Origin of the sequence: Paenibacillus sp. FSL L8-0644, from assembly GCF_038008165.1 — a bacterium.
GTDB lineage: Bacteria > Bacillota > Bacilli > Paenibacillales > Paenibacillaceae > Paenibacillus > Paenibacillus polymyxa_D.
In genome coordinates this window covers 4,395,857-4,626,542 of the sequence record NZ_JBBOYN010000001.1, presented here as the reverse complement: position 1 = coordinate 4,626,542, position 230,686 = coordinate 4,395,857, and the positions used below count along the sequence as shown (strand labels likewise).

At 45.8% G+C, this 230,686-nt stretch carries 209 protein-coding genes, 15 tRNA genes, 2 rRNA genes, 3 pseudogenes and 1 riboswitch (2 of these 230 cut by a window edge); of the genes and pseudogenes, 172 read left to right on the top strand and 57 right to left on the bottom strand.

The genetic code is table 11. The features are described from left to right. The 10 genes from deoB to NSS94_RS21070 form a co-directional block, all read left to right on the top strand. On the top strand, positions 1–374 hold the end of the coding sequence (gene deoB / locus NSS94_RS21115; RefSeq protein ID WP_250240425.1) for a phosphopentomutase. It extends 808 nt beyond the left edge of the window; the window shows 374 of its 1,182 coding nt (coding positions 809–1,182); the start codon falls outside the window, past its left edge; its stop codon occupies positions 372–374. 90 nt (positions 375–464) lie between these two features. Then, complete coding sequence (gene deoD / locus NSS94_RS21110; protein ID WP_023990381.1) at positions 465–1,172, top strand: purine-nucleoside phosphorylase; 708 nt, start codon at positions 465–467, stop codon at positions 1,170–1,172. A 32-nt stretch (positions 1,173–1,204) separates the two neighbouring features. After that, positions 1,205–2,506, top strand: a complete 1,302-nt coding sequence (locus NSS94_RS21105; RefSeq protein WP_341040037.1) for a pyrimidine-nucleoside phosphorylase — start codon at positions 1,205–1,207, stop codon at positions 2,504–2,506. A gap of 134 nt (positions 2,507–2,640) precedes the next feature. Beyond that, the gene (locus NSS94_RS21100; RefSeq protein ID WP_341040036.1) at positions 2,641–3,690 is read left to right on the top strand and encodes a leucine-rich repeat domain-containing protein; all 1,050 of its coding nucleotides are present in this window, start codon (positions 2,641–2,643) and stop codon (positions 3,688–3,690) included. Between the two features lie 28 nt (positions 3,691–3,718). Then, positions 3,719–4,213 carry a hypothetical protein gene (locus NSS94_RS21095; protein WP_341040034.1) on the top strand — a complete coding sequence of 165 codons (495 nt, stop codon included), beginning with the start codon at positions 3,719–3,721 and terminating at the stop codon, positions 4,211–4,213. 116 nt (positions 4,214–4,329) lie between these two features. Next, a complete protein-coding gene (locus tag NSS94_RS21090; protein ID WP_029519308.1) occupies positions 4,330–5,013 on the top strand; it encodes a hypothetical protein in 684 nt (227 codons plus the stop codon). A gap of 353 nt (positions 5,014–5,366) precedes the next feature. Beyond that, positions 5,367–6,419 (top strand): sulfate ABC transporter substrate-binding protein, encoded by a 1,053-nt coding sequence (locus NSS94_RS21085; protein WP_069011943.1) that lies wholly within the window; start codon positions 5,367–5,369, stop codon positions 6,417–6,419. Between the two features lie 79 nt (positions 6,420–6,498). Then, entirely contained in the window at positions 6,499–7,332 is an 834-nt protein-coding gene (gene cysT / locus NSS94_RS21080) for a sulfate ABC transporter permease subunit CysT (RefSeq protein WP_103048302.1), read from the top strand. Positions 7,333–7,384: 52 nt separating this feature from the next. Then, on the top strand, positions 7,385–8,260 hold the full coding sequence (gene cysW, locus NSS94_RS21075) for a sulfate ABC transporter permease subunit CysW (protein WP_069011947.1): 876 nt from the start codon (positions 7,385–7,387) through the stop codon (positions 8,258–8,260). 162 nt (positions 8,261–8,422) lie between these two features. After that, positions 8,423–9,553, top strand: coding sequence for an aminotransferase class V-fold PLP-dependent enzyme (locus tag NSS94_RS21070; protein WP_341040032.1), 1,131 nt, complete (start codon positions 8,423–8,425; stop codon positions 9,551–9,553). Positions 9,554–9,638: 85 nt separating this feature from the next. On the opposite strand, the gene phnE (NSS94_RS21065) is transcribed toward NSS94_RS21070, so the two are convergent. The 4 genes from phnE (NSS94_RS21065) to NSS94_RS21050 all read right to left on the bottom strand — a co-directional run bounded on the left by phnE (NSS94_RS21065) (position 9,639) and on the right by NSS94_RS21050 (position 13,156). Further along, on the bottom strand, positions 9,639–10,436 hold the full coding sequence (gene phnE, locus NSS94_RS21065; RefSeq protein ID WP_029519299.1) for a phosphonate ABC transporter, permease protein PhnE: 798 nt from the start codon (positions 10,434–10,436) through the stop codon (positions 9,639–9,641). Then, entirely contained in the window at positions 10,433–11,287 is an 855-nt protein-coding gene (phnE, locus tag NSS94_RS21060; RefSeq protein ID WP_029519297.1) for a phosphonate ABC transporter, permease protein PhnE, read from the bottom strand. Before phnE (NSS94_RS21060) ends, phnE (NSS94_RS21065) begins: the two co-directional genes overlap by 4 nt. Next, positions 11,284–12,054, bottom strand: coding sequence for a phosphonate ABC transporter ATP-binding protein (phnC, locus tag NSS94_RS21055; RefSeq protein WP_069011950.1), 771 nt, complete (start codon positions 12,052–12,054; stop codon positions 11,284–11,286). The genes phnE (NSS94_RS21060) and phnC overlap by 4 nt, the downstream gene beginning before the upstream one ends. 133 nt (positions 12,055–12,187) lie before the next feature. Beyond that, a complete protein-coding gene (locus NSS94_RS21050; protein WP_025722520.1) occupies positions 12,188–13,156 on the bottom strand; it encodes a phosphate/phosphite/phosphonate ABC transporter substrate-binding protein in 969 nt (322 codons plus the stop codon). Positions 13,157–13,373: 217 nt separating this feature from the next. Between NSS94_RS21050 and NSS94_RS21045 the strand changes: the two genes are divergently transcribed. The 4 genes from NSS94_RS21045 to NSS94_RS21030 all read left to right on the top strand — a co-directional run bounded on the left by NSS94_RS21045 (position 13,374) and on the right by NSS94_RS21030 (position 19,879). Further along, entirely contained in the window at positions 13,374–15,284 is a 1,911-nt protein-coding gene (locus tag NSS94_RS21045) for a bifunctional 2',3'-cyclic-nucleotide 2'-phosphodiesterase/3'-nucleotidase (RefSeq protein ID WP_341040030.1), read from the top strand. 246 nt (positions 15,285–15,530) lie between these two features. Next, a complete protein-coding gene (locus NSS94_RS21040) occupies positions 15,531–16,937 on the top strand; it encodes a DNA-binding protein (protein ID WP_069011956.1) in 1,407 nt (468 codons plus the stop codon). Positions 16,938–17,134: 197 nt separating this feature from the next. Beyond that, the gene (gene thiD / locus NSS94_RS21035; RefSeq protein ID WP_029519291.1) at positions 17,135–17,944 is read left to right on the top strand and encodes a bifunctional hydroxymethylpyrimidine kinase/phosphomethylpyrimidine kinase; all 810 of its coding nucleotides are present in this window, start codon (positions 17,135–17,137) and stop codon (positions 17,942–17,944) included. 237 nt (positions 17,945–18,181) lie between these two features. Beyond that, positions 18,182–19,879, top strand: coding sequence for a M3 family oligoendopeptidase (locus NSS94_RS21030; protein WP_341040029.1), 1,698 nt, complete (start codon positions 18,182–18,184; stop codon positions 19,877–19,879). 159 nt (positions 19,880–20,038) lie between these two features. On the opposite strand, the gene NSS94_RS21025 is transcribed toward NSS94_RS21030, so the two are convergent. After that, entirely contained in the window at positions 20,039–21,013 is a 975-nt protein-coding gene (locus tag NSS94_RS21025) for a ring-cleaving dioxygenase (RefSeq protein WP_029519287.1), read from the bottom strand. Between the two features lie 251 nt (positions 21,014–21,264). Between NSS94_RS21025 and NSS94_RS21020 the strand changes: the two genes are divergently transcribed. Next, a complete protein-coding gene (locus NSS94_RS21020; protein WP_029519285.1) occupies positions 21,265–21,795 on the top strand; it encodes a GNAT family N-acetyltransferase in 531 nt (176 codons plus the stop codon). Between the two features lie 111 nt (positions 21,796–21,906). Here NSS94_RS21020 and NSS94_RS21015 read toward each other — a convergent pair whose 3' ends face one another. The 7 genes and pseudogenes from NSS94_RS21015 to NSS94_RS20985 all read right to left on the bottom strand — a co-directional run bounded on the left by NSS94_RS21015 (position 21,907) and on the right by NSS94_RS20985 (position 31,056). After that, complete coding sequence (locus NSS94_RS21015) at positions 21,907–24,447, bottom strand: ABC transporter permease (RefSeq protein WP_029519283.1); 2,541 nt, start codon at positions 24,445–24,447, stop codon at positions 21,907–21,909. Beyond that, positions 24,444–25,121 (bottom strand): ABC transporter ATP-binding protein, encoded by a 678-nt coding sequence (locus tag NSS94_RS21010; protein ID WP_165149490.1) that lies wholly within the window; start codon positions 25,119–25,121, stop codon positions 24,444–24,446. Before NSS94_RS21010 ends, NSS94_RS21015 begins: the two co-directional genes overlap by 4 nt. Positions 25,122–25,616: 495 nt before the next feature. Further along, positions 25,617–26,071: pseudogene (locus NSS94_RS21005) on the bottom strand (IS30 family transposase); the annotation flags it as partial. A gap of 52 nt (positions 26,072–26,123) precedes the next feature. Continuing rightward, the gene (locus tag NSS94_RS21000; RefSeq protein WP_165149488.1) at positions 26,124–28,682 is read right to left on the bottom strand and encodes an ABC transporter permease; all 2,559 of its coding nucleotides are present in this window, start codon (positions 28,680–28,682) and stop codon (positions 26,124–26,126) included. Next, positions 28,679–29,356 (bottom strand): ABC transporter ATP-binding protein, encoded by a 678-nt coding sequence (locus NSS94_RS20995; protein ID WP_165149486.1) that lies wholly within the window; start codon positions 29,354–29,356, stop codon positions 28,679–28,681. Before NSS94_RS20995 ends, NSS94_RS21000 begins: the two co-directional genes overlap by 4 nt. A gap of 108 nt (positions 29,357–29,464) precedes the next feature. After that, a complete protein-coding gene (locus NSS94_RS20990; RefSeq protein ID WP_029519273.1) occupies positions 29,465–30,382 on the bottom strand; it encodes a sensor histidine kinase in 918 nt (305 codons plus the stop codon). Then, on the bottom strand, positions 30,379–31,056 hold the full coding sequence (locus NSS94_RS20985) for a response regulator transcription factor (RefSeq protein WP_340933969.1): 678 nt from the start codon (positions 31,054–31,056) through the stop codon (positions 30,379–30,381). The genes NSS94_RS20990 and NSS94_RS20985 overlap by 4 nt, the downstream gene beginning before the upstream one ends. A gap of 325 nt (positions 31,057–31,381) precedes the next feature. Between NSS94_RS20985 and NSS94_RS20980 the strand changes: the two genes are divergently transcribed. The 7 genes from NSS94_RS20980 (at position 31,382) to NSS94_RS20950 (ending at position 37,469) form a co-directional block, all read left to right on the top strand. Next, positions 31,382–32,335 (top strand): ABC transporter permease, encoded by a 954-nt coding sequence (locus NSS94_RS20980; protein ID WP_341040028.1) that lies wholly within the window; start codon positions 31,382–31,384, stop codon positions 32,333–32,335. Continuing rightward, the gene (locus NSS94_RS20975; protein WP_209949892.1) at positions 32,325–33,275 is read left to right on the top strand and encodes an iron chelate uptake ABC transporter family permease subunit; all 951 of its coding nucleotides are present in this window, start codon (positions 32,325–32,327) and stop codon (positions 33,273–33,275) included. Before NSS94_RS20980 ends, NSS94_RS20975 begins: the two co-directional genes overlap by 11 nt. Next, positions 33,269–34,027 (top strand): iron ABC transporter ATP-binding protein, encoded by a 759-nt coding sequence (locus tag NSS94_RS20970; RefSeq protein ID WP_039273792.1) that lies wholly within the window; start codon positions 33,269–33,271, stop codon positions 34,025–34,027. The genes NSS94_RS20975 and NSS94_RS20970 overlap by 7 nt, the downstream gene beginning before the upstream one ends. A 12-nt stretch (positions 34,028–34,039) precedes the next feature. Next, the gene (locus tag NSS94_RS20965; protein ID WP_341040027.1) at positions 34,040–35,020 is read left to right on the top strand and encodes a siderophore ABC transporter substrate-binding protein; all 981 of its coding nucleotides are present in this window, start codon (positions 34,040–34,042) and stop codon (positions 35,018–35,020) included. A gap of 33 nt (positions 35,021–35,053) precedes the next feature. Beyond that, positions 35,054–35,797: an alpha/beta hydrolase gene (locus NSS94_RS20960; RefSeq protein ID WP_340956878.1), complete on the top strand. Its 744-nt coding sequence runs from the start codon at positions 35,054–35,056 to the stop codon at positions 35,795–35,797. A 280-nt stretch (positions 35,798–36,077) separates the two neighbouring features. Continuing rightward, positions 36,078–36,989: an aldo/keto reductase gene (locus tag NSS94_RS20955; protein ID WP_340956874.1), complete on the top strand. Its 912-nt coding sequence runs from the start codon at positions 36,078–36,080 to the stop codon at positions 36,987–36,989. A 153-nt stretch (positions 36,990–37,142) separates the two neighbouring features. After that, positions 37,143–37,469, top strand: a complete 327-nt coding sequence (locus tag NSS94_RS20950; RefSeq protein WP_025721930.1) for a thioredoxin family protein — start codon at positions 37,143–37,145, stop codon at positions 37,467–37,469. A 136-nt stretch (positions 37,470–37,605) separates the two neighbouring features. Here the strand turns inward: NSS94_RS20950 and bacA are convergent, their stop codons facing one another. Together bacA and NSS94_RS20940 are read right to left on the bottom strand one after the other, a co-directional pair. Further along, positions 37,606–38,403: an undecaprenyl-diphosphate phosphatase gene (gene bacA, locus NSS94_RS20945; RefSeq protein ID WP_029519259.1), complete on the bottom strand. Its 798-nt coding sequence runs from the start codon at positions 38,401–38,403 to the stop codon at positions 37,606–37,608. A gap of 125 nt (positions 38,404–38,528) precedes the next feature. After that, a complete protein-coding gene (locus NSS94_RS20940; RefSeq protein WP_176715730.1) occupies positions 38,529–39,869 on the bottom strand; it encodes a hemolysin family protein in 1,341 nt (446 codons plus the stop codon). A 255-nt stretch (positions 39,870–40,124) separates the two neighbouring features. Here NSS94_RS20940 and NSS94_RS20935 point away from each other — a divergent pair, with 255 nt between their 5' ends. The 28 genes from NSS94_RS20935 (at position 40,125) to NSS94_RS20800 (ending at position 78,259) form a co-directional block, all read left to right on the top strand. Next, a complete protein-coding gene (locus NSS94_RS20935; RefSeq protein WP_039273781.1) occupies positions 40,125–40,925 on the top strand; it encodes a DUF1836 domain-containing protein in 801 nt (266 codons plus the stop codon). Positions 40,926–41,129: 204 nt separating this feature from the next. After that, on the top strand, positions 41,130–42,071 hold the full coding sequence (locus NSS94_RS20930; protein WP_029519255.1) for a glycosyltransferase family 2 protein: 942 nt from the start codon (positions 41,130–41,132) through the stop codon (positions 42,069–42,071). A gap of 40 nt (positions 42,072–42,111) precedes the next feature. Continuing rightward, positions 42,112–43,065 carry a glycosyltransferase family 2 protein gene (locus NSS94_RS20925; RefSeq protein ID WP_341040025.1) on the top strand — a complete coding sequence of 318 codons (954 nt, stop codon included), beginning with the start codon at positions 42,112–42,114 and terminating at the stop codon, positions 43,063–43,065. 73 nt (positions 43,066–43,138) lie between these two features. Beyond that, entirely contained in the window at positions 43,139–44,518 is a 1,380-nt protein-coding gene (locus NSS94_RS20920) for a lipopolysaccharide biosynthesis protein (protein WP_029519252.1), read from the top strand. Beyond that, positions 44,493–45,467, top strand: coding sequence for a polysaccharide pyruvyl transferase family protein (locus tag NSS94_RS20915; RefSeq protein WP_069011653.1), 975 nt, complete (start codon positions 44,493–44,495; stop codon positions 45,465–45,467). The genes NSS94_RS20920 and NSS94_RS20915 overlap by 26 nt, the downstream gene beginning before the upstream one ends. Before the next feature lie 340 nt (positions 45,468–45,807). After that, the gene (gene def / locus NSS94_RS20910; protein ID WP_023990342.1) at positions 45,808–46,389 is read left to right on the top strand and encodes a peptide deformylase; all 582 of its coding nucleotides are present in this window, start codon (positions 45,808–45,810) and stop codon (positions 46,387–46,389) included. A gap of 169 nt (positions 46,390–46,558) precedes the next feature. Beyond that, positions 46,559–48,349, top strand: a complete 1,791-nt coding sequence (locus NSS94_RS20905; RefSeq protein WP_165149466.1) for a cache domain-containing sensor histidine kinase — start codon at positions 46,559–46,561, stop codon at positions 48,347–48,349. Beyond that, entirely contained in the window at positions 48,342–50,000 is a 1,659-nt protein-coding gene (locus NSS94_RS20900; protein WP_069011654.1) for a response regulator transcription factor, read from the top strand. The genes NSS94_RS20905 and NSS94_RS20900 overlap by 8 nt, the downstream gene beginning before the upstream one ends. Positions 50,001–50,403: 403 nt before the next feature. Continuing rightward, positions 50,404–51,810, top strand: a complete 1,407-nt coding sequence (locus NSS94_RS20895; RefSeq protein WP_069011655.1) for a cytochrome ubiquinol oxidase subunit I — start codon at positions 50,404–50,406, stop codon at positions 51,808–51,810. After that, the gene (cydB, locus tag NSS94_RS20890) at positions 51,797–52,810 is read left to right on the top strand and encodes a cytochrome d ubiquinol oxidase subunit II (protein WP_080710733.1); all 1,014 of its coding nucleotides are present in this window, start codon (positions 51,797–51,799) and stop codon (positions 52,808–52,810) included. The genes NSS94_RS20895 and cydB overlap by 14 nt, the downstream gene beginning before the upstream one ends. Then, the gene (gene cydD, locus NSS94_RS20885) at positions 52,810–54,567 is read left to right on the top strand and encodes a thiol reductant ABC exporter subunit CydD (protein ID WP_069011656.1); all 1,758 of its coding nucleotides are present in this window, start codon (positions 52,810–52,812) and stop codon (positions 54,565–54,567) included. Before cydB ends, cydD begins: the two co-directional genes overlap by 1 nt. Further along, complete coding sequence (gene cydC / locus NSS94_RS20880; RefSeq protein WP_069011657.1) at positions 54,551–56,359, top strand: thiol reductant ABC exporter subunit CydC; 1,809 nt, start codon at positions 54,551–54,553, stop codon at positions 56,357–56,359. Before cydD ends, cydC begins: the two co-directional genes overlap by 17 nt. Before the next feature lie 90 nt (positions 56,360–56,449). Beyond that, on the top strand, positions 56,450–56,866 hold the full coding sequence (locus tag NSS94_RS20875; protein ID WP_209949899.1) for a cupredoxin domain-containing protein: 417 nt from the start codon (positions 56,450–56,452) through the stop codon (positions 56,864–56,866). A 498-nt stretch (positions 56,867–57,364) separates the two neighbouring features. Then, positions 57,365–58,378, top strand: coding sequence for an ABC transporter permease (locus tag NSS94_RS20870; protein WP_029519240.1), 1,014 nt, complete (start codon positions 57,365–57,367; stop codon positions 58,376–58,378). Positions 58,379–58,393: 15 nt separating this feature from the next. Further along, on the top strand, positions 58,394–59,296 hold the full coding sequence (locus tag NSS94_RS20865; protein WP_029519239.1) for a carbohydrate ABC transporter permease: 903 nt from the start codon (positions 58,394–58,396) through the stop codon (positions 59,294–59,296). Positions 59,297–59,369: 73 nt separating this feature from the next. Further along, the gene (locus tag NSS94_RS20860) at positions 59,370–61,064 is read left to right on the top strand and encodes an ABC transporter substrate-binding protein (RefSeq protein WP_039273751.1); all 1,695 of its coding nucleotides are present in this window, start codon (positions 59,370–59,372) and stop codon (positions 61,062–61,064) included. 106 nt (positions 61,065–61,170) lie between these two features. Then, a complete protein-coding gene (locus NSS94_RS20855; protein WP_341040024.1) occupies positions 61,171–63,642 on the top strand; it encodes a glycoside hydrolase family 95 protein in 2,472 nt (823 codons plus the stop codon). Positions 63,643–63,647: 5 nt separating this feature from the next. After that, positions 63,648–64,994, top strand: a complete 1,347-nt coding sequence (locus NSS94_RS20850) for a GH1 family beta-glucosidase (protein WP_029519234.1) — start codon at positions 63,648–63,650, stop codon at positions 64,992–64,994. A 221-nt stretch (positions 64,995–65,215) separates the two neighbouring features. Then, positions 65,216–65,464, top strand: a complete 249-nt coding sequence (locus NSS94_RS20845; RefSeq protein ID WP_029519233.1) for a hypothetical protein — start codon at positions 65,216–65,218, stop codon at positions 65,462–65,464. Between the two features lie 344 nt (positions 65,465–65,808). Further along, entirely contained in the window at positions 65,809–66,792 is a 984-nt protein-coding gene (cyoA, locus tag NSS94_RS20840; RefSeq protein ID WP_029519232.1) for a ubiquinol oxidase subunit II, read from the top strand. Between the two features lie 25 nt (positions 66,793–66,817). Then, positions 66,818–68,794 carry a cbb3-type cytochrome c oxidase subunit I gene (locus NSS94_RS20835; protein WP_025723659.1) on the top strand — a complete coding sequence of 659 codons (1,977 nt, stop codon included), beginning with the start codon at positions 66,818–66,820 and terminating at the stop codon, positions 68,792–68,794. Continuing rightward, entirely contained in the window at positions 68,794–69,402 is a 609-nt protein-coding gene (gene cyoC, locus NSS94_RS20830; RefSeq protein WP_013373104.1) for a cytochrome o ubiquinol oxidase subunit III, read from the top strand. Before NSS94_RS20835 ends, cyoC begins: the two co-directional genes overlap by 1 nt. Beyond that, positions 69,403–69,738, top strand: coding sequence for a cytochrome o ubiquinol oxidase subunit IV (gene cyoD / locus NSS94_RS20825; protein WP_029519230.1), 336 nt, complete (start codon positions 69,403–69,405; stop codon positions 69,736–69,738). It abuts the gene before it with no gap. A gap of 185 nt (positions 69,739–69,923) precedes the next feature. Continuing rightward, on the top strand, positions 69,924–71,048 hold the full coding sequence (locus NSS94_RS20820; RefSeq protein ID WP_341040023.1) for an NADH:flavin oxidoreductase: 1,125 nt from the start codon (positions 69,924–69,926) through the stop codon (positions 71,046–71,048). 147 nt (positions 71,049–71,195) lie between these two features. Next, on the top strand, positions 71,196–71,564 hold the full coding sequence (locus tag NSS94_RS20815) for an ArsR/SmtB family transcription factor (RefSeq protein WP_007432172.1): 369 nt from the start codon (positions 71,196–71,198) through the stop codon (positions 71,562–71,564). A 188-nt stretch (positions 71,565–71,752) separates the two neighbouring features. Further along, entirely contained in the window at positions 71,753–74,089 is a 2,337-nt protein-coding gene (locus NSS94_RS20810) for a heavy metal translocating P-type ATPase (RefSeq protein WP_341040022.1), read from the top strand. A 305-nt stretch (positions 74,090–74,394) separates the two neighbouring features. After that, positions 74,395–75,846, top strand: a complete 1,452-nt coding sequence (locus NSS94_RS20805; RefSeq protein WP_029519225.1) for a PEP-utilizing protein — start codon at positions 74,395–74,397, stop codon at positions 75,844–75,846. A 430-nt stretch (positions 75,847–76,276) separates the two neighbouring features. Continuing rightward, positions 76,277–78,259: a heavy metal translocating P-type ATPase gene (locus tag NSS94_RS20800; RefSeq protein ID WP_049817084.1), complete on the top strand. Its 1,983-nt coding sequence runs from the start codon at positions 76,277–76,279 to the stop codon at positions 78,257–78,259. An 88-nt stretch (positions 78,260–78,347) separates the two neighbouring features. Here NSS94_RS20800 and NSS94_RS20795 read toward each other — a convergent pair whose 3' ends face one another. Together NSS94_RS20795 and NSS94_RS20790 are read right to left on the bottom strand one after the other, a co-directional pair. Further along, the gene (locus NSS94_RS20795; protein WP_029519221.1) at positions 78,348–79,871 is read right to left on the bottom strand and encodes a DHA2 family efflux MFS transporter permease subunit; all 1,524 of its coding nucleotides are present in this window, start codon (positions 79,869–79,871) and stop codon (positions 78,348–78,350) included. Positions 79,872–79,880: 9 nt separating this feature from the next. Next, positions 79,881–80,516: an HlyD family secretion protein gene (locus tag NSS94_RS20790; protein WP_025724158.1), complete on the bottom strand. Its 636-nt coding sequence runs from the start codon at positions 80,514–80,516 to the stop codon at positions 79,881–79,883. A 134-nt stretch (positions 80,517–80,650) separates the two neighbouring features. On the opposite strand from NSS94_RS20790, the gene NSS94_RS20785 reads away from it, so the two are divergent. Both NSS94_RS20785 and NSS94_RS20780 read left to right on the top strand, forming a co-directional pair. Beyond that, on the top strand, positions 80,651–81,208 hold the full coding sequence (locus tag NSS94_RS20785) for an NAD(P)H-dependent oxidoreductase (RefSeq protein WP_165149444.1): 558 nt from the start codon (positions 80,651–80,653) through the stop codon (positions 81,206–81,208). Positions 81,209–81,218: 10 nt separating this feature from the next. Further along, positions 81,219–81,680, top strand: a complete 462-nt coding sequence (locus NSS94_RS20780) for a hypothetical protein (protein WP_165149442.1) — start codon at positions 81,219–81,221, stop codon at positions 81,678–81,680. Positions 81,681–81,762: 82 nt separating this feature from the next. Here the strand turns inward: NSS94_RS20780 and NSS94_RS20775 are convergent, their stop codons facing one another. Continuing rightward, on the bottom strand, positions 81,763–82,494 hold the full coding sequence (locus NSS94_RS20775; RefSeq protein ID WP_013311970.1) for a ZIP family metal transporter: 732 nt from the start codon (positions 82,492–82,494) through the stop codon (positions 81,763–81,765). A gap of 281 nt (positions 82,495–82,775) precedes the next feature. On the opposite strand from NSS94_RS20775, the gene trxB reads away from it, so the two are divergent. Together trxB and NSS94_RS20765 are read left to right on the top strand one after the other, a co-directional pair. Next, positions 82,776–83,717, top strand: coding sequence for a thioredoxin-disulfide reductase (trxB, locus tag NSS94_RS20770; protein WP_013311969.1), 942 nt, complete (start codon positions 82,776–82,778; stop codon positions 83,715–83,717). Positions 83,718–83,775: 58 nt separating this feature from the next. Then, entirely contained in the window at positions 83,776–84,006 is a 231-nt protein-coding gene (locus NSS94_RS20765) for a glutaredoxin family protein (protein ID WP_007432162.1), read from the top strand. Between the two features lie 93 nt (positions 84,007–84,099). On the opposite strand, the gene NSS94_RS20760 is transcribed toward NSS94_RS20765, so the two are convergent. Next, positions 84,100–85,272 carry an ROK family transcriptional regulator gene (locus NSS94_RS20760; protein WP_165149440.1) on the bottom strand — a complete coding sequence of 391 codons (1,173 nt, stop codon included), beginning with the start codon at positions 85,270–85,272 and terminating at the stop codon, positions 84,100–84,102. 134 nt (positions 85,273–85,406) lie between these two features. On the opposite strand from NSS94_RS20760, the gene xylA reads away from it, so the two are divergent. Continuing rightward, positions 85,407–86,723 (top strand): xylose isomerase, encoded by a 1,317-nt coding sequence (gene xylA / locus NSS94_RS20755; RefSeq protein ID WP_013311966.1) that lies wholly within the window; start codon positions 85,407–85,409, stop codon positions 86,721–86,723. Between the two features lie 57 nt (positions 86,724–86,780). Beyond that, positions 86,781–88,304 carry a xylulokinase gene (gene xylB, locus NSS94_RS20750; protein ID WP_341040020.1) on the top strand — a complete coding sequence of 508 codons (1,524 nt, stop codon included), beginning with the start codon at positions 86,781–86,783 and terminating at the stop codon, positions 88,302–88,304. A gap of 129 nt (positions 88,305–88,433) precedes the next feature. Here xylB and NSS94_RS20745 read toward each other — a convergent pair whose 3' ends face one another. Next, a complete protein-coding gene (locus NSS94_RS20745; RefSeq protein WP_341040018.1) occupies positions 88,434–91,655 on the bottom strand; it encodes a type 2 lanthipeptide synthetase LanM family protein in 3,222 nt (1,073 codons plus the stop codon). Positions 91,656–91,765: 110 nt separating this feature from the next. Continuing rightward, a complete protein-coding gene (locus NSS94_RS20740; RefSeq protein ID WP_322174775.1) occupies positions 91,766–91,987 on the bottom strand; it encodes a mersacidin family lantibiotic in 222 nt (73 codons plus the stop codon). Positions 91,988–92,210: 223 nt separating this feature from the next. Here NSS94_RS20740 and NSS94_RS20735 point away from each other — a divergent pair, with 223 nt between their 5' ends. Genes NSS94_RS20735 through NSS94_RS20720 form a run of 4 tightly spaced genes read left to right on the top strand, consistent with a single transcriptional unit; the run spans position 92,211 to position 96,599 of the window. Further along, positions 92,211–92,453, top strand: coding sequence for a response regulator transcription factor (locus NSS94_RS20735; protein ID WP_322174777.1), 243 nt, complete (start codon positions 92,211–92,213; stop codon positions 92,451–92,453). Next, positions 92,437–94,599: a peptidase domain-containing ABC transporter gene (locus NSS94_RS20730; protein ID WP_341040427.1), complete on the top strand. Its 2,163-nt coding sequence runs from the start codon at positions 92,437–92,439 to the stop codon at positions 94,597–94,599. The genes NSS94_RS20735 and NSS94_RS20730 overlap by 17 nt, the downstream gene beginning before the upstream one ends. A 49-nt stretch (positions 94,600–94,648) precedes the next feature. Beyond that, entirely contained in the window at positions 94,649–95,869 is a 1,221-nt protein-coding gene (locus NSS94_RS20725) for a hypothetical protein (protein WP_341040016.1), read from the top strand. A 13-nt stretch (positions 95,870–95,882) separates the two neighbouring features. Then, the gene (locus NSS94_RS20720) at positions 95,883–96,599 is read left to right on the top strand and encodes an ABC transporter ATP-binding protein (protein WP_322174782.1); all 717 of its coding nucleotides are present in this window, start codon (positions 95,883–95,885) and stop codon (positions 96,597–96,599) included. A 139-nt stretch (positions 96,600–96,738) separates the two neighbouring features. Here the strand turns inward: NSS94_RS20720 and NSS94_RS20715 are convergent, their stop codons facing one another. Genes NSS94_RS20715 through NSS94_RS20705 form a run of 3 tightly spaced genes read right to left on the bottom strand, consistent with a single transcriptional unit; the run spans position 96,739 to position 99,203 of the window. After that, positions 96,739–96,921: a FeoB-associated Cys-rich membrane protein gene (locus NSS94_RS20715; protein ID WP_341040015.1), complete on the bottom strand. Its 183-nt coding sequence runs from the start codon at positions 96,919–96,921 to the stop codon at positions 96,739–96,741. Between the two features lie 36 nt (positions 96,922–96,957). Then, the gene (gene feoB / locus NSS94_RS20710) at positions 96,958–98,967 is read right to left on the bottom strand and encodes a ferrous iron transport protein B (RefSeq protein WP_341040013.1); all 2,010 of its coding nucleotides are present in this window, start codon (positions 98,965–98,967) and stop codon (positions 96,958–96,960) included. Then, the gene (locus NSS94_RS20705; RefSeq protein WP_290403215.1) at positions 98,958–99,203 is read right to left on the bottom strand and encodes a FeoA family protein; all 246 of its coding nucleotides are present in this window, start codon (positions 99,201–99,203) and stop codon (positions 98,958–98,960) included. Before NSS94_RS20705 ends, feoB begins: the two co-directional genes overlap by 10 nt. A gap of 280 nt (positions 99,204–99,483) precedes the next feature. Between NSS94_RS20705 and NSS94_RS20700 the strand changes: the two genes are divergently transcribed. Then, positions 99,484–100,611 (top strand): transglutaminase domain-containing protein, encoded by a 1,128-nt coding sequence (locus tag NSS94_RS20700; protein WP_341040012.1) that lies wholly within the window; start codon positions 99,484–99,486, stop codon positions 100,609–100,611. Between the two features lie 47 nt (positions 100,612–100,658). After that, the gene (locus tag NSS94_RS20695) at positions 100,659–102,035 is read left to right on the top strand and encodes an MFS transporter (protein WP_341040011.1); all 1,377 of its coding nucleotides are present in this window, start codon (positions 100,659–100,661) and stop codon (positions 102,033–102,035) included. A 130-nt stretch (positions 102,036–102,165) separates the two neighbouring features. On the opposite strand, the gene NSS94_RS20690 is transcribed toward NSS94_RS20695, so the two are convergent. From NSS94_RS20690 to NSS94_RS20675, 4 genes are all read right to left on the bottom strand, one after another. Next, the gene (locus NSS94_RS20690; protein ID WP_029519205.1) at positions 102,166–103,632 is read right to left on the bottom strand and encodes an amino acid permease; all 1,467 of its coding nucleotides are present in this window, start codon (positions 103,630–103,632) and stop codon (positions 102,166–102,168) included. 134 nt (positions 103,633–103,766) lie between these two features. Next, positions 103,767–103,969: riboswitch (Lysine riboswitch) on the bottom strand. Positions 103,970–104,090: 121 nt separating this feature from the next. Further along, positions 104,091–105,224 carry a virulence factor gene (locus NSS94_RS20685; protein ID WP_039273707.1) on the bottom strand — a complete coding sequence of 378 codons (1,134 nt, stop codon included), beginning with the start codon at positions 105,222–105,224 and terminating at the stop codon, positions 104,091–104,093. 289 nt (positions 105,225–105,513) lie between these two features. Further along, complete coding sequence (locus NSS94_RS20680) at positions 105,514–106,746, bottom strand: MFS transporter (protein WP_341040009.1); 1,233 nt, start codon at positions 106,744–106,746, stop codon at positions 105,514–105,516. A 91-nt stretch (positions 106,747–106,837) separates the two neighbouring features. Further along, positions 106,838–107,392, bottom strand: coding sequence for a MarR family winged helix-turn-helix transcriptional regulator (locus NSS94_RS20675; RefSeq protein ID WP_029519201.1), 555 nt, complete (start codon positions 107,390–107,392; stop codon positions 106,838–106,840). A 351-nt stretch (positions 107,393–107,743) separates the two neighbouring features. On the opposite strand from NSS94_RS20675, the gene NSS94_RS20670 reads away from it, so the two are divergent. The 4 genes from NSS94_RS20670 (at position 107,744) to NSS94_RS20660 (ending at position 111,457) form a co-directional block, all read left to right on the top strand. Further along, the gene (locus NSS94_RS20670; RefSeq protein ID WP_069012158.1) at positions 107,744–109,090 is read left to right on the top strand and encodes a cytochrome ubiquinol oxidase subunit I; all 1,347 of its coding nucleotides are present in this window, start codon (positions 107,744–107,746) and stop codon (positions 109,088–109,090) included. Continuing rightward, positions 109,087–110,118, top strand: coding sequence for a cytochrome d ubiquinol oxidase subunit II (locus tag NSS94_RS20665; protein WP_029519198.1), 1,032 nt, complete (start codon positions 109,087–109,089; stop codon positions 110,116–110,118). Before NSS94_RS20670 ends, NSS94_RS20665 begins: the two co-directional genes overlap by 4 nt. A 6-nt stretch (positions 110,119–110,124) precedes the next feature. Further along, positions 110,125–110,235, top strand: coding sequence for a cytochrome bd oxidase small subunit CydS (cydS, locus tag NSS94_RS26275; protein ID WP_007432143.1), 111 nt, complete (start codon positions 110,125–110,127; stop codon positions 110,233–110,235). Between the two features lie 211 nt (positions 110,236–110,446). After that, positions 110,447–111,457, top strand: a complete 1,011-nt coding sequence (locus tag NSS94_RS20660; RefSeq protein WP_165149426.1) for an MBL fold metallo-hydrolase — start codon at positions 110,447–110,449, stop codon at positions 111,455–111,457. Between the two features lie 121 nt (positions 111,458–111,578). On the opposite strand, the gene isdG is transcribed toward NSS94_RS20660, so the two are convergent. Genes isdG through NSS94_RS20640 form a run of 4 tightly spaced genes read right to left on the bottom strand, consistent with a single transcriptional unit; the run spans position 111,579 to position 114,707 of the window. After that, positions 111,579–111,929 (bottom strand): heme oxygenase, encoded by a 351-nt coding sequence (isdG, locus tag NSS94_RS20655; RefSeq protein WP_029519194.1) that lies wholly within the window; start codon positions 111,927–111,929, stop codon positions 111,579–111,581. Between the two features lies 1 nt (position 111,930). Continuing rightward, a complete protein-coding gene (locus NSS94_RS20650; RefSeq protein WP_069012157.1) occupies positions 111,931–112,722 on the bottom strand; it encodes an ABC transporter ATP-binding protein in 792 nt (263 codons plus the stop codon). Next, positions 112,719–113,717 carry a FecCD family ABC transporter permease gene (locus NSS94_RS20645; RefSeq protein ID WP_341040007.1) on the bottom strand — a complete coding sequence of 333 codons (999 nt, stop codon included), beginning with the start codon at positions 113,715–113,717 and terminating at the stop codon, positions 112,719–112,721. Before NSS94_RS20645 ends, NSS94_RS20650 begins: the two co-directional genes overlap by 4 nt. A 9-nt stretch (positions 113,718–113,726) precedes the next feature. Beyond that, the gene (locus NSS94_RS20640) at positions 113,727–114,707 is read right to left on the bottom strand and encodes an ABC transporter substrate-binding protein (protein WP_069012155.1); all 981 of its coding nucleotides are present in this window, start codon (positions 114,705–114,707) and stop codon (positions 113,727–113,729) included. Positions 114,708–115,105: 398 nt separating this feature from the next. On the opposite strand from NSS94_RS20640, the gene isdC reads away from it, so the two are divergent. The 8 genes from isdC to NSS94_RS20600 all read left to right on the top strand — a co-directional run bounded on the left by isdC (position 115,106) and on the right by NSS94_RS20600 (position 125,692). Then, entirely contained in the window at positions 115,106–115,621 is a 516-nt protein-coding gene (isdC, locus tag NSS94_RS20635) for a heme uptake protein IsdC (protein WP_069012154.1), read from the top strand. Positions 115,622–115,693: 72 nt separating this feature from the next. After that, positions 115,694–116,161, top strand: a complete 468-nt coding sequence (locus tag NSS94_RS20630; protein ID WP_341040005.1) for an NEAT domain-containing protein — start codon at positions 115,694–115,696, stop codon at positions 116,159–116,161. 32 nt (positions 116,162–116,193) lie between these two features. Then, positions 116,194–116,691, top strand: a complete 498-nt coding sequence (locus NSS94_RS20625; protein WP_039273678.1) for an NEAT domain-containing protein — start codon at positions 116,194–116,196, stop codon at positions 116,689–116,691. A gap of 98 nt (positions 116,692–116,789) precedes the next feature. Further along, positions 116,790–120,773 (top strand): NEAT domain-containing protein, encoded by a 3,984-nt coding sequence (locus NSS94_RS20620; protein WP_341040004.1) that lies wholly within the window; start codon positions 116,790–116,792, stop codon positions 120,771–120,773. 280 nt (positions 120,774–121,053) lie between these two features. Further along, positions 121,054–122,013: a heme ABC transporter substrate-binding protein IsdE gene (gene isdE / locus NSS94_RS20615; RefSeq protein WP_341040003.1), complete on the top strand. Its 960-nt coding sequence runs from the start codon at positions 121,054–121,056 to the stop codon at positions 122,011–122,013. 14 nt (positions 122,014–122,027) lie between these two features. Then, positions 122,028–123,011: a FecCD family ABC transporter permease gene (locus NSS94_RS20610; protein ID WP_039273670.1), complete on the top strand. Its 984-nt coding sequence runs from the start codon at positions 122,028–122,030 to the stop codon at positions 123,009–123,011. Further along, positions 123,001–123,780 carry an ABC transporter ATP-binding protein gene (locus tag NSS94_RS20605; RefSeq protein ID WP_318628071.1) on the top strand — a complete coding sequence of 260 codons (780 nt, stop codon included), beginning with the start codon at positions 123,001–123,003 and terminating at the stop codon, positions 123,778–123,780. The genes NSS94_RS20610 and NSS94_RS20605 overlap by 11 nt, the downstream gene beginning before the upstream one ends. Positions 123,781–124,063: 283 nt before the next feature. Next, a complete protein-coding gene (locus NSS94_RS20600) occupies positions 124,064–125,692 on the top strand; it encodes an ABC-F family ATP-binding cassette domain-containing protein (RefSeq protein WP_013311942.1) in 1,629 nt (542 codons plus the stop codon). A gap of 182 nt (positions 125,693–125,874) precedes the next feature. Here the strand turns inward: NSS94_RS20600 and NSS94_RS20595 are convergent, their stop codons facing one another. Continuing rightward, entirely contained in the window at positions 125,875–126,060 is a 186-nt protein-coding gene (locus tag NSS94_RS20595) for a hypothetical protein (RefSeq protein WP_029517162.1), read from the bottom strand. A gap of 454 nt (positions 126,061–126,514) precedes the next feature. Here NSS94_RS20595 and NSS94_RS20590 point away from each other — a divergent pair, with 454 nt between their 5' ends. Together NSS94_RS20590 and NSS94_RS20585 are read left to right on the top strand one after the other, a co-directional pair. Continuing rightward, on the top strand, positions 126,515–127,384 hold the full coding sequence (locus NSS94_RS20590) for a cation diffusion facilitator family transporter (RefSeq protein ID WP_165149407.1): 870 nt from the start codon (positions 126,515–126,517) through the stop codon (positions 127,382–127,384). 191 nt (positions 127,385–127,575) lie between these two features. Continuing rightward, positions 127,576–128,742 carry a C40 family peptidase gene (locus NSS94_RS20585; RefSeq protein WP_341040002.1) on the top strand — a complete coding sequence of 389 codons (1,167 nt, stop codon included), beginning with the start codon at positions 127,576–127,578 and terminating at the stop codon, positions 128,740–128,742. A 126-nt stretch (positions 128,743–128,868) separates the two neighbouring features. Here NSS94_RS20585 and NSS94_RS20580 read toward each other — a convergent pair whose 3' ends face one another. After that, positions 128,869–129,036: a DUF1328 domain-containing protein gene (locus NSS94_RS20580; RefSeq protein WP_029517166.1), complete on the bottom strand. Its 168-nt coding sequence runs from the start codon at positions 129,034–129,036 to the stop codon at positions 128,869–128,871. Between the two features lie 260 nt (positions 129,037–129,296). On the opposite strand from NSS94_RS20580, the gene NSS94_RS20575 reads away from it, so the two are divergent. The 11 genes from NSS94_RS20575 (at position 129,297) to NSS94_RS20525 (ending at position 141,344) form a co-directional block, all read left to right on the top strand. After that, positions 129,297–129,818 carry a DUF948 domain-containing protein gene (locus NSS94_RS20575; RefSeq protein ID WP_029517167.1) on the top strand — a complete coding sequence of 174 codons (522 nt, stop codon included), beginning with the start codon at positions 129,297–129,299 and terminating at the stop codon, positions 129,816–129,818. 51 nt (positions 129,819–129,869) lie between these two features. Beyond that, positions 129,870–130,388 (top strand): hypothetical protein, encoded by a 519-nt coding sequence (locus tag NSS94_RS20570; RefSeq protein ID WP_029517168.1) that lies wholly within the window; start codon positions 129,870–129,872, stop codon positions 130,386–130,388. 97 nt (positions 130,389–130,485) lie between these two features. Next, positions 130,486–130,827: a general stress protein gene (locus NSS94_RS20565; RefSeq protein WP_023990277.1), complete on the top strand. Its 342-nt coding sequence runs from the start codon at positions 130,486–130,488 to the stop codon at positions 130,825–130,827. Positions 130,828–131,061: 234 nt separating this feature from the next. Then, positions 131,062–132,243: a PP2C family protein-serine/threonine phosphatase gene (locus tag NSS94_RS20560; protein WP_029517169.1), complete on the top strand. Its 1,182-nt coding sequence runs from the start codon at positions 131,062–131,064 to the stop codon at positions 132,241–132,243. Then, positions 132,227–135,946, top strand: coding sequence for a response regulator (locus NSS94_RS20555; RefSeq protein WP_029517170.1), 3,720 nt, complete (start codon positions 132,227–132,229; stop codon positions 135,944–135,946). The genes NSS94_RS20560 and NSS94_RS20555 overlap by 17 nt, the downstream gene beginning before the upstream one ends. Before the next feature lie 79 nt (positions 135,947–136,025). Next, on the top strand, positions 136,026–136,895 hold the full coding sequence (locus NSS94_RS20550) for a CheR family methyltransferase (protein WP_029517171.1): 870 nt from the start codon (positions 136,026–136,028) through the stop codon (positions 136,893–136,895). A gap of 19 nt (positions 136,896–136,914) precedes the next feature. After that, positions 136,915–138,585, top strand: a complete 1,671-nt coding sequence (locus NSS94_RS20545) for a response regulator (protein WP_341040001.1) — start codon at positions 136,915–136,917, stop codon at positions 138,583–138,585. Between the two features lie 99 nt (positions 138,586–138,684). Next, a complete protein-coding gene (locus NSS94_RS20540) occupies positions 138,685–139,023 on the top strand; it encodes an STAS domain-containing protein (RefSeq protein ID WP_023990272.1) in 339 nt (112 codons plus the stop codon). Between the two features lie 18 nt (positions 139,024–139,041). Next, on the top strand, positions 139,042–139,494 hold the full coding sequence (gene rsbW, locus NSS94_RS20535) for an anti-sigma B factor RsbW (protein ID WP_013311930.1): 453 nt from the start codon (positions 139,042–139,044) through the stop codon (positions 139,492–139,494). Next, the gene (locus NSS94_RS20530; RefSeq protein ID WP_013311929.1) at positions 139,491–140,264 is read left to right on the top strand and encodes a sigma-70 family RNA polymerase sigma factor; all 774 of its coding nucleotides are present in this window, start codon (positions 139,491–139,493) and stop codon (positions 140,262–140,264) included. Before rsbW ends, NSS94_RS20530 begins: the two co-directional genes overlap by 4 nt. Before the next feature lie 120 nt (positions 140,265–140,384). Beyond that, positions 140,385–141,344: a magnesium transporter CorA family protein gene (locus NSS94_RS20525; RefSeq protein WP_029517173.1), complete on the top strand. Its 960-nt coding sequence runs from the start codon at positions 140,385–140,387 to the stop codon at positions 141,342–141,344. 114 nt (positions 141,345–141,458) lie between these two features. Here the strand turns inward: NSS94_RS20525 and NSS94_RS20520 are convergent, their stop codons facing one another. The 4 genes from NSS94_RS20520 to NSS94_RS20505 form a co-directional block, all read right to left on the bottom strand. Next, complete coding sequence (locus tag NSS94_RS20520; protein WP_049816975.1) at positions 141,459–141,935, bottom strand: DUF5665 domain-containing protein; 477 nt, start codon at positions 141,933–141,935, stop codon at positions 141,459–141,461. 95 nt (positions 141,936–142,030) lie between these two features. After that, positions 142,031–142,432 carry a YtxH domain-containing protein gene (locus NSS94_RS20515; RefSeq protein WP_029517175.1) on the bottom strand — a complete coding sequence of 134 codons (402 nt, stop codon included), beginning with the start codon at positions 142,430–142,432 and terminating at the stop codon, positions 142,031–142,033. Positions 142,433–142,473: 41 nt separating this feature from the next. Then, on the bottom strand, positions 142,474–142,731 hold the full coding sequence (locus tag NSS94_RS20510) for a GlsB/YeaQ/YmgE family stress response membrane protein (protein WP_069011991.1): 258 nt from the start codon (positions 142,729–142,731) through the stop codon (positions 142,474–142,476). Between the two features lie 135 nt (positions 142,732–142,866). Then, positions 142,867–143,571 (bottom strand): phosphatase PAP2 family protein, encoded by a 705-nt coding sequence (locus tag NSS94_RS20505; protein ID WP_341040000.1) that lies wholly within the window; start codon positions 143,569–143,571, stop codon positions 142,867–142,869. Between the two features lie 231 nt (positions 143,572–143,802). Here NSS94_RS20505 and NSS94_RS20500 point away from each other — a divergent pair, with 231 nt between their 5' ends. Then, positions 143,803–144,522, top strand: a complete 720-nt coding sequence (locus NSS94_RS20500) for a pirin family protein (protein WP_165149401.1) — start codon at positions 143,803–143,805, stop codon at positions 144,520–144,522. A 7-nt stretch (positions 144,523–144,529) separates the two neighbouring features. Next, complete coding sequence (locus tag NSS94_RS20495) at positions 144,530–144,655, top strand: hypothetical protein (protein WP_268988508.1); 126 nt, start codon at positions 144,530–144,532, stop codon at positions 144,653–144,655. A 59-nt stretch (positions 144,656–144,714) separates the two neighbouring features. Here NSS94_RS20495 and NSS94_RS20490 read toward each other — a convergent pair whose 3' ends face one another. Further along, positions 144,715–144,942 carry a DUF1128 domain-containing protein gene (locus NSS94_RS20490; protein ID WP_029517178.1) on the bottom strand — a complete coding sequence of 76 codons (228 nt, stop codon included), beginning with the start codon at positions 144,940–144,942 and terminating at the stop codon, positions 144,715–144,717. 120 nt (positions 144,943–145,062) lie between these two features. On the opposite strand from NSS94_RS20490, the gene yyaC reads away from it, so the two are divergent. Together yyaC and NSS94_RS20480 are read left to right on the top strand one after the other, a co-directional pair. Beyond that, positions 145,063–145,653 (top strand): spore protease YyaC, encoded by a 591-nt coding sequence (yyaC, locus tag NSS94_RS20485; RefSeq protein ID WP_341039999.1) that lies wholly within the window; start codon positions 145,063–145,065, stop codon positions 145,651–145,653. 88 nt (positions 145,654–145,741) lie between these two features. Continuing rightward, a complete protein-coding gene (locus tag NSS94_RS20480) occupies positions 145,742–146,536 on the top strand; it encodes an alpha/beta fold hydrolase (protein ID WP_029517180.1) in 795 nt (264 codons plus the stop codon). Between the two features lie 154 nt (positions 146,537–146,690). Here the strand turns inward: NSS94_RS20480 and NSS94_RS20475 are convergent, their stop codons facing one another. Further along, positions 146,691–147,257, bottom strand: coding sequence for a pyridoxamine 5'-phosphate oxidase family protein (locus NSS94_RS20475; RefSeq protein ID WP_069011999.1), 567 nt, complete (start codon positions 147,255–147,257; stop codon positions 146,691–146,693). A 394-nt stretch (positions 147,258–147,651) separates the two neighbouring features. Here NSS94_RS20475 and NSS94_RS20470 point away from each other — a divergent pair, with 394 nt between their 5' ends. Together NSS94_RS20470 and NSS94_RS20465 are read left to right on the top strand one after the other, a co-directional pair. Beyond that, positions 147,652–148,308, top strand: a complete 657-nt coding sequence (locus NSS94_RS20470; RefSeq protein WP_069012001.1) for a DUF6483 family protein — start codon at positions 147,652–147,654, stop codon at positions 148,306–148,308. Further along, positions 148,295–149,509 carry a class I SAM-dependent methyltransferase gene (locus NSS94_RS20465; protein WP_029517183.1) on the top strand — a complete coding sequence of 405 codons (1,215 nt, stop codon included), beginning with the start codon at positions 148,295–148,297 and terminating at the stop codon, positions 149,507–149,509. Before NSS94_RS20470 ends, NSS94_RS20465 begins: the two co-directional genes overlap by 14 nt. A gap of 80 nt (positions 149,510–149,589) precedes the next feature. Here the strand turns inward: NSS94_RS20465 and NSS94_RS20460 are convergent, their stop codons facing one another. Further along, the gene (locus NSS94_RS20460; RefSeq protein ID WP_029517184.1) at positions 149,590–149,913 is read right to left on the bottom strand and encodes a hypothetical protein; all 324 of its coding nucleotides are present in this window, start codon (positions 149,911–149,913) and stop codon (positions 149,590–149,592) included. A 145-nt stretch (positions 149,914–150,058) separates the two neighbouring features. On the opposite strand from NSS94_RS20460, the gene NSS94_RS20455 reads away from it, so the two are divergent. The 32 genes from NSS94_RS20455 to NSS94_RS20300 all read left to right on the top strand — a co-directional run bounded on the left by NSS94_RS20455 (position 150,059) and on the right by NSS94_RS20300 (position 170,146). Next, a complete protein-coding gene (locus tag NSS94_RS20455; protein ID WP_029517185.1) occupies positions 150,059–150,673 on the top strand; it encodes a DedA family protein in 615 nt (204 codons plus the stop codon). Between the two features lies 1 nt (position 150,674). Continuing rightward, the gene (locus NSS94_RS20450; protein ID WP_029517186.1) at positions 150,675–151,244 is read left to right on the top strand and encodes a thioredoxin family protein; all 570 of its coding nucleotides are present in this window, start codon (positions 150,675–150,677) and stop codon (positions 151,242–151,244) included. Between the two features lie 3 nt (positions 151,245–151,247). Next, positions 151,248–151,877, top strand: coding sequence for an MBL fold metallo-hydrolase (locus tag NSS94_RS20445; protein ID WP_341039998.1), 630 nt, complete (start codon positions 151,248–151,250; stop codon positions 151,875–151,877). Between the two features lie 243 nt (positions 151,878–152,120). Then, positions 152,121–152,330, top strand: a complete 210-nt coding sequence (locus NSS94_RS20440) for a hypothetical protein (protein ID WP_069012007.1) — start codon at positions 152,121–152,123, stop codon at positions 152,328–152,330. An 80-nt stretch (positions 152,331–152,410) separates the two neighbouring features. Beyond that, complete coding sequence (locus NSS94_RS20435) at positions 152,411–152,797, top strand: hypothetical protein (RefSeq protein WP_025675434.1); 387 nt, start codon at positions 152,411–152,413, stop codon at positions 152,795–152,797. Positions 152,798–153,102: 305 nt separating this feature from the next. Continuing rightward, positions 153,103–153,390, top strand: a complete 288-nt coding sequence (gatC, locus tag NSS94_RS20430) for an Asp-tRNA(Asn)/Glu-tRNA(Gln) amidotransferase subunit GatC (RefSeq protein WP_013311910.1) — start codon at positions 153,103–153,105, stop codon at positions 153,388–153,390. Positions 153,391–153,417: 27 nt separating this feature from the next. Continuing rightward, positions 153,418–154,875 (top strand): Asp-tRNA(Asn)/Glu-tRNA(Gln) amidotransferase subunit GatA, encoded by a 1,458-nt coding sequence (gene gatA, locus NSS94_RS20425; RefSeq protein WP_340933161.1) that lies wholly within the window; start codon positions 153,418–153,420, stop codon positions 154,873–154,875. A 26-nt stretch (positions 154,876–154,901) separates the two neighbouring features. After that, complete coding sequence (gene gatB, locus NSS94_RS20420) at positions 154,902–156,347, top strand: Asp-tRNA(Asn)/Glu-tRNA(Gln) amidotransferase subunit GatB (RefSeq protein WP_013311908.1); 1,446 nt, start codon at positions 154,902–154,904, stop codon at positions 156,345–156,347. A gap of 129 nt (positions 156,348–156,476) precedes the next feature. Then, positions 156,477–156,938, top strand: coding sequence for a GNAT family N-acetyltransferase (locus NSS94_RS20415; protein ID WP_029517189.1), 462 nt, complete (start codon positions 156,477–156,479; stop codon positions 156,936–156,938). Positions 156,939–157,033: 95 nt separating this feature from the next. Further along, entirely contained in the window at positions 157,034–157,747 is a 714-nt protein-coding gene (locus NSS94_RS20410; protein WP_029517190.1) for an MgtC/SapB family protein, read from the top strand. A gap of 83 nt (positions 157,748–157,830) precedes the next feature. Further along, positions 157,831–158,484, top strand: a complete 654-nt coding sequence (locus NSS94_RS20405) for a hypothetical protein (protein WP_029517191.1) — start codon at positions 157,831–157,833, stop codon at positions 158,482–158,484. 7 nt (positions 158,485–158,491) lie between these two features. Continuing rightward, positions 158,492–159,895 carry a DUF4097 family beta strand repeat-containing protein gene (locus NSS94_RS20400; RefSeq protein WP_029517192.1) on the top strand — a complete coding sequence of 468 codons (1,404 nt, stop codon included), beginning with the start codon at positions 158,492–158,494 and terminating at the stop codon, positions 159,893–159,895. Between the two features lie 108 nt (positions 159,896–160,003). Then, the gene (locus NSS94_RS20395; protein ID WP_029517193.1) at positions 160,004–160,435 is read left to right on the top strand and encodes a Fur family transcriptional regulator; all 432 of its coding nucleotides are present in this window, start codon (positions 160,004–160,006) and stop codon (positions 160,433–160,435) included. Positions 160,436–160,619: 184 nt separating this feature from the next. Beyond that, on the top strand, positions 160,620–162,338 hold the full coding sequence (locus tag NSS94_RS20390) for a glycosyl hydrolase family 18 protein (protein ID WP_069012010.1): 1,719 nt from the start codon (positions 160,620–160,622) through the stop codon (positions 162,336–162,338). A gap of 112 nt (positions 162,339–162,450) precedes the next feature. After that, entirely contained in the window at positions 162,451–163,329 is an 879-nt protein-coding gene (locus NSS94_RS20385) for a nucleotidyltransferase-like protein (RefSeq protein WP_341039997.1), read from the top strand. A gap of 455 nt (positions 163,330–163,784) precedes the next feature. Then, a 16S ribosomal RNA gene (locus NSS94_RS20380) occupies positions 163,785–165,340 on the top strand. A 403-nt stretch (positions 165,341–165,743) separates the two neighbouring features. After that, a 23S ribosomal RNA gene (locus tag NSS94_RS20375) occupies positions 165,744–168,671 on the top strand. The 16S and 23S rRNA genes sit together here with 15 tRNA genes alongside, the layout of an rRNA operon. Positions 168,672–168,736: 65 nt before the next feature. Continuing rightward, positions 168,737–168,812 (top strand) — tRNA-Asn (locus tag NSS94_RS20370). A gap of 3 nt (positions 168,813–168,815) precedes the next feature. Further along, positions 168,816–168,907 (top strand) — tRNA-Ser (locus NSS94_RS20365). Positions 168,908–168,924: 17 nt separating this feature from the next. Further along, a tRNA-Glu gene (locus NSS94_RS20360) sits at positions 168,925–168,996 on the top strand. A 68-nt stretch (positions 168,997–169,064) separates the two neighbouring features. Next, positions 169,065–169,137: transfer RNA gene (locus NSS94_RS20355), tRNA-Val, on the top strand. A 29-nt stretch (positions 169,138–169,166) separates the two neighbouring features. Next, a tRNA-Met gene (locus tag NSS94_RS20350) sits at positions 169,167–169,243 on the top strand. Positions 169,244–169,258: 15 nt separating this feature from the next. Beyond that, positions 169,259–169,335 (top strand) — tRNA-Asp (locus NSS94_RS20345). 37 nt (positions 169,336–169,372) lie between these two features. Next, positions 169,373–169,445: transfer RNA gene (locus tag NSS94_RS20340), tRNA-Phe, on the top strand. A gap of 22 nt (positions 169,446–169,467) precedes the next feature. Beyond that, positions 169,468–169,543, top strand: a tRNA-Thr gene (locus NSS94_RS20335). Between the two features lie 5 nt (positions 169,544–169,548). After that, a tRNA-Tyr gene (locus tag NSS94_RS20330) sits at positions 169,549–169,634 on the top strand. 7 nt (positions 169,635–169,641) lie between these two features. Next, positions 169,642–169,715, top strand: a tRNA-Trp gene (locus NSS94_RS20325). Positions 169,716–169,732: 17 nt separating this feature from the next. Continuing rightward, positions 169,733–169,805: transfer RNA gene (locus NSS94_RS20320), tRNA-His, on the top strand. A 10-nt stretch (positions 169,806–169,815) separates the two neighbouring features. Next, positions 169,816–169,890 (top strand) — tRNA-Gln (locus NSS94_RS20315). Between the two features lie 7 nt (positions 169,891–169,897). Next, positions 169,898–169,969, top strand: a tRNA-Gly gene (locus NSS94_RS20310). 12 nt (positions 169,970–169,981) lie between these two features. Beyond that, positions 169,982–170,056 (top strand) — tRNA-Cys (locus tag NSS94_RS20305). A gap of 11 nt (positions 170,057–170,067) precedes the next feature. Continuing rightward, positions 170,068–170,146 (top strand) — tRNA-Leu (locus NSS94_RS20300). A gap of 44 nt (positions 170,147–170,190) precedes the next feature. On the opposite strand, the gene NSS94_RS20295 is transcribed toward NSS94_RS20300, so the two are convergent. Together NSS94_RS20295 and NSS94_RS20290 are read right to left on the bottom strand one after the other, a co-directional pair. After that, a complete protein-coding gene (locus NSS94_RS20295) occupies positions 170,191–170,319 on the bottom strand; it encodes a hypothetical protein (RefSeq protein ID WP_258012605.1) in 129 nt (42 codons plus the stop codon). A gap of 679 nt (positions 170,320–170,998) precedes the next feature. Continuing rightward, positions 170,999–171,142, bottom strand: coding sequence for a hypothetical protein (locus NSS94_RS20290; protein ID WP_161627025.1), 144 nt, complete (start codon positions 171,140–171,142; stop codon positions 170,999–171,001). A gap of 290 nt (positions 171,143–171,432) precedes the next feature. Between NSS94_RS20290 and NSS94_RS20285 the strand changes: the two genes are divergently transcribed. From NSS94_RS20285 to NSS94_RS20220, 14 genes are all read left to right on the top strand, one after another. After that, positions 171,433–171,954, top strand: coding sequence for a MarR family transcriptional regulator (locus NSS94_RS20285; protein WP_029518160.1), 522 nt, complete (start codon positions 171,433–171,435; stop codon positions 171,952–171,954). Further along, the gene (gene sufC / locus NSS94_RS20280) at positions 171,935–172,711 is read left to right on the top strand and encodes a Fe-S cluster assembly ATPase SufC (RefSeq protein ID WP_029518161.1); all 777 of its coding nucleotides are present in this window, start codon (positions 171,935–171,937) and stop codon (positions 172,709–172,711) included. The genes NSS94_RS20285 and sufC overlap by 20 nt, the downstream gene beginning before the upstream one ends. A gap of 23 nt (positions 172,712–172,734) precedes the next feature. Then, complete coding sequence (gene sufD / locus NSS94_RS20275) at positions 172,735–174,042, top strand: Fe-S cluster assembly protein SufD (RefSeq protein WP_445671536.1); 1,308 nt, start codon at positions 172,735–172,737, stop codon at positions 174,040–174,042. 43 nt (positions 174,043–174,085) lie between these two features. Further along, positions 174,086–175,483: a Fe-S cluster assembly protein SufB gene (gene sufB / locus NSS94_RS20270; protein WP_341039996.1), complete on the top strand. Its 1,398-nt coding sequence runs from the start codon at positions 174,086–174,088 to the stop codon at positions 175,481–175,483. Positions 175,484–175,804: 321 nt separating this feature from the next. Next, positions 175,805–176,044 carry a NifU family protein gene (locus NSS94_RS20265; RefSeq protein ID WP_013373004.1) on the top strand — a complete coding sequence of 80 codons (240 nt, stop codon included), beginning with the start codon at positions 175,805–175,807 and terminating at the stop codon, positions 176,042–176,044. 384 nt (positions 176,045–176,428) lie between these two features. Beyond that, positions 176,429–176,980, top strand: coding sequence for a TetR/AcrR family transcriptional regulator (locus NSS94_RS20260; protein WP_029518165.1), 552 nt, complete (start codon positions 176,429–176,431; stop codon positions 176,978–176,980). Positions 176,981–177,109: 129 nt separating this feature from the next. Beyond that, positions 177,110–178,360 (top strand): MFS transporter, encoded by a 1,251-nt coding sequence (locus tag NSS94_RS20255; RefSeq protein ID WP_275041147.1) that lies wholly within the window; start codon positions 177,110–177,112, stop codon positions 178,358–178,360. A 127-nt stretch (positions 178,361–178,487) separates the two neighbouring features. After that, entirely contained in the window at positions 178,488–178,799 is a 312-nt protein-coding gene (locus NSS94_RS20250) for a LiaF transmembrane domain-containing protein (protein ID WP_013311898.1), read from the top strand. Positions 178,800–178,883: 84 nt separating this feature from the next. After that, positions 178,884–179,555, top strand: coding sequence for a PspA/IM30 family protein (locus NSS94_RS20245; protein ID WP_013311897.1), 672 nt, complete (start codon positions 178,884–178,886; stop codon positions 179,553–179,555). A gap of 7 nt (positions 179,556–179,562) precedes the next feature. After that, on the top strand, positions 179,563–180,051 hold the full coding sequence (locus NSS94_RS20240; protein ID WP_029518167.1) for a PspC domain-containing protein: 489 nt from the start codon (positions 179,563–179,565) through the stop codon (positions 180,049–180,051). After that, positions 180,051–180,755, top strand: coding sequence for a PspA/IM30 family protein (locus NSS94_RS20235; protein WP_013311895.1), 705 nt, complete (start codon positions 180,051–180,053; stop codon positions 180,753–180,755). The genes NSS94_RS20240 and NSS94_RS20235 overlap by 1 nt, the downstream gene beginning before the upstream one ends. Before the next feature lie 149 nt (positions 180,756–180,904). Next, on the top strand, positions 180,905–181,552 hold the full coding sequence (liaF, locus tag NSS94_RS20230; RefSeq protein ID WP_029518168.1) for a cell wall-active antibiotics response protein LiaF: 648 nt from the start codon (positions 180,905–180,907) through the stop codon (positions 181,550–181,552). A 16-nt stretch (positions 181,553–181,568) separates the two neighbouring features. Further along, positions 181,569–182,648, top strand: coding sequence for a sensor histidine kinase (locus tag NSS94_RS20225; protein WP_029518169.1), 1,080 nt, complete (start codon positions 181,569–181,571; stop codon positions 182,646–182,648). Further along, on the top strand, positions 182,626–183,276 hold the full coding sequence (locus tag NSS94_RS20220; RefSeq protein WP_013372995.1) for a response regulator: 651 nt from the start codon (positions 182,626–182,628) through the stop codon (positions 183,274–183,276). Before NSS94_RS20225 ends, NSS94_RS20220 begins: the two co-directional genes overlap by 23 nt. Positions 183,277–183,351: 75 nt before the next feature. On the opposite strand, the gene NSS94_RS20215 is transcribed toward NSS94_RS20220, so the two are convergent. Then, positions 183,352–183,816 (bottom strand): hypothetical protein, encoded by a 465-nt coding sequence (locus NSS94_RS20215; RefSeq protein WP_029518171.1) that lies wholly within the window; start codon positions 183,814–183,816, stop codon positions 183,352–183,354. A gap of 249 nt (positions 183,817–184,065) precedes the next feature. On the opposite strand from NSS94_RS20215, the gene NSS94_RS20210 reads away from it, so the two are divergent. The 3 genes from NSS94_RS20210 to NSS94_RS20200 all read left to right on the top strand — a co-directional run bounded on the left by NSS94_RS20210 (position 184,066) and on the right by NSS94_RS20200 (position 188,463). After that, positions 184,066–184,830: a YwmB family TATA-box binding protein gene (locus tag NSS94_RS20210; protein ID WP_341039995.1), complete on the top strand. Its 765-nt coding sequence runs from the start codon at positions 184,066–184,068 to the stop codon at positions 184,828–184,830. A 187-nt stretch (positions 184,831–185,017) separates the two neighbouring features. Further along, a complete protein-coding gene (gene zwf / locus NSS94_RS20205) occupies positions 185,018–186,574 on the top strand; it encodes a glucose-6-phosphate dehydrogenase (protein WP_029518173.1) in 1,557 nt (518 codons plus the stop codon). Positions 186,575–186,882: 308 nt separating this feature from the next. Further along, the gene (locus NSS94_RS20200) at positions 186,883–188,463 is read left to right on the top strand and encodes a peptide chain release factor 3 (RefSeq protein ID WP_029518174.1); all 1,581 of its coding nucleotides are present in this window, start codon (positions 186,883–186,885) and stop codon (positions 188,461–188,463) included. A 151-nt stretch (positions 188,464–188,614) separates the two neighbouring features. On the opposite strand, the gene NSS94_RS20195 is transcribed toward NSS94_RS20200, so the two are convergent. Further along, positions 188,615–188,848: a small acid-soluble spore protein SspI gene (locus NSS94_RS20195; protein WP_016819939.1), complete on the bottom strand. Its 234-nt coding sequence runs from the start codon at positions 188,846–188,848 to the stop codon at positions 188,615–188,617. 160 nt (positions 188,849–189,008) lie between these two features. Here NSS94_RS20195 and NSS94_RS20190 point away from each other — a divergent pair. The 3 genes and pseudogenes from NSS94_RS20190 to NSS94_RS20180 all read left to right on the top strand — a co-directional run. After that, a pseudogene (locus tag NSS94_RS20190) lies at positions 189,009–189,674 on the top strand (potassium channel family protein); the annotation flags it as partial. Between the two features lie 77 nt (positions 189,675–189,751). After that, entirely contained in the window at positions 189,752–190,540 is a 789-nt protein-coding gene (locus NSS94_RS20185) for a TrmH family RNA methyltransferase (RefSeq protein ID WP_069012593.1), read from the top strand. A gap of 292 nt (positions 190,541–190,832) precedes the next feature. Further along, on the top strand, positions 190,833–191,312 hold the full coding sequence (locus NSS94_RS20180; protein WP_069012594.1) for a DinB family protein: 480 nt from the start codon (positions 190,833–190,835) through the stop codon (positions 191,310–191,312). 172 nt (positions 191,313–191,484) lie between these two features. On the opposite strand, the gene NSS94_RS20175 is transcribed toward NSS94_RS20180, so the two are convergent. Further along, complete coding sequence (locus NSS94_RS20175; protein ID WP_029518181.1) at positions 191,485–192,798, bottom strand: hypothetical protein; 1,314 nt, start codon at positions 192,796–192,798, stop codon at positions 191,485–191,487. A 263-nt stretch (positions 192,799–193,061) separates the two neighbouring features. On the opposite strand from NSS94_RS20175, the gene NSS94_RS20170 reads away from it, so the two are divergent. The 15 genes from NSS94_RS20170 to yunB all read left to right on the top strand — a co-directional run bounded on the left by NSS94_RS20170 (position 193,062) and on the right by yunB (position 208,979). Beyond that, positions 193,062–194,249: a M20 metallopeptidase family protein gene (locus tag NSS94_RS20170; RefSeq protein WP_341039994.1), complete on the top strand. Its 1,188-nt coding sequence runs from the start codon at positions 193,062–193,064 to the stop codon at positions 194,247–194,249. 28 nt (positions 194,250–194,277) lie between these two features. After that, positions 194,278–195,117: an enoyl-CoA hydratase/isomerase family protein gene (locus tag NSS94_RS20165; protein ID WP_341039992.1), complete on the top strand. Its 840-nt coding sequence runs from the start codon at positions 194,278–194,280 to the stop codon at positions 195,115–195,117. A 600-nt stretch (positions 195,118–195,717) separates the two neighbouring features. Continuing rightward, positions 195,718–196,008 (top strand): hypothetical protein, encoded by a 291-nt coding sequence (locus NSS94_RS20160; RefSeq protein ID WP_318628421.1) that lies wholly within the window; start codon positions 195,718–195,720, stop codon positions 196,006–196,008. 121 nt (positions 196,009–196,129) lie between these two features. Beyond that, on the top strand, positions 196,130–196,231 hold the full coding sequence (locus NSS94_RS20155) for a transposase (protein WP_081317620.1): 102 nt from the start codon (positions 196,130–196,132) through the stop codon (positions 196,229–196,231). An 888-nt stretch (positions 196,232–197,119) separates the two neighbouring features. Next, positions 197,120–198,559, top strand: coding sequence for a 6-phospho-beta-glucosidase (locus NSS94_RS20150; protein ID WP_341039991.1), 1,440 nt, complete (start codon positions 197,120–197,122; stop codon positions 198,557–198,559). Positions 198,560–198,834: 275 nt separating this feature from the next. Continuing rightward, the gene (licT, locus tag NSS94_RS20145; protein WP_029518185.1) at positions 198,835–199,665 is read left to right on the top strand and encodes a BglG family transcription antiterminator LicT; all 831 of its coding nucleotides are present in this window, start codon (positions 198,835–198,837) and stop codon (positions 199,663–199,665) included. 250 nt (positions 199,666–199,915) lie between these two features. Further along, positions 199,916–201,805 (top strand): beta-glucoside-specific PTS transporter subunit IIABC, encoded by a 1,890-nt coding sequence (locus NSS94_RS20140; RefSeq protein ID WP_029518186.1) that lies wholly within the window; start codon positions 199,916–199,918, stop codon positions 201,803–201,805. 220 nt (positions 201,806–202,025) lie between these two features. Beyond that, positions 202,026–203,516: an alanine/glycine:cation symporter family protein gene (locus NSS94_RS20135; protein WP_029518187.1), complete on the top strand. Its 1,491-nt coding sequence runs from the start codon at positions 202,026–202,028 to the stop codon at positions 203,514–203,516. A 184-nt stretch (positions 203,517–203,700) separates the two neighbouring features. Next, positions 203,701–204,270 carry a bifunctional transcriptional activator/DNA repair enzyme AdaA gene (locus NSS94_RS20130; protein ID WP_039272725.1) on the top strand — a complete coding sequence of 190 codons (570 nt, stop codon included), beginning with the start codon at positions 203,701–203,703 and terminating at the stop codon, positions 204,268–204,270. A 16-nt stretch (positions 204,271–204,286) separates the two neighbouring features. Then, positions 204,287–204,829: a methylated-DNA--[protein]-cysteine S-methyltransferase gene (locus NSS94_RS20125; RefSeq protein ID WP_029518188.1), complete on the top strand. Its 543-nt coding sequence runs from the start codon at positions 204,287–204,289 to the stop codon at positions 204,827–204,829. After that, entirely contained in the window at positions 204,819–205,631 is an 813-nt protein-coding gene (locus NSS94_RS20120) for an SPL family radical SAM protein (RefSeq protein ID WP_341039989.1), read from the top strand. Before NSS94_RS20125 ends, NSS94_RS20120 begins: the two co-directional genes overlap by 11 nt. Before the next feature lie 63 nt (positions 205,632–205,694). Continuing rightward, complete coding sequence (locus NSS94_RS20115) at positions 205,695–206,312, top strand: DNA-3-methyladenine glycosylase family protein (RefSeq protein WP_069012598.1); 618 nt, start codon at positions 205,695–205,697, stop codon at positions 206,310–206,312. Between the two features lie 19 nt (positions 206,313–206,331). Then, positions 206,332–207,021, top strand: a complete 690-nt coding sequence (locus NSS94_RS20110; RefSeq protein ID WP_318628419.1) for a DNA alkylation repair protein — start codon at positions 206,332–206,334, stop codon at positions 207,019–207,021. An 89-nt stretch (positions 207,022–207,110) separates the two neighbouring features. After that, positions 207,111–208,043 (top strand): aldo/keto reductase, encoded by a 933-nt coding sequence (locus NSS94_RS20105; protein WP_341039988.1) that lies wholly within the window; start codon positions 207,111–207,113, stop codon positions 208,041–208,043. A 126-nt stretch (positions 208,044–208,169) separates the two neighbouring features. Continuing rightward, the gene (gene yunB, locus NSS94_RS20100) at positions 208,170–208,979 is read left to right on the top strand and encodes a sporulation protein YunB (RefSeq protein WP_051718005.1); all 810 of its coding nucleotides are present in this window, start codon (positions 208,170–208,172) and stop codon (positions 208,977–208,979) included. A 46-nt stretch (positions 208,980–209,025) separates the two neighbouring features. Here yunB and NSS94_RS20095 read toward each other — a convergent pair whose 3' ends face one another. Further along, on the bottom strand, positions 209,026–210,132 hold the full coding sequence (locus tag NSS94_RS20095; RefSeq protein ID WP_341039987.1) for a M23 family metallopeptidase: 1,107 nt from the start codon (positions 210,130–210,132) through the stop codon (positions 209,026–209,028). A 246-nt stretch (positions 210,133–210,378) separates the two neighbouring features. On the opposite strand from NSS94_RS20095, the gene lipA reads away from it, so the two are divergent. Together lipA and NSS94_RS20085 are read left to right on the top strand one after the other, a co-directional pair. Continuing rightward, positions 210,379–211,281: a lipoyl synthase gene (gene lipA, locus NSS94_RS20090; protein ID WP_029518195.1), complete on the top strand. Its 903-nt coding sequence runs from the start codon at positions 210,379–210,381 to the stop codon at positions 211,279–211,281. A gap of 24 nt (positions 211,282–211,305) precedes the next feature. Then, entirely contained in the window at positions 211,306–212,220 is a 915-nt protein-coding gene (locus NSS94_RS20085; RefSeq protein WP_341039985.1) for a YutD-like domain-containing protein, read from the top strand. A 58-nt stretch (positions 212,221–212,278) separates the two neighbouring features. On the opposite strand, the gene NSS94_RS20080 is transcribed toward NSS94_RS20085, so the two are convergent. Then, complete coding sequence (locus tag NSS94_RS20080) at positions 212,279–213,082, bottom strand: NAD kinase (protein ID WP_013372943.1); 804 nt, start codon at positions 213,080–213,082, stop codon at positions 212,279–212,281. 66 nt (positions 213,083–213,148) lie between these two features. Continuing rightward, positions 213,149–214,444, bottom strand: a complete 1,296-nt coding sequence (gene ylbJ / locus NSS94_RS20075) for a sporulation integral membrane protein YlbJ (protein ID WP_318628416.1) — start codon at positions 214,442–214,444, stop codon at positions 213,149–213,151. A 412-nt stretch (positions 214,445–214,856) separates the two neighbouring features. Here ylbJ and NSS94_RS20070 point away from each other — a divergent pair, with 412 nt between their 5' ends. Both NSS94_RS20070 and NSS94_RS20065 read left to right on the top strand, forming a co-directional pair. Next, entirely contained in the window at positions 214,857–215,234 is a 378-nt protein-coding gene (locus NSS94_RS20070; RefSeq protein WP_029518198.1) for a globin domain-containing protein, read from the top strand. A 42-nt stretch (positions 215,235–215,276) separates the two neighbouring features. Next, the gene (locus NSS94_RS20065) at positions 215,277–215,987 is read left to right on the top strand and encodes a DUF2225 domain-containing protein (RefSeq protein ID WP_029518199.1); all 711 of its coding nucleotides are present in this window, start codon (positions 215,277–215,279) and stop codon (positions 215,985–215,987) included. A gap of 88 nt (positions 215,988–216,075) precedes the next feature. Here the strand turns inward: NSS94_RS20065 and NSS94_RS20060 are convergent, their stop codons facing one another. Together NSS94_RS20060 and NSS94_RS20055 are read right to left on the bottom strand one after the other, a co-directional pair. After that, the gene (locus NSS94_RS20060) at positions 216,076–216,312 is read right to left on the bottom strand and encodes a hypothetical protein (RefSeq protein WP_029518200.1); all 237 of its coding nucleotides are present in this window, start codon (positions 216,310–216,312) and stop codon (positions 216,076–216,078) included. Beyond that, complete coding sequence (locus tag NSS94_RS20055) at positions 216,309–216,479, bottom strand: YycC family protein (RefSeq protein WP_014277894.1); 171 nt, start codon at positions 216,477–216,479, stop codon at positions 216,309–216,311. The genes NSS94_RS20060 and NSS94_RS20055 overlap by 4 nt, the downstream gene beginning before the upstream one ends. Positions 216,480–216,576: 97 nt before the next feature. Here NSS94_RS20055 and NSS94_RS20050 point away from each other — a divergent pair, with 97 nt between their 5' ends. Next, on the top strand, positions 216,577–218,364 hold the full coding sequence (locus NSS94_RS20050) for a M3 family oligoendopeptidase (RefSeq protein ID WP_341039984.1): 1,788 nt from the start codon (positions 216,577–216,579) through the stop codon (positions 218,362–218,364). 261 nt (positions 218,365–218,625) lie between these two features. After that, the gene (locus tag NSS94_RS20045) at positions 218,626–219,027 is read left to right on the top strand and encodes an O-methyltransferase (protein ID WP_341039982.1); all 402 of its coding nucleotides are present in this window, start codon (positions 218,626–218,628) and stop codon (positions 219,025–219,027) included. 144 nt (positions 219,028–219,171) lie between these two features. Here NSS94_RS20045 and NSS94_RS20040 read toward each other — a convergent pair whose 3' ends face one another. Further along, entirely contained in the window at positions 219,172–219,408 is a 237-nt protein-coding gene (locus tag NSS94_RS20040; RefSeq protein ID WP_013311861.1) for an alpha/beta-type small acid-soluble spore protein, read from the bottom strand. Positions 219,409–219,498: 90 nt separating this feature from the next. After that, positions 219,499–220,464 (bottom strand): aldose 1-epimerase, encoded by a 966-nt coding sequence (locus NSS94_RS20035; protein WP_340933119.1) that lies wholly within the window; start codon positions 220,462–220,464, stop codon positions 219,499–219,501. Positions 220,465–220,918: 454 nt separating this feature from the next. Here NSS94_RS20035 and trpS point away from each other — a divergent pair, with 454 nt between their 5' ends. Then, the gene (trpS, locus tag NSS94_RS20030) at positions 220,919–221,908 is read left to right on the top strand and encodes a tryptophan--tRNA ligase (RefSeq protein ID WP_029518204.1); all 990 of its coding nucleotides are present in this window, start codon (positions 220,919–220,921) and stop codon (positions 221,906–221,908) included. 43 nt (positions 221,909–221,951) lie between these two features. On the opposite strand, the gene NSS94_RS20025 is transcribed toward trpS, so the two are convergent. Next, on the bottom strand, positions 221,952–222,119 hold the full coding sequence (locus NSS94_RS20025; RefSeq protein ID WP_007431986.1) for a hypothetical protein: 168 nt from the start codon (positions 222,117–222,119) through the stop codon (positions 221,952–221,954). A 121-nt stretch (positions 222,120–222,240) separates the two neighbouring features. Between NSS94_RS20025 and NSS94_RS20020 the strand changes: the two genes are divergently transcribed. After that, the gene (locus NSS94_RS20020; RefSeq protein WP_013311857.1) at positions 222,241–222,462 is read left to right on the top strand and encodes an alpha/beta-type small acid-soluble spore protein; all 222 of its coding nucleotides are present in this window, start codon (positions 222,241–222,243) and stop codon (positions 222,460–222,462) included. A 255-nt stretch (positions 222,463–222,717) separates the two neighbouring features. Here NSS94_RS20020 and NSS94_RS20015 read toward each other — a convergent pair whose 3' ends face one another. After that, positions 222,718–223,701: a metal-dependent hydrolase gene (locus NSS94_RS20015; RefSeq protein ID WP_039272715.1), complete on the bottom strand. Its 984-nt coding sequence runs from the start codon at positions 223,699–223,701 to the stop codon at positions 222,718–222,720. 203 nt (positions 223,702–223,904) lie between these two features. Between NSS94_RS20015 and cyoE the strand changes: the two genes are divergently transcribed. Beyond that, entirely contained in the window at positions 223,905–224,849 is a 945-nt protein-coding gene (cyoE, locus tag NSS94_RS20010; protein ID WP_013311855.1) for a heme o synthase, read from the top strand. Positions 224,850–224,937: 88 nt separating this feature from the next. Here the strand turns inward: cyoE and NSS94_RS20005 are convergent, their stop codons facing one another. The 3 genes and pseudogenes from NSS94_RS20005 to NSS94_RS19995 all read right to left on the bottom strand — a co-directional run bounded on the left by NSS94_RS20005 (position 224,938) and on the right by NSS94_RS19995 (position 226,871). Next, a complete protein-coding gene (locus NSS94_RS20005; RefSeq protein ID WP_029518206.1) occupies positions 224,938–225,282 on the bottom strand; it encodes a toprim domain-containing protein in 345 nt (114 codons plus the stop codon). 166 nt (positions 225,283–225,448) lie between these two features. After that, positions 225,449–225,517 (bottom strand): annotated as a pseudogene (locus NSS94_RS20000) (YjcZ family sporulation protein); the annotation flags it as partial. Between the two features lie 184 nt (positions 225,518–225,701). Beyond that, positions 225,702–226,871, bottom strand: coding sequence for an MFS transporter (locus tag NSS94_RS19995; RefSeq protein ID WP_029518208.1), 1,170 nt, complete (start codon positions 226,869–226,871; stop codon positions 225,702–225,704). A 223-nt stretch (positions 226,872–227,094) separates the two neighbouring features. Here NSS94_RS19995 and NSS94_RS19990 point away from each other — a divergent pair, with 223 nt between their 5' ends. The 3 genes in view from NSS94_RS19990 to NSS94_RS19980 are tightly spaced (at most 20 nt apart) and all read left to right on the top strand, a layout consistent with a single transcriptional unit that may run on beyond the window. Continuing rightward, complete coding sequence (locus NSS94_RS19990) at positions 227,095–227,577, top strand: hypothetical protein (protein ID WP_029518209.1); 483 nt, start codon at positions 227,095–227,097, stop codon at positions 227,575–227,577. Between the two features lie 16 nt (positions 227,578–227,593). Further along, a complete protein-coding gene (locus NSS94_RS19985; RefSeq protein ID WP_069012604.1) occupies positions 227,594–228,745 on the top strand; it encodes a transglutaminase domain-containing protein in 1,152 nt (383 codons plus the stop codon). A gap of 20 nt (positions 228,746–228,765) precedes the next feature. Beyond that, positions 228,766–230,686, top strand: partial view of a peptidoglycan D,D-transpeptidase FtsI family protein gene (locus tag NSS94_RS19980; protein ID WP_341039981.1) — the 5' portion only. It continues 164 nt past the right edge of the window; 1,921 of the gene's 2,085 nt are visible here — the first part of the coding sequence; it begins with the start codon at positions 228,766–228,768; the stop codon falls past the right edge of the window.

The window sequence follows — 230,686 nt, the reverse complement described above, 5'->3', positions numbered from 1 at the left end:
TCGATGAGGATTTCACCGGATTAAGCTTTCTGAATTTGGTGGACTTTGACGCTGTATACGGTCACCGTCGTGATCCGCAGGGATATGGTCAAGCTTTGGACGATTACGATGCGCGTTTGCCAGAGGTTTTTGCCAAAATGACCGATGACGATCTGCTGATTATCACTGCAGATCATGGGAATGACCCGACGTATCGGGGAACGGATCACACCCGCGAATATGTACCTTTGCTGGCATATTCCCCGCGTTTTACAGCTGGGGGCAAGGAGCTTGCAGTTCGTAAAACCTTTGCTGATATTGGAGCGACTGTAGCGGATAACTTTGGTGTAAAACTGCCTGAACACGGAACGAGCTTTTTGGCAGAGCTTCAGTAATCAAAGACTAGCAAGAGTACAAGCAAGATTACTAGTAACGATACAAATAACGATACAAGCATGGACAAATGAGACGGAGGAATAAAAAACATGAGTGTACACATTGGAGCCAAACCCGGAGAGATTGCAGAAACAATTTTGCTGCCAGGAGACCCGCTACGGGCGAAATTTATTGCTGAAACGTATCTGGAGGACGTGACCTGTTACAACGAGGTTCGCGGAATGCTCGGATTTACGGGTACGTACCAAGGCAAACGCCTGTCTGTACAGGGAACTGGGATGGGGCTGCCTTCCATCAGTATTTATGTCAACGAGCTAATTAGCGAATACGGTGTGAAAAACCTGTTCCGCGTGGGTACATGCGGCGGAATGAAGGAGCATGTGCACGTTCGTGACGTCATTTTAGCACAAGCATCCTGTACGGATTCCGGTATGAACCGCCATATCTTTGGCGGCTACGATTACTCGCCGATTGCCAGCTTCAATCTATTGAAGGGCGCTTATGATCGCGGTGTTGCCAAAGGCTTGAACATGCATGTCGGTAATGTATTCAGTTCAGACAGCTTCTACCGTGATGACAAATCAGTGGTACAAAAGCTGATGGAATACGGCGTGCTGGGTGTAGAGATGGAAACTTCGGCTTTATACACGCTGGCAGCCAAGTTTGGCGTAAACGCACTGACGATTCTGACGGTAAGCGATCATTTGCTGACGGGGGAAGAAACGACCGCAGAAGAACGGCAAACAACCTTTAAAGAAATGATGGAAGTTGCACTGGATACAGCAGTATCTCTGTAAACGATCATACGCACAGTGAGGAGAAATGACATATGAGAATGGTAGACTTGATTGAGAAAAAACGTGACGGAAAAGAACTGAGTACGGAGGAAATTAATTTTATTATCCAAGGCTACACTCAGGGTGAAATTCCCGATTATCAAGTCAGTGCATTGGCAATGTCCATTTTCTTCAAAGATATGACTGAACGCGAACGCGCTGATCTGACGATGGCGATGGTTCATTCGGGTGATACCATTGATCTGTCCGCGATTGAAGGTGTAAAGGTCGATAAGCATTCTACTGGCGGTGTGGGTGATACAACAACGCTGGTACTGGCTCCGCTCGTAGCGGCCTTGGACATTCCGGTAGCCAAAATGTCAGGCCGCGGCCTCGGACATACCGGAGGAACAATCGACAAGCTGGAAGCTATTGAAGGCTTCCACGTCGAAATCAGCAAGGACGAATTTGTGGATTTGGTAAATCGCAGCAAAATTGCGGTCATCGGACAAAGCGGCAACCTGACACCTGCGGACAAAAAGTTGTATGCCTTGCGTGATGTTACGGCGACGGTCAACTCGATCCCGCTGATTGCCAGCTCGATTATGAGTAAGAAAATCGCTGCCGGCTCCGATGCTATCGTACTCGATGTAAAAACAGGTGCAGGCGCATTTATGAAAACTGTAGATGATGCCAAAGCACTGGCACATGCCATGGTGAGCATCGGTAACAATGTGGGTCGCAAAACGATGGCAGTCATTTCCGATATGAGTCAGCCGCTGGGTCTGGCCATCGGGAACTCACTGGAAGTAAAAGAAGCAATTGATACGCTGCGCGGCGAAGGACCCAAAGATCTGGAAGAGCTGTGTATGGCTTTGGGCAGTCAGATGGTATTTTTGGCAGGGAAGGCAGATTCCCTCGAAAACGCCGAAGAGAAGCTCAAAGAAGTCATTCGTAATGGCAAAGCACTGGAAAAATTCAAAGAGTTTATTGCGAATCAGGGCGGTGACGCTTCTGTAGTGGATCATCCTGAACGCTTGCCACAAGCACAGTATCTTATTGAGGTGCCTGCGAAGCAGGACGGTGTGGTAGCTGAAATCGTGGCTGACGAAATCGGTACCGCTGCGATGCTGCTTGGAGCAGGACGTGCGACCAAAGAATCCGAGATTGATCTGGCTGTCGGCTTGATGCTGAACAAAAAGGTCGGGGATGCTGTTCAAAAAGGCGATTCACTGGTTACCATCCATGCGAACCGTGAAGATGTAGCTCAAGTACTGGAGAAAATCTACGCGAACATCCGTATTGCGGATCATGCGGAAGCGCCAGTGCTAATCTACGGAACAGTGACAGAGTAAGCGATATGCCCTATTTATAAAGTCGTATTGGGTGTCTTTGATCAGGTTTGAAAAATATGACAGCTGGACTCATAATAGATATGAGTTCGGCTTTTTTTATTGTAAGGCCGAGGGCAACACAGAGGAGGAGAGACATGTTCAGATTATACAGCGATGTCCGGGGAGCAGCCTATGAAAGACTGATTGATTATGCTATGGAACGGGCAGACACGTTTATGTTGGGCATACATAAATGGGCGACAGAGGATGAGAATGGTGTGATCGACCAGGATGTCCTGTTCAAGGAATTGTTACAGCAATTGAATCCTTTTTTGCTGTCCACACACTCTTATGAGGAAATTAGGGGCATCCATTCCATTGCCTACACACAAGGAACATTTTACCGATACCAGTGTGCGCCCGAGGCAGGGGGACTATTAAAGCAGGCGGCGTCCAGTTTGTTTTCCTGGGTACATCCCCAATTACCCGAGGATTTGTGCTTCCAGAATGCGGATGGAGAGGATTGGATCATTAACATAGCTCACGAACGAATAGGTAGACTAAACATGGCTAAAGAAGAAGCGGTTGAATTGGGGAAGCTTATCCCTGGTGTGTTTATTCACCAACCTGAATATCATCAGAATATAGATGTTTTTCTGGACGATGCTATTCGGCATCAACCGGATCGAGTAGAGATTATGCGGTTTGGCTTGAGGGAGATACCGGAACGGATTAGAGAATTGTATTCCTTGAAACATCTGACCATTTTCGAGCAGGATATACGAACACTACCGCATGCTTTGTTCGAATTGGAATCGTTGGAGTCACTAACGATACAAGTAGCTGATTTGGAAGAGCTACCCGCTGACATTGCCAAGCTGACTCAACTCAAAAACCTGAGGATCAGCTGTGGATGCTATGATCGCCCGGCACCAGATGTCAAAGTAATTCCCAAAGAGGAGCTGGCATTCCGGCATTTGCCTCCTGAAATCGGAGAGCTGCAACAACTGGAGTATCTGGATATCCAGTATAGCGGAATCCGTACGTTGCCTCCTGAAATACAAAACCTGAAAAATCTACGCTCTTTGGACATTGTGAACGGATTCATCGAATCGGCACCCGATTTTATATATAAAATGACTTGGCTTGATCGCTTCCTTATAGAAGATAAGCCGTTCCATCTGTGCAATCACAGTGACGACTGAAGGATAGATAAGAAAAGGAGGAAATCAAATGGTGGAGAAATGGGTTTGGATGGGGGTTGCAGGGGCAATTGTGGGTTATGCCACTCTTGCCAATATATCGACTACCATGCATAGTACATCATCGGTGAGTCAGGAGCACCCGGCTGCTCCGTTAAGTGCACAGAGTGAGAATGGGAGCGCAGCGAAGCGTATTGTACATGATCAAAGAATGCATTTTGAAGGACAAGGCGGAACGAACTTTAAATTTGAAGAGGGGCGCAAGCTGTACATCAGTATCAAGAATGTTGGAAAGCAGCCCATACAATACAAGCTCAACAGTTCGAATGGATCGGACTTGCAAGGTACAACGAGCGGATTTTCCAGTCGAACGTTGCAGCCAGGAGAACGCCATGATCTGCTGTTTGTAAAGCCAGAAGGGCAGGATGAAGCAGCAAATGACTCCTTAAAAGAGCTGATTTTGAAAGTAAGTACGGACGATGGATCGCAAGGAAGCGTTAAAACCTTCGCCTATATCACACTGTAAGCTCCTTCCAGAAAGGGCACGACATGCGGTCATTAGTCTACTTATGTTACAATAGAACGGTTGAAGACTTAATGAACAGAATAGGTCAGAGCAGAAAGCAGAAAGGATGACCCGTTGTGCCCATAAACCATGAATTCGGTAATCAAAAGATGTCACGGAGGCTGTCACTCACAGCTATTTTACTTACACTTACTTTTGTAGCACTTACTGGCTGTGGTCAGGATAAGAATGCTGAAACCATTGATACTGGAAGCAGTACAAGCGTGATCGAGAATGGAGCCGGTGGTAATCGTAGCGGTTCAGCCCAAAATGACAAAGCAGCGAAAGAGAGCGAGAGTGCAGAAAACAGCGATACTGATGCACAAAAGTTAGCTCCTTCGGCTCCAGCTGCTTCATCGGATACTTCTTCTTCTCCGGCAGCCTCCAATCCATCGCAAAATCCATTTGAGGTAGCAGGTATTCAAGATCCTAAAGCGTTTTTGAACACGTTCAAAGCGCTGCAGAAGGCAGTTGCCGACAATGACAAGGAGAAAGTGGCCGATTATATTTTGTACCCTCTGCGTGTTAATGATAGTGAAAAGTCGTTAACGATTCCGAATAAGAAAGATTTTATTGCCAAGTATGATCAGATTTTTACGGACGCGATTCGCGAGGCGCTTGTGAATCAAAAGACAGATGATTTGTTTGTTAATTATCAGGGAGTCATGGTGGGATCAGGTGAACTGTGGTTGAGAAGGGCTACGGACAATCCGAAGCTTTTTGGAGTCTTTTCGATTAATCTTGAAACGGTTGCCAACTAAGTCGTACCCCGTGTGTAAATGACCTCTAAACGGTCGGAAACATATACAATGTTTCTGACTGCCCCCCTTAAAGAAAGAAAAGTACAGATAATGCATACCAAAAAAAGGTTTGACATCACTCCTAAACTCTCGTATTATATCCGTATAACTCATTAAACAGGTAGGAATTAAAGAATTAAAGTTTGATCTCGCCATTTTGGCGGAGAACCTCTAGGAACAGCAGGCAGACACTGTCCACACGACAGGTTTGACCTAACAGGGCTGCATCAGGGAATTCTCCGCTCTTTTTTTAATTATGTCTGTAAATAACAGGCGTAAATGAATACAAATTACATAGAATTCGGGGTGTCTTGATGAAGAGGCAATGGAAAAGTGGACTTATTCTCGGACTATCTTTGGTTTTAACGATGATGCTAAGCGCTTGCGGGGCAAGCAAGGGAGGGACGGAGGTAGATGGTAGCTCTGCTGCCGTGGAGTTGCTCAATGTTTCTTATGATCCGACCCGTGAGCTGTATGAGGCATATAATAAAGCATTTGCCGCCCATTGGGAGAAGGAGAAAGGACAGAAGGTTACGATTAAGCAATCTCACGGAGGATCTGGCAAGCAAAGTCGTTCTGTGCAGGACGGGCTGGATGCGGACGTGGTCACTCTGGCTCTGGGCTATGATATTGATGCGCTACAGGAAAAAGGACTCGTTCAAGAGGGATGGCAAAGTAAATATGAGCATAACAGCGCCCCGTACACTTCAACCATCGTGTTATTGGTACGCAAAGGGAACCCGAAAGGGATTAAGGACTGGGACGATTTAATCCGTGGCGATGTGCAAGTCATTACACCGAATCCTAAAACTTCGGGTGGAGCACGTTGGAACTATCTTGCAGCCTGGGCTTATGCGCTCAAGAAGAACAATAATGATGAAGCCAAGGCCCAGCAGTTTGTACAGGAGCTGTATAAGCATGTGCCGGTATTGGATAGCGGAGCACGTGGAGCGACAACGACTTTCGTAGAGCGTGGAATTGGCGATGTGCTGATTGCATGGGAAAATGAAGCACTGCTCTCGGTGAAGGAGCTGGGTGCGGATAAATTCGATATCGTATATCCATCGATCAGTATATTAGCTGAACCTCCGGTAGCAATAGTCGATAAGGTGGTAGATAAAAAAGGTACACGCGAGGTAGCGGACGCGTACCTGAAATATTTGTACAGTGAAGAAGGGCAGACCATTGCTGCTGAAAATTATTATCGCCCAACATTGGAGAGTGTGACGGCAAAGTTCAAGGATCAATTTCCTAAATTGGAGCTCGTAACCTTGAAGGATGTATTCGGGACATGGAAGGAGACGCAGCAGAAGCATTTCAGCGACAAAGGCATTTTTGACCAGATTTATGTACCCGGCAGTTCATAAAATAGGTGGACTGTGTAGACGATTGGATTGGTAGCCGCGAGTGTCATAGTGAATGAATTCAGAGAGGGATGGACAGAACATGAGTCAAGTGCAAGCCACTCGAAAACGCGTACTTCCCGGGTTCGGGTTAACAATGGGTTATAGTGTGCTGTATCTCAGTCTGGTGGTGCTGGTGCCTTTATCGGCACTGCTTCTGAATTCAACTGGACTGACGTGGGAGAAATTTTGGGACGTGGCGACTGATGTCAGGGTGCTGGCTTCCTACAAGGTTAGCTTTTTGTGTGCCGCGGCTGCGGCGCTGATCGACCTGTTTCTCGGTTTATTGATAGCCTGGGTGCTAGTGCGTTATGAATTTCCGGGGAAACGAATTTTTGATGCGGTGATTGATCTGCCCTTTGCTTTGCCTACTGCGGTAGCGGGGGTTGCTCTAACTGCCCTATATGCGCAGAACGGCTGGATCGGTTCGTTGTTCGAACCGCTTGGATGGAGGATGGCGTACTCACAGACGGGGATTACGCTAGCATTGATGTTTATTGGCATTCCGTTTGTCGTACGGACAGTTCAGCCGGTGCTGGAGGAACTGGACAAGGACGAGGAGGAGGTCGCTGCTACGCTGGGAGCTGGCAGATGGCGTATCTTCTGCAGCGTTATTGTGCCGGAGCTGGTACCACCGCTGCTGACGGGTTTTGCGCTCGCCTTTGCCCGTGGCATTGGCGAGTACGGCTCTGTCGTCTTCATTTCTGGCAATATGCCGATGAAGACGGAAATTGCTCCACTGCTCATAATGTCCAAGCTGGAGCAAAATGACTATGCAGGAGCTACGGCGGTAGCATTGATGCTGTTGGTGATTTCATTCGTGCTGTTATTCGTGATTAACAGCATTCAGCGCTGGTCACGGCGCCGTGCAGTTTAACGTTAATATGCAGGGCTGCGCATAATACCCGCGTTCTAAGGAGGGATACACCATGTCACAAGCAATAACTGGGCAGGAGCTTGCTTCTGCACCAGTGCCTTCATCTGCACCGCCCAACAGGGTCACAACCGAAGCCCCTTGGGTGAAGTGGACGCTGATTGGTGCTGCTTTTTTAGCTTTGCTCTGGGTACTGGTATTGCCGCTAATCGTCGTGCTTACCGAAGCGCTCAAGCAAGGATGGGGCGTCTACGTCGAAGCGTTACGGGACCCAGATGCCATGTCTGCATTGCGGTTGACGCTGCTGGTGGCAGCGATAACGGTACCGCTGAATACGGTATTTGGTGTAGCTGCCGCTTGGCTGATCACGAAATTTCAATTTCGCGGCAAAGGCTTACTGGTCACCTTGATTGATTTACCCTTTGCCATCTCTCCTGTCGTTGGAGGGCTGATGTATGTATTAGTGTTTGGTGCACAGGGCTGGCTTGGACCGTGGCTGGACGAGCATGATATTAAAATTATATTTGCTTTGCCTGGTATTATTTTAGCGACGCTGTTCATCACCTTTCCATTTGTGGCGCGAGAACTCATTCCAATGATGGAAGATCAGGGACAGCAAGAGGAAGAAGCGGCGGTCACGCTGGGCGCGCGCGGTTGGCGCATTTTCTGGAAAGTGACGCTGCCGAACATCAAGTGGGGTCTGCTGTATGGCATCATTTTGTGTAATGCGCGAGCCATGGGTGAGTTTGGTGCAGTGTCCGTCGTCTCTGGACATATCCGGGGAGAGACGAACACACTGCCGCTGCATGTGGAAATTTTGTATAACGAATATCAGTTCTCGGCATCTTTTGCGGTGGCCTCGTTATTATTATTACTTGCTCTGGCAACCTTGGTGCTTAAAAGCTGGTTTGGACGCAAACGCGTGCATTAACTTATGATTTTGTATATGATCCCTTAGGGCCTCTCTTTGCGTCTATCGTCTGTTAACGGCGAGAAGATGGGAAGAGAGGCCCTTGTTCTAAGGTGGCTGATATGGATAATAAAATGATCATATCAAGGCACGTTGGTGTGCCCAGGAGGAGCGAAGGGAAAAATGAAACAGCCGTTTCAGTCCTACCGTCAGCTGTTTCCAGTGCTGTCCTCACATATCCATGTAGGGAGCTGTTCCCAAGGGGCCGTATCGAGGCCGGTTTCCGCTGCCATTGAGGAATATCATCGAAGTTTGCTGCAACACGGTCATAACGGTGATCTGTCTATGGCACGTTTGGAGGAGGCTAGAGGGCATTTTGCCAAGCTCATCGGGGCGGAGACTGACGAAATTGCGGTCCTGTCCTCAGCCTCTGAGGCGATTGCCGGGGTGGCCACAGCCCTTCCTTATGTATCGGGAAAAGAAGGCATTGTGTATGCGGACACCGACTTCCCGACAGTGGGACACATCTGGCAGGCACAGGAGATGTTCCGTGATCACATCTGTTGTATCCCCTCCATCGAGGGAGAAGTGATAATAGAACAGTATGAGGAGCATGTTACGGAGAAAACTGCGCTCGTTATGGTGTCACAAGTGAACTATACCAACGGATTTCAGCAGGATTTAAAATCCATTGCAGATATAGCTCACCGAAATCAGGCGTTGCTGTTTGTGGATGCCTATCAGTCTGTAGGGATTATTCCAGTGGATGTAAAGGCAATGGGCGTAGATATTCTGGTCGCTGGAGCACGCAAATATATGCTTGGAATTCCGGGCGTGGCTTTTCTTTATGTAAGCAAGGATCGAATAGACCGCTTCAAGCCCCGTCTTACGGGCTGGCTTGGGCAGGAGCCCGCTTCCCGGTTTGATATTGCTCACCCGGTTCCGGCGGCGGGAGCCCGACGCTTTGAGACGGGATTGCCTTCTTTCATTAGCATTTTTGCCGCCAATGCGGCCTTAAAGCTGCTGCTGGAGATTGGAGTCACGAGTATTCAGGCCTATATGAGTGAGTTGTTGGATTTTTCCGTTGAACATGGACGGCGCAAAGGGTTACACATACGTGTACCTTACAGGGGAGGCACATTACCAAGCCTGCTCGCTGTTGAAGTAGCCGACGTGTCGGCTGTAGAGAGGCGATTGAGAAGCCAAAATATGATCGTTTCAGCACGAAAGGATGTTATCCGTGTGGCTCCGCATTTTTACAATACGGCTGAGGAAGTCCGACGGGTTATAGATGAATTGGCAGGGAGATGTTGAACGACAAAAGCCTCTTCCGAGTGAATGGGAGCATAACATGTCCCTTTTTACACAGGAGAGGCTTTTTTGGCGTTTAGAATTCTAATTATACGATTCGTTTGCGCAGCCAGCCGGAAATCAGATCCGTCAAAATGATCAGGACCACGATGCCGAGCAAGATAACGCCTACGCGGTTCCAGTTGCGCATTTGGAGTGCAAACAGTAGCGGAGTACCGATACCACCTGCACCGACCAGACCAAGCGTGGTAGCAGAACGGATATTAATTTCAAAACGGTAAAGCGAATACGAAAGAAACTGTGGAATCACCTGCGGTAGCACGGCGAAGAAAATCACCTGCCAACGGTTGGCACCGCACGCGATCAAAGCTTCCTGGGGCCCGTGATCGACACTTTCAATCGTTTCCGAGAAAAGCTTCGCCAGCATGCCGATGGAATGAATGCCGAGGGCAAGCACACCCGCAAACGAGCCGGGGCCAACGGCTTTGATAAACAAGATGGCGACGATCATTTCGGGAAATACCCGGATGACACTAAGTACAAATTTCCCGCTACCCGATAAGGGACGCAGACGGGTCATATTGCTGGACGCCCAAAAGGCGAACGGAAGGCAGACAAATGCGGACACGAAGGTTCCGAGCACTGAAATGACCAGCGTATCCAGCAACCCGCGCAGCAAATCCTCTCCCTCAGGGATGTAGACGAACGACCAGTCGGGATGAAGGAAGCCGTCCAATATAGCGACAGAGACACTTTTGGCCGTTCCCTGTAATCCTTCAAACTGCATCCCGCGAAAAGCCCAAATATAAATGATGATTAGCAGAATAGCTATCGCCCATAGGCGCAGGCGGGAGCCCATAGGTCTGCGAAGCGTAGGATCATTCATAATAATTTCCTCCGTAGCAGGTTACTGCCGTAATCAATCGCAAGGACGATGACGAGGGTCAGTAGAATAATGATGCTTGCCCGATCATATCGGAACAGCCCCAGAGAACGGTCAAGCAACAGACCGATACCGCCAGCGCCAACCAGGCCCAGAACGGAAGCCGCGCGCACATTGACCTCAAAGGTATACAGCAAGTACGACACAAAATAAGGCAGAGCCTGCGGAACCACACCAAAGGCGATGACTTGGATGCGGCTCGCGCCAACAGCAGTCATGGCCTCCAGTGGTCCGGGATCAATGGCTTCAATCGCCTCAAAGGTCAGCTTGGCTATAATGCCAAAGGAGAAGAAGAGCAGGGCGAGCATCCCTGCAAACGGCCCGATGCCGAATACCGCCACAAAGATCGAGGCGAACAGCAAATCGGGAATCGTCCGTACTAGATTCAGGATCGTGCGCATCGGCAGCGAAATCAGCTTGCGCGGCATTACATTATAGGCACACAGCAACGCGACAGGGATCGCCAATATGGCTCCCAGTGTCGTGCCGACAATAGCGATCTGGATCGTTTCCAGCATCGGTTTCCAGATGGTAGGCAAGTAACTCCAATCAGGAGGAAACATTTCCTCCAGCAATTTGCCCATCTCCGGTAAGCCAACGATCAATTGGTAAGGCGTGGCATCCGTATGAATGGAGCAGGCTACCAGCACTACGATAAAGATCATCCAGGTGGCGTAACGCTTATAGCGTCCTGGCAAAGGTGGCCCTGCGGGCGGCTTACTTGGCTGCGGCGGTCCAGCATGCGGTGACGGTTGCGTCGAAGAGAGCGGCTGGGCAGTAGAGTCGGGCTTCATGATCCCACTCCCAGCAGCTCATCATGCTTGATGGCCCGGCCGTAGATCTCCGCAAATGCCTCATCCGTAGCCTCCTTCGGTGTGCCGTCAAAGACCACTTCTCCGGCGCGCAATCCGATGATCCGCGTTGCATATTCGCGCGCGAGATCAATGAAATGCAGATTGACGATGGTCGTAATCTGCATTTCACGGTTGATCCGCTGGAGGTCATCCATCACCTGGCGGGTGGTCAGCGGATCCAGCGACGCGACAGGCTCGTCCGCCAGAATGATTTTAGCCTCTTGCGCCAGAGCGCGGGCGATGGATACGCGCTGCTGTTGGCCACCGGACAGTTCATCTGCCCGGCTGTAGGCTTTTTCGCGGATGTTCACGCGCTCCAGCGCTGTTAGTGCCAGTTCGATATCCTCCTTCGGGAAGAGGCCGAGAATGGTTCGCAGCGTCGAATGATAGCCGACACGGCCGGAAAGTACATTGCGGAGCACCGTCGAACGCTTAACCAGATTGAAACTTTGAAAGATCATGCCGATGTCACGGCGAATGCGCCGCAGCTCGCTGCTTCCAGCAGACGTGACGGACCTGCCACCCACGACAATATCGCCGGACGTAATGTCATGCAGTCGGTTAATGGAACGCAGCAGGGTAGACTTACCTGCACCGGATAAGCCGACGATGACGACCATTTCTCCCTCCTGAATCGTCAAATTAATATTGTTCAACCCTTTGGTGCCGTTCGGGTATGTTTTCGATACGTTACGGAATTCGATCATATGCTCCCAACTTTCTCCCCCGATGGGGTGGAATGAAAACAACACCGCCATGAATACATGGACGGTGCTGCCCTGTCATTCGTAAAGCCTGTTTCGTAGCTGTTACTTCATTACAGTACCTTGCTTGCTCCGGTTACTTAACCGCTTGACCAACAGCTTCGGCGTATTCACGCACGGAGTCGAAGTTTTTATCGTCGCCCTTTTCATAACCTACATGGGTGTAAATCTCTTTAATGATTTCGCCGCCTGCTGGGTCTTTGGCAATGTCAATAAAGGCTTGGCTGATCTTGTCTCTCCACGCTTGATCCATATCAGAACGTACGCTGACGGTGTCATTTGGAATTTTAGCTGTGTAATGAATGACGCGAGTTTTTTCAAATACATCTGGGATTTCCTTCTTCACCGTGTTACGTGCATCCTGGAAAACAGCTACCGCATCAACCTGACCGTTCAGCAACGCCAGAATAGCAGCATCATGGCCTTTGATTGTCACACCCTGTACATCCGTGTCCGGGTCCACGCCAGCTTTTTTCAGCTCTGCTGCAGGGTATACGTAGCCTGCGGAGGAGGTTACATTTTGCCAGCCAACCTTCTTGCCTTTCAGATCAGCTAGGCTTTGAATCGGAGAATCCTTTTTCACCACGATCATGGCTTTATAAAAGTTCACTTTTTCAGTCGTGTCCTTGCCTGTGGCATCTTCAATGCCGTAGCGTTGAGCTTGCAACAGCAAGTCGGCTGCTTTACGGTTATCGTGGGCCAGTACATAAGCATTCGGCGGAAGGAATCCTACATCTACCTGTTTGGAAGACATGGCTTCCACAATCGTATTGTAGTCAGGAGATACGGTTACTTTCACCGGGATTCCAAGCTTGTCACCCAGTAGATTTTCGAGCGGTTTGGCTTTGGCTTCGAGCGTATCTGCATTTTGAGAAGGAACGAACTGTACCTTTAACTCTTTAGGAACATAGGCTGTGCTTTCGTTTTTAGAGCCATCTGTACCCGGAGTGGACGCGCTGTTGTTATTGCTTGCATTGGAGCCACAAGCGGCTAGACCCGCTGCCAGTGTGAAGGTCATGCACAAGGTCAGTGCTTTTTTGAACAAAATAATTTCCCCCTAAACATAGTAATAACGAAAATAAAATTAAAAACCTGTAAATGCTGTGACAAACCAAATCTTAACAGCTAGTCCCGCTGCTAGGGTAAAAACCACTCCTGACTTTGGTAAAAATGATGTAAAATTTATCATATTAACATTCTCTTAACAGTGCTCTGTTAGACTTGTTCAAGCTCTATGACCGAAGCTGAGGGAGAGAACAAGATTGGATATTTTGGATATTAACGAAAAGGCAGGCCATGAAAATGTAGGTCCTGTGAGAGTGAAATTCCGCATTATGGTTACAACCGATTTGCATGTCAGCTTGTGGAATTATGACTATTATACGGATCAGGAAACGCTGCATTATGGTCTGGCACAAACAGCCAGCTTGATTCAAATAGCCCGGGCGGAGGTACCCAATCACCTGCTGCTGGATAACGGAGATGTGATTCAGGGGAATCCAATGGGAGATTATGCTGTACAACGCCTTCAACAAGATCCAAGCGCGGTACATCCCGCCTATAAAGCCATGAATCTGCTTGGATATGAGGCAGGTAATATCGGGAATCATGAATTTAATTATGGACTGGAATACTTGCAGACTTGCCTTCAAGGAGCCCAATTTCCTTATGTAAATGCCAACATTTATATAACGGGAGAACAAGAACAAAACTACTTTACACCTTATCTATTACTGTATAAGACGGTAGAGGATGAAGCAGGTGGTAAGCATCTGTTGAAGGTAGGGGTCATCGGCTTTGTCCCTCCGCAAATTATGCAATGGGACAAGGCGTGGCTGGAGGGGAAAATCATTGTCAAAGATATGCTGGAAACAGCAAGACGGTTTATTCCAGAAATGAAGGCAGCGGGAGCCGATCTGATCATTGCCATGCCCCATGCTGGCTTCGAAGATATTCCCGAAACACTTGATATGGAAAATGCGGTGCTGCATCTGAGCAGGGTGGAAGGGATTGACGCCATTGTGTTTGGTCATGCCCATAAAGTATTCCCTGGACCTTCGTTTATGGGGAAAACAGGTGTTGATCTAGAGCGAGGTGCCATCCATGATATTCCAGCCGTGGAGCCGGGCTTTTGGGGGGATCATCTGGGGATCATTGATCTGGAGTTGACCTTTAGTGGAGGAAAGTGGCAGGTGGTTGCATCTGCTGCCGAGGTACGCCCGGTGTATGATCCGATACGCAAGGAGGCGCTGGTACAACCGGATACTGCCATTCAGCAGGCGGTAGCAGAAGAGCACGCCGGAACACTAGAGTATATTCGTGCACCTGTAGGTCAGACGACGGTGGCGGTGAACAGCTTTTTTGCTCAGGTGATGGATGATGCTTCGGTTCAGCTCGTGAATGATGCGCAAATGTGGTATGTGAAGCAGCAGATGCAAGGGAGCGAGTACGAAGGATTGCCCGTTCTGTCGGCAGCAGCTCCTTTTAAAACAGGCGGCAGATATGGCCCATCGTACTATACCCATATTCCAGCGGGAACGTTGGCGATCAAGCATATCGCCGATCTGTACAATTTTCCGAATACGCTGCATGTCGTTCGACTGACCGGAACGGAAATCCGGGAATGGCTGGAGTGGTCTGCTGGACAATTCCAGCAAATTGATCCTTCAGCAGAACAAGAGCAAGGGCTGATTAATTCTGATTTTCCAAGCTTTAATTTCGATATCATCGACGGTATCAGGTATCAGATTGATGTAACACAGCCAGCCAGATATGATGCTGACGGGGGCCTAAAGGATCCAGATGCACACAGAATCATTCAGATGTCTTTTGATGGCGAACCGATGGATATGCAGCGACATTATCTGGTTGTTACGAATAACTATCGCGCGTTTTCCTCTGCGCTGGTCAATCCGGGTGGAGAGCGAATTATACTTGCTTCACCGGATGAAAACCGTCATGTGCTGACCGAATACGTGCGGCATATGAAGACGTTGACGCCAAAAGCTGACGGCCATTGGTCCCTCGCCCCATGGTCAGGGCGTCCGCATGTGACGTTCCTGACCTCACCGCAAGCAACGGATGCCGCTAATGCCTATTCGGAGTTGCTTTATGAAGGGTTAACGGTAGAAGGGTACGCTAAGTTTGCCGTCGATTTCGGACGTTCACGGTAGAACTGCTAACTAGTTTTTGTCCTATAAGTCCACAGCATCAAAATAATAGAAATAGACTGTCCCGCAGAGGACGGTCTTTTTTCATAAAACAGATTTAAAATCGTACAAAACTCGTGATTTTATATGTCCTGAGTCGTGTTTAAAGTTATTGACCTCTCGTATAAATAGACATATACTTTGATTAAACAAATTTTGGTTTAAAAGGTAATGAAAAAGTCACCATCATTCGTTTGAGGGGGTGTCCCTTTGGAAAAAAACACCACGATCCGCGCAGAAATAGAAAAGTATATTCAAACTGAAGGCATTTCAATGCAGTGTTTTGCAGATGCTTCCAAGGTAAATCCGGGTACACTTAGCGGTATACTTAATCGGAACCCACCACGGCCGATCTCAGTCAATCAGCTTGATCTGATTACCGAGGCCATGGGATTGGAAGAAGGATCTTTGTTCGAGATGTATGTTGATGAATGTTTTATTCATTCCTTGCCGCACTGGAGGAGGTTGCGTCCGTTTCTCCTGCGTTGTTCAGAGTTGAACAAGCTGGAGTGTATACGCAGTGTACTTGGCTATTTGATGGACGATTTATCGAACGTTCCTGCCATTTTTGAGACCGCAGAAGCGATGTTTGAGGATGGCAGATATGAAGCTTCCATGCTTCTGTATGATTGTGTCATCGAAAGTGAGAAGTATACCCACTCTGAACGATTGGCGATCAGCTATTTCCGTATATTCCAGATTCAGATTAAGGATAACCAACGGAACTTGAAGGCTGCTGTACAATTCCATTTGTACCGTAGTCGTCTACCGGAAATTTACGCATTGGAAGGCTTACATATGCTATCTCAAGTGTTTGCTTTAAAAATGCAATGGTCCGAGATGGAAATGTATGCGGACGAGCTAAGAGAGCTGGCGCAGGCATTGTATCGCAATCGGAACCGTTTCGGAGATGAGCACCTGGAGCTGCTTAAGCCGCTCGTTTATTACTATGCTCAGGGGCATCTACTCAAGGCCAGTTGCTATGAGTTTCAGGGTAGATATGAGGAATCCAAGCAATGGATTGAAGGTTATGCAGATTTGAGCTGGTTTGAGGGTTTAGACGAAGAAGGCTGGAAAGTGGTCAACCTGCATCGTGTATATGCACAGGGCAACCGACTTTGTATTGAAATTAAAATGGGCAACACTTCTGCAATCTATGAATATATTACTTACCTGCGCGAGCATCCGGATGAGACATTGGAAGGCTTGAACACCTTGCTCGAATCGGCGAACCGGTTCGGTTATTTCGTGGATGCCGAACTGGGACTGTTTAGTCAGCAACTCAAGAACTTCTGGGAGCTTGCACCGGAACGATGGGACACTCATTATCGCAAGCACTTTAATGCATTTCGTTTTGCATCCTTTTGTAAGGTGTTTGCAGAATATTATTTCCGAAAAGGCGATTACCCCGAGGGAGTGGGACAAACACTGCATTGCTTGCAACTGTCTGTTGATAATAGCTATACCGAACATATCATTGGTTGTATGGCTTTATTTGAGCAGCATCGGAATTTTGCTACACCGGAACAGCAGCAATTGTATCAGAGCCTATGCCTAGGCGTGCGTGCAAATGAAAAGAATCATGCCTATGATCATAGTACCGGCGGATATTTATAATTCTAAATTTCATTCAAATTCTTCATATAACACGTTATTGCGAGGATATTCCCGTTTCAAAAGGGGATGTTCTCGTTTTTTAGCTGCTGCCGTCGCTTGTGACTTTTAGCATAGAGAGGACCGTTTTGCGCGTTGACAAGTTTCGCAAGCGGGATTAGGATAAATGCAGCACAGAAAGTGAAGGAGAGCATGAACAAATGACGATTCCCAAAACATTAACGATAGCCGGCTCCGACACAAGCGGTGGAGCGGGTATTCAGGCAGACCTGAAAACCTTTCAGGAGCTTGGCGTATATGGTATGACCGTATTGACAACCGTAGTAGCGATGGGGCCTAAAACCTGGGACCATCTTGTATATCCTGTTGCGTTGGATGTGGTAGAAGCGCAGCTGCGTACTGTATTGGAAGGTATCGGCTTTGATGCGATGAAAACCGGCATGCTTGGTTCCGTTGAAATTATCGAGCTGGTAGCCAGCCATTTGAAAAAGCATGATTTGAAGCGGATCGTAATTGACCCGGTCATGGTCTGCAAAGGCACGGATGAAGTGCTTCAGCCGGAAAATACAGAGGCGATGCTGGAATTGTTGATCCCTGGCGCTGACCTGGTAACACCGAACTTGTTCGAGGCTTCGCAACTGGCGAAGAATGGACCGATCACGACACTGGAGCAGATGCAGGAAGCGGCTGCGATTATCCATGAGCGTGGAGCTAAGCATGTACTGATCAAGGACCGTGGCAAAATTCGTGCAGGTAAAGCGATGGATCTGCTATATGACGGAATCACTTTTGACTGGTTTGAAGCCGATGTTGTAAAAACAAACTTTACCCACGGTGCAGGCTGCACCACTTCGGCAGCGGTAACGGCTGGTTTGGCACAAGGGCTGACTGTACGTGAAGCAGTGGATCAGGCCAAGAAATTCATTACACAGGCCATTGAAGGTAGCTTCAAGCTGAATGAATTCGTCGGTCCAACCCTGCATGCGGCACATCGTTTGCAAAACCAATAAAGCATGAAGGTCTGCGACATTAGGGAGACTTATAAATCCCCACCAGGCTGTATATATATTTAGGTTGCTTTAGGCAGCGACATCTATGATATATAAGTTAGATTAGGCTCAAAAGCCGCAATACATAGTATTGCGGCTTTTGAGGTTGTATTTTATTGGAATTTCAGCTTCCAGTTTGGTCTAATCGTACTGTATAATAGGCATCAGATTTATTACATTTAAGGAGGAACCGAAGCAATGACATTATTCAGCCAAATGGCTTACAGCCGACCAGAGCAACCTGAAATTGAACAGCGGTTTAAAACACTGTTGCAGCAGTTTCGTGAAGCGGACAGCGTAGAACGTCAAAATGAAGTGATTCATGCGATTAATAAGCTGCGCAGTAATGTGGAAACGCAATTGCAATTGGTGGAAGTTCGGCACTCCATTAATACGGAGGACGCCTTTTACAAAGCGGAGCAAGAGTACGCTGATGATTTCATGCCGGTTATTCAGGAGTATGTAACCGATTACTACCGGGCATTGGTGGATTCTCCATTCCGCAACGAGTTGGAGAATCAATGGGGCAGCCAGCTTTTCAGTATTGCCGAGGTAGCCCTCAAGTCGTTCCATCCGGATATTATTGAGGATTTGCAGCAGGAGAATAAGCTGACCTCGGAATATGCTCAATTGATTGCTTCAGCGAAGATCCCGTTCGAGGGGGAAGAACGCACATTGTCACAGCTCCTGCCATTTGAAATGGCTACCAACCGGGAGACACGCAAACAGGCCTCCGAGGCTAAATATCAATTTATGAGTGAGCATGAGGACGAGCTGGATCGAATTTATGATGAATTGGTCAAGGTACGTACGCGCATGGCACACAAGCTGGGCTATGACAACTTCGTAGAATTGGGCTATGCCCGCTTAGGACGTACAGATTACAATGCCGAGATGGTAGCCAATTTCCGCGAGCAGGTGCTGAAGCACATCGTTCCTTTGGCAACCAAGCTGAAGGAGCGCCAGCGCGAACGGATTGGAGTAGATCAGCTTCGCTATTACGATGAAGGCTTCAACTTCCTGTCAGGCAATCCTACGCCAAAAGGTGACCCGGAGTGGATCCTTCGTAATGGAGCACGCATGTATGAGGAGCTTTCAGCGGAAACACATGAATTTTTCAGCTTTATGATCGAACGTGGATTAATGGATTTGATCAGCAAAAAGGGAAAACAAAGTGGAGGCTATTGTACATTTTTGAGCGAATATGGCACGCCGTTTATTTTCTCCAATTTCAATGGTACGTCCGGTGATATCGACGTATTGACGCATGAAGCAGGTCATGCCTTCCAGGTCTATGAAAGCCGACATTTTGAAATTCCCGAGTACCATTGGCCAACCATGGAGGCGGCTGAGATCCACTCTATGAGTATGGAGTTTTTCGCATGGCCCTGGATGAATCTGTTCTTCGAGGAAGATACGGACAAATATCACTTTGAACATCTATCTTCATCGTTGCTGTTCGTTCCTTACGGCGTAGCCGTGGATGAATTCCAACATGCCGTATACGAACATCCGGATTGGACCCCAGCCGAACGTAAAAGCGCATGGCGCTCCATTGAACGTAAGTATAAACCGCATCTGGATTATGAAGGCAACGAGTATCTGGAGCAGGGCGGATTCTGGCACAAACAGGGGCATATTTTCCAATCTCCGTTCTACTACATTGACTATACACTCGCGCAACTGTGCGCGTTCCAATTCTGGAAACGCATGAGTATCGACCGGACAGCAGCGTGGGAAGATTATTTGAAGCTGTGTCGTGCTGGGGGAAGTCGATCCTTTACCGGATTGGTTGAGCTGGCTGGACTCATCTCGCCATTCCAAGATGGTTGCATTGCCTCAGTAATCGGAGAAATCGAAGCATGGCTGAACAGTGTGGATGATAAAAAGCTGTAAGCATAACTAATAAGGGCACTTCGCTTACCAGTTAAAGCTGAAAAGCATGCAGATGACATGTTTTTTTAGGTGAAAGCAGGACGGTTGCACGAAAAAAAGCCGGGAACCTCTACATGATGTAGGAGTCCCGGCTTTGTGTGATTTTAGAGCAAATATACCTTATTCATGTTTGGTGTTGAGTGGTTTGAGATTAGCCTCAATCGAAGCACGGCGCGACTCCAAAAATGGAGGCAGTGATAGGGATTCGCCCAGAAACTCCAATTCCTCATCGGTGTCAAACCCTGGTCCATCGGTAGCCAATTCAAACAGAATGCCGTTCGGCTCACGGAAGTACAAGGAACGGAAATAAAAGCGATCTACAAAACCAGAGTTGGAAATTTGCAGCTGACCAATACGCTCTACCCATTGTTTGAGCTCTTCCTCGGTTTCAACACGGAAAGCTACATGATGCACACTGCCGCGTCCTGGTCGCTCTTGTGGCAGATCGTTGCGCTCTTCCAGATGCACCTCAGTTCCTGTACCGCCTTCACCCGTTTCATAGATGACCACATCCGGTTGTCCAGCAACAGGGGAAGGATAGGAGCCCTTTTTGCGGAAGCCCATAACCTGTTCAAGAATGAGAATAGTATTCTCCGCTTTGGGAATGGTCAGATGAACCGGTCCAAGTCCAACAATGCCGTATTCGGCAGGGACAGGGCTTTTCTCCCAAGGCGTGCCGCCACGCATTCCGTGATCATGCTCATCTGAAACGAGGAAGAAGCGTTGTCCTTCAAAATCCTCAAACGAAAGTGCCAGGCGTCCTGCTTGATCCGTAATTTCGCCATGTTTTACATCCAGCTGCTCGAAGCGGTTTTTCCAGTAATCCAGTGCCTTGTCATTTGGTACCCGTAGGGAGAGAGCTGAAATGCTGTTATTTCCTGTACGAGTTTGTCCCGCATGTGGAATTTCAAAGAAAGTGACTTCTGTACCCGCAGTTCCACGCTCATCTCCGTAAAAAAGGTGATACACACTAACATCATCTTGGTTCACCGTTTTCTTGATCAACCGAAGTCCCATTACCTGAGTATAAAAATCAACATTTTTAGCCGCTGCCGCTGTAATCGCCGAAACGTGATGCAATCCTAATAGTTTCATGTCATTATCCTCCTTGGTTTTTATATGATTAGGTTTTTCTAAACAAAATAAACAGTCGAAAAACTTTTCTTTATATTTATTATCTTGATATTAAGATATATTATTTTTGATTGTTTGTCAACTTAAATTATGACTTTGCTTGGAAGATCGGACAAAACTAGAATTTCGAAATAATGCAAAAGCAGATACAATAAAGCCCAATAAGGCCCAATATAGATAGAACGAATTTTATTATAAAAGGAGTGTACTCAATGTATACGGATAAGGATTTAACGATTAGGCCTGTTACAGAAGAAGACCTGCCGGCTCTTTGGACGTTAACTTTTAAGGAAGAAGCACCGGAATGGAAGCAGTGGGATGCACCTTATTATGAACATAAGCCACTTTCTTTTGAGGAGTATTTAAAAGAGAAGGAAAAGCGAATCGGGCAAGATGACTTTTGGATCATTGAAGTGGAGGGTAAGGTCATTGGATCGGTTAGCTACTATTGGGAGCATCAGCCTTCCCAATGGCTTGAAATGGGGATAGGTATCTTTGATTCGCGGTATTGGAGCGGTGGGTACGGTACGAGGGTGCTTCGACTGTGGATCACGCATTTGTTTAATACATTACCTCTAGTAAGAGTGGGCTTTACAACCTGGTCAGGAAACCATCGGATGATGAAGGTTGGGGAGAAACTGGGCATGACCCTCGAAGCCAGGCTTCGCAAGTGCAGATATTATGATGGAGAGTATTATGATTCGATCCGAATGGGGCTTTTACGGGAAGAGTGGCGGGGATAGTTGTTCTGCAAATAAGAACCTTTCTAAGCATAAAAAGATGATCTCTGAATGGATCAGAAGTCATCTTTTTTGACGCGCATGGGTATTTTGCTTTCTTATTGTTAGGTGTATCTACTCTGATCCTCGAAGTCGCTCTACAATACTTTGTTTGTTGTTCATAGAATAGACTGCTGCTGGAATAAGTATCCCAAGCAATAACAGTAAAGGCAATGAGACTAGAAGTGGCCAAATTATAAAGTGATAGCTTAAAAGCCATAGCAAGCTGCAAAACGGTTTCACAATCAAAAGAGAAAATAAGACTGCCAATAGAATAGAGGTTAGGCTAGTAGCCCCAACATAATATAACCCTTCATAAATTAGCATTCCTCGCAGCTGCCGTTTGGTCATGCCTATGCTCTGCAGCATAGCAAATTCTTTGCGTCGGGTCAGTATGCTGGTTAAAATCGCATTAATAAAGTTCAGGATACCAATCAGGCCAATAATCAAGCTGAGCAGGCCGCCGATCATTATAACAGTAGTTTGCATACCTGATAAAGCATCTCTGGATGTAATTTTAGATTCATAGCTCATCATTGGTTCAATTGTTTCAGTGTATCGCTTCAAAAAACTCTGCATGGATGCTTCCTGAATTGAAGATACATTAAAGGCATAGCTCATTACCGCAGGCTGCTTTACAAGTGATTTGTATATATTCGCCGGGAGGTAGAAGCTATAACTCTGAAAGCGATCCGAATTGGAATATTTGATACCCACATGGCCAAGTACTGTAAACTTTTGCGTTATATACTCTCTATCCGGTGGAGCATCTGATGTACTCACATAACTATGCAAAGTAACGTTTTCTCCTACTTTATGATGAGTGGATTTCATGTAGGGCTTATCGTTGTCATCCAGTTCGACGCCTTCCAGGATATACTTACCGGAAGCTAGTTTCTTAAAATCAAGCTCACCATCAATCAATTGCAGCCGATGTAGCGGTAGCTCTTCAAGACCATACACTTCTATAAGGAAGTTGCCGCGAGCATCAGTGTTCTGGGTTTCATCCGTGATTCCTTTTGTATTCTCAGCAGTGAGAACCGTTGGACTACCGTACAATCGACCGCCTTCTTCAAAGCCTGGTTGTGCCTGTACAGCCTTAATAAAACTTTCAGTGGTTTCATTTTCATGCCCACTAAAACTGCTCGGGACCTGGAAATATCCAGCATGGGCAATGAGAAAATCGGTATCATTAAATTTGGATAAAAATTTATCCATATCAAAACTCTGAGACAGCGTGAAAACTGTATTTAGAAGCACCAAGCTTAAAGAAAGACTAATCACCACTAAAATAGTGCGTTTTTTATTACGCCCCAGGTTGGAACGAGCCATGAGGTGGATTTTTGCACCTCCGGTTGATTTTTTCAGCTTACCATTGTTCTTGTTTGCCCCACTTGTGTATCTGACTGCTTCTATCGGTGATACGGATGATGCAACTCTGCCTGGCTTGAAAGTGCTGATCATTACGGTAATGAGCGCGAACAAAGCAGATCCGATAAAAATCCATGGGTTGGGAGATACCGATATCACGGTACCGTTAAAATTACTCATATTTATAATAAAAGGCACGAGCGATTTACCAATAAAAAAACCTGCAATCAATCCAATCGGGATTCCTAGAACTGATAGAATCAGCGCTTGTCTGCGGATGATCCTGCGAATTTGTTTACTGCTTGTACCGATCGTCTTTAAAAGACCATAAAAACGGATATCTCGCATTACCGATATTTGGAATATATTATAGATGATCAAATAACCAGTAAATATGATCAGTAACAGGGCAGAAGTCAACGCTATGATGGTCTCTGTATCTAGACTAAAATTGGTTGAGATGTATGCCCAATTTACATTACTCGCGATATAGTTCGGTGCATCTTCGTCAAGCGAATATCCACTTTCGGTAATCACTTTATTGAGCTTTCCTCGCAAATCAAAACTATTGTCGAACATCATATATGCACAAATGACTCCTGTATAGAAGTGATCCTTTTTATAGGTGCTTTGTAATTCCTTGGCATGAGCATCGACATAGGCTTTAGAAGCGAATATTTGCCCTACCTTAACTACAGGATCACTTTTCCACCAGCCAGAGAGGACAAAATCACGCTGTACTTCTTTACCTCGTATGTTAAGCTTTATTCTCAAAGGTGCTCCAATCTTCAGTGGAACATCCAATAGCTGCAACGTCTTGGAGTCTGCAATCACTTCATTTTCTGCGACAGGCTTGTGCCCCTCTTTAAGCTCAATAAAACCGAGCTTCATCCCTACATCATCGTAATACCAGAACTCTGTACGGCGTTTTAGGAAGTTGTCGTTTTTAACTCCGTCGCTTAATATACGGTTATAAGCGATTTCCTTGATCAATGGATGATCCTTGACATGATTAAATTCATCATCCGTTATATATTTGAGTACGGCATGTCCATCTCCACCGACCTGTCGCATAGTTGCCCGTTGTAAGTTTTCTATAGCGCCAATCCCCATAGTGAACAGTGTTGTAAATAGCAATGAGGTTAGTGCTATGGCAACAATAGCAAAGAGGTTACGGGCTTTATTTACTTTGAAGCTCTTCTCTGATAAATTACGGATTACTTTTTTGTTCTTTACCTTGATCATTTTGTATCACCGCCGACAATTTTACCGTCCTCAATACGGATGATACGATCCGCCATTTGCGCAATTTCCTCGTTGTGGGTGATCATCACTATCGTTTGGCGGAACTGCTGGCTGGATACTTTGATCAATCCCATCACATCCAGACTGGTTTTACTGTCCAGATTTCCGGTGGGTTCATCTGCCAAGATAATGGCGGGCTTGGCTGCCAGTGCTCTGGCAATGGCTACACGTTGCTGTTGTCCACCGGAAAGATTGTTTGGCAGATTATTCATTTTATGGTCAAGGCCCAAGGTATGTACAATTTTATCTACGTGGGTTTTGTCGGGTTCTTTACCGTCCAGTTCAATAGGAAGCACAATATTTTCGTAGACATTCAAGACAGGTACCAGGTTGTAATTTTGAAACACGAAGCCAATCTTTCGTCTGCGAAAAATAGTCAATTCTTCGTCTTTCAGTGAAGAAATATCCTTACCATCAATCGTAACGTTTCCACTGGTTGGGCGATCAAGTCCACCCAGCATATGGAGAAGGGTGGATTTGCCGCTCCCGGACGTACCGACAATAGCGACAAATTCTCCGCTTTCCACCTCTAGATTCACGCCGTCTAAGGCATGAACAGCGGTATCCCCATCACCGTAATTTTTCTTTAATGCCTGAGTTTTTAATAAAGTCATTTTGTTTCCCTCCAAGAAATAGTCTGTATCTCCTTGCTATACTATACAGACCGTATCATAATAATCTTTCAACAATCTTTCTGAAATCTAACAATGTTGAAAGAATAACCTGCCTATGGAAAGAAAAATGGAAAAGGTGAGCTACCCCGGCGTGAACATATCTTGATGTAACCACCTTCTACCATGAGCTCTTTTTCTTGCTAAAAATAGTCCAATGCCAACACCCTCCTACGAATTAGCGGTATGGGAGCGATAGTAGCGCGTGAAGATTTTACCATATTCCTCTTCCACAATGCCTATGCCATTATCGGTAATATCAATTCGGCAAAAAATCGTACGCATCACTTTAATGTTCATGTGTCCGGCAGTTTCTGTGTATTTGATCCCTTTAGCAATGCATGTATAAGGAAATGAAGTTTTTCGGCTTGTGTGGATAGAGCTTTTATACAAGAGGAGTATCCTCCAGCAAATCATATTCGCTAAGCAGTTGTGAGTAAAGGAGGATGTAGCAATGCCATTCGCGTTTTCATTAGAGTCCCGTTGCCAGGAGGGATACGGATCAGCGAAATAGATTTGTACATCATGAGTGGCTTCCAAATTTGAATAGCAGGCAAACTCTTTACCGCGGTCAGCGGTTACCGTTTGGAATGCAGCAGTAGGGTACGGGGAAGCAGCTATACCAAACGCAATCTCCATGGATAACGCCGTGCGATCCGGCATCTGAATGGTGGTGTACAAGCGGGTTTTGCGTTCCACAAATGTGGCCACACAGCCTTACTTTCTCCACGGACTGAAACGACGGTGTCCAGTTCCTAATGACCGAACGTTTCCCGAGACCGTACCTCTTTTGGACGCTGGGAGATGGGCTTGCCTTTGTGTCGCAGGACGGTAAGTAGGCCTTTCACCAAAAGGTCTATATATAGCCAGCGATAGATGGTTTTAAAGCATACGATAATGACCCAGCCAGAAGTTTTGACCAGGTCATTTTCTTTACAGGGGGATTTATTCTTCTGTTCGCAGTCGTTCTACGATAGTTTTCCTGTCGCTCAGAGAATAAATAGCGAGAGGAAGACATATCCCAAGAGCGAGCAGAACAGGCAGCACGAGGATCAGCGGCCAGATAATAAATTTATAACTCATAAACCATATTTGACTACTCAAGGGTCTCGCAATCAGGACGGAAAATAGGCTTCCTAATAAGATGGAGCATATGCTGGTGCCGAGCACATAGTACATCCCCTCATAAACAAGCATTGTTTTTAATTGTTTGTTGGTCATGCCGATACTTTGTAGTATAGCAAATTCTTGATGGCGGGTCAGAATACTAGTTAGAAGCGCGTTTGCAAAATTAATAATGCCAATCACCCCAATAATAATACTGAGCGCACCGCCGATCATCAAAATTGTTTTTTGCATACCTGAAAGCTCGGCAATTGAGGTGAATTTGGATTTATAATGCATCGTGGGCTCCTTTATTTCGGTATAGTTCTTTAAGAAGCTCTCCATCGTTTTTTCTTTACTATCGGATACATTAAAGGCATAACTCATCACCACAGGCTTCTTCACAAGCGTTTTGTAGATATCCGCCGGGAGATAGAAGTCAGTATAACTAGCAACGGCTACACCAGAATTGGATGATTTTACGCCAACATGACCAAGCACTGTGAATTCATGGCTAGTATACTCCTGGGCATTTGCTGTGTCCATATAGTTATGAAGAGTAACCTTTTCACCTACTTTGTATACGGATAGTTCCATTTCAGGATGATCGTAATTGTCTAACCTGATTCCTTCCAAAATATACTTTCCTGAAGCTAGCTTGCCATAATCAAGCTCACCATCAATTAATTGTAGTCGGTGAAGGGGGAGATCTTCAAGCCCATACATTGGTGCAGATAAGTTGCCGCGAGCGTCAGGAGTGACGATTTCCCCGTACAGCTTCTTCCCCTCTTTGTTCTCTTTATACTCGACAGTGAATAAATTGCCGCCACTGTACAATCGTCCACCTTCTTCAAAACCGGGTTGTGCCTGGACGGCCTGAATATAGCTTTCTGTCGTTGCATTGTCAGGGCCCGTGAAATGTTCTTGAAAATAATCAGCATGTGCAATCAGAAAGTCAGTGTCATGACTTTTAGACACATACTTATTCATATCCAGACTTTGGGATAATGTAAAAGTAGTATTCAGTAGCACTAGACCTAGAGAAAGGCTAAGCAGCACCAAAATAGTCCGCTTCTTATTGCGGCCTAAGTTGGTTCGAGCCATCAGCGGCATTTTAGCACCGTTAGTAGATTTTTTTAGTTTTTTCTTATCCTTTTTGGTAGTTCCGTCTACGTATCTTACTGCCTCGATCGGAGACACAGTCGCCGCAATTCTACTAGGCTTATATGCACTGATCATAACTGTCATGACTGCAAACAAAGCGGAGCCGATAAAAATCCATGGGCTGGGGGATGTAGTTACCTCAGCATTTGCGTGCATAGAAGTGTTCATAAGCAGCAGAGGGATAAGCGATCTGCCGACTAAAAAACCTGCGAGCAAGCCGATAGGAACCCCGATCAAGGAAAGAAATAATGCCTGTCTGCGGATAATTCTGCTGATTTGCCTGCTGGTTGTGCCAATGGTTTTTAGAAGACCGTAGAAACGAATATCACGCATCACCGAGATTTGGAAAATATTATAGATGATCAAGTAGCCAGTAAGCATGATCAGTAACAGACCAGTGGCTAGGGGGAAGACGGCTTCAGGGTTCGAACTGAAAGTGTTGGAAAGATACGCCCAGTTCACAGAACTTGCAATGTAGTTCGGTGCATTTTTGTCAAGGGAATAACCGCTTTCTGTAATCACTTTATTAAGATTTTCCCGCATATTCGAGCTGTTACCGAACATGATAGTTGCATTGATGGTTCCGGTCATATCATGATCCTGCTTATATGTGTAGCGTAATTCTTCGGCATGTGCATCCACATAAGCTTTAGAAGCATAAATTTGACCTCTGTCTATCATGGCGGCGGGGTCACTCTTCCACCAGCCGGAGAGGATAAATTCACGCTGTACCATTTTGCCGTGAACCTCAAGCTTCAAGGACAATGTGGCGCCCTCTTTCAGGGGAGTACCCAGTAACTGTAGGGTCTTCGAGTCCGCGATAACCTCATTTTCCGCCACTGGCTTGTGGCCTTTTTCTAGCTCAATCAATCCTAGCTTCAGCCCTACATCGTCATGATACCAGAACTCCGCATGGCGCTTTAAAAATTGCTCGTTCGTCACCTTTTCACTTAACAGGCGGCTATACGCTATCTCTTTAATAAGAGTGTGGTCTTTGATGTGATTAAATTCCTCATCGTTGATATATTTGAGATAACCCTGCCCTGCCCCACCAGCCTGTCGCATCGTTGCCTGTTGGAAGCTATCCATCGTGCCAAGCCCCATAGTAAATAGAGATGTAAATAACAAAGTGGTTAAGGCAATAGCGATAATCGCAATAATATTGCGGATTTTATTCGCTTTAAAACTTTTATCTGATAAATTACGAACCGCCTTACTGTTTTTTACTTTGATCATCGGGTCGCACCACCTACTATTTTACCGTCCTCAATGCGGATGATCCGATCTGCCATCTGCGCGATTTCTTCGTTGTGGGTAATCATTACCATCGTTTGGGCGAACTGCTGGCTGGATACCTTAATCAATCCCATTACATCCAAACTGGTTTTACTGTCCAGATTTCCGGTGGGTTCATCTGCCAAGATAATGGCGGGCTTGGCTGCCAGTGCTCTGGCAATAGCTACACGTTGCTGTTGTCCACCGGAAAGATTGTTTGGCAGATCATTCATTTTATGGTCAAGGCCCAAGGTATGTACAATTTTATCTACGTGGGCTTTGTCTGGTTCTTTACCGTCCAGTTCAATAGGAAGCACAATATTTTCGTAGACATTCAAGACAGGCACCAGGTTGTAATTTTGAAAAACAAAGCCAATCTTTCGTCTGCGAAAAATAGTCAATTCTTCGTCTTTTAGTGTAGAAATATCCTTGCCGTCAATCGTAACGTTTCCACTTGTCGGACGATCAAGTCCACCCAGCATATGGAGAAGGGTAGATTTTCCGCTCCCGGACGTACCGATAATAGCGACAAATTCTCCGCTTTCCACCTCCAGATTCACGTCGTCTAAGGCATGAACAGCAGTATCTCCGTTCCCGTAATGCTTCCTTAATGCCTGAGTTTTCAATAGGCCCATATACATTCTCCTCCACAAAAAAATGTCTGTATCGTAGTCATCTACAGTACAGACACTAACACACTAATCTTTCTACAATCTTTCTGAAATCTAACGGTATTGAAAGAATTAAGTATCCATAGAAAGAAAAATAGAGAAGGTAGAACCACGGCCGTAGTGTGACCGTACTTTGATGTACCCACCCTCCGCAGCGATGATTTCTCTAGCTAAAAACAGTCCAATCCCGACACCCTCCTGCGAGTTAACAGTAGGGGAGCGATAGAAGCGGGTAAAGATCTTCCCTTGTTCTTCTTCTGCAATGCCTATGCCGCTATCAGTAATATCAATTCGACAAAACAATTCGTATGCCATCACTTTTATATCCATGCTTCCGCCTGTCTCTGTATATTTTATAGCGTTATCCATAATGTTATAGACAGCTTCACTGGTCCACTTTAGGTCAAAATAAGCATGAATAACGGTGTCCTCCCTAATAACTGAAATCCCTTTGGCATCTGCTTTTGGCGTTATTTGCTCCAGTGCAGCATCAAGGAGCTTATGAACAGATTCTTGCCTTGGCGCTACCGTGATAATCCCCGTTTCAAGCCGCGATGTTTTCAACAATGCCTGGATTAGGAAATTAAGCTTTTCGGCCTGTGTTGATAGAGCTTTCACACAAGTGGAGGTATCCTGTGATAGTTCGTATTCGCTAAGTAGTTGGGAATAAAGCAGGATGTTGGCCAATGGTGTTTTCGTTTGGTGTGAAATATCGGAAATCAGCTCATTTATTTTATTCTTTTCAGCAAGCAGATTTTTGGAGGACACGGAACAAATGGAAAGAAATCTCACGAATTTAGCTTCTATTGAAGAAAGAACGGATTCATCAAAGACATCCTCTGAGAAGCTGCCATTTATCGCGGCATCCAGCATGTTCTCAATGGTTTTCATTGTTTTATGGATGCTCCTGCGATACAGCATAATAGCACCCACAGCGGTGCATACAGCAACAACGGCAATTCCAATACATATATATAGGAGTGTTGTCATTTCAACGCCCATGTGTAGCCCAGCCCATAAACCGTTTTAATATATTGTGGGGAAGAAGGATGATCCTCGAGCTTGTCACGTAGCCTTTTTATCGTAACCGACAAGGCATTTTCACCTACATATTCAGCCCCGTCAGTCCAGATGCTGTCTATTAAATGATCACGCGAAACGGTATTTCCTCGATTGTTGATTAGAATGCGCAACAATTTTTGCTCCGTTTTACTTAGTTCAATCGGTATATCATTCTTATTAAATTCCATCCTCTCAAATGAGAAGGAAAAATCACCTAGCTGAATGGAGTCTGCAAGCGAGTATTTGGATTTCTTAAGCTGAACACCAACTCTTGCTCTCAGTATCATCAGACTGAAGGGTTTGGTGATGTAGTCATCAGCACCCAGCTCAAGACCAGTGACAATATCTGTTTCCATATCATTCGCAGTCAGAACAATGACTGGTAAAGCTTTTGTTTTACGTATATGGGTTAAGAGGTCGAGTCCATTCCCATCCGGCAAGTTTACATCAAGTATCACTAGGTCAAAAGCAGTGATGTTCAATTGTTCTTTTGCAGCAGTAATGTCATATGTTTGCGTAAATACGTTGTTAGGTTCTTTGAGAGCAAGAACAATACCATTACTCAAGGCGGTATCATCCTCGACGATTAATATGTGATTCATCATTCTCCTCCTGTTTTTTTGGTCTATCAAATTAATGAAACCCGAATTCCAAGAACTGCTTACAGTAAAAATGGAAAAGAGGGCCCCAAAATCTTCCACCTCTATTTTACAGGATATTGCTCTTATTTGCTCATTCGCTCTTTAGACTATTCAGGTTTTGCTAACACCTTTCTTGATATGGTTTATTCATTGCAAAAAAATTTGACAGATACAATATCACTGATATAATTTATGCTAGTTGATTTTGATAATCATTATCATTATTGGAGGGGAGGACAGGGCCGAAGCTTGGTGCAGGTTATTGGACAGGCTCCCTTAGTTAGAGATGAAATTGCGTTATTTAATACTGGCTTTTCTAGTACTGGCCTTCGCCTCGGTTTTTATTGGTGTTCATGATGTAACTCCACTTGATGTGTTCCACTTAACCAACGATCAGGCGCAGGTACTCCTGATTAGCAGATTCCCACGTTTGATCAGTATCATTATCGCAGGGGCGAGTATGAGTATCTGTGGATTGATCATGCAGCAGCTTACCCGGAACCGATTTGTTTCTCCCACCACTGCAGGGACGATGGATGCGGCACGATTGGGTGTGCTGATGGCCATTATGGTGTTTGGAGCGGCAGGATTTTGGACGAAGATGCTGACGGCTTTTGGATTTGCTTTAGGGGGAACGCTGATTTTCATGAAGATACTGGATAAAATCCGGTTCAAGGACCCGGTATTTATCCCGCTTGTCGGCTTGATGTTTGGAGGTATTTTAAATTCGGTAACGACCTTTTTTGCTTACAAATACAATCTGATCCAGGGCATTTCTTCGTGGATGCAGGGGGATTTTTCTCTAATCATGAGTGGTCGCTATGAGATGCTATATCTTAGTGTTCCTTTGGTTGCGCTGACGTACATATATGCGAATCGTTTCACAATTGCAGGCATGGGCGAGGATTTTGCGGCGAATTTGGGCGTACATTACAAGCGCACCGTCAATGTCGGGTTAGTGATCGTGGCTTTGGTTTCCTCTGTTGTCATCTTAACGGTCGGGACAATTCCCTTTTTGGGGCTGGTTGTACCTAATCTCGTCAGTATGTATATGGGGGATAATCTGAAAAAAAGCCTGGCCCATACAGCGATCTTGGGCGCCGTCTTTGTGCTGTTTTGCGACATTCTGGGACGGGTGATCATTTATCCGTATGAAATTTCTGTAGGGCTTACGGTGGGTGTGATCGGGAGCGCGTTGTTCTTGTATTTGCTGCTGAGGAGAAGGGCCTATGAATCCTAAATTAAAAATCGGCATATTAGCCGCTGCCGCGCTTGTGTTGATTGCTGCTTTCGTGTTTATAGATCTTCCGCATACCTGGCATTACGCGCTGCCACGACGATTGAAAAAGATCGCAGCTTTCATTCTGACAGGTGGCTCCATTGCTTTTGCAACCGTTATTTTCCAGACGGTTACGAATAATAAGATTTTGACTCCGGGTATTATCGGCCTGGATTCACTGTACATGCTGATTCAGACGACGATTATTTTTGCATTTGGCTCCGTCCCGTTGATTTCGACCAGCAAAGAATTAAACTTCTTGCTGTCGGTGGGGCTGATGGTGCTGTTCGCAGGACTGCTATACAAATTAATTTTCCGCAAAGATGGACGTGGGATTTATGTACTTTTGCTGATTGGTCTGGTGTTCGGCACACTATTCAACAGTCTGTCTACCTTTATGGAGGTACTGATTGATCCAAACGAATTTGCGAAAATCCAGGACAAGAGCTTTGCCAGCTTTAGTAATGTAAACACCGAACTGTTATGGCTTTCTGTATTCGTGCTTGTGCTCGTATTTGCTTATGCGTGGAGATTCATTAAGTATCTGGACGTGCTGTCGCTCGGACGAGAGCATGCGATTAATTTAGGTCTCCCTTATGGTTTTATTATCAAAAGGCTGCTAATTATCGTAGCGATTCTCATTTCCATTTCTACAGCGCTTGTCGGGCCGATTACGTTTCTCGGATTAATTGTGGCCAATGTGGCTTATCAGGTGATGAAAACCTATCAGCATCGTTATATTATTCCGGCCTCTATCTGTGTCAGTGTTATTGCGTTGGCAGGATGCCAACTGCTGGCAGAAAGAGTATTCGACTTATCGACAACAGTCAGCGTCATTATTAACTTTATCGGGGGGGTGTACTTCCTGTACCTTTTGCTGCGGGAGAATAAGTCATGGTAGAAGTCAAAAACGTATCCAAACGCTACGGGAATAAAAATGTGGTGGATCAGGTATCCGTCACTGTACCTAAAGGAACCATTACCTCCTTTATTGGACCTAACGGCGCTGGAAAAAGCACCTTGTTGTCGATGATCAGTCGCCTGACTGACAGTGATGAGGGAGAAATCCTCATTGACGGGCAGGCCGTGAGCCTGACGAAAAGTGAAGAGCTAGCCCGGAAGATATCGATTTTAAAACAGACGAATGATGTCAATATTCGCTTAACCGTGAAGGAACTAGTCAGTTTCGGTCGTTTTCCGTATTCCAAGGGCAGATTGAACAGCGAGGATCGCAAAATGGTGGAGCAGTCTATGGCTTACATGGGACTGGAGGATATGAAAGATAAGCATATTGATTTGCTTAGTGGGGGACAGCGACAACGGGCTTTTATTGCCATGATTTTGGCTCAGGACACAGAATACATCCTGCTGGATGAGCCGCTGAACAATCTGGATATGAAGCATTCGGTTCAGATTATGAAGACGTTGCGTGGTTTGGTGGATGATCTCGGCAAAACGATTCTGGTCGTGTTGCACGACATTAACTTTGCCTCCTGCTATTCAGACTATATTGTAGGGATGAAGGATGGCAGGTTGCTAAAACAAGGAACGGCTGACGAGATGATTGATAGTCAGGTATTAAAGGACTTGTACGATATGGATATTCCGATTCAACAGATTGGTGACCATAAAATTTGCGTTTATTTCACTTAGGGGGAATGTTAAATGAAGAAAAATATGATGTTTTTAACGCTGATGCTTGCATTGGTACTGATCGTGTCGGCTTGTGGTAAAGCGGCTCCGGTAACACCGGAAGCGACAGGTGAGGGCTCCTCGACTGCAACCACTGAATCCAAAACCATCTCGGTCAAACATGCACTCGATGAAAACCCGGTTCAAGTCAAAGTTAACCCCAAAAATGTTGTTGTATTTGATTTTGGTTCACTGGATACGTTGGACAAGCTGGGCGTAGACGTTGCGGCGGTAGCGCAGCAGGATCTTCCTACGTATTTGAGCAAATATAAAGATTCCAAATATGCAAGTGCGGGCACGCTGTTTGAACCGGATTACGAGAAAATCAGTGATCTGTCTCCTGAACTGATCATCATCGGCGGCAGACAAGCTGATGCATATAAAGAGTTGAGCAAAATTGCACCGACCATTTCGATGGCGGTAGACACCAAGGATTATATCCATTCCTTTAAGAAAAACGTTGAAACACTGGGGCAAATCTTCGACAAAGAGGATGCTGCCAAGCAGGAACTGGCTGCGATTGATAGCTCCATCAAGGGCGTACATGACAAGGCTGTAGCGAGCAAAGCTAAAGGACTGATCGTGCTGACAAATGAAGGAAGCCTGAGCGCATATGGCTCACAATCCCGTTTCGGTATCATTCATGATGCTTTTGGCGTAACCCCTGTAGATCCTGGCATTAAAGTATCCACGCATGGACAAAAAGTTTCTTTTGAATATGTACAGCAAAAAAATCCGGATTATATTTTTGTCGTTGACCGTGGAGCAGTGGTGGTCGAAGAAGGCAAGGAGCAGGTTACAGGTAAACAAACCATGGAGAATGAACTGGTGAAGAAAACCAATGCATTTAAAAACGGTCATATTATATACCTTGATCCTAACTACTGGTACCTGTCAGGTAATGGTCTGGAATCCGTATCTGAAATGATCAAGGAAATGGATGCTGCATTGTAATGCATACATTTACATCATGGGGGACTGTGTAGGATGAAAGGTCATGTAGATGAAATTTCATTAGATGGGTATCTTGTGCACGTCTATACACCTCCCGTCTCCGTGAATCATAATGAGCTGTATCCGGTGCTGTATGTGCAGGATGGTAGCTCTTTATTTCTAAGCGGATTAGATGAGCTGGAAAGAGGTTTTTCTACGGGGGAGCTGCCCCGTGTGGTGCTGGTAGGTATTCAGCCCGTAAATCGGCTGGATGATTATACGCCTTGGAAGGCAGCTGCTTTAGTAGAAGGAAGACCTGCTTTTGGTGGTGGTGGAGATGCCTATCTGGCGTTTGTGGTTACAAAAGTAATGCCATACGTCGAGGCAAAATATCCAGTGCATACTGGAACGGAGCATACGGGCATTATCGGCGCCTCATTGGGCGGATTAATTTCCATGTATGCCGTCTTCCAGTATAAGGACGTATTCGGACGCGTCGGTTCTATCTCAGGCTCGTATTGGTATCCGGGTATGATTGATTATATGCAATCTGCATCATGTGCAACTGTGAGGGATGGGACACAACGCTTTTATATATCTGTCGGGACCCGTGAAGGTGAAGGAAAGACGAATGTACAAAAAGATATGGTTCCGCTCACCCTCCAGGCATACGAGTTGCTGCGGACACAGGGACTGGATGCAAAAGATGTGCTTCTTGAGCTGGATCAGGATGCGGTGCATCGTGTGGATTGTTTTCAACGTCAATTTCCTAAGGCCGTCCAATGGCTGTTCGGATAGCATGGGATGGAATACGAATCTCATACAACAACCTCAGAGGATTGGAGAGCGTGGAGTCTCTATGCCTTTGGGGTTGTTTTTTTTGTATATTTTTTTCGTATAATAGAATCAATTTCATAATACCTTCAGTAGCTTTAATAAAGAGTACATATAGATCAAAATGGTTTAATTTGTCTATATGTACTATACACTTCGTTGGTTTAATCATTTATGAAATTGATTCAATAAAGAAATATTGAAAATTTAAAGTTATACGTTATTGGAAGTGAGGGGAGCATAAATGAAAAGAAACCGCCTAGGATCATCAGATTTGCTGGTAGGTGAGATTGGCCTGGGATGTATGTCGGTCGGTACGGAGGAGCAGCAAGCTGTTTACTTGATTCATGAAGCGTTGGATAAAGGCGTAAATCTGTTGGATACGGCTGATTTGTACCAGCATGGACGCAATGAAGAAATTGTGGGGGCAGCGATCCGTGGACGGCGGCAGGATGTTATCCTGGCGACCAAGGTTGGGAATCGGCGCATACCAGGGCAGGAGGGCTGGGAATGGGACCCGTCCAAGAAATATATCCTGTCAGCTGTTAAAGAAAGTCTGCGTCGCCTGGGAACGGACTATATCGACCTGTATCAGCTGCATGGAGGGACAATTAACGATCCGATAGACGAAACCATTGAGGCTTTTGAGCAGCTACAGCGGGAGGGCGTCATCCGTTATTATGGTATTTCCTCCATTCGCCCGCACGTCATCCGTGAATATGTCAAACGCTCGAATATCGTTAGTGTTATGAATCAGTATAGTTTACTGGACCGACGTGCAGAGGAAGAGGTACTGTCTTTGCTTCAGGAGCGGGGAATCAGCGTGATTGCACGTGGACCCGTAGCGAGCGGTGTATTGGCTGATAAGGGGGAAGAAAAGGCAGCGAAGGGATACCTAGACTACGAAGAAGCAGAGCTGCTGGACGTGCGTAAGCAATTAAAGGCTTTTGCAGGGGCGGACCGTAGTATGGGGCAGACAGCTATCCGTTATAGCCTTTCACATCCGACTGTCGCTGCTGTGATCCCGGGTGCAAGCTCTTTGGGACAATTGGAGCATAATATTTCTGCTGCGGATATTGCACCGCTAACTCAACAAGAGCGGCAGGCGCTACAGCAAATTAGCCGAGCCAATCGTTATGATACGCAATACCGCTGATCCGGGCAATGATGGGACAAGTGTCAAACATGTACCCATCCCAGTTGCAATTTATAAAAGAACCATTACAATATAAGAATAAGCTTCCGTTTATATAATTCCATATGTGAATATGGAGATGTTTTGTAAATACAACCTAGGAGGGACTAACGAATGGAACGCATCGAATCTCAGCAGCAATATCAGGATTTAATTAACGGTGACGGTCTGACCGTCGTGAAATTTGATACAACCTGGTGTCCGGATTGCAAGACACTGGATAAATTTATGGACGGCATTATTGAAGAAAACGCGGATAAGCGTTTCTTTGCGCTTGATGCGGAGAAATTCCAGCCGATTGCCGACGAAAATCAAGTGCGCGGCATTCCGAGTCTGCTCGTGTTCCGAAATGGCGAAAAAATTGCTCATTTGCACAGCAAATACGCTAAAACGCCAGCTCAAATCTCGGAATATTTGACTACGCTGGAATCCAAACAATAATCAGAACGCATGATAGGGGGATCGTTCAGTACGATCTATCCTTTCTGCAAAATAGTAAAAGGGATATCCAAGGCTGATCATTCAGACCCTATGGATATCCCTTTTTAGTTATTGGTTATTGGTACCAAACAATGGCTTATAAAATAATGAAAAAGAACACAGCCGCCAGCACGAAGCGGTAAATGGCGAACGTAGTCAGGCTCAAGCGTTTGAGCAGACCGAGGAATGTTTTGATCGCCAGCATCCCGACGATAAAGGAAGTAATAAAGCCTGCTGCGAACACCGGAAAATCACTCATAGACAGATGATCCATACTTTTAATCATATCAATACCCGATGCACCCAGCATGACCGGAACCGATACGAGGAATGTAAATTCCGCGGCTGCCGTATGACTTACACGTGCGAATAGGCCCCCAGACATGGTTGAGCCTGAACGGGAGAAGCCTGGCCATAGAGCTAGGACTTGGAACAGACCGATGGTAAAAGCCTGTTTGTACGTGATCTCATCCAACGTATGTGATCTAATGGGCGGATGAAATTTCTCGGCCGCAATCATCAACAGGCCTCCGATGACTAAACTATAGAGAACCGTTTCAGGACCAAACAGGTATTGCTTAATTACATCACGGAACAGTACGCCAATTAGCCCAGCTGGGATCATGGCTAAAATAATATGTAACAGGTTTAGACGTGGCTGACTCGAGATTTTGCGTCTGAAATCAAACAGGCTCAGGAATCTGCGCCAGTATAATACGACGACTGCCAGCACAGCACCTAATTGCACGATAACCTCAAACGTTTTGACCGTATCATTCTCTGTGTTTAATCCTAGAAGATCAGCCGTGAGGATCATGTGACCCGTCGAAGAGACCGGCAAAAACTCTGTCAGCCCTTCAATAATTCCCATAATAATAGAAGATAAAATATCCACTTTACTAGCTCCTCCTTACACGCGTGCAGGGCAAACGACCTAAGCCGTTTGCCCTGGAGATATGTCATTTCAGTAGGAGTGAACACAAGTGTCAAGTGCAAAGATAAACGCTCAGGTCACACGGTTCATTCCCGGGAAGAAGTGTCCGATTCTGCTTCCAATTCAGATGCGGGGGATGTGTAGTGTAAAATAATCTCCACCCGACGAATACGATTTTTACCCATTTCACGAATGATAAATTTCACATCTTCTTCTATGAATTCCTTGCCCTGTCTAGGTTCCGGAACCCGGCTATACACCCACCCTCCGACAGTATCCACGTCTTCATCGTCCAATGTCAAGCCAGTCAGATCACTCAGATCGGAAAGCATCACTTTACCATCCATCAAATAACTGTTCTCCGTCAGTTTCTCGATTTCCTTCCGTTCATCCTTATCAAATTCGTCCCGAATTTCGCCAACAATCTCCTCCAAAATGTCCTCGATGGTAATGAGACCGGAGGTTCCACCGTATTCATCGACCAGGAGAGCGATATGAACCTGCTCCTTCTGCATACGTTTCAGCAGTGTGTTGACGGGGATAACTTCCGGAACGGTCAAGATCGGTTGAATCAGGCTGTCGAAAACAAGCTCGGGATTGCGATCATACTCAAGGAATAGCTGTTTGGTATTAATCATACCAATGATCTGATCCTTGCTATCTGTCGCCACCGGAAAACGGGTATACTGCTCTTCGTGAATAGTCAGCATGTTTTCTTTTAGCGAGCGATTCGTAAACAAGCATACCATATCTGTACGTGGCACCATAATTTCTTTGGCAACGGTCTCGTCAAAAGCAAAGATACGATTTACGTAGCCATATTCGGTGTTATTGATCTTACCACTTTCCACGCTTTCGGACAAAATGATCTGAATTTCTTCCTGAGAGTGCGCTTCTTCATGCTCACTAGCCGGTTGAAGACCAAACAGACGAACCAGACGATTGGCCGAGCCGTTAAGGAGCCAAATAAACGGATACATAATCCGGTTAAACCACACGATGACTGGAGAGGTTAACAAACTGACAGCTTCCGCTTTGCGGATCGCCAATGTTTTGGGAGCCAGTTCGCCGATCACCACGTGCAGGTAAGTTACAATGACGAATGAAATAATAAAGGCCAGGATATGTGAAAAATCCCCATTGATGTTGAGCTGTTGAAAGAGAGGCTCCAGCAATTTGACTACGGTCGGTTCACCGAGCCAGCCGAGTCCCAACGCTGTAATCGTAATACCAAGCTGACAGGCGGACAGGTAGCCGTCCAGATTATTGACGACCTTTTGTAGCGCCAGTGCGTTTTTACGGTTCTCCACAACCAGCTGATCGACCCGGCTGGAACGGATTTTAATAATCGCAAACTCGGTAGCCACGAAGAAAGCACTAAATAAAATCAACACCGCAAACAAAAATAGACTGACACCTATACCCATATAATTTTCACTCATCCCTTTTTCGTTCAATTTTTTTAAGGAACTCCATTTTAAGTTCACTTGAACTTATTTTAAGAACTTAAAAGAAAATATACAAGGTTCATATGGAATCGTAGCAGGTCGCCTACCTCCAATTTACACAGAAAATAAGGCATAATAGAACCCGCACGTCTCATTGCTTCACTTTACAAGCCTAGTTTGAGGGCGTATGATGAGTTCAAATGAACTTGAAATGTAATAAAGGGAGGAAAGCAGATGGAGTCTTTTACCCTTACTCGTCGTGATATGGCCCATTTGCTGCTGGCCATGGAAGGTCGCCGCGAATTGCAGCCTTTGGCCGTTCTGCAGGACGCCTGGAGGCGCACTCATAGCCATCTCGCCCGCTCCGGGAGCGCGATGCCGACATTTTTATACACCGATGTGACACCTGTGCTAGATAAAATCATCAAGGGTAAGCACAGCGCAGCCTTTTCGCTGCAAGAGATTGTTTCCCTGGGACAACTAGTCGAGTACAGCCATGTGTCACTAGCATCTATGCAAAATTGGGTCAAACGCGACTTCAAGGAATTTCTCGGCGCTCCGAAGATCGGCAAAAAATACTCGGTCAACCAGGCAGCTATATTGCTCATTGTAGAAGATTTAAAATCATGTCTTGATTTTGAATCCATTCGTCAGCTATTTCATATCCTGTTCCAACAGCCCGAAGATGATACGGACGATCTGATTCAGCCGGTCGATTTGTACGCTGCCTACTCAACTTTGTTTGAGGAGCTGGATGCGAACGGAGACCAACTGCTCGATGTTGCTGGTGCAGGCTATGTAAAGGATAACGGAGATTCCGTTACAGTACAGCAGCGTCAGGAAGGTGCGACAGAGGAGTTGCTGGTTCAGGCGGCTGATCAATACACCAGTCGTTTACAGCATTTGACCCCTAACCAGTGTGAAGCAGTGCGTAATACTTTGCTGGTGGCAGCAGTAGCGGTGCAAAATAGTTATTTTTTGTCCATGGCACGTCGGTATGTGAATGCGACGTTGTTTCTGGACTTCCAAGGGTAAATAAGGATTGGCACTAGAAGCCAATCCTATTTTTTTACTCTTTTTAGAGGATTGTCTACCCTTTTGGAGACTGAAAAAGTATACAAAAGAGGTATATACACTAAAACGCTGTCAAAGATACAATAAACATATATAATCCAGCAATTGGAAAAACTTTGAATATCTCTTCCAAAGCATCTGGATACACACACAGGAGGTAATGGCATGTCCGATGTCTCCATCATCATTTGTACCCGCAACCGGATCGAAGACCTGACACGCTGTATACAATCTATTGCAGTACAGCAGCAATTGGAGCATACGGCTGTAGAACTGCTGATTGTTGATGACGGCGATATTTCCGACCAACAGATCGAGCAGTACCGTCACATGGTATCCGGATTGCCTCAAAGCGTTTTGAAATATTATAAAAAAAGTCGTCCCGGCGTTTGGTTATCTCGCTATGAGGCCTTGTCCCTTGTGCGGTATGATATTGTGCTGTATTTTGACGACGATGCAGAACTGGACGATAAACTCTATATCCGGCGCTTGCTCGATACCTATGATCAGGATAAAACGATTGTGGGTGTTGGAGGGATTGCAAAGGGATTACATTCGAGCCGGGCAGGAAAGCTGCTGGGCGTTTTGACATTTCAGATGTCTTCATCCCTCGGCAAGCTCTCGCCTAGTAGTCTGGCAGGTTCTTTGCTGCGATGGGGCGAAGCAACAGAGGTTTTCGATACAGAATTTTTCCATGGCTGCAATATGTCATTTCGGAGGGATGCGCTTCGGGACATGAAGCCGTATCCGTGGATGACCAGTTATGCCGTGGCTGATGATTTGTACATGTGCCAGTTAGCGAGCCGTTACGGCAAATTGGTTATCAATCCTGACTTAACCATTATTCATCATGAATCTCCAAGCTCGCGCGATAAGGCGGGCAAAGTAGCCAAGGCTACAGCGATTAACCACTATTATTTTCTTGCTTTGAAAAAGGCTGGAGTGATTCAGTATGGAGCCCTTTTATGGACCTTATCCTACTTGATGCTCAAAGAAACGCTGCGTCGCAATTTTAATGCCGCAGATGGATACAAGCAGGGGGTGTTGTTCATTCTGAACCCGCGCAAGCAAAAATATAACGAATATTTAGGCCCGGCGGTTCAGTAATCTGTTTTTTTACACATTGACAGGATAAAGGGGGAGTATGATGTTAAGCTTGTCCATTGCTCTGTGCACCCGAAATCGGGTTGACGATCTGACCCGATGCATCAATTCAATTGCCATTGGGGGAGCACCGGAGGCATGTGAAACCGAGCTATGGATTATTGACGACGGAGAACTGCCGAAGCATGTGCTGGAACGCTATGAGCGTCAGTTGGGCGGAGCGGGAATTACCTACCGATATCATCGTAAGGAGCAGCCGGGATTATGGTTATCTCGTGTAAAGACAGCTGAACTTGCGCAGGGTGACATTATTTTGTTCCTTGACGATGATGTTGAGTTGCCGAGCAACTATTTAAATGAGTTGATGCGTACCTATGAGATTTACCCGCAGGCTGCTGGTGTCGGCGGTATTGCACAGGGAATGAGTAACAGCTTCATGGGAACGATTCGATGCTTGCTGTCATTCCAGCAGTCTTTGTCCAAAGGGAGGTTGTCCCTCAGCGGTCAGTCCGGCTCGATGTATAACTGGCATAAGGCCAAGAAGACGTTTAGAACCCAGTTTTTTCATGGCTGTAATATGTCATTTCGCCGTGAGGCGATTCGCAGTCTAGAGCCGGTACCTTGGTTGCAAAGCTATAGCGTAGGCGAGGATCTGTTACTTTCGCGCATCGCAATGAAAAGCGGCCCATTGTACATTAACCCGGCGCTTACGCTGCTTCATCACGAATCGCCGTCCTCACGCGACAATATGGAGCAGGTTACTTATATGCGGGTGATGAATCATATTCATTTACTGCGTGATGAGGGATCTGGGCCGATTGGTTATGCAGCGCTATACTGGACGACGTTGTATCAGATTTTGAGAGAAAAGCCCAAGAAAAATCATACTGCCATTCAAGGCTATAGAAGAGCGTTGAAAGCGATCTTTTCAAGTCCAAAGGAGCTTGTTGGCGGGGGGCAGTTGCCTGAACGCAATTCCAAAAAAACGGTAGGCTGATGGAGGTGCGTCAAAAGACGCGATGCGAGCATAGAGACGAGAGGCTTAATAAGGAACAGGAGTTGGACGTAACATGAGCACATGGACAGCAGCAAGGAAAGTATTCACGGGTGACAGTCTCGCCAAAACGATCATGCGCACGAGCTTTAACAATTTTTTTGTGCTAATCGTTACGACCCTGACTTCCATCCTGACCGCACGTATGCTCGGAGTAGAGGGGAAAGGAGAACTGGCGGCAGTTCTGTTCTGGCCTACGCTGATCGGCAGTGTGTTGAGCTTCGGGTTACCAACGTCGTTAATTTATAACATCAAGAAGAAAACAGGCACGACGGAAGAATTGCTGGCGTTGTCGCTCTGGATTCAGTTGCCTGCCAGCTTGTTGGCGGGAGCTGTGGCCTGGATATGCATGCCGCTGTGGCTGAATGGTTATGGTGCGGACATCATCCAACTGTCCCAGCTTTATTGTGCGGCAGCCATACCGCTGGCAGTGCTTACAGCGCTGACGACAGCATTGTCGCAAGGGCTGGATCGATTTAGCGTATATAACGGCCTGTTGTTTTACTACCCACTACTGAATTTCATCGGTCTGGTGACACTGTGGCTGATGGGCTTGCTCAATGTGCAACTGGCTGGAGCAGTGAATTTTGCCGCGAGTTTCCTTGCACTAGTGTGGGCGTTCCTCCGTTTGCGCAAGTATATGAATTTGCGTACTTTCCGCCCATTTACCAGCCGCCAAGTGCTTCGTCCTTATTATAGCTATGGAGCGAGGGTTTACGGGATGGAGTTGATGGGGACGCTGTCCACACAAACGGACAAAATCGTTATTGTGGCACTGCTATCACCCAAAGCGTTCGGCCTGTACTCTGTCGTCTACGCCTTGTCTCGTGTGTTCAATGTAGTGCAAAATGCCGTCACTAACGTTACCTTTCCAAAGGTTACGGGAATGGAGCACAGCAAGATTGTCGAAACGGTAGGACGTGCTTTTCGCATCTCTATGGCTGCGATGCTAATCGTCATTGTGCCTGCTCTCTTCATTGGACGATACATGCTGGGTTTGCTGTACGGCCCCGCTTTTCTGGAAGCATCGCTAACGTTCTACCTGCTGTCACTGGAATGTATCATTGGTGGCGGCTCATGGATTCTGGCTTCGGCCTTTAACGCGCTGGGGCGTCCGGGACTGGTATTGTTCCGGCAAATTGTAGCCTATGCGATCACCGTCGGTCTGTTTTTTATTTGTACACCGATCTTCGGTCTGGATGGCATTGCGATTGCTTTGCTTGTAGGCGCTTGTGTTCGGTTGGCGTTCTCACTGTTCTCGTTCCCCATGTTTTTCAATGTTCCGCTATCACGGATCATTTTTGATAAAAGTGATATTACATTCGTCATTCAGACAATACAAAAGAAGCGCAGGAAGGGAGAACTGAAAGATGCCGAATTTGCATCCCATGGCTAAACTGAAAAACAAGCTGAGCGTCATTCTCGACGTAGTCCCCCAAGGTTCGAACATCATTTATGTCGACTATCCCGTCTATAATAACGGTGGGGATGTACTCATCATGAAAGGCACTGAGGCGTTCTTCAAGGATAATGGCATCCGTGTCCGTGCCCGTTATAGCGCCATGGATATTCCCGATCAGCTTCAAATCCCGGGTGACTGGATTATCGTGTGTCACGGCGGCGGCAACTTCGGCGATCTCTATTCAAATCACCAAAATTTGCGGGAACGCATCGTTCGCGATTTCCCTAACCACCGAATTGTGATTATGCCGCAAACGATCCACTTTCAATCTGAACAGAAGGCTAATGAGGTCGCTGCCCTGTTTAATGCTCACCCGGATCTACATATGTTTGTGCGGGATACTCGCTCTTATCAGTGGGCTAAGGACAAGCTGAACCAGTGCAGTATCACACTATGTCCTGATATGGCGCACCAGCTCTGGCCATTGAAGCCGACTACGGAAACCGTGAAGGACGTACTGTACTTCCTGCGTACGGATATTGAAACGGTGGGGGGCCAAAAAAAATTCGATGACGAGGCTGATGCCTCACACCGTCTGGACTGGGATACTTTATTCACTCCGCTGGAAGTGAAGGGGATCGTCTATTTCCAAAAGTTTTACCGACTGAATAAGAAAATCGGCGGCCCGTTGCCTACCCGTACATTCTGGTACAAGTACACCGACCATCTCATGAACAAGGCGGTTACGCTGTTCAGTTCTTATCGCGAGGTTCGCACTTCACGGCTACACGGTCACATTCTGGCCTGCCTGCTTGATATGCCGCACGTTGTCATTGACAATTCCTACGGCAAGAACTCGCAATATTATAATACCTGGACACACCCGAATCCAAAGGCGAAGCTGTTTAGTGAAGCTCCAAGTGCGTTGGAGCAGCCATCTTAATAGTAAGAAAAATTATTTTCAAAAGCCTCCTGATCATTGAAATGATTTAGGAGGCTTTTATATAGAGACAAAATCATTTAATGTGATAAATAATAAAGGCAGTGTATATTTAATGACTTAATCTAAAAGAGTAGGACGCCCCCGTAGAGGTCTTTATTGCGCCAATTTCCCCCCCAAAAAACGTCGCTTTATTTTGACAATTCATTTCATGAATAGATATAATTTATGGGATAAAACTTGCAGAAAACCGGGAAATCCCACAGTTTTTGCACCGCATCACATATTACATGGCAGTACATCACATGAAAATATATTTATTTTAATGAATCGAGGCTGACGAATGAGTAATCAATCGATGGACATGCTTCTCACGAAGGATATCGTGCGTGAAGGGGAGTCTATTTTGCGTACGAAGGTTGATCCGGTATGCTTGCCACTATCTGAAGAGGATCTTCAACAGATGCAATGGATGCTGGATTATCTGAAAAATAGCCAAAATGAAGAGCTGGCTACCCGCTATGAACTGCGCCCGGGTGTGGGGTTATCTGCAAACCAGGTAGGTTTGAACAAAAGAATGTGCGCTATTTATTATGAAGATGGAGACAAAACGGTAGAGTATGCGTTGTTTAATCCGAAGTTAGTCAGCCACTCCACGTCCATGATTTATTTGGAGCAGGGTGAGGGGTGCTTGTCGGTAGATCGGTACGTAGCCGGATATGTACCGCGTTACGAAAAAATTCGTATTAAGGCCACTTTACCAGACGGAACACAGGAGCTATTGACGTTCAAAGGTTATGCAGCGATTGTTGTACAGCATGAAATGGACCATTTGGATGGTATTATGTTCTATGACCGTATCAACCCGGAAGATCCGCACAAGCTACCGCAGGGAGTGCATATCGAACCTTTTGTACGTAAATAGTTTAGGAATCGTAAAGTGTGGTGACTCTGTTCGCCACATTTTTTAAATTTTGCAAAAAACATAGATATAGAGGTTACGAAGCATTAAACTGGATACATACATATAGGTCGAGATGGAGGATGTGAAAACACGCAAAAAATGTAAGCGCTTATCTTGTGGGAGGGATGGCATGAATCGTGGAGTATGGCTTCTGATGAGTAATATGCGTATGCGGAATAAGCTGCTGTTCTCCTACGTACTAATTGTCATGATTCCGGTGCTGGTGGTTGGCGGCTGCGTAACTTTTTATTTGCGAGAGCAGGCATTGAATAGTGCAATTGCCCAGACGGTAAACAATGTGGAAAAGATCAAAAGCCAGACGGCAAATTTACTACGTGTGCCAACGGATATTTCAAATGGGTTGATGTTCGATAAAAGGCTGAGGGAAATGGCAAACCGACGGTATCCGGGTATGGTAGAGCTGATGAATGCGTATCATCAATACAAGGATTTTAATGAGTACACTCAGCAATATAGAGAGGTTGCTACCATTCGGTTCTATTCGTACAATCCGACGCTTGTCAATAATCTGGAGTTTATTCCAGTGGACTCTAACATTGAGCGGCAACAGTGGTTCCAGACGGCATTGAAGGGGACGGCGATTAACTGGTTTTACATTCAGGATAAGGAAGATAATCCGGTTAATCGCCTGAGCCTGATACGGCAAATTCCATTTCCTGAATACAATACCAAGGGAATTCTGATGATATCGCTGAGTCAGACCGAGTTGAATCATATGCTGAGCAAGGAGCCTTTTGAAACATTGATTACGGATCGTAACGGGATTGTGGTCGCAGCTACTCGCCCGCAGTCGGTGGGGCAGACGTTGGGCGATTTACATTTGGGCTTTGATGTCCAGCGTGCGGGTAAGGGGATATATGAAGCGAAAATCAACGGAATACCCTCCAACATCATTGTGGATGAGCTGCTGCCCGCCTCCAGTGTGAGCGGATTTACGATTATTTCAGTGTTTTCAACGGAGCATATTGTACAGGGAGCCAATCGAATCAGTCTGATTGGTGCTTTATGTGTCCTTGCAGTGCTGATTATGGCACTGATTCTGATCACCATCATTTCCTGGCTGATTACCAAACGCCTTCAGCGGTTGAGCTATGAGCTGGGTAAGGTAGCCGCGGGCGATTTTCATGTGGTATCGAGTGTGGAGGGAAGGGACGAGATCGGGGATTTATCCCGCCGTTTCAACTATATGGTGAGTAGTATTCGCCAACTCATGGCGCAGGTCTATGAGACGAGTGAGCACAACAACAGGCTGGAATTGGCACAAAAGGATATCAAGTTAAAAATGATGGCCAGCCAAATTAATCCACACTTTCTGTTTAATGCATTAGAATCTATTCGAATGAAAGCACATCTGAATGGGGAAGCGGAAATTGCAACGACGGTGCGTTTGCTTGGCAGGCTGATGCGCCGGAATCTGGAGATTGGCAGTGGTAAAACGACGGTACTACAGGAGCTGGATATGGTGCGATCCTATTTGCAAATTCAGCAGTTCAGATTTGGAAATCGCTTGATCTATGAAGTGAATTTGGAAGAAGATGCGACGGACATGTCGATTCCTCCCTTAATCATACAACCGCTGGTGGAAAATGCGGTCATTCATGGACTGGAAAATAAGGAAGAGCCGGTTACCGTGAAGGTAAATATTGCAATAGAACAAAGAAAGTTGAAAATTAAAGTAGAAGATGACGGGATCGGCATGGAAGCTGGGCAACTGACCCGTCTGCTAGCTCGGATCAGGGGGACGGATGAGCCAGAAGGGAGCAGTATTGGCCTGCGTAATGTACATCAACGTCTGACATTGATGTATGGTGAACGTTATGGATTGCATATTGAAAGCGCATTACAAGTAGGAACAACCGTATACTTTTCCATACCAAGGGAGGAAGAGTCGAATGTATAAAGCGATGATTGTAGATGACGAGCCAGCGATTCGTGAAGGATTGTCCTCCATTATTGACTGGGGGGATTGTGGCTTCCGTATTGTCGATACGGCAGGGAATGGACGCGAGGCTCTGGATAAGTTCGGAGAGCATCGGCCGGAGCTAGTCATTGTAGATATTCGTATGCCCGGGATGAGTGGACTGGAGGTTATACGTAGTATACGTGAAAAGAACGGGGAGCCGTATCATTTTCTCATATTAAGCGGATATGCAGACTTTGATTATGCACGGCAAGCCATGGGCTTCGGAGTAGATGGCTATCTACTGAAGCCAGTTGATGAGGAAGAAATGACGACAGAGTTGAAGCGGGTACGGCAAAACATTGAGGATGAGAAAGAAGTCGGCAAATGGGGAAGTCCGCCTTCTCATGAGCGTAATTGGATCGAAGCTCTATTGTTTCCGGTTCATCGAGAGTATACTCGTAATGCTGTAGAAAGCAGCGATTCTCTGCACAGAGCATCCAAGCAGGCTGAACATCAAAGCGGTAACGGAAAATATGGACAACAGCCAGCGTTACCAGACTTGGACTGGAGTAGCTATCAGGTTATTCTGCTGGATTTACGTATACCTGACTGGGATCGGCAAGCCCGGCAGTCGGCAGCAAAGCAGCGACTAACAGAAATGTGCCATGAGCAAGGCAGAGGTATCGTGTTTGAGGCTGGAATATATATGGGTCTTTTGCTTCCCGCCACGTTAAAAACGGAGAGAGATGCTGTTCAGTTACTAGCTGCTTGGCGACAGGAGCTAAAGGCGTGGGCTACGGAAATTTATGTGGCTGCCGGTGATCCTGTAGCCAGTCTTAGCGACATTCCCAGATCTTTTGAGCAGGCACTACGATTGTTAGAGCGTACGTTTTTGTTCCGGGCAGAAAGAGTCATGCTTTCCGGAGACCTACACAAATTGGAGACAGTCGAGACTGAAATGAGTGGAACGTCTGATAGTGCCACAGATGATCCCCTACGTTATGCAGAAAAGCTGTACTATGCGCTAGATATGGCTAATAGTGAAGCTGCAACCCGTGTCATTAAGGAAATGGAAGGCCAATTTCCACGGATTTATCGTACAGAATCCGCAATCAAGGCGGCGTTCGCCCAAACATTCACACTGGCGTTGAACAAGTATGCAGCCGGACAGGATCACAGCCGAACCGTGCTGGAGGAGCACTCCAGCTTTATAACCGATGTATATGCTTATTCCACATTGGGCGAGCTGGTGGATCACTCGCTGGAGCATGTGTTGCAATGGATTGGACAGACTGATCCCGGTGGCAAGGACATCATCATGAAACAAATGATTGACTTTATTCATAGTCATTATGATGAAAATTTGCGATTGGAGTTACTGGCAGATATGTTTAATTACAATAGTGGCTATTTGGGCAAATTGTTCAAAAGTCATACTGGCGAGGCCTTTAATGCCTACCTGGATAAGGTGAGGATTGAGCGAGCAAGGGAGTTGCTTGCACAAGGAATTAAGGTACACCAGGTGGCGGAACGCGTAGGGTATGCGAACGCAGATTATTTTCATAGTAAATTTAAAAAGTATGCTGGAATGTCACCTTCCTCCTATCGAAATCGGGTTCAAAAGAACGGAGGAACAGATGGCTGTTGATAGAATCCTAGGTATAACGCTATGAAGTCTCTCTTGCAGATGTCGGAGGTACAACCTCCGAACGAAGAGAGGCTTTTTTTGCATGATGAAAAAAAGATAGATCAATAGGAAATGTCACATTTATTATGGGATTTAGGCTGTTTTCATCAAATCGCCATCGTTATGACACAGCTTTGACACGATGTTCACATTTTCGATTCTATTTCATTTAAATTTATTCTATATAATGGGGATAATCTGAAGCCGGATCATGACACCATGGTGAAGGTAGTTGAGTGAGTCATTTTCTAAAAGGTGACCGCTGCATATGTAAGAATGTGAATACTGTCACAAATGTAGAAGACTTCAGATTACAGACACTATAAATCAATGTTAAGAGAAGTACAGGGGGAGGAGCAACATCATGGACGTATTGGATTTGGCACGGTTGCAGTTTGCAACCACAACGATTCTTCACTTTGTTTATGTGCCGATCTCCATTGGATTGTCGTTATTGGTGGCAATTATGGAGACTATGTATGTTATTAAGAAAAATGACTTGTACAAAAAAATGGCTCAATTCTGGGGAACGTTTCTGCTGATTAACTTTGCACTGGGCGTAGTCACCGGGATTTTGCAAGAATTTCAGTTCGGGATGAACTGGTCGGACTTTTCCCGTTTTGTGGGTGATGTATTTGGTACGCCGCTGGCGATTGAAGCGCTGCTTGCATTTTTCCTGGAATCGACCTTTATCGGATTATGGGTATTCGGTTGGGAAAGATTGTCCAAAACGGTCCATTTAATCTGTATGTGGTTGGTATCTATCGGTACGATGTTATCGGCATTGTGGATTCTAGCTGCTAATTCATTCATGCAGCGTCCAGTAGGATATGAGATTCAAAATGGACGTGCAGAAATGAAAGATTTTGCTGCTCTGCTAACGAATGAACAACTGTTATGGGAATTCCCACATACATTGTTTGCTGCTTTTGCGACAGGAGCATTTCTGATCGCGGGTATCAGTGCATGGAAGCTGATGCACAAAAAGAATATGGACTTTTTTAAACCTTCTTTTAAATTGAGTATTATTGTTGCCTTAATCAGTGCCATTGCTATTCCTTTGTTTGGTCATGGACAGGCTCAATATTTGGTGAAAACACAACCGATGAAGATGGCTGCCAGTGAGGGATTATGGGAGAACAGTGGTGACCCCGCTCCTTGGACCGTTATCGCATGGATTGATCCTGGAAACAAGGGAAATACCTTTGAGATTAAAGTTCCTTTTGCTTTGAGTTTTCTATCCTATAGTAAATTTACCGGCTCTGTGCCTGGTATGAATGAGCTGCAAGCCCAATATGAAAAAACGTATGGTCCGGGCGATTATATCCCGCCAGTACGTACCACGTTTTGGAGCTTCCGCATTATGATTGCGGCTGGATGTGGCATGATTGCACTCGCCTTATACGGGGCTTACCTGACGTTCCGTAAAAAGCTGGAAGGTTCACATCGCTGGTTCTTCCGTCTGATGATATGGGGGATATCCCTTCCATTCATTGGGAATACTTCAGGTTGGATCATGACTGAAATAGGTCGCCAACCGTGGACGGTATTTGGTTTGCTTCAAACGAAAGATTCTGTTTCGCCTACCGTTGTGGCAGGAGAAGTGCTATTCTCGTTCATCTCATTTACTACATTGTATTTAATTTTAACAGGTGTGCTGGCGTTTCTGTTTTACCGTACGGCTCGTAAAGGTCCAGATATTGAGCCACATCAGCAAACGGTAATTCATGATCCTTTTGCTCAAGGGGGTGACACCATTGTCGCTAAATGATTTATGGTTCTTATTGATCGCTGTGCTGTTTACCGGCTTCTTTTTTCTGGAGGGCTTTGATTTTGGCGTAGGAATGGCCACAGGATTGGTGCCGCGTAACGACCAACAAAAACGTTTGATGATCAATACGATTGGTCCATTCTGGGATGCCAACGAAGTGTGGCTGATTACAGCAGCAGGTGCAATGTTTGCCGCTTTTCCGCATTTTTATGCGACTATGTTCAGCGGATATTATCTCGTATTTGTGTTTATTTTGCTAGGTTTGATCTTGCGTGGAGTTTCTTTTGAGTTCCGCGGAAAGGCTGAAGGAAAATGGTGGACAGGAACGTGGGATGCCTGCATTCTGATTGGCAGCTTTCTACCGCCGATGCTGTTCGGTATGGCTTTTGCGGCTTTGGTGAAAGGTGTACCTATTCAGCAAAACATGGATTTGAAAGCTGGATTTTCCGATGTATTCAATGGATATACCGTATGGATTGGACTGACAGTGGTCGGAATGTGCCTAATGCACGGACTGACGTTTATTTCTCTGCGGACGATTGGAGAAGTACGGGATCGTGCTCGCGTGATGGCATCCAAATTTCTTCCGGTATTGGGCATTTTACTTGCGGGCATGGTGGTATGGACTTATTTTGCAACGGATTTATTTGCGCGTCGCGGTCCCTTTATGTATGCTGCGGTAGCAGTCGGAATTGTCGCCTATGTGCTGACGTGGTACTTCCTGAAGCAGCGCCGTGAAGGATGGGCCTTCGGGATGACAGGTGCAGTGATTTTGCTGACCTTCGTTTCGTTATTCGTCGGTTTGTTCCCAAGATTTATGGTGAGCTCGATTAACAGTGCTTTTGATTTGACGATTTATAATGCAAGCTCCAGTCATTACACCCTGAAAGCCATGACGATTGTTGCAGCAACGCTTTTACCCTTTGTGCTGGCTTATCAGGCGTGGAGCTATTTTGTTTTCCATAAGCGTCTCAGTGAGAAGGATCATTTGGAATACTAATGGATAAGGCATGGTTTGAATTAAAGGGCATTCGGCCAGTGATGCTGCTACTGGCTGCCCTTTCCCTGCTCCAGGGGGCCGCGGTGATTGCACAAGCAGTCTTCTTGGCAAAGGCTGTTACGATTTTGTTTGAACAAAATCCGCTGGTGATGGCTTGGCCGTCGCTGGCGTTGTTTTTCGCTGCTTTTGCAACGAGGCATACGGCGATCTGGCTGCAACGCCGGACAGCAGGCCGTTTTGCTGAAGCTTCAGGCGCTTCCTTACGGGAGCGTCTGCTTGCACGTTTGTTCGAACGGGGGCCGGGTTTTGCAGCGCAGGAAGGTAGCGGCAAGTTGGTGACGCTGGCGCTGGACGGCATGGATCGTTTTCGCACGTATTTGGAACTGTCCATTCCTCGAATGATTGACATGATGGCTGTCACTATACTTGTACTTGTGTATGTTTTCACATTGGATGTCATTTCAGGTGTGATTTTGACGACTACGATGCCGATCCTGGTAGGCTTCTTTATTTTGCTCGGCTTGGCAGCGCGGAAGCAGGCAGACAAGCAGTGGCGTTCCTATCGTCTGTTATCTCATCATTTCACGGATTCGCTGCGTGGACTTCAGACACTAAGGTTTTTGGGTCGTAGCCAAGAGCATGGGGAAACGGTTGGGAAGGTCAGCGACCAATACCGCACGGCAACAATGCGCACGCTGCGGGTAGCGTTTCTTTCCTCATTTGCCCTCGATTTTTTTAGTATGCTATCGGTCGCTTTTGTTGCGGTAGGCTTGGGTTTGCGCCTGATTAGTGGCTCGGTGGGTTTGGAGGCAGCGCTTGCGGTGCTTATTCTGGCCCCAGAATATTTTATGCCCATACGCCAGTTGGGATCAGACTATCATGCTTCACTGGATGGTAAGGAGGCTTGGGGAGCAATCCGCTCCATTCTCAGTAAAGAAGATGACGCGACCGAGCCGAATAAACAGGCAGCTAACGATAAAGGATTGGACATCACGGGACAGGACATTCTTGAGCTGTCCGATGTGTGCCTCCTTAATGAAGACGGTTCGGCTCGGCTTGAACATGTGTCTGCCAATGTTGAACCGCACATGAACATGATCGGCATCGTTGGAGCTAGCGGTGCAGGTAAAACGACGCTGCTTAGCCTGCTTGGCGGTTTTGCTGATCCCACTTCGGGCGAACTGCTCCTGAATGGATGCAGATTGGCTGGGGATGCAAAAGCTGAATGGCAACGGCATATTGCGTATATTCCACAGCATTCATACCTGTTTAGCGCTTCTCTGGCAGATAATATTCGTTTTTATGAACCGGAGGCATCCAACCAGCAGGTGGAGTGGGCGGTTGACGCGGTTGGACTGCGTGAACTGGTAGACGGTCTTCCGGGTGGAATGAATGAGTCCATTGGTGAAGCGGGTAGGACGTTGAGCGGAGGACAGGCGCAGCGGATTGCATTGGCGCGGGCGTTGCTCAGTAACCGTCCGGTCATTTTATTGGATGAGCCTACGGCGCATCTGGATATTGAGACAGAGTGGGAGCTAAAACAGACGATTTTATCGGTTTTGAAACACAAAAGAGTGTTTCTTGCCACCCACCGGCTACATTGGATGCCAGATATGGACTGTGTCTGGATGATGAATCAAGGTCGTCTGGAAGAAGTAGGTTCCCATCAGCAATTGATTGCCCGTAAGGGGGCATATTACCGATTGCTGACGGGGATGTCGGAAGGAGGGAACGGACGATATGAGAGTAACGGATAATAGCAGACAAGGCTGGTTTGTGACGTATCTGAGACAATATTTTTGGGCCTTTCTGCTAGCTGCTCTTTTGGGCGCGCTGGCCATTGGATGTGCGGGCGCGTTGCTTTTTACGTCCGGTCATCTGATTACCCGTTCGGCCTTAAAACCGGAAAATATATTAATGGTGTACGTTCCAATTGTGCTTGTGCGAACATTTGGTTTTAGTAAAGCGGTTATTCAGTACCTGGAACGCTTGGTAGGACATGATGCCGCACTGCGTCTGGTGTCCCGTATGCGGGTACGCTTATATCGGGCAGTAGAACCGCAGGCGCTGATGATCCGCAGCAAATTCCGTACAGGGGATTTATTGGGGTTGCTGGCAGAGGATATTGAGCAGCTTCAAAACATCTATCTGAAGCTAGTTCTGCCTGCGCTATCGGCTTTGCTGATTTATGCAGCAGGCATCTCGGCGCTCGGACGGATGGACGGAACCTTTGCCTTGCTTATGGCGCTATATGGAGGATTTTTGCTTTTTATTGCCCCAGCTATCTCACTATGGACCTCACTCGCCAAACGGCGAATGTTCAAGCAGGAACGGAGTAAAGCCTATCAGGACCTGACGGATGCTCTGTTCGGCATGAGTGATCTGGTGCTGAGCGGACGGACTGGGCATTTCCTGAGTACCTTTACACAACGGCACAATAGGGCTGCCGTGATGGAAAATTCACTTCGCCGGGGCGAGTGGCGTTCTCATTGGATGGCACAATGCGTTGTAGGCGGTGGGATTGTGATTATGACTGTGTGGGCCGGAGGCCTAGTAGCACAGAATCGTATAGAAGCCACATGCCTGGCATCCTTTGCCCTTGTGGCTTTTCCGTTGCTGGATGCCTTCGTTCGCGCTGGAGAAGCAGTGGTGCATGCACCGGAGTATCAGGATTCCCTTCGACGGTTGAAGGATTCGGAGAAAGACACACCTACACCTGTGTCATCATCGCTTCCGGTTACTGTGGATGCAGGACACCCAGCAGCAGGCGGCACAGCTGACACTATAGATGAGCAGGCTGCCGCTCTGGGATTGGGCCACGGAGGAGACCTGCTGCTGAACAACGTAAGCTACCGCTATGCGGCAACGCAGGAATGGAGCGTGCGTGGTATCTCCTTGCACGTACCGCAGGGGGGCAAGGTTGCATTGCTTGGTCGCAGTGGTGCGGGCAAGTCCACGCTACTGAATCTGATTCAGGGAGCATTGCAGCCTGATGAAGGGAGCGTCACTGTCGCAGGGATTCCCGTATACACAGGTGGAGCATACTCCAATCTATTTGCGGTGCTGAACCAGCAGCCGTATTTATTCGATACAACGGTAGCGAACAATATTCGGCTGGGACGACCCGATGCTACGCTGGATGAGGTGCGTGCAGTGACGAAGCAGGTAGGGCTTGGAACTCTAATTGATTCTTTGCCGGAGGGCTACGATACCCGAATGCATGAGACGGGCCTTCGTTTTTCCGGTGGAGAAAAACAGCGAATTGCACTGGCGCGGATTTTGCTGCAAAATCACCCGATTGTTTTGCTGGATGAGCCGACAGTGGGGCTTGACCCGCTGACAGAGCATGAGCTCATGCAGACGATGTTTCGTGTGCTGAAGGGCAAAACATTGATCTGGATCACGCATCATCTCACAGGAATGGAGCATATGGACGAGGTGATCTTTATGGAGCAGGGCACCATTTCCATGCGCGGCAGTCATGAGCAGCTGTGGCAGGAGCAGTCTCGTTACCGTAATCTGTATGAGCTGGATCATCCGAGCCTGTGAAATGAGGTATTTAAAATTTTGATTAACTTTTATATACTGGTTAGAGTTGATGCGTCACATGCAGACATTCAACTGGAGAGGCTGATATGAATGAAAACACTAATCTCTAAGCATTGGCATTTGATGCTGATTGGTTTTGTAGCCCTGAGCATGGGCGGGTTTGTCTTGTTTTATTTTCAGGGGAGCGTGTCGTCGTTTCCGGCCATTCAACCTAAACAAGCTCAGGAAGAGCCAGACAAAACTAAATATGAGATTGTTACAGTGGGTGTAAAAGGGGACGGTTTCTATCCTAAAAATATTGAAGTGAAAGCCGGCGTTCCAACCAAAATCAATTTCAAGAAAATGACATCCTTCACTTGCATTGATGAAGTGCAGTCGTTGAAGATCGGAATGGACGTTTACCTGGATCACGAAAATAATTATTTTACCGTCCAGGACTTGAAACCAGGCGTATATGAGTACAATTGCGGTATGTACATGTACTACGGGACCATCACAGTAAAATAAATCAAAAAAGCTTTCTGGCACATTGATGCCAGAAAGCTTTTTTTCCTTCAATCAATCATTAGGTTAATTGCGACAGTGTGTATATACCATCCACCACCTGTGGTGCAGTATGCATTATCCATTATCCTTTACCCTTTACCTCTGATCAGCTTACATTGCTGATCTTTTGTTTTTTACAAGACTTCTTTCAGGGAATTTACATTAGAACGGAACAGGCGGAATGTGCTGGACAAGCGAAGCGGTCGCCTTAAAGCTTTCTGCAGGAAAGCTCGCATCGCAAGCATAAACTGTCCCCGGCTTTCTACCTTTGTGTGCTTATTCAAGAAATCCGGGGACAACAGCGATGGGAAGCACCATCCGCATGCGTAGTGGCACGAATGTAATTTTTTTCATCCCATATATCTAATTTTGAACTGATTTTTCTCCTAATTCGTCGGGTATCCGCTTCCAAGCCAGCAAAGTATGATAATAGTATCTAGAGATGAGGAGGAGCTTGTTATGGGATCTTCAACTGAAACCGCTTCCAACAATAGTGCTTTGATTCCTGAATCCAATAGGGGAAGACCACGCAAGGCTCGCGGCCCGAAGCCTGACCGTGGTAAAAAAGGCTTGTGGGACAGTGTGAAGCAGCAAAAGTATCTTTATTTTATGTCCATTCCTTTCGTCATATGGGTGTTTGTTTTCAGCTATCTTCCGCTTTGGGGCTGGACGATGGCGTTTCAAAATTATAAGCCAGCCAAATCTTTTACGGACCAGAAATGGGTAGGGCTGGATAACTTTATTGAGCTATTTCAGGATGAACGATTTTATCTGGTATTACGCAATACGCTAGCGATGAGCCTGATGGGGATTGTATTTGGTTTTGTCGTACCGATCTTCTTTGCAATTCTGTTAAATGAGCTGCGTGGTATGCTGTTCAAACGGTTTGTGCAGACAATATCCTATCTCCCGCATTTTGTATCCTGGGTAGTTGTGGCCGGCTTGGTCACCAAGATGCTGTCCATTGACGGAGGCATTGTCAACGATGTATTGGTAGCGCTTCATATTGTGGATGAACCGATTCAGTTCATGGCAAAGGGGAGCTGGTTCTGGTACATTGTAACCGCTTCCGATATATGGAAAGAGACAGGTTGGAATACGATTATTTATTTAGCTGCAATCACCGGAATTGATCAAGAACAGTATGAAGCATCGCGCGTGGATGGAGCGAGTCGTTGGAGACAGATGTGGCATATTACACTGCCGGGTATCCGCTCGACGATTGCCATTCTGTTCATTATGGCGATTGGACATCTGGTGAGCAATGGTTTTGAAAAGCAGTTCTTGCTTGGCAATAGTCTTGTGACGGATTATTCCGAGGTGCTGGATCTGTACGCGCTCAATTACGGGATTAATTTGGGGCGCTTCTCTTACGGGACGGCAATTGGTATTTTCAACTCGCTGGTTAGCATTCTGCTGTTGTTTACGGCGAACGGTATATTCAAAAAACTGACCAAAGAAAGCATCATGTAGGGAGGGAGAAGCGAAATGACGAATAAGGCATTTAATGCTACCCGGTCTGAGAAGCTGTTTGACCTGTTCAACTATATCCTCATGGCTCTGATCGTGGTGTTGACGCTGTACCCGTTTCTGAACGTACTTGCGATTTCCCTGAACAATTCAACGGACACGGTTCGTGGTGGTATTTATATATGGCCCCGCCAATTTACGCTCGAAAATTACAAAACGATTTTCCAGTACGATGGCCTTCTTCAGGGACTGCAAATATCTATTCTTCGTACTTTGGTCGGGACGGTACTCGGATTGATCTGCGCATCTATGCTTGCTTTTACATTGAGTCGGGTCGAGTTTCGTGCTCGTAAGTTTATTTCTACGTTTTTGGCGTTGACGATGTATTTTTCCGGCGGGATGGTGCCCGTGTTTATTTTAATGCGGGATTTGCATCTTCTGGGCTCGTTTTGGGTGTACATTTTTCCAGGCTTAATTAGCGCATTTAACGTGTTTGTCATTCGTTCCTTTATGGATGGTTTGCCGTATGCGTTGCAGGAGTCTGCCAAACTCGATGGAGCGAATGATTTTACGATTTACTGGAGAATTATTTTGCCGCTGTGCAAACCAGTATTGGCAACGATTGCTCTTTTTCTGGCAGTAGGTCAGTGGAATGCTTGGTTTGATACGTATTTATACAACGGTGGGGCGTCGCAATGGACGACGTTACAGTATGAGCTGATGAAAATACTGCAAAGTACGCAGCAAGGCGGCTCCAGTATGACGAATAGCAATGACATGGCTAAACAAATGGCTCAAATTTCACCAGAATCGATCAAAATGGCAATCACGATTACGGTTACGCTCCCCATCCTGATGGTGTATCCGTTCTTGCAAAAGTATTTTGTAGGCGGTATGACGCTGGGGGCAGTGAAATCATAAAAGCCAGGATTCTGGCAGTAAATAGTAGTTATTTGTAGGAGAAGTCATCATAAGAATATAGGAGGATTTATACATGAAAAAACACTGGTCCAGATTTGCACTGATTCCCTTGCTCGCGGTGTCACTTACCGCACTCGCAGGTTGTGGGGGAAGCGATAAAGCAGCGAAGGAGAGCACATCCAGCGGTACAGACCCGATTACGTTTAGCTTCTTCGGAGCAGATACAAGCCCACAATGGAACGGAATGAAGGATGAAATAGGCAAGGAAATCACCAAGAAAACAGGTGTAACCTTGAATGCGGAATTTGATGTCAGCGGTGGAGGTGGAGATGACCGAATTGCTTTGATGGCAGCAAGTGGAGAATACCCGGACTTGGTTTCTCCTAAAGCGAATATTAATAAGCTTGTGGATGCGGGGGCCATGATTGATCTGACAGATCTGATCAACGATCACGCACCTAATCTCAAAAAGCTATATGGACCCTATATGGATCGTTTGAAATACAGTAATAAGGATCAATCCATCTATGTCCTTCCTACGTATGCAGGTGTGGGACAGGAAAGTTTTGACGCAACAGGGGGATTTGAAATTCAGCATAAGGTGCTCAAGGAGTTAGGTTATCCAAAGGTAAGAACGCTACAGGATTATGAAAACGTACTCAAAACCTATACTGCCAAGCATCCGACGATCAATGGCAAAAAAACAATCCCACTCACGCTGGATGCAGATGACTGGAGAATTATGATTACCGTAACGAATCCTGCCTTCCAGACGACTGGAGCGCCGGATGATGGTGAATATTTTATTGATCCCAAAACATTTGAAGCCAAACTTCATTACAAACGTCCAGAAGAAAAGGAATATTTTCGTTGGTTGAACCACATGTACAATGAAGGGCTGCTCGATAAAGATTCGTTTGTGCAAAAAAGTGATCAATACAAATCCAAAATTGCCAGCGGCCGTGTCCTCGGTCTGATTGACCAGGAGTGGGGGTATCAGGATGCTGAAAATGCATTAAAAGCGTCAGGTAAGGCTGATGCCAGCTACGCGCATTTTCCAGTTACACTTTCGGAGGAATACAAGGATCGTTCCTTTCAGGATATGGGCTTCGTGTCCGGTTATGGTGTAGGTATTACGGAAAATTGCAAGGACCCGGTGCGGGCTATAAAATTCCTTGATTATTTAGCTTCCGATGAAGGACAGGTGCTAGTGAACTGGGGGATCGAGGGCAAGCATTATGAGATCAAAGATGGCAAACGCATCATTCCGGCTGATGTGCTGGAGCAAAAAACGAACAATGCAACCAACTTCAGCAAATCCACGGGTATAGATTTGTACACGCTCATCAGCGGACACTATGGTGACGGCGTGAAGGACCCTACGGGTAACTACTATACTGCCAAATTCCCGGAGCAAATTATCGCGGCTTATTCGAAGCCGGAGAAAGAATCCCTTAAAGCATATGGCGTAAAAACGTGGAAAGATCTGTTCCCAGACAAGAAAGAATTTGATGTAAAGCCTTGGGGCGCAGCCTATAACCTGACAACAGACAATGAATCCAACTATAACGTTACATTCAAAAAAACGACCGACATTATCCGCAAACGTATACCCGAAGCTATTTTAGCACCAGCTTCCAATTTTGATACGGTATACGACAACATGATTAAAGAACTGGATGCCGCCGGAGCTGTCCAAATGGAACAGCAATACACGCAACTGGTGAAGGACAGAGTGGAGTTATGGAGCGGCAAGGCTTCTAAATAGCTGACTGCTTTTAACGAAATTTTGAATGCCGGAATGACAGAGCGCTTGTCCTTAAGGTCCATACGGGATTAGCGCTCTGTTTGATCTTGATGGGGGAGGGTTTGATGTGACGAAAGGCGAAAGGCCACAGTCCCTGCGTTTATGGTATCGCCAGCCTGCTGAGGTATGGGAGGAAGCATTGCCAGTCGGCAATGGAAGGCTGGGAGCTATGGTATTTGGCGGAATCAGAGAGGAGCATTTGCAATTAAACGAGGATACGCTCTGGTCCGGGTTTCCCAGAGATGGCGTTCAGTATGATGTATTGCGATATTTGCAGCCTGCCAGAAAGTTGATTGCAGATGGAAAATACAAGGAAGCGGAACAACTGATTAATACGAATATGCTAGGTCGCGATACGGAAGCCTATCAGCCTTTGGGAGATTTGTGGATTACGCAGGAGGGCCTAGGGGAAATTGCACATTATGAACGGAAACTGGATTTGCTGACCGGAACCGCAGCGGTCACTTTTCAGAGTGATGGAGTCCGCTATACCCGTGAAGTTATCGCCAGTGCGCCAGATGGAATCATCATGGTGTCACTGACTGCGAATAAGCTTGGGAAGATCCAAGCATCCGCGCGCATCACTTCCCCCCATCCTTGTGAAGACGAGGTTGGAGAGGATGTACATTTTGGTGATTCATCCAAATGGGATAGCGATAAAGAGGATGATCCATCCGAGGAGCCATCCGGGGACTTTATGACATTGACTGGACGAGCGCCCAGTCATGTGGAATCTAATTATCACGGTGATCATCCACAGTCTGTCGTTTATGAAAATGATTTGGGGATGGCTTTTGCAGTTCAGGCGAGGGTTATTCCCGAGGGAGGAACCTTGACGAAGGACACTGATGGTGCGCTGATCATCTCAGGCGCGGATAAAATCACGGTGTATTTGGCAGCAGCTACTGGATTTAGGGGATTTCACGCTATGCCGAATAGTGATGCAACGGAGTCAGCAGAAGCATGTCAAGTCATTTTAGACGGAGCAATTTCGCTGGGAACTGAGCAGGTGCGGCAACGCCATGAACAGGATCATCGAAAGCTGTTTGACCGCGTTGCATTAGAACTGGGAGGTGATACTCTAACCGACGAATTCGTTCTACCGACCGATCTGCGATTAGAACGTTATCAGAAAGGTCAGGCCGACCCGGGGCTGGAAGTGCTGTTATTTCAGTATGGCCGCTATTTGCTCATGGGTAGCTCGCGTCCGGGGAGTCAGCCTGCCAATCTTCAGGGCATCTGGAATGACCGGGTGCAGCCGCCGTGGAACAGTAATTATACAACCAATATTAATACTCAGATGAACTATTGGCCCGCAGAAGTATGCAATCTTGCCGAGTGCCATGAACCCTTGCTGCACATGATTGGAGAAGTGGCTCGTACGGGACGGAGGGTAGCCTCCATCCATTTTGGTGCTCAAGGGTGGACTGCTCATCACAATGTAGATGTGTGGAGATACGCCGGACCTTCAGGGGGCCATGCCAGCTGGGCATTTTGGCCGCTTGGAGGTGTATGGCTAACTGCTCACCTATGGGAGCGCTATCTGTTTACCTTGGATACAGCCTATTTGGCAGAACAAGCTTATCCGCTCATGAAGGGGGCGGCAGCCTTTTGCATGGACTGGCTCGTAGAAGGCCCGGAGGGTCAGCTTGTGACGTCCCCATCCACATCACCTGAAAATAAATTCAAAACGACGGATGGCGAGGATTGCAGTATATCTATGGGCTCTACCATGGATATGACGCTGATTCGAGAGCTGTTGGGGAACTGCATTCAAGCTGCGGATCTGCTGGAACTAGACGATGAGTTCCGCAACCGCTGCGAGGAGACACGAGACAGATTAATGTCCTATCAAATTGGTCGCCACGGTCAGCTACAGGAATGGTTTGTCGATTTTGAGGAAGCGGAGCCTGGGCATCGACATGTTTCGCATCTATATGGGTTATATCCTGGTCGACAAATTCACATCCGTGATACCCCGGAGCTAGCTGAGGCGGCTCGCATATCGTTGCGTCGACGGCTTGATCACGGTGGTGGGCATACCGGATGGAGCTGTGCCTGGTTGATTAATCTGTACGCTCGACTGGAAGATGGCGACGCCGCACATCGGTATGTTCGCACGTTGCTGTCGCGATCGACCTATCCTAATTTATTTGACGCTCACCCGCCTTTTCAGATCGACGGTAATTTTGGTGCGACGGCGGGGATCGCAGAAATGCTGCTACAAAGCCGTCCGGGAGAGCTGACGTTACTGCCTGCCCTGCCAACGGCATGGCCGGAGGGACGGGTCAGTGGATTGAAGGGACATGGCGGGATGACGGTCGGCATGGAATGGTCCGGTTCCCGGCTTGTCCGTGCAGAACTGGCCACATCCATCTCAGCAGGAAGCTGCACGATTCGCAGTGCACATCCATTTAGCGCAGATGCTCGTCAGGCTCTGCCTGATCCTGAGCACGGAGGATTTATTTTGTCATGGATTTTTACCAAAGAACAGGAAATAACGAACGGACATACGATTATAATTGAAGGAGAGGAATAGACAATATGACCATTTTTCAATTTCCGCAGGACTTTATGTGGGGCACCGCGACGGCAGCCTATCAAATCGAAGGAGCTTATGAGGAGGATGGGAGAGGCTTGTCGATCTGGGATACCTTTGCCCATACGCCTGGCAAAGTATTCAACGGTGATAACGGCAATGTAGCTTGTGACAGCTATCATCGCTACGAGGAAGATATCCGCCTAATGAAGGAGCTGGGCATTCGTACATACCGTTTTTCCGTGTCCTGGCCGCGTATATTTCCCAATGGTGACGGTGAAGTCAATCAAGAAGGATTGGACTATTATCATCGCGTAGTCGATTTGTTGAACGAAAACGGGATTGAACCGTTTTGTACACTGTACCATTGGGATCTGCCTCAGGCGCTTCAGGATGCTGGAGGATGGGAGAATCGTCACACGATTCAAGCATTTGTCCAGTATGCAGAAACGATGTTCCGCGAGTTCCACGGTAAAATACACCATTGGCTAACATTCAATGAACCGTGGTGTATCGCCTTTTTATCCAATATGCTGGGTGTTCATGCCCCAGGTCTGACAAATCTTCAGACAGCCATTGATGTAGGACATCATCTGCTAGTTGCACATGGTCTTTCTGTGCGCCGCTTCCGTGAGCTGGGCACCAGTGGCCAGATCGGTATCGCTCCCAATGTCTCATGGGCTGTCCCTTACAGTACATCTGAGGAAGATAAAGCTGCTTGTGCGCGCACCATTTCCCTGCACAGTGACTGGTTTCTTCAACCTATTTATCAAGGCTCGTATCCTCAGTTTTTGGTAGACTGGTTCGCGGAGCAGGGAGCTACCGTGCCTATTCAGGATGGCGATATGGATATTATTGGCGAGCCTATTGATATGATCGGTATTAATTACTATAGTATGTCGGTTAATCGCTTTAATCCTGAAGCCGGGTTTCTTCAATCTGAAGAAATCAATATGGGGCTACCTGTAACAGATATCGGCTGGCCAGTGGAGTCGCGTGGGCTGTACGAGGTACTGCATTATTTGCAAAAATACGGTAACCTCGATATTTATATCACAGAGAATGGGGCTTGTATCAACGATGATGTCGTGAATGGCAAGGTTCAGGATGACCGTCGCATTTCGTATATGCAGCAGCATTTGGTGCAGGTACACCGGGCGATTCATGACGGCCTTCATGTCAAAGGATATATGGCATGGTCACTTATGGACAATTTTGAGTGGGCAGAGGGATATAATATGAGATTTGGCATGATTCATGTCGATTTTCGCACACAGGTCCGCACCCCGAAGGAAAGTTACTATTGGTATCGAAATATAGTAAGTAATAACTGGTTGGAGACCAGACGTTAAACGAAGAGCAATTTTTTTAAAAAAATATAGCAAAGACGGATCTGTCTTCATTCCCTTTTGTTTGAATACTGGGTCTTCCGGGGTAATAATAGTCAGGATATGCAGAGGGTTGTTTCAGGTATGTAGAGACCAAAGGGAATAAAGAAGCAAGATGTGTGCATACTGACAAAAATACCGAACGAGGGCGTTAAAATTATTTTGGACCGAAGGGAGTGGAGGGGATGGCTGCAAATTTTAGAAAATCAGGATCAACTGACGGGCAGATGAGCCGTACGGTATCTGTTATCGCTTTGATCGCTTGTATTGCAGGTATTATCCTTATTTTGCTTGATATAGGAAATTTGACTGATCGAAATATATATTTAATGACAGGCATTGGCTGCGTTGTTGCCGGGATTTTTATTTTTCTCGTTGGGAAATCATTTGTCATTGCACGCAAGAAGGAAGACCAGGAAAACGGTCGCAGTTAATAAAATTAAAAATGATTTAAAGCAAATATATACTGAAAACAACAACGTGGGGCTTCGAGCAGTGTAGGATGATAACTGTAGGGAGTCCCGCTTTTTTCTTTAATATAACTTCTTTAAGATACACAAATAACGTTTTTAATATGTCATCTTTGAATTATAATATATTTTGAATTTGCAAGAGAAATTTTATTTTTAGAGATATTTTTCACAAAAATCGGACAAATAATCGACAATTCTGTTAACAATAAAAAAAGTGGCCGCTTTTCTGCTATCTTATATAGGGGCAACATTACAGGAGTTCGTTAAGTTTTGAGTAATTTATTATTTAAGGAGAGGGGAACAACATGAACAAAAAACCAAAAGCGATTATTGCGTTGGTTTTGACCGTGCTCACGGTAGCATTGCTCATTTGGACGTGTTTTTATGCTGGCGGAAAATACGTTGTTTTCGATCCGAAAGGACCCATTGGGCAAGCACAAAAAGAGCTGATCATTCTTACAACGGCATTGTCTGCGCTAATAATTGTACCGGTCATGATTTTGACTTTCTTCATCATTTGGCGGTATCGTGATACACCGACAAACAAGGTGAAGTACCAACCCCACTGGGATGACAGCAAAAAGCTGGAGACCACATGGTGGGCTATTCCAATTATCGTTATCTGTATTATTGCGGTTATTACTGCAAGATATACCTACTTGCTGGAGCCTTCCAAGCCGTTGGCAAGTACGCAAAAGCCAGTAACCATTCAAGTGACTTCACTGGACTGGAAATGGCTCTTTATGTACCCAGAGGAAGGTATAGCTACAGTTAACCAAGTTCACATTCCTAAAGGTGTTCCAGTCCGTTTTGAACTGACTGCTGACGCACCGATGAACTCGTTCTGGATTCCGCAATTGGGCGGACAAATCTACACCATGTCAGGCATGGCTATGAAACTGCATTTGCAGGCCGATCACGAAGGAACTTACTTTGGTTCGGGTGCAAACTTTAGCGGTGAGCATTTTGGACAAATGCGTTTTGATGTAGAGGTCCAGTCGGATGAAGAGTATAAAAACTGGGTCGCTGACATCAAGAAGCAGTCTAAGCCGCTGACGAAAGACGGCTATTTGGCGCTTGCAAAACCAGGTTTGTCCCAGCCTGATGAGTATTCTTCGATTCCAGATGGCTTGTTCAAAGAGATTGTCAACAAGTATGTAGTGGAAGGGGCTCCTAACCCCCATGCTGGACATGGCGGAGCTACATCCACAGAAGATTCAACCAAGTCCGGCACAGAAGATCATGCTGGAATGGACATGAGTCATATGAATATGAGCGGACACAATTAAATGATTATAAGGAAGGAGGCCCCCAATGCTTGACAAAATAAAAGAGTTTGCATCCACTTTCTTCGTTACTGGAGACCCAATGATCTATGGAGCGGACGTCTCCATCGCATTAGCGACGATCGGGATCGTGTTTGTGCTCACTTATTTCAAAAAATGGGGCTGGCTTTGGAAAAACTGGTTGACTACTGTTGACCATAAAAAAGTCGGTATTATGTATATTCTTGCGGCCATCTTGATGTTATTCCGCGGAGGCGTGGATGCATTATTGATGCGTGTTCAACTGGCTACACCGGATGTGACACTTCTGCATCCTGAGCATTACAATCAGATTTTCACAACTCACGGCACGATCATGATCCTGTTTATGGCGATGCCGTTGATGTTTGGTTTGTTTAATATCGCCGTACCCCTTCAAATTGGTGCGCGCGACGTTGCGTTTCCTTTCCTGAACGCATTGAGCTTTTGGCTTTTCTTTATGGGAGCGATGTTGTTCAACTTGTCCTTTGTTATCGGCGGTTCGCCAGATGCAGGGTGGTTGAGTTATCCACCGCTTTCAGAACTGCAATTTAGTCCAGGCGTCGGTCAGAACTTCTATATCTGGGGTATTCAGATTTCTGGTATAGGTTCATTGGCTACGGGGATCAACTTTATTGTGACCATTATTAAAATGCGTGCACCTGGTATGACTTGGATGAAAATGCCTGTCTTTACGTGGTCCGTATTTTCGTCATGTGTTATTATCATTTTCGCATTCCCCATTCTGACGGTTACTTTGGCATTGCTGTTCCTTGACCGCTTTGGAGGAGGGCACTTCTTTACGCTTGATTTCGGCGGTAACCCGATGATGTATATCAACTTGATCTGGATGTGGGGTCACCCTGAGGTATACATTGTAGTTTTGCCTGCCTTCGGTATTTATTCCGAGGTCATCAGTGTATTCTCCAAAAAGAAATTGTTTGGCTACAAATCCATGGTTTACGCTATGTTCATGATTGCGATCCTGTCCTTCTTCACCTGGGCGCATCACTTCTTCACGATGGGATCAGGCGCAGATGTTAATGCATTCTTTGCGATTTCGACGATGGTTATCGCTATACCGACAGGGGTTAAAGTATTTAACTGGCTGTTCACGATGTATCGGGGTAAGATTACATTCAAAACCCCTATGATGTGGTCAATTGCTTTTATTCCGAACTTCTTGATTGCTGGTTTAACGGGCGTCATGTTGTCTGTAGCGCCTGCTGACTTCCAGTTCCATAACAGTTACTTCTTGATCGCTCACTTTCACTCCGCTCTGATTGGTGGTGTAGTGTTCGGTTACTTGGCAGGTCTGTACTATTGGTGGCCTAAAATGTTCGGTTTCACATTGCCTGAAACGCCTGGTAAATGGGCTTTCTGGTTCTGGAACATCGGTTTCTATGTATGTTTTATTCCACAATATTCTCTCGGTCTGATGGGTATGACGCGTCGTCTGAGCACTTATGGCTGGGATACCGGCTGGCAGCCGCTTAACCTCGTTTCGACCGTTGGGGCATTCCTGATGGGGATTGGGTTCTTGTTCCAGGTTCTTCAAATTCTTCTGGGCATCAAGAATTACCGCAAGCTGAAGGATACAACAGGCGACCCTTGGGGTGGCCATACGTTGGAATGGTCGATTCCTTCACCTGCACCGGAATACAATTTTGCTACCATTCCACAAGTAGAAGAACGTGATGACTGGTGGGCAGAAAAAGATAAACGTGCAAAAGGTATTTTCAGAAAGCAACCGCCAATTGAAGCGATTCATATGCCGAAAAACTCGGCGATTCCATTCATTATGTCGGTATTCTTTTTCATTGCAGGTTTCGGGTTCGTATTCGGATGGTCGTTCTTCTATATTCCAGGGCTGATCGGTGTGGCAATTTGTATGATTTGCCGTTCGTTCTTCTCCTACGATGGCGACTACTATATCCCTGCGGATGAAGTAAAACGCACGGAAGCGGCAATAAGGGGGTCTGTATAATGGCACAAGCTGCAGCACATCACAGCCATGATCATGACCACGGGCATCACGATCCGCAAGAGCTGAAGATGCTTGGTTTTTGGATCTTCCTCGTAACGGACGTAATCCTGTTCAGTACCTTGTTCGCAACCTTCGTTGTCCTTCGGAATAACACGGCCGGAGGACCAGGTGGCGCAGAGCTGTTTAACATGACGGGCGTTATTATTGAAACGTTCCTCTTGCTCACGAGCAGCTTCACAAGTGGTCTGGCTGTGTTGGCTATGAACAAAGGAAGCATGAAGGGATTAATCAGCTGGTTAATCGTAACAGCGATCCTGGGTCTTGGTTTTATCGGTTTTGAAGTTTACGAGTTTGTTGAAATGGTACACGAAGGAGCCAATTTTGGAACCAGTGCGTTCTTGTCGGCATTCTTCACTCTAGTCGGAACGCACGGACTTCACGTTTCGTTAGGTCTGGTTTGGATGATTGGACTCATGTTCCAGTTGAAAAAACGCGGGCTTACACCAGAGACGAAGGGGAAAGTTTCGGCATTGAGCTTGTATTGGCACTTTTTGGACGCTGTCTGGATCTTCTTGCTGACAGTCGTCTATTTGATGGGGGTGATGTAGATGGCACAGCATCAATCAGGAGCGGGTTCGCATGGTCATGATGATTCTCACGGTTCAGTGAAATCCTATGTTATCGGGTTTATTCTGTCCATCGTACTGACCATCATTCCTCTCTTCGTGGTGATGAATCATATGTTGAGCCGCACTTCGACCATGGTTGTTATTTTAGCCGCGGCAGTGCTGCAATTTCTGGTTCAGCTTTTCTTCTTCATGCACATCCGTGAAAGCAATGGACCACGTTGGAATGTTATGACCTTGATTCTTGGTGTAGTGATCCTGTTGACCGTCGTTGGTGGTTCAGTATGGATTATGGAATACAACATGGTAGCACACTAAAAATCACACAAGTACAAACTAATTAGGAAAGAAGGAGCGGACTTAGAACCGCTTCTTCTTTTTTTGTGTTGCTTATTAAAATTAAAACTGTGGCTTCTTGAACTCAAGTTTACATATGTGTAAAATGGAATTGTATAACAGTAGAGTGAAAACGATAATACTAGTGGAGAGCGGAGGGAAAAGTAATGAACACAGAATTACTGTTTAAACCTTTTAAGGCAGGTAATTTAACTCTTCCCAATCGGATTGTTATGGCGCCAATGACACGAAATTTTTCTCCTCAAGGTATCCCAGGGCCTGACGTGGTGATGTATTATCGTCGGCGTGCAGAAAATGCGGTTGGTTTGATTATTACGGAGGGAACTGCTATTAATCATCCCGCAGCTGTAGAGCACACCAGCATTCCTAATTTTTATGGTGAGGGATTAAAGGGGTGGGCCAAGGTAGTCGAGGAGGTTCATGCGGTAGGTGGCAAGATTATACCGCAGCTCTGGCATGTGGGTACAGCTCGCCAAATAGGTGCGGATAACCAACCGAATCCCGAGGCATTGCCTGTCGGTCCGTCCGGTATTTCTCCTGCCGGTGAAAAGGTAGTTGAGCCGTTGACCGAGACCGAGATTGCTGATATTATCGCAGCCTATGCTCAGGCCGCTGCCGATGCCCAGCGAGTGGGTTTTGACGGTATTGAGCTCCATGGAGCACATGGCTATTTAATTGATCAGTTTTTCTGGGACAAAACGAATAAGCGTACCGATCAATATGGAGGCAATCTGGTCCAGCGTACTCGGTTTGCGGTGGAGGTCATTGAGGCTTGTCGTCGTGCAGTAGGGCCGGATTTCCCAATTATACTGCGATTCTCCCAGTGGAAGATGTACCACTATGAAGAAAAGCTGGCACAGACACCTCAGGAACTTGAACAGTTTCTCGCTCCATTAGTGAAGGCAGGAGTGGATGTATTCCATTGCTCAAGCCGCCGTTTTTGGGAACCGGAATTTGAAGGGTCCGATCTAAACCTGGCAGCTTGGACGAAAAAGGTAACAGGTAAGCCAGTTATTACTGTAGGCTCCATTGGCTTGGAGAAGGCGTTTTTGAGTGATTTTGAAAAAAATAATAATCGTCAAACCGAACAATCCAGTAGTGTAGAGGCAAGATTAGAACAACTCGTGGGGCAAGTAGAACGAGAGGAAGCTGATCTGGTTGCGGTTGGGCGTGCTTTGCTGGTTGATCCAGCGTTTGCGATGAAGTTACGTGATCAACAGATAGAAGAAATTATTCCTTACAGTGATGAAGTATTAAAGACGCTGAATTAAGCTTTATGTATGTAAAGCTATAGCGTCAGGCAAGCATTGAGACTTGGAAGTCTTCTGTTACAGGGCAAGCTGTAATATAAGCTATTCGTAAACTCTACGAATTTGCTATAATAGGAGCATCAAGTCGAAATACACGGGGTGAAAAGGATGAATTCTGAAACGGAAGCTTTGGATTGCGAGCCGGCTTGTCACGGTTCAGATCAGGAAATCGAGCGCATAAAATCTTCCCTTGTTGAGGATTCCATCGCATACAAAATGTCGGAGCTGTTTAAAGCTTTGGGTGACCCGACACGAATCAAGCTGATTTATGCCCTGGCACAAAAAGAACTGTGTGTTCATGATCTGACCCAGGTGCTCAATATGGGACAATCTGCGGTATCCCACCAGCTTCGTTATTTGCGCAACCTGCGTATTGTCAAACGACGCAAAGAAGGCAAAACGGTGTTTTATTCACTGGATGATAATCATGTGGAGCAGATCTTTTTGCAAACCCATCAACACATATCACATCAATAATCTTTTGGGATAAAACAACAGAGGGCGCCAAGCGATTGGCGCTCTTTTGGCGTTTGTCCGTTGAAGTCGATTTTTTTGTTAAAAAGGGCTAGATGTCATTGACTTTTGACCCTGATCCTGAATATAATGACCTTAATAAATAATATATGAACAGTTGCTCATATATAGTTAATTGGAGGCCAATGATTATGGATGCTCTAAAAAGAACGGAACGGCATGAATGGATTTTGGAAGGTTTGGATTGCGCCAACTGTGCGCTCAAGATTGAAAATGGAGTCAGTAAAATAGAAGGGGTCATGGATTGCTCGGTCAATTTTGTTACGAAAACGTTGACGATGACCACAAGTTCGGATCAAAAAGAAGAGGTTTTTCGCCAGACGGAACGGAAGGTTCATAGACTTGAGCCACATGTTCGGATGGTGGTAAAAAGTGCCCGTGGCCACCTACATGAAGACAGTCGAAGCCATGCTGGTGCAGTACAATCAGATAGCGTAGAGGATTGTGCATGCGGTCATGAGCATAATGATGAAGGTGAAGGACATACACAAGAGCATCACAACCACCATGCAGAGCACAAACATGGTGAATCCACCCATGCTCATTCACATTCGCATGGAGATGATAGCCACGCTGGGCATACGCATGATCACGGTACGGACGGTATGCGCCGCATGATTGCGCGTTTGGCTATTGGTGCGGTCGTTGCGGCTGTTGCCTGGTGGTTACCTGTCGAAGGTGTAGGCAAGCTGGCCCTATTTTTACTGGCATATATCATCGTTGGCGGTGATGTTGTCTTGCAGGCTGCACGCAGTCTGGTGCGTGGAATGGCCTTTGACGAGTACTTCCTGATGACGCTGGCTACTGTTGGTGCATTTGCGATTGGGGAATACCCGGAAGGCGTAGCTGTCATGTTCTTTTATCAAATCGGAGAGCTGTTTCAAGGCATCGCAGTTAACCGTTCACGTAAGTCCATCAGTGATCTGATGGATATTAGACCGGACTATGCGAACCTGAAGACGGCTGAGTCCGTACGGAGAGTGTCTCCAGAAGACGTTCGCATTGGGGATTTGATTGTGATTAAGCCAGGCGAGAAGATCCCGCTGGACGGTAAAGTTGTAGATGGTAAATCGCATGTGGATACCTCTGCGTTGACTGGTGAATCGGTGCCTCGTACTGTGGAGCCGGGAAGTAGCGTGTTGAGTGGATTTATCAATACGAACGGGCTTCTAACGGTAGAGGTTAGCAAAGAGTTTAGTGAATCCGCGGTCTCTAAAATTTTGGAATTAGTGCAAAATGCGAGTGCCAAAAAAGCGCCGACTGAAAAGTTTATCACGAAATTTTCCAGATACTATACTCCCGTAGTGGTTATTGTAGCGCTGTTGTTGGCGGTTGTTCCACCGCTTGTTGTGCCAGGTGCACAATTTGCAGATTGGGTGTACCGTGCGCTTGTTTTCCTCGTTATTTCTTGTCCATGTGCGCTGGTAGTATCTATTCCATTGGGCTTCTTTGGGGGAATCGGGGCAGCCTCCCGTTCAGGTATTCTGATCAAGGGCGGGAATTATCTTGAAGCTCTGAATCATGTAAAATACGCTGTTTTTGATAAAACAGGCACACTCACCAAAGGTGTTTTCCGTGTAACAGGGATTTATCCTGCCGGGGATTTTACAAACGAAACCCTGCTCGAAACCGCCGCTTTGGCGGAGCTGCATTCGACACATCCTATTGCTGCATCTTTGCGTGAATCCTACGGTAAAGAACTCAGAGCAGAACGGGTTCAGCAGTATAGTGAAATATCCGGTCACGGGATTCAGGCACAAATAGATGGTCGTCTGGTATCGGCCGGGAACGCCAAGCTGATGGAGCGGGAACATGTTGCTTTTAATGTGGCGCAGCAAGCAGGGACGCTGGATGAAGGAACGGTCGTACATGTGGCGGTAGACGGAACGTATGCCGGGTGCATTCTGATTTCAGATGAGGTTAAGGAAGACGCAGCCCAAACGGTTACTTCACTGAAAAAGTTGGGTGTGGTGAAAACCATCATGCTGACGGGTGACAATCGGACAGTTGCCGAGGCTGTAGGACGACAGCTGGGTTTGGATGAAGTAAGGGCAGAGCTGTTACCTCAGCACAAAGCCGAAGCCATCGAGCAGTTGTCTGCAAGTAAAAAAACGAGCGACAAAATTTTGTTCGTGGGCGATGGAATCAATGATACACCCGTACTGGCGCTGGCCGATGTCGGTGTAGCGATGGGTGGCTTGGGTTCGGACGCTGCGATTGAGGCGGCAGATATCGTAATCATGAACGACGAGCCTTCAAGGCTGGTTACGGCCATCCATATCGCCAAGCGCACACGTCGTATCGTATGGCAAAACATCATTTTTGCACTAGGTGTCAAAGCTGTGTTTCTTACGCTGGGAGCATTCGGTATTGCTACGATGTGGGAGGCTGTATTTTCCGATGTAGGTGTAACATTGCTAGCCGTATTGAATGTGATGCGTGTATTGAAGGTTCGTTCTTACGAGTAAAAAATAAACACCCCCGGGTTAACATCGGATGTAGGCATCCTGTGAAAACCGGGGGTGTTTATTTTATAGGTTCCTTTTTCGAGTGGTCTTGTACCAGCAGTATAGAGATTACTTGTGGGTTGTAGGGGAGCTGTGCCCAGATGTATAAATGCGTGGCGTGCCTAATACGTTAAGGTAGGGGCTTTACAAGTAAGGCCCATGTAAGATTCGGTTGCTCCATTATGAGTAAGCGTTTTCCTTATTTGGAGGGGTACTCAAATTCGTGTGTGCCAACTTGCTGACGGAAGAAAGGATGGATTAATAGCATGGAGGCTAAACTGATGCATGTATTCGCAGAGCTGTTGGGCGGCAAAAACAGCCGGGATCTCAAAGATCCAGAGTCGGTTATGGAGACTGCTGCACAGAGGTTGGCTATGGAGACGCTAAGGGCAGGCAGCCATGAAGTATCTGCTACGCAGGGGGAAGATCCGTTGGGCTGGCTGGTTGGTTTAGCTGAGCAGGGCGTAATCAGCCGAGCGGAGGCTTTGATGGCTGCGAATCCCGAATTACTTGGGGAAACGATGCTGAATAGCGGCAACGATATTGGGCAAGCAATGGGTACACTCCTAAAATGGAGCGATGAATACAGACGTACCTTCATACGGATTTATGCCGATGCTCCTACAAGTATGAGTCGTATAAGTACAGAGACAGCATCAGAAATAGGCAGTTTCGACGGTTATAGTCTTCTGCATGGCCCCTTGTCACAGGCCTCTGGCCGCGTTGGGGAATTATGCTATGCCTATCTGGACGTAGCTGAGTCTGGACAGACGATTCATGCCCCTGACGGGGAGCCCGACCCCATCCTTATTCCCGGCTCTCGTGCATCTGACACGTACAAAACCTTTAACCAGGCATCTGGCCTGCCTGGATTGTGTGAGCATTTGTCCCGCCGGATTATCAGCTTGCTGGAAACAGAGTATGAAGGCTTATTCGAGTCTCTGAACGGATCGCCACTCACTGTTGCCCTAATGGAGCAGAACAATGCAGTGGGTATTGGCAGCTTGCAAGATATGCAGCTGGAGGCATTACTGCGTGCGGCGTTGCGGAGCGTGCGGCAGGGGGGAGAACCCAAGCTGGAGATTATGGTACGCAATCCGGCTGACGTGGACGAATTCCGGGCAACCCGAGACTGGATTGACGGCGTTGCGGAGCAGACCTTATGCGGACGTCTTCGGTGCATTCCATATCGGGTAGGCGTGCTTTTGACAGTTGCCCCGTCTTTGGTGCCTAACATAAGCCCAACATGGAACAAGGAAGCCGCACGGTCGGAGGAGTCAGCCAACCCCAATAACATATCCAAAGTGGGTGCACGACATATCAAGCAGGTGGCTCAAGCTGCAGATCTGACACGTTTTGCCGATACGGTCATTTTAGAAGTCATACCAACTCCATCCGATGATATTAGGACTGAGGATCAGTTGATTCCACCCGGTGTCGATGGTCATGAGAATACTAGTGATACGATAAAATGCATAATGGAAGCTGTTCGACGTGTAAAGCCCGAGCTTCCTTTATGGGTAGCAATAGATGAAATTAACCAGTCTCTGGATGGGATTTCGATCTGGGAGAATGAGCTGACGGGGGTCATTTGCCCGGACACAGCAGTTCCCGCCGCACGCCTTGCAGCTGCGCGTTTGGGACTGCAACAGCCCGCAGATCGTCAGCGCACTTCTGGGGCTGCACACAACCATGCGTGGAAGTTTCCTTTAGCCTGAAGATAACCTGAATTCATGTAATAGAGGATTTTGCAAAAATCCAATAAGCGATTTTCAAAGAACAAAATATAGATCGAAATGGCCTAGTTCGTCTATATATTACACTTTGGAGCGACTGGAATCGATTTTTGCAAATCCTGAATCGGATGCTCTAAATATGGAGGATACCTGCGGTGTTTGCGCGGGTATCTTTTTTTATTTAGACCATTGCTGGTTTACAAGTGGAAAAGAAAAGGTATATAATAAAACAAAAGTTTCTCTAAACCAAAATAATTGTATAGACGCAAAAATGATTATCATTCTCATTTGCTAAACATGCTGCTTCGGGCTTCCCGAAGCAGCATGTGCTATTTTAGGGCACTTAACAATGGATATCATTCTCAATGAGATGCTAGTACAAGGAACAAAATATGGAAAGGAACGTGACATGATGCAAGCTGTTCAACGATTACAAGATACATTGTCTCCCTCTAACCGAACCCTTTCAAAAAACAGTGGCAGCGGACGACCCGGTCCGAATCGTAAGCCGCAATTTCAGCTTAAAAGTATGCTGAAAAACAAGGAGATGCAAGCTGCTCTAGGTAGTGGATTGCTGATGTTGATGGCATGGGGAGTCTCACATTGGTGGCAATGGCTATCGGTCATTCTGTATGTGGTGTCCTATGCCCTTGGGGGCTGGTCCAAAGCCAGGGAAGGAGTCGAAACACTGATCCGAGAACATGATCTGGATGTTAACCTGCTCATGATTGCTGCCTCCCTAGGAGCTGCGGCCATTGGCTATTGGAATGAAGGAGCCATGCTGATCTTTATTTTTGCACTCAGCGGTGCGCTGGAGAGCTATACCACCGAGCGTAGTAGTAAGGATATTTCTGAGCTTATGGCGTTGAAGCCGGAAACGGCTTTGCGCTTGTCTCGCGAGGGGACCGAAACGGTCGGCATTGAGCAGCTGTTGCCAGGCGACCTGCTGCTGGTGAAGCCGGGCGAACTGATTCCGGCGGACGGCCGAATCTCTAAGGGCGTTTCGGCAGTGAATCAGGCATCGATTACCGGTGAATCTATTCCGGTAAATAAGGTGGAAGGTGACGAGGTATATGCGGGCACCATTAATGGAGAAGGGGTGCTATATGTGGAGGTTAGTCAGTCCTCAGAGAACACTTTATTTTCGAAAATCATTCGTATGGTGGAAGAGGCTCAGACCGAAGTTCCTGATTCCCAGCGTTTTATTAAAACGTTCGAATCGGTGTACGCTCGAATTGTTGTTGCTGTCACGCTGATCGTCATTGCCGGTGCACCCATAGCATTAGGCTGGACGTGGGCAGCAGCGTTTTACAAGGCTATGGTGTTCCTCGTCGTGGCCTCCCCCTGTGCGCTCGTATCATCCATTATGCCAGTAATGCTATCGGCCATTTCCAACCGTGCCCGACGGGGCATCCTGTTCAAAGGTGGTGCACATGTGGAGAATATGGCATTGACTTCTGTTGTTGCTTTTGACAAAACAGGCACGTTAACGATGGGGTCACCTGTCGTCACGGATTGGATTACCGCCGCAGAATACGATGCCGATGAGTTATTGCATATGGTCGCCACAATTGAAAGCTATTCTTTGCATCCACTGGCGCGAGCGATTGTAGCCAAAGCCGAAGCTGATTTGGGACAGAGAGATCTTCTTCCAACCGAAGAAGTGCAGGCACTCACCGGATGGGGAATGGAAGGCATCATAGGTGGGGTGAAGTGGAAAATTGGGCGTACAAATGTACTGGATGAACCTGGTTCTCTGGCAGAGCCAAAGTGGATGGAGAGTCGGGCCCGGCTGGAAGCTGAGGGCAAAACCGTATCCATCATCCTCGCGAATGATCGGATTGCCGGAATGCTGGCACTACGCGACGAGCTGCGTCCGCAGGCCCAAGAGTCCGTGAAACGACTGCAAGCGCAGGGTATCCGGGTTGTCATGCTAACCGGGGACCGTCCAGAAACGGCCGCTGTGATCGCGGCGCAGGCCGGAGTTGACGCCGTGTATGCTGGCTTAATGCCGGAGGACAAAGTCAGCCATATTCGCATGCTGCGGGAGCAGTACGGGCATGTCGTCATGGTCGGCGACGGTGTGAACGACGCTCCTGCGTTGACAGCGGCAACCGTAGGACTAGGCATGGGGATGCATGGCAGCGGAGCCGCACTGGAGGTCGCAGACGTTGTGCTGATGAACGATGGAATCGAGGAGATTGCTCCGACGGTAGCACTGGCCCGCAAGGCGCAGCGGGTGGTTAAACAAAATATGATCTTTGCGGTAAGTGTCATTTTGCTGCTTGTGATCAGCAACTTTGTGCAAGATATAGCCCTGCCATTTGGGGTTATTGGGCATGAAGGTAGCACATTACTGGTTATTTTGAATGGCCTGCGCTTATTACGGTCATAGGGCTAATAATCACAAGAAGGAGCATTCATCCTCTTAAAAATTCAAGGGGTGAATGCTCCTTCTTTTGCAGCCTCGCAACGCTGTACGTCTATCTTCGGCGTGGCGTAGACCGTCGTAAGAACAAGGAAAACAATAGCCCTGCCAGCGCAATCCCTGTAGCAATGATAAAGGCATCATTAATGCCATGGATCGTCGATTCCGTAACAGCATTTCGGTACACCTGTTGTAGCGCCAACGATGAACCACTTTCTGTTGAAATACCCGCCGTTTGCGCGAGGGTTTGTCCCAACTGTGCTACCCCTTCGGTTAAAGGAACATTGGCGGTGGTAGCGACATTCGCATAATCCGCTACATGAATCGTGGTCCGGCTGCTCATTACAGTAATGAGCCAAGCGGTACCGATAGACCCGGCAATTTGCCGTACTGTATTGGACATGGCTGTACCATGGCTACCGAGATGGGGAGGCAACTGGTTTAGCCCTTCCGTCTGGACGGACATCATCAGCAGTGACATTCCGAAGCTGCGAATCGTATAGATGATCATAATATGTCCGTAGGTGGTGGCGTCGGTTAGCAGACTGAACTCCCATGTCGTGACTGCCGTAATGATCAGCCCAATGATCGCCAACGGCCTTGCGCCTATACGGTCAAATACTGCCCCTGATATGGGTGACATCACACCCATCAGCAGTGCACCCGGCAACAGCAGCAGACCGGATTGCAACGGTGTAAAGCCGCGTATATTTTGCAAATAGATTGGCAGCAGCAGCATACCGCCAAACATCGTCATGTTGACGGTAGCCCCGACTAAGGTTGATACAGTAAAAATATCATATTTAAACACACGGAACTCCAGCATCGGCTGTAGCATGTTCAGCTCGCGCACGATAAACAATACAATAAACACAATCCCGGCAGCGAGTGTGAGTATTACTGTATTGCTACCCCAGCCTTTGTCCCCAGCTGAACTAAAGCCATACAGCAGGAAGCCAAACCCAAGGGTGGAAAAGACGGTTCCCAGCAGGTCAAAGTTCGGTTTCGTTAGCTTGGATACATTTTTGAGCCAGCGTATGGCAAACAGAATATCAATGACCGCCAGCGGAATAACAAGTAAAAATAGCAGCCGCCAGCTGTAATGCTCCACAATATAGCCGGATAAAGTTGGTCCAATCGCCGGGGCAAACATCATGGCGATTCCCATAGTACCCATGGCAGCGCCCCGTTTTTCTGGAGGAAACACAGTCAGGAACACGTTCATCACCACAGGCATGATGATGCCTGCTCCGCTGGCCTGGATAACACGTCCAACCAGCATAGGCGCAAAGCCGGTACTGGCAGCACAGACGACAGACCCGGCAGTAAATAACCCCATCGCGGAGATGAACAGCGCACGTGTTCCGAAGGACTCAATCAGAAAAGCAGTGATAGGAATCAAAATCCCGTTGGTTAGCATATATCCGGTGGAAAGCCATTGAACGGTTGTGGCAGACACATTGAAATCATTCATTAAGTGTGGAATGGCCACGTTAAGCAGCGTTTGATTCAAAATCGAAATGAAGGCGCCTAGCAGCAGCACGGACAGAATACGTCCGACGGACATTTTTTGATCCATGACAGCCCCCTACTTGTGAACTCTGATAGTCGCACTCATTCCCGGGATAATACCCAGCCCCTTGTAACCTTGAATGGAAATATTGACAGGCACGACCTGCGTCACCTTGGTATAGTTGGCAGTGGTGTTGGAAGTGGGCAGTAGTGAAAAAGTCGATGCGGTCGCCAGGCCGATCTTTTCGAGTTTACCGCTCAGGGACGTATCCGGGTAAGCATCAATATATACATCTACGGTTTGTCCTACTTGAAGATCCTGTACAGCCGTTTCGTCTATATTGGCGGTAATCCATAAATTGTTTAGATCAAAAGCCTTCGCTAAAGGCGTGCCTGCCCCAACAATTGAGTTGTTGACCGCAGATTGCTGCACGATGGTACCATCGGTTGGAATCGTAACGCTAATTCGGCTTCCGCCTCCTTCTACATTACCCAGTGTGCTTCCAGCGGTGTAGGTTTTACCAACTTCAGCATTCCAGCCTGTGAGCTTGCCAGCGCCTGGAGAGGCAACGGTAACCGCTTGTCCACTCACTTGGGCATTATCGGTTTTTATGTAGTTGGCGGATTGATTGTAGTAATAGGCGGCGGCTCCACCTCCTGCCAGAATAATGATAATAACTAGCAAGTTGACTAATATGGCGCGTGAATTCATGTGTTAACATGCCTCCCTAGTTCTTGGATTTTCAAAGTATGCGTCAAACGATTTATAATATTCAGATGGATTTTGGGCAAGGTTAAGAGCGCATGCGAAAAGGATGATTTTGCTGACAAAGGATGATGCGCATAATGACGACGACCAGAATCATGATTGTATATGACAGTGAAAATGGGCATACCGAACGTCTCGCACGCTCAATTGCAGAAGGAGCACACCTTGAGCACACGGAAGTGTTGTTAAAGCATGTAAATGAGGCCGATGTGAATGAGCTAGTGAGTGTGGATGCGATCCTATGGGGTTGTCCGGGGCATTTTGGTACGATCAGCAGCGGTCTGAAAAGCTGGATTGATAAGCTGGGGTATCTGTGGGCGCAGGGCAAGCTGGTGGACAAAATCGGCGCTGTGTTTTGCACAACCGCTACCGTTCATGGTGGATTGGAATCCACACTTCTGAATTTGATTACTCCAATGCTTCATCAAGGCATGATTATTGTAGGACTGCCCGCCAATATTACGGAAAATGCATTATACGGCTCCTATTACGGCGTAGGGATAACATGTCCGGTGGAGACTGACCCCAATGGACCACCTAATCTTCCAACGGGTGATGATCTTGCACTAGGCCGCTCTTTGGGCAAACGGGTCGCTGAAATAGCGGGACGGTACCGTAGCGCTGAAAGAGAATAGGAGGCTACCGATGACCATTGCTTTTATCGTAGTAGCTGCGGTTGCCTTTATTTTTTTGCTGGTATTTAATACGAAGATGACGCGCAAGTCCTCTTCCAAGACTCGCTCTACCGAAGAGGACTCACGGCAAAGAAGCAAACGTCCTTATCCTGTACAGGTGGAACCCGAGGCGCGTGAATGGATAGATCCTGCGCAAGAGACGCCTCCTAAGGATATCGATGTCGAAGAGCATCATGCGGAGGAACAACACAAGGTGCCTGATATCCAGACGGATAAGAAGGTGGAAAAAGATCGCGAGAATATTAAAGATGCTTACGGAGATCAGGATTATCGTGCGGCTTTACGTGGTTTTACCAAAAAGGACGAAGAAAAGGAAAGACGTTCTCCAATATCCAATGGAGAGAAGGAGACTTACAAAAGTGAGGACGAGCAGTACCGTGAAGCACTGCGCTCCATGAACCAAAAAAAATGACGTATCTCCATATGAACATGCCAAAAAGGCTGCTTATCTGTCTGGATTACAGGCAGATAAGCAGCCTTTTTGTGTTGCTCGGCTATAGCCATTCGGTTAGCCCAATCATCGTAATTAAGCCGAGAATAAAAGAGAATGTGGCGATCCGCTGGTTGCCATCCCCGTGACTCTCGGGAATCAGTTCCTTGTAGACGATAAACATCATGGCTCCGGCGGCAAAAGCAAGGCCGTAAGGTACCAGTCCGTTCACCCAGCTACTCAAATAAAAGCCGATCAGACTCGTAATGATTTCCACAGCTCCGGTGAGGGTAGCAATGCCCAAGGCCTTGAAACGGCCGATGTTTTGATTCACAAGGAACAACGCTACGATAAAGCCTTCCGGGGCATTTTGCAGGCCGATAGAGAAGGCGATCAGATTGCCGAGATTGTGAGTCTCACTCGCATAGCTGACCCCAACAGAGAGTCCTTCCGGTAAATTGTGCAATGTAATAGCTGCGATGATGAGAAAAGATTTGGATTCCAGTTGAAAGGTCTTGGAATCTGGGTCCTCCAAATCCGCATGGGGAATGTACATCTCCATCACCAGTAATACGAGGCAGCCGAGCAGAATTCCCGCAGTCAGCACGAACCAATTGGAATGCTGGATCGCTTCGGGAATGAGGTTATACACGGAGGCAGAGGTCATAATTCCTGCGGCATAAGCCAACAGAACATCGCGAAGCCGATGCGTGATATTACGCATAAACAGTATGGGCACGGCGCCGAGTCCAGTGGACAGGGCAGAAATAAAGCTACCTACAAAAACGTCATTCATAATCGGGATAATCCCTCCATACCTGATTTATCTTTAAGCTTCGCTTCATGAAAACTTCATTTGACTGTTTACAGCTATTTCCGCATAATGAAATTAGGATTTAGAATCAGTCTAAGTCATAAAAAGCTACAAAACAAGTGATTCGTTTTTGTAATATCCGGGTGTCCACATTTTGGGATAAGCTTCTGGCGGAATTACTTTTAGAGTATATGCAGTTGCCCAGCGCCCGGTTCCGAAAACTCGTTATATAATACTTATGATATTTTAGGAGGAACCAAGATATGTACAAGTCCATTATTATAGGTACCGGCCCTGCCGGTTTGACCGCTGCAATTTATCTGGCACGCGCTAACATGAGCCCACTGGTGATCGAAGGACCACAGCCAGGCGGACAATTAACTACGACTACGGAAGTTGAAAATTTCCCAGGTTTTCCGGAAGGAATCATGGGACCCGATTTGATGGATAATATGCGTAAGCAAGCGGAGCGTTTTGGCGCTGAATTCCGCACAGGCTGGGTAAACAAAGTAGACACAACTGCTCGTCCATTTACTTTGGATGTAGAGGGTTTGGGTGAACTGGTTACTGATACGCTGATTATTTCCACAGGAGCGACTGCCAAGTACCTGGGTATTCCCGGTGAACAGGATAATATCGGACGTGGCGTAAGCACTTGCGCAACATGCGACGGCTTCTTTTTCCGTGGCAAAGAAATTGTTGTCATCGGCGGCGGAGACTCTGCACTGGAAGAAGCCAATTTCCTGACTCGTTTTGCCTCTAAAGTAACGTTGGTGCATCGTCGTGAAGAAATGCGCGCCTCCAAAATTATGCAGGATCGTGCTCGTGCGAACAACAAAATTGAATGGGCGCTTAATCGTACTCCTGTAGAAGTGATTGCGGACGAGAACGGAGTCACTGGCTTGAAAGTGCTGAATAATGCAACAGGTGAAGAGGAAGTTATTACGGTTAGCGGCGTATTCGTGGCGATTGGTCATCATCCGAATACGGGCTTCCTCGAAGGACAAATTACAACGGATGCGAACGGTTATATCGTCGTAAATCCGGGTACTTCCGAAACAAACGTGCCTGGCGTATTCGCTTGTGGCGACGTACAGGATACACGCTACAGACAAGCAATTACCGCAGCAGGTAGTGGCTGCATGGCTGCTATGGACAGCGAGAAATACATCGAAAGCCTGGAGCACAGCGCACTGGCCCTGTAATGATCCACGCAAGTTTGAATAAATATGATGTAACAAAATAAATGATGAGGTGATATTCATGGAAAAAGCAATCGTATACACATCTACAAACTGCCCGCATTGCCGTCAAGTAAAAAGCTACTTGAGTGAAAAAGGCGTGGAGTACGAAGAACGCAACATTGAAACGAATGAAGCTTTTGCTCAAGAGGTTTGGGATATGGGCATTCGTGCCGTTCCATTGACTTTGATCGGGGAAGAACGTATTTCCGGTATGAACAAAACCAAGTTTGAAAAAGTGTTGAACGCTTAATCCAATCTAACAGCAGACGACGGTCCTATGATCGTTATATGGTTAAGAAAAGGCTCCTATCGCAGCTACATACTGCAATGGGGGCCTTTTTACTTATAAGGACACGCGTACACGCCCGAGAAAAGGAGCGGTTGCTGCATAGGCGGCGCCTAGCATCGTCGAACGGCTGCCAAGCGTGGAGAAACGAATCTGTAGTTGCCGACGGTGATAGGGCAAGGCACGTTCGTCAATCACTTCACGCATACTTTGCTCCAACCAAGGTCTGGCTTCCGCCAGTGGACCGCCAATGATAAGCATCCCGGGGTTAAGGCTGTTCACAATGCTGGTAATACCCACACCCAAATATCGTCCAATATCTTCAAGGACGCTTAATGTACTCGCTTCACCTTGCTGAGCAAACGGCAGTAATTCCGCTGTATTATGTGCAGGCAGTTTCAATGTGGATGATGCATACGCCTTCTCTGAAGCATACAGCTCCCAGCAGCCGCGACTACCACAGGAGCAGAGCCGTCCGTTCCAATCAATGGTCATATGACCCGTCTCTCCGGCGTACCCCCAAGCTCCTTGATACGGTTTGCCGTCAATGATAATCCCGGCCCCGATTCCAGACCCTGCACTGATGTAGACCAGATCCCGCACCAGCTGTCGGTGATCGCCGTCCATACCATAGTACAACTCGCCCTGCGCGCCGACGTTGGCTTCGTTATCTACTACGACGGGCAGACCTAGCTCAGCCTCAAGCTGCTGCCGCAGCGGAACCCCTTCCCAGCCCAGATTGGGTGCGAACAGCACGGTTCCGGTCTCATCCACCATACCCGGTACCCCCAGTCCAATGCCGACAATACCATGAGGGGAGGGAGGAGTGACCTGCATAAGCTCCTGAACGAGCTTTCGAATCTGTTCCATAACAAAGGCGGGATCATGCTGGGTTAGAGAAAAGGTAAGCTCCGTTTCAATGGTACCTGCCAGATCGGTCAGAGCGCCCTTGATGTACTGTACGCTGACCTCAATACCGAGTACAAAGCCTGCACGGCTATTGAACAGCAGCATTAAAGGCTTACGCCCACCGCTGGATTCTCCTAATCCTGTCTCATACACCAATCCATCGGTAATGAGCTCTGCCACCAGATTGGAAACGGTTGCCTTGTTTAATCCAGTTTGACTGGATAACTGTGCCCGGGATAGCGGAGCATGAAGGCGAATACGCTCCAGCACAATGGATTTATTCAGCTTTTTGACAAGCGCCTGATCGCCAGTGACATTCATGGTTCATTCACTTCCTGTTGGTGTAATTCCTGATATTATATCATAAAAACAAACTTAGTTTAAGCAATAGACAAAGTCTTTTGGCTGTGCTAGAATCGTTTTTGTAAACGTTTACTATAAAGGAGGAACTTATCATGGCTTATTTCGAACAGGTATCTAAAATTAACTTTGAGGGCAAGCAATCCGACAATCCTTTTGCGTTCAAATTTTATAATCCACAGGAAATTGTAGCGGGAAAAACGATGGAAGAGCATTTGCGTTTTAGCATGGCCTATTGGCATACACTGGTTGCAGGCGGCTCCGATCCTTTTGGTGTAGAAACAGCGGAACGTCCATGGTCTAAGTTTACCGGGCTGGATTTGGCGAAGGCACGTGTGGAAGCTGCCTTTGAGCTACTGGATAAGCTAAATTTACCTTATTTTGCTTTCCACGATGTGGATATTGCACCAGAGGGTGCGTCATTGAAGGAATTTTACAGCAATCTGGATACCATCGTGGACCTGATTGAGGAACATATGAAAGCAACGGGGAAAAAACTGCTGTGGAACACGGCGAACATGTTTAGCCATCCACGGTATTTGCATGGAGCTGCCTCGACTTGCAATGCAGATGTATACGCCCACGCAGCTGCTCAGATTAAAAAAGGACTGGAAGTGGGCAAACGTCTGGGCGCAGATAACTATGTTTTCTGGGGAGGCCGTGAAGGCTACGAAACACTGCTGAACACGGATTTGAAGCTGGAGCAGGACAATTTGGGACGTATGTTCCATATGGCCGTAGACTATGCGCGTGAAATTGGCTTTGACGCTCAGTTCCTGATTGAGCCAAAACCGAAAGAGCCAACTAAGCATCAGTATGATTTTGATGCCGCGACGACGATTGCCTTCCTGCAAAAATACGATCTGGATCAGCATTTCAAGCTTAATCTGGAAGCTAATCATGCCACCTTGGCGGGTCATACTTTTGATCATGAAGTACGTGTAGCACGGATTAACGGCATGCTGGGATCACTGGATGCCAACCAGGGAGATTTGCTGCTGGGCTGGGATACGGATGAATTCCCGGTTGATCTGTATGATGCCACACTAACCATGTATGAAGTGCTGCAAAATGAAGGCTTGGGCCGTGGCGGTATCAACTTTGATGCCAAGGTGCGCAGAGCATCATTTGAGCCGGAAGACTTGTTCCTTGCGCACATCGCAGGTATGGATACGTATGCGAAGGGACTGAAGGTAGCCGCTAAACTGATCGAGGATCGTGTGTTTGAAGACTTTATTGAGAAGCGCTACAGCAGCTTTAAAGAAGGTATTGGAGCAGACATCGTATCCGGAAAAGCAACGCTTGCTTCTCTGGCTGAATATGCTTTGGCGAACGAAACACCACGTAAAAACGTATCCGGTCGTCAGGAATATCTGAAAGCAACATTGAATCAATACATTTTGGCTGACTAATACCAGAACTTATATATGAAATAAGGGCTGCACGATATGAGGGAAGGAGGAACTCCAATGCAGGAGAAGCTAAATCAGGAGCAGGAGCGCTATGTCATCGGCGTAGATCTGGGTACCAGCGCGGTCAAAACGGTATTGGTTAACCGCAAGGGGCAGGTGGCTTATGAAACCTCTCAGTCTTATCCGCTTCATCAGCCAAAGGCAGGCTATAGCGAGCAGCATCCTGAGGACTGGGTCAGTGGCACGTTAGCATCACTGAAACAGCTTGTGGAGAAGGCTGGAATCGGCGGCACAGATGCCGTAGACGGTATTAGCTTTTCGGGACAGATGCACGGGCTTGTGCTGACTGACAAGGAAGGCCAAGTGCTTCGTCCGGCTATTCTGTGGAATGACACGCGTACAACAGCACAATGCCGTCGTATTGAAGAAAAGCTCGGATCGGAGTTGCTGAATATCGCACGTAATCGCGCGTTGGAAGGCTTCACGCTGCCCAAGCTGCTGTGGGTGCAGGAGCATGAGCCAGACGTGCTGGCCCGTGCGGCACATTTTATGCTGCCCAAGGATTATGTGCGCTACTGTCTGACAGGAGAGCTGGCGACAGAGTATTCGGATGCGGCGGGCACGCTGCTGCTGGATATTGCCAACAAGCAGTGGAGCGAAGAGATCGCTGCTGCGTTTGATCTACCGTTATCGCTGTTCCCGCCACTGGTGGAATCCTTTGACCAGACGGGTACGCTATTGCCGGAGATTGCGGAGCAGAGCGGGCTTTCACCTGAAACGAAGGTCTTTGCAGGTGGTGCGGACAACGCATGTGGCGCGATTGGCGCCGGCATTTTGAGCGAAGGCCGCACCCTGTGCAGCATCGGCACCTCAGGGGTTGTACTTTCCTATGAGGAACGCAAGGATATTGATGTGCAAGGACGGGCGCATTTTTTTAATCATAGTGAGCAGGATGCTTATTATATTATGGGGGTTACGCTCGCGGCCGGATACAGCTTGACCTGGTTTAAGGATACCTTTGCACCAGAGCATTCTTTTGATGCACTGTTGTCAGATGTGAACTCTGTTGAGCCGGGCAGCCAAGGGCTGCTGTTCACGCCTTATATCGTCGGCGAACGTACACCTCATCCAGATGCAACCATTCGAGGCAGCTTTATCGGGATGGATGCGGGGCATAAGCTTGTGCATTTTACACGGTCGGTGCTGGAAGGAATAACGTTTTCGCTCAAGGAATCCATCGATATTCTCAGAGGAACGGGCAAAACAGTGAATGAAGTAATTTCCATCGGCGGCGGTGCGCGTAATGAGGCATGGCTGCAAATGCAGGCAGATATTTTTAACACGGATATCATCAAGCTGGAAAGCGAGCAGGGACCTGCCTTGGGGGCGGCCATGTTGGCTGCTTATGGTAGTGGCTGGTTTGAATCTCTGCAAGCGTGTGCTGAAGCTTTTCTGCGTGAAGCAGCGAGATATTCGCCGAACCCGGAACGTGTAGCACGGTATGAAGGCTTATACGAGCTGTACCGTGAAGTTTACCTGCACACGAAAGAGCTAAGTGAGCATTTGGCAGTATATCGCTGAATACGGTGAGCTTGAGCGTAAATAAGAAGCGGCTTCGGGTGTAAGAAACCCCCGGGGCCGCTTCTCTGTTATCAATTGCCACAATAAAGGTTTTTCGAAGAGAACATCTTTATCGGTGCTTTTAGAGTATTAAATACAAACAGGCGCCGTATTATGTGGTTCTTGTAGTGAGAGGATACTTGGTAGGGAAGTTAAGGAATAGAGACGCATGAATTGATACCCTATTCCAGACAAACCTAGCCACAGCCCTTGGGAATCTAACGCAGTGGGCAGACCAGTCTTAAATTTACCATGCTCGAAATAATAATTTAACGCCTTGTTCCCCTGTTCCTTTGCTTCCGTAACCCACTCCGGGCGGTTAAGAGCTTGTCCGGCTAAAATTAATAATTCAATATTTCCAAGGCTTCCATGACAAATACAGTGGCTCTTATTGAATCCATATTTTAATGTTGTATTAACTGCTATCTCGATATTACGAATGAAATGAGATTTTTGGCGAGCTTTTAAATAAGGTAAACATAAGGTTAGTCCTATGCCAATTCCACTAGCCCCATGACACCAATTAGCAAGATCATGATTCTCCTTAATACCATGATCAATCCAGTTAAAATAGTCTGGAGAATAGGATTCTGCTAAGTGAGCCAATGCTTTCTCGGCAGTAGCATAGTAGCAATCATTTTTAGTAACTGCTGCAAGACGAAACAAGGCTGAAGCAATACCAATGCTACCGTGGCCAAAGCCTACGTAGGGGGTTGGAGATACACTAGATGTCCATGAAATTATCTCATTATTTTTTTCTCCATGATTTAACAAGTGCTCTCCGTATTGAATTGCTACTTTTAGAGTCTTAGCCGATTTTGTAAGGTTATATTCATTTAAAAGAACGTGAATAACACCTGCCGATCCTCCAAAGAGATCGAAGAAAGCATCCTCTTCTATGCTATCTTCCAAATTACTTATAATGTCCGATTTCCGCTTGCTCCAAGCATCGTTAAAACCTAATAAACTCTCAAAATGAGAGAGAGTATATAGGAGAGAAGCTTGGCCATAAAAGGCAGATGGGAACTTCAGGTGTACAGGTATTTTACTTAGTGCTGTTTCAAATGCAGCTAGAGCTACGTTGGTATATTTCTCTTCTTCTGAGATTTTTCCGAGATAGGCTAGAAATAATGCAATGCCTGCTGTACCATCATATAACCCAGGGCTTAAGGCAGATAAATAAAGTTGTCCACGATAATTTAGGTTCATTCCAATCCAAGTTACATACTTTTTACTTGGACTAAAAACTGATTTTTCAATTAACTCATCGCCAAGGATTCTTGCTGTCTCAAGAAATTTTTCAGAGTGTAATGGTTTTGGACTATAATCGCTTATCATTACTTTTTCATTTTGAGAGGGACCATGCACTTTATGTACATGTTTTCCTAATGATGAGCCTGCTATCGAAGAAGAGATCCAATCGCTGTATAAAGAAATACTATCAGTAGTTAAGGATTTCAATCGATCTTCTACTATTGACATGCTTGTTCGGGTAAACACATTTTTTATACATTTACCACAGCTATCCCAAAGGTCAAGGGAACTAGGAGTACTAGTGAAATACGGAATATCTCCTGTTCGTAAATCTTGTAGTTCTGAAGAAATAATCCGATCATCCAACCAAGAAAACCAAACCCTATCAAGTAAATTCTCTTGATTAAGAGCATCGCGACCATAATCAGGGTGACGAGATTCGAGAAGAAAATTTGTATAAAATTGTGTTGAACGCAATACAATACGCACTGGCGCATCCTTAAAAGTAAAGAGAGGACTTGTTGGAGCTAACAAATCCATTTTGTATTGGAGAAGCATGGAACACAATGATTGAAAACCATTTACAATTTCAGTGGTGTAGTCCCCTGCATTTTTAAATTCTCCCTCCAACGAAGGGCGATTGTTACCCGTTGAAGTGACTTGGGACTTCCTAATGTATCTCATATTATCAGTATTAACATCTACTAAACTCAAAACTGGGTAAGGTGTCATTTGCTTTTCTCCATTTACACCGCTTAATTCAATTCCAAATCCTTTATCATCTTGATGAAACAAGATAGGAAGGAGTGAAGTGCCTAATGGAGAATTACGAATCCTAAACTGAGCTTCTATATCTGCGGAATCGGGGACATTATGATATACCTGGTTGTGAAAAAGGGTTTCCAAATCAATCAGCATAGGATGCTCCCCGAAAGCAATTAAATTTTCATAATGAAAATCGGTCCCATCCAGTAAATATATAATGGCTAAAAGCGCTCCTAAACGTGTATAAAAACTCTGAATTTCTTCTTCAGTTTGGCAAGGCTTTGCTTCGATAAATTTTTCATAACCATAACCATCTAGTGCAATAACAGAATTTTTTTGGAAGAGAGGAGAGAAACCTCTATCATTAAACCATTGCAGTAACTCCTGAAAATGGAGTGAGGTATCTAATGGCTTTGGTTTATACATAAACGATTGCCCGTTTGCAAGATATAACCGCATTACTGTACGACCTTGCTGATGAGAATCACCGAAACCAGCATCGATACGTATGAGTTCTGATGAATGTAAAGAAAATATATCGATAATCATAGATCTGTTTAAGAGATAACGGTCTAACGTCTCTTTTATTACATTTACAAAAAGCATAGTTCTTTCAGCCAAAGTGCGGGCAATAACTGCATACTCAGAAAAAAATGATACAAGTTGTTTATGTCCTACAAATTTTTTCTCAATGAAGGAGATAAATCGTTCCTCCGGTGTTTGCCCTTCTAATTCTTCCAAAGTTTTAGCTATATTTAGCTCTAAAACAAATGACCGACCTGCGATTTGGGTTAATTGAAAAGACAATGTATGCAAGACCGAATTTATCGTATTCTCATGTAGAATAAAATCCTGAGCGTTATCTATATTTGATAAGTGCTGTTTTAATTGATTTCTTGCCCAAATTATAAATGGACGAATAAGAACATCCATTGTTCGAAACTCATTTTGTAAAACTGGCTGATTTTCATTCATTTTTAGAGCCTCTTCCAAAACTTGAAACCAATCTGCTTGATACTCTTTAATAATAGTTAAATAGTTTTCATCCCATTTAAGATTTTCGGTAGATTGAATCAAGGCTCCGAATATCTCTTTATTCATACTTGAAGCTTTAAACCGAGCTTCCTTTTTGGATTCTGTACTAATTAGAGCAAACTTAAACCATTCGTCTATTAGTTTTGTTGTCTTCTCTTTATCTTGTTTCCAATTTTTATGATTAAAACCTTGAAAGGCTTGATCAACAAGGTTCTTACGTTCATGTAAAAAGAGAGCACGCATGATCTGCTCTTTCATAATTACCCCGTCCTCGTTTATGTGAAGTTAAAAAACTCAATTTTTTTAAGAAATAAAATAACTTAGGAATACGCCAATTAAGGTGTATTCCTAAGTGGCATCCACTTATTTTATCCAGCATGCCCTGGAAAGCAAACTAGTACTGTAATAGTAACAGGAACAATAGTTACAGTTGGAGTAGAATCTGGTTGCACTCCTAAACCGCCATGTACACGAGCAAGCTCATCAGCGCTCAACTCGACCAGAGCGTCACCTGCTGGATGTTCAATACCTTCTCCAGCTACACGAAGCTTTGGATTTTTCCATGCTTGGATCATTTCTTGTTTTGTCATTATTCTTTACTCCTCTCAGGAATGTAGTGATATAAGACAAACTTAATGATAAACATATTTTTTTTTGATTTGCACTTCATAAAAATGCATCATCATGTAAATATCTAAAAAAGTTTATTTCAATCTATTTTTTCAAGTTTTACAAATATATTTATTAAGTAAATATTGAAATTTTTCCTTAATTATGAAAAAATATTTGCAAAAGACTTAGGGGGAGTAAAAATTGAGAGAATATCAAAATTTATCTCCAAAAGAACAAAAAGTTGCAATTTGTATAGCTCAAGGATACAAAGACAGCGAAATCTCCCAGGATTTATCTATTAGTATGAGACGTACTGCAGAAATTGTGGCTTCAATTAAGGAGAAATGGAATATAAAAACAAGAGTTGAGATTGGCATATTTGCTTATCATTATGGTTTAGTTTTTTTGACGGAAGGTATGGAGGTGCATTCCTCTGAAGTTTAATAAGAAAGTACCTTTTATTGAACAGATGGAACATAGTGAATGTGGATTAGCTTGCTTGGCTATGATTTTGGGTTTTTTTGGACATAATATTTCTTTAACAGAATTAAGAAATCAGGTTGGTGCAGTGCGCGCAGGTATGTCTATGCAACAACTTCAAGAAATAGGGAGTACATATCATTTAACATCACGAGGATATCGGGCAAAGGCATCTCAGTTAAATGAGTTAACCGCTCCTTTAATTTTGTTATGGGATAATCAGCATTTTGTGGTTCTTGAGAAAATAAAAAAGAAAAAAGCAATAATCCTTGATCCAGCTTTTGGAAGACTAATTCTTTCCCTTCAAGAATTCACAGAGAAGTATTCGGGTTTTGCACTTTCATTAATCCCAGTAAAGGATTTTCGTAATAAAAGAAAGATACCAAAATGGACGTTCTATATCAAATTAGCTTTTAAGAGCAGAAAACTTCTTATTTCTGTATTTTTGGTCTCAATACTTCTTCAAGGGTTAGGTATTTCAATACCTAAAGTCACCCAATTTACTGTTGACAACTTATTAGAATCCAAAAATTATTCTTTCCTGATCACGTTGGGGGGAGCGATTTTTACTATATTTGTGTTCTCACAGTTATTCCAATTTTTAAGAGGTTACTTGATTGCCAAGTTGCAATCCCAAATGGATACATCTATGATGACACAATTTATCGACAAGCTTTTTAAACTTCCTTTTGATTTCTTTGAAAATCGAAAAGGTGGAGAATTGGTATTTAGAGCTAACTCCAATGTAACAATTAGAAGGGTATTATCTAATCGAGTTATAACTATTCTTATTGATGGGCTTTTACTTATAACTTATGGAACCCTAATGATTAATCAACTATGGCAAATTGGATTAATAGTTACAATTGTAGGCTTTATAATGTTACTTATTATAGTTTTAAGTTCTTTTATTACTCACCGTTTATCTAGAAAGGAGATCTCAAGCCAGGCTGAGATGCATGGTTTTTTATCAGAACATATACATGGAATTACAGATGTAAAAGTTTTAGGGTTCGAGAATAGAGTATTTAATAAGTGGGAAGAGCTTTTTAAAAAACAGCTTACCACTACGGAAAAACGTGTCATTTGGAATGTATCACTTGATTCTATGACAGTTAGCATCCAGTTTGTTTTTCCCCTCCTGATTCTATGGATTGGATTTCATTATGTGCTTGAAGGATGGATAACTTTGGGAGGTCTCCTTGGCTTACAAACGTTGTCAACTGCTTTTATGGTACCGATTGCTTCCTTAGGATCGACTCTTAGTGAACTCGTCACTGTGGGCTCATATATTCAACGAATTCAAGATGTTATTGAGAGTGTAGAGGAGCCTTCAGGTACCCAAAAACCGAACCATACTTTTAGAGGATATATTAAGTTTAAGGATGTTTCCTTTAATTATTATCGATTTGGAAAATACGTTTTAAAAGATATTAATCTTGAAATACTGCCGGGTGAAAAGGTTGCAATTGTTGGTGCTTCAGGTTCAGGTAAGAGCACTTTGGCGAAGTTAATATTAGGACTCTATAAGGCTTCATTGGGAGAAGTCAGCATCGATAATATACCGCTGAATCAGTGGCATCTGAGCGAGCTTCGTCAAAAAATAGGTGTCATTTTACAAGAAACAAAATTATTCAATGTTTCTATATTGGATAACATCGCCATGGATAATGGAGAATGTACGATAGATATGGTAGTTCAGGCAGCAAAGCAAGCCGATATTCATCGTTTTATTATGAGTCTCCCTTTAGGCTATCAAACTGTTGTTTCCGAGAATGGATTAAACTTTTCAGGGGGACAACGGCAACGTATTTTATTGGCGCGTGCTTTTTTGGCAGAACCTCAAATTCTTCTTTTAGATGAGGCAACAAGTTCACTTGATAGTGTTTCTGAGCAATTGATAACAGATTTCTTACAAGAAAGACATTGTACACAAATTATGATTGCTCATCGTCTTAGTACAATCCAACGAGCTGATAGAATAATTGTGCTTGATCAAGGGGAAATAATAGAACAAGGTAATCATCAGGAATTAATTGATTTAAAAGGTCAATATTTCAATTTATATAATTCTCAGAAAACTAATGTTCAGTTTGAACCAGTTTTGTGACTTGGAGACGAGGAAAATGACAAGTATAAAGTTATGTGAAATATTGTATTTGAAACAACTCAGAAAACTAACTAAAATGGATGCCGCTTTATTCATTTTTTTATTAATTTTAATTCCCAATGGATTAGCTAATGCTACCTTGAGATTAAACAGCTGGGGTTTTAAAGCAATGATGTGGGCTATCCTATATGGAATCATTGGTTTTTTGATTCATATGGGTATAAGTATATCCACTTCGAAAATAGAGGAAATACGTTTTTTGTGGTCTATAGGAAAGGAAAGTTTGTTTTTAACCCAATATACTATGATAAAAAAAGTCCCTTTTCTAATATTACTTTTGTGGATCGTAGTTGGTCAGATCTTATGGGAGGTTCCTCACAATTACATTTTTAATATGGTTTCAGGATTGATCTTAGGTGTACTTTTCGCCGAAATAGTTGGATATATAACGCTATTTAGAAAGTTCTATGGCTATGCAATAAGCTTTTTTTTTCTATCACTGAACGTAGTTTATTTCATATTGCCAATGTCTCTGTCAGTACGTATTTTGACTTGGATCTTGTTATGTATAAGCATGGGGTATATAGCTCTCTATTTTGCACAACGTTCTTGGTCTGTTTTTTTACAGTATCATGGTCCAAAAAAAAATTTGAGCCGGCGTGGATGGCTATCTCAATGTCCACTCCTAAAAAAGGAATTGTTATTTATTATTAGGCGAGTTAACCTATTTTCCTTTTTTATTTTAGCCTTAGGAATTGAAGTTTTAAACTCTTATATTATTAGAGAAAGTCCGTTTATTCTTCCAATCAGTAGCGCGGTATTATCATGGTTTGCTGTTGATATCTGGGCTGTCAAGAGTCTTGTTATAGAGGGAAAAGGAATACTAATATATAAAGCAACATTATTTGCTTGGAAGAAGATGCTGCGCACTAAATGGTTGATTCTATGTATTGTAACCATAGGAATTATTTCTATGCATCAGTGGTTTTGGGGAATTTATTTACATATTAGTCCGATGAGTTTATTATTCCAAAGTATATGGAATATATTCCTTCCAATCACTTTAATTAGTTTTGGTATGCCTTTGGGTTACAAATTTTTATCCATTGATTATTTAGGAAATTACCGAATCAAATTTTTCGGGAGCTGGCTCATTGCCATGAGCATACTATTACTATTGTACCTTCATCAATTTCATAAAGTATTATTTGCAGCTATATCTATTGTGATCTATATTAGATTCATCTTTTTTTATAGAAAAGTATCTTAGGAGTGAGTCAACGATGACCCAAGAAAATAAATCATCATTTTTACAAATGGATCAAGTTTCTTTCGGTTATGGCTCTAAAGAAATTCTACATGAAATAAATTGGAATATTCCAGACCACCAAATTACTGTGTTACTGGGTCCCAATGGAGCGGGTAAATCAACTTTATTAAGTTTAATTGCTGGCCTTCATCAGGTACAAAAAGGTACAATTCGATTCAATCAAACCATTATCGATTTTGAAAATCAAAACTATAAATCAATGATAGGCTATCTACAAGAATTCCCTTTTTATTATCCCGAACTTTCTGTATCAGAAATGATGCGACTTATTGGGGGATTACGACAGGTACCGAAGGACCAGCTCGAAATACGCATCGCTAAATGGCTGGAGAGATTCAAACTAGAAGATTATCAAAATATAAAAATGGAAGAGTTATCTCAAGGAACTAAAAAGAGAGTTGCATTAGCCTCAACGCTCTTACATGAACCTACAATTCTTATATTAGATGAACCGACTAACGGACTGGACCCTGATCAAGTGATGATCGTTAGAAGTACATTGCGGGAGTATCTCACAGAAAGCAGAGTAATTTTACTATCCACTCACATTATGGGGTTGGCTGAGAAATTAGCAGATCAGGTTGCTATTCTTCGAAACGGGCGAATAACATATGCAGGAAAACCTACAATTGACCTCGAAACTCTATATATAACACATCAACATGATTAGCTTATTAATACTCCTGATTAGAAGGTTGTCAAGGAATAGAGTGACACATAAAAAACTTGGTGACTGTTCTCCTTTAATGTATTTGGAGAGCAGTCACCAAGTTTTTTTCTTACTATCCATCCATTGTGTGATGCTATGGTTAACCTTTGTGAGCAGCTGTAGTTTTTCTGGTATCTTCACTCACGGCACTTGTGGCACAACCCGGACATGACTTGCTCGACGAGCACCCCGCACAGGCGCCTTGGCGGCTTTTTCGCAAAAATCGTACCAGCACCCACGCACTATAACCGAGGATCGCCAATAAAATGATGATATTGATCATGGAATCCACTTCCTTTTATTTACTGTAAGGTCAGACTTAACTCCAACCTAATAATCTGCCACATTGATAGATCAAGACGGCGATGATATATGCGACGGTCAAAGGATAGATCACAGAAAATGCGGTCCAACGCCACGAAAGGGTTTCTTTACGAATGACCGCTACCGTTGCTAGACACGGAACATACAACAGAATGAACACCATAAAGCTAAAAGAGGCAAGCGGTGTAAAGGCCTGTCTGACTTGTAGTTCAAGTCCCTGCATATCAGGAACGTGGTAAATGATATTCATCGTTGATACGATAACCTCCTTGGCCATAAAGCCCGTGAGCAGGGAAGCACCTGCTTGCCAGGTACCGAAACCAAGAGGGGCCAGTATGGGCGCAAACCATCCTCCAACGGAGGCGAGCAGGCTGTCATCCATTTCTGCCCCGAAGCCCTGTGGACCGAAATTGGACAAGAGCCAGATGCCAACGGAGCCTGCAAGAATAATGGTTCCGGCTTTACGGACAAAGCCTTTGACCTTCTCCCATGTGCTGCGGAATAGCGTAAGAGCCTGTGGCACTCGATAGGGAGGAAGTTCCACGATGAAGAGAGAGGGTTCACCCGACAAAATGGATACTTTGGAAAAAATTTTGGCAAGTATAAGCGAAACGACGATTCCTAACACATACATCAGCATGATGATGCTTGCCGCATGTGTTGGAAAAAACACGCCCGCAAACAACGCATATACCGGCAGGCGGGCTGAACACGACATAAAGGGCACCAGCAACGTGGTAATGAGACGTTCTCTGGGCTGTTCAATAGTGCGTGCTGCCATAATCGCAGGGACATTGCAGCCAAATCCGATGATGAAGGGAATGAAGCTTTTCCCGTTCAAGCCTACGGCTTGCATCAGGCGATCCATGAGTATCGTGACCCGTGCCATATACCCGGAGTCTTCGATCACTGAAATTATCAGAAATAAAATAGCAATTTGAGGCAGAAAAACAAGCACACCCCCGACTCCAGCCACGATGCCATCCACGACTAGACTTTGCGTAAAAGCGGACGCGTTCAAGTGAACGAGTAACTCAGAAATCCAAGTGCTGAGTGTCCCTGAAAAAAATCCATCCAGCATATCTGAAAGGATCGTACCCGCCCAATCAAAGGTGAACTTGAAGGTAGCGTACATCAGCAGCAAAAAGATCGGAATCCCCAGATACCGGTGAGTTAATAGTGCATCCAGCCTATCCGTCAGGCTGTGCGGTCTGAGTTTGGAGGTGTCGAGTGCCTTGGTGCACAGATCAGCAATCCATGCTGTTCGTACAGAACGAATATGCTGAGCAGGGGTGATGGCATGGCCTTCAGCGAGAAGTTCTTCCTCGCAACGGTGGATGCGTGCAGTTACTTGTTCACGCTGTACCTCATTCGTCATCCATTCCATGACGACAGGATTGCCTTCCAGACATTGCAGTGCGGCCCACCGAAGCTGCGGTACAGATGCATTCGGCAGCAAATTGCAAATATCGGTAATAGCAGCTTCAATGGCAGGGCCGTAGTCCAGTTGAAAAGCATTGGATGTACGTCTTACCTCCCGAAGAGAAGCGAGCATTTGCTTACTTCCACTGCCTGTACGCGCCACCATAGGAATGATGGGAACGTTCAATTGATCAGCTAACAATTCCTTGTTTACACGAAGACCCGTGGCATCAGCTACGTCAGTCATGTTTAAGCCAAGTACAAGCGGACGGCCATACTCCAGGAGTTGTACGGTCAGATAGAGATTACGCTGGAGCTGGGAAGCATCCACAATGTTGATCAGGGCCGTAGGAGGTTCTTCCAGCAAATATCGAGTTGCAACACCTTCATCCAGCGAAAGAGGGAGCAAAGAGTAGGCGCCCGGCAAATCCACCAATACGGCAGACTTATCACGCAGGATTCCTGTTTTCTTTTCCACGGTGACGCCGGACCAGTTTCCTACTTCTGCGTACGTACGAGTCAGCTTGTTGAATAATGAGGTTTTTCCTGTGTTGGGATTACCGAATAGAGCGATCATGTCCATGTTGGAACAACCTCCAGTTGCTTCACCTGATTTTGGCGAAGGCCGACCAGCTGGCCGTTGCATTCAATGACAATAGGACCGCCCAATAAACTGATTTTCTTTAACCGTATGATGGAACCTTCGTTAATGCCCATGTCTGTTAAACGGCGGCGCAATGAGGGATGAAGAGGGGCGAGAGATTGCAAACGCACAGTCTTACCCAGTGGTGTACGAAGGAGTGAGATACATTCTGGCATGGTGCTCAGCCTTTCTGATCTAGAATGAGAATCAATATCATTTACTTCCGATGCCAGTACCATATCATGAGGAAACCTAGATTGCTGTGATAAAACTCTCTACGAACAACAAAACTGCTCGTTGTCCCATCTGTTATCTCGCCGAATATGATGTCACAACCTGTCTTGAACTTCGCCCTTACTTGTCTGCAACCGACAAAACTAGAGCGTTTGGAGCAACTGTTTTTATGGTAAGATATAGCTGTTTACAACTATGCTAAGAAGGGCAGGAACGCTCTGTATGAACAGAAAAATCGGGGTTAGGCTTGTAAAATGTCTGGTTGCGGGTGCAGCGCTGGCTGTGTTGCTGCCGCAGGCTGTGGAGTGGGGCAGCAATGTGTATGCGACGTCGGTTAAGCCGGCTCCTTCCGTATCATCGCAGCAGCTTCAGAACAAGCTTTTACAGGCAATGGCTACGCGGAGTGAAACGCTGACCTTTACATATCAAGGGCGAGTGAACGGTCTCAAGCAGCAATTACAGACGGCCATCCAACAGGCCATGGAGAGCGATCCGTATGTGAATTATACGATCAAAAGCTATGCATTCACCTATACAGGCACAACGACCTCCGCTCAGGTTACGATTCGTTTAAGCTACCGGGAGACGAAGGAACAGACAGCATATGTGGATAGCACAGTTAAAACGGTGCTGGGGGATATTATTACGAAGGGAATGACGGATCATGAGAAGGTAAAGGCCATTCATGATTGGATCGTCGTTCGCCTGAAGTATGATGAAACACAGCAAAAGTATACAGCCTATGATGGCCTGAAAACGGGAAGCACGGTCTGTCAGGGTTATTCACTGCTGGCCTATAAAATGCTGGAACGTGCAGGCATTACGAACCGGATTGTGGAAGGAAGAGCAGGAGGCCAGCTGCATGCATGGAATCTTGTTTTATTAGACGGTCGATGGTATCACATGGATACGACATGGGATGATCCAACCCCGGATCGCGCGAACGAGGTAAGCACATCATATTATCTGCTGACGGATACCGAAATGCGGCGAGATCACTCCTGGGTTAAGCCGTATCCTCAGGCGAATACATCGTATCGGGAAACCTTATCATCACTAGTATCTGCCGGAGGATCAAAGGCTGCTGTATATCAAAAACTGTACAATACCCTCGAATATCCGCTGCAAGACGGCAAGGGTCTGGTTAAATCATCTGCTGACATTAAGGAACAGGTACGTAAGATTGCAAATAAGGGAGGGACGACACTTACCTTCGCCTATCAGGGAACGGAGCGAAGTCTCAAGGAGGATTTACAATCCTTATATCAACTCGGTTTGAAATCCATTTCCTATCAGATTACGGATCTAGGAAGTACCGGTAATCTTCGTGTAACCCTGAAATGGACCTAATCATCTTGTTGTAAAAAGCAACATTAACAAAGGAGTATTTTATTTATATGCACAAGCGTTCCTTTACCTATTTGCTTGGCACGCAGACCATGTCTAATGCGGCCGACATTCTTTACATTATGGCACTTGTGTCTCTGGTTTTTCATGAAACGGACTCCATCTTCTCTTCGGTTCTCGTTCCGTTGCTGCGAATGGGAGCACAAATGATCAGTGGCTTTTTAGCACCGCTCATTTTGGCCCGATTTCAGCTTCCTTTTATTTTATTCGTTTCTCAGTTCGGGCAACTGGCTTTCTTTGCTGTTCTGCTGGGCCACTTGTGGTCAGCAGGCACGGAGCCGATATGGGTGATTGTGTTTACGTTGGTGGCAGCCATGTCCTTTCTGGACGGATGGACTACGCCTGCGCGTAATGCGCTGATTCCTCGCCTTGCGTCCGGGGAAGGACTTATGCGGGCAAACAGTCTGGTATCGGTCAGCGATCAGACGGTGCAATTAGCGGGGTGGGGGCTTAGTGGTGTGCTCGTAGCCATGCTAGGTTCGGAAAAAACACTACTGGTTGCTGGCGGATTATATATGATAGCCATGATCTTCACCAGCCTGATTCGAGATCCACTAGAGGGCAAAGCTCATTATTTGCTGCAACCTGGAACAAGGGTGCGAGGTGGAGATGTCTCAGTTTTCGAAGCTCTAACTGAACCCGGGCAAGGGCATCATGACTTGCCTCCTGCACAGTTGGAAGATACACTATATGGCCCGGAATCTGAGAGCCCCACACTACCTCCCAAGCGTAAAAAGGAAATACTTCGTGAAGGCTGGAGCCTCATCGGAGCCAGTCGCAGACTGAAAGCTCTTATTTTTATGGATATGATTGACCTTCTAGGGGGTTCGGTTTGGGTAGGCGCGTTCACGCTTGCTTTCGCTCAGCAGGTCTTGCACAAAAGTGAGGCATGGTGGGGATACATCAATGCAGCGTATTTTGCAGGAGCGATTGGCGGCGGTATCGTGGTCCTCGCCTGCGTCAAGTATTTGCAGCGCAGACTGCTGCCCGCCATGTTGGCGGGGATGGCAGGTTATGGGCTGCTGACAGCTTGGTATGCACTGAACACATTACCGCCACTAACGCTGCTTATCGTGCTGTTGATGGGACTACCTGCGGAAATGTCCGTCGTATCCCGCCGTACGATGATGCAAATGAGTGTGTCTGTACATGATTTGCCTAAGGTGCTGTCCGCCCAGGCTACGCTGACAAGCCTAACGTTTTGTATTTCGCTGCTTTTAATGGGCTGGATTGCAGATCATTTGGGTATCGTTAATTTGTACTTGTTTTCAGCAGGGTTGACGCTGATTGCTGTCATATACGGTATTTTTAGTCGTCGTGCCTTATCTATGTCTTTATCAGCTGAAGTAGCTGCTTCTTCCAAATAAACAGAAAAAGAAAAAGAAAAGGCCCGTCTCCGGGCATATACAGGTGAACATGCGGATAAACAGTCTTGGACCAGGTTTACCAGCGTGTTCTCCCTGATATGTGGAGACGGGCTTTTTTTAATGTCTTCTATTATTTATCCGAAGAAGCATCCGGGCTCAAATCACATTCTTTTAATGGCACGATTTTAGTACGTTTGGTCCATTTGTAGCCGAGCCACAGCAGAAGGAATAGCGGCACACTCATGTACGTAGCGATCATCGTTTTCCAGTCAATCTCCTGTCCGGTGAAGGCATCCGCCCCTTGCCCGATAATGACAATGATACACAGAGCGAAGGCGAACAACGGGCCAAATGGGAACCAACGGGCTTTGTATGGAAGCTCACTCAGACTGTGACCCTGTGCATTAAAGGCACGGCGGAAACGATAATGGCTGACTGCAATTCCGACCCACGTAATAAATCCGCACATTCCAGAAGCATTCAGCAGCCAGTTATAGACTACACCGTCCCCATACAGGGAGGCGAGAAAGGCTAGCATACCGACAGCGGTCGTGATCAGCAGCGCGTTCATAGGAATGCCGCGTCTATTGATACGTCCGAGGAAACGCGGGGCTTTACCTTCTCGTGCCAAAGCGTACAGTACCCGAGTGGCCGCGTACATACCCGAGTTACCTGCCGACAATACGGAAGTCAAAATAACGGCGTTCATAACAGAGGCAGCAATCGCAAGCCCTGCTTTTTCAAATACGAGCGTGAACGGGCTGACCCCGATATCACTGATATCTCCCCGCAGCAGATTCGGATTGGTGTACGGAATGATCAATCCAATCACGAGAATTGCGAGAATATAAAAGAACAGGATGCGCCAAAAGATTTGACGGATGGCGCGCGGCACATTTTCACGCGGATTTTCGCTCTCTCCTGCGGCTACCCCAATCAGCTCCGTTCCCTGAAAGGAAAAGCCCGCTGCCATGAATACACCCAGTACAGCAAAGAATCCACCATGGAACGGGGCGTCTCCTACCGTGAAGTTGGCAAAGCCGACCGCAGGACCACCCATAATGCCGAAGATCATCAGCACACCTACAGTCAAAAAGATGACCACAGTCACAATTTTAATCATGGCGAACCAGTATTCAGACTCACCGTAGCCTTTGACGGTCAACGCGTTCAGTGCGAAGATTACGGCCAGGAATAACAGACTCCACCAGGCAGAGTGACTTTCCGGGAACCAGTATTTGATCAGCACGGTCGCTGCTGCCAATTCGGCAGCAATCGTCACCGCCCAGTTGTACCAGAAGTTCCAGCCCATGGCGAAACCAAAAGCCGGATCGACGAAGCGACCTGCATAGGTGTTAAAAGAGCCGGATTCAGGCATAAATGTAGCCAACTCACCGAGGCTGGTCATAAGGAAGTAGACCATGAGGCCAACTGCTGCATAAGCCAGCAGGGCACCACCGGGTCCAGCTTCGGCAACTGCGCCTCCACTGGCGAGGAACAGACCTGTTCCGATAGAACCGCCGAGGGCGATCATCGTCATATGGCGGGCTTTGAGACTTTTACGCAAGGTTCCGTCAGATGTTGCTCTGTGTTGCACGTTCAAACACTCCTTCATGAAATTGTATTTCATGTCAGGGCAAGAGCTAGAAGGAGGGGGAGTATATAAATCAAAAAACCGCAGGGAATACGCCTGCGGTTTTGTCTATGCATTCCGCACCATACCTTCTTCTATAACAAGATAGCTCAACACACGTGTCTGTGTTAGGACAGCGTGTGACAGTTCTGCTCCTTTCGGTTAGCAGCCCCAGCATTCGGAGTATTTACAAAGAGTCAGCTCCGCATACTTCGGCGGGTGTACCTTTCCACTGGAATCTCAGACGGCTCTTATCGTCTCCTCCGGTGTACCGATTACATCCGCGACCTCTACCTCATCATAAAACAGGGTTGATGAGGTGTATGACATGATATTTTATTGTATAGCGAATTACAGTATATCGTACCTGTACATCTTCTGACAATCGACAATTTTTTGAAAATCACTCGTAGAATCTTAAATTAAGAGTTCCGCTTGGCCATCTGCTGCCAAACTGTGCCCGCGGCTTGTTCGCCTGATTCGATGCGTTCCAGCGCCATTTTAGCCTGTAGACTGACCTCGAATTCGGGATCATCGACCGCCTTCTCCAACGCATCACGCGCATCCTCGGTTCCCACCTCGTATAAAAAACGTGCCGCCCGCCAGCGCACCAACTTGCTGCTATCCGACAGGGCTCCGATCATTGCACTGGTAGCGACCGGATCGCCGATGTCCGACAACGTGTCGCCTGCGGTGCGGCGTACTGCCGCTGAAGGATCGCGCAGCGCCTCGGCTAGCAGTTCCATCGCCTCCGGTGAGCGAATATCGCCCAGATAGACGACGCCCAGTCGCCGCAGCTGCATTTTGTCGTCATGCAGCGCTTGCCGAATAAGCGGCAAATGCTCGGGCGTCGGGTCCAGCCGATCCAGCGCAGCGTAGCGTGTACGCCAATCTTCGTGTTGCAGGGCCTGCTCCAGCTCGGCATCGCTCCACTCGCGGCGTTCCTCCACGAATTCGCTGTTGTTTGCGCCGTGGGCAATCGCTTGTTGGATAATCTGCTCCAGCCGCTCTTGTGGAAAGGCTGCCTCCAGTTCCTGCTCAACCTCACGTGCAATGTCCGGCAGTTCACCATAGCGGACGCCGTAATCACTCAGCTTGCGTTCCTTAATCAGCGTTGCGCTCGCTACACGGGTAACGGCTTGCACAAAGCGGTCGGACAAGGAGATTCGTTCCTCCTGCTGCCCTGCCTTGACTCGAATTTGCATAGGAAGGCCGCGAAAAAATTGCACAAAAACCTGTGCCTCGCCAAACGCTTCTCCAGAGGTTTCCTCTGGCAAATCCCAATTGGCGTCAGCGCCTTCCTCGCCTAGCTGATCTCGGACTTGACCCAGAATGGTAGACCAATCTGCATTCCCTTTGCGGTCAAGGGCTACGAAGTCGGTTGTGTGAAACACGCTTTTGACCCCTTCAATGCCCAGCATGCGCCGGATAAATGGGGGAGCGGAACGCTCATTGTCTCGTGTATATGTTCTGCGGATACCCGCTTCCAGTCGCTCATCCAGATGCAGCATCATGGTGTTCGGACTGGGAGTTGGCTCGATAGATGTTATTTTCATAGCTCAGTACAGCCTCCTGTTCAAAAGTTCTCCATATATAGCTTATCTGTATTGTAACTCATTCTGCGAATGTCTCCAAAGAGAAGTTCGCGTTTCACAGGAAAATGCAATGACATATATCACGATGATTCATATAAACATGGCTGATGAATATGGAGGTTTTTTTAATAAAAACAGGATGCTATATAAGCCGAACTCGAAAAATTAACATGAAACGGAGTAGGCGGAATGGTGCTGTACAAGCGTAGCGGTCGCTTTGGTCCCCGGATTTCTACCCTAATCATAGGCTTTATTCTAGAAATCTGGGGGCGATGGGAAGCACCATCCGAATGCGCAGGGAGGCGATAAATCCCACAGACAGAACTGCCGCCAGCAGCATAAATGTAGTCATCTGATTGCCGCCATTCCCCATCAAACGAATGGAGAGCATAGGAGCTAGACTTGTACCGGCAAACAGGATGAAGGTATATAGTGAGACAGCTATAGCTCTCGCTGCACCGCCGAGCTGGCCGACGATTGCTATGAGTGAAGGAACACTCAGGGCAATGCCGCTGACAAAGCATACACTCAACACCACGATAGTCATAAGAGAGTGTGTCATTCCCATCAGCGCCAAACTCAGAATGGAAAGAATAAGAGCTGTACGTAATATAAGGTGCACACCGTATTTCTGGGCTAGCTTTCCGGCGAATGGTGAAAGGAGCATGCCGATGATACCAACGGATCTGACATAAAGCATCTGTCGGCTATTCAGGCCAAATTCAGGGCCGCCAAGATAGCTACCCAAAACCGTATACATGCTCACAAAGGACATCAGGAGAACAAAAGCAACCGTGTAGCTTAACCATAAAGGATACGAGCGCAGAACGGTCTCCAACTGACTGAAAGCTGCCCAAATGCGAACACCTCGTTGAGGGGAGGGGGGGTTAGGTAGGAAAAAAAGGACGATTAGGAAGGTAATTGCATACAAAATGCCTAGCATCCGAAATACCGTATTCCACCCCATTTGTTCGCTAATGACAATACTAAATACCTGACCAGCAATACCCGCTACTAGAAAACCGGTGCTGATAAAGCCGATAGCTGTTACCCGTTTTTCGGCCGGAAACATATCGACGGCGTATGCGAGAGCAACGGGGGAAAAGGTGGCTGCAGCCAAACCTTGAAGCAAGCGCAGTGTAACTAATACAGAATATTGACTGGTTAAGCTGATGGATAACGAAATAATCGTTAATGCGAGCAGTCCGATGACGATAACCTGCTTTCGTCCAAAGCGGTCAGACAATCCACCATAAACAAGACATCCCGCCGCAAAGCCTAAGGAAAAGATACTGCCCGGTAGGGCTGCTTCGGCAAGCGTTTTTCCAAACACTTTAGCAAAAAGAGGGACCAAAGGGATCGTCACATACAGGCTGGACATAACGGCAACCGCTGACCAGCATAGGATTACAGTCATCCATGCATAAGGGAGAGCCACATTTTCTTTCTGTATAACGGTATGATTGGTTCGTAATTTACTCATCAATTGAACACTCCTTGATCATAAAATAAGTGGCTTGGTAATACACGAAATTAAATATATTAGGTAACCTAATTATATGTTTAAAAAAAATTTATCTGCCCACCCCCAATCTGTTTTCCATATGATGATGGATTTTTTCTATAATCCGCGAAAAAACGACCTGCTCCTCAGGCTCCAAAATACTCGCTAGAGAAGCACAGGAAGACCAAAATACAGGAAGCACTTGCTGTACAAGATGAGATCCCCCTTCTGTAATGCGCACATGAATTTTGCGTCGATCTGAGGAATTATGTTCTCTGATAATCCAGCCTCGTTGCTCTGTCCAGTCTAGGAGAGATGTAACAGATGCACGACGAATTCCCAGACGGTCGGCAATCATTGAAGGGCTCATCTGAGCCTGGGATTGGTGTAGTGTCAACAGCAACAATAAATCTAGCTTACTCTCTGTCAGGCCATAAGCAGCTAGATCCAAATCTATTGCGTCGAGCGTATTATCACCCGTCCATAGCAAGAAGAGACCAATACGGGCGAGTTGTCGATTCGTTTCTGCAAGAGCAGTTTGATCCATTAGCTCCAGATAAGGTTCTGGACCCAGACGGGGAAGAGGTTGCTGGACGGTGTCCCGCATACTTTGTTTTGGTGGCATACATTCACTCTTTTCATATAATTAGGTTATCTAACTATATATCAATATAGCGTATTGAAATGCATAAAACAATATCTAAAAAGAAATACTGCTACATTCAATGCAAAAGCAGGGTTAAAACTCGACAGAATGAACCAAACTGTGAATAGGTTACCAAAATGCGCCAATAGATAAGTGAAGGAGGCGTTCCTATGTTCCGCAAGCAGGAAAGAACGCTCATTATTGTATGTATAGTAATTGCGGCCATTATGCTATATGCCGTAATTAAAAGCATAGCTCGCTTGACTCCTTAGTTGGTAATCCAGAGTGATCCGCGATGTTTAAAATGTGAAATGAAGGAGTGAAACCCATTTGTCTTCACTGGACCCTGTATTACTAAGCCGGATGCTGACCGGAATTACCCTGTTTGTTCATATCGTATTTGCATCTATCGGCGTCGGCGTACCCTTAATGATTGCACTAGCAGAATGGCGCGGGCTGCGAACTGGTGATCCGCATTATACCCTGCTGGCCCGACGGTGGGCGCGAGGGTTTGTCATTACCGTTGCCGTGGGTGTCGTTACAGGTACCGCCATTGGTTTGCAGCTCAGCTTGCTTTGGCCCACCTTTATGCGGGTGGCTGGACAAGCGATTGCACTGCCTCTGTTTTTGGAGACGTTTGCTTTTTTCATCGAAGCTATATTCCTGGGCATCTATTTGTATACTTGGGATCGGTTTAAAAGCAAATATTTTCACCTGATGCTGCTCATCCCGGTAGCGATTGCCTCATCTGCATCAGCGGTTTTTATTACGACTGTGAACTCGTTCATGAACCAACCTCAAGGCTTTACACTCAAAAATGGAGTCATGACAAATATTCATCCCATCGAGGCCATGCTAAATCCGGCTACGCCGACCAAAGTTTCTCATGTACTGGCTTCCTCGTATACATTGAGCGCTGGGGTGCTGATGGGACTGGCTGCTTACAGTATGCTGCGGGGACGTAATCACGCTTATTTTAAAAAGGCGCTGAAGCTCACTGCCACCTGTACCATTGTGTTTGCCATCAGTACAGTGATGATTGGAGATGCATCCGGTAAATTTCTGGCCAAATATCAGCCGGAGAAGCTGGCCGCCGCCGAATGGCATTTTGATACGATGACGCACGCGCCCTTCGTATATGGCGGATACATGGATAAGAACGGTGAAATCAAATATGCCCTGAAAGTGCCTTATGCACTTAGTGTGTTGGCCGGGAACCTGCCCAGTACGGAGGTCAAGGGATTAAATGATTATCCCGTAGATGAGCGTCCGCCCCTGTCTATCCATTATATGTTTGACCTCAAAATCACCACAGGGGTGCTGATTCTCGTCATTCCGCTGTTGTATCTGATCCGCAAGCGTTTGCCAGGTCGCAAACCATACCCCAGATGGCTGCTGTTGGCGCTCATTCTGGTGGGGCCGATGGCGATGGTAGCTATTGAGCTCGGATGGATGTTCGCGGAGGTCGGTAGACAGCCGTGGATTTTACGCGGATATATGAAGGTGTCCGAAGCAGCAACCACTTCTACGAGTGTTGGGTGGATGCTGGTGTTGTTTGTTATTTTGTATCTGGTGTTGTGCTTCTCGGCCATTAAGGTACTCAGCAAGCTATTTCGCAATAAGGATGCGGTGGAAGAGATAAGACAGCTCGGCCTGGAAGGGGCTGATGGTAAGTGAGCTATGAAATTGTAGGCATCGCCATTTTGTGGACGTTCCTGTTCGGATATTTGCTTATAGCATCTATTGATTTTGGTGCAGGGTTTTTCAGCTTTTACAGTGTGTTAACAGGCCACCAGAACAAAATCCACAATATTATTCAACGGTATCTATCCCCGGTGTGGGAGGTAACAAACGTATTTCTCATCTTTTTTGTGGTGGGATTAAACGGGTTCTTCCCGGATGCGGCATATTACTATGGTACGGCGTTACTCGTTCCCGGCAGTATTGCGATTGTACTTCTCGCCATCCGGGGAGTGTATTATGCATACAATACGTATGGGCATTCCGGCACCAATAATATCGTCTACATGGCGTTGTACGGTGCGACAGGGTTACTGATTCCGGCGGCACTGTCGACGGTCCTCGCTATATCGGAAGGCGGCATTATTGTGGAGAACAGTACAGGTGTGCACCTGCAATGGGGGCAGCTATTAAGCAATCCCTACACGTGGGCGGTTATTTTTCTGGCGTTGGTAAGCGTACTGTATATCTCGGCGATGTTTTTGGCCTATTATGCCAAAAGGGCAGGAGACAAGGTCGCTTTTGAAATCGTACGAGGATATGCACTGCTTTGGAGCGGTCCAACGATTGTTGCGAGTCTGCTCGCATTTTTTCAGATTAACAAACAAAATCCAGATCATTTTACCAATATGCTGAACATAGCCTGGATGTTTGTCGCATCCTTCATATGCTTTGCGGGAGCAGTTTATCTGGTATGGCAGCGGCGGCATCTAGGGGTTTCGTTCATATTGGTGATGCTGCAATTTGCATTTGCCTGGTATGGCTACGGCCGCTCGCATCTCCCGTATGTTCTGTATCCCTACATTAATGTCTACGACAGCTTTACAAATTCTACGATGGCGTATGCGTTGATTACGGCGTTTGTTGCGGGTCTGCTGGTGCTGATCCCTTCGCTGATCCTGATATTAAGATTGTTTCTGTTCGATGCAAAATATGTGCGCGGACATGAAGGGAAGAAAGGATGAGTTAGAGTGGCTGCTTTCGAGCATTTTACGATTATGTATGAGTCACCTATCATTATCGTCGTGGCGATTGTGTTTTTGTTTATTTATTCGGCACGCTTTAAAAATCCACAAGACTGACAACAACAGGTGGAACAGGCCTTCCTGATTGATCCGGGAGGTCTGTTTTTGCTGTATTATCGCAGAATTTCCTTTACAGACGTGATTGAATTATACTTTACATAGATCAGGATATTGCATCATTTTATGTTCACACTCGAATGACAATATATAGTTAAATTGAACCGCTGCGTTTTTTGGAGAACGGGTTCATCAGGGAGGGAGCTGCATCATGCCCAAAGTTCGTTTTAACAATATGGATCATGTAAATACCGATAAAACCATCAAGCAATTCAGACAATGGCGGCAAGAGCGACGCAGCAAAATAAAGGATTATACGTTCGTTGTGCCAAACCATCCCCCGGAGCTGGAGTTTCTGCATAGCAATCGGGAGATGGCGACAGCCACCTGGGTGGGGCATTCCACCTTTTTCATCCAGTATCTTGGGCTGAATATCGTCACCGATCCGGTGTGGGCAGAGCGTATGGCTTTTGATAAAAGGTTGGCCCCGCCCGGCATTCGCATCCAGGATGTACCACCACTAGACATCATTCTGCTGTCTCATTCACACTATGATCATTTACATTTAGAATCCTTACGGAAATTATATCGTGCAAATACGCTGATGCTTGTACCCACAGGGTTAAAGGCAAAAATGATCCGCAAAGGTTTTCGTAACTGTCATGAGCTGCAATGGTGGGAGCATTTTACGGTAGGAGGGGTACGATTTACATTTGTTCCAGCCCAGCATTGGACACGACGCACGCCGTTTGATACGAACACTTCGCATTGGGGTGGATACGTTCTGCAAAGTGAACAGCAGGTGATTGGCTCTGCCACGTCCGTCACGGAATCTCATCCTCATTCGAATACAGATTCAGAGCATACACCGACGTTGTATTTTGTGGGAGACACTGGATATTTTCGTGGGTTTAAGGAGATTGGCGAGCGCTTTGCCATTGACCTGACCTTTATGCCGATTGGCGCGTATGAACCGGAATGGTTCATGACCTCGCAGCACGTGACACCGGAGGAGGCATTGCAAGGGTTTGTAGATTGCGGCGCAGATCAGATGATTCCGATGCACTACGGAGCCTTCAAACTAGCGGATGATACGCCAAGAGAGGCGCTGGATCGTCTCGAAGCGGAGCGTGAGCGTATGGGTATTGCGAAGGAACGCATTCATGTTCTAGGGCACGGAGAGACGCTGAAAATTGGACGTCGCTGTTCAACTACAATCTGAGAGATTCGACATCATCCTTATATAAGAGGATTTTGCAAAATCCTGATAAACAAAGCGGCTCGGCGGACAATTAACTTTGCCTGCCGAGCCGCCTTTTTTGGTTTTTAGCTATAATGCAGGGTTAAACTGCTTCGGAATCACTTGCCAAAGAGGAATCGCTGTTGGCGATGGGATGACGAACGATTTTAACTTCATAGAACGTGATTTTATTTTCAATAATATAGTCCGGAATTTGACGATGGCTATGGGATTCGCGGAAAGCTTCGCTTTTCGTCCAGCCTTGGAAGTTCTCTTTTTCTTTCCATCGTGTACTGATCGTTACTTCCTCATAATCCTCCGTGTTTTCAGTCAGCAGCACTTCCAGACCGAGAAAGCCTTCCATTTTTTCAACTTTTCCTTCTTTGTTAAATCTTTCGATGAGTAGATGTGCATTGCCCGGTGTGATTTTAGATGTATTTGTTACGATAACCATATTAAATTCCTCCTGAATGATGTGGTATGGTCGGTATAATAACCGGATAGCCATCCTCAAATTTGATGGTAGCGTTCATTTCATAAATGTCGCGAAGAAAAGCAGACGTCAAAATCTCATGGGGTTCGCCGACAACGGCGATTCGTCCCTTTTTAAGCGCAATCATATGATGACAATAGGCCGCAGCTTGCTGCAAATCATGTAGTACCATAACAATCGTCAAGCCGGACTCGTGATTGATACGCCGCAGCATATCCATAACTTCAAATTGGTGGGCGATATCCAGAAAAGTGGTCGGTTCATCGAGCAAAAGAATACCCGTTTGTTGGGCCAAGGCCATTGCAATTCGCGCTTTTTGTTGTTCACCTCCCGATAGAGTATGGAACATCCGATCCGCATAGGGCTGGATACCCGTGATCTTCATGACATGGTCCACGATTTGCTGGTCCTGTCCGGTATAGCGTACCTTCAAGCCCTTGGCATGAGGAGATCTTCCGTAAGCGACCAGCTCGCGGACCGTCAATAACGGCAGCATATCCTTCATTTGCGGTAGCATTGTAATCGTCTGGGCAAAATCACGCCGCTTGTATTCCTGCACGGGCTTGCCCAATACGGAAACCTGACCCTGATCCTGCTTGAGCAACCGGGTCATAATCCGCAAAAGCGTGGATTTGCCTGAACCGTTCGGCCCGACGATCGCGGTGAGCTGACCAGCAGGCAAGGTGATATTCACATCGACCAGCTTGAAATACCCACGTTGTAAGGAGATATGCTCACCCTGAATGGCTGTCATCCGAAATTCCCCCGTTTCTTGAGTAAGATTAAGAAGAACGGTGCCCCAATGACGGCCAGCAAAATACCTACAGGCAGTTCAATCGGGTCAAACCAGGATCGCGCCACCGTATCTGCGAGAACAACCAGCGTTCCGCCGCCCACAATGGAAAGGGGAAGGAGGAAACGATAATCTTCCCCGAGTAGCAGCCGTATGACATGGGGAACGACCAGTCCTACAAAGCCGATCAACCCGGCTACACTGACTGCTGTACCGGCCAGCAGGGCAGAAAGCAGGATAATGAGCATACGTTGAAGCTCTACTCGCTGGCCCAGCAGCTGTGCTGAATCGTCGCCCAGTAGCAGTAAATTAGCAGGTTTAATCGCAAAGAAAGAGGCGATTAATCCAATGATGGCGTAAGGCGCCATGAACTCCAGATGATGCCAGCTTCTTCCGTTTAATCCGCCGGATAGCCAAGGAAGAACGGCCTGTACGCGGTCGCTGAACATGACCATTACGCCGTTGGTGAGTGCGCCCAGCAGCGCATTGATCGCAACGCCAGCCAGCACAATTTTGACAGGCGACGCCCCTCGGTCCCAAGCCAGCAGATAAATGACGATTGCGCTCAGAAAGGCTCCCAAAAAGGCGGTTATCGGAAGAAGGTAACTGAGCTGGGGAAGCATCACCATCGTAATGACGGCGGCAAGTCCACCTCCAGCCGATACACCAATAATGCCAGGGTCAGCCAATGGATTTTTCATGACACCTTGAAGAAGGGCTCCGGAAGCTGCAAGACAAGCTCCTACCAGTAAACCTACTAATACTCTGGGTAGCCGGAGATCCATCAGGATCGTGCGATATGTAGATTCATCATTATGTAGCAAAACATGATTGATTTCTTGAAGTGGAATCGACACCGAACCGTAGGCTAGACCGTACACAGAGACGGCCAGCAGTAGAATCGGAAGGGTAATCCAGGCGATGGTGCGTCTTCTGGCGCGCTGTAGTTTGTTCATCGCCATCGCCTATTTCGCCGGATACAGCTTTTGATGCATCAAATCCAGCGCTTTAGTGACCCGTGTGCCCGGATTCGTACCGAACAGATCTGAAGGTAAAACCTCGACCTGATTGTTTTTGACTGCTCGGATTCCGTTCCAAGCTGCATTTTCCTGCATTTCCTTTATAAATGCAGCTTTAACATCTTCTGTATTGCCATGAGTCATGATGAAGATGTAGTCAGGGTCAGCCTGTATGATGCGTTCTGTGTTCAGCTGCGCATATTGCGGGAAATTTTGCAGGCCCGGAAAATCAGCGGCGATGTTAGAGCCACCCGCAGCTTCCAGAATGTTTCCACTCAGTGAATTCGGCAGTGCCGCCATGTACGTAGCCGGGGCTCCGTAGACGAGCAACACCTTCGGTTTGGAGGCAGAAGCGGTTTCCTTTTGTAGCTTGGTTACTTGTTGGTCAATTTGCTGGTTCAGCTTTACGGCCCCGGCTTGCTTTTGTAGTAATTGTCCGAACAGTGTAATTTGTGTCTGGATATCCTGAACTGAATTGGCACTAGTCAGCAGCAGCTGTGAACCTACTCCTTCAATGGCTGGAATGTCTTTTTCATTCATAGGATAATTGCCTAGCACGACATCCGGTTTGAGCATCGTAATTTTCTCCAAATCTACTTCATGAGTGGAGCCTATTTGCTGAACGTTCTCAGCAGCAGGTACGACGACAGGTCCATTGGAGTTGGGTCTTCCTACGGCTGTCCCGCCCAATGCGTATATAATATCCAGATCGCCATTGCTGAGCGCAACGATATGTTGAGGAACCTTTTGAAACGCCAACGTCCGTTTTGAAAAATCAGTAACTTGGATGGCTGCACTGCTTGTCGTGCCAGAAGTGGCAGATACGGAGGCACTGGTTGGTTTATGATCTGTGGTCGGGGCACCATTACTACATCCGGTAACTGCCAATAAAAGCACTGCGGACGACCACAACATATAAGATTTCATGTTATTCCTCCTGCAATTTTCGAGTTAAACAATAATGATAATCATTTTCAATTATATATAAGAGAATGATAATGAATATCACTGGGCAATGTCAATTAAAAAAACAAAATTTTTAAATAAATTTTGAACTAAAAATAAAAGGGATATATTCGAATTAAAGAAGAAGGAACTACAAATTTTTCTTAAAAAATAGCATATATCAAGGGATTTCGTACACGCAAATACATATTGACATTTTCGAAAAGTGTAAGATATATTGGTGATGGGTTTACTTTATTTTGCGAAATTATGGAATAGAGAGGTGGGGAGACAAGCTCGAAAAGAGCTATTTTTTTTAAATTACCAATTGAGAATGATAATCAATTAGTTTATTCTCGTGGGGAGGGACTGCTGTCAAAATGAAGAAGGGGTATTCTGCAATTATTGCTGTGTTTCTGCTGGTGAGTGTGCTGAGCTTTTGGCCAACTTCGTCATCTGTAGGAGCCGCTGCGGCTTCTCCAAAATTGGCGGATGGTACATACACGCTCAAATACAATATCCTCAAGGCAGAAAATGACTCGGTGTCCATGGCTAATGATTATTTTGAAAAACCAGCTAAGTTGTATGTGAAAAAAGGTCAAATGACCATGCAAATTAAGCTGAATCATAGCGAATGGACAACTGGGTTTAAAGTAGATTACAAAGGCAAAATCATCGATACCAAGGTCATCCATAAGGATGCCAAAACCGATACCCGCACCGTACAATTTCCAATTACGAGTGTGAACAGCCCGCTAATCTCTAAAATCCATGTTACTGTCCCTGCGTATAACTACGATCATGACTATACGATCCGTTTCGCTTTTGATTCCAAAAGTGTCAAAAAAGTAGCAGCCGTCCAGTCAGCAAAATCAACTAAATCTTCCAAGAAGTAAATTCAAGCCATCTCTATCGTTCATAAAATCAACACAAATTCAAGCATAAAAAATGGAGGAGTGTGTGTAGATATGTATATGGTAATGAATCGCTTTGAGCAATTTTCTTTTAAGAAGGTATTCGTAGCATTGATCATGACAGCGCTTGTTTTTGCACTTGTTGCTCCATTCTCAGCTAAAGCGGCAGCAGCCGACGGCACGTACAACGTAGACTACACCGTTCTGAAGGATCAAACCAATGAGACTTCTCGATTGGATAGCTACCTGACGAAGCCTGCTCAGGTTACGGTAGCTAACGGCAAAAATGTCGTTCGTCTGACTGTGAAAAGCAGCAATCTGATTACAACGTTCAAAGTAGAGCAAAATGGCGTACTGCAAGATGCGACTGTAGTGAGCACAGATACTGCTAGCAACACTCGTGTAGTGGAATTCGAGGTTGCTGATCTGAATGCAAAAGTGAATGCTTACGCTGAAATCACAATCCCAGTAATCGGCTACACAGGCAAGTATGATGTACAACTGCAATTCGACGAAATATAATCCAAAAATAAAACGTAAAGGAGATTAAGAACATGAACATGATTATGAATCGTATGGAAAAATTGTCTTTGAAAAAAGTAATGCTTACTGTACTGATGGCAGCGCTTGTTTTTGTGGTACTGGCTCCATTTTCTGCCAATAAGGCGAATGCGGCTTTGCCTAATGGAACGTATCAATTGCCTTATACCGTTTATAAAGATGGAACCACTCAGCCATCTTACATGGATACAAATGGTTATGTGAAAAAACCAGCCACACTGATTGTTACGAATGGTCAATATAAAGTGAGAGTAGCTATTACTAAGAGTGCATGGGTTACTGAATTCAAAACTCAACAAAACGGTCAGTATGTGAATGCGACTGTGGTAAGCACATCAGGGGATACAAGAATAGTCGAATTCCCTGTAACTAGCCCGTCTCAAAAATTGAACGTTAAACTGCATGTAAGTGTGCCTGCAGAATACACTGGTGGTATTCCGTACGATCACGACTATGTTGTTCAATTCCAATTCGACGACAGCGATATCTAAGGCTTCTTTTTGAAAATATAATTTTGAATTGAATACTCATTTGGAGCTTACTTTCAATGCCCCAAATGAGTATATTTTAAGTAGGGGGATACATCACCTTGAAAAGCCGATTTAACAAATACATTACGACATTCGCTGCTATTCTAATGTTGTTTTCTTTATTTTCACCATACGTAGGAGCAACCCCTGAAGTTGATTCCACTTCCCAAAATTTGCCCGATTCAAGCACTACAGTCACTAGTGCTACTTATGCTACTTATGAGATGCCGGTAGAAGTACCTAGCACATATGCTGAGCCTACCAATGCTGTAACTACCACAGATGCGACCTATGCAGATGGAGAATACCTGATTGATTACAAACCTTTAAGAAAGACAGTCAGCGGTAACACCAGAGATTCGAGTTTCAAAACAAACTATACCTATCCTGGAGATTTGATCATTAAGGATGGAAAATACCATTTTTCATTTAAGTTTGCGGAAACTCAAGGGCTATCGAAATTTTTAGTAGAACAAAACGGGGAAACAGTTCCCGCAAAAATAGAGGTGGATTCTGGGAAAGCTTCCGGGACTGTAAGCTTCGATGTTTATGATTTTCATCAAAATGTAAATACGGAGTTTGGATTTAATAGCAGTTCTCCGTGGTATGTAGATACCGATCCAGATCGTTCAGTGAAGGAATGGATTGAGTTTGATCCTTCCAGCTTGAGACTTAAAAACTCAACGGAGAATCCAACGGTTCCACCTGTAACACCACCGGTGACGCCTCCTAATGCAGGAGAAAAACTTTCTGATTTGGACTTTACCCTTTTGAAAGATGGAACCAATGAAAAGTCTATGATGGATGGGTATACGGAGAAACCAGGCTCACTAATTGAGCGTGGAGGTAAACAATATGCCCAGTTCACATTAAAGAACAGCAAACAGATTGATGGTTTTAAGGTAGAGCAAAATGGGGTGCTAACCGACACTTCTGTTGTAAGTGAAGATCAAACTGCGAATACACGAGTGATCGAGTTTGAAGTGAAAGAACTGCCTGCCAAGCTCAACGCATGGGTGAGCATCAACTGGCCTGAGCTGGGCTACGTGCATACTTATAATGTAGATCTTCAGATGTCTTCTGCACCCGCCCCATCAGATTTGGCGGATGGAACGTATTCTATTAATTTTAATACCCTGCACGCCACAAAAGATCAGCCATCAGCCATGGCACAGTATCTGTTGTCTCCGGCAACTTTGACGGTAGCGAAGGGACAAAAAGAAGTTTCCTTCACCATTAAAGACAGCACTACAGTGACGGAATTCAAAACTGAACAAAATGGAACGTTGACGGATGCAGATATTGTAAGTGTGGACAAGACCGCCAATACACGTATTGTGAAATTCAAAGTAGCGGATTTGGACGCGATTTTGAATGCGCAGGTACATGTGAGCACGACCTATCCAGGTGGGGTTTATGAGATGGACCATAAACTTCGTCTTCAGTTCGATAAAAACAGTATCTCGGGAACGGACAACGGTTCAACTCCAGTAACGTCAAATCTGGACTTCACGCTGTTAAAAGACGGTTCAAGTGAAAAGTCCATGATGGATGGATATACAGAAAAACCGGGTACTCTGGTTGAACGTAAAGGCAAGAAATATGTACAGTTCACTTTGAAAAACAGCAAACAAATTGACGGCTTTAAAGTAGAACAAAATGGAGTATTGACCAACACGACCGTAGTAAGTGAAGATCAAACGGCGAATACACGTGTTATCGAATTTGAGGTTAAGGAAGTGCCTGCCAAACTGAATGCATGGGTAAGCATCAACTGGCCTGAGCTGAACTATGTAGAAACCTATGATGTCGATCTTCAATTAGGAGCGGTAACAACCCCGGTTGATCCTGGGACGCCAGGCACACCAGGCACGCCCGGAAAGAATTTAGCTGATGGAACGTATTCAATCAACTTCGATGCGCTGCACGCAATCAAAGATCAAAAATCGGCCATGGCGCAATATTTATTGTCTCCGGCCACACTGACGGTATCAAAAGGCAAGTATGAAGCCTCCTTTACCATCAAAGACAGCACCACCGTGACAGAGTTTAAAACAGAACAAAGCGGGACACTTACGGATGCAGATATCGTTAGTGAGGACAGGAATGCTAATACACGTGTTGTGAAATTCAAAGTGGCGGATTTGGACGCTATTCTGAATGCACAGGTACATGTGAGCACGACCTATCCAGGTGGGGTTTATGAGATGGATCATAAGCTTCGTCTGCAATTTGACCGCAGTAGCATTACAGCTAAAGGACCGGATAACGGAACCACAACCCCAGTTGAAAATGGCAGATACAGCATTGATTTCTCCGTACTCAAAAACGGAAGCAATGAAATATCTGTGATGGATGGATATATGCAAAAGCCAGCCACACTGTTAAAACAGTTTGGTAAAAATATCATTCAGATCAAAATGGACAAGAGCAGCTGGATCAAAACGTTCAAAGTAAATGGTGCAGAGGCTCAGGTTGTCGATCAATCGAGCTCCGCAAATACAAGAACAGTACAATTTGAAGTGCCAAATCTGTCGGATAAAGTGACAGTGAACACGCATGTCATCGTACCTGGATTGGATTTGAGTGGCATCCCATATGATCACGTGTATGATGTGCAGTTCCAATTCGAGCCTGCTACCATTCGAAGCTTTGTTGAGCCTACCTCTTCAGGGGCGGCTGATCCCATGATTAAACTGGATTTTGACAAGCTTGCCAATGGTAAATATGCTTTGAAATTCAGTATTGTTTTGTCAGATGGCTCAACAGCAGCAGATTCACAGGCTCAACGCTTCATCACTGACGAACCGGCGCAATTGGTCGTGGAAGGCGACAAACGGTTTGTAGGTCTGAAGCTGCAAAACAGCAATGAAGTGAAGGCGCTGCGCATTTGGGACAACGCAAGCGGGGACTACCGAGATGCAGAAGTGACCCAGGAAGATGCAGCAAGCAATACGAAGCACGTTCGTTTTAGCGTAAGTGACTTTAAGAACAATGTAAAAGGCCAACTGGTTGTCTACGAAGCTCCTAAAGTGGCAAGTAGCGCTCCGATGGTTTTCAAGGCGGAGGATCGAGTAGAAAAGGTATATGATTTTGAATTTAAATTCGATACCAGTAATGTATCTTATCACAACGAAACCAAAGCAGACGAAGTAGAACAGGGGAAAAATAACTTGGCCGATGGAGAGTACACTGCGAACTTCCGTGTGCTGGCGAACGGAACGGATAAGGATTCTCTAGTAGCTCCTTTTGTACAGAGTCTAGCGAAGTTGATTGTGAAAAACGGTAAGGTTCAGGCTCATGTAACCGTTACGAACAACCAGGCTTTGAAGCTATTCCAAACGGATTTTGAAGGCCGTTATGCCAATCCGACGATTATGGGTTCGGACACTAAAGGTGACACGCACACGATTGCGTTCGAAGTACCTGATCTGGATAAGAAGTTAAGTGTGTACACACAGGTATATCTGCCTGAGAAATACATTCTAAATGAGAAATTCGGCGGACAGATTCAATTTGACCGTGCATCGCTTAAAGGTGAGGGAGTCAATACAGCTACAACCGTAACCCCTACTGAACCGATAGTAGCTTCTACGGACAAGGCAGCAGAAACAACTGCATCTGTAGCTGAAACCAAACCAGTAGTTGAGCAACCGGTTCAAATGGCTTCCGAGAAGCAATACACGATTAATTACAACGTATTTAAAGACAAAACGAGTGAAGCTTCCGTTATGGACGGTTATCTCGACAAGCCAGCCACACTGATTGAAAAGGGAGACAAGCGCTATATCCAAGTAACTTTGAAAAATAGCTCTTGGATGCCAACTTTACAAGTGGAGCAAAACGGTACCCTGAAAGATGTAGAAGTGATCTCGACATCCGGCGATACACGTGTTGTTCAATTCGAGGTAGGGGACTTGTCCCAGAAAATCAGTGCTTACACACACGTTATTGTGCCTGGCTTGGTTCTTGGCGGAGTGCCGTATGATCACTGGTATACAGTTCAGTTCCAATTTGATGAAGCAAGCCTGAAAGCGAAGTAGCCTCAGGTTGTGACGTCAATGAAGCCCGAATAACAGCAAAGTTTGTATGCGAGCAAGTCTTGGTGCCTCGGCGTCAAGACTTGTCAGCATTTACATACCCGAGGAATTTGCAAAAATCCAATAAGCGACTTCTAGTGAACAATATGTAGACCAAACAGTCTAGTTCGTCTATATATTGCACTTTGGAGCGACTGGAATCGAATTTTGCTAAATCCTGATACCCGAAAAGTTAGGGTTCCTAATGCAGTTCTATATTTTGAATTGAGGTGACTGGATTTTCATGAAACGATATATAGCATGGGCTCAAGGAAGATCGTTTTGTTTGTATATGTTAATCGGCATCGTGATCTTGTTGCTGGCCGGATGTTCGGGAGGAGGACAGGCTGGACAGAATCAGACCGATGGTTCGAAATCAGCGGCAACACCGGATGCAGCCGGAAAGTCGTCTGACGGTAAAGCTCAAGCTCCTCGTATTGTGGCGACTACGGTAGCCATTGCGGAAATCACGGATGCGCTAGGCCTGGATTTGGCAGGTAAGCCGACAAGCACGAAAGTGCTGCCTGACCGTTACAAGGATGTGCCTGATGTGGGTAATCCGATGAGCCCTGATATGGAAAAAGTGATGTCATTGAAGCCGACGGATGTACTGTCGGTGACGACACTGAAATATGATCTGGAGCCTAAATTTAAAGATTTGAAAATCAATGCCGAATTTTTGAATTTTGAAAGTCTCGCGAATATGCAAAAAGAAATTCAAAAGCTGGGAGACACGTTTGGCAAAGCCGATAAGGCCAAAGAGATTAATGGAGCGTTGGATGCCAAAGTAACTGAGATTCAACAAAAGATCAAAGGGAAGAAATCTCCTAAAGTATTGATTTTGCTGGGAGTACCGGGAAGCTATCTGGTGGCTACCGAGCATTCCTATATTGGGGATCTGGTTAAAATTGCAGGCGGAACAAATGTGGTTCAGGGCGAGAAGGTGGAGTTCATTGCCCACAATACCGAAGCCTTGCAGCAATCCAACCCTGATATCATTTTGCGCGCTGCACACGGGATGCCGGATGAAGTAGTGAAAATGTTCGATGAAGAGTTCAAAACCAACGATATCTGGAAGCATTTCAACGCTGTGAAAAATGGGCATGTCTATGATCTGCCTGAACCGTTGTTTGGCACAACAGGGAATCTAGCGGCAAACTCGGCGCTAGATGAGCTGATGAAAATGCTGTATCCTTCGAATTAAAGGAAGCTGATGACATGTCCAAAAAAGGTTGGAGTCTTATTGTTGTAATGGTCTTGCTCGTCGGCGTCATGTTATATTCAGCGATGACAGGTAGTCTCAAGGTGGATTTGAGTCAGTTGGTCACCGGATTGTGGACAGGTACAGATGATCAGGTGAATGTGGTCAAGGACCTGAGGCTGCCGAGAATTATCGTAGCCGTGATGGCAGGTGCAGCCCTTGCAGTAGCGGGTGTCTTGCTGCAAGCTGTTATGAAAAACCCGCTGGCAGATGCCGGAGTTATCGGCATTTCTTCGGGAGCAGCATTGATCTCGCTGATTGCGGTGACGGTCTTTCCAATGCTTTATTTCTGGATGCCGTTCTTTTCATTTATTGGCGGTGCGATAGCTTGTTTAATGGTTTATGGATTTTCATGGAGATCCGGCTTGCATCCGATTCGTCTCATTCTGATCGGGGTAGCTGTGAATGCCATTTTTTCTGGTTTAGGTCAGTCATTTAATTATCGAGGCAGTTATGCGGTCACCAGCATTAACCAGGTTACTACTTCAACCTTGTCTATGAAAAAATGGGTAGATGTCGAGGTTATTGTGACCTATGGCGGGATTGGACTAATTTTGGCCATGCTCGTGTTCTCTTGGTGCAATTTCTTGTCCCTTCAAGATAAAACAGCTAAAAATCTGGGATTCAATGTAACGCGCGCACGACTTTTGATTTCTGTGATTGCAGTGCTGCTTGCAGCAACGGCTACAGCCATCGCAGGGGTGATTGCCTTTATCGGCCTGCTCGTTCCGCATTGTGCCCGCTACCTAGTTGGCTCGGATCATAAGTGGTTGATTCCATTTTCAGCCTTATGTGGTGGCTTGCTGCTGCTGCTCGCGGATACTCTGGGGCGGACGGTGCTTGCTCCCAATGAAATCCCGGCTTCTATTATTATGGCCGTCATTGGCGGGCCGTTCCTGATATTCCTGATCAGAAAGGCGGATCGCACCTATGGACATTAAGGATATAACCTTCTCATATGATCGGAAAACAGATCGTCTGCACGCTATTCATGCTGTTATTGAGTCGGGACGGATTACGACCATTATCGGTCCCAACGGATGCGGCAAATCGACGCTGCTCAGCGTGATGTCCAACAATGCTGTTCCTCGCTTGGGACAAGTGGTTCTGGACGGCAAGGAGATAGCCCACTACAAGCCCAAGGAGCTGGCCCGTCAATTGGCGGTAGTTCATCAGCAGAATGAGGCACCTTCCGACTTGACTGTAGAAAAGCTCGTTAGCTTCGGCAGGTTGCCGCATAAGAACATGTTCACAGCGAGGCGTGACGAGGATGAGGAGGCGATCGAGTGGGCGATAGCCTGTACTAACCTGAACGAACGTAGAACTCGCACGTTGGATCAACTCTCAGGAGGAGAACGGCAGCGTGTATGGATTGCAATGGCCTTGGCACAGCGGACGCCCATTTTATTTTTGGATGAGCCGACTACCTATTTGGATATGTACTACCAGCTTGAAATTTTAGAGCTCATTCGGCAGTTAAACCAGGAACATGGACTGACAATCGTGATGGTGCTGCATGATATCAATCAGGCTATTCGGTATAGCGATGTAATGATTGCCATGAAGGAAGGGCGTATTATAGCGAACGGCCCACCTACAGAGGTCGTTACATCTGAACTGATCCAGGCAGTTTATGATGTGGAGGTCGTAATCAAACAGGATGATGAAGCGGGCATGTATCTCATTCCGATAGGAGTCGGGGCTTCCTGACATTTACAAGCATACGGAACATTAATGCTGCGACTGAATAACGCGTTTGTCCTCACGGCATTTCAACGAATTTAAAACATGAAAATGGCTCTGGTCCATGTGTTTTGTCAGGTGACAACCGTGGAGACAGAAGCATTTTTTATTTTATTTATAAGATATTGGATGAGATTCAGGGACGGTTATGCTTATACTACGGTTCGAATCCGATCTTTTGTGTGTTATACTATTGCCGTCGGTAATTTTGTGTTTAGCACTTAACTAATGATAAGGATGGTATGCTTATATGATCAGTACAAGCGGCGTAACGCTTCGTTATGGGAAACGCCCACTTTTTGAAGACGTAAATATCAAATTTACTCCTGGGAACTGCTACGGCCTGATTGGGGCGAATGGCGCGGGCAAATCCACTTTTTTGAAAATTCTTTCCGGTGAAATCGAAGCCAATTCAGGCGAGGTTCACATGACACCGGGCGAACGGATGGCAGTGCTCAAGCAGAACCATTATGAATACGATGAATTCCCGGTTCTGGAAACCGTTATTATGGGTCATACGCGTCTGTATGAAATCATGAAGGAAAAAGATGCGCTGTATGCCAAAACAGAATTTACTGAAGCAGACGGCCTGCGTGCCGGTGAACTGGAAGGCGAATTTGCGGAGCTGAACGGTTGGGATGCTGAGCCGGATGCAGCTTCCTTGCTGATCGGTCTTGGTATTCCTCGCGACCTGCATGACAAGAACATGTCTGAGCTGAGTGGTAATGACAAGGTACGTGTTCTCCTGGCTCAAGCGTTGTTTGGTCGTCCGAACAATTTGCTGCTTGATGAGCCTACCAACCATTTGGACCTCGAATCCATTCAATGGCTGGAAAATTTCTTGATGGACTATGAAGGCACCGTCATCGTCGTATCCCATGATCGTCACTTCCTGAACAAGGTATGTACGCATATTGCGGATATCGATTTTGGCAAAATCCAGATGTACGTCGGCAACTACGACTTCTGGTATGAGTCCAGCCAGCTTGCGCTTGCCTTGACGCGTGATGCCAACAAGAAAAAGGAAGAGAAGATCAAGGAACTGCAAGCCTTTATTCAGCGCTTTTCCGCGAATGCTTCCAAGTCCAAACAAGCTACTTCACGTAAAAAACAACTGGATAAAATTACGCTGGACGACATCCGTCCATCGAACCGTAAATATCCTTTCCTGAACTTCAAGCCTGAACGCGAAGCAGGCAAACAACTCTTGACAGTAGACCGCCTCAGTAAAACCGTTGAAGGCGAGCAAGTGCTGAATGAGTTCAGTCTGGTTGTGAACAAAGGCGATAAAATCGCGTTTGTTGGGCCGAACGGTTTGCCTAAATCGACGCTCTTCCAAGTATTGATGAACGAGATTGAAGCAGACAGCGGAGAATTTTCTTGGGGGATTACAACTAGCCAAGCTTATTTCCCGAAAGATAATTCCACCTATTTTGAAGGTGTGGACATGAATCTTGTGGAATGGCTCCGTCAATATTCCAAGGATCAGGACGAAACGTTCCTGCGTGGCTTCTTGGGACGTATGCTTTTCTCTGGTGAAGAAGCACTTAAGAAAGCAAGTGTACTGTCCGGGGGCGAAAAGGTTCGCTGTATGCTGGCGAAAATGATGCTGAACGGTGCCAATGTGCTGTTGCTGGAAGAACCGACCAACCACTTGGATTTGGAGTCCATTACAGCGCTGAACAATGGTCTGATTGATTTTGACGGTACTATATTGTTCACATCTCATGACCATCAGTTTATTCAAACGATTGCGAACCGCATTGTGGAAATTACACCAAACGGCGTAATCGACCGTACGATGAGCTATGATGAATACTTGGAAAATGAAGAAATCGCGAAATTGCGTGAACGTATGTATCCGGTAGAAATCGGCTAAAATTCCAACCGGCTATCTTCAACAACTAGATAAACGAAAGAGGAGCTCCTTTAGGCCATTGAGATGGCAGGGAGACTCCTCTTTTTCGTTTTTGTGCCATGCCCATAGCTTACCTGGCTCTGGCCGTGAGGTAAGATAGACCTCGCCAGACCTTTGGTACCCTATAAAGGCTATGAGGTGGCTTATGATCCGCCTGTACGACGGCGTTGGTTGTTCGGCTTCTTCGTATTTTGGCTTTTAAGTGTTTTGGTGGAACCGCCTTGAAAGCCGCCCTGCTGTGAAGCGCCGGACTGCTGTTTTTTTTGTGCCAGCTTTTCCCGAATGGCATCTGCGAGATTAACTTTACGTGGTTCATTGGCATCGCTCATGAATAAATTCCTCCTGTTGCCGCCAGATTCATGTCAATCATGTTGGATTGAAGAAAAACGCGGCTGTGTCCTCATTTTATACGTTTTTAAAAGAAGGGACAAGGGCAACAATGATAACACCCATCTGGGGTGGGGCGGGAGAGAAAACGTCTGTTTTTTGTGTGAAGGAAAAAATGTTTTGTGTAACCTACAGGAATGGGGCCTGGCAATACTTTTTCGTTGTTCCTACAGCGATGCAGAGCGGAAAGACTGTTTCTCTAGACCCACACAAAGTTCGTCTGCTATCCTGAAAATAACAGTTACCCAAAGGTGAATTGTTATTTTCAGGATAGCTACGCTGCTTGTTTGAAAAGTTAATGTTGAGGGTTCAAGGCAGCGATGCTGCTATTTTTATTTTTGGGCCCGGTGAGGTCGTTCTGCTGGGAACTATATATTTGAAGGAGTGTCCTACGTTGTGGTAAATGTCTATGATGAAATCCGAAAAGGTGAGCGTGGGGCGTGGGTAAGCATTGCTGCTTATCTCTTGCTGTCCGCCTTTAAGCTGATTAGCGGGTATATATTTGCTTCTAGCGCATTGCGGGCGGATGGCTTCAATAATGTCACCGATATTGTAGTGTCGGTTGCTGTACTGGTTGGACTGAGAATTTCCCAAAAGCCACCGGACTCTGACCATGCCTATGGACATTTTCGGGCAGAAACGATCGCGGCGCTGCTGGCGTCCTTTATTATGGCTGTCGTCGGTTTGCAGGTGCTTATTGATGGGATCGGCAGCATTTTCAAGGGCGGAAAGCAAATACCGGATATCACCTCCGCGGGTGTAGCTGTGATTTGTGCCGTGATTATGCTGGGAGTGTACTTGTACAATAACAGGCTGGCACGGCAAATTAACAATAGGGCTTTGCTGGCAGCGGCCAAGGATAATCTATCGGATGCACTTGTCAGTGTTGGGGCAGCAGTTGGCATTATCGGCGCACAGTTCGGGCTACCCTGGCTGGATACTGTAGCTGCGATCGCGGTAGGATGTATCATTTGCAAAACAGCGTGGGATATTTTTAAGGATTCCACACACAGCTTGACCGATGGATTTGATGAGCAAGAACTGTCTGACTTACGAAGTACGATTGCCCGTATACCTGGAGTAGAGGGGATTCGGGACGTTAAGGCACGTGTACACGGCAATCATGCACTAGTGGATGTGGTCATTGAGGTGAATCCGCAACTCAGCCTGATTGAAGGGCATCGGATCAGCGACCGGATTGAGGAGCGCCTACAAGAGGTTCATAATACGATGCATGTCCATGTCCATGTAGAACCCAAATTATAGATTAATTATTAAATAGTTAGTATTAAAAGTGACTTTAGACCTATATGTAAAAGGCGTATACGCTTCCTTTTGTGACGTTTGGATTATATCTCTCTTCCTGCTGCTTTTACTATAATGAAGGCATGTCCGGCTATATTCGTCGGAATTGGATATGCTCTTCAAATTCGTAAAAACAGCCAGGAGGTGCAACATTGAGAAGACGCGTGATGGGAATGCTCATGACGTCAGCCGCGCTGTTGACAGCAATTCATGTGGCGCCGGGTCAGGTTGACGCAGCGGCATCAACAGCATCCACGGGACAGAAGGCGGTTATTCAGGCGGCTGTAAAGCTTAGATCCGGTCCTTCGACTACAGGGGATGTAGTCAGCTTTATGAAGCAGGGAGAGGCCGTAACGGTATTGGAGAAAACCAACAGCTATTGGTATAAGATCAAGACTTCTGATGGAGTAACCGGATACACTAGCAGCTCCGACAAGTACATAAAAGTTGGCGCTACCAGCGTCGCTGCTGCTGTCACCTCATCTGCCAGCCGTAAATCGGAAGCCGCAGAGCCAGTTAAAAATGTTTCAGCTAAAGAGGCTGTGGCCTCAGTGAATAGTTCTGCCGGTCAAACGAAAGCTACGATTCAAACGTCCGTTCGTTTGCGGGCGGAGGCATCCACTTCTTCCGAGGTCTTGGGCTATTTGAATGCAGGGGATGTCGTTACGATTACCGATCCAAGTAATGCCTATTGGTTCAAGGTTACCAATGCTGGTGGTACGGTGGGTTACGTCAGCTCGTCTCCACAGTATATTCGTATTGGTGAGGGCGTTGTTGTGCAGCAGCCTGTGTCTGCTCCGGTGACAACCACTCCTGATACTACTGCAATACCTGTGACAGCCTCTCCTGCGTCAACTATGAACATATTTTCCGGTGATGCAGCGGCTGCAATAGAGCAGGTTATTAACACGGGGATGACTTATCTCGGAACTCCATATGAATATGGTTCGGATCGTAGCAGTACGGCTACTTTTGATTGCTCGGCATTTACCCGTCAAATTTTCCGTCAGGCTGTAGGTATCCAGCTTCCGGCAGATTCTCGTTCACAGGGTGAGTGGATCAAGCAAAACAGTCAGCCGAATACGGACATGACTACGCTGAAGCGTGGCGATTTGCTCTTCTTTACAAATTATAATGCATCTTCCGGGGCGTACACGTCCTTGGATAACTCCTCCCAAACGATTACACACGTAGCTGTATATTTGGGAGACAACAAGCTTCTCCATACGTTTTCTGTAGCGGGTGGCGGTGTAAAAGTTACGGATTTCAGCAAGCCTTGGCAGGACCGTTTCCTGTTTGGGGGCAGCGTGATTCAATAAAAACGCCGCTAACTGTTAAAAAGCTGCATCAAAAAAGGATGTTCCACAGCCCTGTTGACCAGGGTGGGAACATCCTTTTTTTATAGACATTTAGAATATTGCTTTTGTGCAGCTAGCATCCGATAACTATGAAACCCGTTTTCTTCTGGTGAAGAGTGAAATGACGAACAACACCAGAAATATCACAAATAATATTTTAGCGATTGTAGCAGCTACGGACACGACGATACCAAAAAAACCTAAGATACCGGCGATCACAGCAAAAATTAAGAATAAAGCGGACCATTTTAGCATGTTCTGTATCCTCCTTTAATTGTATATAATGTGGCATACTCACGCCCCGATAGAGCATGGTTGCAGATGATGGAGACTTCTATAGAATATTCGTGTCTGTGCCATCGTTATACGTTGTTTTAAACGGTGTGAGAGTCCGTGAATCATAACGTTTGGAGCGGAGAAGAAGCCAGCCTGGACGTTGTTTCGTGTCTGAATCTAAAGGGTAACTATGCAGTAATCATAAACATCATCGTGAAAGACGAAAGAGAGGTTACGCTATGTTAACACAGGTCAGCATTTTTATTATTGCTATCGCATTTGCAGTTCTCGTTATTTTCCTCATTAAAACGTTGAAAGCAGCACAAGGCTCTTTGGATAAGGTGACTCAAACCTTGCAGGATGTACAAAAAACGATTGATGAACTGAGTTATGAAGTAAAACAAACGGTTCGACATGCGAATGACATCACCGCAGATGTTGATCATAAATTGAAGCAAGTGGAGCCAGTGATGGAATCGGTTAGAAATTTGGGGGAGGTACTCAGCGAAGTGACGTTGGCTGCCAAGCAGGCTTCAACAGCGTTAATGACACGGTTTCAGAAATCGCATAGCGCTGCGAGTAATACTTCCAGAACGGATAACGCGATCAAGGCAACGACATCGAATAGACCTTTGACCGCAACGGAGCGGACGGTTCAGAGCTACAATGCGACTTATGAGGAGCCTGCGGCCAAGCCAGGTAAAAACTGGTTGGGTTATGTAGACATCGCTGCTGGGGTGTGGCAGAAAATGCGTCAGTAGCATAGTGGCTGAACCGTAAACTACAGGAAATTCATTGAAAGGGTGAGATTTATGATGAAGACGTTATTACTAGCTGCTGGTTTGCTCACTCCCTTTTCCGGACAGGATACGGTTCAGCAAACCGTTTCCCCGCAAATAGCGGGACATGTGGTTAGGACTGTGCAGACGATACCCGCTCCACATGCTGTACCAGCAGATTTTCATACCTTAAATGGCATATCTTTGGATGATACACGTGCTGATGTATTGAAAAAGCTGGGCAAGCCACAGCGAGTCAAAAAGGATAAGTTGCTGCTTTCTACAGAATACCAATATCCAGATGTTGTGGTAGGTATGCGTGAGGACGTCGTTTCTTATGTGCATGTAGATCCTGCTGCCGGTCGAATCAAGGTGAATGATAAGTGGCTGCCGCTGCAACGGAAAACGCTCGATCAGGCGCTGGGTGGCTCGCAATTCACGGCGGAAGACGGAGAGGTATATGTACGCGGACAACGTGCAATCAAAGTGTTTATGGATGAGACGTCTGATAAACCTAAGTATGTTGAGTTTTTTGATGAAACGGAATGGTAATTGATTTTTTTTAAGACATGACATAACATGGAAGTTTCAAATGGATATGTGAAGTGTAATAGTCAGAGAAGTCAATCCTTAAAGGAGCGTGAGAAACATGAATCAGACCAATCATAAATCTTATGCCAAAGTGGTAGATAACGGTGTACAAGCCGTTGAAGCAGTAAATGAGTTGCGTAACACAGGCTATCGTTATGAGGATGTGTTCGTGCTCGCTCATGATCAGGATCGGACAGATCGTATTGCCGATACGGTGGATGCCAAGGAAATCGGGATTAAGGAAGAGGGCGTTTTCGATTCATTAGCCAACTTGTTCCGTTCCCGCGGCGATGAGCTTCGCGCTAAAATTACTTCCTTGGGATTTACAGATACGGAAGCTGACTTTTATGAAAAAGAACTGGATCAGGGGAAAGTGCTGGTCATTGCTAAAAAAGCGTGATATCGCTGTTCACTATAAGAGCAGCGTGACATTAGATTCGAAAAAGAGGAAGTTGACCGCAGCACAAGTGTTTCGCGGGTCCTCCAAAAACATAGATAAGGAATGGGGTTCAGCCTCATTCCTTATCTATGTTTTTGGAATGCCTTCTTACGGAAACACTACTACTAATCAACAAGGGTGTTGCCGTTTAAGTAGGTATAGTATAATACATGAGTTACAGATAAGGAGAAGCCAATGAGAATTCTAATTGTTGACGATAACCCGACGAATATCATTATTATTCGTGAGATACTAAAAAAAGAAAATTATCGGGATGTGATCTCTGCTAACTCGGCCGCAGAAATGTTAGAGCATCTGGGAATAGGCGATCGTACCATTAGTCTCAGGCCCCGTCCTTCAGATATTGATCTGGTGCTGCTGGATATGATGATGCCTGAAATGGACGGCATTGAAGCTTGCAGTATTGTGCAGGAATATGAGCATTTAAAAGATATCCCGATTATTATGGTAACGGCTGTAGGTGATTCTAAAAAATTGGCTGAAGCTCTGGATGTGGGAGCCGTCGATTACGTCACGAAGCCGATCAACAAGGTAGAGCTAATGGCGCGAATCCGATCTGCCTTGCGTCTCAAATTGGAGAAGGACTGGCATAAGGATCGGGATCAGCGAATTCAGGATGAGTTGAAGCTGGCCGCGATGGTGCAGCAAGCGGTACTTAGTCCTGCCATTCAGGACCCGGTGCTGCAAGTAAATGCGCTCTATCAGCCTTCCTTTGAACTGGCAGGGGATTTATATTCTTGGTATCCGTTAGGGGAGGGGCGATATGCCATCATTTTGCTGGATATGATGGGACATGGCATTTCTTCTTCGCTGTTCTGCATGTTCATTGCATCTGTACTTAAGGACACGGTGACCACGTATGTGGAGCCTGAGAAGGTCATACAAGAGCTGAATCGTCGTTTTAATCAACTGGATCTGGGCAAACAGCTGGTACAGTATTATTTTACGGCGATTTATATGGTGATTGATACCCGTGCACGGCGAATTGACTATGTAAATGCGGGACATCCTCCCGGTTTGCTGTTCAACCAGGATGGTAGCATTACCAAATTTGACCGTGCATGCAGCCCGGTTGGTTTATTTGATAAGATTGATGCAGAAATGCACACGATTCATTATGAAGGAACAGGGCATATCGCTTTGTATACGGATGGCTTGCTGGAGGCGGTGGAAGGTGAATATGAGGAGCAGTTGGAGTATCTGACTGAGTGTCTGCGTAAATATGAGCAATGGAATGAAGAAGCGATGCTGGATGCTTTTTTTCGTAAAGAGGCGCCACAAGATCGTGATGATGATAAATGCCTGATCTGGATTTCGTTGAAAGAGGGAGAGAGCTTGCATGAAAATCAGAAATAAACTGCTGATTGGCTTTGGATCGCTTATGGCGATCCTCCTTGTGCTGACACTAATCAGCTATGACCGGATGGGGAGCCTGAATGAGCAGTTGAATCAGGTTTATCAGGATCGATATATGAAAGTCCGGAAAACAACAGCTATTCGCGGGCAGGTGAACGATATGGCCAAAGTGATGGCCAATCTGATCTTGAATCCAGGTTCCTCCGTTAGTGAGGCCAAACGCGAGCTGGACGATATTTCGGCTACTGGAACGAAAGTGCTGGCTAGTCTGCAAACGAATTCCGGCACCAGTGAAGAGCAACAGCAGGTTGATCGGGTAGCCGTCGCGTGGAATGAATTTTTAAGTTACGAACAAAGACTGGTCTCTTTGTTGGGGCAAGATCGTATTGATGAGGCTAACGCTTTCCGCAATAGTACTGGTTTGCCTGCCCAAGAGGAGGCGATGGATAGTATTAATGCCCTTGCCGTTTTTCAGGATCGGGAAATTGATAGCGACATGAAGCAAGCTAATTTGGCGTATGAAGAATCTGTGCAGATTACCACAATTCTGATGGCCGCCGGCCTGATCATGGGCTTACTGGTTATTTTGTGGGTGCTCCCAAGTATTGCCAAAGGTCTAAATGTCGTGAATCTCATGATTAATGGTTTTGGCAAGGGAAAGTACAGGGCCATCAGCCGAATGAGTGTTGCCTCCAAAGATGAAATCGGTGAGGTCGCTCGTGTATTTCAACAAATGGCCGGAGACTTGGAAGAAAAGCGGAAATTTGAACATTCCGTTCTTCAAACGCAGAAGGACCAAACTTGGCTTAATGCCAATACTGCTCGGGTGACTGAGTTGTTCCGTGGCGTAAATTCACTGGAGCAAGTTGCTCAGATGTTCATTAGTGAGTTTACGCCCATCTTGGGAGGCAGTTATGGAGCCATCTATTTGCAAGGAAAAGATGTAGAAGACAACCGATTTAAGTTATACGGCTCCTATGCAAAGGTGACTGGCGAAAATTCGATTAGAGACGTTATCCAGGTAGGCGAAGGGTTGCTCGGACAATGTGTTTTGGATCGTAAGCCGATCTTGATTACAGAGGCTCCTGACGGATATTTGTCCATAGGCTCTGCCTTAGGAGAAAGTAAGCCAGTGGGAATTATGATTTTCCCTATTTTGTTCGAAGATGAGTGCATCGGTGCTATAGAAATAGCGTCACTGGATCGCTTCAGTGATCTGGAAACGAAGCTGTTTGCTCAATTAGTAGAGAGCATGGGGATTATTCTGAACAATATCAAGGGACGGATGCGTGTAGAGCAATTGCTGCGCGAGTCCCAGGCACTTACTGAGGAATTGCAATGCCAGTCCGAGGAGCTACAAACTCAGCAAGAGGAACTCAAGCGCTCCAACGAAAATTTGGAGGAGCAAACAGAGGAACTCAAGCGTTCAGAGGAATTGTTACAGCGTCAACAAGAAGAATTGGAGCATTTTAATACTGAACTGATTGCCAAAACCAGAGCGCTAGAAGAACAGGTACGAGAAGTGGAAGAAAAGAACGACGAGATTGAACATGCACGAGCTCAGTTGGAACAACAGGCCATGCAGCTAGGAATCACAAGCAAATACAAATCCGAGTTTTTGGCCAATATGTCTCATGAGCTGCGTACTCCGCTAAATAGCTTGCTCATTCTTTCTCAGCTCTTGTCTGAGAACAAGGAGGGCAATCTCAAGCCGAAGCAGGTGGAATATGCACAAACCATTTATATGTCAGGCGCGGATTTGCTGAAAATGATTGATGAAATTCTGGATTTATCCAAAGTGGACGCTGGAAAAATGGATATTAACCATGAAGCGGTCCACTTGAAGGAACTGGAACTGTTTGTGGAGCAGAATTTTGCTCCGGTCGCAGCCCAACGTGGGCTTCAACTGCATACCGAGATCGAAGAGAACTTGCCAGATGCCATTATCAGTGACGGTTATCGTCTCAAACAAATTTTACGTAATTTGTTGTCCAATGCATTCAAGTTCACCACGGAAGGATCTATTCGTTTCAGTGTATCTCGGGCAAATGGAGAACAGCTTCCGGGTCTGCTAAATCCACGAAGATCCTATCTGGCTCTATCTGTGCATGATACGGGCATTGGGATTGCTTCCGATAAAACGGATCTGATCTTCGAAGCCTTCCAGCAGGTAGACGGTACAACCAGCCGGAAATATGGGGGGACAGGACTAGGTCTGTCAATCAGCCGCGAGCTTTCCAGATTGTTGGGCGGTGTGATTACGGTGGAATCCGAGCAGGGACAGGGCAGTTGCTTCACACTGTATTTGCCGGAACAAACGCCTACGGCTGAGGATATGGATTCTCATTCGAGAGAGGAATTTAACGGTACGGATGTGAATTCGAATTTTGAGAATGTTGCAGCCTCGGCAGAAACGGACCTTCCCATGATTATGCCTGCTAAACAGTTGCCATTATATCAGATACCTTCGAAAAACAAAGCGGAGGACATTATACATCCAGGGGACGACCGAAACGAGATTACCTCGCAGGATAAAGTGCTGCTGATTATTGAGGATGATATTAATTTTGCTAATATTTTGTACGATATGGCTCGTAGCCGGGGCTTTAAGGCACTGATCGCTCTCCAAGGAGACGATGGGCTCAACATGGCTCAGTCTTATTTGCCGGACGCTATTATATTAGATATTCAATTACCTGTGATGGATGGCTGGTCCATTTTAGGCGAGCTAAAAGGAAATTCATCGACACGTCATATTCCAGTGCATGTTATTTCAGTCATAGATGATGTGAAGCAGGGCTTAATGATGGGCGCGATTGCCTATCTCAAAAAGCCTTCCTCGAAGGAAAGTCTGGATAAGGCATTTTCACATATAAAATCGTATACAGACCAAATGGTCAAACGTCTTCTTGTGGTTGAAGATGACGATAATCAGCGTAAATCCATTATTGAGCTGATCGATCATGATGATGTTGCCATTACGGCGGTATCGACAGGTCAGGAAGCACTGAATGAGCTGGCCACTCAGCGGTATGACTGCATGGTACTGGATCTGATGCTGAGCGACATGACTGGTTTTGAGCTGCTGGATCGTATTCGAGAGAACGAGCAGCTAGCTGATCTGCCGATCATTATTTATACAGGCAAAGATCTGGATAACAAAGAAGAAACGCAACTTCGCAAATATGCAGAGTCTATTATTATTAAAGATGTTAAATCGCCGGAACGGCTTTTGGACGAAACAACGCTGTTCTTGCATCGTGTAGAGGCGAATCTTCCTGAGGACAAACGCAAAATTTTGCAAAAGCTATACAACAAGGAAGAGCTGTTTGAAGGTAAAAAAATATTGTTGGTAGACGATGATATTCGCAATGTATTTGCTCTGTCCAGTGTGCTGGAAAGCTATCGTATGGATGTTACCTTTGCGGAAAATGGAAGAGAAGCACTGGAACTGCTGGAACAGACACCTGATTTTGATCTGGTGCTGATGGATATGATGATGCCGGAAATGGATGGATATGAAGCGATGCGACGTATCCGGCTAATGCCACAATTCGAGAAGATGCCTATTATTGCCCTGACAGCCAAGGCCATGAAGGATGATCGTTCCAAGTGTATTGAGGCAGGCGCTTCCGATTATGTGAAAAAACCGATTCAAACCGAACAACTTTTATCATTAATGCGGGTGTGGTTGTATTCGTAACCCAAAAAAATGGGTAATATAAATCGACACATGATGGGAGCGGCACAGGCAAAACCTATTTAGGAATTGGAGAGAGATTATGACATCTAAGGATATGGCGGATAATGCTGCTAATGAAGTGAAATCGAATGATGCTGAGCGGGAATTGATTGAGATTGAGCTGTTGCTGGAAGGTATACATCGGCTGTACGGCTACGATTTCCGTAACTACGCTCTGCCTTCGATTAAGCGGCGTGTTTATTATCATGCGCAGTCCGAGAATGTAAGCACGATATCAGGACTTCAGGAGAAGGTGCTGCATGATCGCAGCGCCTTCGATAGGCTGGTACAGAGCCTTTCCATTCCGGTGACCGAGATGTTCCGTGACCCGGAGCTGTTTCTGAATTTCAGACAGAAAATCATTCCTATTTTGCGAACGTATCCGTATATTCGAATATGGCATGCAGGTTGCTCCACGGGTGAGGAAGTATATTCTATGGCGATCTTGCTGCATGAGGAAGGCTTATATGATAAGGCCCGCATTTATGCGACGGATATGAATAACCTGTCTTTACAGCAGGCGAAGGAAGGCGTATACGGGATCGACCGAATGAAGCTGTATACCAAAAATTATTTGGAGTCCGGGGGCACACAATCGTTCTCTGAATATTATACAGCCAAGTATGATTCAGTGATGTTTCATCCTTTTTTACGGAAAAATATTATTTTTGCGGAGCACAACTTAGCGACAGACCGGTCCTTTAACGAGTTCAATGTTATTTTTTGCCGGAATGTCATGATCTATTTTAACGACGAACTTCGCAACCATGTACATGGGTTGTTTTATGATAGCTTGAGTCATTTTGGCGTGTTGGTGCTTGGGGCCAAGGAATCCATACATTTTACCGATTATAGTGATTCCTACGAGCCGCTGGACCGGATAGAAAAAATATACCGGAAGATTAAATAGAGATGCTTAGGAGGATTCCATGGGGCTTCATGAACCGATTCATATATTGCTGGTAGATGACAGACCTGAGAACCTGCTCGCTCTTGAGGCGGTGCTGGAGAGTGAACAATATAATCTGGTAAAGGCCACATCCGGGGAAGAAGCGCTGCGATGTCTATTAAAAGATGAATTTGCACTCGTAGTCCTGGATGTGCAGATGCCGGGTATGGATGGTATTGAGACCGCAAAGCTAATCAAGGCCAGAGAGAAAACGAAGGATATTCCGATTATCTTCATTTCAGCTAACAGCAAGGAAGCGGAGCATTTATTTGCGGGATATTCAGCGGGCGGTATTGATTATATGGTTAAGCCGTTCATCCCTCAAATTCTCAAGTCCAAAATTGAAGGTTTCGTGCAAATGTATCTGACAAACAAGCGTTTGAAGACACAGTCCCATCTGCTCCATCAGAAGACCCAGCAGCTGGAGAAGATGAACAGCGAACTGATTGCCGCCAAGGAGGCAGCGGAGATTGCTGCCAATGCCAAAACGGAATTTCTGGCGATGATGAGCCATGAGATCCGCACACCTATGAACGGCGTCATTGGAATGATTGATTTGCTGATGGAGACGGAGCTGCAAAGCGACCAACAGGAATATGCCGATATCATCCGTCGTAGTGCAGACGCACTGGTAGCAGTCATTAATGATATTCTGGACTTCACTAAGCTGGAGTCAGGCAAAATGGAGGTAGAGGAATATCCTTTTGATCTGGTTTCCTGTATCAAGGAAGTTTTCAGCCTATTTACGGTAGAAGTGAACCGAAAGAACTTGGAACTGGTTTATTTTCTCGATGAACAGGTGCCTCCTGTGTTATATGGAGATATGGGAAGATTGCGTCAAGTACTGATTAACCTGATATCCAATGCTGTCAAATTTACAGACCGGGGCGGGGTGTATGTCTTCGCATCTGTCAAAGAGCAAAGCGATAATGGACTTACCGTTGAGTTTTCTGTGAAGGATACAGGCATTGGTATTGATCCGGCTAAGGTTGGAAGGTTGTTTCAGCCCTTTTCCCAACTGGATTCTTCAATGACACGTAAATATGGTGGAACCGGGTTAGGACTCGCCATTTGTAAAACCTTAGTGAATATGATGGGCGGAGATATCCGTGTAGATACGAGCGGAGAACAGGGCGTGACGTTTCATTTCACAATGAAGCTTGGCTTTGCTCAGGAAAATGAACTGGAGGGAGAGTCCAGCCACGATTGGGAAATTCCACATCAGGAATCTCCAAGTCGTAGACCTGTACTGGTCGTTGATGATCATCCGATTAACCAGAAGCTGATGGTTAATATACTGGATAAGCTCGGTCTGGCTTCAGATGTGGCAGCAGATGGACAGCAGGCGCTTGATATGGTCACGGCTAATCAGGACTATGACTATATCTTTATGGACTTGCAGATGCCTGTGATGGACGGTCTGGAGTGCACAGGGAGAGTGCGTGAACAATTGGCGGGAAGATCGCAACCTGCCATTATCGCCATGACGGCTAATGTGATGGAGGGTATTCAGCCTCGATGTATTGAAGCGGGGATGAACGATTATATTAGTAAGCCCGTTAAAATCAGCAGTGTAAAACAGGCATTGCTACGGCATTCTCCGGACCATTTTCCAATGCAACCGGGTAAAGATCAGATCAATGAAGCTTAGATGGTGGCATTTGGTAGTGTTTAAAAAGTTATACCGTGATTCAAACGCTCGTATAATGGGTTAGTATGTAGGGAAATCTTTTTTTGGGAGAGTAGGCCTATGAATACAAATAAAAATGAGAAGTTTAATGCAATTACGGAAACAACCGATGGCGTAAATACCGTTTATCTGAGTGGAGAGTTGGATCTTTCGGTAGCACCTGATTTTCGTCTGGTGATGGAGCCTTTGGTGGGGGAATCCAGCCAAGATTTGATTATTAACTTGAGAGACCTTAAATACATTGACAGCACAGGTATTGGAATCTTGTTATCCATTTTAAAAGCAAGGCATGGGATGGAGTCTCGCTTTGCTGTTCAAGAGGTACCGCCTCAAATTCAAAAGCTATTTGATATGACTGGTATTGCCAAATTCTTTGTCCCCCAGGAGAATTCCCAATAGGAAAGGAAAGAAAAAGAAATGAACGCTCAAATTCAAAAAGTAGTTCTTAATTTGCCGGCAACTGCTGACTTTGTTGATATTGTAAGATTAAATTTATACGGTATTGCCGCGAAAATGGGATTCTCTTATGAGGATATTGAAGACATGAAAGTGGCTGTATCGGAAGCCTGTAATAACTCTGTCCTTTATGCATATGGTCATGAGGGGGGAGTCGTGGAAGTGACATTCGAATTTGATGAAGTTTCGCTGTCCATTCGTGTCAAAGATGAAGGGGAGAGCTTTGAACGCGTGGAGGACCCGTCCCGTATCGCATCCTTGCATGACAAGGAGTTGAATGATGCACAGATAGGCGGATTAGGCTTTTATCTCATGCAGGCGCTTATGGACGATGTCCATATCTTGAATGAGACAGGAAAAGGCACCGAAGTGGTGCTGGTAAAGCGCTTGACCAGAAGTGAGGAAAGAGTATGAATGAAAAGGTAACTCCCCCGGAGTCGATGGATGAAGCCGTTGGTCTAATCTGGGAGTACCAGCAAACCAAGGATAACGAGATTGCTACCGTGCTGATCCGCAAGTATGAGCCGATGGTCAAGATGGCTGCCGGGAAAATCTCCCGTAACCGTCCGGACTTATACGAGGATTTATATCAGACCGGTCAGATGGCTTTGATACGTCTGCTTCAGCAATACGATATCAGCTTGGGTATCCCATTTGAACCGTACGCTATGAAAAGTATGCTGGGACATATGAAAAATTATTTGCGCGACAAATCCTGGTACATCCAGGTTCCTCGCCGCATTAAGGAAAAGGGTGCGCTTGTTCAACATGCTATTGATGAACTGACCGTTAAGTTGGAACGCTCACCCAATGTGGACGAGATTGCGACCTATTTGGATCTAACCGTGGAAGAAACGATCGAGGTGCTTGCTGGTCGTGAGTGCTATCACTATGTTTCACTGGACTCGCCTTTATCCCAGGAAGAGAGTGCAGCTACCTTAGGCGAGCTCATTAGCTCGGATGCTAACGATTATGACACTGTGGAAAAACGAATGGATTTGCAGCAGGCTTTAAGCCAACTGAAGGAGCAGGAACAGAAGGTGCTTCTTCTGGCATTTCAGGACGGTCAATCTCAACGTGCGATTGCCCAGACGTTGGGCGTATCACAGATGAGCGTTTCCCGTATTCAGAAGCGGGCTACGGAAAAGCTGAAGCAGATTATGTCTAATTCCTCTATTTCATGAGAAAAACGCGGAATTCTTGGTTTAACATATTTGATGTCACATCGTAAGGACACGTTATTCCGATATGGGAAACGTGTCCTTTTTATAAAGCGAAAAAGGTTGGGAGGAAGGTTGGAATCCATGACAGCATTTGAACAGATTTCTTCCTTTCGTGGAGGATGGGAATGGTGGGACATCAGTGCTGGGAATTGGCAAGATTCGGTCATACAGCACTTGAAGGAGAAGCTCCCAGAAGCCGCAGAATGGCTGGACAAGGTAGAGGACATTCCATCCAGCTTTATATCTGTACGCTTTCCAGATGGCAATCAGCCCTTAATGTACGGGTCGCTGATCTACTCCGTTCAAGAGGAAATCGATAGTCAACGCAATTGCAACAAGTTTTATTTTCTGGTTCTAAACCAGAAGTTGGTGACGTTAAATTTGGATCAAAATACCCGTGAAATTATGCACACCGCGGAACGCCAAAAAATGCTGGAACAGTGTGAGGATGCAGCTGACGGCATGTTTGTATTGGCGAGAGCCGTGCTTCATTATTTTCATACAGGTATGGATAAGTTCGAGATCAACCTGAGAAGACTGGAAGAGGACATGGAGAAAAGAAATGCCCGTACACTGATGGATTCTATATTGAATGCACGTTTCGAGCTGTTGTATTGGAGCAATATGTTCATTCCTTTTTCAGAGCTGGTAACGGCTTCTCGGGAGGCATATTTGGATAAACTGGAGGAGAATCGCTTTTTTAAGCAGTTACTTTACCGTGTGACTCGGATGGAAGGACTTTTCCTGCATTATGAAAAGGAAATCGACACCCTGATCTCTATTGACGAGGCCATTTCCGCTTTTAGGGGCAATGAGATTACGAAGACGCTCACCATTGTGACCGCCGTTTTTACACCTGCCACTGTAGTGGGGGCCATTTGGGGCATGAACTTTGAAAATCTGCCTTGGATTAAAACAGGCTGGGGTTTTACCGCCGTGATTATTGCCACATTGCTAAGTATGGCGGGAATGTACGGCTGGCTGATGATGAAGGGGTGGACAGGTGACTTATTGAAAACTAACAAGCGCAACAAATTGTAGCGGCTGATTACGGCTGTTATAATTTACAAATAAAAAACGATCCATCGTAACAGGAGGCTCTTTGGGGAGTCTATATCGGTTACGATGGATCGTTTTTAAATGAGATAGGGACAATTACTTAGTACCTTGGCTCATTTTGATATATCCTAATAATTCGGCGATGAAATCTCCGATGACCGGAAGATTTAACTGTACCAGGAAACTGAGCAACCAAGCGAGCAAGGCGAGTATGACCACTGTACCCAGCGTAAGGCCGAGACCACGTGCAATCCCTGCAGTCAGATTGCTCATAATTCTTCTTTTCGTGCTGGAGTAGTTCTCTATAATATCTTTGAATTCTGCTTTTTCCAATGTATCTGCGATTTGATCTAGGCGTTTGTTAAGCCGCTTGACCTCATGGCGAAGTTCAAAAGGATGCTCATTTACATCAAAGTCTCTCTCCGGATCATGTGTTTTAACATGATGATGAGTAGAAGAGGTCTGCTTGGATGAAATCTCATCTGGCTGATCTTGAGCCTGGAGGGGGTGAAAGGTTCTCTTGTTGTTCCGAGCAAGATCATCTCCATAGGAGTTTGGTTTGTTCATTGTCATCCCAGCCTTTCTATCATTTAAAAACAGCCAGCTTCTTGCATGCTGGCTGTTCAGTGTTTGGATATTATTTTGGTTGTAATCGGAATGTGTTCCTATTAGGAATTTGCATTTAATTGTTTTTGAGTGTCCTTGGCTGCTTGAGCGGTTGCATCCATAACTTCTTTATCCGCTTTGGCCGCTTCATTAGCGACATCGGCAGAAGCTTTGGTTACGCTGGATACGATGTTGTCTTTACTCTCGGATACCGTTTTGGCTACATCTGCTGTTTTAGTGGAAACGGTTTTGGCCAAATCTGTCGCTTTGCTGCTAACTACAGATGCGACATCCTTCGTTTTATCGGAGACAACAGTCATTTTTTCGGACAGATCACTACGTAAATCGCGACCCGGCTTTGGAGCGAACAGCAGGGCTGCCGCAGCACCAATCAAACCTCCAATGAATAAACCCTTTGCAAAACCTGAAGTGCTTGCCATATTTTGATTGTCAATGTTACTCATGATATATCACTCCTTTTATAGAATAAAAATATATATAAATGTTAGGTAGCCCTTCTCAATAGCCTGGACGCAAGTCCGAGCAAGAATACGAACAATGCGGTTCCAAGTATGGCTGGAATGACTGCAAAATCTCCGATGACCGGGCCCCAGTCTCCCAACAGCATGACACCTAGCCAAGCTCCTACAAATCCAGCAATCATAGAGCCTGCAATGCCGCCAGGCATTTCATGTCCAGCTAGTGCATCGCCAATCAATCCGATAATAATGGCCATTACAATACTTAGTACAATTCCCCACACAAGGATCGCCTCCCTTATCCTAAGTTCACAAACGATAACGTTTTTGATAAATGCTGAGCTTCGATATTGCTGTGCCTTGCTTACTTCGTATATAAACGTCATGACCCGGAGTGAAACAAAAAGCCGAATCGGACGTTATGGGCGGGGGGGAGAAGAAAGTTGCATTTTCGCTCGCCAATAGATCATAGGAACGGTAAACGCCAGCCAAATGATGCCTGCAATATAACCACCCACAATATCTGTAGGAAAGTGAACTCCTAAATATATACGGCTTAGTCCAATCAATATAATGAGCAGTGCACCAAGAACGCACGGGAGGAAGAGCGAACGCTCACGAATCTTTCGTTCTATAGCCCAGATGGCAAATATCATGCCGTAAAATCCCATGGAAATCATCGCATGACCGCTGGGAAAACTGTAGCCCCCGGCTTCAACCAAATGTTGAAGTGACGGGCGTTCCCGTTGCAGAATTTCTTTAATGAGCGTATTCAGCACCCACATCGCCGTAAAGCTGCTTAGGATCGCAAAGGAATAAGCTTTTGAACGAAGAAAGACCCAGCATAAGGTAGCAGCACCGAGGGCGATAATTAACGACATGCTGAATGAACCGAAAGACGTAATGAATATAGCGATGGTTAGCAATTGGTCATGAGTAGCTGCTGTGTCTGGAAAAATAGCATCCTGTATACGCTCATCCCAATATAGAAAAGGAGCCGTGCCAATCCATTGCACAGAGTAGGCGATGAGAAGCATCACAGCGATCATGATAATAGATGCATACAGACTACGACGCAAATAGCTTGGTTGGAACCGGGATGGTTGGGGTTTATGGGATAGCATATGTAATAAATCTCCTCCTTATGGCTGTAATAGATTTAATTTTTCGTATTATTAACTTAACTAATAATGAACTTAAGAGCAAAACTCGACGGAGACGACAGGCTGATTGAGGCATTTAAGCCCGGGGTAAAGGGATCGTATCACAGTGTTTGTAATGCCAGGGCCGAAAGTGGAATAATCATCACGAAGCAAGGCTGCTTTACGGAACTGTAATCCATGGAGGTGTTAAGGATGATTAAAATAGTGACATCGGCAGAAAGACATACCTCAAATAAAGGATGGATTCATAGTGAGTTTAGCTTTTCATTTGCCGATTATGAAGATCCGAGCAATGCCCATTTTGGTTGTATGCTAGCCCATAATGATAACAAACTTGAACCGCAGCAAGGCTTCAAAAGACATCCGCATCACGATTTGGAAATCGTCACTTATGTAATTGAAGGCCAATTGCATCATAGCGACAGCTTGGGACATGAGCAGGATTTAAAAAGCGGCTCGATTCAGGTTCTGAGTGCAGGCATCGGGATTGAACATGAAGAGCGAAATACTGGGGATGAAAGATCGGTTCGCTTTTTGCAAATGTGGTTTTTACCCGAGAGCCCTGGCATTCAGCCTTCTTATCAGGTGCAAAGATTCAAGCACAGTGAACGCCTAAATCGGCTTCAGCCTGTTGTGTCTGGTTCAGAAGTGGAGGGAACGTTATCCATCGCGCAGGATATAAATCTGTATCTGAGCAGATTGGAAAAAGACCAGCAGCTTGAATATCCGCAGCAAGAGGAGCGCCGCACCCACATTTATGTAGTTAGCGGTCATGTGGAAGTTACGTGCCAGGATGGAGATTTTCAGTTAGGGCCTGGTGATGCTGCACGAATTCAAAAAAGTTGTGCATTAAAGATACTAGCTACAGGTAATGAGGATATATCTGAACTGGTGTTAGCAGATTTACCTTGAAGCATCCTTGAGTGAAGAAGTGTATGAAAATGCGTATATGCAATCGAAAAATAAAGCTCGTATCCCCGTTGCGCGTCTGTTGAAGCGAGCGGAGGTACGAGCTTTATTTACGGTGACAGGGCCACTGGCATGAAGGCTGTTGCTCATGATGATAGGTTGTAATACAGCTAAGCTGTATTCCTATAGGCTGATTCAGGAGGACTTACGCAATCTACCCAGTTCAGAAACAATAGCTTCAACCTCGGAAATGCTCAGGTTAGGCTTGTTTATCACCATATCATAGACATCATGGATGTCCTCGTATTGCTCCAGCGAGAAAGCGGAAGCTTGCATAGCAGCACCACTCGCCATACGGAGCTTGGTTTTAATGCCCTCAATCATATACTCAATGTTGGCATGAGACGGTACAGACAAATCCATCGTTAATTTTCCATCCTTTCATAACAGGGGAAGTTGCCTGTATTGTATCATGTTTTTGTTGTAGAATGTACTGAAAGCCAGATTACCAATATACAACCGAATCAAGGAGGATGGGCAAAGTTGTCTTTGTATAATCGAGCTTCCGCACCCGGACGCTCGTCCTTAGAACATAATGTAAAGAAAACAGATCGAGATGGACTCGCGCCGTTTTTCCGAGAAATTCATCATCAGCATGCTATAGATAAGTTGACTTTTGTTTGTATCGGTACAGATCGCTCGTCGGGTGATTCACTGGGGCCACTGGTAGGCACCATGCTCAAGGAGCAAGGTTTTCCGCACGTGATTGGGACAATGTCGGAGCCCTGTGATGCGGATCATCTGGTTCCATACTTGGAGTGCATTCCCCAAGATCATCATGTGATCGCCATAGATGCTTGTCTTGGACAGCACGGCTCAACGGGAATGTTTCTTATTGCGTGTGAACCGCTAACTCCTGCGCGATCGGTAGGGCTGTCTCTGCCGGCTGTGGGTCATTATAGTGTTGCAGCGATTGTGAATGAGCGCAGTCCCAAACCCTATTGGACACTCCAAATGACTTCGCTTCACTTGGTCATGACAATGGCTGCGCATATTGCTAATGCGGCGGCTTGTGAATTTGGCTTAAAAACAGCTTCGCAAGATTTTCCAGAGGGTTACCGTTTCAGATATTGATCGTCTGCTTAATAATATACATCAGCATGTTCTACTCACTAATATATTCAGATCCAATAGATTATATACAGAGAAGGAAGGGTTCCACATGGAAAAGGTATTATGCGAAGGAACGACGATCTGCTATGCCGAACAGGGAAAAGGAGATCCGATCATTTTATTGCACGGATTTTGCGGAAGCTCCTCCTATTGGGATGAGGTTGTTCCCTTGCTGTCCCCAAGCTATCGTTGTATTGTTCCAGACTTGCGTGGACACGGACGCAGCGATGCTCCACTAGGAGCCTATACGATTGATCAAATGGCAGATGATGTGCTTAAACTTCAAGAACAATTGGACATCCCTCAGGCTGCCTGGTTTGGTCACTCCCTAGGAGGCTATTTAGCCCTTTCGGCAGTGCAGAGACATGCAGAGCGCCTTACAGCCTTTGGACTGATTCATTCCACAGCTTATGCAGATACGGACGAAGGTAAAGAAAAGCGTAACAAGGCTGTATCTACCATCCAAACGGAGGGGATTACCAACTTTGTAGATGGACTCGTACCGGGACTGTTTGCTCCTGATCATGTGGAGTCGATGTCCAGCCAATTACTTAAAGTCAAAGAAATTGGCTACAAAACACCTCCGCAAGGAGCTGTAGGAGCATCATTGGCTATGCGCGAGCGTCCTGACCGACGGGATGTGTTGTCGGCTTCTGCCTTGCCAGCTCTTTTAGTAGCGGGGGAGCAGGATCAGGCGGTTCCTCCAGCGCGGACGTTTACAACAGATCGGGCCGGAGTAACTCAGGTTACCCTGCCGGAAGCAGGTCACATGAGCCTGTTTGAGGCACCGGAGCTATTAGCTAATGCTATCTTGGCGTTTTTGGAGCAAAACTTGAAAAAGTAGACTAAGGTAAGCCCAAAAACCGGAACCCTTTGATGTGATCGTCAGAAGGTTCCGGTTTCTTGTATGCAAATTGTTTTTAGATGTGGTCACTATACATTCAGTTTATTTGAATTTTGCTGACTTGTTGTATCATATCGGTTAATGTGCAGAATACCTAAGTCATATTATTTTTGTTCAAGGCAAACGCCGTCGGCAAACCATCAATACTCTCTAAACTTTTCTCGTATGCATACTTTTTAAGTACTTCTTCGCCCATCTGAATCGCCACGTCCTTCAGCTTTTCCCGTTCGCTCGTGTAAGTCATGAAGGGAACTGCAAAACCACATGAATCCTGCACCATATGAACATCAACTACTATGATTTGTCTTGCTCCAGGAAGTGGATTAAAGAGAGGATACAGCTCATTCCAACGCTTTGTATTGGGCAACACGACTGTGCCAGTACCATAGAGTCTTAATACACTGGGCTCGCCTTCAAATGCACAGAACATGATGGTTACCCGTCCGTTCTCTATAATGTGCGCACTTGTTTCGTTGCCACTTCCCGACAAGTCGAGATAGGCTACCTCCTGATCTGACAAAATACGAAAGGAATCATATCCCTTGGGGGAAATATTCACATGCCCCGTCTCGGATATCGGTGCTGATCCTACAAAGAAAATATGCTGTCGCTGTATGAACTCTTTATATTCCGGTAGTATCGCACTGAATTTTTTTCCCATACTTAAACGTCCTCCCCTGTAAAATATCAATGCATAATTTTGTTTCGAATGAAAATAAATATTTTATTTTATTATATGAATCAATAAATAATAAAGATTATTTTTGTTTCGTATGAAACAAAAATAACACGAGACTAACGGAGAATCAATATCAAATTTTCAAATACTCTATTTCGTTAGTCCATGATCGGCTACAAAACACTGTACTAACGGAATGTTACGTGCCATACGTGATTTCTGAGTGTCGAATCTTTGATGCTATAAAGTATTTGTAATTGTGTTAAATGAAATTGCGGCATGGCGGTGGCATTTGGCTTTTAGACAAGGATGTCATACAATCAGAAGACAGAAGTTTCTGGTTGTCTAGGCACCGGGATGAAAGGAAGGGAACGGCTTGCTTAGAAAAGACTATTTGCTCAGTATGATGGAAGAATTGACATCCGCAGTAGCATCGGTGCTCGGTCTTAGGCGCGAAAATAAACACATCGAAGCGCTGAAACAGCTAGATGACCTGCTCAACAAGCAGTTTCGTCTTCGTTCAGATCTGCTCAGACGATTGCCGCCGGAACAAATTATTGAGCTTTTCCGATTGGGCCCTGGAATTGAAGCGGATAAGCTTCAGCAGGTGGCTCGCATTTTGGAGGAAGAAGCCGCGATTTACCTGGAAACCAGCAGAACAGACGAAGGTATACGAATCTTGATGAAATCTCTTCATTTATATTTGTACAGCGATACGAATGGCGCGACTCGTGATCTGCAGGTCCTGCCTGAACGAATAGCGTGTATCGTGAAGCTGGTGCGCGAATATGAGCTCCCCCCTGAAACCAGCAAGCTGCTGGCTGTTCATTACGAGCGAGAAAACAGGTTGGACGAAGCCGCCGATGTCTGGTTTGGATTGGCATGGGAGCAGCCAGAGCTGCTAGCGGAAGCGGAGACGTTTTATAGTCAATTACTGGATAAGACCAATGCAGAGCTGGAGCTGGGTGGAATTTCACGCCAGGAAGTCACCGAGGGTTTGACCGAGATCACCCAATTACATGAAAGAAAGTGAGATGTACCTTTTGGATTCACTGCGCGAACTTATATACCAATTGACCACGGGAGGATCCCTCATAACAGCGACGCTGAGTCAGCTTCGCAAACGGGAGGATGCTTCTTTTACTAAAGTACAAATTAAACCTGTAGAATTGAAAAACAAACTGCATTACCAGTTTGCTTTTCATTACAGCAACAAAGTCATTCATGAAAATCTGACCCCTGACGAAGCTAACGAGCGTATGACTGCCTTGTTTGAGGACACGTTCCGCCAAGGACTTTTATGCGCCAAGGATGCAGACTACCAAGTGCTGATCAGTAAAAAATATAAAGTATCCATTCTGACAAAGTCACCGAGCAAAAGTAAAGCGGACCTGTCTCATAATCGCAAAAAGCAATATGTGCTCGAAGAAGGGGAACGAATTCCTTTCCTGATTGAGCTGGGGATTATGAATGAGGATGGTAAGGTACTGGCCCGCAAGTATGATAAGTTTCGTCAAATTAACCGGTTTCTCGAAATGGTGCAGGATGTATTACCTAGCCTTCCGGTAGGCCGCCCATTGACGATTGTGGATTTTGGCTGTGGCAAATCGTATTTGACCTTTGCGCTGTATCACTATTTGGCTGTACAGCAAAAGCGACCATTGCAGATCGTTGGTTTGGACTTGAAGGCAGATGTCATTGAAGCCTGTAATGTTCTGGCTCAAAAGCTGCAATATCGACAGTTGGAGTTTCTGGTCGGTGATATCGCAGACTATAACGAACTGGAACAGGTGGATATGGTTGTTACCTTGCACGCTTGTGATACTGCAACAGATGCGGCGCTGGAAAAGGCTGTTCGCTGGGGTGCTTCCGTCATTTTGTCGGTTCCGTGTTGCCAGCATGAGCTGTTTAACCAACTGGAAAATCCGGTATTGGAGCCGTTGCTTTCCCACGGCATTTTAAAGGAGCGTTTTTCTGCACTGGCAACGGATGGAATCCGGGCCAAACTGCTGGATATGATGGGATATCGGACACAGCTATTGGAATTTATCGACATGGAGCATACACCTAAAAATATTCTGATTCGTGCCGTCAAAGGGCAAGCGGGAGAACAATCCGTTCTGTGGCGTGAATACACAGCATTTCGGGATTTTATTCATGCTGATCCTTATTTGGAACGCGCTTGTGCGGACTTGCTTCCCGAAGGAGCGGGGAAAAAGCAGACACATAGCTAGGAATATAGTAAAAGTGGAGCCACTGCGGGGTGGCTCCACTTTTTTGTAGTTCACAGTTCATGATTGCAGTACGCAAACATCTATCCGCCATAGGCATTTCTAAAAGCGGTGCACAAGACATCGCGATCCACCTTCCACAATGCCGCGAGCTCCTCGCTGACATCTTCATCCCACCAGTCGCACAGTAGTTTGCGATTACTATGGTTTTCCGCAATCCAGATAAGGTGTCCGACGACCTTGCGGCAGTATAGTTCTTCGCCCTGCTTGACCAGATCAGGAGCAATGTGAACAGGCAGACGTTTGCAGGTTCGATACAACTCTTTGGTACATGCGCGGCGGATACCACGAGCCGTGGGTAATCGGGATTGTGAATTGTCATGTTTGGGGAATTTGCCGGGAGGCATATTGTACCCCCTCCTCTCTCTCACAACTTATGCGGGCAGAGGATCCGGGGTCACTGACTTCCCTTTTTGGACGAAGTGGCGACTTGTTCTGCCGCTGTGATACACTAAATGAAAATAGAGAAACAGGCAGGGAGTGGGAAGAGAGATGGACCAAATATCTAGTATCATTAATTATTTGTTTGAGATCATTCGTAGTCTTGGGTATTTTGGTATTATGCTAGGCTTGATGGTGGAGGTCATTCCAAGTGAGATAGTCCTCGCTTATGGCGGTTTTTTAGTGTCCTCGGGTCATATTAATTTTTTTGGCGCAGTCGTGTTTGGAACGATTGGCGGGGTGCTGGCCCAGTTGTTCATTTACTGGATTGGACGCTATGGTGGCAGACCCGTTTTAGATAAGTATGGGAAATACATACTCATCAAAAAAAGTCATGTTGACCACGCTGAAGCCTGGTTCAATAAATATGGCACAGGGGTCATTTTTACAGCTCGCTTTATCCCTGTTGTTCGTCACGCGATCTCAATCCCTGCCGGGTTGGCTCGAATGAACGTATGGCGCTTTATTATTTTGACAACGCTGGCGATTATACCTTGGTCTGTTTTGTTTATATATTTAGGTATGCTGTTGGGAGACAAGTGGGAACAAATTGACGAAGTGGCAGCACCTTACATCAAACCGATTTTGCTGGTTGCTCTTGCGCTCTTGATCATTTATTTTGTTATCAAATGGATTGTAGCCAAAAACAAAAAAGGAAGTGTATAACATGAGCCGTACTAACGTATCGCAATATTTCGGAAAGGGCTTGAGTCCTGAACAATTTATGGAGGGCATGGAAAAGAACAAAGAAGCCTTCCGCTCTGGATACGATCAGTTTGTGTGGAGCAGCGAAGAGGATCGGGAGTTTTTTGAAAGCCTGAACCATCGTGATGATCTGCGTGTGCTTATATTGGCTGCCGACTGGTGTGGGGATGTAGTACGCAATGTGCCAGTTGTGTTCCGCGCGTTGGAGAATAGCGGGATTCCAACCGAAGTATTGATTCTGGAAAATCATCAGGCGCTGATGGACGACTTCCTGACAATGGGCGGACGTGCTGTGCCGATTGTGATTTTTGCGGATACGGGAGGTCATGTACTTGGCCACTGGGGACCACGCCCTGCACATGTTCAACAAATTATGATCGCATTCAAACGTGAAAATCCAGATCGGGAAGCCGATGATTATCAAGAAAAAATCGCAGTTGCTCGTAAAGAAATGGCTGGAAAATATGGGGAGGGAACCGAGGTCCATCCTGTAATTGTTCAGGAATTACGCGAGCTGATCTCGGGATTTTAACTTATGACATTATCTATTCGCAGTTTTAATCTCGGCCCGCTCCAGACGAATGCTTATTTGCTTCAAGGAGATGATCCGAAGCGCGCTGTTATTATTGATCCAGGGATGAATCCGGGTCCTTTGCTGAGAGCCATTGAGCCACTGACGATTGAAGCTATCCTGCTGACGCATGCCCATTTTGACCATATCGGAGGAGTAGAGGAGATTCGCAATGCCAAAGGCTGCCCGGTTTATCTGCACGCCTTGGAGCAAGACTGGCTTACATCTCCTAAGCTGAATGGCTCCTTGATGTGGCCAGAGGCATCCCCTCCGATCTCGACGGAACCAGCCGAATATGACTTGGCAGAAGGTCAACAATTGAACTTGATCGGTCACACGTTCCGGGTTTTCCATACTCCGGGCCATTCACCCGGAAGTGTCAGCTTTTTATGCGGCAAAGATCTTTTTTCCGGGGATGTGCTATTTCGTCAGGGCGTTGGACGCACGGATCTGGCGGGCGGCCGCGAACGGGATCTATACGATTCTATTCAGAACAAATTGTTTCCACTCGGAGATGACGTTACAGTCTATTCCGGTCACGGTCCCAAAACGTCCATCGGTTATGAGAAAGCTAACAATCCGTATATCCGGTAAATGTGATGAATGTTTTCAGTAGGGGCAAAATCAAAGGTGTGACAGGTTTTGCCCCATTTCGACAACAAATTATAAATTATGTATAGACAAAGGTTTTTATTTTTGTTAACATAAATTTATTGAAGTTACATACTAAACTCGCGAAGCACGCAAGCTGTGGATGAATCCCGGTTTGCGTTCTTTTTTTTGCCCATTAAGAGGATAAAGAGGCATGAGGCCGTCAGATCACAAGGGGGAGCAAGAATGAAAAGAAAACATATATATGGGGTACAACGTGAGATTGGAGGTAGTTTCCGGGTTCCCAATATAATAGATATTGAAGATTCTGTGGCAGATTCCGAGCCGAAGATCATAACTTGGAAAAAGGTGAAACGACGGGGCGGAATCCCTACACAAAACTGGCATGTGAGGCTGAATGAACACAGGTTGGGACGTGGAGACGGTCGATTATGAAGATACATAGATGATATAGACAAGCTACTTTTTTTTTAGTAGACTTAGCAGATAAGTTCAGACAAACGGGGGGGCTAACGATGCATCATTTAGGAGCTAGAATTATGATCGTCGCGGATGCTTTTGAGCAGAATCTTCCTGTGGGCGAACATGGTTATATCATTGCTTACGACCGTAATGCGGACAATGCTTTTGACTATGTCATTCGCGTACCGAAGGTGAACCGCAATTTTTTTGTACCATCCGGAGACATCGAGCTGGAAGAGAGTATTCTCAAGCTGGAAGCCGAGCGGATTGAGCGTGAAGCGCTGATAGATTACGCCCTTGCTACCCATAATGAGCAACTGTTCATGCATGTGATGAACGGTGGTATTGATTCGGTAGAGACTGAGGAAGAAGAAACCGCGGCGGAGTTGTTGTCACAGGCTGATTTTATCAGACAAGTCAATTTGCGTGCTTGGATATAGAAGTCGGCTACGGTCGATTCTTTTTAAGAATATATAAAGGGCACAATCTCAGCTCCTATAGTTTTCACGAAAGAGCACCGAAAGGTGCTTTTTTTATATTCTTTTAGCAACATTTACCTCATCGAAGTGCAGTTTGCTTCTGTACCGCGTCAAAGATTGAATTGTAAAGGGTTCTATCCTATAATTAAAAACGTTATTTCAAAGTTCGGTGCAGCATTTTTTAATATCAGGATTTTGCAAAATTCGATTTCAGTCGCTTATTGGGATTTTTTGCAAAATCCTCATATACATGAGGAGGGTTTTGTATGAACATTTCCACGGAAGATGTCCGTCACGTAGCCAAGCTGTCCAGGTTGAATCTGACCGCGGCTGAGGAAGAAACGATGACAGGACAATTAAACGCCATTCTCCATTATGCGGAGAAGCTGAATGAGCTGGATACGGAGCAGGTAAAACCGACCACTCATGTGCTGCACGTCAGCAATGTCATGCGAGACGACGAAGTTCGCGAAAGTTTGACACATGAGCAAGTGATGCGCAATGCACCTGAAGAAGAAGACGGACAGTTTAAGGTTCCTGCTGTTCTGGAATAGATCTCATATTTGAAAGGAGGATGCAAATTGAGCTTGTTCAATAACACATTGCCCGAGATACATAACAAGCTGCATCAAAAGGAAATTTCCGTGAGTGATCTGGTAGGACACGCTCTGGAGACAATTGGTGCGCGGGAAGACAAGATCAGAGCTTATATTACCGTTGACGAGGAACAGGCCCGTGCATCCGCACGTCAGCTGGATGATCAACTGATTTCCGGGGAGGAAAGAGGGTTGTTGTTTGGCCTGCCAGTTGGCATTAAGGATAATATTGTGACAGAAGGGCTGCGTACAACATGTGGCAGTCAGTTTTTGAAAAATTTTGATCCCGTTTACGATGCCACAGTTGTTAGCAAGTTACGCGCAGCGCAAACCGTGACACTCGGTAAAATGAACATGGACGAATTCGCCATGGGCGGCTCTAACGAGAACTCCAGCTTTTTCCCTGCACGTAACCCTTGGGATTTAGAACGTGTTCCCGGTGGTTCCAGTGGCGGCTCGGCTGCGGCTGTTGCAGCGGGTGAGGCTTATTTCACGCTTGGCTCGGATACAGGGGGTTCCATTCGCCAGCCCGCTTCTTACTGCGGAGTAGTTGGCCTGAAACCAACCTATGGTCTAGTATCCCGTTTTGGACTGGTGGCTTTTGCCTCCTCTTTAGACCAAATTGGACCCATTACTAAAAATGTTCAGGATTCGGCCTATGTCCTACAAGCCATTGCAGGTTATGACCAGAAGGACTCCACTTCTGCAAAGGTAGACATTCCTGATTATTTGAACGCTTTAACCGGGGATGTAAAAGGACTACGTATCGCTGTGCCTAAAGAGTATCTTGGTGAGGGCGTCGATCCTCAGGTCAAGGAGAAGGTGCTGGATGCACTGAAAACGCTGGAAGGATTGGGCGCTGTATGGGAAGAGGTATCTCTTCCACACACGGAATATGCGGTTGCGACATACTACCTGCTGGCTTCATCCGAAGCATCGTCCAATCTGGCCCGCTTTGACGGTGTGCGCTATGGTGTGCGCGCTGACAATCCAGATAACCTGCTTGATCTGTACCATCAGTCCCGTACGCAAGGGTTTGGTCCTGAGGTGAAGCGTCGGATTATGCTCGGTACCTATGCACTCAGCTCCGGGTACTACGATGCTTATTATTTGAAAGCTCAAAAAGTGCGCACACTGATTAAACAGGATTTTGATCGTGTATTTGAACAATATGATGTGATTATCGGACCTACTGCACCGACAACTGCTTTCAAAATCGGCTCGCAAGTGGACGATCCATTAACAATGTATTTGAACGATATTTTGACGATTCCGGTGAGCTTGGCTGGTGTGCCAGCCATTAGCATTCCGTGTGGTCTAGCGGATGGAATGCCAGTCGGACTACAAATCATCGGAAAAGCCTTTGACGAGTCTTCCGTGCTACGCGTAGCTCATGCTTTTGAACAAAATACCGAATTTCACAAGCAGCGTCCGCAGCTGTAATTTGCCAAAAAGGAGGGAACCTATTCATGTCTACAACTACATCCAAGTATGAGACGGTCATCGGACTTGAAGTGCACGTGGAATTGCATACGAAGTCTAAAATATTCTGTGGATGCTCGACATCCTTCGGAGCACCACCCAACTCTCATACATGTCCGGTCTGTCTCGGTCATCCAGGGGTATTGCCGGTATTGAACCGTCAGGCCGTTGATTATGCGATGAAAGCAGCAATGGCGCTGAATTGCACCATTGCTGATGTGAGCAAGTTTGACCGCAAGAACTATTTTTACCCCGATTCACCTAAGGCTTACCAAATCTCACAATACGATCAACCCATTGGCGAAAATGGCTGGATTGATATTGAAGTGAATGGTGAGACAAAGCGTATCGGTATTACCCGACTGCATCTGGAAGAGGACGCAGGGAAATTAACACATGTTGATGGTGGCTACGCATCTTTGGTCGATTTTAACCGGGTCGGTACACCATTGGTCGAGATCGTTTCGGAGCCGGAAATATCTTCGCCGGAAGAAGCCAAGGCCTATCTCGAAAAAATACGTGCCATTATGCAGTATTGTGACGTATCCGATGTGAAGATGGAGGAAGGATCACTTCGCTGCGACGCGAATATCAGTCTTCGTCCGCATGGACAAAAAGAGCTGGGAACTAAAGCGGAACTGAAAAACATGAACTCCTTCCGTGGCGTACAGCGCGGACTGGAATATGAGCAGTTCCGGCAGGAGCAGACGCTGGACGAAGGCGGAACGATTGTACAGGAGACACGTCGTTGGGATGAAGCACAAGGTAAAACTTTATCCATGCGTGGTAAAGAACAGGCCCATGACTATCGTTATTTCCCAGACCCGGATCTGGTTACACTGCATATAGATGAGGAATGGAAAGAGCGCATCCGTGCTTCGATTCCTGAATTGCCTGACCAGCGTAAAGCACGCTACACTTCCGAATATGGATTACCTGAGTATGATGCCCAGGTGATTACGTCCTCCAAGCCATTGGCCGATTTGTTCGAGGATAGCCTTCAATTCACCAAGGATGCCAAAGCAGTATCCAACTGGATTATGGGGGATCTACTCGGTTATTTGAACAGCGCCGGTGTTGAACTGTCGCAGGTTAAATTGACCGGTCGGGGCTTGGGTGAAATGATCGGACTGCTGGAGAAGGGAACGATCAATAGCAAAATCGCTAAAACGGTCTTCAAGGAAATGCTGGAAAGTGATAAACTGCCACAGCAAATTGTCGAAGAAAAAGGGCTTGTACAAATCAGTGATGAGGGTGCGATCCTTACAATTGTCGAACAAGTTGTAGCAGCTAACCCGCAATCAGTTGAGGATTACAAAGCTGGCAAGCAAAAGGCCATCGGCTTCCTAGTCGGTCAAGTGATGAAGGAGAGCAAGGGGAAGGCAAACCCTGGCCTTGCTAATAAGTTGCTGACGGAAGTGCTGAACCGCTAATGGCATAGATTTGACTGGGGCTTGTCTTTTAGGGACAGGCCCCTTTTGCATAGCCGCTAAGAATGGTTGGCGCGAACAAGCTTTAGAACCTGATGGCATTTTATGAGTTTCCTTAGGAGGGAAAACAGCATGGTTACCCTATGTTCATTGGAAGATGATGATATCGTCAGTCAGATATGGCGTCTACAGCATGTTGCCTATAGGCTGGAAGCTGAGCTGATTGGGTTTGATGAAATTCCTCCACTGATGGATACATTGGATACGCTGAGAAGCTGTGGAGAGTCTTTTTATGGGTGGCTGGAGGACGGTGAATTGCTAGGAGCACTGGCTGTGCAGTCCGAATCGCCCGATTCGCTTACCCTTACACGTATGATGGTTCACCCAGATCATTTTCGTAAAGGCATTGCAGATTCTTTAATGAAGCATGTTTTGAATGAATATCAAAATATCCCGTTGTTTATCGTCTCTACAGGAACTCTAAATACTCCTGCGGTGGCGTTATATCGAAAACATGGCTTTCGTCCCGTATCTGCGGCTGAGGTCGCTCCAGGCGTGGAATTAACTACCTACCATCTGCATAAGGTGGAATAGCATTGAGGTATCAAATTGACATTAAAAATGCACATAAGCCCACAAACCGCGCACCCGGAGTGGGAAGCACGACATAACCGGGAGGAGAGACTCGAATGAATAATCCGTGGATTATAGACGATTCACATATCATTTTACGGCTTTTACTGTCCATGCTTCTCGGTGGATTCATTGGATTTGAACGCGAGCGTTCCAATCACGCAGCTGGTTTGAGGACTCATATTATGGTCAGCCTTGGTTCGACGCTGATTATGCTACTCTCCATTTACGGCTTTGCCGATTTTATTAAAGAAGCTAATGTACGCATAGATCCCGCTCGTTTGGCTACCGCTGTGATCACTGGCGTAGGCTTTTTGGGTGCAGGAACGATTATGTTCACAGGTAAATCCATTACCGGACTAACGACTGCGGCTTCCATTTGGGTCGTGGCTGCTATTGGCCTTGGGGTCGGAGCAGGGTTTTATTTCCCATCTATAGCGGCGACAGTGCTCGTATTTTTAAATTTATGGGTGTTTAACAAAGTTGAACTTCGGTATATGCGTGGACGCAAGCGCCATCTTATTACATTGTACGGATTGGCCTCTCACGGATTGCTGGATCAGATTTCGACTTATTTAGAGCAAGAAAAAGTGGAAATACGTAAAATAATGATTAAAGAACATGAAAATGTCCCATTTCACGAATTACATCCAGATCGGCAGAGTATGGAGGTTTCCCTAGAGGTGCTGGCCCGTCATGATTTTAATCCTGTACGTATTGCAGCAGATTTACGACAATGGGAAGATATAGCTGCAGTCTCTGTTGAGTAATAGGGTACCTTTTTTTAACAGTTACTCTTAAATCTGATTGGGGTACTATGTAAGCATTGAAATGTTTTTCAGCGGAACCACGCATGGGATTCAAAGGGGAGGATGGCATGAACTCGGAACAACCGTTACCGTCTGGAGAGGCTGGACAGCTACAAGCATCGGAACAGCTGGAACAACCCAGACAGGGGAAGCGTCTAAAATACGCTAAATTTCGCAAAGTGATTGCCATTATCATGGCGGCATTGTTACCCGGACTGGGACATCTTTTTTTAGGACTGTTTATCAGGGGGCTTAGTTTTATTGTATTGCTCCTGCTAGATATTTTTGCGATGCTGTATGTTTCCTCTGACGGCTTAAGGATCAACATTCCATTACTTATTTTGCTTGGATTGTTCATACCTGTTTTATATTTTTATAATGTATATGATGTCTTACAGTCTGCAGATTATATGGTTCGCTATCGACGTAAGCCTGATCGTTATGTACGAATGGATGCTAGAGGCCAGCAAAGTAGTCCTTTTTATGCGTGGGAGAGAGGCTTTGCTTTTGCTGTGCTGATGGTGGCAGGCGGTGGGCTTATGATTTTGTTTCGCATGAAACCTCGCTGGTTGAGCAATTTCTTTGAGGATTATGGATTCCTTACGCTGGCTATTTTATTAATGATGATCGGTTTATTCCTTTTTCTAAGGGAAGCCTTTCTGACCTTTAAGCGTAAAAAGTTGAAAGAAAGAGGGTGAAGCTGGCGTGCACCGTAAAATAAGAGTCGGGCGCTACACCTCTTCGCTTCTGTTGATGGCTGTAGGCATTTTGCTTATTGTAGATGTGTTTCAAAATACTGAATATATGCTTCAACTCCTCGTTTGGTGGCCCGTAATCTTCGTGCTTTGGGGACTGGAGTATCTAATTTTTTTTGCTGTGTACTTTCGGAAAGAAGGCAAGTCTGACAATGGAAGGCGATTCAGACCTGACCTAAAGGGGATTCTGTCCGCTTTGGTAGTGGCAGCCTCGGTTTTTATCGTGACCCAGCAAAATCATTATATGTATCTGTGGAATCGGGTCAGTCTCAATCTGACGTCAGCCTCTATGGATTTTAGCCAGGCTAAAGAGAATCGGTATGATATGGGTGGTGTGCTGGTACCTGTAACTATGCAGACGTCCGATTTAATAGTTGATTCAGTTAATGGTGATGTAACACTGATCAGACGACCTGTGTCCAATATAGAGGTACGAGGGACTCTATGGGTGGATCAAGCGCCTGCTGCCGAAGCGGACAAGATTGCTCAAGCTTCTTCACTGACTTCTACCGACGGCAAGACTATCCAGATTCGTCCGGAGGCACAGTCATACGGAGCATCAAGCAAACGTCAGCCCCGTGTGAACATGCTGATCACCGTGCCTGAGGACCGACGGTTCAATATGCAGATTAGAACCTCCAACGGGAATATTACCTTGAATGGAGTTGATGCTATTGACAGCATTAGACTCGAGAGCGGTAATGGAAATCTCATCGTTAATGACGCTATCGGCAATGTCAAGGGAGGCACGCTGAACGGTCAGGTTAAATTGCATCGGATTTCTGGAGATGTGGATGTGCGCACGAACCGAGGCGACATGCAGGCAGGCGATATTGAGGGAGCTGTCACACTACATACCATGGTAGGTGACATTCAGCTTGCTCGTTCGGAAGGAGATATCACTGTTGATACTCAGAATGGGGACATGAATGTGTTGAATTCTACAGCCAAGCTGAATGCTAATTCGCTTAATGGCTCTATCAAAGTGCATAGCGAACAGGTGAGCGGAGATTGGAAAATATACAGTGCTGTCGGTGATATCGTATTGGATCTTCCGTCGAATGGAGATTTTCAGTTAGAGGGTTCAAGCAGTTATGGTAATCTTCAATCCGATTTTCCATTTAAAATAGACAGTAAAAGTATTTCAGGCCAAAACGGGACAGGCAAGTATGCGATCAACGTGGAGGGCAACAGTAATTTAACCATTAAAAAGTTACTGATGCCGTCGTTACCCGACTTGGAAGATTCCGGGGGTACGACTGCGCCCGATACATCTGAAATCTCTCCGGCTGAACCTAGAGCTCCCGAGACCGATACCTCTATAGGAGCATCCGGCGACAATACGGCGCGTTGACAAGAAACTTGAGTAGACCGTACAATGTGAGTAGGTTTAGAAGTAAGTTGTAAATAGATGCGTGGTAATTGATAGGATCGTAAGTAAGGGATAAGGCGGTGGACATATATGGCAGCACGCGTCCAGCATGCTTTGGAACTTCTAAAGAAGACAGGTGTACGCATAACACCCCAGCGTCATGCCATATTAAACTATTTGATGGAAACCATGGGGCATCCGACTGCAGATGAAATATATCGAGCGCTTGAGTCCAAGTTTCCAAGTATGAGTGTGGCTACGGTTTATAATAACTTAAAGATGTTTATAGAAGCGGGTATGGTACATGAGTTGACCTATGGAGATAACGCCAGTCGTTATGATGCCAATATTTCGGAGCACTATCACATCATTTGCGAAAAATGCGGAAAAATTGAAGATTTCAGTTATCCCTATTTGGCTGATGTGGAACGTCATGCTGCGTTGGAAACAGGCTTCGAAGTGCATGGACATCGTATGGAGTTACACGGAGTATGCAAAACTTGTAGTAACAAACAAACGTAACGAAACAAGGAATAGAGTTTTTTTGTGCGGTATGTATATATTGTAATGGATTGGAAACGTGAGCAATTCTCCGTAAGCGGGGATTTACCGCGTTTTTTTGTTTAAATCACTTTACTTTTGTTTCAAGTAATCTGTTGAGGTTACAAAATACGGAATTCAAAGTTCATACAATGGAGGTTCAATATTGGCCAGAAATCATTCCAGACGCCGCCGTAAACGTTCACGATTCAAAGGAGCGGCAAGCCTGCTATTATTTGCAGCGATTATATGCGCAATTACTGTCGTATGGTTTGGTAATCCCCTTCATGAGAAACCCGATTGGCAGGGCAGTGTCCGTCCTATTTTTATGCAGGGCAAGTTGACTGGGTATGAAGCTCAAAGCTCCGGCAAGAACATGCTGATGCCGCTTAAATTGGTGCAAAGTCAAATTGATCCTTCGGTTCGCTATGAGGATGACAGCCAAACCGTCATTATGGCGACGAGACAAAGCTTGCTCTATATGAAGGTTTCGAAGGCACAAGGGGAATTGAATGGTAAAACATATGCGCTGAGCGCAGCCCCCCAGGTGATCAGTGGAGAGGTATATATCCCGATAGAGGCTGTACGTGAAGTATACGGCGTTTCTATACACGAAGACTCTGTAACGGGTGCCGTTATCTTGATGAAGGCCGGCGAGAAGGTCAGGCTGGGTAATGTAGAAAAGAAGGATGGGCAACAGGATGCTAGAATTGCCTTACGTAAAGAAGCCTCTAGCCTATCTTTTATTTTGACAGATGTACCTCAGCGGACGAAAGTACGTATCTGGTCCCAACAGGGTGATTGGTATTTTGTGCAGTTAGACAATGGCTATGCAGGATACATTAAATCAGACCATATCGCTGAAGGAGAAGAGCTTGTGATTCCTTCGGTTAAGGACGATTTGTCCATATCGGAGAAGCATTGGGAGGGTAGACCAGTGAATCTCGCTTGGGAAGCCGTCTATAATCGCAAGCCCGATCCTTCCAAGTTTGATCCTATGCCTGGAGTAAATGTGGTGAGCCCTACGTGGTTCAGTGTCGTCGATCATGAGGGCACTGTAGAAAGCAAAGCGGATCCTTCTTATGTCAGCTGGGCACATCGCAAGGGTATGGAGGTTTGGGGGTTGTTGAGCAACAGTTTTAATCCCGAACTAACAACAGAAGCTTTGTCTACCTTTGAACGTCGAAAGTCGATTGTAGATCAGATGATTTCACTTGCTCAACAAAATGATCTGGACGGTATTAATATCGACTTTGAAAATGTTCATACAAAGGATGGCCCCAATGTCACCCAATTTTTGCGTGAACTTAAACCGATGGCTCGGGAACATGATTTGATACTGTCCATTGATGTTACGCCTAAATCTCAAAGTGAGATGTGGTCTGTTTTTTTGGATCGAAAAGCATTGGGGACTATAACAGATTATCTCATGGTAATGGCGTATGATGAGCATTGGGCGGCTAGTCCAAAAGCTGGTTCCGTCGCCTCGTTACCATGGACGGAAGCGTCAATTAAGCGAATTATTCGGGAAGATGAAGTGCCGTCTCAAAAAGTGGTTTTAGGTATTCCGTTATATACTCGCGTGTGGTCCGAGACTCCCAAAGAAGGGAAGATTAAGGTCACCTCCAAATCACTTGGTATGGAGTCAGCAGCCAATATCATAGCCCAATTTAAGTTGAAGCCCAAGTTTAGAGCTTCCGAAGGCCAGAATTATGTCGAGTATACAGAAGACGGCGTAGTCAAAAAGATTTGGCTGGAGGATCAGGTATCTCTGAAGGCAAGAGTAGAACTTGCCAAATCGCTGAAGCTCGGAGGAATTGGTGTGTGGAATCGAAGCTTTGCAGATAAAGACGCTTGGATAACACTGAAAAAAATAAGTGAATAAGATAAAAAAATTTACAATTGAAGAAGGAAGTTTCTTATTTATGTAGAAATGATCACATGTATCCAAATATCCAATTTGCGGTCATAGCCGCCTTGCAGGTATGGAGGGAGAAGTGCAGCTAACCAAATTAAACCTGATATATGATGAATTGTTGCAGGAGGATTCGATAGGTATTATTTCGTACAGAAAACCGGGAGAGTATTTTCACGGTTCGATGTTGTATGACTTTGATGAACTCATTCTAATTATTGGAGAAGGCACCAAGCCAGTCCGTTCTATTCAACACTTATTTGTGAATGGTTTAAGATGCCAAGTGTTGTACGCAACGCTCAGTTGTCTGAAGGAATGGATTATAGCTGGTGAACAAGCCAACATTATAGATTATGTGCTAGAAGGGCGTATTGTCTGGGAAAGGGATGACAGGGTTCGTTTTTTAAGACAGGAAATTGTTGATTTTAACGATCCACTGCGGGAGCAGAAGCGATTTCATGAGTTCTCCCGCTTTCTGGTCAATTACGTTCATGGTAAAAGAGCGGTGCGAGAAGGGCGGATCATTGACGCTTATCAAAGTGTTCTGAAAGCATTGGATCATTGGGCATCTATTGAACTCATTGAACGGGGGATTTATCCAAAGGTTCACTTATGGGTTCAGGTACAGCCTCTGGATCGAACAATTGACAAACTGTATAACGAACTCACATTAAGTACGGAAACCTTGGAACAACGGGTTGAACTAGTACTGCTTGCTTGTGAATTTTCAGTTATGTCAAAAATGGAGGAGTGCTCCTCTCCGCTATTCCGTATATTAGGCAGCAGACGGGAACCTTGGTCTATAAATGAACTTATTAACCATCCTGAGCTAAAGAATCTCCAATTGGATCTTACCGTCGTGCTCCGTAAACTGGTATATCGATCACTTATTAGAGAAACAGCTGCCGGGGATTTTAGGGATCGCGGGCAAAATCGTGAACTGCGTTACTCTCTTATTTGATGTACAGGGGTTGATTTGTCAGGAAGAAAGGTTGTTAAACCGACTTTTCTTCCTTTTTTTGCACATGATCTAGTATTTATAAATAGTTAAAAAATATAAATTATTAATTTAGGTTGACGAGTATATAAAATATGTGATAAGTTATAACTCGCCCCATTAAGCAGCATGAATAGTTTTGAACTGTTTAAAGCAGGATAAACGTGTTGCATCAAGCGGAAAAAATAAGTTTTCAAAAAAAAGCTTGACGAAAAATGAGGTTATGTGTTACATTATTTAAGTCGCCGCTGAGACGCGGTGGTGAAACAAAGTAAGACGTTATGTAGGTTTGATCTTTGAAAACTGAACAACGAGTGAGTGAAACGATTTTGCTTGCAAAATCAAACAAGAGATATTTTTATCTCGTCAGTTTCAACATGAGCTTATCGCTCTTTCTATAAACCAACTTCGGTTGGTCTTTAATGGAGAGTTTGATCCTGGCTCAGGACGAACGCTGGCGGCGTGCCTAATACATGCAAGTCGAGCGGGGTTATTTAGAAGCTTGCTTCTAAATAACCTAGCGGCGGACGGGTGAGTAACACGTAGGCAACCTGCCCACAAGACAGGGATAACTACCGGAAACGGTAGCTAATACCCGATACATCCTTTTCCTGCATGGGAGAGGGAGGAAAGACGGAGCAATCTGTCACTTGTGGATGGGCCTGCGGCGCATTAGCTAGTTGGTGGGGTAAAGGCCTACCAAGGCGACGATGCGTAGCCGACCTGAGAGGGTGATCGGCCACACTGGGACTGAGACACGGCCCAGACTCCTACGGGAGGCAGCAGTAGGGAATCTTCCGCAATGGGCGAAAGCCTGACGGAGCAACGCCGCGTGAGTGATGAAGGTTTTCGGATCGTAAAGCTCTGTTGCCAGGGAAGAACGTCTTGTAGAGTAACTGCTACAAGAGTGACGGTACCTGAGAAGAAAGCCCCGGCTAACTACGTGCCAGCAGCCGCGGTAATACGTAGGGGGCAAGCGTTGTCCGGAATTATTGGGCGTAAAGCGCGCGCAGGCGGCTCTTTAAGTCTGGTGTTTAATCCCGAGGCTCAACTTCGGGTCGCACTGGAAACTGGGGAGCTTGAGTGCAGAAGAGGAGAGTGGAATTCCACGTGTAGCGGTGAAATGCGTAGAGATGTGGAGGAACACCAGTGGCGAAGGCGACTCTCTGGGCTGTAACTGACGCTGAGGCGCGAAAGCGTGGGGAGCAAACAGGATTAGATACCCTGGTAGTCCACGCCGTAAACGATGAATGCTAGGTGTTAGGGGTTTCGATACCCTTGGTGCCGAAGTTAACACATTAAGCATTCCGCCTGGGGAGTACGGTCGCAAGACTGAAACTCAAAGGAATTGACGGGGACCCGCACAAGCAGTGGAGTATGTGGTTTAATTCGAAGCAACGCGAAGAACCTTACCAGGTCTTGACATCCCTCTGACCGGTCTAGAGATAGACCTTTCCTTCGGGACAGAGGAGACAGGTGGTGCATGGTTGTCGTCAGCTCGTGTCGTGAGATGTTGGGTTAAGTCCCGCAACGAGCGCAACCCTTATGCTTAGTTGCCAGCAGGTCAAGCTGGGCACTCTAAGCAGACTGCCGGTGACAAACCGGAGGAAGGTGGGGATGACGTCAAATCATCATGCCCCTTATGACCTGGGCTACACACGTACTACAATGGCCGGTACAACGGGAAGCGAAGCCGCGAGGTGGAGCCAATCCTAGAAAAGCCGGTCTCAGTTCGGATTGTAGGCTGCAACTCGCCTACATGAAGTCGGAATTGCTAGTAATCGCGGATCAGCATGCCGCGGTGAATACGTTCCCGGGTCTTGTACACACCGCCCGTCACACCACGAGAGTTTACAACACCCGAAGTCGGTGGGGTAACCCGCAAGGGAGCCAGCCGCCGAAGGTGGGGTAGATGATTGGGGTGAAGTCGTAACAAGGTAGCCGTATCGGAAGGTGCGGCTGGATCACCTCCTTTCTATGGAGAATCGTTTCCTGCGATGGAAACATTCAAATTAGCAGGTACATGTACCTGCGACCGGATATTCAATTCGGTTCATCACATTCATGTGAATGAAATGAATATCCTGAACTTACTCACTCGTTGCTCAGTTTTGAGAGCTCAAACTCTCAAGCTTCGACGAATACTTCATTCACACATTCGTGTGGAACCGAAATATTCATCGGGTTTCGCTTCGATGAAGCGAATTGCACCTTGAAAACTGGATACCGAAACGAAATTGCGTTTTAGAATATTCCTTTAAGCTGATCTTGTGTAAACAAGTGAAATAAAGGTAGCAGGTAAGGAAAGATCTTTTGCCTTTGGCAAAAATCATTTCTTATCGAACATCGACATTTTCTTTCTTTGAAAGAAAAGTCTAGGTTAAGCTACAAAGAGCACACGGAGGATGCCTAGGCGCCAGGAGCCGACGAAGGACGTGGCGAACAACGATAAGGCCTCGGGGAGCTGTAAGCAAGCTTTGATCCGGGGATGTCCGAATGGGGAAACCCGGCTGTCTTCATCGACAGTCACTTTCTGCTGAATACATAGGCAGAATAGAGGCAGACCAGGGGAACTGAAACATCTAAGTACCCTGAGGAAGAGAAAACAATAGTGATTCCGTCAGTAGCGGCGAGCGAACGCGGATTAGCCCAAACCAAGGAGCTTGCTCCTTGGGGTTGTGGGACGTCTCACATGGAGTTACAAAGGAACCGGTTAGATGAAGAGGTCTGGAAAGGCCCGCCAGAGAAGGTAAAAGCCCTGTAGTTCAAAACTTGTTCCCTTCGAGACGGATCCCGAGTAGTGCGGGGCACGTGAAACCCCGTATGAATCCGGCAGGACCATCTGCCAAGGCTAAATACTCCCTGGCGACCGATAGTGAAGCAGTACCGTGAGGGAAAGGTGAAAAGCACCCCGGAAGGGGAGTGAAATAGATCCTGAAACCGTGTGCTTACAAGAAGTCAGAGCCCGATCTATGGGTGATGGCGTGCCTTTTGTAGAATGAACCGGCGAGTTACGTTCCCGTGCAAGGTTAAGGTGAAGAGCTGAAGCCGCAGCGAAAGCGAGTCTGAATAGGGCGAATGAGTACGTGGACGTAGACCCGAAACCGGGTGATCTACCCCTGTCCAGGGTGAAGGTGCGGTAACACGCACTGGAGGCCCGAACCCACGCATGTTGAAAAATGCGGGGATGAGGTGGGGGTAGCGGAGAAATTCCAATCGAACCCGGAGATAGCTGGTTCTCCCCGAAATAGCTTTAGGGCTAGCCTCGGAAAGAAGAATCGTGGAGGTAGAGCACTGATTGGGTGCGGGGCCCGCAAGGGTTACCAAGCTCAGTCAAACTCCGAATGCCATAGATTTAGTTCCGGGAGTCAGACAGTGAGTGCTAAGATCCATTGTCGAAAGGGAAACAGCCCAGACCATCAGCTAAGGTCCCCAAGTGTGTGTTAAGTGGGAAAGGATGTGGAGTTGCACAGACAACCAGGATGTTGGCTTAGAAGCAGCCACCATTGAAAGAGTGCGTAATAGCTCACTGGTCGAGTGACTCTGCGCCGAAAATGTAACGGGGCTAAACACACCACCGAAGCTATGGCTTGATGCTTGCATCAGGGGTAGGGGAGCGTTGAATGCGGGTTGAAGGTGTACCGTAAGGAGCGCTGGACTGCATTCAAGTGAGAATGCCGGTATGAGTAACGAAAAGATCTGTGAGAATCAGATCCGCCGAAAGCCTAAGGGTTCCTGAGGAAGGTTCGTCCGCTCAGGGTAAGTCGGGACCTAAGGCGAGGCCGATAGGCGTAGTCGAAGGACAACAGGTCGAAATTCCTGTACCACCGTAATCCGTTATGAGCGATGGGGTGACGCAGTAGGGTAGTGACGCGGACGGATGGATGTCCGTCTAAGCAGTGAGGCTGGTGTGTAGGCAAATCCGCACATCGTTAAGGCTGGGCTGTAATGGGGAGCGAAAATTGTAGTAGCGAAGGTCATGATCTCAGACTGCCAAGAAAAGCCTCTAGCCAGGAGAAGGTGCCCGTACCGCAAACCGACACAGGTAGGCGAGAAGAGAATTCTAAGGCGCGCGGAAGAACTCTCGTTAAGGAACTCGGCAAAATGACCCCGTAACTTCGGGAGAAGGGGTGCCTCGGTAGGGTGAATAGCCCGAGGGGGCCGCAGTGAAAAGGCCCAAGCGACTGTTTAGCAAAAACACAGGTCTGTGCGAAGCCGCAAGGCGAAGTATACGGGCTGACGCCTGCCCGGTGCTGGAAGGTTAAGGGGAGTGGTAAGCCCTTCGGGGCGAAGCTATGAACCGAAGCCCCAGTAAACGGCGGCCGTAACTATAACGGTCCTAAGGTAGCGAAATTCCTTGTCAGGTAAATTCTGACCCGCACGAATGGCGTAACGACTTGGGCGCTGTCTCAACGAGAGATCCGGTGAAATTTTAATACCTGTGAAGATGCAGGTTACCCGCGACAAGACGGAAAGACCCCATGGAGCTTTACTGCAGCTTGATATTGAATTTGGGTACGATCTGTACAGGATAGGTGGGAGCCGTCGAACTTTGAGCGCCAGCTTGAAGGGAGGCATCCTTGGGATACCACCCTGATCGTATCTAGGTTCTAACTTGGTACCGTGAACCGGTGCGAGGACAGTGTCAGGTGGGCAGTTTGACTGGGGCGGTCGCCTCCTAAAGAGTAACGGAGGCGCCCCAAGGTTCCCTCAGAATGGTTGGAAATCATTCGAAGAGTGCAAAGGCAGAAGGGAGCTTGACTGCGAGACCTACAAGTCGAGCAGGGACGAAAGTCGGGCTTAGTGATCCGGTGGTACCGCATGGAAGGGCCATCGCTCAACGGATAAAAGCTACCCTGGGGATAACAGGCTTATCTCCCCCAAGAGTCCACATCGACGGGGAGGTTTGGCACCTCGATGTCGGCTCATCGCATCCTGGGGCTGAAGTAGGTCCCAAGGGTTGGGCTGTTCGCCCATTAAAGCGGTACGCGAGCTGGGTTCAGAACGTCGTGAGACAGTTCGGTCCCTATCTGTCGTGGGCGTAGGAAATTTGAGAGGAGCTGTCCTTAGTACGAGAGGACCGGGATGGACGTACCGCTGGTGTACCAGTTGTTCCGCCAGGAGCACCGCTGGGTAGCTATGTACGGAAGGGATAAGCGCTGAAAGCATCTAAGCGTGAAGCCCCCCTCAAGATGAGATTTCCCAATTAGTAAGACCCCTTGAAGACGACGAGGTAGATAGGTTGGGGGTGGAAGTGCAGTAATGCATGGAGCTGACCAATACTAATCGGTCGAGGGCTTATCCTAAGATAAAGCGCAATGAGTTTCGGATCCAGTTTTCAGGGTGTAACCTTGAAACAAATGCTTAATATTCCCTGATAGCTCAGTTGGTAGAGCACTCGACTGTTAATCGAGTTGTCACAGGTTCGAGTCCTGTTCGGGGAGCCATATGGAGAGGTGTCCGAGTTGGCCGAAGGAGCACGATTGGAAATCGTGTAGGCGCCAAAAGCGTCTCGAGGGTTCGAATCCCTCTCTCTCCGCCATAATTCATTTGTAGCATGGCCCGTTGGTCAAGGGGTTAAGACACCTCCCTTTCACGGAGGTAACAGGGGTTCGAATCCCCTACGGGTCATAAAAATATCATAAAAAAACTTGCAATAAAAATTTTATTATGGTATAATATGAAAAGTGTTTCGGTGTGGAGGCTTAGCTCAGCTGGGAGAGCATCTGCCTTACAAGCAGAGGGTCGGGGGTTCGAGCCCCTCAGCCTCCATCATTTGAAAATTTAATATTTATTATTGTCGCGGGGTGGAGCAGTTCGGTAGCTCGTCGGGCTCATAACCCGAAGGTCGCAGGTTCAAATCCTGCCCCCGCAACCAATTAAAAATTATTATGGAACTGTGGTGTAGAGGCCTAACATGCCTGCCTGTCACGCAGGAGATCGCGGGTTCGAATCCCGTCAGTTCCGCCATTAGTATTATAACGTGTAATGAAGAGCCTTATTATAAGGCTCGGTAGCTCAGTCGGTAGAGCAGAGGACTGAAAATCCTCGTGTCGGCGGTTCGATTCCGTCCCGAGCCACTTTTAATTGAATATTTTATGTGCCGGTGTAGCTCAACTGGTAGAGCAACTGACTTGTAATCAGTAGGTTGGGGGTTCAAGTCCTCTCGCCGGCACCATTTTTGGAGGATTAGCGAAGTGGCCAAACGCATCAGACTGTAAATCTGCTCCCTTACGGGTTCGGTGGTTCGAATCCATCATCCTCCACCAGTTTTATAGGGGCATAGTTTAAAGGTAGAACAACGGTCTCCAAAACCGTTGGTGTGGGTTCAATTCCTGCTGCCCCTGCCAATTATTCATTACTTGCGGCGGTCGTGGCGAAGTGGTTAACGCACCGGACTGTGACTCCGGCATTCGTGGGTTCAAGCCCCATCGGCCGCCCTTTACTTATTGGGGATTAGCCAAGCGGTAAGGCAACGGACTTTGACTCCGTCATGCATAGGTTCAAATCCTATATCCCCAGCCATCTTTATGCGGACGTGGCTCAGCGGTAGAGCATCGCCTTGCCAAGGCGAGGGTCGCGGGTTCGATTCCCGTCGTCCGCTTTGTTACACTCTGGCGCCATAGCCAAGTGGTAAGGCAAAGCTCTGCAAAAGCTTTATTCCCCAGTTCAAATCTGGGTGGCGCCTCCATAATTGAATACGCCGGCGTGGCGGAATGGCAGACGCGCTCGACTCAAAATCGAGTGGGAAACCGTGGAGGTTCGAGTCCTCTCGCCGGTATTAACTAAAAGAGTTCATTAGAGACATTCTCTAGTGAGCTTTTTTTATTTGAGCTTTAGTACCCCACTCATTGCTTGAGCTGAAGACACCTTTGAGTTGTATTCCAAATGCGAATAAATATTTGCCGTTGTTGCATAATCGCTGTGGCCTAACCATTCCTGAACTTCTTTCATGCTTACCCCTAATACATCTACATAAATATACTCCAGGTATTCAAGACAATAAGAATTGTCAGAAGATAAGCGATAGGATTCCTGTTATTCCTACATACGAATCAGAAGCTCATAGAACGTGTCCACCAGTGGCAGATTACCGGATAGAGTAGCCGCTTTTACTCTTACAGCATATCTTCGTTTTCAACCGCGAGTGCTTGTCCTTCCATATGATAATTCTTCCTGGCTTCCTGAAGCAAGATTTCGGCTCTTTTCTTGGTTCCTTTTATCTTAAGCCCCGTAGGGATCCATTTTGGTTATCGTTTACCATTCTCATCTTTACAGTTAGGCGGATGTCCCGTTACGCTTTCTCCTCTTCCAACAACTCCAGAGGGTGAACCCGATCCTTTTTCAAATACCGGTTGAGCTTCGGAATGGATTTGCTACAAAAGTGGTAGCTGAATCCGCCGATGGATTGCTTTAGCGCCCAGAAGGTACATTTGTTTTTGAACCGGGCGGTATAAAGTTCGATGATCTAGGTCGCCTCCAGTGTCAGATCGGTGCTGGCTAGAATGGAGCATCGCCTGTTCGGATTCACCAGCAAAAACCACAGTTTTTGGTTACTCTTTGGCCCCATAACATATCCAGACACAGGTAACTGACGGATTATTCATTGCCATACATGCTCACGATAGCGTACTCAAACGCGGCGATACAGCTTTAAAACAGCTCGGCCAAGCACCACCTTCGTCCTCTTTTTACGGTAGCGACCCCAGTCTGTGGCAGGTGTACCATGACGTTCATAGGCAACGGTATTGGACTTGGCTTCGGTTACCAGATCCATCCGGATGCTGCCGAATTGGTTCCATTGTTCAACCCCCGCAAAGCAGGATTGATCAGAGGTATTTAAAACTATTTCCGGGACGTGCCCTAGTAAAAACACAGCATGAGGCCTATGACAATGACAACAAACCCGTGAAATGCGACTTCAAAATTACGTCACATTCAACACAATTGATATTGATTATCAATATCAATTGTGTTAATATAATTTTGTTTACTAGTGAACAAAAAAATCTAATGGAGACACTGAACTTGGTCTGCAACTACTACAAGAGAGGGGAGATTGGGAAATTGGAGTTTCAAAATCATTTTAAAGGTCATCTTTACGAGCAATATATTAAAATGCTACATCTGAATGAACTGTATACTGAACAAGAATTTAACTCGTTTCGGCAACAGGCCAGAAAGTACCAGATTGACATGCTTTCCAACAATATTACTAGTGTGCACGTTATTGATTGCATTGGTGATTATGAACCGATAAATCATACCGGGATTGTGGAGAAGATGGGGTTGTCCAAAGCTAGCATTACTAAAATTAGTGCAAAGCTGCTGGAAATGGGCTTCATTATGAGAAGTCAACTGAACAGCAATCGTAAGGAGATTTACTTTAGTTTAACGGATAAGGGAAGACACGTTTATCATTTGCATAAAGAAATGCACAAAGAAAAAGAAGAAAGGTTTTACCAATTCATTGAATCCTATTCAGAGGTTGAGCTGCAGACTATTGGAAAATTTATGAGTGATTTGGTGGCGCGTGCCGAAGAATACTCCGAAGGGAAGTTTACGATAAATGACGACATTAAAGATTGAGGAATTAAGATCCAAGATTGAAGGGAAAGAAATTTTAAAAGGGCTCACACTGGAGATTCATGGCGGAGAGATTCATGCGATTATGGGGCCTAATGGGACGGGAAAAAGTACATTGGCTTCAGCTTTAATGGGCCATCCCAAATATGAGGTTACTGGCGGTAAGGTGACATTGGACAATGAAGACCTTCTGGAGATGGAGGTGGATGAGCGTGCCCAGGCAGGCTTGTTCCTCGCAATGCAATACCCAAGTGAAATTGCTGGCGTGACCAACTCGGATTTTCTCAGAAGTGCCATCAATGCACGGCGTGAAGAAGGCGATGAGATATCCTTAATCCGTTTTATCCGTGAAATGGAGAGCAAAATGAAGGGGCTGGAGATGAATCCGGAATTTGTGCATCGTTATTTGAATGAGGGATTCTCTGGCGGTGAAAAAAAGCGGAATGAGATTTTGCAAATGATGCTACTTGAACCCAAGTTTGTGATCCTGGATGAAGTGGACTCAGGGCTTGATATTGATGCACTGCGTATTGTGGCCAATGGCGTAAATGAGATGCGCAGCCCGGATAGAGGCTTTTTAATCATCACCCATTATCAACGACTGTTGAATTATATTACCCCGGATTTTGTGCATGTCATGATGCAAGGCCGGATAGTTAAATCTGGCGGTCCGGAGCTTGCCCACCGTTTGGAGGCTGAAGGGTACGATTGGGTGAAGGAGGAACTTGGGATTACGGATGAGACGGTAAGGGATGCTTAAAAGCCGGAGAGGAGGAACAGCACGTGGATATACAAGCTAGAGTTTCAATGGATGTGGACGATTTACGCGCATGGTCAAGCGCTAAGGATGAACCTCGTTGGCTGATTGAACGCCGCGTTCATGCACTCGAACTGGCAGGGACGCTGGAGTTGCCTAAAGTGGAGAAAATCAATCTTGAAAAATGGGATATCTACGAAAGTGGAGATTACAAAGCAGAGAATGCGTGGTCTAGTTTGGAGGAAGCGCCGGAGGTTGTTCGAGGTTTGGTTGCTTCTCCGGTGAAAGGCGGACTAATCGTTCAGTTCAACTCGGATGTAGTGTATACGAAATTGTCCGAGAGCTTAGCCGCCCAGGGAGTCATTTTAACGGATCTGCATACTGCGGCAAAAGAGCATGAGGAGCTGGTTCAACGTTATCTCTTTCAGGCAGTAAAGCCAGAAGAACATCGTTTATCTGCTGCACACAGTGCCTTATGGAGTGGTGGCGTTTTTCTATATGTCCCAGACGGTGTAGAGGTTGAAGCACCTATTCAAGCGATCTTTCTTAACGATACAAGCGGTGTGTGTTTTGCTCCTCACGTCTTAATTGTGGCAGGGAGCAACAGCAAGATCACTTATGTGGATAATTGTGTATCGAGTGGTGATGATGTCAAGGTATTGCATAACGGTGTGACGGAGGTCTTCGCGGGGGCGGGCTCAAAGGTGCAAGTAGCTTCGGTTCATCAGCTTGCTGTAACTACAACAGATTTCACCCAGCGACGGGCGGTCGTTCTTGCTGATGGGGGTGTGGAATGGATTATCGGTGAGATGAACAATGGTTATACCGTGAGCGATACCAAGACTTTGCTACAAGGCAACGGGGCGGTCTCCGACAATAAGGTGATTGCTATTGGCACGGGCAATCAAAAATCGAGCTATACAACTCAAGCTCAGCATTTTGGCAGAAGCTCGGTAAGCCAGATGATTACGCGTGCAGTCATGCTTGAAGAAGCTACGGCCATTATCAACGGCATTACAAAGATTGAAAAAGGTGCAACCCATTGTGATGGTCAGCAAACAGAACGCGTGCTTATGTTAAGTCCTAAAGCTCGCGGCGATGCCAATCCGATCCTGCTGATAGATGAGGATGATGTAACCGCGGGTCATGCTGCATCCGTGGGGCAAGTAAATGCAGAGCAAATCTATTATCTGATGTCGCGCGGGATATCACGGAGTGAAGCCGAACATCTTGTTATTTTCGGATTTCTCGCTCCTGTCATTTCGGAGATCCCGCTGGAAGGTGTTCGCAGTCGCCTAAAAGATTTAGTGGAAAGCAAGCTCGGCAGATCATAGCAAATCAAAATGAATCTTGAAAGGTTAAAAAGGAGTGATACCAATGGCTAAAAAAGCACCAGATATGGGCGAATATAAATATGGGTTTCGCGACAAGCACCAGTCTATTTTTCAATCTGGAAAAGGTCTGACGGAAGAGATTGTCCGGGAAATTTCCCGAATCAAGGAAGAGCCGGAGTGGATGCTCAATTTTCGGTTGAAAGCTTTGAATCAATTCTACAAAATGCCGATGCCTGAATGGGGAGCGGATTTGACCGAGCTAAATCTTGATGACATCCAGTATTACGTTCGCCCTTCTGAAAAACAGGGAAAGACCTGGGAGGAGGTTCCTTCCGAGATCAAAGCAACCTTTGACAAGCTGGGAATCCCTGAAGCGGAGCAAAAGTTCCTGGCGGGCGTATCCGCTCAATATGAGTCGGAAGTAGTTTATCACAGCATGCGGAAAGAGCTGGAGGATCAGGGCGTTATTTTCCTTGATACGGATAGTGCATTAAAGCAATACCCCGAAGTGTTTAAGCAACATTTTGGGACGATCATCCCTCCCGCCGACAATAAATTTGCGGCGCTTAATAGTGCGGTTTGGTCAGGCGGTAGCTTTGTATACATTCCGAAGGGTGTTCAGTGCGAGGTACCTATACAAGGTTATTTCCGTATTAATTCTGAAAATATGGGTCAATTCGAGCGGACATTAATTATTGCCGAAGAGGGCAGCTTTGTCCATTATGTTGAAGGATGTACAGCACCTATTTATAGTACCAGTTCTCTGCATAGTGGAGTTATTGAAATTATTTGCCGGAAAGATTCCCGTGTCCGTTACACGACCATTCAGAATTGGGCTCCTAATATCTACAACTTGGTAACCCAAAGGGCTGTGGCAGAAGAAAATGCCACAATGGAATGGGTGGACGGCAACATCGGCTCCAAGGTAACAATGAAGTATCCGGCAGTATTATTGAAAGGACGGGGAGCCAAGGGGTCCATCCTGTCTATTGCCGTAGCCGGTAAAGATCAGCATCAAGATGCTGGCGCGAAGGTAATTCACCTTGCTCCCGAGACAACATCTACGATTATATCCAAATCCATCAGCAAGCAGGGCGGAAAAGTAAACTACCGAGGGTTGTCCAGCTTCAGCCGCGATTCCGCAGGGTCCAAGTCCAATATTAAGTGCGATACGTTGATATTGGACCACATGTCAACATCAGATACGATTCCGTACAATGAAATTAAAAACGATCAGATTACTTTGGAGCACGAGGCAACAGTATCCAAAGTGTCCGAGGAACAATTGTTTTACTTAATGAGCCGCGGGCTTACAGAACAAGATGCTACACAAATGATTGTAATGGGCTTTATTGAACCGTTTACCAAAGAATTGCCAATGGAATATGCCGTTGAAATGAATCGGTTGATTCAATTTGAGATGGAAGGAAGCATCGGTTGATTCATTAATTTAATAGATCAAACCTTTATCATTCTTTAAAGAAGTGCGAGGTGCTAGTAATGAAGAAAAATAATTCGGACGATTCAGAACTAGCTCAAATTACGCGAGAGATACGAAAACTTCAGTTCTGCCTCAATATGCTGTCAGGATTGAGCGCAAGTTGCGGTGTGATGATACCTTTAGACTCTATTCATACGCTTATAAGGGAACTTTCGGATCAAGAGGTCACTCTTAGGCAAAAAACCAAGGATCACTCAGACGATCTAGGGTGAAAAAAGGTCTGAATTGACGGTTGGTAAAACAATGGGAGGAGTTGGCATGATGGATGAAAATGGAGTTTTATTCGATGAAGTATCGGAAGTTCTTCTCAAACTACGTCCTTTCTTACTGCGTGACGGTGGAGATGCTGAACTGGTCGAAGTTGAGAACGGTATAGCAAAATTAAGATTTTTGGGAGCTTGCAATGGTTGCCCAAGTGCTACGATTACGTTAAAGGTTGCTATTGAGCGCGCAATTCTTGAGGAAATTGATGATATTAAAGAAGTTGTACAAGTATTCTAAATTCCTTGATACTGAGCAACTGAGTTAGTCCTGTCGCAGACCATAGCCACGGAAGTTGATCCCGCTGCTCAATACCAAAGTACATCGACAGATTACCTTGCGGGTCGAAATCGACGAGCAACGCTTATCCCCCTTCATTAAACAAGGTATTATCAAGATTGTATTCGGTATCGAGTGGGAAACCGTAGAGGTTCAAGTCCTCTCGTCGGTATACACAAAAGGATGATAAAATGCTTAAAGGCATTTTATCATCCTTTTATTATATATTCATGATTTTGGCAACAAGGTTAACATGGATTTGACCAGCGCTTTGATCTTATCGTAAGATGATGGTACTGAAAAAACTTTTCTAGTTTACCGAGCGCGAAAGAAATGAGGGCGAATATGCAGGAAAGAATTTTGGAGGCTTTTGTAGATGAAGTTCATGAAAATGGATTGAAATTTACGATGGATGATCTTGCGAAAAGACTCGCTATTAGCAAGCGTACGTTGTATGAAAACTTTTCGTCTAAGACGCTTATTTTAGAAACACTTATTGAGCGTACAAATGATGATATGATTCGAAAAACTGAGCAGATTATCCAAAATAATGAGTTATCTTTGTTAGACAAGATTAAGCAGTCGATTAGGGTCATGCCTCTGTATTATAAGTTTTACGATTTAAGAATATTGGACCAGATGAAAAAGTATTATCCTGAACAATGGAAAAGGGTACATGCCGATTTAAATGATTGGTCTCCGATTAGAACATTAATTCAGGAAGGCATCCGAGAAGGAATTATTGTGAACAAAAATGAGGCTCTGATCATGAAGCTTATTATTGAATCTGTAAATTTAACGCTTGATCAGCGTTTCTTTCTGGATAACAGTGTGACGGTAGAGGAAGCTACTTATTCTATTGTAGATATTTTGTTGTTCGGTTTGGTCGAAAATTAAAAAATAGCCTCAACAATATGCTGCATATTTGAAGAGGCCACTTTTTTATATGAAAACTAAGAAAACATTTTTAGTTTCAATTGTTTTTTGAAAAGGGATAATGAAGTTTACCTGATATCGAATAAAGAGATACGGAAAAGGAAGGGTGGTAATATGTCTATACTCACAAGAAATCGAGGAGCAATGCTGTTATTGATGCTTAACATTTTTTTGGCATTCATGGGGATCGGCTTAGTTGTCCCTGTATTACCTAAATTTATAAGTGAGCTAGGGATGAATGGTTCTTCGATGGGACTGATGGTTGCAGCTTTTGCGTTGACTCAGCTTTTATTATCACCATTGTCAGGAAAGTTGTCTGATCGTTATGGACGTAAAAAATTGATTGTTTCTGGGATGTTCATCTTCATGTTATCAGAGCTTGTTTTTGGACTGGCTCATTCCATTCCTACCCTGTTCATAGCACGAATCATGGGTGGAGCAGGGGCAGCGTTGCTGACTCCTTCTATAATGGCCTATGTCGCTGACGTGACCTCGTTCGAAGAAAGAGGCAAGGGAATGGGCATGATCAATGCGGCGATCAACACAGGCTTCATAATCGGGCCAGGGATTGGCGGATTGCTTGCCACATATGGAATACGCATTCCCTTCTTTGCGGCAGCTGGAGCTGCGGGAATAGCAGCTATCTTGTCTCTGTTAGTGCTGCCTGAGTCTTTAAGCAAGGAAAAGCAACAATATAATAGAGAGCTTCCACGTCAAAAAGAAAATCTTTTGCAGCAATTTGCCAAGTCATATCAATCTCCATATTTCATGGGTTTACTCATTGTATTTGTCGTTGCTTTTGGGTTAGCGAACTTCGAAACCGTATTTGGACTGTTTGTTGACCATAAATATGGTTTCACACCGATGGATATTGCCATCATCATAACGACAGGCTCCATTTTGGGAGCAGTTGTCCAAGCAACTATATTTGGATGGATCATTAATCGTTTTGGAGAGAAAAAAGTAATTCATCTCTGCTTGGCTATTGGGGGCCTGTTCATCTTCCTAACCCTATTTGCTGAACAGTACATGATGATTATGCTGACGACCTTCATCATTTTTCTGGCTATGGATATCCTTCGCCCGGCAGTAAGTACTTCTCTATCGCGGCAGGCCGGAGATGAGCAAGGCTTTGTGGCAGGCATGAACTCATCCTATACCAGCTTGGGTAATGTGATTGGACCATTAATTGCAGGACTGTTGTTCGATGTTCATATTAATCTGCCTTATATGGTTGCAGCTATAGCGTTACTGGCTTGTCTCGTCCTTTCACTACGTTCCAAGCAAGCGGGTGAGCAACATTCGATAGCCCGTGCAGCAGAACAGCATAGAGGAGGATAGCCGCAGGTCTATACTCATCCCCGACTTAGGTCTAGGTTCAAAAACCGTCTGGGGTCCGTTTTGTCAAACGCTTGTTCAGCGTACAATAAGGACATAAGCAAGACACAGTGAAAGGCGGTGAGAGATGATGAGAGTTAACAAAGGGAATGGGTTAGCCATTGTACTGATCGTGTTGGGTTCGATTATGCTGCTCGGTAAGTTTACTCCGTTTTTCGGTCACTTTTTAGGACATCTGATTGGTTACTTAATTCCGATAGCTATGGTTATGCTAGGCTACTACGGTGTGAAAAAAGGAAATGCGCTCTTCGGCTGGATCGTACTTGTACTTGGGGTACTGATTTTGCTCGGCAAACTGTCCTGGCTTCTGGGACCACTACTGGCAATCGGGTTGATTATATTTGGTGTTTCCCTGCTGAGTGACCGCAGAAGACGTTACTGATTTTAGCAGTTTAGCGAATGAAGAAATATTGCAGTAACAAAGTTTTAATTATGGGGATACGAATTGTGAAAGGAGCAGATGCAAATGAGTGTTTTTCGAAGAATGCGCGATATTACGGTAGCGACCTTCAATGAGCATTTGGAACAAAGCCAAGACCCAGTGCAACTGATTGACCAGTTCTTGTATAATACCCGCCAGGAAATTGCCGAAGCGGAAAAACTCCATCAACAGTATGCGATGCATACAAGACAGATGAAGCAGCAGTTGGATCATGCATTGTCCATGCAGACCAAACGGGAGGAACAGGCGCTACTGGCTTTGAAAGCTGATGAAGAACATATTGCGAAGCTGGCCCTACAGGAGAAAATGCTATATGCAGAAAAAGAAGAGCAGTATAGAGAATTGTGGGAGCAGAGCCGTGAATCACTACGTGAGCTAGAACAACAGCTAGATACGTTAAAGACAGAATATCAAACGGTACACAGCAAGCGTCAGTATTATGCGGCACGTGTACAGACGTTGAGACTCCAGCAGCAAATGAACGAACGGGCTGGTACATACGGTGGACGAAATGTTCCCCGAATGTTCAACCGCTTGGAAGACCGGGTAGCCGATATGGAAGCAGAAACGATGAGTCTGCGTGATTTACGTCGGGGTGAGGGCGACCATGCACAGGATGCCCAAGGCGGTGGATCGCTGCTCGAACAAGAGTGGGCGAGACTGAAAAGCAAGCTGAACAACAGCGGGAAGGAGTAATTTGATAATGACCCGAATTTACAGATCAAGCCGGGATAGAGTAATAACAGGTGTATGTGGCGGTCTTTCTGACGCAACAGGAATGGACTCAACATGGATTCGTATTCTGGTTGTGATCAGTTTCTTTATTACAGCAGGAACCACATTTATGATTTATGTGATTGCGGCACTGGTTATCTCCAAGGAGCCGAGATCTCCTTTCGATGGAGGATTTGGCCCTGACAGCGGGCCCTACCATCAACAGGATCCACGCTATTATGGCAGTAACAATACAAGATCGCAGTATGGGCAGGGAACTGGTTACAACCAGGGCGGTGCATATGGCAATTCGAACCCGTTTTTTGGTCAAGATGCCCGCAACTCATCCAAATTTAACACAGGTCAGAACAATGACTTGGATTCCATGATGGAAGATATTGAGAAAAAGGCAATGAAAAAAGAATTGGCAGAGTTACGCAAAAAAGTAGAGCAATTTGAGAAGGGAGATCGTAAATAATGGGGATCTTTAAAAGAATGAAGGATATGACAAGAGCATCGGTGAATGAAGTGTTGGATAAAGTGGAAGATCCGATTATTATGTTGAATCAATATCTGCGCGATATGGAGGCGGAAATTCACGAGGCTGAGGTAACGGTTGCCAAGCAAATGGCGAATGAACGACGTATGAAACAGCGTTTAGAGGAAGCGGTACGTGTATCCAATGAGCGTGAGAAGCAAGCCGAATCCGCATTGCGAAATGGTCAGGAAGAAGTAGCGCGCAAGCTGTTGGGAGAGAAGATTTATTTTGTGCAAAAGCAGGACGAATACCGCGACTTGCATACACAAGCTGAGCTTCAAGCAAAAGAATTAGTACAACAGCTTCACGACATGAAAGATGAGTTCTATAAAATGCGCAACAAGCGCAATGAGTTAGTATCCCGTGCTCAAATGGCGAAAGCCAAAAAGCAAATGTCTCAAATCAATAGTTTGCATACGATTGAAAGTGGGTCTGCTTCATTGGGCTTCCACCGTATGGAAGAAAAAATTATGCAAATGGAAGCTGAAGCTGACGTACTGCGTGCTCCTTACCGTCAAGCTCCAGGAGAAGCATATGTTAATCCGGCTGAGGCTGAAAAACAGTTTAAAGTGGATGAGCAGCTTCAACAGCTTAAGTCCAAAATTCAGACAGGTGTTAAACCAGTCGATATGAAGAAGGACTGACTACTCGGAAACAAGACATTATGATATGCTGTATGGAATGGACATTGGTCGATGATCGTGCCTAATCTGTATGGTTCAGGAAAGCCATATGGCGGAATGTTGCGCCACTATGGCTTTTCCGTCCTGTATAAACAAAAAGGGGGTGCAGCATGGAGAGAAGAAAATCAGCCTTGGCACTGGCAGGGATTGGCATCGGAATTATCATTTTATTCGGTCAGTGGATTGGGTTCCTCTCCGTGGTTGCACTGATCCTAATGTTGGCCGGAATATATAAGATCCGCAATTCCAAAATCAAAAAGGGTTACACGATGCTCGCGATTGGTGCTGGATTGTTAGTGCTGGATCATTTGTTCCTGTTTGTTGTAGTTACACTAGCATCATTAGCTATATTCTATTCACGTTCAAGGAAGCTGCATAAAGGTCAAAGCTCCATATTCAAGCACAATTTTATATCCAATCATAAATGGGATGAAGTGCCTTGGAGCCTGCGCAGCACAAGCATATGGCATGTGGTTGGGGACGTGGATGCCGACCTGACGTTGGCTCTTCCAGAGGAACGTGAGCCCGTCATATTTTTGCAGGGGATCTTCGGTGATATTGACATCACCCTACCGGATAATTACGGTGTAGAGGTGGAGATGTTCATATTGTTCGGACAGATTCAGTTCGACCGGGACCATGAGGCGGGGATGCTCAATCGACTAGTTTGGAAGTCTCCCCATTTTGAGCAGAGTGAGTATAAAGTGAAGTTTGTTGTTTCGTACTTGGCGGGCGATGTTCGCGTCCGATTTTATTGAATCAGGAGGAGCCGGGATGAATCATAAAAAAGCGTCCAACATGGTAACCCGCAGTATGGGTGAAGGTATCCTCCTGTGTGTTGTTGTAGGCGTAGTTGTCTTTTATATGCTGTATACATATGGATATGTGAAGTCGTTTCCAACCTGGGGAATGATATTGAAAGTTGCAGGAGCCGTTATACTGGTGTTGATTGGTACAGGGGCAATGTACGGATTTTATGAGAGCTACCGCTTTAAAAGCAGACTGGAAATGTTGAGAGAGACGTTGCTGATGTGGGAAAAGGGAACCCCTGCACGTGAGTTGCCGCCCCTAGGGCATGATGAACTTGGTAGACTGGGAGAGCAGCTGGAACGGATTGGACGTAAATGGCAGGAACAAGTTACGTCTTTACAACGCTTATCCACGGATAATGCTCAGTTGGCGGAACAGGCACGGATGACTGCGATTGTGGAGGAGCGGCAGCGGCTGGCCAGAGAGTTGCATGATGCCGTATCACAGCAATTATTTGCTATTTCAATGACCGCGACGGCTGTGGGGAGGACGCTGGATAAGGATTTTGATAAAGCACAGCGTCAAGTTGCACTAATTGAAGAAATGTCTTCTGTGGCACAATCTGAAATGCGGGCGTTACTACTTCATCTACGGCCTGTCTATCTGGAAGGGAAAAGGCTTGAGCAGGGGTTGCGTGATTTGGTACAGGAGTTGCAGGCAAAGGTACCGATGGAGATTGATTTTGAGATTGAAAGCGGAGTACAGTTGGTTAAAGGCATTGAGAACCACTTGTTTCGTATTGTTCAGGAAGCGATGTCTAATACATTGCGCCATGCCAAAGCAACCCGCATGGAAATTCGTATCGTGCAACGCCCGGATTCCATCAGGCTGACGATTCGGGATAACGGTATTGGTTTTGAACTGGATGAGAAAAAGCAGACTTCATATGGATTATCCACCATGCAGGAGCGGGTGAGTGAAATTGGAGGGGCTATTCAGTATATAACGGCTCCGGGAAAAGGTACACGGATTGAGGTGTCCGTGCCAGTTATTAATGATGAAAGCGGAAGGAACGATGATCATGGAAACGGAATTACCGATTAGCGTACTGCTGGTAGACGACCATGAAATGGTACGAATTGGTCTTGCGGCGGTGCTGGGGACGGAAGAAGGTATTGAAGTGGTCGGCGAGGCCGGAAGCGGAGAAGAAGGCATACGGTTGGCTTCCGAATACAAGCCAAATGTGATTTTGATGGATCTGGTCATGGATGGCATGGATGGCATCGAAACGACACGCCAAGTAACTCGTCTGCTTCCAGAGACAAAGGTGATTGTGCTGACGAGTTATTTAGACGATGAGAAAATGTATCCGGTCATTGAGGCAGGGGCATTCAGCTATTTGCTTAAAACGTCTCGCGCTTCCGAAATAGCGGATGCGATCCGTGCAGCTGCACGTGGACAGTCCGTACTAGAGTCACAGGTGGCCTCCAAGATGATGAATCGATTCCGCCAGCCACAGGCTGAAGCGCCCGCCCATACGGAGCTGACTGATCGTGAGATGGAGGTACTTCGCCTGTTGGCACAAGGGAAGTCTAATCAGGATATCGCAGACGAGCTGATTATCGGGATTAAGACGGTAAAATTCCATGTCACGAACCTTCTCGCTAAATTAGGAGTGGAAGACCGTACACAGGCGGCGATCTATGCCTATAAGAACGGATTAGCAGAGTAGAATGTAGAATAAACGAATACAAAGAACCGGAGACGATAATAGTTCTCCGGTTTTTTGTGTTCTATAACAAGGTGTTTAGATCAGGAGGAATAAAAAGGCGATTAAAGCCAGATCTAGTGCAAGCCCTGCACCGTATCCATATCCGCCGTACCCACCGCGATAGCCTGCTCTGCCATTTCCATAACTACTATAGCCATTTCCAGCAAATCCGCCTGCGTCATAAGGAAAGGATGGACTCAAAGGTGCATTGGGCGGCTTAATTAAGGCATTTAGTTTGGCAGAGGTACGAACTTTGTTTTTAGGATTCCTTTTTTTCTTTTTAGAGGAAATCTTTTTAGGGGTTTGTTTTCCTTTGTTACTGTAGCTCCCGGCATAGAGACTGCCAGGAAAGGAGGGTGGATATCCGTTCAACATCAGCTTGCCTTTGCTACACCCACTTAAGATGCCGATGTGTCGTGTACCATCACGCATAACGGCACAGACCAGACGTCCACCATGAGGTGCCACACTGGCTTCATTTACAGGATAAATCGGAAACATGATTTCACCTCTTTTGGTGTAAGATGCATTGTGATCATAGTCTATTCTTATGGTGCCTACGATGTATGGTCGAACACCCAGTAGGCAGATGAATATTTTAGAAGGGCTTTGCCGTATTGCTGTGTGTATAAAACCTCTGACAACGGGAATGCTATTGATAGATTCATAGATTTCAAACCAGCCGAAAAAGAAAGTATCCAGAGCGTAGGTGTGGGAATCGGATGGTTGTGTGGAGCGGGAGGAACGATAATGCTAAAAGCAGAGTTGATTAGAAAAGGGATTATTACGATTTTGGTATTAGGAACGGTGCTGGTACTGGCTGGCTGGCGTTACGGAACCCTTCAGACAAACCGATATGATTCCCGCGAGGCAGAAACGGCTTTACGCTCATTGTTAACCATCTCGGACCAGGCCCCGGGTACGCTGGATAAGCTGGTTGTGAAGTGGCAAGGCGATTGGATTTCTAACCATGAAAAGCCGGCAGATGTAGCGGCACAGATAGCTGATCAGCTGAATATACCCACAGTAAACAAACTCGTGGAAAATGGACACACGGTTTATCGTTCTGTTCGTAATAGTGAGGATCTAAAAATCCGCTTAAATGTAATGGAACGTCAAACTGGGCAATGGTATGTAGTCGTTCAACTGGAGAGCAACGATGCAGGACGTGAGCAGTTGATTCAGCTTCATAAACTCTGTGCTGAGCAATTAAAGTCTATGGGGATTCAAGCGCAGTGGAACACGGCCCTTCAGCGTTCGCTGCATACAAAGGAATCCAAAGATCAACTGTTGAAACTGACAGAAGCGAGCTTAACAGGGAACATCTCCATGCAGGCCAAAGAAAGATATACGGATGCGACTACTGTGGCTATATCCTATGAAGCTCCAGAGCTGCCGTTAATGATTCAAAGCGGTGAGCATCAGGTCCAGATGCAGATGGCTGTACATGAAAATAAGGAGCAACAGGATACACGTATAACGCTCGGTTTTCCGCTCATCACGATTGAATACTGACTTATAAGGTAAATTGATGATTCATCGGATAGCTTATCCATGGAGGATATGCTAAAATATCATCAAATCTTTAGTTCCATGTTTTTCGAAAATCAAGTATGATCTTGTATAAATATACACAATACTACATGCGGATTTCGGGGATTGTGGATTGCGGAATCTTGACATGGGAAGAATGAGGTACTACATGGCTGACATACCTGCTAAAGAATCTGTTGTGACGCAAGGCGCAGTTCTGTTTATTTTTGGCGCTACGGGCGATTTGGCTCGTCGCAAGCTTTTTCCTGCTATTTACAGCTTGTACCGCGAAGGCAAGCTTGCTGAGGATTTTGCCGTTATTGGCGTAGCAAGGCGTCCTCGCACAGAGGAAGAATTCCGTAATGACCTGTACGCTTCCATACAGGAGTTTAGTCGCTACAAAGCAGAAAATGATCAAGATTGGCAGGCATTTGCCGAGCATTTTGAATATAAATCGCTTGATATCAACAATGTCGAAGGGTTCCATGAGTTGAGACAGCAGACGGAGTCTATAGAAAGCAAGTTTAACATACCGGGAAATCGGTTGTTTTATTTGGCCTTGGCTCCTGAATTATTCGGAAGCGTGTCTAAGAGTTTGAAAGATGGCGGCATGATGGATGGCAAAGGGTGGAATCGTCTTGTCATTGAGAAGCCATTCGGTTATAACCTCGAATCTGCACAAGAATTGAACGTTGAAATACGAGAAGTATTTGCCGAAGAAGAAATTTATCGGATTGATCACTATCTTGGCAAGGAAATGGTACAAAATATTGAGGTGATCCGCTTCGCGAACGCCTTCTTTGAACCACTGTGGAATAATAAGCATATTGCCAATGTGCAAATTACGCTTAGTGAAACGGTAGGGGTGGAGGAACGCGGAGGTTACTACGATCATTCCGGCGCCTTGCGGGATATGGGACAGAACCATATGCTGCAAATGCTAACGATGATTGCGATGGAGCCACCTAGTCGTTTGTTGCCTGAGGATATCCGTGATGAAAAGGTGAAAGTGCTGCGTTCGCTGCGCCCTTTTGAAACGTCTGACGATGTGAAAACCAATGTGGTGCGTGGTCAATACATCGAAGGCAGTTATCGCGGTCAGCAGTTGCCGGGATATCGCCAAGAAGACAAGGTTGATCCACAGTCAAACACAGAGACTTATTTTGCTTCACGCGTGTTTGTTGATAATTTCCGTTGGGCTGGCGTACCGTTCTATATTCGTACGGGCAAACGTCTCCCTGTAAAAACAACGGAGATTGTTGTGGAATTTAAGAGCATGCCAACGAACGTGTACCTCGGTCAAAAGCATAAGCTGGAACCGAACTTGCTCGTAATTCGGGTCAATCCAATGGAGGGCATTTACATTAAAATTAATGCCAAGAAACCTGGCTCGGAATCAGATATTGAGCCATTGGCTATGGATTTTTGCCAAAGCTGTATGGTGGGTATCAACTCACCGGAGGCTTATGAACGGTTGCTGATGGATGCGATTGAGGGTGATTCGACGTACTTCACGCGTTGGGATGAGGTTGCCACGGCATGGGGATTCGTCGATCGAATCGCCAAAGCATGGCAGCAGACCCCGGATACGCTGGAAACCTATGCTGCAGGCTCATGGGGACCGGAAGGTGCTCACAAGCTATTGGAGCAGGATGGCTTCAAGTGGTGGCCGGTTAGCGGTCAGGATGAAGATAATGTCATCTGGCGAGTAGGCGGCGTTCAGTAATCCCGTTTTGTCCTGCATCCCCCTATGTCCTGTTTAGGACGTAAGGGGATGCTTTGCGTTCGGAGTGTGCTATAATAGCTTAGTCTCAGGTTTTCAGTTTGCAACTGATTATTAAGTTAAAGGCAGGCTAAAACATGTAAATAGATCGTATTTATAATGAATATGGTAACGGGGTACGCCGAATAATGGGGCTAACGGCAATGAGCCGATAGAGCCGATGATTTTATGAAAACAGGCGTGCATCATGGCCTTTTTATGAATAGCTTGAGCAGGAATGCAATGGATTTGATCATGAAGGGATATGTGAAATGAGTAAAACAACAGATATACTTCAACAGGAAGTCGACAAACGGCGTACGTTTGCGATTATTTCTCACCCGGATGCGGGTAAAACGACACTGACGGAAAAGCTGCTGCTGTTCGGGGGCGCGATTCGTCTTGCTGGTTCAGTTAAAGCGCGTAAAGCAAGCAAACACGCCACGAGTGACTGGATGGAGATTGAAAAACAGCGGGGGATCTCTGTAACATCCTCAGTGATGCAATTTGATTATAATGGTCACCGCATCAACATTCTGGACACGCCAGGTCACCAGGATTTCAGTGAAGACACGTATCGTACATTAACAGCAGCAGATAGTGCAGTCATGCTGATTGACGTAGCGAAAGGTGTGGAAGCGCAAACGATTAAGCTGTTTCAAGTTTGTGCGAAGCGTGGAATTCCGATTTTCACCTTCATTAACAAACTGGATCGTGAGGGACGCAGTCCTTTTGATTTGATGGAGGAGTTGGAGCAGGTACTTGGCATCCGTTCGGTGCCTATGAATTGGCCGATTGGTACAGGACGCGAGCTGTGCGGTGTCTATGACCGTGTCAAAAATCAGGTCGAGCTGTTTCAGGGAGATGACCATTCCACGATTAAAGTACAAAAAGTGGAAGATTACAATGATCCGATCATTCGTGAGATGGCGGGCGAATATTTGCATGACCAATTATGCCAAGACTTGGAGTTGCTTGATGTCGCGGGTGACCCTTTTGACATGGAGAAAGTACAGCGCGGAGAATTAACACCGGTATTCTTCGGCAGTGCGATTAATAATTTTGGTGTACAAACATTTTTGGAAAACTTCCTTCAGCTTGCTCCTAAACCGGAGCCACGCCGTAGTACAGCTGGGGAAATTGAGCCAACAAACGAAAAGTTTACCGGCTATGTATTTAAAATTCAAGCGAACATGAACCCGGCTCACCGTGACCGTATTGCATTTTTGCGTATTGTGTCTGGTAAGTTTCAACGCGGGATGAGTGTTAAGCATGTACGTATGGGCAAGGAGATTAAGCTGTCTCAGCCACAGCAGTTCCTGGCACAGGACCGTGATATTGTCGAGGAGGCATTTCCTGGCGATATTATTGGATTGTTTGACCCGGGTATTTTCCGTATTGGTGATTCACTCAGCCAAGGTAGCGAGGTTGTGTTTGATGAATTGCCGACCTTCTCGCCTGAGATTTTTGCCAAGGTAACGGTGAAAAATGCCTTGAAGCACAAACAGTATCTGAAGGGTATTGACCAGTTGACCGAGGAAGGTATGATTCAGGTTTTCCGTACGGTAAGCTTTGACGATACACTATTAGGTGTTGTCGGCCAACTGCAATTTGAAGTATTTGAGTACCGCATGAAGGGTGAGTATGGAGTTGATGTACAGCTTCAGCGTATGCCATTCCAATTTGCACGTTGGATTGTGGATGAGCAGATTGACCCGAGCAAGTTCCGTATTAACTCTACGCTGGTAAAGGATAAGAAGGGCAATTATGTCGCCTTGTTCGAAAACGAGTATGCCATGCGTACGGCTATGGAGAAAAACCCGACAGCTAAGTTTCTAGAAATGGCTCCGTAAGATTGAATAAGCAGAACAGTTTGATCTCAGTCATTTAGTGTATACAACGAATAGTCCACTCGATGTGAATGCGAGTGGACTATTTTCATTTTCGAATACGGGTAAAATAATGAGCACAATTAAATTGGAACAAAAAGTTAAATAGCTAGAGCTAGGTTAAAGGCACGGGTTTGATTTTATCGATTTGTTCATGTGCCAAATGGACGAAATCGTGCTGTTGATTTGGGCTCATATGCTTCCAAGCGATTTCAAGAATGACACCCAATCCAGGCAGAGCGGCTTCAGGCCCGTCCACTGACCCAATAATCATATCCGTAAGATCAGCTTCTGATTTGCCGTGTACTTTGTGAACAATTGCTTGTCGTAAATCCATTGTAATGGGCATGTGTACCTCCCGTATGTTGTAGTAGTGATCGTATGTATTATGGCTTGGGCTGTTGTCCAGTATACATGGAGAAGCATTTGGCATAAGTATGTCAAAATTTATGTTTGTAGCATGATATGCTATACTATGACGGACAGTATGGTGATCGGGAGGTAAAGAAGGAATGGCAAAAAAACAGTATGCGGTTATTGGCATGGGACGTTTTGGTTCCAGTGTTGCCAGTGCGCTGAGTGAGATGGGTTTTGATGTGCTGGCTATTGACTCGGACGAGCAGCGTACACAGGAAATGTCGAATATTGTGACGCATGCGGTGTCTGCCGACTCGACGGATGAGGAAGCGCTGCGAGCGCTGGGTATCCGTAATTTTGACGTAATCGTAGTTGCGATTGGCGAAGATATACAGGCCAGTATTCTGACGACATTGATTCTCAAGGACATGGGCGTACCAGCTCTTGTGGTCAAGGCACAAAATGAGCTGCATGGAAAAGTGTTGCAAAAGATAGGTGCAGATAAAGTCGTTTATCCTGAACGGGATATGGGGTTACGGGTAGCCCATCATTTGACATCCCCCAACATTTTGGATTATATCGAGCTGTCCAAGGACTACAGTATTTTGGAGATGAGAGCCGCCGATTCCATGATTGGAAAAAACCTGAAAGAGTTAGACATACGTGCACGCTTCGGCTGCAATGTGATGGCGATTCGCAGAAATCAGGAAATGAACATTTCACCTTATGCCGAGGATCGTCTGGAGCCGGGTGATGTACTGGTCATTGTGGGCCACAAGGATGACCTGACCAAGCTGGAGCTGGCATTTGCAGCCTAATGAGGGCTTGTGTTCAAGTGCAAGTGATACATCATTTATTTTTATTGAAACGGACAAAGAAACGGAAGGTTAAACGAATGGAAATCATTTCACCGAATAATGCGCGTGTAAAAGAGTGGGCGCAACTGCTGGAGAAAAAGCATCGCACACGGCAGCATAAATATATTGTCGAGGGTATTCATCTGGTGCAGGAAGCGCTGCGTTCGGACGCGGCTGTCGAAACCGTCGCCTATGATTTGGACAAGGGCATTCCCGCCGAGCTGAATGGCCTGGATCCAGCAGACCAGCCGGTGGAATGGGTTCCCGTGTCAGCGGCGGTCATTGCAAAATGCACCGATACGAAGACGCCGCAGTCGGTCTTTGCCATCGTGCGTAAGGAGGAGCGCAGCGCATTCCAGGCATTGCTGGAGCAGCCGGATGCACTGGTAATGGTGCTGGACGGGGTGCAGGACCCCGGCAATGTAGGCACCATCATCCGCAGCGCGGACGCTGCTGGAGCCGCAGGCGTAATATTGGGTCATGGCTGTGCCGACCTGTACAATCCCAAAACGATCCGCTCCACGATGGGATCGTTGTTTCACCTGCCGGTGATTGAAGGCAGTCTGGAGGAGCTTTTGCCGCAGGCCAAAAGTAAAGGTGCCCGCTTGCTCAGCACCTCGTTGGATGCGAGCTTGTCATGCTATGCCATAGATTTGCGTGTTTCCACTTGGCTTGTGATTGGGAATGAAGGCCAAGGTATTTCTGATGCTACCGCGCGCATGGTGGATGAGTCGGTATTCATTCCGATGCAGGGGCAAGCGGAATCACTGAACGCGGCGATGGCTTCTACGGTGCTGTTATTTGAGGCCATGAGACAACGAAACTAAGAGAGTGAACATGGGGCTGTGGTTTATAACATCAATTGAGACTAATTATATTATTAAATGAGACTGTTTATACCATCTAAATGAGACAGTCAATGTCCCCGAAAACCCAAGTAGAAGTGGCTTGGTGTTCTTTTTTTGTAAGAACGACTGAAGGTAATTCAAAGTAGGCTGTTACATCTAACATAATATTCATGCTGCGGACTTTCGTCCTGGGTCCGGCATTCGCTGAGTCGTGAATATAGGAACGTTATCCGAAAGAACCCTAAATCGATTAAGAGATGAGGAGCATTTGATGACCTATAAATCAATTTTAATAGATCAATTAACTGCATGTTATAACGATAAGAGTTGGTTCATTCCTCTTGCGGATATACTGGATGATCTAACAGCAACGGAAGCAGTTACTGAGAATGACAATAAACAAACCATATGGTCCATAGTGAATCATCTTATTTATTGGAATGAAACATGGCTTGAGCGTTTTAAGGCAGGAGAATTTATATTAAATAATGCTATTAACAATGATGAGACATTTTCTTTGACTCAAGATCAATTGAATGATTTAGGCTGGAAGGAAACATTAAATAGACTTGAGAATGTATTTAGCAATTGGAGAGTTATTTTAGAAGAAACAGATGAATCAAAGCTCACAAAACAACTTCCAGAATATTTTAATGCTCCTTGGTGGGGAGTTGTTTCTAATTTAAGTATTCATAATGCATATCATATCGGACAAATCATGTTGTTAAAGAAACAAATTCGAGTTAAATAATGTTTTTAGGTTGTTCCCAGATGAGGGGGCAGCATATGCAGAGCTGGTCGTCCGGCCAGGAAGTGATTTGGCTTGGTAAATCAAGCTCAAAAAAAAGGCACGTTTTCAGTTTTGAAAATGTGCCTTTTTTGCCATTAATTTAAAGTCGAAATGGCAAACGTAACAATGAGTGTCATCTGCTTAATTTGCGCCCTTCTTTGTCAAGAAACAACAGTTCGTAGTATTTTTTGGGTCGCCCTTTACTGTTGTCTCGTTTTTCAAATACCGTTTGTACGTATTTACTTTCTTCAATTTTGTTAAGGATACGGTTTGCACCTCTGACGGTCATGGACAGGCACCCAGCAACATCCTCAGAGGATAATTTATTTGTTCTCATGATTTCTGCATAAGACATGATTTTTTGCAAGTTGATGTTGTTTATTCCGATAGTTTTGGCTAACGCGATGATTTCCGGGTCCCCCTGTTCAGAGAACTGTATGACATTCATGCTCCGCATTGGGCCGATAACCTTCTGATCCTCGTTTATAAAAAAGCTGCAGCTGCCCGTAAAGGCTTCCGCCTGTCTGTGAGCTTTGGTGGCGTTAATGTTAGCTTGAAAATATTCATGTCCCGAGCCCCACCCGATCTTCACCTTGTCGCTTATGCGCTCTTCCAGATACTCCAGTAGGGTGCAGTTATGCGCGTTAGTGGTGATTTTCATGAAATTTCCGTAGGTGGTGTATAGTCTGACAAAGCCTTCCGAAATTTGGGCCGTGTCTGCCAGATTCACGCTGCGCAGAAACCTGCCGACAAGGACCTTTAGCTCATGAAGCTGCTCTTCAGATAGCGGATCCGCCGTTCTGGTCGATAAGCATGCGACAACTGCCCTCTGACTCTTAAGCTTGAGGATAGTAATCTCGTTGATGATCTCTCTTATGGTCTCTTTAACGTTTTCCAAAGTGGGCCGGATTAAGATATATCTGACTCCGTGCTTTTTGAGTTCTGGAACAAAGTGGCCGAACGCGGTGATGGACAAGTCTATTTTCTTGTCTTCCCATAGAGTGATATGGTTCTCCAGCATTGTCTCCACCCGTTCGAGCAGATCACCGCTGTCAATGGGCTTTCCCTCATGAGTCAGGTATTGCTGGAATTCGCTGAAAGACTTGATTATATACGCATAATCCACATAGATCCGGGATATATCAAGCCCAGGTTCTGTAACCAGCAGCCGGAAAAGTTCCCTGTAAAGCAGGTTTTCATCATCCTGCAAAATGTGAACAGGTACTTTTTCATCCAGGCATTCCTTATCGATTGACTCGTAAAGCATCCTGCCACTGATCACAAATCCATCCACCGAATCTAAGTTTTTGAGATAGATGTCTGTTGTTTCCCGGAAGTTACTGATTGTAAGAAACCTGAACTGACATAAGGGCCGCATTTCTTCTTCAATGGCGCGGAAATAGTCCATATGGGTCTCAGGCGTGATAATACCCAGCTTGATTTTCATGATAGATTCCTTTCATAAACAGTTCAATCAAAAGAGTTATATCACAATAAATGTGATATTTCAATGTTCCGGCAGCCTCTAAAATAATGTTCTTAAAATGTCTTATTTTCTCTTGACAGCGAATGGATTTAAAAGTACGATAAAAGTGTTCTCAAAAAGTCTTAAAATATGAAGGGGGGAATGTTTACTCTGTTCTTACGTTCATTCAATTTGTGCTTTGGGAGATGTTTATTGTGATTGAAGAAGCTGGAGGTTTTTTGAGTATGGCCCATCAGCTGCAGGACAAATTGGTCAAGCACAGGCATCATCTTCATGCGGTTCCGGAACTTGATTTAAGTTTGCCGAGGACAACTGCCTACGTAAAAGAGGTGTTGGAGTCGATGGGGCTTGAGCCTACTCCCGTAGGAGAGTCAGGTCTAATGGTTACGATCGGCGGACAACATGCCGGGAAGGTGATCCTTATCCGTGCGGATATGGATGGGCTGCCCATTCAAGAAGAAACGGAGCTTTCTTTTGCGTCGTTGAACGGAAACATGCATGCATGCGGTCATGACTTGCATACTTCCATGCTGCTCGGAGCTGCGGAGATCCTGAAGGCCAACGAAGAGCAGCTTCGCGGGACGGTTAAGCTTATGTTTCAGCCGGGTGAAGAGACTCTGCACGGGGCAAAGATGATGCTTGAGAATGGGATTCTTGATAATCCTAAGGTGGATGCAGCCATGATGCTTCATGTGTTGACCGGAATGCCAATTCCTATCGGGCAATTTGTAGTGCCTGAGGCCGGTGGAGCTATCTCAGCTTCCTCTGATTGGTTCGAAATCATCATCCGCGGAAGGGGTGCACATGGAGCAATGCCGAGTGCCGCGGTTGATCCGTTAAATGTGGCTGCTCATCTTCATCTGGCGCTGCAGGGTATTCTCAGCCGTGAAATTCCGCCAGTTGAGAGTGCCGTCCTTACCATTGGCGTGATGGAAGGCGGAAGTACAAACAACGTGATTCCCGATACGGCCAGAATGAAAGGAAGCGTACGCACATTTAACGCCGCATTGCGGGACAAAATGGAAACCCGTATCCACGACATTTCTGCAGGTATCGGAGAAACTTTTCAGGCAAAGGTGGATGTGATCTATACCAGGGGATGTCCTGAGGTGAAAACGGACAGCGGGCTTAACCGTCAAATGAGAACTACGATTGCAAACACTTTTGGCGCCAGTTCCTTAATCGGTATAACCCAATTGATACCCGGCGGGAAATTAATGGGATCGGAAGACTTCGCATTTGTCTCACAAGCGGTGCCAAGTACCTCAGTATTTCTTAACGCAGGCAATACCGAGGAAGGCTATGGTTACCCTGTGCACCATCCAAAGACGATGTTCTCGGATGAGGTGCTGTACAAAGGGGCTGCGGCTTACGCTGCTTTCGCCAGAGATTGGCTTGAAAGTAATAGATAATATCTCAACAAAACCAGGAGGAATTGAAATGACAGAGAGACGTATGATTGGACCAACCAAATTTGAAGAGTACTCGGAGAAATACAAGGAATTTCTATTAATGACCCGCCGTGCCGGAATCATCGAAGTACGGTTGCATACCGACGGAGGGCCGTACAAGCATTCTTGGGAAGCCCATACGGCATGGTCCCATGCATGGTCAGATATTGGCCGCGACCCTGAGAACGAGGTAATGATTATTTCAGGAACAGGGGATAAATGGGTAATAGGGGACCCTGAGGTCTGGAATACAAAATTTATGGACTGGCCGAAGCAAAAGAAGCTCGAACAGTATCATGAATCGCTGAGACTGCTTGAAAATTTGATATTCTGCATTGACATCCCCACCATCGGGGCGATCAACGGGCCGGGAACGCACTGTGAACTCGCAACTCTCTGCGATATTACCATTTGTACTGAAGACGCGGACTTTTTTGATCCTCATTATCTGGGAGGCACACCTCCCGGAGATGGAATGCTGCTCACACTGCAGAACATGATCGGTTTCAAGAAAGCAGCATATTACGCATACACCGGCAAGAATATCAATGGTCAAACCGCCTTGGACCTGGGCATCGTTAGTGAAGTCCTGCCCCGGGAAAAGCTTCTTCCTCGCGCATGGGAGCTTGCGGAGATGATCATGCAGGCACCGCGTTCAACGAGACATCTGTCCCACTCCATTATATCCCGTCCATGGAAACAAGCCCTGGTCAGTGATCAAGGGTTCCAGCTTGCCCACCAAATGTACGACATGGCCATTGATGAAGAAGGAGCTCTGGAGCGGCTGAAAAAAATGCAAGGACGTCTAATGGGCAAAGAAGTTCATTAGAGCTATGGCGGGACCTACACGATTCGTAGAATACTCGGAGAAGTACAAGGACTTGTTCTTCATGACAGAAATTGATCAATACCGCGAAGCTAAAAATATATCTACCGGATACATTTACACTGTGCTCTATAAGAAAATAAAAGGCATGAATTATTAAAAGATAAGAAAGATTATTGTCTGAATTGAATCCGTATCGTTAAATTACTTTAGATATTCTGAGGACGTTTTTAATTCAAGCTATATGTGGTTAATAACTGCCATAAGACACTTTGAAACAACAATTAAAAATAACACTAACGAGACGACGCTGCAGAAAATATGTAGTGTCGCTTTTTTAGAGGTTACATGTGAAAATCTCTATTCTTAATTTTATTTATGAAAAGATAAAAACTAGATCAGCTAATTAATTTGTTACCCGAAAGGAGAAGGGGATATATTCCTAAAGAGGAAAACCGCATTTTCAGCACGGTGTTTCTTGTCGAGCAACCGTATCTGATAACGGACTGTGGGCCAGAAGTCAAACTTAGCATTGCATTATAGCCGAGTGATTTACGCTTTGGAGGTTGGTAATATTGATTACCAGGAAGGGAGGTTTTCTACATGGAATCTTTAATGTGGAATAATAAAAACTGGCTACAAGAAGACCAAGAATTCTCACCAAAACGGAGAGTAGATAATAAAATCAGCTGGCAAAGGCCTCACATCATCGGAAGTTTTCACAGTAGAAAGATGAAGCGTACTGTCGAGTACCACTCATTGAATGAGTGTTTATTTTATTATTTTCTAGAGGTGGATGTTTCAACATTATATTACTATGTTCAACCCGTTGAAGTCCCCATCCCATATAAAACAAAAAAATTAGAGAAAAAAATTTTGGTTACATGTGCCTGATGTTCTGGTATTTCGAAATGGTTATCCTCCTTTGTTATATCAGATAAAAGAGGCACCAGATGTGGTTCATAACATTAAATGAGACTAATTATATTGTCAAATGAGATAGGAACATCTACGCCTGCACCTGGTTTTTCTTCCGCCCTATAGTCCCAACCTAAATCCAGTAGAGGGGCTATGGCTGTGGCTTAAATCCAATGTGGCGAATAACGTGTTTTTTTAGAGGTTTTATAAGATTAAGCTTCATGTCGGCCAGTTTATGAAACGGATTAACAACTGGAAACAATTCGAGTTTTGAATATTTTGGAAGATACTCTTTAAAATGTCATTTCATTTGAACATCCAAATAGAAAGGTATTTGATTATGATATTCATTAACAAAAAAACTATTAATAAGCTAACTGAATCGCATAGAGAACCTAACATGCTTATCTGCTATTCAACTCCTCAAAGCCTTTCGGCTTGGACAAGTCGAGCTATATTACTCCTAAATAATGATAAAATTATTATCCTTTTCCTCAATCTATTTTCCACTAAAGTAGTACAGAAAGTTGAATTTGAAGTAGCTGATTTACAAGAACAAAAATATCATTCCATATATCTGTCTTCTGCAATATGGTCATTTAACATTAAAGGACAGCATTGGAGGTTCAAGATAATCAAAAAAATTCTTCCTCTTGGCTCTATGCAAAGGGATTTTCTAAATTTCTTGCAACAAAATATCTTAAAATAGCGACTGAGTAGATCAGCGATCTTCGAAAACACGTGCCCTTCCAGACAAAGACGAACAGCCAGGTATCTTTCGTAAAGTCGTTTATCTGGGGTTTCCTTCATGGTTCAATTCACTACCCAATAGGCATTTGAAATCATGCTGTTGTATGATATAACCCACAGGGGCTGCGTGTTATTATATCAAATGAATTTGACAGGTTCCCAAATCTTTGTTAGAGTTTCAAACAAATACGTATAACCTTTTCATGGGATGTTACCGATAGGGCATAACCTGAATTGGCTTGTTTACACGGTAAGTGTACACAGGCTGGTTTGGGTTTTTTTATTGTCTGTCACCCTTCGCTACCCCTTTTATTACACATTTGGAAGGAGAATGTTTATGTCCAGTTATATTTTTCCTAAAGACTTTTTATGGGGCGGTGCTCTTGCTGCCAATCAGGCTGAGGGCGCTTATTTGGAAGATGGTAAAGGATTGAGTCTGGTGGATCTGCTGCCTACCGGAGAGAAGAGAAGAAGCATAATGAAAGGGAATGTTCCTTCACTGACTCCACTTGAAAGCGAATTCTATCCTTCCCACCAAGCCATTGATTTCTATCATCACTATCGTGAGGATATCGCGCTATTTGCAGAAATGGGATTTAAGGCGCTGCGTGTTTCCATTGCCTGGGCTCGTATTTTTCCAACAGGAGAAGACGCTACTCCCAATGAAGCAGGTTTGCAATTCTACGATGATTTGTTCGACGAGTTGCATAAACATGGCATTCAGCCAGTCGTTACTCTCGCTCATTTTGACGTGCCAGTGGATCTGGTCGAGAAGTATGGAAGCTGGCGGAGCCGGAAGCTGGTAGGTCTGTTTGAAACCTATGCCAAAACAGCATTCACCCGCTATAAGGATAAAGTGAAGTACTGGATGACATTTAACGAGATTAACATGCTTCTCCATTTGCCGTTTCTCGGCGCCGGTCTTGTTTTTCAAGAAGGTGAAAACGTTAAACAAATTCAGTACCAGGCTGCACATCATCAGCTTGTTGCAAGTGCGCTGGCTGTAAAAGCGTGTCACGAGATTATCCCAGATGCGAAGATTGGCTGTATGCTTGCTGCCGGCAGCTTCTATCCGTATACATGTAATCCCGAAGATGTATATCAGGGCATGGAAAAAGACCGCGAGTCCTACTTCTTCATTGATGTTCAGTCACGCGGCGAATATCCTGGTTATGCGAAGCGCTTCTTTAAGGATCATGGATTAAACATTGAGATGGAATCAGGCGACGCAGCCATTCTGAAAGATCACACCGTTGACTATATCGGATTCAGCTATTATTCAAGCCGGACGACCAGCACAGACCCGGAAATCGTCAAGAATATGACCAGTGGTAATGTATTCGGCTCCGTAGCCAATCCATATTTGGATAAGTCCGAATGGGGCTGGACGATCGATCCCAAAGGATTCCGCATCACAGCCAACCAATTGCATGATCGTTACCAAAAGCCTCTGTTCGTAGTGGAAAACGGTTTTGGTGCCAATGATGTGGTTTCGCCTGAAGGAGAAGTTAACGACGATTACCGGATCGACTATCTCAAGCGGCATATTGCCGAAATGGGTGAGGCTCTTCAAGACGGAGTCGAAATTATCGGTTACACAAGTTGGGGACCTATTGACATTGTCAGCGCTTCCTCAGGAGAGATGAAAAAACGTTACGGTTATATTTATGTGGACCGCGACAACGAAGGCGAAGGTTCGTTGAAACGGATTAAAAAGAAAAGCTTCCACTGGTACAAAAACGTAATTCATTCCGACGGAGAAAATCTGGGCGAATAATCGTACCACAAGTAATAGGATCGGACATCCCGGGCCCACGGGGATTTCCGATCTTCGTTTCTTCATTGAAAGCGTTGACAATCGTTCCTCTTCGGGCTATACTTGACGCAATTCCATCATTTTTAGGATTGTTACTGCGTAGCAGGCAAAACCTAAGCCACAAATAAGAAGATGTTACAGTCTTGTTTATTTGGCGTGCTTCGGTTTTTTTCTGTTTACAATAAATAGGATGGAGCAAGTGTGGCTCTTGCTGGCATATGGAACGGGGGATCAAGATGAACATAGCAAAGGTCATCAACAACAATGTAATCAGCGTCTACCAGACGGACGGTACCGAACTCGTGGTGATGGGGCGGGGGATTGCTTTTAAGAAAAAGCCTGGAGACAAAGTAGACGAAACCAGAATTCAGAAGGTATTTGCTCTGAAAAACAAACAGACGTCCGATAACTTTAAAATGCTGTTACGTGAGGTACCGCTTGATTTGATCATGATTGTAGAGGAAGTCATAAATGACGCCAAGCATAATCTGAATAGAAAGCTGAACGAAAATATTTATGTTTCGCTGACCGATCATATCAATTTCGCTGTTGAAAGATACCGGGAAGGATTGGAAATCAAAAACGCGTTGTTGTGGGAAATCAAACAGCTATACAAAGAAGAATTTGCGATAGGTCTGAAAACGCTGGAACAAATCAAACAAAAGCTCGATATTGAACTGCCTGTAGATGAAGCAGCTTATATTGCCCTTCACATCGTAAATGCTGAAATGAACGAGGAAGTCATTACAACCATGAGTATCACGAAGTTTATCCAGCAAATTATCAATATCGCAAAGTACCATTTTAAGGTTGATTTTGACGAGGATTCTTTGAGTTATTTCCGCTTTATTACGCATCTGAAATTTTTTGCCCAGCGCGTATTTAAGGGAAATCACTATGAAAATAACTATGACCATTTGTATGACATGATTAAGGAAAAGCACAAGGAAGCAGCTGCTTGTACTGAGAAAATCGGAACCTTTGTAAAAAAAGAATACAATCACGAATTGACGAACGAAGAAAAGCTGTATTTGACTGTGCATATTGAACGAGTGGTGAACAGATAAGTTGAACTTTTTTAGTAAAAAAGAATCAAAAATATATTTAAAATGTTTTTGTTGACAAATATGGTAGATTAAATGTATTATGTGAGTAACAGGAATTTAATAATTTTTAACTGGGATTGTTACTGGTTATGCAGGCAAAACCTAAGTCATGAAAAATTGCGGGACTCAAGTGCCCACCATTTTTCAAGGCTTAGGTTTTTTGTGTGCCTAAATATGGTAAAAAGCCCCTTAGAACATGGAGGTGTCCATCATGAGTTATGAACAACTGGCTAAAGAAATTGTGCACCTGGTAGGCGGCGAAAAAAATGTAGTATCGCTCGTACACTGCGCCACGCGCCTGCGTTTTGTACTAAAAGATGAGGCGAAAGCAGACAAGGCAAAGCTGGAGAAAACTGATGGAATTATTACGGTCAAGCAGAGCGGTGGCCAGTTCCAGGTTGTGGTCGGCAACAAAGTACCAGAAGTGTATAATGCCATCGGCCAAGTATCCAACATTTTAAATGAAACTGGAAAAGAAGATCATTCAGCTAAAGGCAAGAAAGGGTTTGGCGCTGTAATCGACGTAATTTCCAGTATTTTTGCACCGTTGCTCGGAGTTATGGCGGGGTCCGGTATTTTGAAAGGTCTACTGCTGATTGCGAGTAACCTCGGCTGGTTGGTTCCGAAAGACACTACTTATATGATTTTGTATGCTGCGGCTGACAGCTTGTTTTATTTCCTGCCGCTCTTGTTAGCGGTTACAACGGCACGGAAATTTGGAGGTAATATCTTCGTTGCTCTGACCATCGCCGGAGGGCTGCTTTACCCGACCATTGTCACGTTGAAAACAGAAGGTACACCTACAGACTTTTTCGGTATTCCTATTGTGATGATGAGTTATTCATCTACCGTTATTCCGATAATTTTAGCCGTTATCGTCATGAGTAAGCTGGAAAAATGGTGCAATCGCGTGATCCATGAGAGTGTCAAAAACTTTATTACACCTTTGATTCTACTTGTAATTATGCTTCCTCTGACCCTGATGGTTTTTGGTCCAGTCGGGGTGTATGTGGGCAACGCAATCGCTACCGCGCTCGTTGCTGCGTTCAGCTTTAGTCCGCTGCTGGCTGGAGCAATTCTTGGTGCTTGCTGGCAGTTGCTCGTTATTTTCGGTGTTCACTGGGGTCTTGTACCTGTATTCATTAATAATATTGCTGTTAATGGCAGAGACGGGATCAAACCTTCCGCTGCGGCATCCATCTTTGCTCAAACCGGCGCTTCGTTCGGTGTTATGCTGAAAACGAAAAATAAAAAGCTGAAAACACTAGCGGGTTCCGCTACACTTACCGCTTTATTCGGCATCACGGAGCCAGCAGTTTATGGGGTTACGCTGCCGTTGAAACGTCCGTTTATTGCAGGTATTATCGGTGGTGCTGTCGGTGGTGCCATTATCGGTCAAGCGGGAACGCAAGCATTTGCCTCCGGCGCACCTGGATTGCTGACCTTGCCGATCTTTTACGGTCCTGGCGGACAAGGCTTCCCAGGATTGATTTTAGGGATTACCGTTTCATTCCTGGTGTCGGCCATTTTGACTTATATTTTAGGTTTTGAAGATCCAGTTGAAGAAGAGGAAACTACTAACAATTCGGCTAAAGAATCGACATCTACAGTTGCAGTTTCTAATGAAGAGGTACTAAGCCCGATTGAAGGAACGGTGGTCGCTCTGTCGGAGGTTCCCGATCCAGCATTTGCTTCGGAAGCTATGGGTAAAGGTATCGCCATCCAACCGACAACGGGCAGAGTCGTAGCCCCGTTCGATGGAACCATCACCGTGGCGTTCAAGAAAAAACATGCGCTTGCAGTTGTTTCGCATCATGGCGCAGAAGTTCTGATTCACGTCGGAGTAGATACGGTCAAGCTGGACGGTAAACATTTTACGTCCCATATCAAAGAAGGCGATCAGGTGAAAGCTGGGGACCTACTGCTTGAGTTTGATGTTGAGCAAATCAGGGCAGAGGGTTATCCTACGATTACGCCAGTTATCATTACGAATTCTTCCGAATATACTGAAGTCCTTCCAATCGCTCAAGGAGAGGTAACGGAGCAGGCCCCGCTGTTGAAACTGTCTAGCGCTCTGAATGAGAAAGAAAGCATTGCCTAAATGTCTTAAGGACAAGGCTCTGATGATCCATATTCCCGGATCATCAGAGCTTTTTTGTCGTCCTTTCAGGTAGCAGATAAGTCGATTTGTAATTGACAATATGTCAATTAAATTAGCTTGTACGGTTGTAAAAACTATTCTATAATTTCTTGTAAATATGAAAAATTTTCTGAAAACATTAACTGAATATGAATTGATGGATCAGGGGGAAATGCAAGGAATGTTAGAGAAGTGGGCAGAGGCAGTAAATGGCGTCATTTGGAGCAATCCTGTGGTATATGTCTGTTTGAGCGTGGGGCTATTATTTTCAATTATGACCCGATTTCTGCAAATCAGACATTTCAAAGAGATGATTCGCCTTGTCTTTAAAGGGAAAAGTTCTGAGGCAGGTGTATCCTCATTTCAGGCCTTTACGATGGCGTTATCAGGACGTGTAGGAACGGGGAATATTGCGGGGATTGCACTGGCAGTCGGTATGGGAGGACCCGGGGCAATATTTTGGATGTGGGTCATGGCTTTTATCGGATCGGCCACTGCGTTTGTTGAATCTACACTGGCTCAGATCTATAAGGTAAAGCGTGATGGTCAGTATCGAGGCGGCCCGGCCTTTTATATTGAAAAAGGGACAGGCTTAAAATGGTTTGCGGTTATTTTCGCAGTTGTAGCGTTGGTCGCTATGTGTTTACTGTTGCCGGGAACTCAATCGAATTCGATTGCGGTAGCTTTTCATAGTTCGTTTGGTATGGATATGAAGGTTTCCGGGATAGTAGTTGTGGTGTTGCTGGCGCTTATCATATTTGGTGGTGTAAAAAGAATTGCCAATGTGGCACAGGTAGTCATACCCTTTATGGCACTTGGCTACATCCTTGTCTCTTTCTATATTATGATGACGAACATTACTGCGCTTCCCGATGTATTTGCCCTTATTTTTCGCAGTGCCTTCGGTATCGATTCAGTGTTCGGTGGTATAGCAGGGACAGCCATTGCCTGGGGGGTAAAACGAGGCATTTATTCGAATGAAGCAGGACAAGGCTCTGGTGCCCATCCAGCCGCCGCCGCAGAAGTGTCTCATCCGGCAAAGCAAGGACTGGTTCAAGCATTTTCTGTATATGTAGATACCTTTTTAGTCTGTACGTCTACGGCTTTCATGGTCTTGTTTACAGGGATGTACAATGTGAAGGGACCAGGTGGGGGCTATATTGTGCAGCATCTTCCGGGTGTTGAAGAAGGAACTCAATATACACAATCTGCCATCGAATCGGTATTTCCGGGTTTTGGGTCGAGTCTTTTGTCCATTACATTGTTCTTTTTCGCCTTTACCACCATTATCGCCTATTATTATATCGCTGAAACGAATATGGCCTACCTGATTGCCGATCGTAAAGCCAAATGGCCTATGTTCCTGTTAAAGCTGGTTATTCTGGGTTCGACATTCTATGGAACGGTTGTCAAGGAATCTGCGTTGGCGTGGACACTGGGGGATGTGGGGGTCGGTATTATGATGTGGGTGAATCTGATTGCTATGATCCTCCTGGCCAAGCCTGCGCTTCTGGTGCTTAAGGATTACGAACGGCAACGGAGGCAAGGGATAGACCCGGTATTTGATCCGAAGAAGGCAGGGATTTCAAATGCCGATTACTGGTCAAAGGAATATCAGCCTCCTTCAGATGAGTTGACGATCACCGCTAAACCAAGCAAGCTTCAAGCCTAATAAGATAGAGAAGTAAGATCAAAGGTGGCTCCGCGGGGAGTCATCTTTTTTTCGTTATCTTGCCTTTACATTCCAAGAAGGGTACATATGTTCACTATTTAGTTTATAATTTAGACAGAGGGATTTTGAATAATCCTGCCATAGATATGTGGGAGGTCACATTTGCATCAGAGAGGTGATTTGAATGAGTACATCCGATTTATCCATAACTGACGACAAGTGGAGAGCTATCGTAGAAAACGACAAGTCTTATGACGGGATATTTTTGTACGCCGTGAAGACAACGGGAATATTTTGTCGCCCCTCCTGCAAATCCCGACCTCCCAAAAGAGAGAACATCCGTATATTTAAAACAGCGGAACAGGCATTGGCTGAGCATTTCCGTCCATGCAAAAGGTGTAAACCGACAGGACAACGATTGCCTGATCATGAATGGATCGCACGGGTTACAGAATACGTGAATTCTAACTATATGAAGGACTTAACATTGCACATCCTAGCTGAGATAAGTCATGGAAGTCCGTATCATTTACATCGTACCTTCAAGCGGGTCATGCATCTAACCCCGATGGAATATATACAGCAGACCAGGTTGGAACAAGCGAAGGAGCTGCTCATCTGCTCAGATATATCTGTTGCGGAAGTGGGGGAGAACGTAGGTCTGTCCAATGCACCTTACTTTATTACGTTATTTAAAAAGAATACAGGCTACACCCCATTGCAATATCGCCAACTCAAATCGAAAGCAACATAAAATGGAGGTACACAGCATGGCACATCAAATAAATAAAACGATCTATTGGTCATTGTTGACACATGAGGATTGGAATTTATATATTGCAGCTACATCGGAAGGATTATGTTATGTGGGCTCGCCCAATCATCCTGTAGAGGAATTGTTTTCATGGGCAGGAAGTCGATTTCCCGGTAGCCCTTTAGTTGAAGAGGATGCCGCTTTACAGCCCTATGCCAAGGAGCTGATTGAATATTTCCAAGGGGAGCGCACCCAATTTACATTGCCCTTTGACTTTCAGGGGACTGCATTCCAGCTGGCGGTTTGGAATGCGTTGTGTGATATTCCGTATGGGGAAACACTATCCTATTCAGATATTGCCAACGCTATTCAAAAACCAGCCTCTGTTCGTGCGGTGGGGGCCGCCATCGGTGCTAATCCGATTTTGGTTACGGTCCCTTGTCATCGGGTCATTGGTAAAAATGGAGCTATGACCGGATATCGTGGTGGTTTGGACATGAAGGTTAAGCTTTTGCAGCTCGAAAAGGAAAGAGTGGCGTTGGTTCAGTATGAAAAATGAGTATTACAAATCCCCAAAGACACTTCTGAATAAAGGGACCGGCTTCTTGTCAGGGTATACACACTCGTTGAACCCGTATACAGGTTGTACCTTTGGTTGCTCGTATTGCTATGTACGCCAATTGCCAGTCTCCACATTTCGGAAGGAAGCGTGGGGGACATGGGTTGATATTAAAAATCAGGCGGCAGATATTCTTCGCAAGGAACTTCGTAGAGCCAAATCCAAAGGTAAAGTCACGATTTTCATGTCGTCAAGCACAGATCCTTATCAGCCTGCTGAGTACAAGGAAGAGGTGACCCGGTCTCTGCTGGAGGTGATGGTGGATGAGCCACCAGATTTTCTCTTTTTACAGACGCGCAGTCCACTGGTACGGCGGGATACCGATTTACTGCTCCGATTGGGGGATCGTGTTCGTGTAAGTATGACTGTAGAAACAGATCGAGAAGATATACGCAAACATTTTACCCCGGAAGCTCCTCCCATCCAGGCTCGTCTCCAAACGCTGCATCTCTTAAAGGAGGCAGGTGTACCGACGCAAGCTACGATTGCTCCGATGCTTCCAAGCAGTGAACATTTTGCAGACAAGCTCGTGCCTCTGGTCAACCGTGTCTGTATTGATGATTATTTTATGGGAGATGGCAGTGGGGGGAGACGAACGCGTAGCTTAAAAATAGGTGCGCTGTACGAGTCATTGGGGCTGGAAGAATGGTATCATCCTGCTGCCTATAAGACGGTTGAACGTTTTCTCCATGTTTTCCCGAAAGAACAGCTCTACGTGAGCAAAGAAGGATTCGAACCTTGATGGAACAGAAGTCTATGCCATTGAACCAAGAGTGAACCATATAAGGGGGCAGCGGGAGAACGAATGCAAACCGTAATGACCAAAAACTTTGATTATGGGGACAAGGAAATCAATTATCTAAAAAACGTAGACACCGTACTTGGTGCAGCGATGACGCAAATGGGCAAGGTAGAACGGGTGATCATTCCTGACCTGTTTGCGGCGCTCGTTCATGCAATTGTGGGACAGCTTATATCGGCCAAGGCGGTTCAGACCATATGGGCAAGGATGCAGGAGAAGTTAGGCGTGATCACTCCACAAAATATAGCTGTTCAGACGGCTTTAGATATTCAAAGCTGTGGCATCACCATGAAAAAGGCCACATGTATCCTTAATATAGCCCAGTCGATCGAGCAGGGCCTGTTGGATTTACAGAAATTATATGAGCTTTCCGATGCACAGGTGATCGAGAAATTGTCCTCGCTGCAAGGGATAGGACCTTGGACGGCTGAAATGATGCTGATGAATTGCATGGAGCGTCCAGATGTCGTCAGTTGGGGTGATATGGCTATTCGACGGGGAATGATGAAGTTGTACCATCTGGATACATTGACCAAGCAGCAATTCGAGGAGTACCGCCGAGTCTATTCGCCTTATGGTTCGGTGGCCTCCATTTATTTGTGGAGTATTTCATTTCGTTAAAAATCAGGGAGTGGAAACGATGGAGAAAACAATCAGAGAACAAATACTGTCATATGTGGATGCGGATTTTCAGAAATTCACGGCTGCATTGCTTCCGACGATTAATAATGTGCTGGGTGTACGTCTGCCAATGCTGCGTAAGCTAGCTCAAAATATCGCCAAAGGGGATTGGCGTCTCTATCTGGAGACTGCTGAAAGTGATCACTTCGAAGAAGTCATGCTGCAAGGCATGGTGATTGGTTCTGTAAAAACGGATATAGAGGAAGTTTTGAGTTATACCGCCAAGTTTGTTCCTAAAATTGATAATTGGTCCGTATGTGATAGTTTCTGTGCCGGATTGAAAATCACCAAACATCATAAAGAACGGGTGTGGGAGTTTATTCAACCCTACTTGCTCTCCAAGAAAGAATATGAAATTCGGTTTGGTGTAGTTATGCTTCTGAATTTTTATATTGAGGAACAGTATATGAACCGGGTGTTTGCTCTGCTAGATCAGACCCATCGTGAGGATTATTATGTACAAATGGCGGTAGCATGGGCGATATCGATCTGTTATATCAAGCTGCCTGAGGCAACGATGGCGTATTTAAGTCATAATACATTGGATGATTTTACTTTCAATAAAGCTCTGCAGAAAATTACAGAATCATACCGGGTGGATCAGGCAACGAAAACGACCATTCGTAGTATGAAGCGAAAAAGAAAATAGGATGGGGCTCAGCAGCCAGGTACGCACTTTGCCTTTTTTGGAATTTAATAATAAAATGGAAGTAACTTTCGAAAAGGAGATGACGTGAATTGGCAGAGCAAGTGCGTCTTGGTAAAATAGATTTATATGTAAAACCAATCGGTTTGGGTGCAAATAAGGTGGGAGGACATAATCTCTTTTCCGATTTGAACAATGAAACGGGCAAAGAAGTCGTTCGCACAGCTTTGGATAATGGCATCAACTTTCTGGATACGGCTTTTATTTATGGACCTGAGCACTCGGAACGATTAATTGGTGAGGTATTGAAAGAGCGTGGTCAGCGTGATAAAGCTGTTATTGCCACGAAGGGTGCACACAAATTTGTGAACGGAGAGATTGTTTTTGACAACTCGCCTGCTTTTTTACGAGAATCCGTCGAATCTAGTCTGAAAAGATTGCAGACCGATTATATCGATCTGTTCTATATCCATTTCCCCGATGAAGCTACGCCGAAGGCAGAAGCAGTCGGAGAACTGAAGAAGCTTAAGGACGAAGGCAAAATCAAGGCTATTGGCGTATCTAACTTTTCCATTGAACAACTTAAGGATGCGAATAGCGACGGTTATGTAGATGTGCTCCAATCCCAATATAATTTGTTTCAACGGGAAGCTGAGAAGGATCTGCTGCCTTATACCAAGGAAAATGGCATTTCGTTTGTGCCTTATTTCCCGCTAGCTTCAGGATTGCTGGGTGGTAAGTATACGAAAGACATGACCTTCACGGACATCAGAGCGAATAATCCACTGTTTCAGGGAGATACATTTGCTCGTAATTTGGACAAAGTGGAGCAGGTACGGGAGATTGCCAATGCGTTGAATGCAGAGGTTGCTCACGTAGTGCTCGCATGGTATTTGACACGCGATTCAATTGATGCCCTCATTCCAGGTGCGAAGGGGCCGGAGCAGGTGCTGGCGAATCTGAAGACGCTAAATGTCCAATTGAGTCAGGCTGATATCGAAAAGATTGACCATATTTTCAAATAATGAGTGCACCTTATATTTGCAATTATATATTTGTTCCATCTAGAGGAGCTGCCGGACGGGCGGCTTCTTTTTCGTCCCTTCCTTGCATATCCTTGTAGGGTAAGTTCAACGCTGCGGGGGGATCGGATGATGAGAAGACCGCAATGGCACAGCGCGCCCAACAGAAGGCGACGCGGCAGACGTAGAGTATTTTTGATTGTGGTACTGGCGCTGCTGGTAGGAATCATACAGGTGGCTGCTTATGTGGAGCAGCATTTGAAGCCGCCTATGATGCATCTGGCAAAAGTGCGGGTCAAACAAATGGCGACGGAGGCTATTAATTCAGCAATTACAGCACAGGTAGAGCAGGGGAAGACAGCTGATAATTTGATCGAATGGAGAACGGATGCACAAGGAAGAACCTCCGGCTTTGTTCTGAATTATGCAGAGCATATGAGAATTACGTCAGACACGCTCAAAGCAGTTAAGGCAACGATGGACAGCATGAGCCATTTTGATGAGAGCGTTCCGATTGGTCAGGCATTGGGCAGTCCATTGTTGGCAGCTTATGGCCCCAAGATTCCTCTAAAGGTGGAGCCGCATGGAGCGATTAAGGTGGATTTAAATACGCGGCAACAGGATGCGGGCATAAACATGATCTTGGTTGAAGTGTATATTCGGATTACGACGGAAGTGTCTGTGGTTATACCGTTTGAGATGCAACCTCAGATTGTGGAGACGGAAATCCCCGTTTCTTATTTGCTGGTGGTGGGCAACGTTCCGATGTACTACTATGACAATCAGGGAAAACCAGTAGGTAAAAATGGTGCAGCCGCTCCGCAGTTGGCGTTGCCTCCCCATTCCATAGAGAGTAGCGGCGCTATAGATTCCAGCATAGTAAGTGTTCCAGAGGTACAGGAAGACCCAAACTCCTCTAGTCAGCCCCCAACGCCATAGAGCAGAATGGAGTGACGTGAGTTGCTCTGGAAAAATAAAAGGGACCCTATGAGGAGGTCCCTTTTGTCTTTCCTTTTTTGAGCGCTTTGCGTTCGGACTGCTCCCACTGTCTTAATAACGGGTACGGGTCAAAGGACCAATCTGCCCAGCCATTGTCCCGATATATACCGTAGTGCAGATGCGGTGGAAACTTGCCTTGGGTACCAGGTTTTCCATAGCCCGAGCTTCCGACCCAGCCAACCGTCTGGCCAGGTGTAACGACGTCTCCGTTGTGAACGGTTTTGTCAAAGCCGGAAAGGTGCGCATAGTAGTGATAGCGGTTGTTGAGATCTCGGATTCCGATGCGCCATCCTCCAAAGGGATTCCAGCCCTTCATTTCAACTACACCGTAGCAGGTACTGCGAACTGGAACTCCATAGCCAGCAAACAGATCAGTTCCTTCATGAATACGGTAGCCCCCCCAGCTGCGACGGCTTCCCCATGTGCTGCGGTAGCTATAAATGCTGCCTAAAGGAAGGGGGAAAGCTTGACTGACCAGATCCAGCTTGTCATACGTCCGATACAGCTTGGCAAACTGCTGAACTCTTTGAACTGCGCGGCTGTTATGGTAATATTCCCAAACAGCAATACCAAATTCATCCTCGTTGTTTCCATACTTTCCGAGATAAGATGCGATGCTGAACAGCAGATCCTTGTCATTATTACGGTCAGCAATTCCATCACCCGAACCGTCTTGTCCCAGCCCGGAAAATAGTTCTATGGAACGTGGATTTTGATCCTCCGAATCAGGGTTCATCAAGCCGGACCAGATCGGTCCCGTAACGAAAATACCTATGGTCCGTTCTGCATGCTTGCGATCTTTGGGATGGGCCACCGTAAGTGTACGTTCATACTGGTCGATGGCGGCCAGCCTGTACCAAGGGACTCCTGTCAGGGCTTCGATGGAACGATATAAAGCAAGCCTGGAAATATACATTGAAGACTGTGCATGTTCAGCATCTACATTAACTGTCAGGCTGCTTCCGGCGGACGAGGATTGTAAGTGATTGGCAAAGGCATGGGCAGGAAGCGGACAGGCCGTTGTCAGTGTAGCAGCGCATATCAGCAGCGATAACAGACGAACAGCGCGGGCTGTCCGCGTAGGGTAAGGCACGTGAACCGACCTCCTATAGAAGGGCTTAACCGCCCAGTAAATTCTAGACCCTATTCAATAGCGTGAATAGGGCGCTTTTGTTTAGATTGAGCCATATCCGCCGCTTTTATCCATATAAAAAGTTTACTTTTTTCGGCATCAATGTCATATCAAAAAGGGAACAATGAATGGAGGTTTTTCCATGGCTTTCATGTTATAATGTATGACAATGACAGCTTAAGCTTATCAGAAAGAAGGTCTATGCCATTGTCTAGAAAAGAGAAGGAAGCTAAGCCCGACTGGATTCGTATTAAACTTACGACAGGCGATAACTATCAAGAAATCAAGAGCATGATGCGTTCCAAGACATTACATACCGTATGTGAGGAGGCACGATGCCCTAATATATATGAATGCTGGGCCAATAGGACAGCTACATTTATGATTTTGGGTGATATTTGTACGCGTGCGTGTCGTTTTTGCGCAGTAAATACGGGATTGCCTACGGAACTTGACTTGCAGGAGCCTGATCGCGTCGCGGAAGCGGCTGGGAACATGAATTTGAAGCACTGTGTCGTAACCAGTGTGGCTCGCGACGATTTAAAAGATGGGGGCGCTACTATATTTGCAGAAACGGTTCGTGCGATTCGCGGCCGGTTACCTTTGTGCAGTGTAGAAGTATTGATTCCCGATTTTATGGGCGATATTGAATCGCTGCGAATCGTCATGGATGCCAAACCAGATATTCTGAATCATAATATTGAAACGGTGGAGCGCATGTCCGACAAGGTTCGGGCTAAAGCGAAATACCGTCGCTCTCTGGAGCTGCTTCAACGTGCGAAGCAATTAAATCCGGCTATTCCAACGAAATCAAGCATCATGCTAGGTGTCGGAGAAGAGTGGGACGAGATCTTACAAGCCATGGATGATCTGCGTAAAGTCGATTGTGACATTCTGACAATTGGTCAATATTTGCAGCCGTCCGAGAAACATTTATATGTGCAAAAATATTATCCACCGGAAGATTTTGCGAAGTTAAAGGAAGAGGGATTACAGCGGGGATTCAGCCACGTTGAATCTGGACCGTTGGTCCGCAGCTCCTACCAAGCGCATGAGCAGGTGAAGTCAGCCGCTCAGCATAAGGAAGAAAGCGCCCTTTCGCAGGCTTGATCCGGGAAAGGCGGTCAGAATAGCTTGTTTCAAATCGGTGGTAAAAACTATGAATTGTTGCAGGATCACAAGAACGGATGGAATCCCGAAGCGTTTCGTGATCGGTATAGTGAAGTGCTGGATCGCTATGATTACATTATTGGTGATTGGGGTTACAATCAGCTGCGTCTGAAGGGCTTTTATCGAGACGGCCATCCCAAAGCAAATAAGGATACATCTATAGTGGTACTGGACGATTACATTAATGAATACTGCAATTTTGGCTGTGCCTATTTTGTGCTGCAAAAAAGCCGTGAAGTGATTAATAAAAACGGCGTCAATGATGAAATCGTTGCTCCAGATATTCAGCAGTTGGTAGATGCTCAAAGGGAACAAGCGGGAACGTTAGAAACCGAAGAGCAGCAAGAAGTATTGCAACATACAGCTGGAGAACAGGAGTGGCCGCAACCACAACAGGATTCCACAGCTACGGAGGAATCGCGAGTGGAGCAGCCTCGAGAATTCCGAGAACCACGCGAGTTGCAACGTCGGGAACCGAAGGATACCCAGGAAGTACGTGAGCGACAGCCGCGTGAAGCTCGTGAAAGTCGTTCATCCAGAGAAGGACGTGAAGGAAATCGGCAACGTGAGCCACGTGAAGCACGTGATTCGCGCCAGCCAAGAGAACCACGTGAAGCGAAGGATGGACGCAATCCGGGTGAAGGGCAGCAAGCCCGCGAACCGCGTAGACAGCGCAATCAGCAAGGGAATTTCGATAAAAAGGAATCACGTGGACCACGCTATGAGCGTCAACCAAAGGAAAATCGGGAGGGACGGCAAGTTCGTGTCTCACGTGAACCTGAGGGCCAGCGTCAGACCCATCCAGCTGCTAAAGCCGAAAAAACTGAGGGTAGTAAAAAGAATAAAACATTTACTGCTCCACAACAAAACGGTTCCTGAATTTTCAGGAACCGTTTTGTTTGTAAAAAAAGAGCCAGAGTCGGCTCTTTTACAGGTTCTAATTAAGAAAAGCGTTGCGTACTCGGTCCCAAAATGGGAAAGGACGGTAACGAGCGAAGCTGATCTTCTGACTTGCGACCTGACATCGAACAGAGATTAAGTCATCCACAGGAAAGTTCAGGTGATCTACTGTCAATAAAAGACGCTGATCTTTCCGTGAAAAAATATCACAATGATGATGTTTGGGCAGTAGCAATGGCGATCCCAGTGTCCGATACACGCGGTTATTAATGGAAGCGATCTCAGTCAATTGCAATGCTTCAATGGTGGGGTGAACCATAGCTCCGCCAAGTGCTTTATTATAGGCGGTCGTCCCAGAGGGGGTAGAAACACATATACCGTCACCGCGAAACATTTCAAAGGTGATATCGTTAATATCTACTTGGGCAACGACAGTGCCATCCACCCCTTTTAACGTAAACTCATTCAAGGCAATAAAAGAAGCATTGCCTGACTTCTTGTGAATTTCCAACTCAATCAGTGGATACTTAACGATTCTCGGGTTAAGCGGTCCCTCAGATCCGCTTTGGCTCATCAGGTGGATTAGCTCCTCCAGCTCGTCCGCACGCCAATCGGCGTAAAAGCCTAGATGACCGGTATGTACACCAACAAAGGCAATATCCGGAATGCGGTCGATGAAGGTATGAAACGCATGAAGCATTGTACCATCGCCTCCAATAGACACGACGATTTCCGGCGATTCGGCATCCAGCTTGAAATTCTTTTCTTGGGCAAGACGGTGAAATTGCTGACTCAAGTCCATGGAGTGCTGATCCCCGCGATCCAGAACATAATATCTCAAGATGAAAAGCTCCTTTGTCATGGGTATATATCGATCATAATCAATTATGAGCAAGAACACAATCGTTCATTGCCTGTGTGTTCTTCTCAAACGTACGTATAAGCGACGTGTACCCACACTCAACCATGAGAGACTAAGCATTCCAGCCAGAATAAAGCCAAGAAACAGCAGACTTTGCAACAGCATGGCGGACGAGAAGCCAGGGGACCATACGATGTCGTATATTTGAAAAAAGACTGGAGAGCTTCCCTGTCCCATCAGAGGCTGCCATAACACGAGAGCGAGCAGTGCCGAGATGAAGCCGTGTGCAGCCCGGGCCAACAAAAATGGCTTATAACGAAGATCCGTCATATTTAAAATACTTGCAACCTGCGCATGAACCGATAGCCCGCCCCAGGAGAGCACAAAAGCGGCTGCGGCTACCTTGAATGGTATCGCTGCCGTGGCTTTACCTGCGGCCTGCGCTCCTAAAGTGACTTCGAAAATACCACCCACGATGGACTCCGTTAACGTAGGAGGAAGACCACATGCAGTCAAGAGGTTTGCCGTAAGCAGATGAAGCCCGCTCATTAAACCGGAGTTCGTCAAAGCTTCTAAAATGACGCAGAAGAATACAACTAGCCCTCCTACGACAATAATAAGGCGTAGGGAGGAAGTAATCGCCTGACGGAGTAACTCACCCAATGGACGACCATCTTCCAAACGAGCTGTATGCATGGCATATAATGCTTGGCGTAGGGGTCCAGGCTGTCTATTGCGACCTGCAGCTTTTGTATTTGTGGACTTCGACCAGGCTTTTGGAGTAGGTTGAGGGCGGTCGCTGCGAGTATCTGTTTCCCCTGAACGGGAACCGTGGAAGCGCATAAGTAGCCCGATGATGAGCACACCACCATAATGAGCCGCGCCCAGCACGAGTGCAATTTCTGGTTGATGGAAGAAGCCAACGGAAACCGCACCGATCAAGAATATCGGATCAGAGGAAGTCGTAAATGCGACCAAACGCTCTCCTTCAATGCGTGTGATCCATTTTTGCTCCCACAGCTTGGCTGTTAGTTTAGCTCCAATCGGGTAACCGGATGCACAGCTGACCGCAGCGACAAAACCTCCACAGCCAGGTACACGGAATAGAGGCTGCATCAGCGGATCCAACAGCGCACCTATGAAATGAACAATTCCGAAACCGAGGAGAAGCTCGGAAATAACGAAAAACGGGAATAAAGATGGAAACAGCACGTCCCACCAGATGGCAAGCCCCCGAAGCCCGGCATTCAGAGAAGATTGCGGGTATACAGCCATAAGTATAAATAGGAATAGCAGTGAAAGGATGAGCAGAGGAAGCGAGTAACGACGGTATAGCGACATAGAGGCCCCTCCTTTGGAGTTGTACTATTATACCTATGTCGGGGATGGACAAAGAGTACAAAAAAAACAAAGAAAACGGTTACATTTGTTGCTGTATTTTTGTAAATAGTATGTTAAAATAGGAAAACAACGATCCATAACCTTAAGGATGGAGTGATCAGGATGAGTATCGTTGCCGGTCTGTTCGTATGTGCTTTTGTGTATGTTATTCGTGCCTCTCTCGTCCATTCCGGTGAAGAGGATTGGCGGAGTTATTAATTGTATTTATAGAATGACGAAGCTATGTGCAACGAAGCACATCCTCTTCATATGTTAAATTGATAAAATGACGCTTATTTTTAGCGTCATTTTTTGTTTTTTGTTATAATACGGGTGTATATTTATTACCATAGCACAGAAAGTTGGAGGAAAAGTGAACCCTAGCCTGAGCATTTATGACAACCTTGGGGGCGCGGAAGGTATTCGTGCTATTATTGAGGCCTTCTACCCGAGAGTTTATAAAGATCCGTTGTTAAGTCCCCTGTTTCCTAAAGACATGGAACCGGTTAAGGAAAAGCAGTTTATGTTCCTGAGCCAGTTTTTTGGAGGACCGTCCCTTTTTTCTGATGCATATGGTCATCCAATGTTACGTGCGAGACATATGAAGTTTCCCGTAACGGAGGAGCGAGCAGAGGCATGGTTGTCTTGTATGGCAGGTGCGTTAACGGATACGGGCATTGAGGAGCCGCTTCGTTCCATCATACTTAACCGTTTGTCTGGTCCTGCGCATCATTTTGTAAATACCCCGTAAGCTTGCGGGGATTGCCGAATTTTGGAGAGGGTTGTAAAAACATTGGAACTTGAACCGTTATATCAGATTAAAATCACCTGCACACATTGTGAAGAAGAATTTCAGACATCTCGTGTCAGACCAAGCCTAAAGAAGGCCATTCGTACAGATTCAGATTTTTGCGCTTATTATAAGAATGAAAATCCGGATTTTTATGTCGTAAGGGTCTGTCCTCATTGTGGGTTTACCTCGACAGAGCACTCTACCGTTCAGTTAAGCGATCAGCAAACCAAGATTTTTAGAGATAAAATCGGTAATCGCTGGCAGTCTCGCGAATATGGCGGGCATCGTAGCTGGGAAGAGGCATTAGAAACGTATAAACTGGGTTTACTCTGTGCCCAGGTCATCGGAGAAAAGGAACGCGTAGTAGCCAGTCTATTACAGCATATCGCATGGATGTACAGATACCAGGGAAATGAGGAGCAGGAGCTTCGCTTTCTCAAATTTAGTCTGGATTCTTACGTTCGGGTTTATGAGCTGGAGGGTGTCGGGGCGAATAATGCCAAACTGCTGTATCTGATTGGTGAATTGCATCGACGTACAGGGAACTTTAACGAAGCGGTACGCTGGTTTTCGCGTGTCATTAATGACAAAAAGATTATGGATGCAGCCATGATCCGGGCTTCCCGCGAACAGTGGTCTGTACTGCGAGAACAAATGATGGCTAAAAATTTCCAACTGCCGGAGGAAATGCAAGACGCAAGCTCCTCCTGAAGAAATAAAGGTGTGCACTATGGCCGATTTAGGCTCATGGTTCACACCTTGTTTGTAAAACGGGTTATATTCTCTTACAACTCATGAATTAATGATGACGCAATGTGGTATCTGACAGCAAATAATCGTCATCACAATCCACTAAAGTAACCTTGTTATGGCAACATGGAAACACAAGCAGCTTTTTCATACCTTCGTGTATGAGCTTAAGTTCTTTAGGCTTCAGGGGCAGCAATACATTATCCTGGTCGCAAAACGGACAAGACTGTACATAAACGTCTCCCATGACGATGTCATAAGGCCAGGTTTTATGAAAAGGGATCATGATTTGTCCGATTCTCCGCCGTTCGGGTCAGCGGTTTCTTCTTTAGCCAGTTCGGCCAGCTTTTGCATCAAAATGTGCTGGGGTGTATGCATAAGGTGTTCCAGCGGAATACCGAGCTTTTCGGATAATTTCACAGCCGTTTCCGGCGAAATTTGTAAGGGTCTCATTCTGTTTTCCTCCCAATTGTAGTGATTTACTATCACGATGTAGCTTTATTGTATATGAAACCACATGAATTCGCCAAAAAAGAAAGGTGGAACTATTATGAAAACACCGTTAAAGCAAACATGGGATCTGGAATCTATTTTTAGCGGAGGGTCTTCCTCTGCCTCATTCCATGCATTTTTGGAAGAATTGGAAAGCAAGGTCCAACAGCTGCAGTCCCAGCTTAAAGCAGCTAAAGTACCACAAACGGTATTGGATACCGAGCGTCTGGATAGTGTATTGAGTAGCATCCAGGAGCTGTTTAATGGCGCGTCGCAGGCGGGTTCCTTTGTCTCTTGTCTAACTGCTCAAAACCAGCACGACAAGCTGGCTGTTCAACTGGGGGCGCGTGTCAACACGCTGTATGCCCAAGGGAAAAGTGCTTTAGTATCTTTCCAGAACTTGCTGGCACAAACCAGTGAAGACATTTGGCAGAAATGGATGGAGCGCGAAGCTATCCAGCCGATTTCTTTTGTCCTGAACGAATATCGGAACGAAGCACGTGAAAAAATGGCTCCTGAGCTGGAAAGCCTTGCATTGGATCTGGCAGTGGATGGCTACCATGGATGGGGCGACTTCTATGATACCATTGTCAAAAATATGACGATCTCTGTACCAGAAAATGGCGAGATCGTAAACCTGTCTGTAGGTCAGGCGGCTAATAAGCTGGATGAAGCAGATCGCAGCGTACGTAAAGATGTGTTTGCACGTTGGGAAGAGGCATGGACTCAGGTAGAGGACTATTGCGCGGATACATTGAATCATTTGGCAGGCTTCCGTCTGAAGCTATATGAAAAACGAGGCTGGACAGATGTGCTTAAGGAACCGCTGGAAATCAGCCGTATGTCCGCACAAACGCTGGATACGATGTGGCAGGTTATTAATGAAACAAAGCCTATTGTAGTTAAATACTTGGAGCGGAAAGCAAAGCTGCTGGGCTTAGAGAAGCTGTCCTGGCATGACGTTGAAGCTCCGCTGGGAACATCAACCACTAAAATCCCTTACGACGATGCTGCTGTAACGATTGTTGAGCAATTTGGTAAGTTTAGCTCGAGAATGGCTGACTTTGCCCAAATGGCTTTTGAGAAAAGTTGGATTGAAGCAGAGGATCGTCCTGGCAAACGTCCGGGTGGTTTCTGTACATCTCTGCGTCTAAGCAAAGAGACCCGTATTTTTATGACCTATGCCGGATCGCCATCCAACGTTTCGACACTGGCCCATGAGCTCGGACACGGTTATCACCAGCATGTGATGAATGAATTGCACCCATTGAATCAAAATTATGCCATGAACGTAGCTGAGACGGCGTCGACGCTGGCAGAACTTATTGTATCAGATGCTTTGCTGGAAGCTGCCGAGGGTCAGGAGAAGGTAGCTTTGCTGGAGGATAAAATTCAGCGTGGTGTAGCCTTCTTTATGAACATTCATGCCCGTTTCCTATTTGAAACCCGTTTTTACGAGTTGCGGAAAAAAGGAGTCGTAGGAGCACAACAATTAAGCGAGTTGATGGAACAAGCGCAGCGTGAAGCGTTTAGTGGTATCCTGGATGAGGCTCATCCTCATTTTTGGGCATCCAAGCTGCATTTCTATATTACGGACACTCCTTTCTACAACTTCCCGTACACATTCGGGTATATGTTCAGTGCAGGAATTTACGCTTTTGCGAAGGAAAACCCTGACGGCTTCGCCGACCAATATGATGCCTTGCTGCGTGATACAGGTCGCATGACAGTCGAAGAATTGGCTTCCAAGCACTTAGGTACCGATTTAACACAGGCTGACTTCTGGCGTAATGCTGCGCAAGTTACTGTTCAGGATATTGAGCAATTTTTACAAATGACAAAATAACGGATTTACACTTTTGAAAGGTCTCCTATAAGGGAGGCCTTTTTTGTAATTTTTGCAGAAGATGATGAACAAAGTCGCAAAATGTCGAAGTGTAATTAACATTACCTGTTGGCGAAATTTAAAATGATGGATATACTTAGAAAATAGTTATAAATACCCAATTATGTTGGTTTTGATTGTAAGGTTAAAAATCTTCGCATATAATTGAGTCGTAAGACCTATTAATTATTTTTGGACAAGGTATATAGGAGGGTTTTTGTAATGGATGAAGTAGGTCAATTGTCGTTGTCAAGGCAGATGGATATCGTTTTAAAAGAACTGGATAATGAACTGGCGGGTTTGTCGTCAGGCATCGTATTTGTACAAATACGTAACAATGTAGTTGGGAAGTTTGGGATTCGCCATAATCCGCTTGCAGGTAAAGGTGGCACGTTAGCAGCAGTAGAACCGGGGTTATCAGCAAAGCATCGGGAGGATTTTCGGCGTATGGCCCTAGAAACGCTAAATCATAAGCGTAGCTGGACTCATGGTGAGATTGCTTTCGATTTTGCCATCAGACAAGGAACGATTTTGGTAGATGCAACACTGGAGTCCAACTACAACATGGCGAATCTCATGATCCGCTACAACAAGCCTACATACCGAGCGGCTAATTCGGAATAATCATCAATATGAGAATTTTGCAAAATCCTAATTTAAAAAAGAGAAAAGGCGGCCTTCCTTGGGAAGACCGCCTATGTTATATGCCCGTTATAACGCATTTTGGTAAATTACGATGAACGGAATGCTCATGTGGAATAATGACGCTTATTGACCTGAACGTCCTGATAATTGCTGTTCGGCCAGCTGTACCAAGCGTTTAGTGATATAGCCTCCCAGAGAACCAGCTTCACGGGATGGCATGTCACCGTAGTAACCATCTGCCGGAATGGTGATGCCCAGCTCTTGTGCAGCTTCATATTTCAATTGTTGCAGTGCGTTGTTGGCTTGAGGAACAACAAGGTTGTTACTGCGACGACTTCTGCCTTGATTAGCTTCATTCATGTGTAGTCACCTCCTTCGGCTGTGATGAGGTTAGTATGCGACAGAGTTATGAAAATATGCGCCGAAGGAAGGAAAGTGACTAGAGGGAAATTACGGATATATGATATGAATCTGAGTTTTGAGATCGATGGATTGCTTAGGCTCCAGACGGATCAGCCCGCCTCCTTCAACAGGATCAGGTAAATTAGGAGCATCTGACAGCCAGGTATAAGGCTCAATGCAAAGATACTGATCGCATTCACCTTTGGTGTATAACACCCAATACTTAAAGTATTGCTCATCTGCTGTGTAGCGGATTTGATAACCATCATCACGAGTCAAAAGAGCTACAGCAGGGCCTTCCGTTGCCCGCAGCAACGTATCTAGATTCGTTCCTTTCAGAGAAAGACCCGAAGAGAGCTGTTCCAAGTCATTCAACGAAGTAATGATACCTGTAGGTAGCTGTTCAGCATCCTGTTCATATACGCCGTTTACAGGTAGCTTTAGGCGCCAGCGCTCAGGTTCTCCGTCCACCATAAACCAAGTGTGATATCCCAAGCCAAATGGGGCTGCTTTTTCACCCAAATTGGTTACGCGCAGTGTTTGACTTAATATAGCACCCTGCAAGCGATACGTCATCTCCAGACGCAAAGGAATGGGGAATTGTTCCATCCAGTGCGGATCACTTTCTGTCAAAAGCTCGGTAGTGACACTGCAACCTTCTTCATCCTCTTCAATATCACTGCAGCGCCAGGATTGATTACGATGCAGACCGTGTATATGGTTGTCATTGGCTGTATTTCGGTCGAACTGGTAAGGAACACCGTCAAACTCAAATTGTCCTCTGCGAATTCGGCCAGGAGGAATCAAAATGGGCAAGCCAAAATGATAAGGCTTTTGTAAATAAAAAGCCAATTCTTCCTCACCGGGCCGACGTACGATATCCCTGTCGAGCTTCAGATCACGCACTGAGATAATATTATTCCCGAGGCGAGGGATCATCGTAACTTCCAGTTCACCACTATGTAAAACATACGTGTCGTAACCGTTCCAGTGTTCTTTGGTCACTTGTTTCATATCCATGCTCCTTTGTCCACTATAATCGGTTGAAGCTTCGTGTCATTATGATAACAGATTTTTGATCGTAGGGCACAATCGTCATTTGACAATAACATTATGCGGAATTATCATTAATGTAGTTTAGAAAGTAATGACATGGATAACGCGATGATGAGGACAAGTAAGCTTTCGCATAAGCTCTTCAGAAAGCCGGTGGTGGATGGGAACCGGTGAGCCTGCATTGCTGAATGGACCTTGGAGTGCCGCACAGAACAGGATTTTACAGTCCTCAGTATGACGGCCGATTGCTCCCCGTTAACGGAGCTTTAAGATTGCAATCAGTCATGGCGCATAGCTCCGATAAGCAAAGGCTGACGGCAATGAATAAGGGTGGTACCACGGTCTCGCGTCCCTTGAGGATGCGGGGCCTTTTTGCGTTCTAAAATATTGAAATAATCGGAGGAGGAAGAATATGAAAACTGTACTTTCAGGTATTCAGCCTAGCGGACAACTTACTTTGGGCAACTACATTGGTGCAATGAAAAACTTTGTCAAATTGCAAGAGGATCACCAATGTTACTTTATGGTTCCAGATCTTCATGCGATTACCGTACCGCAGGAACCAGCTCAATTACGCGAGCAGTCGGAGGCGGTAGCGGCATTATTTATTGCAGCGGGTATTAACCCAGAGAAATCCAACGTCTTTTTACAATCCCATGTTCCTCAGCACGCTGAGCTGGGATGGTTGATGACAACACTGACGAATATGGGCGAGCTGGAACGTATGACTCAGTTTAAGGACAAGGCTGCTGGCAAGGATTCCGTAGGAGCAGGGTTGTTCGTATATCCGTCGTTGATGGCAGCTGACATTTTGCTCTACAACGCGGATCTCGTCCCGGTGGGCGAAGATCAGAAACAGCATCTGGAACTGACACGGGATTTGGCTGGCCGCTTTAATCATCGTTATGGAGATTATTTTACAATTCCCGAGCCGTATATCCCTGAAGTAGGGGCAAGAATTATGTCCTTGGATGATGCATCCAAAAAAATGAGCAAGAGTAATCCGAATGCAGGCAGTTTTATTGCGCTACTGGACGAACCGAAAGTCATACGCAAGAAAATCAGCCGCGCTACGACCGATTCTGGCAGTGAGGTTAGATATGATCTGGCCAATAAACCTGAAATTAGTAATCTAATGAGCATTTACAGCCAGTGTTCCGGTTTGTCGCTCCAAGAAGTGCAGGATCGTTATGAAGGCCAAATGTACGGGACATTTAAAAAAGAACTGGCAGAGACGGTTGTGGCTATGCTTGAACCGATTCAGCAACGCTATCGCGATATCCGGGAATCTGGTGAAATTGGACATATTTTGGCCCAATCCGCAGAGCGTGCACAAGAAGCTGCTGAAGTCACGCTGTCTGCGGTCAAAGAGCGCATGGGCTTTCTGCCACGTCTACGCTAAAGCATATTGAGGCGAAACGAATTAGGCCTTTTATAGGATTGGATTAGGAGCGGCGTTGTCGGGCTTTGACCACGAAACCCCAGCCAATATTGCCGACAGATAATAGCCCCAGTAGAATGGCAAGCCATGCGGAATAACTGATGGATATAGCGGCTGCGGTCAGCAGGACAATGGATGAAACGGCGAACCATAGGGATAAACCTTTGCTCATTGGTAAAAACCTCCAGTGTTCGAATGTTGAATTTCAGGAATAAGTAGTTGTAAGCGAGCCATAATAATCTTGCAAGCTTGCAATGAACCTCACTCACAAAGAACTGAAAGGAGATTCAAATATGAGCAGACGTCGTTCAAACAACCTGCAAGTACCGCAGGCCAACGCCGCTTTACAACAATTAAAATATGAGGCAGCTCAAGAACTTGGCATCACCATCCCTCAGGACGGTTACTTCGGTAATGTTGTTTCCCGCGAAACAGGTTCTCTTGGGGGATATATTACGAAAAAGCTAGTCCAACAAGCAGAACAATCCTTGTCGGGCAGCAGCCGTTTGCAGTAATACACATAAACACTCCATCTTGGAAGCTGTATTATGAGCAACTGTCATGAAGAAAATCCGGAGCGATCATGCTCCGGATTTTTTTTACGCATGGCTTATGACCATTGTGAATCACGCAAGTCCGCTTCGTCAAGAGGGCGCTTTCATGAGATGTGATTTTTGGCGCGAATGGCCAAAAAAACAGCAAGCTCCCAGATTAAGGGGGAACTTGCTGTTTCTTGTTCATACGGCTGGTTGTTAGCTTGTAAGCAGATTTTAATTCGTATGCAGGGAAAGGCGTTTTTGCATCTTTTCGTCACTGAGCCATCCGATATAACTGTTGATCAGCCCGAACTGCTTATCCATCGCGACCACAGCCACGAATGGATATTGCCTCCGGTGTCGATACCTCACGTCTCCCCATCGCACAATGTAGCCCCATTCCAGTTCTTCCACCTCGGCAACAGCAAAGGAGGAGAAATAGCGAAATGCCTGCACATCGCGATAGGATTTGGATGCTTCTACGGCAGGATGTGTGGATGGAATTGCGTGTTTCGTCCAAAATAAGTGCGAGCCATTTAATCCGCCAATGTCATAACTTCCATTCTGATGAGCTTTTACCACATGCCACCGGTTCCATGATACGGTGGGAATGATATAATAATTGTCGCCCTCCTGACGCTCGTTGTCCATATTACGTACCGCTTTTCTGGTTATAAAATGACTCCAGGTTCGCCAAATGTAATACAGGCCAATAATGACGTACAGCGTAATAAATAAGGGAGCGGGTGGAATCAATCCGGTGATCCACAGCATAATCGCAGCAACATGGGTGCCAAAAATAAAGGGATCGAAAATATGGATGATATTCCAAGATATCCACTTGTTTGTAAACGGCCGGAATGCCTGTGTTCCGTACGTATTAAATAAATCTGTGAATACATGCAGGCAGACGGCAATCGTTACCCATAATGCTACATGACCTGGGGGCACATCTCTGAAGATCAGGCAAATTAGCCCTGTTATGGACAAGATCCATATCAACCAGAAGGGAATTGAATGCGACAGTCCACGGTGATTGCGAATGTAGGCTGCATTATTTTTCAACCGAAGCAAAGTGTCAAAATCCGGAGCTTGTGACCCTACAACTGTAGCGAGCAGCACCACTGCGGCCAACTTTGGATCTCCGGCGACGACAGGGTCAGTGTAGGCCAGACCGGCCAATCCGATTCCCATGACAAAGTGTGTGGCTGTATCCATATCTGTCGCTCCTTTTGTATTGTTTCCTGTACTTATTACTACCCAAATTTACTGTAAACGATCAGCAGGGGCGATTTGCCATCGGAATTGTGAACGTTTTGTGCGTTTTCTGTCAAACTTTTTAGGGTAGGTATATGATAAAATTTATATCGGAGTTCAACTTACTCCCGAATTCATACATCTCTAAGGGGGAGTTACTCACAATGGATAATATAAGTTATAAGACTTCTTCGGATGCGGCTACCTATTCTGTAAAATCTAAACCACCCGGCAAAGCGGGCACTTGGAAAGATTTTATTACAGTTACCAAGCCAGGCATCCTTCGTACCAATCTGGTTGCAGCCTTTGGTGGTTTTTGGTTAGCATCGCAATGGGACGTTGACTATATAAAGCTAATTCTTACACTTTTAGGTACAATGCTGGTTATGGCATCTTCATGTGTTTTTAACAACTATTTTGACCGTGAGCTGGATTTGAAAATGGAACGTACACGTAATCGCTCACTGCCAACAGGGCGTCTGACCCCTACAACGGTGTTGTCATACGCTATTATTTTGGGTGTTGTCGGGTTAGCTGTTCTATTCTTCTTCTCTGGTGTAAAGGCAGGATTACTGGGATTACTTGGTATGTTCGTCTACGTCGGTATTTATACACTTTGGTTAAAACGTTCATCTACATGGAGTACATCCATCGGCGGTATTTCTGGTGCAATGCCTCCTGTAATTGGTTATGTGGCCGCTTCGGGTCGTATTGATATGGGCGCTTGGCTTTTATTCGCTCTCCTGTTCTTATGGCAGCCGCCTCACTTCTGGGCACTTGCTATTCGCAGAGTTGAGGAATATCGCGCAGCAGGATTTCCGTTGTTGCCAGTCGTAAAAGGTATCCATCGGACCAAAATTCAGATGATTCCTTATATTGTATTGCTGATTCCGGTACCCATCCTTATGTATGCTTATGGATATGCCGGTATGATTTTTATGATCGTGTCCGTGTTACTGTCCGTGCTGTGGGCATTCTATGCCTTTAAAGGTTTTACGATTAAGGAAGAAGAAACGGATTCCTGGGCCAAAAAAGTATTTTTCTTTTCCATTAACCATCTGACACTCAGCTTCTTGCTGATGATCGTCGATACGGTTCATAAATTCTAATGTCATTTTAGAGGCATTTTATAGTACACCATATAGCTGTCCAACAGGCATGAAAGCGGCCTGAGGACAGCTTTTTTGTTATTCAAGACTAAAGAACAGGTGGCGGGTATATAATGTATTCTTCTAATCCTGCTTTTTCCAATTGAGCGATCACATATTCGTCTGGAGTCCCTTCTACGCCAGCGTATCCTTTGCGGGTATACATATGGTAGGCATCTGGAAAAGAGTCTGCAAGCACACCCCTTATTTTTTTCCCTGAGCTGTCATTGTCCATAAATAAATATATTTCGTCGTGCTTGGCTCGCTTGTGGAGGGATTCCAGTTTTATAGAGTTTAGTGTGCCGAAGGTGCATAAAATGTGAACCTCCGGGTCAAGTAATCGGCGAAGTTTGCTGCGGTCATTTTTCCCTTCGACGATCACGGTTATCGCCATTTAAGCTCACCCCTTGTCTGATACATATGCTCGAAATTCCCCGGGAAATGAAGAATATGAGTATAGTGTAGCTCCAAATAGGGTTCTCATGCAAAAAATAACAAAATAGCCTGCCAGAAGTGGCAGGCATGGGTACAAGGGACAACATGTTAGGGCAATTTAGACATTAAAACCAGCAAGTACGGAGAATGATGACGAGCAGAATATAAAGAACAAGAATGGTGCCAGTTGAAGTTCCAAAAACAGGGCAAGGGCTTACAGGATGACAGTGGCTCACAGGCTGCACCTCCCTTTATTAGTGAATGTTCAGTCAAAATAGTCTATGTGGATAGGGGTATAGTGTACTGTGCATCTGCCCTCTGGAACGGCATTTTGGGCTTTAAAGATAGCATTTTAGCATACCCACTGCCTCAGACTAGCTAGGAATGATAAGGTCCTGTGGCAGACAGTGGCGGCGTCGGAGATATGCGCTTAACGGGAACGAATAGCAGGCCAGCCATCAGAATCAGAAATGCGATAAAAAAAGGGGATATGTGATCCGGAAGCTGACCCGCCAGTACAGGTCCGGCAAAGGAGCCGATTGACGTTGCAATGGATTGCAGGGCAAAGGTTTTGCCCAATCGAGCACCTCCAATTCGTATGAAGAGAGAGGCCAGCGCTGGAAAAATGATGCCTTTGGCTGTTCCCAAAATAAACAGGATGATGCCTATTGTTGCTTCGGGCGTGGTGGCGAGTGCATAGAAGCTTAAAGACATCAGAATAATGCCACAAAGTAGCCTGACCATCGGTGAATATTTGTTCAGAAAAAGCAAACTAAGCGTACAGAGTGCTCCCAAACTGATGATGGAAAAAAGCAATCCGGTGGACATCATAGACGCAGAACCGTTATTTCGTAATGGGATCTCATAAAATAAAATGCCTTGTGCGCACGCCAAAACAAAAGGTAAAAGCAGGTAACGCCAATTGAATGGTAACCGCGTCTGTGCTGCCGAGAGTGGAGCAGGTGTCGTATGACCATCAGATAATTGGGCCTGCGGAGCGGGTGCTTTTTTGGGTAAGGTGAAATAAGCCATAAGCCCCGTGATTACGAGAATGATGCCAAGGGAACTAAATGTCTCGCTAAAGCCAAAACTGGCTACGATAAATGCGCCTGCGGCTGGAGACAGAACAGAGGCCAACGTATGGACGACACCATGCCCGGACATATATTTACCCTGCGTAACCGGATGATCAGACAGTTGCGCCAGCATGGCCAGACAGGCTGGAGATAAAAAAGCCAACACATAGCCACTAATCGCACGCAGAAAAAGTAATTCCCACGGTGTATGGATGTACGATTGAATGATCAGGATCAGGCCTGCAGCTGTCAGGCTGAACATAATATATCGGCGACTGCCGTGTTTGTCGACTTTGGGACCTGCCATCAAATTGCCAGGCAGGTGAGTCAGAGAGTAAATCCCCATCATCCAACCGATAAAGGTAGGAGCTGCCCCCAGAGAGATGGCGAATGGCGTCAAAATAGGATATTGCGCATGCAGATCAAAAAAGGCAATGAACAAAAAGAGATACAGCCAGAGGGCTGTTTTCATGTGAATGACCCCCTTTCCCTAATGTAAACTTTCATGTTACTTCGTATTGGCCCTTCCTAAGTTGTACGCTGGATTAGACGAACATAGACCACTTTGTATGGACAAGAATTGAAAGACAAGGTATGTATAAGACCTAAGCTGACAGGACATTGCGTAATCATGTATAATTACAGAGACAATTTTGCAATTCGAATCATGTAGTTGAAAACGGGAGTGTAGCGAAATGGATAAGGGCGTCTGGAGAGAGTTTTTGGAACATAATTGGCAGATTGTTCAAGATAATTGGCTGTATATATTAATTGGGCTTGTCCTATTGTTAGTCATATTGAAGGTTGTAAGAACTCTCATAAAATGGCTGATTGTCATCGTCGTAATTGCAGGCTTGCTTATCTACAGTGGCATTTCCTTTGAACAGGTCGGCAAGGTCGTTACTCAGGCAAAGGATGATGCGATTAACAAGGTTCAGAGCGAGGCCTTGAACATGATGATCAAAGAGGGACGGGATGCCCAATACACATCCAACGCGGATGGTACGTTTTCGGTAACCAGCTCCAACTTGGAAGTGAAAGGTCCATTTGATGGTGACAAGGTCAAGGTATGGTTTCAGGGGATGTCGCTGGGCGAGTGGAGTATGGGCGATACCGTCAAGAAATATATCGAAGGTGCGAAAGGCTCGGCTGTAACACAGTCGCCACAGTCGCCGTAGAGACAGGAGGAACACAATGAAACCATCCTGGCTGGAGCCTATTCTTCATTGGAATGGCGTGACGGTGTTTTTAATTGTCATTGTACTGCTGTCGTTGATTCAGGGCTGGAGACGAGGAGCTTCCAGATCTGTAGGGGCGCTGTTTAGTCTTATTGTGGATGGCATACTGACTGTAGCGGGTATTTTGTGCTCGCTCGGATTAGCCATGTGGCTTTCACCGAAGGTGCAACAATGGCTGGCAGCTTACATGGAGCATTTGCCACAGCGAAAACTAAGCGGGATTGAGCAATTTTATTATACGCTTGTGGCGGGGATAGAGGGTTTTCCGCTGCTGCGATTCGCCGTATTGTTCATGCTCAGTTATGCTATTGCCCAGTTTATACTGCGTGCCATTTATGTGTTGATGGTAGGTGGAAAATCAGATTCCTCCCTCCATGAGCATCCAAAAAAATCGGGCTTTTTCAGCAGGGTGGCAGGGGCCGGAATAGGTACCCTTATTGGTGGAGCTCGCGCCATGATGATCATAGCCCTGCTGTTCATAGGCGTTAGTCTGTACCCAAACAGCGGGTTTAGCAGCTACGTACAAGCTTCGCCGATTTATAAGCAAGGTGCGCAATCGGTCATTGAGCCGTTGTCCGGGACTCTGATTAAGGATAAGCTGCCCGTATTTACGCAGGCCGTTACCAAGGAATTGAATGGTATCATGCAGCGCAAATATGAAATAATCGACCGGGACATTCCAAGCGATATCGTTCAGGCAGCGGCCAAGATTACAGAAGGGGCTAGCGGTGACGAGCAAAAAGCTAGAGCGTTGTATGAATGGGTAGGCACCCGTATTAGCTATGATTACAGTAAGGTCGAAGCCTATGAGCAACGTGGTGACTGGCATGAACAGACTCCCAGAGATACGTTTGATACACGTAAAGGAGTGTGCATTGATTATGCCCGCCTGTACTCAATGATGGCTCGTTCGCAGGGGCTACAGGTCAAGGTGGTGACAGGCCTTGGGTACAACGGACAGGGAGGATACGGGTCCCATGCCTGGAATGAGGTATATTTGAGCGGACAGAATCAGTGGGTACCGCTAGACCCGACCTGGGCGCAAAGTGGGGACTGGTTTAATCCGCCTGGTTTTGCCCAAACACATATCAAGGATAAAGTGATTTAATAAGGAGTGGAAAAGGGCACATGAGAAAGATAGACAACGAGCAGGGAACAGACAATGGGACGTCTGATCGAAAAAGATTCAGCTTTCGGATCAATCTGTTCTTTTTCAGCTCGTTCATTATATTTACAGTCATCATTGTAAGATTGGCGATACTTCAATTCGTGGATGGACCTCAGCTCAAGCAGCAGGAGGCCAGTAATGTTACCAAAAATGTACCACTTACGCCGATTCGCGGAACGATTTATGATTCCACCGGGCAGAACAGACTAGCGTATTCTACACCTGTACAATCGCTGTATATCACGCTCTCTAAGAACTACAGTGATGGTATGGAAGAAAAGCGTGATAATGACAAAAAGCTATTGCCTGAGCTGGAGAAAATGACACAGAAGCTGGCGAATCGCTTTGCTGAATATGGGAATAAAGATGAGCCGAAAATGACGGCAGAGCAAATTATGGACGCTATGGACCGTAACTATCAGCGATTTAGCGGTTTTACGCCGCGTCTGATTAAAACGAATCTTAACAAAGATGAAGTGGCCTATTTTATGCAGCATAAGAGTGAGTTCCCGGGCATAGATGTCGTAGAGGAAACGGTACGTCATTACGATCCAGATACGGTAGCTGTCCAAACGGTTGGCTACATTAAAAGCTATAAAAGTGCGCGTGAAACGTTGGATAAATATAAGAATATTCAAAAATCCATGTCAGCTGAAAATGATCCGGGCCTCATTTATATGGATAACGAATCTGTTGGCTTTGATGGACTGGAATATCAATATCAGGAACAGTTACGAGGGAAAAATGGCTATAAAACGGTTCCGATTGATCCACGCAATATGCCGGAAGGTGTAGATTCTGTTACTCCTCCGCAAAAAGGAAATAATGTATATTCTACGATTAACAAAGAAATTCAGGTTAAAACGGAAGATGCTATTATGGATCAATTGAGATGGCTCCATTCACACGCTGTATCTGGCAAGACCCATCCTTATGCTAAAACAGGCTTTGCTGTGGCTATGGAAGTGGATACAGGAAATGTGGTGGCGATGGCTAGTATGCCGGATTATGATGCTAATTACTGGCAGACCGGAAATATATCTAGCGATAATTATAAGAAAATACAAAATGTATACTTGAATGGTACTATTCGCTCCTTTGGATCGGGCCAATCAGGTCAACATCCAGAGTCGGTTGTCCTACTTGGCTCCACCATTAAGCCGCTTTCTGTGTTAGTAGGACTGGAGGAAAATCTATTCAGTACCTCATCGTATTACCAGGATACAGGAGCGGCTTACTTTGGGCGTAATAATTCGTCACGAGTTCGGAATTCCTCGGGTCATGTGTACGGCGGGTTGGACCCAGCTTCTGCCATTCGGCATTCCTCCAATGCATTTATGGTCGATATGGTGGGCAAAAGATTGTACAACAAATACATTAATAATGCCAAGGAAGATCAAGGTGTGAATGTATGGGACCGCTACATGAAGGAATTTGGACTAGGTGTTTCTACGGGTGTAGATTTACCAAGTGAATGGTCTGGACGCAGAGAGTATGCTCATAATTCGAAAGAGTCTTCATTATCTAAACTTGCATATGCTTCTTTTGGTCAGCAGGGTAAATATACAACGCTTCAGCTTGCACAATATACAGCAGTATTGGCTACCAAGGGTAAACGGATGGAGCCGCATTTGGTCAGTCAAATTAAAGATACCAACGGCAATGTAGTTCAAACGTTTAAGCCGAAAGTACTAAATGAAGTAAAATTTCCGGATGCCTACTGGAATGAGGTCATACGCGGGATGGCAACAGATGTCAGCGCATTTAAAGGTTTCCCTTATGACTTTGCTCGCAAAACAGGGACATCGCAGCAAAGTGTGGGCAGAGAACTAAAAGATAACGGGGTATTTATTGCCTTTGCTCCACGTCAAAATCCCAAAC

Bases quoted from the DNA above. Each gene is read 5' to 3' on its own strand.
- NSS94_RS20035 (WP_340933119.1), bottom strand. From the start codon at position 220,464: ATGAAACAAGTGACCAAAGAACACTGGAACGGTTACGACACGTATGTT.
- NSS94_RS19985 (WP_069012604.1), top strand. From the start codon at position 227,594: ATGAAACCATCCTGGCTGGAGCCTATTCTTCATTGGAATGGCGTGACG.
- NSS94_RS21100 (WP_341040036.1), top strand. From the start codon at position 2,641: ATGTTCAGATTATACAGCGATGTCCGGGGAGCAGCCTATGAAAGACTG.
- def (WP_023990342.1), top strand. From the start codon at position 45,808: ATGAGTAATCAATCGATGGACATGCTTCTCACGAAGGATATCGTGCGT.
- NSS94_RS20040 (WP_013311861.1), bottom strand. From the start codon at position 219,408: ATGAATGAAGCTAATCAAGGCAGAAGTCGTCGCAGTAACAACCTTGTT.
- NSS94_RS20245 (WP_013311897.1), top strand. From the start codon at position 178,884: ATGAGTGTTTTTCGAAGAATGCGCGATATTACGGTAGCGACCTTCAAT.
- NSS94_RS20995 (WP_165149486.1), bottom strand. From the start codon at position 29,356: ATGGGCCTATTGAAAACTCAGGCATTAAGGAAGCATTACGGGAACGGA.
- NSS94_RS20810 (WP_341040022.1), top strand. From the start codon at position 71,753: ATGGATGCTCTAAAAAGAACGGAACGGCATGAATGGATTTTGGAAGGT.
- NSS94_RS20550 (WP_029517171.1), top strand. From the start codon at position 136,026: ATGACATCTAAGGATATGGCGGATAATGCTGCTAATGAAGTGAAATCG.
- NSS94_RS20705 (WP_290403215.1), bottom strand. From the start codon at position 99,203: ATGCCAGAATGTATCTCACTCCTTCGTACACCACTGGGTAAGACTGTG.
- ylbJ (WP_318628416.1), bottom strand. From the start codon at position 214,444: ATGTCGCTATACCGTCGTTACTCGCTTCCTCTGCTCATCCTTTCACTG.
- xylB (WP_341040020.1), top strand. From the start codon at position 86,781: ATGCAGGAGAAGCTAAATCAGGAGCAGGAGCGCTATGTCATCGGCGTA.
- NSS94_RS20220 (WP_013372995.1), top strand. From the start codon at position 182,626: ATGGAAACGGAATTACCGATTAGCGTACTGCTGGTAGACGACCATGAA.
- yunB (WP_051718005.1), top strand. From the start codon at position 208,170: ATGATGAGAAGACCGCAATGGCACAGCGCGCCCAACAGAAGGCGACGC.
- NSS94_RS20740 (WP_322174775.1), bottom strand. From the start codon at position 91,987: ATGACAAAACAAGAAATGATCCAAGCATGGAAAAATCCAAAGCTTCGT.
- liaF (WP_029518168.1), top strand. From the start codon at position 180,905: ATGGAGAGAAGAAAATCAGCCTTGGCACTGGCAGGGATTGGCATCGGA.
- isdG (WP_029519194.1), bottom strand. From the start codon at position 111,929: ATGGTTATCGTAACAAATACATCTAAAATCACACCGGGCAATGCACAT.
- isdC (WP_069012154.1), top strand. From the start codon at position 115,106: ATGAAGAAGGGGTATTCTGCAATTATTGCTGTGTTTCTGCTGGTGAGT.
- NSS94_RS20780 (WP_165149442.1), top strand. From the start codon at position 81,219: ATGACCATTGCTTTTATCGTAGTAGCTGCGGTTGCCTTTATTTTTTTG.
- NSS94_RS20445 (WP_341039998.1), top strand. From the start codon at position 151,248: ATGACATTATCTATTCGCAGTTTTAATCTCGGCCCGCTCCAGACGAAT.
- NSS94_RS20260 (WP_029518165.1), top strand. From the start codon at position 176,429: ATGCAGGAAAGAATTTTGGAGGCTTTTGTAGATGAAGTTCATGAAAAT.
- NSS94_RS20680 (WP_341040009.1), bottom strand. From the start codon at position 106,746: ATGAGTAAATTACGAACCAATCATACCGTTATACAGAAAGAAAATGTG.
- NSS94_RS20060 (WP_029518200.1), bottom strand. From the start codon at position 216,312: ATGATCCCTTTTCATAAAACCTGGCCTTATGACATCGTCATGGGAGAC.
- cysT (WP_103048302.1), top strand. From the start codon at position 6,499: ATGAGTCAAGTGCAAGCCACTCGAAAACGCGTACTTCCCGGGTTCGGG.
- NSS94_RS20845 (WP_029519233.1), top strand. From the start codon at position 65,216: ATGGCTGCAAATTTTAGAAAATCAGGATCAACTGACGGGCAGATGAGC.
- NSS94_RS20045 (WP_341039982.1), top strand. From the start codon at position 218,626: ATGGATGAAGTAGGTCAATTGTCGTTGTCAAGGCAGATGGATATCGTT.
- NSS94_RS20580 (WP_029517166.1), bottom strand. From the start codon at position 129,036: ATGCTAAAATGGTCCGCTTTATTCTTAATTTTTGCTGTGATCGCCGGT.
- NSS94_RS20235 (WP_013311895.1), top strand. From the start codon at position 180,051: ATGGGGATCTTTAAAAGAATGAAGGATATGACAAGAGCATCGGTGAAT.
- NSS94_RS20475 (WP_069011999.1), bottom strand. From the start codon at position 147,257: ATGGGAAAAAAATTCAGTGCGATACTACCGGAATATAAAGAGTTCATA.
- NSS94_RS20940 (WP_176715730.1), bottom strand. From the start codon at position 39,869: ATGGGTATAGGTGTCAGTCTATTTTTGTTTGCGGTGTTGATTTTATTT.
- NSS94_RS20720 (WP_322174782.1), top strand. From the start codon at position 95,883: ATGACCCAAGAAAATAAATCATCATTTTTACAAATGGATCAAGTTTCT.
- NSS94_RS20900 (WP_069011654.1), top strand. From the start codon at position 48,342: ATGTATAAAGCGATGATTGTAGATGACGAGCCAGCGATTCGTGAAGGA.
- NSS94_RS21025 (WP_029519287.1), bottom strand. From the start codon at position 21,013: ATGAAACTATTAGGATTGCATCACGTTTCGGCGATTACAGCGGCAGCG.
- NSS94_RS20265 (WP_013373004.1), top strand. From the start codon at position 175,805: ATGGATGAAAATGGAGTTTTATTCGATGAAGTATCGGAAGTTCTTCTC.
- NSS94_RS20800 (WP_049817084.1), top strand. From the start codon at position 76,277: ATGCAAGCTGTTCAACGATTACAAGATACATTGTCTCCCTCTAACCGA.
- NSS94_RS20560 (WP_029517169.1), top strand. From the start codon at position 131,062: ATGAGAATTCTAATTGTTGACGATAACCCGACGAATATCATTATTATT.
- feoB (WP_341040013.1), bottom strand. From the start codon at position 98,967: ATGGACATGATCGCTCTATTCGGTAATCCCAACACAGGAAAAACCTCA.
- NSS94_RS20990 (WP_029519273.1), bottom strand. From the start codon at position 30,382: ATGACAACACTCCTATATATATGTATTGGAATTGCCGTTGTTGCTGTA.
- NSS94_RS20920 (WP_029519252.1), top strand. From the start codon at position 43,139: ATGAGCACATGGACAGCAGCAAGGAAAGTATTCACGGGTGACAGTCTC.
- NSS94_RS20660 (WP_165149426.1), top strand. From the start codon at position 110,447: ATGCCCAAAGTTCGTTTTAACAATATGGATCATGTAAATACCGATAAA.
- NSS94_RS20965 (WP_341040027.1), top strand. From the start codon at position 34,040: ATGAAGAAAAATATGATGTTTTTAACGCTGATGCTTGCATTGGTACTG.
- rsbW (WP_013311930.1), top strand. From the start codon at position 139,042: ATGAACGCTCAAATTCAAAAAGTAGTTCTTAATTTGCCGGCAACTGCT.
- NSS94_RS20525 (WP_029517173.1), top strand. From the start codon at position 140,385: ATGACAGCATTTGAACAGATTTCTTCCTTTCGTGGAGGATGGGAATGG.
- NSS94_RS20465 (WP_029517183.1), top strand. From the start codon at position 148,295: ATGAAAGAAAGTGAGATGTACCTTTTGGATTCACTGCGCGAACTTATA.
- NSS94_RS20545 (WP_341040001.1), top strand. From the start codon at position 136,915: ATGGGGCTTCATGAACCGATTCATATATTGCTGGTAGATGACAGACCT.
- NSS94_RS20675 (WP_029519201.1), bottom strand. From the start codon at position 107,392: ATGCCACCAAAACAAAGTATGCGGGACACCGTCCAGCAACCTCTTCCC.
- NSS94_RS20150 (WP_341039991.1), top strand. From the start codon at position 197,120: ATGTCCAGTTATATTTTTCCTAAAGACTTTTTATGGGGCGGTGCTCTT.
- NSS94_RS20905 (WP_165149466.1), top strand. From the start codon at position 46,559: ATGAATCGTGGAGTATGGCTTCTGATGAGTAATATGCGTATGCGGAAT.
- NSS94_RS20600 (WP_013311942.1), top strand. From the start codon at position 124,064: ATGATCAGTACAAGCGGCGTAACGCTTCGTTATGGGAAACGCCCACTT.
- NSS94_RS20935 (WP_039273781.1), top strand. From the start codon at position 40,125: ATGGAGTCTTTTACCCTTACTCGTCGTGATATGGCCCATTTGCTGCTG.
- NSS94_RS20015 (WP_039272715.1), bottom strand. From the start codon at position 223,701: ATGGATACAGCCACACACTTTGTCATGGGAATCGGATTGGCCGGTCTG.
- NSS94_RS20410 (WP_029517190.1), top strand. From the start codon at position 157,034: ATGAATAATCCGTGGATTATAGACGATTCACATATCATTTTACGGCTT.
- NSS94_RS20785 (WP_165149444.1), top strand. From the start codon at position 80,651: ATGACGACGACCAGAATCATGATTGTATATGACAGTGAAAATGGGCAT.
- phnE (WP_029519299.1), bottom strand. From the start codon at position 10,436: ATGAATGATCCTACGCTTCGCAGACCTATGGGCTCCCGCCTGCGCCTA.
- NSS94_RS20915 (WP_069011653.1), top strand. From the start codon at position 44,493: ATGCCGAATTTGCATCCCATGGCTAAACTGAAAAACAAGCTGAGCGTC.
- licT (WP_029518185.1), top strand. From the start codon at position 198,835: ATGAACATAGCAAAGGTCATCAACAACAATGTAATCAGCGTCTACCAG.
- NSS94_RS20440 (WP_069012007.1), top strand. From the start codon at position 152,121: ATGAAAAGAAAACATATATATGGGGTACAACGTGAGATTGGAGGTAGT.
- NSS94_RS20405 (WP_029517191.1), top strand. From the start codon at position 157,831: ATGGGATTCAAAGGGGAGGATGGCATGAACTCGGAACAACCGTTACCG.
- NSS94_RS20025 (WP_007431986.1), bottom strand. From the start codon at position 222,119: ATGAGCAAAGGTTTATCCCTATGGTTCGCCGTTTCATCCATTGTCCTG.
- NSS94_RS20555 (WP_029517170.1), top strand. From the start codon at position 132,227: ATGAAAATCAGAAATAAACTGCTGATTGGCTTTGGATCGCTTATGGCG.
- sufB (WP_341039996.1), top strand. From the start codon at position 174,086: ATGGCTAAAAAAGCACCAGATATGGGCGAATATAAATATGGGTTTCGC.
- NSS94_RS19995 (WP_029518208.1), bottom strand. From the start codon at position 226,871: ATGAAAACAGCCCTCTGGCTGTATCTCTTTTTGTTCATTGCCTTTTTT.
- NSS94_RS20130 (WP_039272725.1), top strand. From the start codon at position 203,701: ATGAGTACATCCGATTTATCCATAACTGACGACAAGTGGAGAGCTATC.
- NSS94_RS20120 (WP_341039989.1), top strand. From the start codon at position 204,819: ATGAAAAATGAGTATTACAAATCCCCAAAGACACTTCTGAATAAAGGG.
- cyoA (WP_029519232.1), top strand. From the start codon at position 65,809: ATGAACAAAAAACCAAAAGCGATTATTGCGTTGGTTTTGACCGTGCTC.
- NSS94_RS20395 (WP_029517193.1), top strand. From the start codon at position 160,004: ATGGCAGCACGCGTCCAGCATGCTTTGGAACTTCTAAAGAAGACAGGT.
- NSS94_RS20225 (WP_029518169.1), top strand. From the start codon at position 181,569: ATGAATCATAAAAAAGCGTCCAACATGGTAACCCGCAGTATGGGTGAA.
- NSS94_RS20605 (WP_318628071.1), top strand. From the start codon at position 123,001: ATGGACATTAAGGATATAACCTTCTCATATGATCGGAAAACAGATCGT.
- NSS94_RS20215 (WP_029518171.1), bottom strand. From the start codon at position 183,816: ATGTTTCCGATTTATCCTGTAAATGAAGCCAGTGTGGCACCTCATGGT.
- deoD (WP_023990381.1), top strand. From the start codon at position 465: ATGAGTGTACACATTGGAGCCAAACCCGGAGAGATTGCAGAAACAATT.
- NSS94_RS20645 (WP_341040007.1), bottom strand. From the start codon at position 113,717: ATGAACAAACTACAGCGCGCCAGAAGACGCACCATCGCCTGGATTACC.
- cydD (WP_069011656.1), top strand. From the start codon at position 52,810: ATGGATAAGGCATGGTTTGAATTAAAGGGCATTCGGCCAGTGATGCTG.
- NSS94_RS20925 (WP_341040025.1), top strand. From the start codon at position 42,112: ATGTTAAGCTTGTCCATTGCTCTGTGCACCCGAAATCGGGTTGACGAT.
- trpS (WP_029518204.1), top strand. From the start codon at position 220,919: ATGAAAACTGTACTTTCAGGTATTCAGCCTAGCGGACAACTTACTTTG.
- NSS94_RS20530 (WP_013311929.1), top strand. From the start codon at position 139,491: ATGAATGAAAAGGTAACTCCCCCGGAGTCGATGGATGAAGCCGTTGGT.
- NSS94_RS20640 (WP_069012155.1), bottom strand. From the start codon at position 114,707: ATGAAATCTTATATGTTGTGGTCGTCCGCAGTGCTTTTATTGGCAGTT.
- NSS94_RS20700 (WP_341040012.1), top strand. From the start codon at position 99,484: ATGAACAGAAAAATCGGGGTTAGGCTTGTAAAATGTCTGGTTGCGGGT.
- NSS94_RS20835 (WP_025723659.1), top strand. From the start codon at position 66,818: ATGCTTGACAAAATAAAAGAGTTTGCATCCACTTTCTTCGTTACTGGA.
- NSS94_RS20490 (WP_029517178.1), bottom strand. From the start codon at position 144,942: ATGGATTTGTCTGTACCGTCTCATGCCAACATTGAGTATATGATTGAG.
- NSS94_RS20570 (WP_029517168.1), top strand. From the start codon at position 129,870: ATGATGAAGACGTTATTACTAGCTGCTGGTTTGCTCACTCCCTTTTCC.
- NSS94_RS20160 (WP_318628421.1), top strand. From the start codon at position 195,718: ATGGAATCTTTAATGTGGAATAATAAAAACTGGCTACAAGAAGACCAA.
- NSS94_RS20575 (WP_029517167.1), top strand. From the start codon at position 129,297: ATGTTAACACAGGTCAGCATTTTTATTATTGCTATCGCATTTGCAGTT.
- phnE (WP_029519297.1), bottom strand. From the start codon at position 11,287: ATGAAGCCCGACTCTACTGCCCAGCCGCTCTCTTCGACGCAACCGTCA.
- NSS94_RS20595 (WP_029517162.1), bottom strand. From the start codon at position 126,060: ATGAGCGATGCCAATGAACCACGTAAAGTTAATCTCGCAGATGCCATT.
- trxB (WP_013311969.1), top strand. From the start codon at position 82,776: ATGTACAAGTCCATTATTATAGGTACCGGCCCTGCCGGTTTGACCGCT.
- NSS94_RS20125 (WP_029518188.1), top strand. From the start codon at position 204,287: ATGGCACATCAAATAAATAAAACGATCTATTGGTCATTGTTGACACAT.
- NSS94_RS21030 (WP_341040029.1), top strand. From the start codon at position 18,182: ATGACATTATTCAGCCAAATGGCTTACAGCCGACCAGAGCAACCTGAA.
- NSS94_RS20790 (WP_025724158.1), bottom strand. From the start codon at position 80,516: ATGAATTCACGCGCCATATTAGTCAACTTGCTAGTTATTATCATTATT.
- NSS94_RS20135 (WP_029518187.1), top strand. From the start codon at position 202,026: ATGTTAGAGAAGTGGGCAGAGGCAGTAAATGGCGTCATTTGGAGCAAT.
- NSS94_RS20415 (WP_029517189.1), top strand. From the start codon at position 156,477: ATGGTTACCCTATGTTCATTGGAAGATGATGATATCGTCAGTCAGATA.
- NSS94_RS20185 (WP_069012593.1), top strand. From the start codon at position 189,752: ATGGAAATCATTTCACCGAATAATGCGCGTGTAAAAGAGTGGGCGCAA.
- NSS94_RS20970 (WP_039273792.1), top strand. From the start codon at position 33,269: ATGGTAGAAGTCAAAAACGTATCCAAACGCTACGGGAATAAAAATGTG.
- cydC (WP_069011657.1), top strand. From the start codon at position 54,551: ATGAGAGTAACGGATAATAGCAGACAAGGCTGGTTTGTGACGTATCTG.
- cysW (WP_069011947.1), top strand. From the start codon at position 7,385: ATGTCACAAGCAATAACTGGGCAGGAGCTTGCTTCTGCACCAGTGCCT.
- NSS94_RS20795 (WP_029519221.1), bottom strand. From the start codon at position 79,871: ATGGATCAAAAAATGTCCGTCGGACGTATTCTGTCCGTGCTGCTGCTA.
- NSS94_RS20210 (WP_341039995.1), top strand. From the start codon at position 184,066: ATGCTAAAAGCAGAGTTGATTAGAAAAGGGATTATTACGATTTTGGTA.
- NSS94_RS20685 (WP_039273707.1), bottom strand. From the start codon at position 105,224: ATGAAAATAACATCTATCGAGCCAACTCCCAGTCCGAACACCATGATG.
- NSS94_RS20165 (WP_341039992.1), top strand. From the start codon at position 194,278: ATGACAGAGAGACGTATGATTGGACCAACCAAATTTGAAGAGTACTCG.
- NSS94_RS20895 (WP_069011655.1), top strand. From the start codon at position 50,404: ATGGACGTATTGGATTTGGCACGGTTGCAGTTTGCAACCACAACGATT.
- NSS94_RS20115 (WP_069012598.1), top strand. From the start codon at position 205,695: ATGCAAACCGTAATGACCAAAAACTTTGATTATGGGGACAAGGAAATC.
- NSS94_RS20020 (WP_013311857.1), top strand. From the start codon at position 222,241: ATGAGCAGACGTCGTTCAAACAACCTGCAAGTACCGCAGGCCAACGCC.
- NSS94_RS20820 (WP_341040023.1), top strand. From the start codon at position 69,924: ATGAACACAGAATTACTGTTTAAACCTTTTAAGGCAGGTAATTTAACT.
- NSS94_RS20175 (WP_029518181.1), bottom strand. From the start codon at position 192,798: ATGAAAATCAAGCTGGGTATTATCACGCCTGAGACCCATATGGACTAT.
- NSS94_RS21000 (WP_165149488.1), bottom strand. From the start codon at position 28,682: ATGATCAAAGTAAAAAACAGTAAGGCGGTTCGTAATTTATCAGATAAA.
- NSS94_RS21085 (WP_069011943.1), top strand. From the start codon at position 5,367: ATGAAGAGGCAATGGAAAAGTGGACTTATTCTCGGACTATCTTTGGTT.
- NSS94_RS20805 (WP_029519225.1), top strand. From the start codon at position 74,395: ATGGAGGCTAAACTGATGCATGTATTCGCAGAGCTGTTGGGCGGCAAA.
- NSS94_RS21015 (WP_029519283.1), bottom strand. From the start codon at position 24,447: ATGATCAAGGTAAAGAACAAAAAAGTAATCCGTAATTTATCAGAGAAG.
- NSS94_RS20140 (WP_029518186.1), top strand. From the start codon at position 199,916: ATGAGTTATGAACAACTGGCTAAAGAAATTGTGCACCTGGTAGGCGGC.
- NSS94_RS20985 (WP_340933969.1), bottom strand. From the start codon at position 31,056: ATGAATCACATATTAATCGTCGAGGATGATACCGCCTTGAGTAATGGT.
- NSS94_RS20610 (WP_039273670.1), top strand. From the start codon at position 122,028: ATGTCCAAAAAAGGTTGGAGTCTTATTGTTGTAATGGTCTTGCTCGTC.
- NSS94_RS21020 (WP_029519285.1), top strand. From the start codon at position 21,265: ATGTATACGGATAAGGATTTAACGATTAGGCCTGTTACAGAAGAAGAC.
- NSS94_RS20955 (WP_340956874.1), top strand. From the start codon at position 36,078: ATGAAAAGAAACCGCCTAGGATCATCAGATTTGCTGGTAGGTGAGATT.
- NSS94_RS20960 (WP_340956878.1), top strand. From the start codon at position 35,054: ATGAAAGGTCATGTAGATGAAATTTCATTAGATGGGTATCTTGTGCAC.
- NSS94_RS20975 (WP_209949892.1), top strand. From the start codon at position 32,325: ATGAATCCTAAATTAAAAATCGGCATATTAGCCGCTGCCGCGCTTGTG.
- NSS94_RS19990 (WP_029518209.1), top strand. From the start codon at position 227,095: ATGGATAAGGGCGTCTGGAGAGAGTTTTTGGAACATAATTGGCAGATT.
- xylA (WP_013311966.1), top strand. From the start codon at position 85,407: ATGGCTTATTTCGAACAGGTATCTAAAATTAACTTTGAGGGCAAGCAA.
- cyoE (WP_013311855.1), top strand. From the start codon at position 223,905: ATGGATAATATAAGTTATAAGACTTCTTCGGATGCGGCTACCTATTCT.
- NSS94_RS20240 (WP_029518167.1), top strand. From the start codon at position 179,563: ATGACCCGAATTTACAGATCAAGCCGGGATAGAGTAATAACAGGTGTA.
- NSS94_RS20860 (WP_039273751.1), top strand. From the start codon at position 59,370: ATGAAAAAACACTGGTCCAGATTTGCACTGATTCCCTTGCTCGCGGTG.
- phnC (WP_069011950.1), bottom strand. From the start codon at position 12,054: ATGATCGAATTCCGTAACGTATCGAAAACATACCCGAACGGCACCAAA.
- NSS94_RS20520 (WP_049816975.1), bottom strand. From the start codon at position 141,935: ATGACAATGAACAAACCAAACTCCTATGGAGATGATCTTGCTCGGAAC.
- gatC (WP_013311910.1), top strand. From the start codon at position 153,103: ATGAACATTTCCACGGAAGATGTCCGTCACGTAGCCAAGCTGTCCAGG.
- NSS94_RS21010 (WP_165149490.1), bottom strand. From the start codon at position 25,121: ATGACTTTATTAAAAACTCAGGCATTAAAGAAAAATTACGGTGATGGG.
- NSS94_RS21070 (WP_341040032.1), top strand. From the start codon at position 8,423: ATGAAACAGCCGTTTCAGTCCTACCGTCAGCTGTTTCCAGTGCTGTCC.
- NSS94_RS20505 (WP_341040000.1), bottom strand. From the start codon at position 143,571: ATGCTATCCCATAAACCCCAACCATCCCGGTTCCAACCAAGCTATTTG.
- NSS94_RS20455 (WP_029517185.1), top strand. From the start codon at position 150,059: ATGGACCAAATATCTAGTATCATTAATTATTTGTTTGAGATCATTCGT.
- NSS94_RS20295 (WP_258012605.1), bottom strand. From the start codon at position 170,319: ATGAAAGAAGTTCAGGAATGGTTAGGCCACAGCGATTATGCAACAACG.
- NSS94_RS20450 (WP_029517186.1), top strand. From the start codon at position 150,675: ATGAGCCGTACTAACGTATCGCAATATTTCGGAAAGGGCTTGAGTCCT.
- NSS94_RS20950 (WP_025721930.1), top strand. From the start codon at position 37,143: ATGGAACGCATCGAATCTCAGCAGCAATATCAGGATTTAATTAACGGT.
- NSS94_RS20290 (WP_161627025.1), bottom strand. From the start codon at position 171,142: ATGGATCTGGTAACCGAAGCCAAGTCCAATACCGTTGCCTATGAACGT.
- isdE (WP_341040003.1), top strand. From the start codon at position 121,054: ATGAAACGATATATAGCATGGGCTCAAGGAAGATCGTTTTGTTTGTAT.
- NSS94_RS20695 (WP_341040011.1), top strand. From the start codon at position 100,659: ATGCACAAGCGTTCCTTTACCTATTTGCTTGGCACGCAGACCATGTCT.
- NSS94_RS20865 (WP_029519239.1), top strand. From the start codon at position 58,394: ATGACGAATAAGGCATTTAATGCTACCCGGTCTGAGAAGCTGTTTGAC.
- NSS94_RS20775 (WP_013311970.1), bottom strand. From the start codon at position 82,494: ATGAATGACGTTTTTGTAGGTAGCTTTATTTCTGCCCTGTCCACTGGA.
- NSS94_RS20170 (WP_341039994.1), top strand. From the start codon at position 193,062: ATGGCCCATCAGCTGCAGGACAAATTGGTCAAGCACAGGCATCATCTT.
- NSS94_RS20565 (WP_023990277.1), top strand. From the start codon at position 130,486: ATGAATCAGACCAATCATAAATCTTATGCCAAAGTGGTAGATAACGGT.
- NSS94_RS20980 (WP_341040028.1), top strand. From the start codon at position 31,382: ATGAAATTGCGTTATTTAATACTGGCTTTTCTAGTACTGGCCTTCGCC.
- NSS94_RS21105 (WP_341040037.1), top strand. From the start codon at position 1,205: ATGAGAATGGTAGACTTGATTGAGAAAAAACGTGACGGAAAAGAACTG.
- cyoD (WP_029519230.1), top strand. From the start codon at position 69,403: ATGGCACAGCATCAATCAGGAGCGGGTTCGCATGGTCATGATGATTCT.
- NSS94_RS20745 (WP_341040018.1), bottom strand. From the start codon at position 91,655: ATGAAAGAGCAGATCATGCGTGCTCTCTTTTTACATGAACGTAAGAAC.
- NSS94_RS20500 (WP_165149401.1), top strand. From the start codon at position 143,803: ATGATTAAAATAGTGACATCGGCAGAAAGACATACCTCAAATAAAGGA.
- NSS94_RS20850 (WP_029519234.1), top strand. From the start codon at position 63,648: ATGACCATTTTTCAATTTCCGCAGGACTTTATGTGGGGCACCGCGACG.
- NSS94_RS20050 (WP_341039984.1), top strand. From the start codon at position 216,577: ATGAAAACACCGTTAAAGCAAACATGGGATCTGGAATCTATTTTTAGC.
- NSS94_RS20930 (WP_029519255.1), top strand. From the start codon at position 41,130: ATGTCCGATGTCTCCATCATCATTTGTACCCGCAACCGGATCGAAGAC.
- NSS94_RS20460 (WP_029517184.1), bottom strand. From the start codon at position 149,913: ATGCCTCCCGGCAAATTCCCCAAACATGACAATTCACAATCCCGATTA.
- NSS94_RS20715 (WP_341040015.1), bottom strand. From the start codon at position 96,921: ATGATCAATATCATCATTTTATTGGCGATCCTCGGTTATAGTGCGTGG.
- NSS94_RS20110 (WP_318628419.1), top strand. From the start codon at position 206,332: ATGGAGAAAACAATCAGAGAACAAATACTGTCATATGTGGATGCGGAT.
- NSS94_RS20515 (WP_029517175.1), bottom strand. From the start codon at position 142,432: ATGAGTAACATTGACAATCAAAATATGGCAAGCACTTCAGGTTTTGCA.
- NSS94_RS20180 (WP_069012594.1), top strand. From the start codon at position 190,833: ATGACCTATAAATCAATTTTAATAGATCAATTAACTGCATGTTATAAC.
- NSS94_RS20760 (WP_165149440.1), bottom strand. From the start codon at position 85,272: ATGAATGTCACTGGCGATCAGGCGCTTGTCAAAAAGCTGAATAAATCC.
- NSS94_RS20200 (WP_029518174.1), top strand. From the start codon at position 186,883: ATGAGTAAAACAACAGATATACTTCAACAGGAAGTCGACAAACGGCGT.
- thiD (WP_029519291.1), top strand. From the start codon at position 17,135: ATGACGATTCCCAAAACATTAACGATAGCCGGCTCCGACACAAGCGGT.
- NSS94_RS20480 (WP_029517180.1), top strand. From the start codon at position 145,742: ATGGAAAAGGTATTATGCGAAGGAACGACGATCTGCTATGCCGAACAG.
- sufC (WP_029518161.1), top strand. From the start codon at position 171,935: ATGACGACATTAAAGATTGAGGAATTAAGATCCAAGATTGAAGGGAAA.
- NSS94_RS20765 (WP_007432162.1), top strand. From the start codon at position 83,776: ATGGAAAAAGCAATCGTATACACATCTACAAACTGCCCGCATTGCCGT.
- NSS94_RS20540 (WP_023990272.1), top strand. From the start codon at position 138,685: ATGAATACAAATAAAAATGAGAAGTTTAATGCAATTACGGAAACAACC.
- cyoC (WP_013373104.1), top strand. From the start codon at position 68,794: ATGGCACAAGCTGCAGCACATCACAGCCATGATCATGACCACGGGCAT.
- gatB (WP_013311908.1), top strand. From the start codon at position 154,902: ATGTCTACAACTACATCCAAGTATGAGACGGTCATCGGACTTGAAGTG.
- zwf (WP_029518173.1), top strand. From the start codon at position 185,018: ATGGCTGACATACCTGCTAAAGAATCTGTTGTGACGCAAGGCGCAGTT.
- NSS94_RS20815 (WP_007432172.1), top strand. From the start codon at position 71,196: ATGAATTCTGAAACGGAAGCTTTGGATTGCGAGCCGGCTTGTCACGGT.
- NSS94_RS20435 (WP_025675434.1), top strand. From the start codon at position 152,411: ATGCATCATTTAGGAGCTAGAATTATGATCGTCGCGGATGCTTTTGAG.
- NSS94_RS20650 (WP_069012157.1), bottom strand. From the start codon at position 112,722: ATGACAGCCATTCAGGGTGAGCATATCTCCTTACAACGTGGGTATTTC.
- NSS94_RS20005 (WP_029518206.1), bottom strand. From the start codon at position 225,282: ATGGCGATAACCGTGATCGTCGAAGGGAAAAATGACCGCAGCAAACTT.
- NSS94_RS20055 (WP_014277894.1), bottom strand. From the start codon at position 216,479: ATGAGACCCTTACAAATTTCGCCGGAAACGGCTGTGAAATTATCCGAA.
- NSS94_RS21095 (WP_341040034.1), top strand. From the start codon at position 3,719: ATGGTGGAGAAATGGGTTTGGATGGGGGTTGCAGGGGCAATTGTGGGT.
- NSS94_RS20870 (WP_029519240.1), top strand. From the start codon at position 57,365: ATGGGATCTTCAACTGAAACCGCTTCCAACAATAGTGCTTTGATTCCT.
- NSS94_RS20630 (WP_341040005.1), top strand. From the start codon at position 115,694: ATGTATATGGTAATGAATCGCTTTGAGCAATTTTCTTTTAAGAAGGTA.
- NSS94_RS20195 (WP_016819939.1), bottom strand. From the start codon at position 188,848: ATGCCCATTACAATGGATTTACGACAAGCAATTGTTCACAAAGTACAC.
- NSS94_RS20250 (WP_013311898.1), top strand. From the start codon at position 178,488: ATGAGAGTTAACAAAGGGAATGGGTTAGCCATTGTACTGATCGTGTTG.
- NSS94_RS20875 (WP_209949899.1), top strand. From the start codon at position 56,450: ATGAAAACACTAATCTCTAAGCATTGGCATTTGATGCTGATTGGTTTT.
- NSS94_RS20625 (WP_039273678.1), top strand. From the start codon at position 116,194: ATGAACATGATTATGAATCGTATGGAAAAATTGTCTTTGAAAAAAGTA.